Below are 230,686 nucleotides of genomic sequence, written 5' to 3' on the forward strand. Positions count from 1 at the left end.
TATTTCCACTCCGCCTTCGACGATACCTTGCAAACACGTCAGGATATAATCCATTACAGCATCGCGATTTAGCATAAGAACGTTGACACACCTCTACTTGGAATAATTAAAACAGCCCTTCACGCAGCGCGCGTTCCAAACTCACCTGTGGAAACCAATTAATCTGTTGCGACAGCGCCTGATTGTTGGCGGACCAGTCTTGATGGGTTAATTCGCGTATTTTGCTGCGCGTCAGCATCGGCTCCTGTTTTATCAGGCGGTTCCACACCACGCTGATATCCGCCAGGGCTTTCAGCAGCGGCAGCGGAATGCCCACCAGCCGCACCGGCCCGTGACGCACGGCGGCGCCGATGTCCCGCAGGCGCAGCCAGTCATAGCCTTCGGCCACGCCGTCGCACAGTTCGTAAATATTCGGCTGGGCGGGCTGCGCCAATAACCATTGGCCGACCGCCTGCGCCAAATCGCTCACGTGCAGAAAAGAGAGTTTGGCGTCAGGCGCGCCCAGCCGGGGCAGCACGCCGCGCAGCAGGCCGTTGAACAGCGGTTTCAGCTCTTTATCGCCCGGCCCGTAAACCGCCGTCGGGCGGAAAATCCCCAGCGCGATCTCGCCCGAGGCGGCGATCAACTGCTGCTCGGCGGCCTGTTTTGAATGGGCATACCAGGACAGCGCCGGATGGCGCGCCGCCAGCGACGACATGAACAAGAAACGATTGCAGCGGCCGTTTTGCCTGGCCGCCTGCATCAGGTTCAGGCTGCCGGTCACATTGCAGCGGGTGAACACCGCTTCCGCATGTCCGCGCACCTGGCCTGCACAGTGCACGACGCACTCGGCGCCGCGCACCAGTTCGGTGAGCGAAGGCCGATCTTCCAGCGCGCCGGGGATCCATTGCAGGTTGTCCGCGGCGGCTTTGTCGGCTTGTCGCGTCAGGGCGCGCACGCTAAACCCCTGCGCCAGCAGTTCCCGGACGATATGCCGGCCGATAAAGCCGGTCGCGCCCGTCACCGCCACGGTGCCGCTCATTGCGCGAAACCGGCCAACTGCGGCATTTGCGGGTAGAGCGAAGCGCTCAGCCAGCGTTTCTTGGCTTCGGCGCGGGCGGGTTTGCCCGACGACGTGCGGGGAATGCTGTGCGGCGGCAGCAGCTCGATGTCCACCGCGATGCCGAATTCGCTTTGAATGCGCGCGCTCAGCGAATGCACGATCTGCTCCCGGCGCTCTTCCGAACTGACCCGGCACTGGATTTGCAAAATGATCCTGGCCGCTTCGTCGTGTTCTTCGGTCACGAAGGCGATCGCATCGCCGGAGCGGATTTCCGGTTCGGATTCCGCGACGTACTCAATATCCTGCGGCCAGATATTGCGGCCGCGAATGATGATCAAATCCTTCTTGCGGCCGGTGACGTACAGATAGCCGTCCAGCAGGTAGCCCAGATCGCCGGTATCCATCCAGCCGGTCACCTGAATTTGCTTCTGAGATTCATCGTCGCAGAAATAGCCGTTCATCAGGCTGGGGCCGGAAATCGTGATATGGCCGACCTGGCGCTCCAGCAGCGGTTGCCCGGTTTCGCTGCGGATCTCGATGCGGTGGCCGGGCAGCGCACGGCCGCAGTTGACGAAGGTCGAGACGGCGCGGGTTTTTTTGCCCGGCGCGACCGCTTTACCCTCGTACTCCAAAATATCGCGGTCGACCGCGTTGGTTTGCGGGCCGGAGCAAGGATCGGAAAAGCTCACCGCCAGGGTGTTCTCGGCCAGCCCGTAGCACGGCATGAAGGCTTTGCTGTCGAAGTTGATGCTGCTGAAGTGTTCGCCAAACTGGCTGAGCAGCTCGGCCGGGATCGGCTCGGCGCCCACGCCGGCGACCCGCCAGCTGGAGAGATCCAGATCGGCCAGCTCTTTGGCGTTGCTGCGGCGCAGACACAGATCGTAGCCAAACGGCGGGGCGACGGACACCGTGCCGCGATTCTTGGCGATCAGTTTCAGCCACTGCATCGGGCGCATGGCGAAATCTTGCGTGCGCAGATAATCGACGGACAGCTGGGTCGCCACCGGCGTCAGCAGGAAACCGACCAGGCCCATATCGTGATAGAAGGGCAGCCACGACACGCAGCGATCGCCCGCGCGCAGCTTGATCCCGTCGCGACTGATCGCATTCAGGTTCGCCATCGCCGCCCGCTGGGTGATGATCACGCCGCGCGGGAAGCGGGTGCTGCCCGAGGTGTATTGGAGATAGGCGATATCGTCGGGCGAAGGCGCCGGCAGCGCGATCTCCGGCTCGGGCAATGCGTTGAAATCCGCGTCGCTGAGGATGTGCATCGCTGACGCGTTTTCCGTGGCGGAGGCGATGAGCGGCGTCCACTCTTCGCTGCTGATGATAGCCGCCGGGTTGCAGCTGGCGATCAGCCCCTTCAGTTTGGCGGTGTAGGAGTCGCGCTGGCCCACGCCCATCGGGATCGCCAATGGCACCGCCACCAGGCCGGCATATTGGCAAGCGAAAAAGGCTTCGACGAACCCCGCGCTGGTTTCGGCGATAAGCGCCACGCGATCGCCTTTCTTGAGCTTCAGGGACAATAAACGCCGCGCGCCCGAGATCGCTTTTTGCTGCAGCGTGCGATAATCGAGAACGGTCACGAGTTGATTGCGCCGATCGTAAAAATTCATTCCCGTATTACCGAGCGCCGCGTAATCCAACGCGTCCACTAAAGTGGGGAAGTCCGCATAGCGCATGGGAAGAGAATGAACGGAACTTGTTTCAGACATAGACAAACTTAGCCATAGATTAAAAATCACCAAAAGAGTTAAATCACTCTTGGCGAGGTAATTGATGTTTTACTATGAATAGGTTTTGAATAAGTTTGTTATTCAACCATCTTCATTCCGCGAATAGCGTATATTGCCGTACTTGAGCGGCACGCCGGTTATTAACCCGGTAGCGCGTGAGCGGCCTGCATTATCAGCCTTGAGCGGCGACCTGGAGATATACGAGAGGTGATTGTAATACCCGAGGTTCGCCGTTCTTTAGTCTGCATCTGTCGGGCAGGAAATACCTGTCTGCTCATAGGTTATGACCTCATGCATGGCTATCTTCGAACTTAAACACTTCCTAAACAGTATGCCGCAAGAAATCAAAAAGTGAATGCCTCATTTAAGTTGATTCTTAAAAAGAGCATTAAGTGGTAAAAATGGCGGCACGCCTCCTGATTAAAGTCGGTACACTTAAAGCGGCGGGTTTCTTTCGCCAAAATAGCACTAAATAATAAAAGAGCACGCATAGCGTAGCATGTCAGCGCCGCTTTGGGCTTTCCTTTTTTTGTTTAATCACGCCGCCTCAGTGCGCGTGATAGGCAAATAATGCGCTGGTTCACAGGGGGAAATATTCGGTTTTTCTTATCGTTGAACCGGAGGCAATACACAATCCAATAAAAGAGAACAGCATAAAAAATGCTAAAGGCGTTGTCGCGCTCATATTTAATTATTTTATTAAAACGTAAGGCTATTTATGATCCGTATTGAGAAAGTTCTGGATAAACGCGAACTTAAAGAATTTATTGCTTTCCCTTCGTTACTGTTTCGTGATGACCCGAACTGGATTGAGCCGCTGTATTTAGAGCGCGAAGAGCACCTGTCAAAGAAGAATCCCGGCACCGATCATATCGAATGGCAGGCGTGGGTGGCGAAAAAGCAGGGGAAGGTCGTCGGGCGCATCACCGCGCAAATCGATTCCCTGCACCGGGCGCTGCACGGAGAAGATACCGGTCACTTCGGCATGATCGACGCCGTTGACGATCCCGCCGTGTTCAGCGCGTTATTCACGGCGGCGGAGGAGTGGTTGCGGTCCAAGGGCACGCGGAAAATCACCGGGCCGTTCAGCCTCAATATCAATCAGGAAAGCGGCCTGCTGGTCGAAGGGTTCGACACGCCGCCGTCGGCCCTGATGACCCATGCCAAACCTTACTACGCGGCCCAGATAGCGCAGCAAGGGTATAACGAAGGGATTGATTTACTTGCTTATTGGATGAAAAGAACCGACCTGCATTTTTCGCCGTCGCTGACCCGGATGATGGATCAGGTGCGCCAAAAGGTGACCGTTCGCCGCCTCAACCGCAAGCGCTTTCGCGAGGAGATGCAGGTGCTGCGCGAGGTGTTCAACTCGGGGTGGCAGCATAACTGGGGGTTTGTTCCGTTCACCGAGCATGAGTTCGCCACCATGGGGGATCAGCTGAAGTTCCTGGTGCCCGACGATATGATCCATATCGCCGAGGTGGATGGCGCGCCCTGCGCCTTTATTGTCGGGTTGCCGAACATTAATGAGGCGATTGCCGATCTGCAGGGGCGGTTATTGCCGTTCGGTTGGGCGAAGTTATTGTGGCGGCTGAAAGTCAGCGGCGTTCGCACCGCGCGCGTGCCGCTGATGGGCGTTCGCCAGGAATATCAATTCAGCCGCATCGGGCCGATTATTGCATTGCTGTTGATTGAGGCGCTGCGCGAGCCGTTCGCCAAGCGTAATATCGACGCGCTGGAAATGTCGTGGATCCTGGAAACCAATACCGGCATGCGGACGATTTTAGAACGTATCGGCGCGGTGCCTTATAAGCGCTACCGGTTGTACGAAAAGACGCTTTAATCGACTGATATCGCATCGCCTTTTAGCGCCATCAGGATAATAAGCGCATTGCGTGCGGCGCCGTTCGTTTTGGGGGACTGAGCGTGAGTGAAAGCATTGACCCCAGAGTGGAACGGTTAAGGCCGTTAATTAATAAACCCGAGATAAATTCACGGCGCGTGATTGAACCGCGATCGCCGTGATGCTGAAGAGAGCAGAATGCATGCCTGTGGAAAAGAAAAAGGGAATAAGCCGATTAACCTACAGCATAAGGAACTCCTGGGCCGGCTTTATTGGTGCCGTGCTGACCGAAAATGCGTTTCGTGAATTATTGGTTATTAACGCCATTTTACTGGTTGTTACATTTACTCTGGATATTACAAAAATGGAGCGGCTGTTATTAATCGCCTGCAGTTTCCTGCTGCTGGTGGTTGAGCTGCTTAATACGGCGATTGAAACCGTGGTCGATCGCATTTCGCTGGCGTTGCATCCGTTATCCAAACGCGCCAAAGATCTGGGCGGCGCAGCGCAGCTGGTGGCGGTGATAATGACCATCATTATTTGGGGGACGGTGCTGCTGGGAGGATAACGGCGAGGCGCGCTCCGGCGTTAAACCGGTTGCTGCGGCTAAATAAGCGGCTATTATCGTTGCTTTACGCCTTTGGCGCCATGGTAAGGATAGGTTGCCGTTATGCCCGTGAATTTTGATCTCAACGATCTTTATGCGTTTCGCGCGCTGGTGGAGTACGGCAATTTTCGGCTGGCCGCAGAGTCCATCTGCCTGTCGCAGTCGGCATTGAGCCGCAGGATTGAGAAGCTGGAAAACGCGCTGGGCATCAAACTGTTCGATCGCACCACCCGGCGCGTGACCTTGACGCTGTACGGGCAGGCCTTCGCCGAACGTTCGGAGCAGCTGCTGATGAACGTCGAAGCGGTGATGGCCGATATCGATAAGGTCAGCCAGGAGCGGGTGGGGCTGGTCACCGTCGCCACGGTGCCGTCGGCGGCCTACTATTTCATGCCCGACGTGATACGCCGTTTCCGGCTTCGCTATCCGCGCGTGCGCGTTAAGCTGATCGACGGCAGCGCAGGCAATGTCATCGAGGCGGTCACCGGCGGCCAGGCCGATTTCGGCATCTGCTTCGCCGGGCGGCTGCAGCCTAATCTTGAGTTTGTGCCGTTGGTGGGGGACGTCTACGTGGCCGCCTGCCGGCGCGACCATCCGCTCGCCGGTAAAAAGAGCCTCACCTGGCGGGAATTTTATCAGCAGGATTACGTGTCGCTGGATAAAACCTCCGGCAATCGCAATCTGCTCGATCAGCGCCTGGAACACCTCGTGCCGGAACGCCCCAGCGTGTGTGAAACTCGCCATGTGACGACCATGCTGGGCATGGTTGAGGCGGGCATCGGCATTGCCGCCGTGCCCGCCATGTCGATGCCCGTTTCAGAGCACTCGGTGTTGACGTCGGTGCCGCTGGTCGATCCGTTGGTGAAACGCACCGTGGGTCTCATCAGACGCGGCGGCCGCATGCAGTCTTTCGTCGCCGCCGAGCTGGAAAAGCTGATTACTGAACAGTATCACTCTGCTTGACCGGCTGCGGCGCCGGCACGGTTCGCATGCCGGTCGCGCGAATGGTCGGCTGCGCCTGAGGGGAGGCGAGGAAGTCCAGCAGCGCTTTGCCTTCGCGGCGGTGCTCCGCCTTGGCGGTTACCGCGCCCGCGAAGCGGGTGATGTACTGCACGTTTTCAGGCAGCTCGCCGATAAAGGTCACGCCCGCCACGGGCAGCAATTCGCTGACCTGCTGGAAGCCCAGCGCGTATTTCCCCTGCGCCACTTCAGAGGCCACCGGAATGCGCTCAACCTTATGCGCTTTCCCTTTCACCTGTTCCTCGATGCCCAGCTTTTTGAACAGTTGGCCGCTGACATAGCGGCCGCTGGCGCTGTCGGAATAGGCGAAAGAGTCCGCCTGCAGCAAGACATTGCGCAGGTCGGCATCCGTTTTTATCTCCGGTTTGGGCGCGCCTTGCTTAACCACCATGCCGATCGGCGAATCGGCCAGCTCCACGCGCGAACCCGGCTGGGTCCAGCGCTCTTTTTCCAGTTGGGTGAGCGCGTCGCCCACCATGATCAGCACATCGGCTTGCTCTCCGCGCGCCAGCCGCGCGGGGATCGCCTGCGGCGTTTTGCCCATCGAGGGGCCGGGCACCAGAATGATTTTGTCGCCGCTTTGGGCTTCATACTCCGGGGCCAGCTTCTCCAGCGCGGCTTTGAAGCCGCCGGAGATCATGACGGTCACGTCTTTGGCCAGCGCCGCCGTACTGCAGGAGGCGCATACCAGCGCGGCGAGGATCGAACGAGTGAGTTTTTGCATGGCATCATTCCTTTTGAGATGGCGGCTTAGCGCGCGGTTTGCAGCGGCATGGCGATGCGGCGATACATATACAGCGTCGCCAGCAGGGCGCACAGCGCGGCGAAGCTCATCCAGTAGCCCGGTGAAGCCTTGTCGCCGGTGTATTCGATCAACGCGGTGGAGACGACCGGCGTAAAGCCGCCGAACACCGCCGTCGCCAGGCTGTAGGCCAGCGAGAACCCGGCCACCCGCACTTCCGTTGGCATGATCTCCGTCAAGGCCGGGATCATGGCGCCGTTGTAGAGGCCGTAAATGAAGGACAGCCACAGCAGCACGGCCAGCATCATGCTGAAGCTGGGGGCGGCGGCGAGCAGGCTCAGCGCCGGGTAGGCGGTGGCCAACGTCAGCAGCGTCATGGCGACCAGCACCGGTTTGCGGCCGAAACGGTCCGACAGCGCGCCGCCGATGGGCAGCCAGATGAAGTTGGAGATCGCCACCAGCAGGGTGACCAGCAAGCTGTCGGAAGCGCTGAGCAGCAGCACCTTTTTGCCGAAGGTCGGCGCATAGACGGTGATCAGGTAAAACGCGGTGGTGGTCATGGAGACCATCAGCATGCCGGCGATCACCACCGGCCAGTTTTTCAGCAGGGTTTTAAACACGTCGCGCATCGCCAGGTGGTGACGGCGAGCGGTAAATTCCTGCGTCTCTTCCAGCTTGCGGCGCAGGAAGAAGATGAAGGGAACGATCAGGCAGCCGAACAGGAAAGGCAGGCGCCAGCCCCATTCGCGAATGGCGCTTTCTTCCAGCGCCGCATTGAGCGCGAAGCCCATGGCCGCCGCCACCATGATAGCCACCTGCTGGCTGCCGGACTGCCAGCTGGTGTAGAAGCCTTTACGGCCCGGCGTGGCGATTTCGGCCAGATAGACGGACACGCCGCCCAGCTCCGCGCCGGCCGAGAAGCCTTGCAACAGACGCCCGCACAGCACCAGCAGCGGCGCCCAAAGCCCGATGCTTTGGTAAGAGGGGATCAGCACGATCAGGAAGGTGCCCGCGGCCATGATCGACAGGGTCACGATCAACCCTTTGCGGCGGCCGACTTTATCGATGTAAGCGCCCAGCACGATGGCGCCGATCGGGCGCATCAGAAAACCTGCGCCGAATACCGCGAAGGTCATCATCAGCGAGGCGAACTCGCTGCTGGCCGGGAAAAAGGTGTGTGCGATGTAGGTAGCGTAAAAGCCGAACAGGAAAAAATCGAACTGCTCTAAAAAGTTGCCGGAGGTGACGCGCAGTATCGCGCCGGTTCTGGCCCGGGTGGTCATGGGTGAGGTAGAGGAATGCATCTTTATCTCCAGTTTGTTATTGGCGCTTGACGCCGCGCCTGTTGCTGAAGACTCGCTCAGGAAAATAAAGTAAATAAGCGCAATAAACTCATGGCGCGATGCGTTTGACGCATCAATCGGCGTTAACAATGTTGCCTAACCCGATGTAACGTGGCGTTAACAAGTTTGCCGCTCATCGCCCGCGGCGCAGAACGCCGAAAACGTTATGCGCTTTTTGTGACAGGGTTCATAAAGGGGCGGCGGGGAAGCGCCCCGTGCCTCTGAACGATTGTTCGATACCGCGCGTAAAAAGGTGAATGCCTCGCACTGCGTTTGCAAGATACGTGGATGTACGTTCAGCCTTGCAGTATCCACGCATGCCTTTGCATGCTATCCCAGCGCCTCTCTGCTATAGCTTTACATCTATATAGTTACTGATCTATATTTTAGGGGGCCCGTGTGGGAAATTAAAACAACGGATGCATTTGATCATTGGTTCAGATCACTCAGCGATGCCGACCGGGCCTGCGTGCTTGCTGCATTGATGGTCCTGCGGGAAAAAGGGCCCGGCTTGCCCAGACCCTATGCCGATACGGTTAAAGGCTCGCGTTACAGCAACATGAAAGAGCTGCGCATTCAGTGCCGTGGCGAACCGTTGCGGGCATTCTTCGCCTTCGATCCGTACCGCGTCGGCATGGTGCTTTGCGCGGGCAATAAAGCGGGCGATGAAAAACGTTTTTACGATCGAATGCTGCAGATTGCCGATCGGGAATTCACGAATTGGCTGAACACACTAAAAGAGAAGGAGTGACGCGATGGGCAGAACGCTGGAACAGCTTATTGCGGAGGAAAAGCCCGAGGTCGTGGCCAAAGCGCAGGCGCTGGCGGCGGACATCATGCTGAACATTCACCTTGCCGAGCTGCGCGAGAAGGTGCAGAAAACCCAGGTTGAAATGGCGCAGGCGCTGGGGATCAGGCAGCCGACCGTTGCCGTGATGGAAAAACCGGGCCGCGATCTGAAACTGTCTTCGCTTAAACGCTATGTTGAGGCGGCCGGCGGCAAACTGCGCCTGGACATCGAACTGCCGGACGGCTCTCACTACGAGTTTGTGCTGTAAGCGCTAACGGCAGAAAGGCACAAAGCCCGCCCAGGTTTCCCGGAGCGGGCGTTGTGCACCAGGGCTCCTTTGACACAAGCAGGCGGCCGTGAAAGCAAAGAGGCTCAAGACGGGCAGGCCGTCTGAGCGCTTTCGTTTGGGCCGGATAGCGTTAAACAAGCCACCCGCACTCCCTTCGCGATGTCTTGCTTGCCTGTAACTGTCTCCTGGTTTCCTAGCTGAAACGATACAAATTATGTTGATAAACAGCTCATTTCATGTGCAAAAACTCAACGTCTTTCATTAAAACTGCGATGAAATTCGTATTTTTATCGTGCTATTTCTTCAAATACTCACCCGGTGAAGCTCATCACATTTCTTTAACCTGCTTAACAGTAGATTTTCCTTGTTTAGAAAAAAATCGATTCAGCTAAAGGGGGAGGGAAATGAAAAAGACATGGGTTATGGCGGTGTTTTCGGCCCTGATTTCAGGGCAGGCTGCGGCGCAGAGTTGGGTGCTGACCAGCGCTGAAGATGGCGTGGAGAAAGGAAACTGGAAGATTTCGAGCGAGGCGCTGAAGGTGAAGGATAAAACGTTCAGCATTGAGCAGAAAGTGTTGCACGGCGGCAAGCAAGAAGGCAGCAAAGTCGTGATTATCCGCAGCGAGGATGGCCTGACCATCACGCTGAGCCCCACCCGCGGCATGAACCTCCTGCGGGCAGAAGGCTTTGGCGCGAAAATGGGATGGGATTCCCCGGTCAAAGAGGTGGTCAACCCCGCCTTTATCAACCTGGAAAGCCGCAATGGGCTCGGCTGGCTGGAAGGTTTCAATGAGATGATGGTGCGTTGTGGCTATGAGTGGACCGGTCATCCGGTGACCGACGCAGGGCAAATTTACACGTTGCACGGCAAAGCGGGCAATACGCCGGCCTCGCGGGTTGAGGTTGAGGTAGCGGATGCGGCGCCGTATGAAATTCGTATTCGCGGCCTGATCAAAGAGAGCACATTCAAAAAAGCCGATCTGCAAACCCTGACCGAATTGCGCTATGTGCCCGGCAGCAACAGTTTCAGCCTGCATGATGTGTTAACCAACCGGGCGGATTATCCCCATGACTACCAGATTATTTATCACAGCAATTTCGGCGCGCCGATTCTGGAAAATGGCGCCCGCTTCCTGGCGCCGATGGCCAACATCAGCCCGTTTAACGACTATGCCAAAGCCGGGCTGAAGACCTGGGGAACCTATGCCGGACCAACCAAAGGATTCGATGAAATGGTCTTTAACATTAAGCCGTTATCAGATTCGAATCATCAAACGCTGGCGGCGCTGGTCAATAACGCGGGCGACAAAGGGGTGGCGATTCAGTTCGATACCCGCCAGCTGCCCGTTCTGACGCTGTGGAAGAATACCGATACGTTAAAACAGGGGTATGTGACGGGGATTGAGCCGGGCACCAGCTATGCCTACCCGGTCACTATTGAGCGCGAACAAAAACGCGTTAAGCAGCTGCAGCCTGGCACCAGTGCGCAGTTTGATCTGACCTATACCTTGCTGCACAGCAAAGCGCAGGTGGCGGATCTGGAGAAGAAGATTGCGGATATTCAGGGCAAGGTAAAAATTGAAGAGAATGACGCGCCGATAGCCAAGGAGTAACGCTGCCTGTCCATGCATTCAGCGTTAAAGCAAAAAGCCCGCTTAAGTTTCCTTAAGCGGGCTTCTCTAAATATGGCTCCTCTGACTGGACTCGAACCAGTGACATACGGATTAACAGTCCGCCGTTCTACCGACTGAACTACAGAGGAATCGTTGGAACGGGGCGAATAATAGCGGGGCATCCGGGGTTTGTCAAAGCGCTAAACTGCAAAAAAAGCGCGTTTGCTGAGGGAATGAGCACGTTGCGCTGTTTTTCGGCATTTTCCATCGCGATGCGTTGATTTTTGCATCCCCAATCGTTTTGACGTCGCTTGCACACACCTTTGCACGGCGATGGTGCAGGGCCGTTCTCCCTCCCATACTTCCACTCGCGCTAACCGTATTGGCCAGACCCTGGTTATCGCCGCCACACGCCGCGCCGCAACTGATATGTAGGATGAATAAGCAAACAATATGTATTCGTCGTCACAATGGCTGGATTTTTGCTTACCCATTTTTGGGGAATGCGACTGCGCTCTCAAGAAAATTATTTTCCCCGTCTACACATAAAGTGACTGATCCGCGCCCCAGGGCGTTTCGCTACAACAGTGCTGAGGAAGATAACAATGTCATCGAAATTGATAAAAAGTCCGCTCGCTGCTTTGCTCATCGGTTGTTTAGGCACGGCTTTTTCCGCGCAGGCCGATATCGTCATCGGCGTCGCCGGGCCGTTCTCCGGGCCGAACGCCACCTATGGCGATCAGTATTGGCGCGGGGCTTCGCAGGCGGCGGCGGACATCAACGCCGCCGGCGGCATCAAAGGGGAAAAAATCAAACTGGTGCAGGGGGATGACGCCTGTGAACCGAAACAGGCGGTCGCGGTCGCCAACCGGCTGGTGGATCAGGACAAGGTGTCGGCGGTGGTCGGCCACTTCTGTTCCTCATCCACCATGCCCGCCTCCGAGGTGTATGACGAGGCCGGCATCATCGCCATTACCCCCGGCTCCACCAACCCGCAGATCACCGAGCGCGGCATGAAGACCATGTTCCGCATGTGCGGGCGCGACGATCAGCAGGGCGTCATCGCCACCAACTACATGCTGGATACCCTGAAGGCCAAACGCATCGCGGTGATCCACGATAAAGACACCTACGGCCAGGGGCTGGCGGACGCCGCCAAGGCGGCGATGAACAAGCGCGGGGTTAAAGAGGTGCTGTATGAGGGGCTGTCGCGCGGCGAGAAAGACTTCAACGCCCTGGTGACCAAGATCGCCTCGGTTAAGCCGGACGTGGTCTATTTCGGCGGCTGCCATCCCGAAGCCGGGCCGCTGGTGCGCCAGATGCGCGAGCAGGGCGTGACCGCCAGGTTCTTCTCCGGCGACTGCGTGGTGACCGAAGAGCTGGTGACCGCCGCCGGCGGGCCGCAGTACACCAACGGCGTGCTGATGACCTTCGGCAACGATCCGCGCCAGATCGCGGAAGGCAAGGCGGTGATCGCCAAGTTCCGCGCCAGCGGTTTTGAGCCGGAAGGGTACACCCTTTACTCCTACGCTTCGATCCAGGCGATCGCCGCCGCCTTTAACGCCACCGGCGGCAAAGACAGCGCCAAGGCCGCAGAATGGTTGAAGTCGCACGATGTGGACACCGTGATGGGTAAAAAAGCCTGGGATCAGAAGGGCGATCTGAAGGTCTCGGATTACGTGGTCTATCAATGGGATGACAAGGGCAAATATCACCAACTGTAAACGGCCGAACATTGAGGGTGTGACCCTATGACCGACGGGCCGCCGCCTTGGCGCGCCCGTTCCGCGATGACCTTTGGGCCGCGTCGGACTGCGTTGGCGGCCTTACCAGGCGAGACTGCTCATTATGGATGTATTCTTTCTGCAACAGCTGATCAACGGCCTGACCCTCGGCGCGGTGTATGGCCTGATCGCCATCGGCTACACCATGGTTTACGGCATCATCGGCATGATCAACTTCGCCCACGGCGAGGTGTACATGATCTCCGCCTACCTGTGCGCCATCGGTTTGGCGCTGCTGTCGTTCTTCGGGCTGCAATCGTTCCCGCTGCTGATCCTCGGCACGCTGGTGTTCACCATCGTCATCACCGGGGTGTACGGCTGGGTGATCGAGCGTATCGCCTACAGGCCGCTGCGCAACTCCACCCGCCTGGCGCCGCTGATCTCCGCCATCGGCATGTCGTTAATCCTGCAAAACTATGCGCAGATAAGCCAAGGGCCGCGCCAGCAGGGCATCCCGACGCTGCTGAGCGGCGTGTTCCGCCTGGAATTCGACGGCGGCGTGGTGCAGATCACCTACACCAAGGTGTTCATTCTGGTGGCGTCGCTGCTCGGCATGGCGATCCTCACCTACATCATTCAGCGCACCCGGCTGGGGCGCATCTGCCGCGCCACCCAGCAGGATCGCAAAATGGCCTCGATTCTCGGCATCAATACCGATCGGGTGATCTCGCTGGTGTTCGTGATCGGCGCCGCCATGGCCGGGCTGGCCGGGGTGCTGATCACCATGAACTACGGCACCTTCGATTTTTACGTCGGCTTTATCATCGGCATCAAGGCCTTCACCGCCGCGGTGTTGGGCGGCATCGGCTCGCTGCCGGGCGCGATGCTGGGCGGGCTGCTGCTCGGCGTGGCGGAGGCGCAGTTCGCCGGCATGGTGAATTCGGATTACAAGGACGTGTTCTCCTTCGGGTTGCTGGTGGCGATCCTGATCTTCCGCCCGCAGGGCCTGCTCGGCCGGCCGCTGGTCGCCAAGGTTTAAGGAGAACGCCATGTCGCAATCCGCAATCAACGGCGGGCTGAACGTCAAACGCAGCCTGCTGGATGCCGTTTTGGCCGGGCTGATCGCCCTGATCGTGTTCGGGCCGATCGTCGGCATCGTGCTGAACGGCTACAGCTTTAACTTCGAGCCGCACCGGCTGGTGTGGATCATCGTCGCGGTGATGGCCGGGCGGCTGCTGCTGAGCCTGTTCCTGCAAACCGCGCCGGGCCGCAAGGTGCTGGCGCGCTTCGACGGCGGCAACGACGGCGTTTACGTGCGTCCGCTGGGCTATAAATCCAATCTGCGCTGGTTCCTGCCGCTGATGGCGGCGATCGCGCTGCTGTTCCCGTTCGTCGCCACCAAATACCTGCTGACGGTGGCGATCCTCGGCCTGATCTACGTGCTGCTCGGGCTGGGGCTGAATATCGTGGTCGGGTTGGCGGGGCTGCTCGATCTGGGGTACGTGGCGTTTTACGCCATCGGCGCCTACGGGCTGGCGTTGGGCTACCAGTATCTCGGGCTCGGTTTTTGGTCGATGCTGCCGCTCGGGGCGCTGATGGCGGCGTTGGCGGGCGCGCTGCTGGGCTTTCCGGTGCTGCGGATGCACGGCGACTATCTCGCCATCGTCACGCTCGGGTTCGGCGAGATCATCCGGCTGGTGCTTAACAACTGGATGTCGCTCACCGGCGGGCCGAACGGCATTTCGGTGCCGGCGCCGACGGTGTTCGGCCTGGAGTTCGGCCGGCGCGCCAAGGACGGCGGGGTGCCGATCCACGAGTTTCTCGGCATCGATTACAATCCCAACCTCAAGTTCATCTTCATCTACGCGATGCTGTTTTTGGTGGTGCTGCTGGTGCTGTACATCAAGCACCGGCTGACGCGCATGCCGATCGGCCGCGCCTGGGAGGCGCTGCGTGAGGACGAGATCGCCTGCCGCTCCCTCGGGCTGAACCACGTGCTGGTGAAGCTGTCGGCGTTTATGCTCGGCGCCTCCACCGCCGGGCTGGCGGGGGTGTTCTTCGCCACCTACCAGGGCTTCGTCAACCCGACTTCGTTCACCTTCTTCGAGTCGGCGCTGATCCTGGCGATCGTGGTGCTGGGCGGCATGGGCTCCACCCTCGGCGTGGTGCTGGCGGCCTTTGTGCTGACGGTGGCACCGGAGCTGCTGCGCAGTTTCGCCGAATACCGGGTGCTGCTGTTTGGTGTGCTGATGGTGGCGATGATGATCTGGCGGCCGCGCGGGCTGGTGCGTATCAGCCGCGCCAGCTTTGCGGAACGCAAGGGGGTGGCGCCATGAGCGACGCCATTTTGCGGGTGGAACACCTGATGATGCGCTTTGGCGGCATCAAGGCGCTGAACGACGTCAATCTGGAGGTGGAACGCGGTTCCATCACCGCCCTGATCGGCCCCAACGGCGCCGGTAAGACCACGGTGTTCAACTGCCTGACCGGTTTCTATCGCGCCACCGGCGGCGCGATCCTGCTCAATACCCACAAGCGGCCGACCGATGTGATCCAGGTGCTGGGGCAGAAGTTCCGCACCGGCGACTGGATACGCCCGAAGCGGCTCGGTTCGCGCCTCTATTACAAGATGTTCGGCGGCACCCACCTGGTCAACCGCGCCGGGCTGGCGCGCACCTTCCAGAATATCCGCCTGTTCCGCGAAATGTCGGTGGTGGAGAACCTGCTGGTGGCGCAGCACATGCAGAGCAACCGCAATCTGATCGCCGGGGTGCTGAATACGCCGGGCTACCGCCGGGCGGAAAGCGCCGCGCTCGATCACGCCTTCTACTGGCTGGAGGTGGTGGATCTGGCGGACTGCGCCAACCGGCTGGCGGGGGAGATGTCCTACGGCCAGCAGCGGCGGCTGGAGATCGCGCGCGCCATGTGCACCGCGCCGGAGATGATCTGCCTCGACGAACCGGCCGCCGGGTTGAACCCGGTGGAGACGGCCGCGCTGAGCCGCATCATCCGCTTCCTACGCCGGGATCACGGCATCACGGTGCTGCTGATCGAGCATGACATGGGCATGGTCATGGAGATCTCCGATCGGGTGATCGTGCTCGATCACGGCGATGTGATCGCCCGCGGCACGCCGCAGGAGATCCAACGCAACGACGCGGTGATCGCCGCTTACCTGGGCGCGGACGAAGAGGAGCTGGCGGGATGAGTGAAGCGATGTTGGAATTTCGCGAGGTCGATGTGTTTTACGGGCCGATCCAGGCGCTGCGCCAGGTGTCGCTGCAGGTGAACGCCGGGGAGACGGTGGCGCTGATCGGCGCCAACGGCGCGGGCAAGTCCACGCTGTTGATGTCGATCTTCGGTCAGCCGCGCATCGCCGGCGGGCAGATCCTGTTTCGCGGCGAGGACATCAGCCGCCGCTCCACGCACTTTGTTGCCAGCAGCGGCATCGCGCAGGCACCGGAGGGGCGGCGCATCTTTCCGGACATGAGCGTGGAGGAGAACCTGCTGATGGGCACCATCACCGTCGGCAATCGCTACCTGGAAGAGGATTTGCCGCGCATGTTCGAGCTGTTTCCGCGCCTGAAAGAGCGGCGCAACCAGCGGGCGATGACCATGTCCGGCGGCGAACAGCAGATGCTGGCGATCGCCCGCGCGCTGATGAGCCGGCCGAAGCTGTTGCTGCTGGACGAGCCGAGCCTGGGGCTGGCGCCGATCGTGGTGCGGCAGATCTTCGGGGTGCTGCGCGAACTGACTCGCAGCGGCATGACGCTGTTTCTGGTGGAGCAGAACGCCAACCATGCGCTGAAACTGTCCGATCGCGGCTATGTGATGGTCAACGGCCAGATCCGCCTCACCGGCAGCGGGGAAGAACTGTTGAACGATCCGCAGGTGAGAAAGGCCTATCTGGGCGGCGGCTGATAGCCGCCTGCGGGCAGGGAAGCCCGCGTTCATTTTTCGGCGTCGCGCTCTTGGCCATCGTAGTGCGAGCGGGCTGCCCTGAAGGCGTCGGCGGAGGAGATGATCCACGACCAGAGCGGCAGCATGTTGATGAGCATCTCTTCCCCCGCCTCGGTGATGGTATACACCACGCGGGGCAGTTTTTCCTGATAATCGCAGCGCGATATCAACCCATCCCGCTCGAGATGGCGCAGCGTCCGCGTCAGCATTCTCTGCGTCACGCCCGCTAATTGGCGGCCTAGTTCGCCGTGGCGCAGCGGCCCGTGGGTGCCCAGGAGATGCAATACCCCCAGCGACCAACGGTTGCCCGCATGCGCGAGGATCTCGCGCTTCAACCCTTCATCGTCGTTGCTCAGTTCTTCACAGAACGCCTGCGAAAATTGCAGCAGCGCTTCCCGATCGCTCGTCATATTCCTCCCCGGTATCACGCGTGTACCTAATTGAACCCGTTTTTGTCAGCTGTCAGGATGACGCAGTGTCAAGACAGGAGGCAAGCATGAAATCCACCAATCCATCCATCAATACCGTGCTCATACTCGGCGCCGGCGAACTGGGGCTGCCGGTATTGCGGGCGATGAGCCGGCAGGCTCGGTTATCTCCATCTTTAAAAATCAGCGTACTGCTCCGGCCGGAGGCCGCCCGCGCCGTGAGCGGCCCGCTCCGGGCGCGGCGGGATGAGCTGGCGCGGCTCGGCATCGCCGTGGTGGAAGGCGATCTGCAGCAAAACGGCGTGGAGGCGCTGAGCGCGCTATTCCGTTCCTTCGACGCGGTGATCAACTGCAGCTGCTTTGTCGGCGGGGCGGGCACACAGATAAAGATCACCCAGGCCGTTTTGCAGGCCGGCGTGGCGCGCTACTTCCCGTGGCAGTTCGGCGTGGACTACGATGTCGTCGGTAAAGGCAGCGGGCAGCCGGTGTGGGATGAACAGCTCGAGGTGCGTCACCTGCTGCGCGCGCAGAGCGCAACGGAGTGGGTGATTGTTTCCACGGGCATTTTCACCAGCTACCTGTTTGACTCGGGGTTTGGCGTGGTGGATGCGGAACGTAAAACCGTGCGCGCGCTGGGCGACTGGCGCTACGCGGTGACGCTGACCACTCCCGAGGACATTGGCCGGCTGACGGCCGCGATTTTTTTCCATCGGCCCGCGTTTCGCAACCAGGTGGTCTATATCGCCGGGGACACGCTGACCTACCGTGAGCTTGCCGATCTTATGCAGGCGCACTGGGGCGTGGAGGTCAACAGAGTCCTGTTGAACAAAGAGCGGCTGCAGGCGGAGGTGAGGAATCATCCGCATGACGTCGGCGCGAAATACCGGTTGGCTTTCGCCCGGCCCGACGGCGTGGCCTGGGATAAGGCTAACACCTTCAATGCGCGCCAGGGCATGGCCGCCACCACCGCCGGCCAGTGGCTGGCTTCTCAGGGCGGTTAATCGCCTGTGCGCCGCAGTCAGAACTGGCGCTGCATCCAGCGCACGTTCAGCCGCACCAGCGCGATGATGGCGCTGGAGAGCAGCCGCAGCCCGCCGGGCATGTCGCGGCGGCGGATGTCCAGCAGCAGCACGGTGCGCACCTGCGGGCTGTCGTTCCATACCTCGTGTTCGAAGGTATCGTCCCACAGCATGAACTCCCCTTCGCGCAGCCGGTATTCGCGGCCATCCACCTTCAGCACCGCCGCCGGCGCGCCGTCGGCGCGTTTGGGCATGTCCAGCACCAGATAGCCGCGCAGAATGCCGCGGAACGGGCCGCGATGGGGCGGCACCTGTTTGCCGGGCGCCAGGAAGGAGAGCGACGCGGACAGCACGTCCGGCGAGGAGGCGATCAGCGCCGCCAGCGTCGGGCAGCGCGCCAGGTTGCGCGGGATGGGCTGGCCATAGGCCTTCATGATGAACATGCGCCAGTCGCGCGCGTCGTTGGCGGAGATGGACGCCTGCTGGCTCATGATCTCGTGGAAGCGCGGGATATTGTGCAGATCGTGGGCGACCGTCAGCGCCTCTTCGCGGATTTGCCGCCATTGGGCGGTGAAGCGTTCGGCGTCGGGGAAGAGGGCCGCGCTGTCGAGCACCGGCTGGCCCTGGATGCGGCGATCGTAAACATTGCGCAGGGCAAGTACGGACCAATCATAAATCGCGGACATCATAATGACCTCGCCTCAGGAAACGCCAAAGGGACACTGCGCGGGTCTTCGGCGCGGCGCGTGGGCAGCCGGGGAAGAGCGGCAGGAAAAATTGGTACGCTTCAATAGATTAGCACAGCATTTTGGCAACCGTGCGTCGGTGAGCGTGTCGCCGGGCGGTGAAAAAAACCACACAATTAAAATGTGACGCGTATCGCATTTAGCGGGCCGGTTGGTTAAAATATCGCGACTTGCCCGCACCTGTCCGGATTTTTTTTACCATGGAACACGCTCCCGTTTCCCGCTCAACCGCCTGGTTGCGCGTGGTCATCCTCGCCGTCTCGGCCTTTATTTTCAACACCACCGAGTTTATTCCGGTCGGTCTGCTGAGCGATATCGCCGCCAGCTTTTCGATGCAAACCGAACAGGTCGGCTTGATCATTACCATTTACGCCTGGATCGTCGCCGCCGCCTCGCTGGCGTGCATGCTGCTGACCAGCAAGATCGAGCGCCGCAAACTGTTGATCGGCGTGTTCATGCTGTTTATCGCCAGCCACATATTGACCGCCGTGGCCTGGAACTTTACCACGCTGGTTATCTCGCGCGCCGGCGTGGCGCTGGCGCACTCGGTATTCTGGTCGATCACCGCCTCGCTGGCGATCCGCGTGGCGCCGCCGGGCAAGAAAGCCCAGGCGCTGAGCCTGCTGGCGGGCGGCACCGCGCTGGCGATGGTGCTCGGGTTGCCGCTCGGGCGCGTGGTCGGGCAACTGCTCGGCTGGCGCATGACCTTTATCGGCATCGCGGTGTGCGCCACCCTGGCGCTGGTGCTGCTGTGGCGCCTGCTGCCGGTGCTGAAAAGCGAGCACTCCGGTTCGCTGGCCAGCGTGCCGCTGCTGTTCAAGCGCCCGGCGCTGGTGGCGCTTTACATGCTGACCATCATTGTGGTGACGGCGCACTTCACCGCCTACAGCTACATCGAGCCGTTTATCCAGACCGTGGCCGGGCTGTCGGAGAACTTCACCACGCTGATGCTGTTGCTGTTCGGCGCCGCCGGCATCGTCGGCAGCCTGCTGTTCAGCCGCTACAGCGAGCGTTTTCCTTCCGGCTTCTTTATCGGCGCCATTACGCTGCTGGCCCTGAGCCTGCTGCTGCTGTTGCCAGCCGCCGGCAGCGAAAGCCATCTGACGGTGCTGTGCCTCTTCTGGGGCATGGCGATCATGGCGATCGGCCTGTCGATGCAGGCCAGGGTCTTGAGCCTGGCGCCGGACGCCACCGACGTGGCGATGGCGATCTTCTCCGGCCTGTACAACTTCGGCATCGGCAGCGGCGCGCTGCTGGGCAACCAGGTGAGCCTGCATCTGGGCATGGGCAACATCGGCTTCGTCGCCGCGCCGCTGGCGCTGATCGCCCTCGGCTGGTGTTTGCTGAGCGCCTACCGCAGCGAACGGCTGCAGCATCACCACAGCCGTTAAGCGGCCTCGTTTCCCTGTCTTCCTGAGCCGGCGGCTGCGCCGGCCTCTTCAGCAAAAAAACTCGCGATCATGCGAAAATTATTCCGTTATCACTGCCTTTGCGCCTGCCGTACTGTTAACCCGTCCAGAATCCAATTCGATACCGAGCGGGGAACACGTCATGAGCACTCTTACCGCGCCCGATGGCGCACGCATTTTCTATAAGGATTGGGGGCGCGGCCAGCCGATCCTGTTCTCGCACGGTTGGCCGCTGTCCGCCGATGCCTGGGACAACCAGATGCTGTTTTTCGGCCAGAGCGGGTTCCGCGTGATCGCCCACGATCGCCGCGGCCACGGCCGTTCTGATCAAACCTGGCACGGCAACGACATCAACCAATACGCCGACGATCTGGCCCTGCTGATCGAAACGCTGGATCTGCGCGATCTGATCCTGGTCGGCCATTCCACCGGCGGCGGCGAAGTGGCGCGCTACATCGGCCGTCACGGCAGCGATCGGGTGGCGAAGGTAGTGCTGGTGGGGGCCGTGCCGCCGCTGATGCTGCAGACGCCGGTCAACCCAGAGGGCACGCCGATGGCGGCGTTTGACGGCATTCGCAGCGGCGTGGCGGGCAACCGCTCGCAGTTCTTCAAAGAGCTGGCGGTGCCGTTCTACGGCTTACACTGCGACGAGGTGGAGAGCAACGCGGGGCTGATCGACAGCTTCTGGCTGATGGGCATGCAGGGCGGCGTGAAAGGGCAGTACGACTGCGTGCGCGCGTTCTCCGAAGTGGATTACACCGCCGATCTGCTGGCGATCGACAAGCCGACGCTGCTGGTGCACGGCGACGCCGATCAGATCGTGCCGATCGGCGCCTCGGCGCTGAAAGCCGCTAAGCTTATGCAACAGGCGGAGCTGAATGTTTACGCCGGCGGCTCTCACGGTTTGGCGCAGGCCGATCCCGATCGCTTCAACGCCGATCTGCTGGCCTTCATCCAGAATTCGCCGTTTTAAGGGGGCGTGATGAACCTGACTGTTATCGCCGCCCGCTGCGCGCAGCGGCTGCACGCGCCTGCGGTGCGCTGGGTGCTGCTGCTCGCGATCTGCGCCGCCTATATTCAGGGCGGGCTGGTCAAGGCGCTGAACGTTGAGGGCGCCATCGCCGAGATGACCCACTTCGGCCTGCAGCCGGCGGCGCTGTTCGCCGTGCTGGTGACGCTGCTGGAACTGGCGGCGTCGGCGCTGATCCTGAGCGGTTTTTATCGCTGGCTCGGCGCATTGGCGCTGGCCGGTTTTACCCTGATGGCGACGCTGATGGCCAATCCGTTCTGGCAGTTCGACGGGGCGGATCGCGGCCAGATGATGAACGGATTTTTTGAACACCTCGGGCTGGCCGGCGCGCTGTTGCTGGTGGCATTTAACGATTTGAAGGAGCGAACGGATGGCTGAACAGACGGAAAACAAGGCGACGGCGGGCGGCTTCGCGCCGCTGAAAATTCCATTATTTGCGGTGCTGTGGGGCGCTACGGTGCTTGGCAACGTCGGCAGTTTTATGCGCGACGTCGCCAGCTCGTGGCTGATCACCGACCTGTCGAGCAACCCTTCGGCGGTGGCGCTGATGCAAACCGCCGCCACGCTGCCGGTGTTCCTGCTGGCTATCCCGGCCGGGGTGCTGTCGGACATTCTCGATCGGCGACGCTTTTTGATCTTCGTGCAAATTCTGCTGGCCTGCGTCAGCGGCAGCCTGTTGCTGCTGTCGCAGACCGGCGCGCTGACGGTGGAATACCTGCTGGCGCTGACCTTCGTCGGCGGTATCGGCGCGGCGCTGATGGGGCCGACCTGGCAGGCGATCGTGCCGGAGCTGGTGCCGCGCGCCGAGCTGAAAAACGCCGTGGCGCTGAACTCGTTGGGCATCAACATTGCCCGCTCCATCGGCCCGGCGGCCGGCGGTTTGCTGCTGGCCAGCTTCGGCGCCGGCGCGGCTTACGGCGCGGACGTGATGAGCTATGTGCTGGTGATCGCGGCGCTGCTGTGGTGGAAGCGGCCGAAGGTTGAGGACAGCGGCCTGTCGGAACACTTCTTCGGCGCCTTCCGCGCCGGGCTGCGCTATGCCCGTTCCAGCCGCGAGTTGCACGTGGTGCTGCTGCGGGCGGCGGTGTTCTTCGCCTTCTCCAGCTCGGTCTGGGCGTTGCTGCCGCTGGTGGCGCGCCGCATGCTGGGCGGCAGCGCCGGTTTTTACGGCGTCCTGCTGGGGGCGGTGGGCGCCGGGGCGATCCTCGGGGCGATCGTGCTGCCGCGCCTGCGCCAGCGGCTGAACGCCGACGGGCTGGTGTTGCTGGCGGCGGTGCTGACGGCGGCGGTAATGGCGGCCCTGTCGCTGGCGCCGCCGCAGTGGCTGGCGGTGGTGCTGCTGTTGGTGCTGGGCGCCGGCTGGATCATTGCGCTGACCACGCTCAACGGCGCGGCGCAGGGCGTGCTGCCTAACTGGGTGCGCGGCCGCGGCCTGGCCATCTATCTGATGGTGTTCAACGGCGCGATGGCGGCGGGCAGCCTGTTGTGGGGGCTGGTGGCGCAGGAGCTGGGCGTGGCCGCCACGCTGCTGGTCGGCGGCGTCGGCCTGTTGGCGGCGGGGCTGCTGTTCCACCGCCTGCGTCTGCCGACCGGCGAGGCCGATCTGCAGCCGTCGAACCATTGGCCTGAGCCGTTGGTTAACACGCCGGTCGAGAACGATCGCGGCCCGGTGATGATTCAGGTGGAGTACCGCATTCGCGAGCAGGATCGGCCGCAATTCTTGCGTACGTTGCTGATGCTGGAGCGGGCGCGTCGCCGCGATGGCGCTTACGCCTGGGGCATCACTGAGCACACCGGCGATCCGGAATGCATCATGGAGTGGTTCCTGGTGGAGTCCTGGGCGGAGCATCTGCGGCAGCACCAGCGGGTATCGCACGCCGACGCCGATCTGCAGCAGGAGGCGCTGCGCTTCCATATCGGCCCTGAGAAACCGGTGGTGCATCACTTCCTGTCGCTCGACCGGCGTCAGGTGAAGCATTAACTGCACGGCCAGGCGGTGAGAAGGTGCTATGCTTTTGGTCGGTTCGGCGGCGCGGCCGCCGTAAGACGAATGTAGTCAGCACAGGGAGACATATTGATGACGGCACCTTCTGCTTTTGCCCGCGAGCTTGGGCTGCGCTATCCGATCGTTCAGGGGCCGATGAACGGCGCGTCGCCGCCGGCGCTGGCGGTGGCGGTGAGCAACGCCGGGGCGCTGGGATCGTGCGCGGCGGCGCTGTTTTCCCCGGCGGTGATCCTCGAGCGCGTGCAGCAGATCCGCGCGCAGACCGCCGCGCCGTTCAACATCAATCTGTTTCTGCTCGATGAGCAGCACCCGGATCTCGCCGAGCTCAAGCGCGCCCAGCATCAGCTGCGGCCGTTCCGCGAAGCGCTGGGGCTGAGCGAGCCGCCGATCCCAACCCAATTCGCCGAAAACAACCGCGACCAGATCGCGGCCCTGCTGGAGGCTGCGCCGCCGGTGGTCAGCTTCACCTTCGGCGTGCTGCCGCGCGCCACGGTCACGCAGTTCAAGAAGGCCGGTTGTCGGGTGATTGGCACCGCCACCACGGTGGCGGAAGCCCGCGCCTGGGAAGAGGCGGGCGCCGACTTCGTCTGCGTTTCGGGCGCGGAGGCGGGCGGTCATCGCCCGACCTTCCTCGGCGATATCGAACAGTCCTGCGTTGGCCTGATGGCCCTGCTGCCGCAGGTGGTGGCGGCGGTGAAGATCCCGGCGATCGCCGCAGGCGGCATCATGAACGGGCGCGGCATCGCGGCGGTGCAATTGCTGGGCGCGCAGGCGGCGCAGCTGGGCACCGCATTCCTGTGCAGCCCGGAGTCGGGCATCGCCGACGCCTGGCGAGCGGCGCTGCGCAACGCCGGCGATGACAGCACGAGCCTGACGCGCGCCTTCAGCGGCCGCCCGGCGCGCGGCATCGTCAATGATTTCATGCGGCAGATGCGCGCGGAAGAGGCGCAGATCCTGCCTTATCCGGTGCAGAACGCGCTCACCGGCGATATTCGCCAGGCGGCGGCCAAGGCCGGACGCGCGGAGTTTATGTCGCTGTGGGCCGGGCAGGGCGTGGGCCTGGCGCGGCCGATGCCGGCGGCGGAGCTGGTCGCCACCCTGGCGGCGGAGCTGGAAGCGGTGTAAGACAGACGAGGCGCCCTGTTCGGCGCCTTTTTTCTTGGCTTGGCGTTAAAAACTGTAGGTGCCCTGCGCCAGCACGAAGTTCATGTTTTTCAGCCCGGCATGTTGCTGCAGGCTGTGGCCGACGTCGAAGTAGACATAGGCCACCTTGAACTGGAGATCGCTGCGCGGCGTCCAGGTGGTTTCGACCTGGTACTGGTTGCCGATAAAGCGCGAGCCCTGCGCGCTGCCTTTCACCGGACGCATCGGGCCGAGGTAGAAGGCATCCTCGCGGCGTTGCCGCCATAGCGCGTCCCAGCTGAAGTCGATGGACAGAGTTTGCCACGGCGTGATCGTGACCGAAGGATGGATGGCGATCAGGTTCGCCGGCGCCACCAGCCCGTTCTCGGTCAGGTAGGGCAGCTTGGGGTACATGGCGTTAAAGGTATTGAGCTGCCCGTCGTGACCGTTTTTGTCGCCGCTGGCGATGCCGATTTTGCCGCCAAAGCGCGGCCGCCAGCGCCAGTCGTTCACCGTATAGCCGGCGTGCGCCGACGCTGACCAGGCGCGGATGTCGCGCTGTTCCGCGCTGCCGAACTGCCAGGCGGCCTCATTGTCCCAGTCGAAGCCCTGCGCCGCGCCGAAAATGCGCGCGCCGACGGTGTAGCGCCGCTCTTGCCCGCTGAGCTGCGCGTAGTGGGCGTCGTTATCTTCAAAGCCGAAGGTATAAAGATCGAGCGAGGAAGCCAGCGGCGTCAGCGGCGTGGTGCCGTACAGCCCCCACACCTTTTGGCTGTTGTCGGTATCGTCGTCGAAACTGCCGGTCTTGAGCGTAATGGGGTGGCCGATAAAGGCGTCGAGGCGGTTTTTGTCCTTGACCCAGCTGGCGCGGATAGCGTCGAAGGCGCGGCGTACGTTGGGACCGTCGCGGGTGCCCAGCAGGTGCAGCGAACCCAGCGCAATCTCCTGGCGACCGATCCGCAGGGTGCCGAGGCCGTAGGCGGTGGGCAGTTTCATATCCACATAGCCCTGGCCGAGGTAGGCATGATCTTCGTCGGTCGGCTTGCGCCCGCGGTCGCGCGGCGTGGCCAGCGACGATCCCACCTGCACATAGGCGCCGACATAGTCGCCGTAGTCGAGGCGCGCGCCAACCAGCAAGCGCTGCATGAAGGTGTCGTCGCGTCCGCCGTTCAGATCCCGCTGATCCGTCCATTCATAGCGCTCGCGCAGTGAACCGTCGAAAGACAACGTGGCCGCATCGCCCAACGGGATGTTTTTCCAGGGGGAAGCGGCGGGCTCCGCCGCCAGCGCGGGGAGCGTGGAGAACAGCAACAGTGCAGGTAGCGTGCGTTTCATCATGGATATCCGAAGAAAAAAGCGCGCCGCAGCGCGCCTTGGGTTTATTTAGCCGTCTGGTGAATTTCGGCGATATAGCCGCCGGGGAAACTCACCAGCGCCGAGGCGCGGCGTTCCGCCGCCGTCGAATGCCACAGCACCTGCGCGCCGCTGGCCGTCGCTTTGGCCAGCGTGGCCGACAGATCGTCGACGCCATAGCCGGTGCGCTCATGGCCGAACGGATAAGGCAGATGCCCGTCGGTGACGAAAATGCGCGTTTTGCCGAAGCGGGAGTCCAGTTCGATCTGGCGGATCTTGCCGTTGCCGTTACGGCCGATCGCCGCATCGCTGACTTGCGCGTCGCTCGCCACCTTGGCGTGCGAGAACGCCTGATAGCTTTTCAGGAAGTCATCGACGCGGTAGGCGGAGAGATACAGGCGGTTTTCCGGCACGCTCAGCAGCGGCTTGTAGTTGGGCGCTTTGGTGTGCCAATAAAGCTGCATGTTGACGCCGCCGGGCCACTGGATCACCGCGTCGCGGCCAATCGGATCGTCGAAGGGTTCGACCTGCACATCGGCGCCGGCGGCCTTGGCTTGCCGGATGGCGGCGTCCATATCCCTGACCAGAAAACCGTTGCGCTCGGCGCCAAACGGATGCGGGATCGGCGTTTTGAAATCAAACACCGAGAAGCTGCCGGCCGGCGTCAGTATCAGCTGGGAGTAGGTTTCGCTCGGCGTGGGCGTGACGTTGACCAGCACGCGTTCGGTGCTGGTGCCGCCGAAGGTTTTCAGGATGCTGTCGACAAAGGCATCCATTTTGCCGCGTTCGACGTAGACATGGGTGGTGTCATACTGCGGCCCCACGGCGACAGACGCCGTATCGGCCGCCCATGACATCGCCGGGAGCAGCAGCGCAAGGGCTGATATCCTCAGCCGACGAGAAGAAATGCCGATAATATGTTGCATGTTGACCTCCAGGTAGCGGTTATTTTCCTGAGTGAAGCGTAATTTTCCATGAGCTTTCCCGTCGGCTGAAAATAAAAACGAAAAGCGCAATGCGCGCCGTGAAACATTAACGAAGGGCTAACGTCAGACGCCTGGGCGAATATCGCGCAGGTGCAGATCATCTATTTTTATGGCGTAAAACGATGGGGCGCCTTTGCCGGCCAAACCCGCTGCCGCTAAGGGACGGTGCTGATAATGAGGCCCGCCTCGTCGCGTGTTGAGGTGTATCGAGGATAATCCATAACGGTCTTCTCCTTGCTGGGATATATCGTATTAGCGCGCTGAATTTACGTTCTTCATTGCCCTCTAAATATAAATACAGCATTAGAAGAATTGCCGCCCATCAAATTTTTATATGACTTGTTGAGTAAATACGAATAAGCGGGAAAAGAGAATATCGCGGCGCCAGCCATGGCTCGCCGAAGCAGGCCGTTGAGGGGGCTTACGCCAGGTTTGGGCGATCGTCGTAAGGATTGTTGAGGTTCTTTGCGGGAAGGAACAGCGCGAAGATCAGCATCACATAGGGTGTGAAGCAGAACCAGGTCAGGCACCAACCACCGGAGTAACCCGCATCGTGCAAACGGCGCACATTGGCCGCTAGCATAGGCAGCAAAAACGCTGCAAGCGCGAAAATGGAAATCTCATTCATCTTGCTGGCGATAACAGCGAGATAAAGCAGAAACCAAACGTGCTGGCACAAAAGCAGCATTGAATAAGGCCCACGGCTTTCGCGACCTGAGTAGGTGAAGGTCTTTTTGTAACAGTTGAGTAGACTATTCAGGATTCTCGGTTGTTTAGACATTGCGTGCTGATTGTCCTGACTTGTTGACGAGCCATAGCGACGAACAGGTTAAAACCAGAGAAATAAGCGCTGGGCCAGCAAGGTTAAACTGTTCAATAGCAATTGCATCCATCGGGATTTTGTTGAGAGGTTCTAGGAACTTGCTCTTAAGTATCAAGATGACGAGAAGGTAGACGAAGTGGATACCCACCCAAGTGCTATAGATAACGGCATATCGTCTAAGGGATTTTGATTTTTTTGTCAGTACGATCTGCGTCAGGATGATGACACCGCACAAAATGAAAATCCCGGCGGCCTTAAACTGGGTAACGACCGTTGCTGCAACGTCAGAAACAAACAATGTTTTCCCGGCAAAGTAGAGCTTTGCCATTGGGTGGTGCAGAAAATAACCAATAAAACCATAAATGACTATCAGACTAATGAACAGCATCGTTTTCTTCATTTTTTTAGCTCCTTGGCGCTGCTCAAGGATAACATCAAATTTTTCATTTCTAGTTCAGTACGAATCATTATCAGATTCTTGGTCGTCTTGTTGTATTTTGCCATTGCAGTAGGGGCTGATTGTCCACCGTTGCTCATAATGAATGAGACGTCTTTCCTGCCATAGAGCTTCATCTCTGGGATAGGATCTTGGCCATAAATGTAAGGTGTGGGTACGTTAATCTTATAGGATTTCCCCAAAAAGTCGGGGAGGGGGGGCTTTTGCTCCATCCAGAGGCGTTACTCTTGTTTCAAATCCGGCGAACTCCAGTGAATAGAGCGTGCTGCCCCCTTGTTTGTCTCTACTGACCAAGTCGTTGCCCATCAGTATCTTAAATTTTTCCCAAATGCCGAGCTGTGTATAGTCGATCTTTCGCCCCTCCCAAAAAACCTCTTGTTCCTTACGCAATTGGTAGACGTAGCGCTGGATTTGTACAGCAGAAGGAGAGAAGTGTCCTATGGACGGGAGTCCATTTTTGCTGAAAATTTGTTCTTTAATGATAAATATTCCTGTTTCTCCGTAAACATTAATATCGTCCATGATTACTCCTATTTAATTGATTTTTAATATTTTTAAATTGTCTTTGTATGCATTTAATCGCCTAAACTATCATGGGGTTATAAATTTTATCAATCAGTTAGTCATTTTTATGTGTTGTGTCGTCGGTTTTTACCCTCAAATAAAAAAGCCCGCCGACTTACCGTGGCGGGCTTTGTGCTGTCGCTAAGTTACGCCAGATCGAAACGATCGAGGTTCATCACTTTGTTCCAGGCGGCGACGAAGTCGTGGGCGAACTTCTCTTGCCCGTCGGCGCTGCCGTAGACTTCGGCCAGCGCGCGCAGCTGCGCGTGCGAACCGAACACCAGATCGACGCGGGTGCCGGTCCATTTGACCGCGCCGCTGCGGCGATCGCGGCCTTCGAACAGGCCGTCCTCACTCGCCGGATGCCAGGTGGTTCCCATGTCGAGCAGGTTGACGAAGAAGTCGTTGGTCAGCGCCTGCGGGCGATGGGTGAACACGCCGTGCTGCGTGCCGCCGACGTTGGCGCCGAGCACGCGCAGCCCGCCGACCAGCACCGTCATTTCCGGTGCGGTCAGGGTCAACAGCTGTGCCTTGTCGACCAGCAGCGTTTCGGCCGGCACGCGGTATTTGCCCTTCAGGAAGTTGCGGAAACCGTCGGCGAGTGGCTCCATCGCCTCGAAGGAGTCCACGTCGGTCTGTTCCTGCGAAGCGTCCATGCGGCCCGGGGCGAACGGCACCGTCAGGGTGAAACCGGCGTTCTTCGCCGCCTGTTCCACGCCCGCCGCGCCGGCCAGCACGATCAGATCCGCCAGCGAGACGCGCTTGCCGCCGGTCTGCGCATCGTTGAAGGCGCGTTGGATGCTCTCCAGCTTGGCCAGCGTCGCGGCAAGCTGCGCAGGTTGGTTGACCGCCCAGTCCTTTTGCGGCGCCAGGCGAATGCGCGCGCCGTTGGCGCCGCCGCGCTTGTCTGAGCCGCGGAAGCTGGACGCGGAAGCCCAGGCGGTGGAGACCAGCGCCGACACCGACAGGCCGGAAGCCAGCACGGCGTTTTTCAGCGCGGCGATGTCCTGCTCATCGATCAGCGGATGATCGACCGCCGGGATCGGATCCTGCCAAATCAACGCTTCCTGCGGCACTTCCGGGCCGAGGTAGCGCGCGCGCGGCCCCATGTCGCGGTGGGTCAGCTTGAACCAGGCGCGGGCGAAGGCGTCAGCCAGCTCCTCCGGGTGCTCATAGAAGCGGCGCGAAATCTTCTCGTAGGCCGGATCGAAGCGCAGCGACAGGTCGGTGGTCAGCATGGTCGGGCGGCGTTTCTTGTTCGGATCGAAGGCGTCGGGAATGGTTTCACCGATGTCTTTCGCCACCCACTGGTGCGCGCCGGCCGGGCTTTGGCTCAGCTCCCATTCGTATTCGAACAGGTGGCGGAAGAAGTCGTGGTTCCACTGGGTCGGGGTGGTGGTCCAGGTGACTTCCAGGCCGCTGGTGATGGCGTCTTTGCCGACGCCGGTGCCGAAGGTGCTATGCCAGCCGAGGCCTTGCTGTTCCAGCCCGGCGGCTTCCGGATCGGCGCCGACGTGAGACGCCGGGCCGGCGCCGTGGGTCTTGCCGAAGGTGTGGCCGCCGGCGATCAGCGCCACGGTTTCTTCGTCGTTCATCGCCATGCGGGCGAAGGTTTCACGGATGTCGCGCGCGGCGGCCACCGGATCGGGATTGCCGTCCGGGCCTTCCGGGTTGACGTAAATCAGGCCCATCTGTACCGCCGCCAGCGGGTTTTCCAGATCGCGGTCGCCCGAGTAGCGGCTGTTCGGCCCGCCGCTCAGTTCCAGCCAGATCTTCTCAGAGCCCCAGTAGACGTCGTCCGGCTCCCAGGTGTCGGCGCGGCCGCCGGCGTAGCCGAAGGTTTTGAAGCCCATCGATTCCAGCGCCACGTTGCCGGTCAGGATAATCAGGTCGGCCCAGGAGATGTTGCGGCCGTATTTCTGCTTGATAGGCCACAGCAAACGACGCGCCTTGTCGAGGCTGACGTTGTCCGGCCAGCTGTTGAGCGGGGCGAAGCGCTGCTGGCCTTCGCCTGCGCCGCCGCGGCCGTCGCCGATGCGGTAGGTGCCGGCGCTGTGCCAGGCCATGCGGATGAACAGGCCGCCGTAGTGGCCGAAGTCCGCCGGCCACCATTCCTGCGAGTCGGTCATCAGGGCGTGCAGATCCTGTTTGACCGCCGCCAGATCGAGGCTGTTGAAGGCATCGGCGTAGTTGAAGTCTTTATCCATCGGATCGGACAGGGGGGAGTGCTGGTGCAGCGGTTTCAGGCTGAGCTGATTAGGCCACCAATCCTGATTGGTGGGGCCGTTCTGCGGTGCGGGCTGCTTGCCGCCCGAAAACGGGCATTTGCTTTCAGTTGTCATAATGCGCTCTCTGCTTCCGTAAAGATGCTCCAGCCGCCGGGCGTGGAGCGGTTAACAAGGCATGCGGGTAAGGCTTGCGTCGGGTGTTGCGCTAAATAACTGAACTCAATCGATTTACGTCACCCCCGCCGCCAACGGGCAAAGGGTGACTCATGGCTAAGCTTAGTCAGCGGCGGCGGAGAGATAAAATAGGAATGAGTGAATATTGTGATAGCTTGCGGCGATTTATGGATGTGCTATTGATAGTCAACACGCCGCGTTATCGGCGCCGCAACATGAACGCGAGCACCGCGTCCGCCAGCTTGCCGAACGGCGCGCGCAGCAGGTCGGTAAAGCGCCAGCGGCTCTGGATGAAAACGCCCTTGGCGTGGCTCAGCGCCCGAAATCCTTCGATGCCGTGACAGGCCCCCATGCCGCTGGGGCCGATGCCGCCGAACGGCAGATCGTCCTGGGCGAAGTGCAGCAGGGTGGCGTTGATGCTGGCGTTGCCGGAGGCGGTGCGCGCCAGCAGCCGGTCCCGATCCTCGCCCGGCGGGCCGAAGTAGTAGAGCGCGAGCGGGCGCGGCGCGGCGTTGATAACGTCGATCGTTTCATCAAAGGTGGCGTAGGTGCGCACCGGCAGCAGCGGCCCGAAGATCTCTTCTTGCATGATCGCGCTGTCATCGGGGGCGCCGACGATAAGCGTAGGGGCCAGCGTGTTCGGCCGTTCAGACGCCGAGTCCGGGCGGTGGCCGACCGGATGGAGTTGCGCGCCGCGCGCCTGTGCGTCGGCAAGCAGCGCTTGCAGGCGGCGATAGTGCCTGTCGTTGATGATGGCGCCGTAGTCGTCGCCGGTTGGCCCGTCGGGATAAAAGCTTTTAACCGCCGCGTCATAGAGCGCCATGAAGCTTGCCAGATCGTCCTGATGAACCAGCAGGTAATCGGGCGCGATACAGGTCTGACCCGCGTTCGACAGCTTGCCGAATGCCACGCTCTTGACGTTTCTGGCGTTAACCGCGCCGCGCGCCATGACGGCAGGGCTTTTACCGCCCAGTTCGAGCGTTAACGGCACCAGATGTTTGCCGGCCGCCTGCATGACCTGACGGCCGATCGCCGTGCTGCCGGTGAACACCAGATGGTCGAACGCCAGCTCGCTGAATCTGGCCCCGACGTCCGGCCCGCCGGTCACGACGGTGACCTCATCGGCGGGAAACAGCGCCGTCAGCATCGTTTCGATGAGGCGGCTGGTATGCGGCGCGAGCTCCGAAGGTTTCAGCATCACACGGTTGCCGGCGGCCAGGGCGGTGGCCAGCGGGATGAAGGTCAACGAGAAGGGATAGTTCCACGGCGCCATGATGCCAATCACGCCCTTGGGCTGATATTGCACATAGGCGCGTGCGGCCTGATACGGCAGGGCGACGTGGCGGCGCTCCGGCTTCATGAAGCGTTTCAGGTTGCGCAGCAGGTAATCGATCGCCTGAACGGTGACCAGAATCTCCAGAATGTCGGTTTCGTAAGGCGAACGGTGGCCGAAGTCCGCGCTGACGGCCGCCGCCAGCGCGGCGCGCTGGGCCAGAATGGCGCTTCGCAGGCGGCGCAGGGCGGCCTTGCGCTGTTGCATCGTCGGCGCGCCGTCGCGCAGGAAGGCGTGGCGCTGGGCGGCAAGCCGCGGCTCCATCGTCATGAGGATGTCATCTCCCTGCACTTGAATTCTCCTGATGCCGAGTGAAAGCGGGAATGCGGTTTGCCGAATTGTGTTTGACCTTAAAGTGAACTTTAAACCTATACTCGTTAAACGATCAACGCAAGATCGTCGGCCAACCGGGATGAGGGAGCCAGAGATCCCGGTGCCGTGCGCAGTATAAACCTTCTTTTTTAACCATAGGTAAATGGGAGAAACGACATGGGTTATGTAACGACCAGCGATGGCGTCGAGATTTTCTACAAGGATTGGGGCCCAAAAAACGGCAAGGTTATCTACTTCCACCACGGCTGGCCGCTGTCCAGCGATGACTGGGATGCCCAGATGCTGTTCTTCGTGAACAAAGGGTTCCGCGTGGTTGCGCACGATCGCCGCGGCCACGGCCGCTCCAGCCAGGTGTGGGAAGGGCACGACATGGATCATTACGCCGATGATGTCGCCGCGGTGGTAAAACATCTCGGCGTACAGGGCGCCATGCACGTTGGCCACTCGACCGGCGGCGGCGAGGTGGTGCGCTACATCGTGCGCCACGGTGAGGACAAGGTGTCCAAAGCGGTGCTGATCAGCGCGGTGCCGCCGCTGATGGTGAAAACGGACAGTAACCCGCAGGGCACCCCAAAATCGGTATTCGATGATTTCCAGGCGCAGCTGGCCGCCAACCGGGCGCAATTCTATTACGACGTGCCCGCCGGCCCGTTCTACGGCTATAACCGTCCGGGTGCCAAACCGTCGGAGGCCATTATCTGGAACTGGTGGCGCCAGGGCATGATGGGCGGCGCCAAGGCGCACTATGACGGCATCGTCGCCTTCTCGCAGACCGATTTCACCGAAGATCTCAAGAAGATTGCCATTCCGGTGCTGGTGATCCACGGTGACGACGACCAGGTGGTGCCTTATCAGGATTCCGGCGTGCTGTCGGCCAAGCTGGTGCAAAACGGCACGCTGCATACCTATAAGGGCGCGCCGCACGGCATCCCGACCACCCATGCCGATCAGGTCAACGCCGATCTGCTGGCGTTCGTGAACAGTTAAGCGCGAACAAGCACTTTTGCTCCGCCCTGCGTGGGCGGAGTTTTTTTCATTGCGATAAGGAACGCCAATGCAAACGATCCTGGGCGCCAGTGGCCAGATCGCCCAAGAGCTAGCGCGTGAACTGAAGCGCGCGTACACCGATGATTTAAGATTGGTCAGCCGCAACCCGAGGAAGGTCAACGACAGCGATACGCTGGTCGCGGCCGACCTGCTCGATGCACAGCAGACCCTGGCGGCGGTGAAGGGCAGCGACGTGGTGTATTTCGCCGCCGGCCTGCCGCCGGATTCGGCGCTGTGGGAGCGGCAATTTCCGACCATGCTGCAGAATGCGTTGGACGCCAGCCGTACCGCGAGCGTGCCCTTTGTTTATTTCGACAATACCTATATGTATCCGCAGAGCGGCGAGCCGCAGACGGAATCGACGCCGTTCGCGCCTCGGGGGCGCAAGGGACGGGTGCGTGCCCTGATGACCGAGAAGGTGCTCAACGAGATGGAGCGCAAGCAGATCCCCGTGCTGATCGGCCGTGCGCCCGAGTTTTATGGGCCGGGAAAAACGCAGAGCTTCACCAATGCGCTGATCGTCGACAGGCTGAAAGCGGGGGAAAAACCGCGCGTGCCGGTTCGCGACGACAGGCTGCGCACGCTGATCTGGACGCCCGACGCCAGCCGTGGGTTAGCCCGGCTCGGCAATACGCCCGACGCGTTCGGCCAGACGTGGCATCTCCCGTGCTGCGACGAGCGGCTCACCTATGCGCAGTTCGCCGCGTTGGCCTGCGAGGTGTTTGGGAAGGACATTTCATATTCCGTTATCGGCAAATGGGCGTTGATCGCCGCAGGGTTGGTTTCGTCCGGGGCACGTGAGATGCGCGAGCTGCTGCCGCGCTACGAGCACGATAACCTGTTCGACTCGACCAAGTTCAAACAGCGTTTTCCCGACTTCGCCGTCACGACGTATCGCGCCGGGCTGGAAACGATTTGGCGGGAGTGGAAAAACGCGCAAGCGCCGCGCTGAGGCGTCCGTCACGCCATAAGCAGGCGCATTCGGCACCCTGTCATCACTCTGCCCTCATGATCCTCTCGCACCGTCTCGATCGGCGCGAGCGAGCCTCGCCCTCACCGGGCGGGGCTTTTTATTGGCTGCGGCAGCGCGTCACCAGTGATAGCTGATGCCCATATCGAGTTTGTCCGACGCATCGACGCCGGGGGCGTGCTGGGAAAGGTTATTGAATTCATAGTTAATAAACACCTGCATGTTGCTATTGAGCAACCAGGTCACGCCCAACTCCTCGTAGTTCAATAAGTCGGTGTTGCGGCCTGCCCGGGCCTGTATCAAACGGGTATAGCCGATGTTGGGTTGGATGCGGTCCGTCAGCCGATATTTGGCGAGCGCTTCATAACTGGACGCCGAGCCGCGGTTAGCGGTTTGTTGCGGGCTGATGGCGTTGTCGCTTTGGGTGAACACGGCCGCGAGATAGATTTTTTTCGACGCATAGAGAACCCCCTCGGCCAGCGTATCGATGCGCCGACGATAGCCGGCGGTGCGTTGCTGGCGCTGCGTGGTTTGAGACGCCGAAGCGGCGGCGATGAGGCTGAGCGTCGGCGTCAGCGCATAGCGGAAGGAGGCGCCGAACCCGTTGCCGTTTTGTTTGCCCAGCGCCTGTCGATCGTCGCCGTCTTTGAACTGATACTGCAGCGCGAGGGCGGCGTGCCGCTGAAACAGGCTGAAAGGTTTGCGGTAAGTGAGCAGGTTGTGCGCCCGACCGCGCATAAAGTTGTCGATGTAGTTGTAGGCCATTTCTCTGAACAGCGGGGAGCGATCGGTCAGGGCGGTCACATCATAGAGCACGCCCCAGTTGCGGCCGATATCGAGGCTGCCCAGGGCGGCGTTCTGCACGCCGAGGTAGGCGAGCCGGGTGCTGTTTCGGGTGGCGTCGGCGAAGCTGACGGTATATTCCCAATGGGCGTAGGCCCGCCAGCGCGGCGCGATCTTTTTTTTGCCGATCAGGCCGAAATAGAGATAGCTGCGGTCGCCGTCGTCGCGTTCGCTTTGACCGCTGTAGCGTCTGGCGATAATCGTGCCGTAGAAATTCAGGCTGCTGTGTTGCGATACCGTCAGCGGCACGGCGAAGGCGCTGCGCGGCAACAGGGCCAGCAGCGGGAGCCACAGGCTCGCCGAAAAAGCGCGAGGATTGCATTTTATCATGATGACGCCGTCCCTGTGCGCGGCAAGCCAGCCGGCTTGCCGTCCTGGTGAAGCTTAAGCGTGCGTGACGTGTTTAAAGTAGCTGACGATCCCCTGCGTGATGGCGGTGGCGATTTTATTTCGGAATGCAGGGGTGCCCAGCAGCCTTTCTTCCTCAGGGTTGGTGATGAACGAGGTTTCCACCAATACCGAAGGAATGTATGGGGATTTCAACACCACGAAGGCCGCCTGTTCGGTATTTTTGGCATGCAAATGATGGATAGGCGCAATATGTTGGATCAGGTGCGAGCCCAGCGTCAGGCTTTCTTTGATGGTTTCCGTTTGTTCCAAATCAAACAGTATCTTCTGCAAATAGCGATCTTTCTTGATGACGTGGGGGCCGGCGAGATCGTCCGCCGCGTTTTCACTGTTCGATAAGTATTTCGCCATCGCGCTGCTGGCGCCCTTAGTGGAAAGCGCAAAGACCGAAGCGCCGCAGGCGCTGGGGCAGGTAAAGCCGTCGGCGTGAATCGACATGAAAAGATCCGCGCCATGCCGGTGCGCGATCTCCACCCGATCGTACAGCGGAATAAAAACGTCGCTGTCGCGCGTCAGGCGTGCATCGATGCCGTGTCGATCGAGCTGCGCCCGCACGTTTCTGGCGATCGCCAGAACGACATGTTTTTCCAGCGAACCGGTGTGGCCAATGGCGCCGGAGTCGATGCCGCCATGGCCGGGATCCAACATGACCAGGAATCGTTTTCGCGCACCCTGAGGGCCCGCCTGTTTTTTGGGGCGTGGCAAGCCGTGGGCGCTAGCCAGCGGAGAAACGGCGCTATTGAGCGCCAGAGCCGCCAGCCCGGCCAGCATCATTCTGCGGCGGGACAAGCGCGTGTTCAAAAGGTCCTTCTTAGCCATAAGGTTAACCCGCATAAAGGGAAGGTTTGATTGTTATAACATAACAATTTGTGCCGGCATCATCGTCGTCTGTTAGCGCCTGTTACTTTTAATGTCATTCTATAAATAAACCGGTTTTTTATGCTGAGTATGGTTATTTGATTGAATGTTTATATTGTGATTTATTTGTATTTCATTTGTTAATTCTTATTTTGAAACACTATGCAACCCAATATTTCAAATGAGATTTATTACCATCCAATAATGATATGTTATAACGTAATTACAAAAATTGATAAAAACGGCGTCTTTGCCGCCGGCATGCCGGCATAAAGACACCCACGTTTTTGGAGCGTTAACATGACTTTTAAACACCAGGAAAAAGAGACGCTAAATCTATTCGCGGTTCTCGCCGTCTCGTTAAGCACGGTCATCGCCATGCTCGACAGCACCATCGCTAACGTAGCGCTGCCGGTGATCGCGAAAGATTTCGCCGTTTCCGAATCGGCCTCCATCATGATTATCAATGCCTACCAGTTTGCCGTCGTCGCGTCGTTGATGCCCTTTGCGGCGCTGGGCAGAACGGTGGGCAATAAAAAAATCTTTATGGCCGGGGTGGTGCTGTTTGCTTTCTCCTCGTTGGGTTGCGCGCTTTCCGACACGCTGGCGATGCTGACGGCGTTCCGAGTGATACAGGGCTTCGGCGCGGCGGCGGTGCTCAGCGTCAATGCGGCGCTGATTAAGGAGATCTACCCGGCAAGGCTGCTGGGGCGAGGCCTGGGGATTAACGTGATGGTGGTGTCGGTTTCCGCCGCCGCCGGGCCGTCCATCGCCTCGGCGATACTTTCTCAAACGAGCTGGAACTGGCTGTTCACCATCAATGTTCCCATCGCCTGCCTGTCGCTGCTGCTGAGCGTGATATTTCTGGGCTCCCGCGAGCGGCGCAGCGTTGGCTTCGACAGCGGGGGCGCCCTGTTGGTGTTTGTGCTGTTTATCGCTTTCTCGCTCAGCACGATGAGCATGACCACCCGCCATCTGCCGGCGGCGGCGCTGAGCTTTGCGGTATTCGCCGGACTGGCCGGGTGGCTGTACATCAATCAGAAAAGAAAGGCCAACGCCGCGCTGATCCCGATCGCGATGCTGCATAACCCGACGCTGTCATTGTCTTTGCTGATGTCGATGCTGTCTTACAGCACCCAGCTTTTGGCTTTTGTATCGCTGCCTTTTTATTTCCACAATGTCCTGCAAAGAAACGTGGTGGAAATCGGCCTGCTGCTGACCGCCTGGCCGCTGGCCACCATGGTGTCGTCGTTGATTTCCGGCGATTTGACCAAGAAATACGATCCCAATCTCGTCGCCCTGTCAGGCCTCGCCTGCTTGTTGGCCGGCATGCTGCTGATGGCCAACCTGCCGGCCGATCCGTCGAATGGGGCGATCGTATGGCGCGTGGCGCTCTGCGGCATCGGTTTCGGCCTGTTTCAATCACCGAACAACCTGCTGATCATGACCTCGGTCTCTCATGAAAACAGCAGCATCGCTAGCGGTCTGTTGGGCAGTTCCCGGTTGATCGGGCAAATCGTCGGTTCGGCGTTAGTGGCGATTTTCTTCAATATGCGCGGCGCGCAAGCGACGACTATCAGCTTAATGGCGGGGGCGGCGTTCTCGTTTCTCTCTCTGGCCGTGAGCTATATGCGCTTCAAGTCCGCCGTTACGTTAAAAACCAGCAAATAAGCACGTTCGAGGTTTCCCATGCGATTCACCCATCTAGTGCCGCTCATTATCGGGATGGCGGCGTTTTCCCTCAGCGGCTGCTCGACCTACCACGACGTGGCGCTGCAACAAAAAGAGGCGGGGCTCAATAGCCCGTATTATCTGTTGCAGCCGCCGGTGTATGTCGGCGATCGGCTGAAATACGGCCTGAAGGACGGCAGCGGCGGCGAGCTGACGGTAGCGAAGGTTGAACCGAAAGACATCGTTGCCGACAGCGGAAAAATCATTCCCCTGTCGCAACTCTCTTTCCTGCAGCGAAAAGAGATTTCCGAAGGAAAAACCGCCGCGTTGGTCGGCGGCGGTGCGGTCGCCACCGCGGCGATCGTTTTCGTTGCCGGGATCACCATCATGGCCGCCGGCATCGCCGCCTCGGCCTGACACCGCTCATCAACGCGCGCCATTGCGCGTGCGCGCAGGAGGCCTCATGGCCGTAAAACTGACATTCATCGCCGCCGCCTTGCTGGCGATTGCCGCTTTGCCGATGCTGCCTTGCGCCGGTGCCAGCCAGCCGCAAGCGACCGCGCTGCCGCAGAGCGCGGCGGCGCAAACGCTGCCCGGCAGCTACCCGCGGATCGTCATCACCGGCAACTGTCCCTTCGGCGTGATCCTGGCCAACGAGGCGGCCTATCGGCACGTCGTCGGCGTCGGCCCCTGGGCATTCATGCATGCCGATATGCATGTGTTGAAAGACATGAAGCCTGACATCGGCAGGATCACGTCCGATTTCATCAATAAGGACTATCGGGTCAACATGGAGTCGTTAATGAATCTGCGGCCCGACATCATTTATTACTACGGCAAAAGCCAGGACGATCGGCTGGAAAGGGCGGGCGTGATGACGGTCGATCTGGACGCCGGCGGGAAGACCAAATACCAGCCGATGGTCACCCAGGTGTATTGGGAAAATACCTTCGCCGACACCCTCGGCCTGCCGCGCACGCATAAATTCAAAGACGCCTGGGAAAGGACCCTGAAGCAGATCCGCCCCTATGCCGCAGCCATCCGCGCGCAGCACGTCAGGGCGTTGTATCTGGAAGAAAGCGACGGCAGGCAGCTGAAGGTGAGCGGCCCGCACACCTACGGCGACACCTATCTGAAAATGGCCGGCATGGATAACGTCGCCGGGGATTTGCCGGTGAAGGGCGATGCCGGCAGGTACATCAACGTGTCGATGGAGCAGATCATGGCCTGGGACCCGGATGTGATTTTCGTGGTGTTCGGCAGCGCAAAAGCGCTGCTGCATGGGGGGATCCCCGGCCAGGCGTGGGAGACGCTCAGGGCGGTGAAAAACGGCAAGGTTTTCTCGACGCCGGTGGGCATTCACAACTGGGGGGGCCTGTCGGCGGAAACGTCACTGTTGCCGCTGTTCATGATCAACCGATACGCGCCCGAAGACATTAGCGACAAGACGCTGCGGCAGGAGACGCGTCGTTATTATCAGACGATGTTCTCCTACGCGATCCCTGACCGGTTGCTGGATGAGGTGCTGGCGCAACGCTAGCGCCACGGTTGAATAGCGTTAATCCATTGGAGGAGCTTGGGGATGCCGGGCAGAGGAAAATATGCGGCGATCATGGCGGGATTGTTCATTTCGCTGTGTGCAGTCGCCTTCGCATCGCTGTTTGCCGGCCGCTACGCCTTGTCGGCCCATGATGTGGCGCAGATTTTATGGCAGGGGAACATGCCGGGGGAAAACGAGGCCCGCTATTCGGTGATTTTTAACCTGCGCGCGCCGCGGGTAGTGGCGGTGATGCTGGTGGGCGGCGGGTTGGCGGTCGCCGGCGCGACCTTTCAGGCGGTGCTGAAAAACGCATTGGCCAGCCCGGACGTGCTGGGCACGTCTTCCGCCTCCGCCTTTGGCGCTGCGCTGGGCATTCTATTGAGTTTGCCTTTTGCCCTGAGTTCGCTGCTGTCGTTTCTTTTCGGCGTGGTGAGCCTGTTGCTGGTGCTCGGTATCTGCCGCCTCAAACGCCGGCAGGATGCGCTCACCACGCTTTTGTCCGGCATGATTATCGCGTCGCTGTTTATCGCGTTTGTCTCGGTCATAAAATATGTCGCCGATCCGCAGGATACCTTGCCGGCGATCGTCTTCTGGCTGATGGGCAGCTTCGCTTCGGTAGCGAAAGCGCAGGTTTATTGGCTGATCCCGCTGTTTGCGGCGTGTTACCTGACTATCTACCGGCTCAGGTGGAATATGAACATTCTCTCTCTTGGTGACGACGAGGCGCGCATCGCCGGTCTGAATCCGCCTCGACTGAAGATCCTGTTGCTGATCGCCGCCTCTCTGCTGGTTTCCGCTTCGGTGAGCTTGGCCGGCGTGGTGGGGTGGGTCGGCTTGGTGATCCCGCATTTGGTGCGAAGCGTATTGGGGTATAACCACGGTCGCCTGATCCCGGCTTCGGCGCTGAGCGGGGCGCTGTTTTTGCTGGTGATCGACAATATCGCCAGAGGCGCCACCTACGCTGAAATCCCGATCGGCATCCTGACCGCGCTGATCGGCGCGCCGCTTTTCGCCCTCCTTTTTATTATGAGCAGCAAACATGATCACCGTTAGCCAGTTGACCCTGGGGTTCAAAGGGTGCGAGCCCATTCTCGACAACGTCAGTTTTCATCTGAAACGCGGTGAGATCCTCAGCGTGCTCGGGCCGAACGGCGCCGGTAAAACCACGCTGCTGAGACATGTCGCGGGCCTGTGCCGGCCCCTGTCAGGCGTGTGCCAGATCGGCCGCATCGACAATCGGCCCGCCCGACTGGCCTATGTGCCGCAGGCGAAAACGCCGCATTTCGCGTATGGCGTGCTCGATTTTGTCACTTTCGGCTGCGCTCGCCAGGCGGGGTGGTTCGCCGGGCCGCGACGGCAAGATTTCGCCAAGGCGCAGGCGGTGTTGCACGCGCTGGAGATCGCGCCGCTGGCGCAGAAAAACATCAATCAGATCAGCGGCGGGGAATTGCAGATGTGTTATTTCGCCAAGGCGCTGGCGGCGGACCCCGACGTCATGATCCTCGACGAACCGGAGTCGAACCTGGATTTTTACAATCAGGCTAAAATGATCGAGATGCTCTGGCGCCTCGCCAAAGAGCGGCAGATGACGATCGTGCTGAATACGCATTTTCTGCATTACGCCGATCGCATCTCCGACAAGTGCCTGCTGATGAATAAGCGACAGTGCATGTTTGGCGATAAAAACGCCTTGCTGCAAGAGGATATCCTGGAGCGTTACTTCCAGGTGCCGGTGAGAAAGTGCCGGTACGAATATGCCGGCGTCAGCGAAGAAACGTTCATTGTCGCGCTACGGCACCCCACTTGAGCGTTGCCAGTGCGAGGGGGATTGAGGGATATCCCTCATTGCGGCCCCGCCGGCGGTTATTTAAGCTGAAAGAGAAATGCAACGGTGAATATGGAGATAATCATGACTGATTCAGTATCCAACGATAGTAATCCCACCCCGGATGTGGCGGAAGACAACGCGTTCTTCCCATCACCTTACTCCCTCAGCCAGTACACCTCGTCCAAAACCGACTTCACGGGCGCCAACTACCCGAACGCCTATCGCGGCGGCAAGTGGAAGGTGCTGATGATCGCCTCGCAGGAGCGTTACCTGCTGATGCAAAACGGCAAGTTCTTCTCCACCGGCAACCATCCGGTCGAGATGCTGCTGCCGATGCATCACCTGGATCTGGCCGGTTTCGAGATCGACATCGCCACGCCGTCCGGCGATCCGGTGAAGCTGGAGATGTGGGCGTTCCCGCATGAAGATCCAGCGGTCAAGGCCACCTATGAGAAGTACCGCAGCCAACTCAAGCAGCCGAAAAAGCTGACGGAAGTCGTGAAGGATCTGGATGGCGGCAACTACCTCGGCGTTTTCATTCCCGGCGGCCACGGCGTGCTCAATGATATCCCGTTCAGTGAAGAGGTGAAAAAGACGCTGCACTGGGCCCATGACAACGATCGCTACGTGATCTCGCTGTGCCACGGGCCGGCCGGTTTGCTGGCGGCGGGCATCGGTGAGAGTAAAGACGATTTCCTCTATCGCGGCTATGAGATGTGCGTGTTCCCGGATGCTCTCGATACCGGCGCCAACATCGACATCGGCTATATCCCCGGCCCGATGCCCTGGCTGGTGGGCGAACGCCTGCGTGAGCTGGGCGTGAAGATCGTCAATGCCGACATCACCGGCAAGGTGCATAAAGATCGGCGCCTGCTGACCGGCGACAGCCCGCTGGCTTCCAACAACCTCGGCAAACTGGCGGCGGAGACGCTGCTGGCCGACGTCGCCGCGCGATGAGCGATGAGATCGCGCAGCGCGCTTTCCAGACGGCGTTGGCGATGGATCACGAGCGAACCCTGTCCGCCATTCAGGGGCGGGTTCGCGCCTTCGCCGCGCCGTTCGGCTTCGATCGCTTTGTGCTGTTTTCCGCTTCCGCCACGGCGGAGGCGGGGATCGAGCATATCTATTGGGTCGAAGGCGACTGGTTCGGCGAGGGGGAGGCGGTCGATGCGCTGACCTACGTGCGGCACTGCCCGGTGACTCGCCACATGCTGCGGGCCAGCGAGCCGTTCTTCTGGACCAAGACCCGGGCGCAGCAGGGAGAGCGCTACCGGATTGTGCGCTCGCCGCGCGGCGCGGGCCTGCACGGCGTGCAAATCCCGGTGTTCGGCCCCGCCGGCCTGGAGGGCGCCGTCAGTCTGGGAGGCGAGCGCATCGACGCCTCGCCGCCGGTGCGGTTGGCGCTGTCGCTCGTGGGCACGGCGGCCTTTTTGGCGGCGCGGCGGCTGTTTGAACCGGCGGCCGGCAAAGAAGAAGGCCGGCTGTCGGCGCGCGAGCGCGAGGTGCTGAGCTGGACCGCCATCGGCCGACGACAGGCGGATATCGCCGCGATGCTCGGCCTGTCTGAACGCACGGTGGAAAACCACCTGCGCCGCATTCGCCGGCGCCTTGGCGCCGCCACCACCGCGCAGGCGATCAGCGTGGCGATCCGCCTGGGCGAAATTGCCCCCGAGAGCCGTTAGCCTGCCGCCATTTGCCGCAGCAGCCACTCGCGCAGCGCAATGATATCGGGGCGCTGCGCGGTCTCCTCGGTGGTCATCAGATAGTAGTTGGCGCCGGGTAACGCCATCTCGAACGGCGCGGCCAGCACGCCGCGCTGCAACAAATCGCGCGCCAGCAGCCGGCTGGCGATCACCACCCCCTGGCCGGCCACCGCCGCCTGCAGCGCATGGGTTTCGTCGCTGAAGGTCAACCCGGCGTCCACGTTCAACCCCTCCGGCCCGTAGCGCCGCCGCCAGTTCTCCCAGGTCGGCGAGTCGGCGGGCACCTGCCGATGCGCCACGTGAAACAGCGTCACCCGCTGTAAATCCTCGATGCGCGCCAGCGCCAGCGCCGGGCTGGCGACCACGATAAAGCGATCCTCATGCAGCAGGGTGCAGTGCAGATCGGTTTCTGGCGTTTCACGGTAGCGGATGGCGACGTCCACGGTGCGCTGGCTGAGATCGACCCGCTCGACGCTGGTGTGCAGGCGCAGATCGATGGCGGGAAACTCCGCCTTGAAATCCGCCAGGCGCGGCACCAGCCAGTGGGTGAGAAAATTGGAGGTGGTGGTGACGGTCAGCGCCGGCGGCTGCCGGGCGCGGGTGATTTGGGCGACGGACTGTTCTAGCGCGGCAAAGGCGCGCTGGGTGCCGGCATACAGGATCTCGCCGGTCTCGGTCAGGCTGACGCCCTGCGCGCTGCGCTCGCACACCCGGCATTCCAGCACCGACTCCAGCAGCTTGATCTGGTGGCTGACCGCCGTCGCGCTCACGCCCAGCGCCTCGGCGGCCAGTTTGAAGCTGCGGCAGCCGGCCACGGCGTGGAAAGCGCGCAGCGCGCCCAGCGGCGGCAAACGGGGTTTTCTCATGGCTGAGTTATTCTCATCTAAGGCTGAAAACTATGAGTTTGTCTGACCGATTATACAAGAGATAGGCTACTGACATGTGAACAGGGAAATGAATTTATTTCATCATTTCCACCCTATCGGGAGAGAACGATGAGCCTTTCTATCAACAACGGCGCCCTGGGCGCCATGACACACACGGGAACGGCGGCGAGCGCCCTGGCGCTCAGTGTGCCGGTCGCCGCGGGCGCTTTGCTGCTGGAGGCGGAGAGCCTGCCGGGCATCGGCGCGACCCTGATGCTGCTGACGGCATTGGCGCTGGCGTTTCTCGGCGGCGCCGCACTGGCTCGCTGGCAGCCGCTGCGGAACCGGCCAGCGCTGGTGATTCTCCGCCACGGCTTTTTGCTGGCGGCGGCGGGATGGCTATTGACGCTGCTGATGCTGTTCGGCGGCCATGACTGGCCGGCTCTGCTGGCGGGTCTCGCCCTCGGCGGCCTGGGGCAGGGCGTCGCCTACCGCACGGCGGTGGGGGAGAAAGCGGCGTTCGCCGTGGCGTGCAGGCTGACGACGGTGGTGACTATCGTGGCCGTAGTGATTGCCGCTTCGCTGGTGCAAACCTACGCCGCGCCGGGCGTGAGGGGGAGCGGTTTCGCGCTGGCGTTGCTGGTCGATCTGGCGTTGCTGGGGGCGTTGCTGGCGCGGGTGGCGGAGCGGGATGGGGCCTGAGCCGTCGCGCCGCAGGTAAACAACCCGCCGGTAAACCGGCGGGCTTCGCTTAGGCGGCCGCCAGCTCTTGCGGCGTAACGGTTTGCAAACCGACAAGCTGAATGGCCGGCTGCTCCAGATTGATGCCAAAGTATCCTTGATCCCAATTGTAGATATTGACGACGTGCTGATTGAGCGCGCTTTCACCCTGCATGAATATCGACAGATCCTGCGTATGGGTTTGCGCGTTGTAGTTCAGTGAGAAGCTGCTGTTTGAACCTTCGGCGCCGAAGGCCAGCAGGTGGTTGTCGATAGACAGGGAGGAGGCCTGTAAAAAGCCCAGCTCGAAGCTGTCGTCGATGTAGATATTGTGGGTCTGCTTCACGGGAATGTTCAGCAGGCTGTTGGGGAAGGGCACATCGTTGGACAGCATGCTCAGGTTCACGCCGAGATAATCCTGCGGCGCGCTCCCTCCCGGCGCAGTGGTATAACCGTGCTCGAAACGAATCTCGCTGGAGCCTTTGCCCAGGTTGACCTCCAGGCCGTTGGCCGGCGTCAGCACCCGATCGTTAAAGGTGACGTTGTCCTTAAAGTCGGTCAGTTTCACCGCTTCGATGTTGTACAGCCCGTCCTTAAAGCCATACAGCCCGATGCCGTTTTTCTCGATCACCCCGCGTCCGCCGTAGCTGCCCTGGGCGTCAAACTTCAGGTTTACCCCGTGCGACAGGCTGGAATAATCGACCGTATCGTGGCCGCTGCCGCCGTCGATCACCGTCCAGCCGTAGTTGCCGGCGTTGTTTTGCCAGCCGCGCGGCACGCTGATGGTGTCGTCGCCGCTGCCGGTGTTAACGGCGATATTGCCGAACGCCAGGGTGAAATCGTCGTCATGCAGCGTACCGACGCGGTACAGATTCGGCGTGGACAGCACGTCGGCAATGTCGTTGAAAATCGCCGAGCCGATATCCAGCTTGCCGGGAATGAGGCTGCCGCCGCCGGTCACGCTGCTGCCGTAGGATTCGGTGTAGAAATCACGCGCCGCTTCGGCGGCGAGGCGGATGGTCTCGTGGCCAATGCCCAGGGTGGTCAAATAGGTGGGCACTTCGCCCGCCAGCAGCGTTTCAACCACGTAACTGAGGTTTTTCATTTGCATGGAGACCTGCGCCGCGGCAATCAGATCGTAAGTCCCGCCTTCCACCTTAAAGGCCGAGGTGTCGTTGGTCGCCACCCATTCGGTAAAGAACGAGGTATCGCCTAAATAAGAGAACAGCGTGGTGCCGGCCCAGGGGGAATAGTTGGGGGCGCCGGTCGAGGAGGCGTCGGTGAACACTTCGGACGCCGCTGCGCCGGCGTCGATCAGGCCGACCTCGTGAATGTCCGGCACTTTGGCGCTGGTGGGTGGGGCATCCGGCAACGGCGCGTTGGGATCGCTGCTCAGATCGACGCCAAACAGCGTTTTGGCGAAGTTTTTGGCGATGTTGTCGGAGGCATTTTGAATGCGCGCCTCCCAGTCATCGGGCACATGCCCGGTGCGCAACTCATACTGCAGCTTGGTTTGGTCGCGAATGTAATGGGCAAACGCCCCCTGATTCGAGTTCACGCCATAGGCGCCTTTGATCCAGGTATACACCGCGATATCCACGCCCTCAATGGGTTGGTTGGCATGGTTGGGATCGGTGAGCGCATCGACGGATGCGGCATATACCGCAGGCCAGTCGCCGGCTTTGGCGGCCTCCCAAATCGCTTGCAGTTTTTCTCGGTCGGTAATGACGTAAGCCATATAAACACTCCTTGTTGCTGAGAGATTACTTTGAAATTCAACATGATGAATGGAAGCGCGCGATGGAATAAACCGAAACCCGAACAGCCAGAAACGCGCATGCCGCGATCTGCAGCGAACGATGGGCAGCAGGCACCCATAGCGAAAGGATAGACGCAACTTGCTGAGCGAGAGAGATTGGCTTATCGATTGTTTTTACAGAATTATTGTTGTAAATCGGCGGGTAAATCCGCGTATTGGCGTCAGGAAGGCATTTTCGTCAGCTCGGTTAGGAATCTTCTTAGATAAAAGAGTGGGTTTCGCTAGGGGGAGCGTTGGCGTTATGAAGGCAAAACACCCGTCATGACTCACTGGCGGTGGTCTCTAAACGTGAGGCAAGTCAGGATGTTTGAGTGATAGGGTAAGCCGTTTTCACTTTATCCTATCCACGCAGTTCGTAGTATATTGAGATTCTTCTTTGTTATCGGGTGTTCTGTATGTCTTACTCCATTGGCGAATTTGCGCGGCTTTGTGGAATAACCGCGACGACATTGCGCGCCTGGCAGCGTCGTTATGGGCTTCTCAAGCCGCAGCGTACGGATGGCGGGCACCGGCTGTATAACGATGACGATATCCAACAGGCGCTTAAAATTCTCGACTGGGTCAAAAAAGGCGTCCCGGTTAGCCAGGTAAAACCGTTGCTGGCCCGTCCTGGCGCACGGCGAACGAATAACTGGTTCACCCTGCAAGAGAACATGCTGCAGCGCCTGAAAGAAGGAAAAATTGAATCCCTGCGCCAGCTGGTATACGACGCGGGGCGCGAGTATCCCCGTCCCGAGTTGGTTAGCGAAGTATTGCGTCCATTGCGCAGTAAAGTCTCGGCCAATGTGCCGGCTATGATGACGCTGCGTGAAATCCTCGACGGTATTATCATCTCCTACACCTCGTTCTGTCTGGAAGGGGATAAGCGTGCGCCGGGCGATAATTACCTGATTACCGGCTGGCATCTCACAGATCCTTGCGAGATTTGGCTTGAAGCGCTTTGTCGCACTGGGCAGGGGCATCGTATTGATGTGCTTCCCTTACCGCCCGCAACCCTGGCCCCCAACATCTTTCCCGATCGTAAATGGTTGTTGGTCACTTCCGGCAAGCTCACCGTGGCTCGCAAAAAACAGATAGAGCTCTGGCAGCAGCAGGTCAGCTCCCTCGATGTGATCTCACTTTAATCCTTCTGTCATTCCCCTTCATGCGGGTGCGGACTGACCACTTTTTCAGTGGTTAGGAATTGCGCTGCCCAAAAAAACATTTCAACCAATTGAATTACATAAAGTTTAAAGTATTTTTTCGTAAAACTTGGACAAATTAAAGTGATTGTGTAAATTTTAATTATGCTTCCACGTGATGGTGTTCACCCTCAAGGCAGAATTTATGCGCGCGCAGCCGTTCGTCATCGACAGGTTTGTTGATTATTACGCCGGTTTGGATCGCCAGACCGTCATGGCGCTTGCTGGGTTGTACGACGTGCACGCCGTCCTGGTCGATCCCTTCGGAGAACACAATGGGCTGTTGGCCATCAAGCGCTATTTCACGCATCTGCTGGCGAATGTGAACACCTGCCGATTCGCCATTGATCCTCCTCTGCGTGGAGCCGGGCAATTTGCCGTGACGTGGAACATGCATTGGTCGCATCCGCGTATCGCCGGCGGTGAAATGCGTTCATTGCCGGGATGCTCGATGGTGGAGTTCCAGGGGGAGAAGATTATTCGCCAGCGTGATTACTACGACGCGGGCGAAATGCTTTATGAGCATCTGCCGCTTTTGGGTTGGGTCGTTCGCGGAGTGAAACGGAGGGTGTGCGCATGATGACTGTTCTCATTACCGGCGCAAGCTCCGGGATCGGCGCCGGGCTCGCAAAGTCATGGGCTGATGACGGTTGCCACGTGATTGCCTGCGGTCGCGATCCTATACGGCTGGAACAGCTGCGCCAATCTCATCCCAACCTCACAATACGTCTGTTCGATATGACAGACAGAGATGCCTGTTGCCTGGCGTTGGCGGACTGCACGCCCGATCTTGTCATTCTCTGCGCCGGTACCTGTGAATATCTCGACCACGGCTGGGTAGACGCAGAACGGATCGAACGCGTCATGGCAACAAATTACCTGGGCCCCATCAATTGCCTGGCCGCGCTTCAATCACAGTTAACCTCCGGTAATCGTGTGGTATTGGTCAGTTCGATGGCGCACTGGCTGCCGTTCCCCCGGGCTGAAGCCTACGGCGCTTCTAAAGCCGCGTTAACCTGGTTTGCCAACAGTCTGCGTCTGGAGTGGGAGCCGAAAGGCATTGCCGTGACCGTCGTATCGCCGGGATTTGTCGATACACCGCTTACCCGTAAAAACGATTTTCCTATGCCGTTTCAGGTCAGCGTGGAGTATGCGGTGAAAGCGATTCGCCGTGGCCTGGCGAAAGGAAAAAACAATATTGTTTTTCCTGCCGGCTTTGGCCTGCTGCTGCGTCTGCTGGCCGGACTGCCTGAGGGGCTCCAGCGCGCTCTGCTGCGCAGGATGGTGCGTTCATGAAAATTGCTATCATTGGCAGCGGCATTGCCGGATTAACCTGCGCGTGGCGTCTTGCAGGGCACCACCAGGTGACGCTTTTTGAAGCGGCGCCGACCCCTGGCGGCCATACTGCCACGGTGGATGTGGCTACCCCGCAGGGGAGTTTCGCGATTGATAGCGGGTTTATTGTCTATAACGACCGAACCTATCCGCGTTTTATGGGCTTGCTGAGCGAACTGGGCATCCAGGGACAAAAAACGCAGATGAGCTTTTCGGTGCATAATCCGCAAAGCGGCCTGGAGTACAGCGGCCATACGCTGGCTTCCCTTTTCGCCCAGCGTGAAAACCTGGTCAATCCTGCATTTTTGACCATGTTGAAGGAGATTGTCCGTTTTAATCGTCTGGCGAAGCAGGCATTAAATGAGGTTGATGCGAACGCGACCCTACAGACATTCCTCGACCGGCATCACTTCAGCGCGTTTTTTGCCCGCCATTACATTCTGCCCATGGGCGCGGCCATCTGGTCATCTTCGCTTCAGGAGATGCGCCGCTTTCCACTGCCGCTGTTCTTACGCTTCTTTGAGCATCATGGCCTGCTGGATATCCGGCATCGCCCGCAGTGGTACGTGGTGCCGGGAGGCTCGCGGGAGTACGTTCGCGAGATGCTGACGCAGTTGAGCGAACGTCTGACGCTGTATCTCAATACGCCTGTGCAACAGGTGATTCGTTCCGACAGCGAAATCAGAATCCAGCTGGTGGCCTCTACCCATACCTTCGATCAGGTGATCTTTGCCTGTCATTCTTCGCAGGCGTTGCGCCTGCTTAAGGATGCGAGCCCCGCAGAACACGATGTGCTGGGGGGCATTGGCTGGCAGCGTAACGAGGTGGTTCTGCACGGCGATCGGCGCTGGTTGCCGGTTCGCGAGCGCGCGTGGGCAAGCTGGAATTATCGCCTTAGTGGGCAGGAACAAGCGAGCGCTTGCGTTACCTATAACATGAATATTCTCCAGGGATTACCTGAAGGAAGCCCACTGTTCTGCGTGACCCTTAATCCGGACAGCTCGATTGAAGAGCGATTCGTCTGGCGACGTTTCGTCTATGAGCATCCGCTGTTTAATCCCCAAAGCTGGCGGGCGCAGGCTCGTCGGGCAGAGATTAACGGCCAGCGTCGAAGCTGGTTCTGCGGGGCTTACTGGTACAACGGCTTTCACGAGGATGGCGTGCGCAGCGCGCTGGATGTGGTGCACGGTATTGCTGCAGGAGCGGGGGGCTAAATGAACAGTTGCTTGTACCACGGCGTATTGCGGCACCAGCGCCTCCAGCCGACAACGCACCGGTTTAGCTATCGGGTGTTTATGGCGTGGATCGATCTCGATGAGCTGGCGCAACTTCCGAGCGTGGGCGTGCGGCGTAATCGCTTCGCCGCAGCGGCTTTTCATGATGCGGATTACCCACTGGGAACCCCGTTAAAAGACAACGCGCTGAATCAGCTTGCCGCCCTGACGGGCGAACGTCCCGAGGGGCGCGTGATGCTTCTGACGCAGCTGCGTTATTTCGGTTTTCATTTTAACCCGGTCAATTTTTACTACTGTTATGACCGCGCGAACCTCCTGCGCTGGGTGCTGGCGGAGGTTCGCAATACGCCCTGGAATGAGCGCCATTACTACGCCGTAGACGCGCAGAAAAAGCGCCCGTTGGCAAAAGCCTTTCACGTATCGCCGTTTAACCCGATGGAGATGGTCTATCACTGGCGATTTAATACGCCGGGCAAAACGCTGCATATGCATATCGAGAACCATCAGGCCTCGAAGATTTTTGATGCCACCCTGATGCTTAAACGCGAGCCGTTGACGCAGGCGAGTCTGCGTTCACTGTTGTTGCGCCTGCCGTTCATGACGCTGAAAACGGTGTTTGCAATTTACTGGCAGGCGTTGCGGCTGTGGCTCAAGCGAGTCCCTCTTTACAACCACCCTGCAAGCAGGAGTGAGCGATCATGATCGAACCCGCCTTTGCGCTTGAACCTGATATTCCGCGCAATCTGCGCTTTGCGCGTTGGCTCCTTTTTCGTGTGCTGAGCGGCCTTCGCAAAGGTTCACTCACGGTGCGGGAAGGGGCGCAGACCTTTCATTTTGGCGATGCCTCGGCAGAATTGCGCGCTGACCTGCAGATTCTATCGCCCGCGGTGTACTGGCGGGTGTTGACAGGCGGCAGTCTTGCGGCGGCAGAAGCCTGGATGGACGGTGAATGGGAAACACAGCAGCTCACGCCATTACTCCAGATATTCGCACTCAACAGCGCCTTGTTGGGGCGGCTGGAAAGCGGTTTTCGTGTGCTGGGCAGGCCCGTAGAGCGCTTGCGTCACTGGACGCGTCGTAACCATCGGCAACAAGCGAGGGAAAACATCGCCGCGCATTACGATCTTGGCAATACGTTTTACGCGCACTTTCTTGATGAGGATTTACTCTATTCCTGCGCATTGTTCACCTGCCCGGAACAGTCGTTAGCGCAGGCTCAACAGGCCAAGATGGCCCGACTGTGCGAACAGTTGGCGCTGACTGAGGATGATCATCTGCTGGAGATAGGCACCGGTTGGGGGGCGATGGCGGAATATGCCGCGCGTCATTACGGATGCCGCGTGACCACCACGACACTGTCTCAGGAACAGTTTGCCTGGGCGACCGCGCGTATTACCCGCGCAGGTTTACAAGAGAGAGTCAAAGTGCTGCTGTGCGACTACCGCGATCTGACTGGGGAATTCGACAAACTGGTGTCGGTTGAAATGATCGAGGCGGTCGGGCAGCGCTTTCTGCCTACGTTTTTCCGTACCTGTCAGGCGCGCTTGCGCCCTGGAGGCAAAATGGCGATTCAGGCCATTACCATTCAGGATCAGCGCTATCTCGATTACTGCAAAAACGTCGATTTTATTCAGCGCTATATCTTTCCGGGGGGCTTTTTACCCAGTATCACCGCGATGAGCGGTTTGATGACAAAGCATACCGACTTTGTGGTTCGCAATCTGTTCGATATGGGACCCGACTATGCCCGGACGCTGGCCCACTGGCGGCAACGATTTGTTCATGCCTGGCAGGAGATTGAAAAACTGGGTTTTGATGAGCATTTTCGCCGCATGTGGCTGTACTACTTCGGCTACTGTGAAGCCGGTTTTAACGCCCGAACCATCAGCGTGGTACAGCTGACGGCGGAGCGAGTATGAGTCGCCATCTGAAGGCCTTTATCCTCGCCGTCGGCTTCGACCTTTACTGGCTCATGGTGGTGTTATTTCGCGAGCGCGGCGTGGTGTTGTGGCTTGCGCTGGCGATGTTAGCCTGCTTCTTGCTCCCGCCAACGCAGCGCGTGCATGCGCTGGCGCTGGCGGCGGCGGGCAGTGGGCTCGACGCGCTGTGGGCGCTGGCGGGGCTGGTTGATTTTCACGCAGAGGCGCTGCTGCCGCTATGGATGGTTGCGCTCTGGCTGATGTTCGCCGCCCTGTGGACGCACCTGGTCTGCTCGACCGCCTTGCCGGGTTGGCAGCTGGCGCTGATGGCTACTGGCGGAGGGCCGGCTGCCTACCTGTTGGGGGAACGTCTGGGCGCGATTGCCTTTCTGAAACCGACCGCTATCGTCGTTGGTTTGTTGGCGGCGGGCTGGCTGGCGCTGATACTGTTTTTCCATATTCTCATGAGGCCACGACAATGAAACCTGCCTTACTGATGCTGCTGGGATTAATGGCGATTGCGCCGTTTGCGGGCGCGGCAGACTGGTTAAGTTGGCAAAAAGTCGGCGACGCGACGCTCACCTGGGGGCCGTTTACGATTTATACCTCGCAATTGCGCACGCCGGAGGGGCGATATCGTGGGTTGGGGGAAGATCAAGCGCTGATTATCTCCTATCAGCACACGATTGAACGTCAGGAACTGGTGGATGCCACGCGTGAACAGTGGCGGGCGCAGGGCATTCTGGCGCGGGAAGCGCTGAGTGAGTCATGGCTGCGTACGTTGGGAAACATATGGCCAGATGTCGTGCCGGGAATGCAGTTGGCGTTTGTGCAAAAAGCAAGGCGGGGGCAGTTCTGGTATCGCATGTCTGCAACACAAAGGCATTTTATCCCGCTAGGCCCACCACAATCGGCGGCGTTCAGTGAAAACTTTCTCGCGATCTGGCTGGGTCCCCGCACCCAATATCCCGAGTTGCGGCAGCAGCTCACCGGAGGTGATGAGTGAAACGTTTATTGATCCTAATCCTGCCCTTGTTGATGCAGCTCGCCGGCTGTAGCGCTGAAATTGCAGACTATCGCCGGCAGCAGCCGACGCTGGATATCTTTCAGTATTTTCAGGGGGACACGCAGGCGTGGGGGATGGTCCAGGACCGCAACGGCACACAGCTTCGTCGCTTCCATGTCGATATAAACGGTGATGTCGTAGGGGACACGCTGACCCTCAACGAGCGATTTGTGTATGACGATGGCGAGAAACAGCAGAGGGTATGGCATATCCGAAAAGTTAGCGCCGATCGTTACGAGGGCACGGCCGGCGACATTCAAGGCGTCGCGAAGGGACAGGCAGCGGGCAACGCGTTCAACTGGCATTACAGCATGAATGTGACATCCAGAGGCAGAACCTGGCTGCTCAATTTTGATGACTGGATGTATCTGCAGGACGGTCATCATCTGTTCAATAAAACCGAGATGAAGAAATTTGGCTTCTCCGTTGGCACGGTGACGCTCTTCTTCTCCCGTAAAGCACAATAGCGAGGAGAATGTCATGAAAACGCAACCCGTCATTGGGATCAGCGGCTGTTTAACGGGGGCTGCCGTCCGCTTTGATGGCGGGCATAAGCGGACGGAGTTTGTCATGGATAGACTGGCTCAGTGGGTGACGTTTCGGCCCGTCTGCCCGGAGATGGCGATTGGCCTGCCGGTGCCCCGACCGGCGCTGCGTTTGGTGCAAACCTCCGTTGGACAGATTCGCATGCGCCTTAGCCATGCGCCCCACGAAGATGTGACCGTTAAAATGGCCGATTTTTGCGAGGAATATCTGACCGGGTTGGGTGAACTGTCTGGTTTTATCGTCTGCGCGAAATCACCCAGCTGTGGCATGGAGCGCGTGCGCCTCTATGACGAGAAAGGGAATCGTGGGCGCAAGGAGGGGGTGGGGCTGTTTACCGCCGCGCTGATGGAAAAATATCCGTGGCTGCCGGTGGAGGAGGATGGTCGGTTGCACGATCCGGTTCTGCGCGAAAACTTTGTCGAACGAGTTTTTGCGTTGCATGCGCTTAATACCTTGCGCAAAACGGGCCTAACGCGGCGGGCGATACTGGATTTTCATAGCCGCTATAAACTGCAGCTGTTGGCGCACCATCAGGCAGGGTATCGGGAGATTGGTCCGTTCGTTGCGACGCTGCATGAGTGGGAGGACTTGGATGCCTTCTTTGCGGTCTACCGCGATAAGTTAATGACGATCCTGAAGAAACCTGCCTCGCGCAAAAACCACACTAACGTGCTGATGCACATCCAGGGGTACTTCCGTAACCAGCTAACGATGCGCCAGCGCGGAGAGCTGCGAGAGGTAATCCTCAATTATCGTGCAGGGTTGTTGCCCATATTGGCCCCGATGACGCTTCTGAAACATTATCTGGCGGAATATCAGGATGCCTATTTGCTGACGCAGAATTACTTTGATCCATACCCGCAAGCTTTAGCGTTACGGCTGACAATTCAGTGATCGTGCCTGCTACCGGGAACCCGGTGGCGTGATGGTTGATGTCGCGATCGCTCTTTTAACGTTCACGTTTCGCTCATTGCTTATTTCATGCAACTGGCAGCTTAAAAGCAAAAAGCCCGCTTAAGTTTCCTTAAGCGGGCTTCTCTAAATATGGCTCCTCTGACTGGACTCGAACCAGTGACATACGGATTAACAGTCCGCCGTTCTACCGACTGAACTACAGAGGAATCGTGTGAACGGGGCGAATAATAGCGAGGCGCCGCAGGCATGTCAAAGGCGGATTACACATTCTGTGACTGTTTGCTTACAGAATGCGCAACCCGTTGAGTTTTTTGGCAGATTTAGCCCTCTGGCGCTCGCTGCAGGCGCAGCTGATAGCGGTAAACGCCAGCGGTGAGCAGGTAATCCCGGTGCACGCTCGGGCTCCAGGAGTCGTCGCCGCCCACCCCCATGTGGTAGCCGTCCAGATGCAGCCAGGTGCCTGCTTCCGGCTGCAGCAGATGCTGGTGGCTGCAGGCCATCAGCTGTTGCAGGCCGTAGCGGCTGAGCGAGAAGTGGAAGCGGCCGTCGATGCGCCAGCCGCCGTAGCGCAGGCTGCGGGTGTCGCAGCGCAGGCCATTCTCGCCGGGGAAAATATATGGCGTGTGCAGATCCGTCAGCGGCAGGCGCCAGCGCCCGTGCTGCGCGGCCAGGCGGCGATCCGGGTAGTTCTCGTGCGGGCCCAGGCCCAGCCATTCCGCCTGCGGCTGCACCGTCGCCAGTTGGCAGTTCAGGCCGATGCGCGCTGGCGGCGGCAGGGCGTCGGCCACCTCGACCTCCACGTTCACGCTCACCGCGCCCAGCGCGTCGAACAGCCACTGCTTGCGGCTAATCAGCAAAATCTGCCCGTCCATGCCGAACTGGTGTTCGCTCACCACCCGCACGCCGTTTTGCAGCGCATCGGCCTGCAACTGCGTGCAGCGCTCCTCCAGCCGGTACAGGCCCGCCAGCTTCCAGCGTTCGACCCAGGCGTTGGGATCGATATGGTCCGCTTCGCTGACGCCGATATCGTTATCGATCGGCGCGCGCGCAAAGCCGTCGCGCAGCGGCGTCAGCAACTGCGGCTGCTCATTCTGCCACCACTGCGTCAGGTGGCCGCTGCTGCGCTCGAAGCGCCAACGCTGGTCGCCGTGGGTGAGCGTCAGCCCCTGATCGTCTTCAATCAGCATTGGCGGCACGCCCTGCGCCGGCGGCGGCGCGGGATGCAGCGCGCGCGGCACCCGCCACTGATCCCAGGCGCAGCGGTGGTGCGCTTCGGACCAGTCGGTGGCCTGCGGCTGCACCACTTCCACGTTCAGCCACAGTTCGCCGGGCTGATGCAGCATCGGCAGCCGGTCGAGCAGGGTGAAGCGAGTGCTGCCCTGCGGCGGCAGCGCCAGATCGAAGCTGCCGCTGGCGCGCTCCACGCCGTCCAGCTCCAGCCGCCAGTTGAGCTGTTCGTTGTCGGTGTGGCGGAACAGGTAATCGCTGGTGACGGTCAGCGTCAGCGAGGCGGCGTCGAAGGCGAAGCGGAACAGCTGCTGCGCCCGCTGCGCTTCGAACAGCGCCGGGTGCGGGGTGCGATCCGCGAACACCAGCCCGTTCAGGCAGAACTGGCGATCGTTGGGGGTGTCGCCGAAGTCGCCGCCGTAGGCCCAGAACTCTTCGCCGCGATCGTCGCGTTTGATCAGCGCCTGATCGACCCAGTCCCAGACAAAGCCGCCCTGCAGGCGCGGATGTGCATGGAACGCGCGCCAGTAGCGCTCGAAACCGCCGAAACTGTTGCCCATCGCGTGGGCGTATTCGCACAGGATCAGCGGGCGTTGCTCCTCCGGCAGGCCGATCCACTTGCCGATCGCCCATTTGGGCACCGCCGGGAACGGCTGATCCTGATCCACTCGCGCATACATCGGGCAGATGATGTCGGTGGCGGCGGTGTCGGCGCCGCCGCCTTCATATTGCACCGGGCGGGTCGGATCCTGGCTTTTCACCCAGCGGTACAGCGCGTCGTGGTTCGCACCGTGGCCGGACTCGTTGCCCAGCGACCAGATAATGATGCAAGGGTGGTTGCGATCGCGTTGCACCATGCGGGTGACGCGCTCGCTCATCGCCGGCAGCCACAGCGGATCGTCAGCCAGGCGGTTCATCGGCTGCATGCCGTGGGTCTCGATATTGGCTTCATCCACCACGTACAGCCCGTAGCGATCGCACAGCCGATACCACAGCGGGTGGTTGGGGTAATGCGAGCAGCGCACCGCGTTGAAGTTGTGCTGTTTCATCAGCAGGATGTCGTGGCGCATCGTCGCCTCGTCCATCACCTGGCCGTGGCGCGGATGATGCTCGTGGCGGTTAACGCCGCGGATCAGCAGCGGCTGCCCGTTGAGCTTCAACAGCCCGCCGCTGATTTCTACCTGACGGAAGCCGACGTCATAGGCCTCCACCTCGATAATATCCCCTTCGGGCGAGAGCAGGGCGACGGTGGCGCGATACAGCGCGGGCGTTTCGGCGCTCCACAGCGCCGGGCGTTCCACCGGCAGACGCAGCGTGACGCGGTCATCATAGGCGCCGCGCTCGTCCACGATCTCGCTGCCGAGCGGCTGGGTGCGTTCGGCCACCCGCGCGCCGTCGCGCCACAGCTGAACCTGCACCTGCAGCGTGCCGGGCCGGCTGGCGCGCGCCGTCACCACCAGTTCGCCGCGGGTAAAGCGGTCATGCAGCGGCGTGGTGATGCGCACATCGCTCAGGTGCGCGGCGGGTTTGTGCAGCAGGCTGACGTCGCGGAAGATGCCGCTCATGCGCCACATATCCTGATCTTCCAGGTAGCTGCCGTCGCACCAGCGCAGCACCATCACCGCCAGCCGGTTTTCACCCGGCCGCAGCCACGGGCTGAGATCGAACTCCGCCGGCAGGCGGCTGTCCTGCGAATAGCCGACCCAATGGCCGTTGCACCATAAATAGAACGCCGAGTTGACGCCGTCGAAGATGACGCGCGTCTGGCCGGCGGCCAGCCAGGCCGGATCGACGCTGAAGGCGCGCGAGTAGCAGCCGGTCGGGTTGTCTTCCGGCACGCGCGGCGGATCGACCGGGAACGGGTAGCGCACGTTGGTGTAGATCGGCGCGTCGTAGCCGGCGAGCTGCCAGTTGCCCGGCACCGCCAGCGGGGCGGCGTCCGGCAGATCCTGCTGCAACCAGCTCTCCGGCGCCGCCTCTGGGCGCGGGAAATAGCTGAAGCGCCACTCGCCGTTCAACGATCGGCGGCTGGCGCTGGGGGCGTCGTCGCGCGCGTCTTCCACCGTGCGCCAGCTGGCGAACGGCGGGTGGGCGTCCAGCCGGCGGTAGTGGGTGCAGGCGGGGTTTTGCCAGTCACGGCGGGCGAGGATCTCGGTCAGGGAAACTAGGGGGGCAGCAGGCATCGGCGATCGTCCAGTCAGCTAGGTAATGCTCACCAAGATGCTGACCGGCGCATAAAAAGTAAAGCGGTTACACGCAACCTTGCAAGGGCGATCAAATAACCGTTAATGCGGCTCGCCGGCGCGATAGATCCGCTGTGGGCGGCCCACCTTGCCGTAAATGATCTCGGCGCGCAGCTGCTGCGCGGCGGTGCAAAACTCCAGATAACGGCGCGCGGTGGTGCGGCTGAGCCCCATTTTTTGCGCAACGCTTTCAGCGGTATGCCGCGCGGCGGGTTCGGCGAACAGCGCGCGGACCTTGCTCAGCGTCAGCTCGTCGATGCCGGCGGGCAGCGCCGCCTGCTGCTCGCCGCGGGCGTAGGTGTTGAACATCTCGTCGATGCGGCGCTGGTTGAGGCGCGCCTTGTCCTTCAACGCTTCGCGGCGCTGGCTGAAGCGCTGCAGCGTCTGGCTCAGCCGGTCATAGGCCAGCGGTTTGATCAGGTAGTCGAACACGCCGTAGCGCAACGCCTCGGCTACGGTGGCCATGTCGCTGGCGGCGGTGATGAACACGATGCCGCCGCGATAGCCGCTCAGCGTCAGTTCGCGCAGCAGGGTGATGCCCTGGCCGTCCGGCAGAAAGTTGTCCAGCAGGATCAGATCCGGCTTGAAGCGTTCGGTCATGGCGCGCGCCTGCGCCAGCGTGCCGGCCAGCCAAATCTGGCGGCAGCCGCCGTTCTGGCGGATAAACTCCGCGTGCATCTCCGCCAGCGGCGTTTCGTCTTCAACGATCAGGATGTTCAGCCATTCCATAGTGCGACCCGTAATTGCAATAAAAATGCTAAGTGAATGTAAGTGAATTGCGGCGCCAAATAAAGATTATCTCAATAATAAACACCATAAGATTAATTAAGCAAATAAAGAACATTAAATAACTTATTAACCGGGATCGGTTTGTGAAATAGGTCAATAATCCGCGTTTTTTTTCTGCTTACCATGGGTTTATCGAACGAGAGGGTGATTTTATCTTCATGGTTTTTAAGGTTTTAATTGCCATTTCTGATGTTAATTAAAATGCCTTTTTGTATTTTATTTGTTGTTTGCCAGTTAACCCAGAGAGCGTGTTATGTTAGGCGATGCCGTATTTAATCGGGTAAAGCGATCGGATCATAAAGCGATTTCGGAAATAAGCGCCTTCTTGCGCAGTAACGATCTGAATATCGATACCACGGTTGAAATATTTATTACCGTTACCCAGCACGATAAATTGGTCGCCTGCGGCGGCATCGCCGACAATATTATCAAATGCGTCGCCATCAGCCCGCTGATGCGCGGCGAAGGGTTGGCGCTGGCGCTGGCGACCGAGCTGGTGAACCTGGCCTACGAGCGCCATCACACCCAGCTGTTTATCTACACCAAGGTGCAGAACGAGCCGCTGTTCCGCCAGTGCGGTTTCTACCCGATCGCCACCGTGCCGGGCATCGTGGTGCTGATGGAAAACAGCCCGTGCCGCCTGAAGCGCTACGCCGCCCAACTGGCGAGCCAACGTCGGCCGGGCGACACCATCGGCAGCATCGTGATGAACGCCAACCCCTTTACCCGCGGGCACCAGTATCTGGTGCGTCAGGCGGCCAAGCGCTGCGACTGGCTGCACCTGTTTCTGGTGAAGGAAAACACCTCGCGCTTCAGCTATGAAGACCGGCGACGGCTGGTGCTGGCCGGCACCGCCGACATCCCCAACCTCACGGTACACGAAGGCTCGCAGTACGTGATCTCGCGCGCCACTTTCCCTTGTTACTTCATCAAGGACCAGGGCGTGGCCGACGACTGTTACACCGAAATCGATCTGAAGATCTTCCGCCAGTATCTGGCGCCCGCGCTGGGCATCACCCACCGCTTCGTCGGCAACGAGCCGTTCTGCGCGGTGACCGCGAAGTACAACCGCGACATGCGCTATTGGCTGGAAACGCCTGCGCTGCCCAGCCCGCCGATCGCGCTGGTGGAAATCGAGCGTTTGCAATATCAGGGCACGGCGATCTCCGCCTCCTGGGTGCGCAAGCTGCTGGCGGCGGGGGACTTCCACGCCGCCGCGCCGCTGGTGCCGCCGGACACCCTGTACTACCTGCAGGATCTGCAAACGCAGCGCAGGGCCAAGACGGCCCCGCATCCTTTTGAGTCCGCACAATCAGGTGAATGATGAAAATTATCCGAGAAGCAATGGCCGGCACGCTGGAATCCAGCGATGTCATGGTGCGCATCGCGCCCGCCGAGGGGCCGCAGCACGATCTGCTGATCGCCAGCAGCGTGGAAAAGCAGTTCGGCGCGGCGATCCGCCACACCCTGCTGGAAGTGCTGCAGCGTTATGAGGTGGAACCGGTGCAGGTGATCGTCGACGACAAAGGGGCGCTGGACTGCGTGCTGCGCGCCCGGCTGGAAACCGCGCTGATGCGCGCCTGCGAGGGCGGCCAACTGCCGTGGGAGGCGAAAGATGAAAACGCTGAATAAAACCCGGCTGCGCCGCAGCATGCTGTTCGTTCCCGGCGCCAACGCGGCGATGGTCAGCAACGCCTTTATCTACCAGGCCGACGCGCTGATGTTCGATCTGGAAGACTCGGTGATCCTGCGTGAAAAAGACGCGGCGCGCCGATTGGTGTACCACGCGCTGCAGCATCCGCTGTACCAGGAGGTGGAAACCATCGTGCGTGTCAATGCGCTCGACTCCGCCTACGGCCTGGCGGACCTGCAGGCGGTGGTGCGCGGCGGCGCGGATATCGTGCGCCTGCCGAAGACCGATAGCGCGCAGGACGTTGTCGACATGGAGCGCGAGATCGCCGCCATCGAGGCGGCCTGCGGCCGGCCGGTCGGCAGCACCGGGCTGCTGGCGGCGATCGAATCGGCGCAGGGCATCACCAACGCGGTGGCGATCGCGCACGCTTCGCCGCGTCTTATCGGCATCGCGCTGGGGGCGGAAGACTATGTGCGCAACCTGCGCACCGAACGCTCGCCGGAGGGCATCGAGCTGCTGTTCGCCCGCTGCTCGCTGCTGCAGGCGGCGCGCGCCGCCGGCATTCAGGTGTTCGACACCGTGTATTCCGACGCCAACAACGAGGCCGGCTTCCTGCAGGAAGCGGCGCTGATCAAACAGCTCGGCTTCGACGGCAAATCGCTGATCAACCCGCGCCAGATTGAGCTGCTGCACAACCTGTACGCGCCGACCGCCAAAGAGGTGGCGCACGCGCAGCGGGTGGTGGACGCCGCCGAAGCGGCGGAGCGGGAAGGGCGAGGCGTGGTGTCGCTCAACGGAAAAATGGTCGACAGCCCGGTGATTGAACGCGCCCGGCTGGTGCTGGAGCGCGCCGCGCTGTCCGGCTTACGGGAAGAACCGGCGCAGCACGGGGAGGAAGCATGATGAACCGCCAACAACGATTGATGACCTTCGCCAACCCGGCGGATCTGCCGGGCTATCAGGACATTTCCAAGGCCAATCTGCAGGCGCGTAAACCGCGCGATCTCAAGCTGTGCGACTCCTTGCAGGAAGCGGTGCGCCGCAGCGGGCTGCAGGACGGCATGACCATCTCCTTCCACCATGCGTTTCGCGGCGGCGATCTGGCGCTCAATCAGGTGATGGAGACGCTGGCGGCGATGGGGTTCCGCAACCTGACGCTGGCCTCCAGCTCGCTGACCGACTGCCATGCGCCGTTGGTTGAGCATATCCGCCACGGCGTGGTGAGCCGCATTTACACCTCCGGGCTGCGCGGCCCGCTGGCGGACGCCGTTTCGCGCGGCCTGCTGGCGGAGCCGGTGCAAATTCACTCGCATGGCGGCCGGGTCAACCTGATCGAATCCGGCGAGCTGAAGATAGATGTGGCCTTCCTCGGCGTGCCGGCCTGCGATGAGTTCGGCAACGCCAACGGCTACAGCGGTGAAGCCTGCTGCGGCTCGCTCGGCTATGCGCGGGTGGACGCCGAGGCGGCGGGCACCGTGGTGCTGCTGACCGAACAGCTGGTGCCGTATCCGCATCATCCCGCCAGCCTGGCGCAGGATCGGGTGGATCTGATCGTGCAGCTGGAGCGGGTGGGCGACGCCGACAAGATCGGCGCCGACGCCACGCGCATGACTTCGAACCCGCGCGAGCTGCTGATCGCCCGCCGCGCCGCCGAGGTGATCGCCGGTTCCGGCTACTTCACCGAAGGGTTCTCGCTGCAAACCGGCACCGGCGGCGCCTCGCTGGCGGTGACCCGGTTCCTGGAGGACAAGATGCGCGCCCGCGGCATTCGCGCCGCGTTCGCCCTCGGCGGCATCACCTCGACCATGGTGGATCTGCACGAGAAAGGGCTGATCGGCAAGCTGCTGGACGTGCAGAGCTTCGATCGGGCGGCGGCGACCTCGCTGGCGCGCAACCCGCGCCATATCGAAATCAGCGCCAACCAGTACGCCAACTTCAGCTCCAAGGGCGCGTCGGTCGATCGGCTCGACGTGGTGGTGCTGAGCGCACTCGAGATCGACACCGGTTTCAACGTTAACGTGCTGACCGGCTCCGACGGCGTGCTGCGCGGCGCGTCCGGCGGCCACTGCGACACCGCCGCCGCCGCGCGGCTGGCGATCATCGTCGCGCCGTTGGTGCGCGGGCGCATCCCGACGCTGGTGGAGCAGGTGACCACCTGTGTCACGCCGGGCTCCAGCATCGACATTCTGGTGACCGACCACGGCATCGCCGTCAACCCGGCGCGGCCGGAGCTGGCGCAGCGCCTGCGGGAGGCCGGGCTCGAGGTGGTGAGCATCGACTGGCTGCGCGCCCGCGCGCTGCAGCTGACCGGCGAACCGCAGCCGATCGCCTTTACCGACAAAGTGGTGGCGGTAGTGCGCTACCGCGACGGCTCGGTGATCGACGTGGTGCATCAGGTGGCGGAGTAACCGATGGCCGCCGTCGATCCCCAACTGGCCGCCGAACGCGCGGTCAGCCTGCCGGAGCTGCTCACCAGCCGCGAATGCCGTCAGGCGCGCCAGCAGGCGTGGCTGGCACAGCACGAGTGCACGCTGCTGGTGCTGACGCTGGTGGTGCCCGGCCCGGTGAAAGACAGCGCGCTGACGCGCGGCATCTTCAACCTCGGGTGGACGGCGCTGCTGCGGCTGTGCGCCGAACAGGGCTGGCCGAGCCCGCAGGCCGAGGCGCTGGCGCTCGCCACCGGCTGCGAAGGGTTCGTGGCGCTGCGCGCCGACGCCCAACGGGTGAAAGATTGCGCCATGCAGCTGGAGGTGAGCCGCCCGATCGGCCGGCTGTGGGATATCGACGTGCTGGATGCGCAGGGGCGAATCCTGTCGCGCCGCGACATCGGCCTGCCGGCGCGGCGCTGCCTGCTGTGCGGCCAACCGGCCAAGATTTGCGCCCGCCAGCGGCGGCATGGCAGCGAGCAGCTGCTGCAAGAAATGGAAAGGATGTTCAACGATGCGATCTCTGCCGATTAATCCACCCGCCCGCCGAGCCGAGCCGGCCTGCGACTTCGCCCGCGCCGCTTTCCGCGCGCTGTTGGTGGAGGTCAACCTCACGCCCAAACCGGGGCTGGTGGATCGCCATAACACCGGCGCCCATCGCGACATGGATCTTGGGCATTTCTACCGCAGCGCCCGCGCCATCGGCGTGTGGCTGCCGCGTTTTATCCAGCGCGGCCGCGAAGACGCCTGCCGGCCGGCGGAGCGGCAGTTGGCGCGGCTGCGGCCGCTCGGCCTGGCCTGCGAAAACCAGATGTTTCGCGCCACCGGCGGCATTAACACCCACAAGGGCAGCGTGTTCTCACTCGGTTTGCTGTGCGCCGCCTTCGGCCGCCTGCAGCAGCAGGGCCGGGCCATCAGCGCCGCATCGTTATGCGCCGAAGTGGCGGCGATGTGCCGAGGGCTGGTGGACAGCGAGCTGCGATGCAACAACGCCGGGCAGACCGCCGGCCAGCGCTTGTTCGCTGCGTATGGCCTCAGCGGCGCACGCGGCGAGGCGGAATCCGGTTTTCGGTTGGTGCTTGACGGCGCGCTGCCGCTGTATCGGCAACGGCTGGCCGCCGGTGGCGACGAACAGCGGGCGCTGCTGGACAGCCTGCTGTGGCTGATGGCCCACAACGATGACACCAACGTCGCCTCGCGCGGCGGCCTGCGCGGGCTGCGCTGGCTGCGGCGCCGGGCGGCCTTGCTGTTGGCGCAGGGCGGCTCGGCGGGGGAAGCGGGCCTGGCGCGCCTGCGGCGCTTCGATGCCGACTGCATTGCCCGCAACCTCAGCCCCGGCGGCAGCGCCGACTTGTTGATAGTGACCTGGCTGCTGGCGCAGCTGGGTGCCCAAGAATAATAACCAAGCCTTCAGGAGAGTCCCTATGTCCCAAACCCAGGAAAAGATCTGGAAAGCGATAGCGCCGCTGGCGGTGCTCGCGATCCTGTTATTGATACCGGTGCCCGACGGCATGCCGCCGCAGGCGTGGCACTATTTCGCCATCTTTGTGGCGATGATCGTCGGCATGATTCTGGAGCCGATCCCGGCCACCGCCATCAGTTTTATCGCGGTGACCGTCAGCGTGCTGAGCGCCAACTGGGTGCTGTTCGGCGCGCAAGAATTGGCGGAGCCGGGTTTCAAGGCCGGTAAAGAGGCGCTGAAATGGGGGCTGGCGGGCTTCTCCAGCACCACCGTCTGGCTGGTGTTCGGCGCCTTTATCTTCGCGCTGGGCTACGAGGCCACCGGGCTGGGGCGGCGCATCGCGCTGTTCCTGGTGAAATTCATGGGCAAGCGCACGCTGACGCTGGGCTATGCGGTGGTGATCATCGATATCCTGCTGGCGCCGTTCACGCCGTCCAACACCGCGCGCACCGGCGGCACGGTGTTCCCGGTGGTGAAAAACCTGCCGCCGCTGTTCGATTCCTTCCCTAACGATCCCTCTTCGCGCCGCATTGGCGGCTACCTGATGTGGATGATGGTGGTCGGCACCAGCATCAGCTCCTCGATGTTCGTCACCGGCGCCGCGCCGAACGTGCTGGGCATCGAGTTCGTCGGCAAGATAGCCGGGGTGCACATCAGCTGGATGCAGTGGTTCCTGGCGTTCCTGCCGGTCGGCCTGCTGCTGCTGATCATCGCGCCGCTGATCTCCTACTACCTCTACAAGCCGGGCGTGACCCACAGCAGCGAAGTGGCCGCCTGGGCGAATACCGCGCTGGGGGAAATGGGCAAGCTGACGCGCAAGGAGTACACCCTGATCGGCCTGGTGCTGCTCAGCCTGTGCCTGTGGGTGTTCGGCGGCAAGGTGCTGGACGCCACCGCGGTGTGCCTGTTGGCGGTGTCGCTGATGCTGGCGCTGCACGTGGTGTCGTGGAAAGACATTACCAAATACTCCAGCGCCTGGAATACGCTGGTTAACCTGGCGACGCTGGTGGTGATGGCCAACGGCCTGACGCGCTCCGGCTTTATCGACTGGTTCGCCCAGACCATGAGCACCCACCTGGACGGCTTCTCGCCGAACATGACGGTGGTGGCGCTGGTGCTGGTGTTCTACTTCGCCCACTACCTGTTCGCCAGCCTGTCGGCGCACACCGCCACCATGCTGCCGGTGATCCTGGCGGTCGGCAAAGGCTTGCCGGGCGTGCCGATGGAGCAGCTGTCGATGCTGCTGGTGCTGTCGATCGGCATCATGGGCGTGCTGACGCCGTACGCCACCGGGCCGGGGGTGATTATCTACGGCTGCGGCTACGTGAAATCGAAAGACTACTGGCGCCTGGGCGGCATTCTCGGCGTGGTGTACATCGCCGCGCTGCTGCTGATCGGCTGGCCAATCATGAGCCTGTGGTACTGAGTTCACGCACAGCGGCCGCCGCCCGGTGGCCGCTGGTACGATCTTTTCCCGTGAAGCCTGTCACACACTTGTCACACTAACCCCGCCATCATACGCAGGCAAACGCTAACACCTTAAAAATAATCATTTTCCGGGAGCCTCTGCGGATGAGAAAAAAAACGTTATTGCTGTGCCTGCCTTTGTTATTCACCGGGAACGCGCTGGCGGACGCCGGCGGTTATCAACTGGAACAGGTGCTGGTGATGAGCCGCCATAACCTGCGCGCGCCGCTGGCCAACAACGGCAGCGTGCTGGCGCAGTCCACGCCGAAGGCCTGGCCGGCCTGGGAAACGCCGGGCGGCCAGCTGACCACCAAGGGCGGGGTGCTGGAAGTGTATATGGGGCACTATTTCAACGCCTGGCTGAAGCAGACCGGCCTGTTGCCGCAAGAAGGCTGCCCGACCGCCGGCAGCGTGTACGTCTACGCCAACAGCCTGCAGCGCACGGTGGCCACCGCGCAGTTCTTCAGCAATGGCGCGTTCCCGGGCTGCGACGTCAGTGTGCACCATCAGGACAAGATGGGCGAGATGGATCCGACCTTCAACCCGATCATCACCGACACCAGCGAAGCCTTCAACCAGCAGGCGCTGGCGGCGATGAACGCCGCACTGGGATCGCTGAAGCTGGACGCCTCTTATCAACAGCTGGCGAAGATCATCGACTACAAGGATTCCGCCGCCTGCAAGACCGACAAACACTGCGACCTGACCAAAGAAGCCAACGTGATGAGCGCGGTGCCGGGCAAAGAGCCGGGCGTCTCCGGCCCGCTGCGGGTGGGCAACTCGCTGGTGGACGCCTTTATGCTGCAGTATTACGAAGGTTTCCCGATGAAAGAGGTGGCCTGGGGCAAAATCGCCACCCCGCACCAGTGGCAGCAGCTGGCGCAGCTGAAAGACGGCTATCAGGATTCGCTGTTCACCTCGCCGGTGGTGGCGCAGAACGTCGCCAAGCCGCTGCTGACCTACATCAACAACGCGCTGCTGGGCGAGCGCAAACCGGACGCGCCGAAGCTGACGGTGCTGGTGGGCCACGACTCCAATATCGCCTCGCTGCTGTCGGCCATGCAGTTCCAGCCGTATCAGCTGCCGCAGCAATACGAGAAAACGCCGATCGGCGGCAAACTGGTATTCCAGCGCTGGCGCGACGCGCAGAACGACCGGGAATTGCTGAAGATCGAGTACGTCTACCAGTCCACCGAACAGCTGCGCAAGGCGACGCCGCTGACGCTGCAAACCCCGCCGCAGCGCGTGACGCTGGCGCTGAAAGGCTGCCCGATCGATAAAGACGGCTTCTGCGCCTGGAGCGATTTCGAGAAGACCATGAAAGGCATCTTGTAATGCCCGGCCTCTCTCCCGAATGCGGGGGAGAGGCATAGGCGCGGCTGCCGGGGGATTGTGCTTGAATCCCCTCAACCGATCACCTAGCATTTCGTTAGGTGTAACGGGGAGATAAAACCATGCGACCATCCATTGTTCTTGCAGAACATCGCCAGGCGATCCGAAAAACGGTTGGGCTGTTCCCTGCGGTCAATCCGCGTATTTTCGGCTCGGTGCTGCATGGCACCGATCGGGAGGGCAGTGATTTGGATCTGTTGGTCGATGCGTTGCCGGGCGCCACGTTGTTTGATCTGGGGGGGCTGCAGTCGGAACTGGAAGCGCTGCTGGGCATACAGGTGGATCTGCTGACGCCGCTCGATTTGCCGCCGGCCTTTCGCCAGCAGGTTTTGGCGGAGGCCCAGCCGGTATGAAAGATGCGCGGTTGGTCGATTATCTGAGCCACATGCAACAGGCGGCGCAGGATGCCTGCGATTTCGTTGATGGCTTGGCGGTGGTAGATTTTATCGAAGATAAACGCACTCAGCAGGCGGTCATTATGAGCCTGATTATTATCGGTGAAGCCGTGACGAAAATCATGGATGGCAGCCCCGCGTTTACGCAACGCCATCCTGAAATCCCTTGGCGAAACATGCGCGGCATGCGTAATCGCATTGCGCACGGTTATTTTGATATCAACCTTGAAGTGGTCTGGGCGACGGTGCAAACGGCGTTGCCGGAACTGCTTACACAGCTGGTGGCGGTACGCCAGGATGCTGAGAAGTTAAACGACGGTGATTAAGCTTTCTTTGGGCAGTGACTCTGATTCCTGCCGGATCCCCACTTTTATCCGCAATATCGAATTTTTCACGCCGGACGGCTATCCGGGCCAGGTGGCGCGCTGCCAGTTTGCGCTGGCGGAGTATCGCGACGACAGTTTTCCCGAGGCGGGCTTTGCGCTGCCGGACCACCTGGCGCGCGCGGTGCCGAAACGCCGTGCGGAGTATCTGGCCGGGCGTGTGCTGGCGCGGCAGCTGCTGGCGCCGCTCGGTTTCGCCGACTTCACCCTGGCGCGCGGCGAAGATCGCGCGCCGCAGTGGCCGACGGGCATCGCTGGGGCGCTGAGCCATAATTCGCATATCGCGCTGTGTGCCGTACACCGAGAGAGCGGGCTGGGCGGCGTTGGGCTGGATGTGGAGACGCTGCTGTCCGTGGCGCGAGCGGAGGAGCTGTGGAGCGCGATCGTTTCACCGGCGGAGCGCGAGACGTTGCTGGGCGAAACGCTGCCGTTCAACGAGCTGCTGACGCTGACGTTTTCCGCCAAAGAGAGCCTGTTCAAAGCGCTTTACCCGCAGGTGCGCCGATATTTCGATTTTCTTGATGCGCGAATGGTGGCGGTGGATGCGCAGCGGCAGACGTTCGAATTGGCGCTGCTCACCACGTTGACGCCGCATTGCTGCGCCGGACGGCGTTTCGCCGGGCGGTTTTGGCGCGAAGGTGACGATGTCACGACTTTTATTTTTTGCTAAAACACAATAATAACAGTGTGTTATTTCTTGTTGGGGCGTAACGCGAATTTGCCGCGGCGTGCGGCAAGATTCATTCATCGGAGATTGACCGACGGTGGGGATCCGGTGTAATTTACCCACCCTTTACAGCTAATGATAATTATTCGCATAAACATTATCATTGGTGAGGCGCAACAAAGGAGTGGTCTTGTGGCGACACTGACGACAGAAAACCAAACCTTCTCCGGGTTTGAGTACGCCGAACAATCGACCTTTTTGTACCGGTCAGAATTCCGTTCCCTCTCCGCCCACGGCGTGTTTGAGCGTATTGAGACGCCGGCGTTCGGCGGCGAGCAGGAAGGCAGCGCGCTGGCGCAGCATATTCGCCAGGCGCTGGCGCGCGCCAAAGCCGCCGGCCAGGCGGCCCCGGTGGTGGTGGGCGCCATTCCGTTCGACACGCGCCGGCCTTCCTGCCTGTATATACCAGAAGAAAGCCGATTCGTCGCCAACGACAGCTTTATCCGCGCCGCGCGCCCGATGCTGCAACAGCCGCATCGCCTGGTCGCCTGCACCAGTATTCCGGACGAGCCACGATTCAAACACGCGGTCGCGGAAGCGGTCAGCCGCTTTAAACAAGGCAAGCTGGACAAGGCGGTGCTGTCGCGCATCCTTGATATCGAGCTGGAACAGCCGGTGGCCGGCCACCGGATCCTCAATAACCTGATGGTGCAGAACCCGACCGGTTACCACTTCTCTCTGCCGCTGGCCGATGGCAGCGTGTTGATCGGCGCCAGCCCTGAACTGCTGATCCGCAAGCAGGGCGGCGAGATCCACACCAATCCGCTGGCGGGCTCGGCGCGCCGGCAGGACGATCCGCAGCAGGATCGCCTCGGCAGCGAGCGCCTGATGCGCTCGACCAAAGACAAATACGAACACAAGCTGGTGATCGACGACATTCGTCGGCATCTGGCGCCGCTGTGCGCCACCCTGAGCGTGCCCAGCGGCCCGTCGCTGCTCAGCACCGGCACCATGTGGCACCTGTCCACCCGCATTCGCGGCGAGTTGCTGAATCCGGATCTCAACGTGATGCAGCTGGCCTGTCTGCTGCATCCGACGCCGGCGCTGTGCGGCTTCCCGACCGAAAGCGCCCGCCAGCTGATCGCCGCTCTGGAACCGCACGATCGCGGCTTGTTCAGCGGCATCGTCGGCTGGTGCGACGCCAACGGCGACGGCGAGTGGGCGATCGTCATCCGCAGCGGGCTGCTGCGCGGCAACCGGGTGCGGCTGTTCGCCGGCGCGGGCATCGTCGCCGCCTCGACGCCGCAGTCCGAATGGATGGAAACCACTGCCAAACTGGGCACCATGCTCAACGCTTTCGGCCTGAACAGCGGCGCGCTGTAGGCCTCTTTGCGGCGCAGTCCGCGCCGCGTCATAGCCTTTCGCAGGAGATAACGATGAACAACAACATGACCCGGCGGTGCGCCCGGATGGCGGTGCGCGCATGAGCATTCAGATGGATTTCACCGGCAAACGCGTGTGGGTGACCGGCGCGGCGCGCGGCATCGGCGAGCAGATCGCCCGCCACTTTTTAACCCAGGGCGCCGAAGTGGTGGGGTTTGACCGAGAATTCGCCAATCCGGATCTGCCTTACCCCTGCGTGACGTTGGACATCAGTCGGCCGGAGCAGGTAGAGGCGGTGTGCCGCCAACAGCTGGCGGAGAACCCGCGACTGGACGTGTTGGTCAACGCCGCCGGCATTCTGCGCATGGGCAATACCGAAGATCTGAGCGTGGATGACTGGCACCAGTGCATCAACGTCAACGCCTCGGGGGCGTTTTACCTGTTCCGCGCCGTGCTGCCGCACTTCAAGGCGCAGCGCAGCGGGGCGATTGTCAGCATCGGCTCCAACGCCGCGCACGTGCCGCGCGCGCAGATGGCGGCCTACTGCGCCTCCAAGGCGGCGCTGACCAGCCTGAACCACTGCGTGGGGTTGGAGATGGCGCCGTTCGGCGTGCGGTGCAATCTGGTGTCGCCGGGCTCGACCGACACGCCGATGCAGCGCGGCATGTGGCAGACCGACGATGCGCAGCAACGCACCATCGCCGGCTTCCCCGAGATGTTCAAGCTGGGGATCCCGCTGGGTAAAATCGCGCGTCCGGACGAAATCGCCAACGCGGTGCTGTTCCTGGCCTCGGATTTGGCCAGCCACATCACCATGCAGGACATCGTGATCGACGGCGGCGCCACGCTGGCCGCCTGAGTCAGACCCGCTGGCGGCGCAGCAGGTGCCGCGCGCCCTCCGCCGCCAGCAGCAGCACCGCCAGCCAGATCGCCAGATAGGTTGGCCATTCGCTTTGGCTGATGCTCTCGCCGAGCAGCAGCGCGACGAGCACCAGCAGCACCGGTTCCACATAGCTCAGCAGGCCGAACAGGCTGAACGGCAGCATGCGGCTGGCGAGGATGTAACACACCAGCGCCACGGCGCTGATGATGCCGAGCAGCGGAATGCGCCAATATAGCTCGGCATTGATCTGCAGCGCCGCCGCGCCGCCGTCGCCGAAGGCGAACCAGGCCGCCGCCGGCAGCATCAGCGTCAGCTCGCACCACAGGCCGCCGAGATTGTCGGTGCCGAAACGCCGCCGCAAAATAAAGTAGAGCGGATACCCCAGCGCTACCACCAGTGTCGGCCACGATACGCCGCGCGCCTGATACAGCTCATTGCTCACCCCCGCCACGGCGCACGCCACCGCCAGTTTTTGCAGCAGCGACAGCCGATCGCGGTAGATCAAACGGCCCGCCAGCACCATGGTCAGCGGCAGCAGAAAATAGCCGAGCGACACGTCGAGCGCCTTGCCGTGCAGCGGCGCCCACAGGAACAGCCACAGCTGCACTCCCAGCAGCGCCGAGGTGAGCAGCAGGCCCAGCAGACGCGGCGGCCGTTGGCCGATCCCGACCAGCGTGTCGCTCACCTTGCGCCAATCGCCGGACAGCGCCATGAACAGCGTCAGGAACGGCAGCGTCAGCAGCGTGCGCCAGCCGTAGACCTGTTCGCCGTTCAGCGGGGTGAGGGTAGAGGTGAAGTAATACATCGCGCCGAACAAGATGGAGGCGACGACCGAAAGAGTGATGCCCTTAATCACACGCATTCCTGGTGAGTGATTGATTTTATGGCGGCTACTGTAGAGAAATTTGCCGCCAACGACAATGGCGCAGCCGGGCGCTGGACAATCGGCAGCGGCGGGTTACAATGAGTACTGTGTATTCATACAGGTTTTAGCGATGACAATCGATCTTTTTGAAGACGCGCTGCCGCCGCCGTGGCGTGAAGAGATCGCCCCCGGCGCGGTGGTGATGCACGGCTTTGTGCGCGATCACGGGCCGGCACTGCTGGCGGCGGTGCAGGGCGTGGTAGCGCAGGTGCCGTGGCAGCATTTGACCACCCCCGGCGGGCACGTGATGTCGGTGGCGATGAGCTGGTGCGGCAATGGCTGGACCAGCGACAGCCGCGGCTACCGTTACTCGGAACGCGACGCGCGCAGCGGCAAACGCTGGCCGCCGATCCCGCCTATTCTGATGGCGTTGGCGGACGAAGCCGCGCAGCAGGCGGGCTTTGGCCCCTTCGTGCCGGATTCCTGTTTGATGAACCGTTACGATCCGGGTAGCAAGCTGTCGCTGCATCAGGATAAAGACGAGCACGACTTTGGCGCGCCGATCGTCTCGGTGTCGCTTGGGCTGCCGGCGGTGTTTCAGTTCGGCGGCCTGCAGCGCAGCGATCGGGCGCGGCGCATCCCGCTGGCGCACGGCGACGTGGTGGTGTGGGGCGGCCCGTCGCGGCTCTGTTTCCACGGCATCCTGCCGGTCAAGGAAGGCTACCACTCGCTGGTGGGGCCGCACCGCATCAACATCACGCTACGCAAGGCGCTTTAGCTGCGGCTCCTGCGCCAGGCAGGCGACGAGATAGTCGATAAACACCCGCAGTTTGGGCGGCAGATACTGGTTGGGCGCGTAAAGCAGCCACAGGCCGCCGTGATAGCTGCTGAGGAAATCCCATTCCGGCAACACCTGCACGATCTCGCCCTCGTCGAGCGCCTGGCGGGCGGTAAAATACGGCAGGCTGCCGATGCCGATATGCCGTTTCACCGCGTCCAGCCGCACGCCGGTGTGGTTGGCGGCGTAGCGGCCGCGCACGTTGACCGTCACCGTTTTGCCGCTGCGGCGGAATTTCCATTGCGCGTCGCTCGGCGTTTCTCCCAGATAGATGCAGCTGTGCGCCGCCAGATCGTGCGGATGCTGCGGCGTGCCGTGCTGCGCCAGATAGTGCGGCGTGGCGCACAGCAGGTGGTCTATTCGCATCAGCTGACGGCCGATCAAGCCCGGTGACGGGCGATCGGTAATGCGCAGCGCCAGATCGACGCGGTCGTCGATCAGATCCATATAACGATCTTCCAGCCGCAGCCGCACGTCCACCTTCGGGTAACGCCGCAGAAACTCCGGCATGTGCGGATGCAGCACGAAACGGCCTACCGCCTTGGGCACGCTGACGCTGACCAGTCCTTCGGGCTCCGCGGCGCCGCGCCCGCCGAGCGCCATCACCGCGTCGGCCGCCGCCAGCAGGGTGCGGCAGTGTGCAAACGCCTCTTCGCCGCTTTCGCTCAGCCGCAGTTTACGGGTGGTGCGATGCAGCAGCTGCAGCGCCAGCGCCTGTTCGAGCTTCGCCACGCTGCGGCTGACGGCGGAAGGTGAAGCGCCCAGTTTGCGGGCGGCGGCGGAAAAGCTGCCGCTCTCCACGACCTGGACGAAAACGGCCATTTCGGCTAACAGCGCGTAAGAAAGATTTGTGCTCATGACGCAAAGGTCCATTGTGATGGCGACGGATTATGCTTCGATTATGACATGAATATAATGGCGCTTCGAACCGAGGAGAAAAATGATGACCGAGCGACGTTATTACTACAGCGACGATTTACAGGGCCAGGCGCAGGTATTGAGCTGTGAGCCGGCCGAGGCGGGCGCTTACGCCGTGGAACTGGACGCCACGCTGTTTCACCCGCAGGGCGGCGGGCAGCCGGCCGACGTGGGAGCGTTGAACGGCGTCGCCGTGCTGCGGGTGCAGCAGCAGGGGGATAGGGTGTTGCACTATACCGCGGCGCCGCTGCCGATCGGGCCGGTCAATATGCAGGTCGACGAAGCGCAACGCCGGCTGCACGCCCGCTGGCACTCCGGCGGCCATCTGATCGGCTGGCTGGGGGAAACCCGCGGTTGGCGGCCGGTGAAAGCGCATCATTGGCCGGGAGAAGGGCGCATCACGTTCACGCCGGGGCCGGACGTACAGACGCTGGAGGCGGCGTTTTTACACGCGGAGCTGGCGCGCCTGATCGCCGCCGATTTGCCGCGTCGCCAACAGGCGGTGGACGGGATGCGCCAGATCGGTTTCGGCGATCTGCCCGCCTACGGCTGCGGCGGCACGCATGTCGCCACGCTGGGCGAGGTGGGCGCGATCGCGATTACCGGCGTAAAGATGAAGAAAGGGCAGCTGATCGTGCAGTATGCGCTGGAATAAAAGCGTCAGCGTCCGGCCTGCCGCAGCTGGGCGCAGAAGGCGCACTGGCATCCCGCCACCGGTACCGCCTCACAGCGGCCGATATTCACCGGCTGGGCATCCATAGCGTGAAAGCCGTAAAACAGATTTTCGATGTTCTGTTCCGCCGCACGCGCCTGTTCGGTGCGCGGCTCGGGCACTTTTGACTGAAACGCCGCAGCCTTGCCGGCCAACAGGCTGAGAAACAGCAGCGACAGCTGGATTTTCATCGTCGTCTTCCCTTTGCTTTTTTTGATACGTTATAACAAAACCAAAGCGCCGCCAAGCGCCGCTCTCGCGTTCGGCACCCGCCGGCGCGTGAGCCGGTGCGGTGAACGCCTGAGCTAAATTCGTATTACTCGTTGATTTTATTGAAATTGATGAAATAGTCAGATGCCATCATCCAGGGCATGACAGGGCAGCCAATATTCTAAATACTTAATTGAAGAGGCGCTCGGGGCAGGAGAAGCGCTTTGGGCGCGCGCTTTTGCACGGCGCGCCCGCCGTTTTTGGCATGGACTGCATTTTCTCAGTGTCGTGGATTGTAAAATGGATTTTTGTAACCGGATTTCCGTGTGTTTATTGACGTTTAATTCATCGCGCCTGCTGCGTGACGTGTTGCAACCTGTGGCGGCGTTCGCCGATGAAATCATCGTGGTGGATTCGGGCAGTACTGACGGCACGTTGGCCATTTGCGACGACTTCAATATCAAGCCTCTTTATCACCCGTTTGAAACCCATGGCCGGCAAATGAATTTCGCCATATCCCGCGCGCGACATGACTGGGTTTTGTGCCTGGACAGCGATGAGATCATGGATGATGAAGCGGTCGATGCGATGCGGCTTTTCAAGCGCACCCCAGGCCCCGACAAAAATAACGCCTATCGCATTCGTCGCGATTGGTTTGTGTTGGGACAGGCGGTCAGAACGCTTTATCCCGTCTCGTCACCGGATTTCCCCATTCGCTTTTTTCATCGCCAGGTGGTGAAGTTCAATGATGCGCCGGTAGATGATGCGGCGGAAGGGGGCGTATCTACCTTGATACTGGCCGGGCACGTTAAACACGACACTTTTTTCTCAATCGAGGAAGTGTTTGCCAAGCTGAACAGCTATACGGCGCGCGTGGTGAAATACAAGGCGATAAGGCCATCGATTCTCCGAGGGGTGATTAGCGCCATCGGCGCATTTTTCAAGTGGTACATTTTCAGCGGCGCCTGGAAAGCGGGCCGGGTCGGGGCCGTGACCGGCGTTTACGCGGTGTCCTACAGCTTTTTGAAGTATTTCAAGGCGTGGTACCACAGATAGCCGAACGGCGGGCGTGGCGTGAGCTCCCGTTCGATTGCGGCGCGCGATTGCGGCGTTGGGCCGGCAACCGCGCGCCGAAGGCGAGGGGCGAACCGCCTTCATCTCCTCGTTTAAACGCTGTCTTCAGCGATCAGCACCTCAGTAATATCAATGCGATGCAGCAGCTTTCTCTGTTTCTCATGGCTGATTTTCTTCATGCGGCGCAGCCGGTACAGCTCTTCTCTTTCCGCGTGCAACGAGGCTAAGTACAGCTGCTTTTCCAGCCGCTTCAGCGCCACGATATTCTTAATGTCTTCTTTGGTCAGAATTTTACGTTGCAGCACGTCCAGCATCCGCCGCGTCGTTTCTTCAATCAGTTCCGGCGTGGCGTCGTCCGGCGGGGCGACGAGCAGCTTTTCCTTGGTTTCGTTGACGGCTTTGGTCGCCGCGCTCGCCAAGGCTTCTGAAACGGAGAAAGCCTCTTCCTGATCTTCTTCCGGCGGCAGATTGCCGCGCAACAGGAAGGGCAGCGTGACGATGCCGACGACGATCGACAGCAAGATGACTCCCGAGGCGATAAATACCAGCTGATACCGCCCCGGGAATGGCGAGCCATCCAATAGAAACAGCGGAATTGACAGCACGCCCGCCAGGGTCACCGCCCCTCGCACCCCGGCAAAGGCGGCGACGAACAGATCGCGCGTGCTGAATTTCGAAAAGAACAGCGGATCTTTGCGCATCAGGGTCGCGCTGCCGACTTTCATCAGCCACAGCCAAATCAAACGCACGGCGATCAAACTAAAATAGATGATCACCACGTAAGCCAGCAGCGTCTCCAGGCTGATGGAATGATCGATACCGGTTTGCGCCACGGTGAAGTTCAAGATGCCCGGCAGCTGCAGCCCAAGCAGAATAAACACCATGCCGTTAAACACGAACTCGAGCATTTCCCAAATATTATTGGTACGTAAACGCACCAGCGGCATGCTGCGATTCACTTTGGATTGGCCAATCATCATGCCGGCGCTGACGGCGGCCAGGATGCCGGATACGCCGATTCTTTCCGCAATCAGATAGCAGGAAAAGGGCAGTAACAGCGAGAAAATAATCTGGGTGGCGGAATCGTTATACATCCATTTATGGATGAACTTAACCATTTGATTATAGAGAAAGACAATAATGATGCCGCACAGCACCCCGCCAATCGAGACCTGAAGAAAGGTCAGAAAGGCGCTCTCCAGGGTAAACGCCATCGCGCCGAGCGCGACAGCGATGGAGAAGTTGAGGGAAACCAACCCGGAGGCGTCGTTCATCAGCGCCTCCCCTTCAATTACGCTCATCACGGGTTTGGGCATGCGTCCTTTACCGACGATGCCGGACAGCGCCACGGCGTCCGTTGGCGACAGAACGGCGGCCAGGGCAAACGCGGCGGCGAGGGGGATTGACGGGAGCAGGAAGTGAATCAGATAACCCACCCCGACGACCGTGATGATCACCAGCACCAGGGCCAGACAAAGGATTTCTCTGCCGTAATGGATGAACTCTTGCGCCGGCGTTTTCCAACCGTCGGCGAACAGCAGCGGGGGAATAAACAGCATCAGGAAAAGCTCGGGATTGAAGTCGATATGCAACCCAAACTGCGGCCAGGCCAACACGGCGCCAACGATGATTTGCATCAGCGGAAGCGGGATCTGGAAGGGCAAGATGCGCGTCACGACGCCGGACAACGAGACGGTGAGCAATAAGATCAATATGGTGAAGAATGTTTCCATCGTGAACCTTTTGTGGATTTAATTTTTCTCACCGTTATCAAACGGTTTTTCTGCAGGATTTTTATTTAATACCGGGTTGTAACCGTCTCGCAGAGAGACGGTTTTTGTTGCGCTGGGCAATCCGATATTTTATTGCAGTGATAAGCGCATTGAATGAAAGAGCCTCTCGGGACTAATTATTTAGAGTGATGATGAATGCGGAATTGCTTTTAATCACGAGGTTGCGCAGAGGTTTACCCTGCGTTGAGTTCAGGGTGAAACATCATTCTTTATCAAGCCGATGTCGATAGAAGCGGCGAAAAAAATGATTCAATGCCATTCTTTCCCCATCGACATAGACAATATAACCTTTCCCGCGTTCGCCGACGGTGACTTTTTCAACATTCACATTAGGATAGTGTTTTTTTAGGTTTTTAGACCATACTTGAATACTCATAATTCTATTTTCCTGACGCGCTTTATTCTTGTTTAAGGCATATTGATAGCACCCGTAAAAATAAGTCTCGTGGAAATAAAATATCGTCACTACCTGGGGATGTCTACAAGCGTGCGGGCGGGATAAAGTGAAAAATGCCGGTTGCGCTTAGGCGGGGTATTTAGCGCAAACATAATAAAAACAATAAGTTATACAATCGGTCGCACAAAAAGCAAATTTGGGTAACGTATTGATATGTAAGGTTTTGGTACGTAAGTCATATCGAAGAGGACGCTTAACGGATAAGCGGTGATTCCTTGTGGGGGCGAGAAAATCTCATCTTGGCGCGAATTTCAGGGAGATGTTGACGTTTTTTCCAATTAGATAAGTCTTAAAGTTGGCGCTTTGCGGCGAGTGGGTAATGAGTGGTTTTGAGTGTGAATTCATCATAACTCTTTATTGTTTAATATAAATCATTACCCTTTTTAATAAATAGCTACGCCGATAATGACAGGGTTACTGCGCTGGCCCTGGCGCTACCTCTTTCTCTCTGTGCTTGATAGGGAAGACAATGGGGATATAGGTCTTCATCTCTATTGTATTGCCGCCTTTGGGGGTGATAATTTCAATGAGAAAGCGATCGATCATGCCAACTTTATTTATCGGGAATGATTTGGTGTAGATACTTTGCGTGAATTTTTGCGCCTCATCGCTTGCGCCGTCAAAACAGAACTCTGCATAAAGTTGCATGTCTTTTTTTTCCTGGGCGTCGGCCAGAGAGGCAAGCACGCTGCCAAGACAGTCTTCTTCAGAAATATAGAGGGTCTTCAAATAGATGCTGACGTAATTCTCTTTCTTGATGCTCGCGCCAAAATTGAAGAAGTTAATCACGCCGCTATCCGTTTTTTTCATGTTATCAATTGCCGCCAATCGCAGCGCGGAAACCGCAGGATGGAAGTGATCTATCTCTGCATCAACGCCATCCCCTGAATCGTCGAAAAATTTTGGCAGGTGCACATAGCGATGCTCGGGAATGCCGTCGAGAAACAGCAATGGGATGGCGGAGGACACGTCCCACGATTTACTTTTGCGATACTGCATCGGCGAGGTTCTGAATTGCTTGCGAAACGCCCGTTCAAAGGATTGATATGACTGAAAGTTCAGCGCTTTAACGATATCGGAAATAGAGAGGTTCGTCGCTTTCAACATAAATGCGGCGCGAATGAGTTTTCTGCCCCTCACATAGCTCCCGAAAGTCATCCCTGTTTCATCTTTAAACGCTTTTTGGATATGCCCGCGTGAATATCCGCTTTTTTCTGACAGCATCTCAACGGTGAGCTTCTCATTGAACCCACTTTCTTCCACCCAGGCGAGCAGCTCCTCAATGACTTTGGTTATAAACATGCAGGAGCTCCCTTTTAGTTATCTGCCTAATGGTTGCGTTGGGTAAAATAACGCGTTATCGATATTCAGCGATAAGCCCCCAATTCATCCGATCTTTTAGGCAATATCCTGAGTATAGAACGCTTGCAATATTAACGCGGTGAATTAAAAAAAATGTACTTAAAAGTGTCATTTACCAAATAGCAGCGTATGGCGAAGAAGGAGAAAGTGCAGGGATACATTTTGAGTGTGTTAATTTATTGATTTTTATGAGGTTGTGTGAGTGGGTTAAGGTGGGTGGAGCACATTTTTTGCTCATTGATAGATAAAAACTCTATATGGCTGTCAATTTATTGACAGTAACATCTTTTCGAATCGAAATAATTAACTATTCTATGTTTAAGAGTGGGTGGTTAAACGGCAAATAGGCCAGGCAGGGGATTGCGCAATTAAATAATGGTTAATCCAAGGGGGTATCAAGGATAATGACATTCAGGGAGGAGTATGAGGGGGTATTTTCACGAAAAATAGCGTTTGCTATTTATCTTCTGGCTGTGGCCTGCGTTTTTTGAGGCAGAATAAACGCTGAGCGTTGTTCTGTCTTGGCGTCCGTGGTTTATCAGCGTTTTTCCACACGACTTCTTTGTGAATCTCATCTTGTGCGAGAGGTGAATCGGCATCTTTCGCCCTGGAAATGATTTTTGTGCAACGTGATGCGTGGATATATTTGAACGGATATGGGAATGCCATTCTTCGAAAAAAAGCAAGCCGGACAGATTTTGGTTCCGCAAGAAGAGAGATGCATTCAATAATAAAAATAGCAAGATGACAGGCTTTACTATGGATTGTTCTAACAAGTTCAGACGCAATATTTTAGATGAGATAATCGCTATCATTGAAAAAGCCATTGATACACAAAGCCATGTATCAATAAGGGCGCTATCCATTAAGTCAGGGTATTCCATCGGGCATTTACAGCGGATGTTCTATTTGTATGAAGGGATGAAGATAGGGACCTATATCAGAAAGCGCAGACTAAGCCGCGCGACGTTATTGCTGAAATGTACCGATATGAAGATCTATGAAATCGCGTTGCTCTCCGGATTTAGTTCTCAGCAATCATTTAGCCGTGCATTTTCAAATCAATTCGGTTGCCCGCCGAGAACATTCAGAACCCAGCGCGATTGGCCTTTTCTCAATTATCAACCGATTATTGGCTTCGATAAAGAGCCTTTCCCCAGCAGCATCGTGTACTTGAATTTGCATGAGTATTACGAGAAAAAAAGGATCGTGCAACTGCTTTCGCCGGTAATCAGCCGGGGGCAGATGAAGGTAAACGTAAAGAATCCAATAACCTGTAGCCTGTACAACGCATCGGCAAAGTACATTGCGATCAGACGCAATGAAAAAAAGATGAGCGAAAACGAGTTCATCCTATCGCTCTATGAGGGGGTGTTGGCTTCCCTGGATATCTTCATCACGCAAAGCGTAATCTTTAAAATTCACGATCACTGCCCAGGTGAAAAGGAAAACGTCAGCATGTGGTATTTCATCCCGATAAAATGAGCTTTGTTTATCGCGCGCGGCAGAAGGTTGCCTGATCACAACGGAAAGCTTGGGTTATGCCATCGATATTTTGATGGCGCCCTCCCCATAAGCCTGTTTCAACCAACGGAACGGTTGGCGAGGAAGAAAAAAACCGACCGCGAGGGTCGGTAAGCATGGGGTATTCAATAGGTATGACAACACTACAATTAAATAATAGCGCGCGTTGGGGTTTTGTCTTTACCGAAAAGTGTTATCTCACGGAACAATGGACTCGGCATGCGCGCATCCTCTTTGCCAATAAGACGTGGGGCCTGCGACGCGCAGGCGTCATGAAATGAAGATAAAAAAAGCCGGCGATTAACGCCGGCCAATGAAACATCGACAATCTCTCTGAGATGCACGGCCCTACACGGGAAATAAGGCCATGCAGTTGCTATGTAACCCTGCCTGGTGCGCTTTTTTTTACCAAAAAGCGATATTTTTGGCAGGGGAGGCGGGGAAATAAAAAAGCCGGTCGTGACGACCGGCGAATGCGAAAATAACAGGGTAACGTTAATTGAAAGTGCACATAAAATGATAGCGAATTAATCCTAGCACTGACATCGGCGGTATATTTTACCTAAAAATGTCTTTGCGGCATTGGCATTACCGCCCGGCTCCGACGGCGGAATGAGTTTGTGCGCAGAGGAGAAAGGGCGGCCGATACTGTGCCCTCCGAAGCCAGGCTAAGATCCCAGCGGCCAAACCGCCTCGCGCACGGCGATCGCTTTGGGCAACAGCCCCAGGGCGTAGAAGCGGTCGGCGATGCTTTGCTGCTGGCGGATCACCTGCACATCCATGGCGCGGATCTCGTGGCTGCGGCGCGACAGCGCGAGTTCCAGCGAGGCGCTCGCCAGCCCCAGTTCGTCGGAAAGGTGACGAGCGGCTTCTCTCGGCTGCGCGGCAATGTAGCGGCCGGTGTGCTGCAATGCTTGCATCAGCGGCTGCAACAGATCGCCCGAGCGCTCGGCGAACTCGCGGCGCGCCAGATAGAATTGCTGATTGAGCACCCGTTGGGTGCCGTCGGCGATCACGCGCAGTTCCCCGCTGCGCTGCGCGTCGCTGAGCAGCGGATCCCACATCATCCAGGCGTCCACCGCCTGCAGGTCGGTCGCCGACAGCGGATACTTCGGCGGCGCATAGACGATGCGCACATCGTTCAACGTCAGTCCCTGTTCGTCCAACATCTGCAGCAATAAATAGTGCACGTTGGAGCCTTTGTTGAGCGCGATGCGTTTGCCACGCAGATCGGCGGCGCTGCGTATCGGGCTGTCTTGCGGCACCACCATCGCCACGCTTTGCGGCGCCGGCGGCTCAAACCCGACATACACCAGCGCGTTGCCCTGCGCCTGGGCGAAGATCGGCGGCACTTCGCCGGTGGTGCCGAAGTCTATTTCATCGCCGTCGAGTGCGTGCAGCAGCTGCGGCCCGGCGGGAAACTCGCTCCACAGTACGCTGATGCGCTGTGCGGCGAAGTGCTGTTCCAGGCTTTGCCGCGCCTTGAGCACGCCGAGGTTGCCAAATTTTTGATAGCCGATGCGCAGTTCGCGTTCGGGCAGCGGCGCTGCGCTGATGGCCGGCGAATGTGCGGGCGCGCCGACGCTGCGGCGGCGCGGTTTGATCAGGCCAAGATGCGCCAAATGGGTGCGCAGGGTATTGCGGCTGACGCCGAGCAAGGCCGAGGCCTGCAGCTGGTTGCCGCCGCTGCGTTCGAAGGCGTTGCGCACCAGCGCATCCAGCACCCGTTGGTAGAGCTGGGTAGCGTCGCCTTGCAACTGCTGCTGCACGAAGCGATCGATGGCGTCGTCACCGCCGCCGCCGTGATCCGTCAGGCGTTGCGTGAGCCGCAGTTGCTGCGGGGCGATCGGCCCCCCCTGGCTCAGTAAGACCGCATTATGCAGCGTGTTCTCCAGTTCGCGCACGTTGCCGGGCCAGGGGTAGTCCAGCAGCGCCTGCTGTGCCTCTGCCGTCAACTGCAGCGGCGGCCGTCCCAGCCGGCGGGCGTACAGCGCAAGAAAATGTCTGGTCAGCGCCGGAATGTCCTCCGGCCGCTGGCGCAACGGGGGTAAGGCCACCGCCGCGACGTTCAGCCGGTAATAGAGATCTTCGCGGAAGCGCCGTTGGCGGATTGCGCCGGCCAGATCGACGTGGGTGGCGGCGATGACCCGCACATCGATCTTCAGCGGCTTGCGCGAACCGACACGGGTGATTTCCCGTTCCTGCAACACGCGCAGCAGCTTGACCTGCAGCGACAGGTTGAGTTCGCCGATCTCATCCAGCAGCAGGGTGCCGCCTTCCGCCGCTTCGAACCAGCCCTGATGGGTGCCGACGGCGCCGGTGAAGGCGCCTTTCTCATGGCCGAATAATTCGGCTTCCGCCAGGCTTTCCGTCAGCGCGCCGCAGTTGACCGCCAAAAAAGGGCGATGGCGGCGCGCGCTGTGGTGGTGCAGATAGCGCGCCACCACCTCTTTGCCGGTGCCGGTTTCACCGACGATCAGTACGGTGGCGTCGGTGGGGGCCAGCCGATCGAGCACGCTTTGCAGAGCGAGCGACGCCGGGTCGATCAGCACCGGTTTGTCGGCGGCGAACGGTTGGGGATCGTACATGGGCGTCTCCTAGCTGACGGCGAAGGGGGAAAAAAATCTTATCCCAGCCCATGAGCGGCCGCGAGAGGGGAAAAGGCGCACGGTGCTGCATTGGCAACAGCTTTTCGCCGCCGCTTGCTGCCAATGCAGCAGCGTTTGGGCGGTGATATATTTTCAACGTATTGATATATATTGATTTTTAAAGTCCGCCACTGTGGCATGCATCCTGCTTTTCGTTTTATAACCAAGCAAGATTTTTCTATCGATAAATATTGAGAATAGTTATATAGGAAAAGCATAAATGACTGAGTCAGCGAAAGAACGCATCAACGTTTTCTGGTTTCTGCCGACCCACGGCGATGGCCGTTACCTGGGCACGGCGCAGGGCGGGCGCCCGGTAGATCTGCCTTATTTGCAGCAGGTGGCGCTGGCCGCCGATAACCTCGGCTATTACGGCGTGCTGATCCCAACCGGTAAAAGCTGCGAGGATTCCTGGCTGGTGGCGGCGGCGCTGGCGCCGATCACCCGTCGGTTGCGCTATCTGGTGGCGGTGCGCCCCGGCCTGCAGCCGCCGAGCCTGGCGGCGCGCATGGCCGCGACGCTGGACCGGTTGTCGGACGGGCGCCTGCTGATCAACGTGGTGACCGGCGGCGATCCGGTGGAAAACAAAGGGGATGGCATCTTCCTCAGCCATGCCGAACGCTACGAGGTGACACAGGAATTTCTCACGGTGTATCAACAGCTGCTGCAAGGGGAGAAGGTGGATTTCAGCGGTAAGCATATTCGCGTCGAAGGCGCCGAATTGCTGTTCCCGCCGGTACAGGAAAACGGCCCGCCGCTCTATTTCGGCGGCTCCTCGCCGGAAGCGATCGACATCGCCGCCGGGCAGATCGACACCTACCTGACCTGGGGCGAGCCGCTGGCTCAGGTGGCGGAAAAGCTTGCGGCGGTGCGCCAGCGCGCCGAGCGGCAGGGACGTAAACTCAGCTACGGCATTCGCCTGCACGTTATCGTGCGCGAAACCGAAGACGAAGCCTGGGCGGCGGCCGAGCGACTGATCGCGCATCTGGATGACGACACCATCGCGGCGGCGCAGCAGATCTTTGCGCGCATGGACTCTACCGGCCAGCGCCGCATGAGCGAGCTGCATGGCGGCTCGCGCGAGAGTCTGCGCATCGGCCCCAACCTGTGGGCCGGCGTCGGCCTGGTGCGCGGCGGCGCCGGCACCGCGTTGGTGGGCAATCCGCAGCAGGTGGCGGCGCGCATACGCGAGTATCAGGCGCTGGGCATCGACAATTTCATCCTTTCCGGTTATCCGCATCTGGAAGAGGCCCACCGCTTCGCCGAACTGGTGATGCCGCTGTTGCCGCTGGCGCAGCCGGCCCATCAGACGGCCCGCACGATCAATACCGGCCCGTTCGGCGAAACCATCGGCGGCGATCGTCGTCCCGGCCCGGCGCAGCGGGAGGGCTGATGGCGAAGCGTGCCCATATTATCGTTATCGGCGGCGGTTTCACCGGCGCGGCGCTGGCGATCCAGCTGGCGCGCGGAGCGGTGGATGTCACGGTGATCGAACCGCGCGCCGCGCCGGGCTATGGCGTGGCCTACTCGACCACCGAACCGACCCATCGCATCAACGTCCCGGCCGATCGGATGCAGCTGGCGGATGAGCCGGCGGGGGATTTTGACCGCTGGTATCGCCTGGGCGGCGGATTGGTGGCCGATCCGCAGGCGTTGTGGCGCGACGGTAAAGCCTATCCGCAGCGCGGCGCCTTCGGCCGCTATGTCGAGGAACGTTTCCATCAGGCGGCGCAGTCGGGCCGGGCCCGCTTGTGGCACCTGCGCGATCGGGCGCTGCACCTGCAGCCGCAGGCGCAGGGCGCGACCGTTATCACCGCCGGCGGCGAACGGCTGTGGGGCGACTATGTGGTGTTGGCGACCAGCCATCCGCCGCCCGCGCTGCCGCGGCAGATAGCCCCGGAGCTGGCGCGCGATGCGCGTCTGATCGCCAATCCCTGGGCGGCGGAGGCGCTGGACGAAGTTGAACCCGGTGAGGCATTGGCGATCGTCGGCACTGGGCTGACGATGGCCGATACGGTGGCGGCGTTACACCGCCGCGGGCATCGCGGGCCGATTACCGCCTTCTCTCGTCACGGCCTGCTGCCGCGCTCCAATGCTGAAGGGGAGTACCCGACATGGTCGTTTGCCCCGCCCGCCGGACTGCGCGATGGGGTGCGGCAGGTGCGCCTTGAGGTGGCGCGCGCCGCTCGGCAACGGGTGCCGTGGCAGGCGGTGTTGGACGCAGTGCGCGCCCAGGGGCAGCGCCTGTGGCAAGCATTGACGCCGGCCGAACAGCAGCGTTTTCTGCGGCATTTGCGCGCCTATTGGGACGTGCATCGCTATCGCCTTGCGCCGCAGGTGAGCACGCTGCTGGCGGAGCAACAGGCGGCGGGCACGCTGCAGATATTGGCCGCTCGTTTGCGGCGGGCGGAGCGAACGCCGCAGGGCGTAAGGTTGACGATTCTGCCGCGTCAAGGCGCAGAGCGGGCGCTGCAGGCGCAGCGGCTGCTGATCACCACGGGCCCGGCCCATGCCGGCCTGATCGCCGCCAGCCCCTTGCTCCATTCACTGGCGGAGCAGGGGGCGCTGCGCGCCGATCCGCTGGGGCTGGGGCTGTGGGTCAATGCCGACAGCCAGGCGATCGGCGGCGACGGCCTGGCCAACCCGCGCTTGCTGGTGGCCGGCCCGGCGGCGCGCGGCCGCTTCGGCGAACTGATGGGGCTGCCGCAGGTGGCGGAACACGCCCAAAGCGTCGCGCGTCATCTGCTGGCGGCGATCGCCGCCGGAGGGTGATGGCGCGGTTTGCCGGCAAACTCAAGCGTCAGTCCGCCCACACCTGCGTGCTGCGCGGGCTGTCCATCTGATAATCCGAATAGGGGCGAGTGAAGAACTCGCGCCCCAACTCGCGGGCGGCCCGCAGCGGGTTGCGCGGATCGCGGGCGATCTCGCCGCGCTGGTTGCCGGCGCCGTGCACCAGCCCGACGAAGGCGGAATGGGTGTAGCGGCTGAACTCCTGGATCTGATGCACGATGCCCAGCGCCGCGCCGGGGTAGGTCTCTTCCGACGCCACCGCCAGCCCGATGCGTTTGCCGCTCATGCGTTGGTGCACGTCCGCCGCCTGAGGGTAGGCATTGGAATAGAAGCTGAATGAGCGATCGAAAAAGGCCTTGGTTTGCGCCGACATGCCGTACCAGTATATCGGCGTGCAAAACACCGCGCCGTCGGCCGGCAGGAAGTGCTCCAGGAACAGCTCGGCGTAGCGATCGGCCGGCGCCGGCGTATGGCGTTCATCGCTGAGAAAACCGCTCAGGTAATCGTCGAGAAAATGCAGGCTGGCGACGGTGCCGGCTTCGGCGGCGCCCGCCATGATCGCCTGCGCCAGCGTGGCGCTGTTGCCGTCGCGGCGCGGGCTGCCGACCAGCACTGCCAAACGCTTGGGTTGATGAGTTGGATTCATGTCATATTCCTCTGTGTGAAATGAATTCAGCCTTACTCTAGAAATAAACCCCGGCGGGCGACAAATGACGGCTTTTCTGCCAGGATGAGTTCAACTCACCTGGAGAGGCTTCGCCATGTTCGCCACGCTGCCCGTCAACGCATTACGCACCTTCGAATCCGCCGCTCGCCTGCGCAGCTTCAAGCTGGCGGCGGCCGAGCTGGCGGTGACGCCGACGGCGATATCACACCAGATCAAAGCGCTGGAACAGCAGTTGGGGTTTGCGCTGTTCGAGCGGGTGCCGCGCGGCGTGCGGCTGACACCGAAGGGGGAAACGCTGTTTGCCGGGGTGCACGGCGCGCTGCTGGACGTCGCCGCCACGCTCGAAGGCCTGCGGCCGCAGCCCAGCGCAGGATCGCTGTGCGTTTCGGTGACGCACTCGTTCGCGGCGCTGTGGCTGGTGCCGCGTTTGGGGCGCTTCTATCAGGCGTATCCGCACTATCTGGTACGCCTGGAGGCCTGCGCCGAGGTGATCGATCTGCAGCAGGACGCCAGCGTGGACGTGGCGGTGCGCTACAGCCGCGCGCACTATCCCGCGCTGCATCAGGCGGCGCGGCTGGAGGAAAGCTTTGGCGTCTATGCCGCGCCGGGGCTGGTCGCCGCCGAGCCGGAAAATCCGGTGCTGATCACCGTCAAGTGGGGGGATTCGGCGCTGTACGACAGCGGCTGGCGTGACTGGTGCCGGGCCGCCGGGGTCGATTGGTGGCGGCGCCATGCGGCGATGCGCAGCTATCATGAGGAGCATTACGCCCTGCAGGCGGCGGTGGCCGGGCAAGGGTGGGTGCTCGCCAGCTCGGTGATGGTGTCCGAGATGGTGGACAACGGCCTGCTGGCGGCGTACCGGCCGGAGGTGCGCGTACCGGGCGCCGCATACAGCGTGCTGTGCGCGCCGGGGCGCGAGCGGCATCCGCCGGTCAGGGCGTTTCTGGCCTGGCTGCAGCAGGAATTGCCGCAGGACAATGGCACGAAATAAAAGTTTTACCGTCCTAAGCTGTGGGAATATCAGCGAACTTTTGTTTTTACTTCACTGCGAGAACCTATCATGAGCCAGCCAAGAATCTCCGATTACCCGATTGACGCACAATTTATCGAGCGCTGGTCGCCGCGCGCGATGACCAACGACGCCATCGACGATCAAACGCTGCTGAGCTTCTTTGAAGCGGCGCGCTGGTCGCCTTCGGCCTACAACATTCAGCCATGGCGCTTTGCCTACAGCAAGCACGGCTCCGACAGCTGGGAGAACTACCTGGAGTTCCTGATCGACTTCAACCGCGGCTGGGCGCAACACGCTTCGGCGCTGGTGGTGATCGTCTCCAAAACCACCAGCCTGAACGGCGAGCGGCTGGTGGACAACCCGACCCACGCGTTCGACACCGGCGCCGCCTGGGCCAACCTGGCGCATCAGGCGCACCTGAAAGGTTGGCTGACCCACTGCATGAGCGGCATTCACCACGACAAGATCAAAGCGGCGCTGCAGCTGCCGGACGACTATGCGGTGCACGCCATGGTGGCGATCGGCAAACCGGGCGACAAATCCCGCCTGCCGGATTTTCTGCAGGAAAAAGAAACGCCGTCGAGCCGTCTGCCGATCGGCAAGACCGTCAGCGAAGGTCTGAACTTCACGCTGTGATCGCGCGTTCTCGTCGAGGCCCGCCTGGCGGGCCTTTTTTATGCGGCGAGTAAAACTTTGGGAGTATATTCTCGCTCGCCTATTCGCTGTATATTTTATTATATAGCGATTGCGTGATGAGGAGGAACCGATGGGGGATCATTTTGGCAAAGGGCTGTTGGCGGGATTAAAGGCGGAGAATCTGCAACCGGAGGCGGAGCTGTCGCGCTTTTGCACCGACTACAAGCGCGGTTTCGTGCTCGGCTATGCGCACCATTTGGCGCAGCGCTGCGGCGACGAGAACCGGGCGGCGTTCGAGGCCGGGCAGCTCAGCCGCGCCTATGGGCTCGGCCGCGAGCCGATGAGCGAGTTCTTCTCCGGTGGCGACAGCCGGTTGGCGGAGAAGTTTTTCCGCGCCGGCTATCAACGCCCGGCGCAGGGTTAGGGCAGACGGTCGTCAGGCGGCGCTCAGTACCGCCACCATATACACGCACGGTTGGTCGCTCTGATTTTCAAATCGGCAGTCCGCCGGTGGGCCGAGCTCCAGGCAGTCTCCCTCGGCCATCTCATGGCGCGCGTCACCCTCGATAAAGACCAGTACGCCGGATAAGACCCAGATCAGCTGACGTTTGAACGCGTACACCGAAGCCGGCATCGGGATCGCCGCGCCGGCCGGCAGTTCGATGCGCACCAGATCGAGCGGCAAATCGGTGCGCGGCGACACGTGGCGCCGCACGTAACCGCTCTCGGGATCGACCCAGACCGGTTGATCTTCCCGGCGCAGCAGCCGGCCTTCCTGCGTTTCCGCTCGGGCGATCAGCTTGGACATGCTGAGGCCGAACGCGCCCGCCAGTCTGCCCAACAGCATCGCCGTCGGGCTGCTCTCGCCGCGTTCGATCTTATGAACCATCGCCCGTGATACGCCCGCCCGTTCGGCCAAATCGGACAGCGACCAGTGGCGCGCTTCGCGTTCAATGCGAATGCGTGCGCCGATCAGCTGATTTAGATTGTCTAATTTAATATTCATATCGTAGTATTATAGTGGACAATTGGCCGGGGTAAACCATGATTATACGAAATGCGACGTTCAACGATAGCGCGGCGATTGCCGCTATCTATAACGACGCGGTGTTGAACAGCACCGCCATCTGGAATGAACAAACCGTGGATGCGGCCAACCGCGCGGCGTGGATCGGCGAACGGCAGGCGGCGGGTTACCCGGTGCTGGTGGCGGTGAACGCCGAGGACGAAGCGATCGGCTATGCGTCGTTCGGTGACTGGCGCGCTTGGGACGGTTATCGCCATACCGTGGAACATTCGGTGTATGTCCATCAGGCGCATCGCGGCGCAGGGATTGGCAAGGCGCTGCTGCTGGCGCTGATCGCACGGGCGCGGGAAATCGGCAAACATGTGATGGTGGCCGGCATCGAATCTGGCAACCAGGCCTCGATTAAGCTGCATCTGGCGCTGGGGTTCCTCGACGTGGGGCGCATGGAGCAGGTGGGCGCCAAATTCGGCCAATGGCTGGATCTGACGTTCCTGCAACTGAGGCTCGACGAACGGGCGACGCCGCCCGCGCGCTGATCCCGGGAGACAGAGCGATGAATATGCTGTTGCTGCTGATCGCGGCCGGAATGGGGCTGGTGGTGCAGAATCTGCTGATGGTGCGCATCACCGAAAGCGTCTCGACCATCCTTATCACGCTGGTGATCAACTCCAGCGTCGGTTTGCTGCTGCTGGTGGGGTTGTTGCTGGCCAAAAACGGCCTCGGCGCGGTGGCGGAAGTGACCGGCGCCGCCAAATGGTGGATGCTGTTGCCGGGGCTGCTGGGGTCGCTGTTCGTGTTCGCCGGCATCCTGGGCTACCAAAAACTGGGCGCGGCGGCCACCATCTCGATCCTGGTCGCCAGCCAGCTGTGCATGGGGCTGTTGGTGGACGTCTACCGCGCCGGCCCGGCGGCGCTGCGCGAGAATCTGCCGGCGCTGTTCGGCGCCTTATTGTTGGTGGCGGGCGCCTATCTGGTGGCGAAACGCAGCTTTTGAGCGCGCCGTTTGCTGCCGTGCCTTGAGTGACGTTGCCTATTGACGGGGGATATTACTCCCCCGATAACAAGCTAGTAAACATAGTCATACTTTATTTCTGCAACGTGGTCGTAGACACTATCTCTGTTTTTCTTCTCGTCTTTAATTAAAATTGAAATGCTTTGCTGAGCATTGATGCATCTTCCAAACTTATCCCAGTCCTTGCAGGTTGTCGTCGTGGTTTCTGTCGTGAAGGACTTCAGGACCTCTCGGCTGGTTAACTCTCTATCGTCATTATCATAAGTAAAATCTTCAGTTGTTGCTCCCGAGATCATTCTTGTTAAACGATTTTTAGCGTCATAACTATAAACGGTGTTGTTACTGTCATTTCCTAACGTGCTAACCCGGCTTGAACCGGAGAGCCTGCCTGTATCATCCGTTGAGAATGTGGTTATTGCCTTGCCTGATTGATGATTTTTTCCAGCGGAAATATTGGATGTGTCCTCAGAGCGGATTATTTTGCCATTTGCGTCTGTCAGAAATGTTCCGCTCATTTTTTGTGTGATCAGTTCCGATTGGGCATTGCTATGTTCAATCATCGACATCTTGAAGGTCATGTTGTAATCCCAGTTCTTATGATTTTTATCTATGGCACTATTGAGCTGGGTTAGCAAGACACTGTTATTAATCCTCGACCTGATGGTTTTATTACTACGTGAGCTTAACAACGCGCCGCATTCATCGAACTCCATCTGCGTACCAGCCTTTATATAATCATCTTTGCTTTCTATATGCATGCTGACTTTTTTAGGGATTTTCCTGGCTGAAGAGTCTTGCGTCAATATCATGTTATTGAAAGCATTAATGGCAGTGAGATGTTCAGGACAGACTTTTTCATTTGCATAGGCATTACACGAATAAATAATCGGCAGGCATAAACACAATAATTTTTTCACAGCAACACTCCATGTAATAGCGCATTATCGGTCAATTATTATACCTAAGCCCGATATCTGGCTGCAACGTTCAACCCGTGATGCAAGCAGGGAACGTGGAAAAATACGGTTATGGCGGGAAATTATTGTCCGGGCCGGATATTTAGCGCCTTCGGCTCACGGTATTGAGGGATAAAATCATTCTACCCGCAGGTGAGGGTTTCGCGTTTTTTGTGGATGGGGTGACGCTGAGGCGGGAGGGCAGCGGTACAGATGCAAAAAGCCCGCTCGGGTTTCCCTGAGCGGGCTTCTCTAAATATGGCTCCTCTGACTGGACTCGAACCAGTGACATACGGATTAACAGTCCGCCGTTCTACCGACTGAACTACAGAGGAATCGTTGGAACGGGGCGAATAATAGCGGGGCGGTTGCGGCTTGTAAAGCGCGAAAACGCCCGGCGCGCGCGTTTGCTGCAAGATTGCCCAACCTGCTGCATTTTCTCGCTTTTATCGCTTATCTCACGCGCAGCGCCGCCGGATTGCCCGCTGAGGCGGCGCCGTTGCCTGCCGGTGGTGCAACGCGTGCCCTGCGTTGTGGCGCGTCTCACCCGATAATCGGCCATTTGCCGCCGTTTAGCCGCCGTTTTTGGCCCTTTTACGACTCTGGCCTGGATCTTGCTGCGGTTGCATGACCGGATTTCGGCATTCTCAATTTAGCGGCTCGCTGGAGGCACTATGAATCTCAGACGTCTGAAGTACTTCGTGAAAATCGTCGATGTCGGCAGCCTGACCCAGGCGGCGGAGGTGTTGCATATCGCCCAGCCGGCGCTCAGCCAGCAGTTGGCGACGCTGGAGGGGGAGCTGAAGCAACAGCTGCTGATCCGCACCAAGCGCGGGGTGCAGCCGACCGAGGCCGGCAACATTCTGTATGCCCACGCGCAAACCATTTTGCGCCAGTGCGAGCAGGCGCAGAGCGCGGTCAACAGCGCCGGGCAGGCGATGAGCGGCCAGGTGTCTCTCGGGTTGGCGTCGGGGAGCACCGCGGCGCAGCTGGCGCTGCCGCTGCTGCAAACCCTGCGCGATCAGCAGCCGGGCATTTTGCTCAGCCTGCATGAAAACAGCGGCGCGGCGCTGGCCGGACAGGTGGCCAACCAGACGCTGGACATGGCGATGGTCTACGGCGCCAAAATGCCCGCCGGTCTGCACACCGTCGCGCTGATGCGAGAGGATCTCTATCTGGTGGCGACGCGCGCGGTGCCGCATCCCGGCAACAGCGTCGAGCTGCTGGACGTGGCGCGGCTGAACCTGTTCCTGCCGCGCGAGGGGGATGCGGTGCGCAACCAGCTGGAGGAGGCGATGGCGCTGCGCAAGCTGGCTATCAACGTGGTGGGGGAGATCGAATCCTCGGGCGCGCTGAGCGCTGCGATCGCCGGCGGGTTGGGGGCGACCGTATTGCCGGAGTCGGTGGCGCGCGCGATGATCGGCCCGGCCAAGGCCTGGATGGCGCGCATCAATGCGCCGACGATGTCGGTGCCGCTGTCGCTGTGCATGTCGGGCCAACAGTCGCTGTCCGCCCCGGCGCTGCTGGTGAAAGACCTGTTGCTGTCGATCGCCGGCGGCCGCAGCCAGGAGAAGCGCGCGCTGGCGCTGGTGCGTTGAGGAAAAAACGGCCCGCCGCAGCGGGCCTGGGCACCGTTATCGGAACGGCGGTTCGTTGAAGGTGCGCAGCTTGCGCGAGTGCAGGCGATCGCCCTCGGCGCGCAACAGATCGATGGCGCAGATGCCGATCTGCAGGTGCTCGGAGATTGCTCCTTCATAGAAGCGGTTGGCCTGGCCCGGCAGTTTTATTTCACCGTGCAGCGGTTTGTCGGAGACGCACAGCAGCGTGCCGTACGGCACCCGGAAGCGGTAACCCTGAGCGGCGATGGTGGCGCTCTCCATGTCGACCGCCACCGCGCGGCTGAGGTTGAAGCGCCGCGCCGAAGCGGAATAGCGCAGCTCCCAGTTGCGATCGTCGGTGGTGACTACGGTGCCGGTGCGCAAACGCTGTTTGACCTCTTCACCGGGCATGCCGCTGACCATCTTGGTGGCGTCGTACAGGGCGCGCTGCACCTCGGCGATGCTCGGGATCGGGATATCCGGCGGCAGCACCGCATCCAGCACGTGATCGTCGCGCAGATAGGCGTGGGCCAGCACGTAATCGCCGATCTTCTGGCTTTCGCGCAGGCCGCCGCAGTGGCCGATCATCAGCCAGGCGCTCGGGCGCAGCACCGCCAGGTGATCGCAGATGGTTTTGGCGTTGGACGGGCCGACGCCGATGTTGATCAGCGTGATGCCCTGGCCGGTGCGCGAGATCAGGTGATAGGCCGGCATCTGGTGGTTTTTCCACGCCAGATCGGACACCGCCTGTTCGGGCGCGCTGGTTTCCGGCGTAATGTAGGTACCGCCGGCGCTGGAGAGCGCGATGTACGGGCTGGCCGGATCGGCGATCTGCGCGCAGGCCCAGCGCACGAACTCGTCCACATAACGGGTGTAGTTGGTGAACAGCACGAACGGCTGGAAATGCTCCACCGGGGTGCCGGTGTAGTGCCGCAGACGCGCCAGCGAGAAATCCGCGCGCAGCGCATCGAAATGCGACAGCGGGAAATGGTTGTCGGTGGTGTGATACAGGCCGTCGGCGGTCTCGTCACCGATCTGCGCCAGCTCGGTGGTGGGGAAATGCTGCGCGATACCGGCGCTCATTGAGCGATCGAGCGCCAGGCTGGAGCCGTCGATCACATAAGGGAACGGGATCTCCTGCTGCGACGGCGCCACTTCGATATGGGCGGCGTAGTCGTGTTCCAGCATCGCCAGCTGCTCGGCCAGATAGTGGCGGAACAGCTGCGGCCGGGTCACGGTGGTGCTGTAGCTGCCGGGATGGGTAAAGCGGCCGAAGGCGCGGGTTTTGTTCGGGCCGGATTGCTGCCCGTCCCAGCTGACGCGCAGCTCGGGATACACGAACAGCCCGGCGGCGCGCGCCTGCGGGTCCGGCAGCGTGCCGTGGCTGATAAAGTCACTGACCGCCTGCCGCAGCGCATCTACCGCGGCGTCATACAAGGCTTCCAGTTGATCGAGTGCCTGATCGGCGCTGAGGCCGCTGCGAGGTGGGGCATAGCTCATACTTTCTCCTTCGATGTCCCGGCTCTGTGGCGGGATTGGCGGCGTTTCACCGTCACAGGTTAGCCGAAGCAGGGCGTAAAAGCTTGGTCGAAATGACGGGCGCGGCAAAGAAATTACCGCGCCCGTGAAGGCGGGGGGATCAGGAGGCGGGAGCGGCCGCTTCGATCTTCAGCGATACCAGGCCGATGCCCAGCTTCTTCGGCGTGAAGCCGCCGCTGGCGCTCTCTTTCGGCTCGGTCGGCGCCGGCGGGGTAATGCTGATCTTCTGCGCGCCGCGCGGGTTGTCGAAACGCAGGGTGACGGTGCTGTCCTGCTCGCCGAGCGACACGAAGCGCTCTTCGTCGCCGACGCGTACCGAAATCGGTTCGCCGACGTTGTTGCCGTAAGCGCGGGCGCGCAGCACCAGATCGAAGGTTTTCGGCAGCGGATCGACATAATCGATGTCGACCGCCGGCGCCAGGTTGGCGTCGGACCAGCGGCCCCACTCCTCGACGGCGGAGACGCCGGTAATGGCTTTCACCTGTTCCGGCATGCCGGGCAACATGAACTCGATGGCGTCTGCCCGGTATTTCATCGCCGCATCGTCCACCTGCAGGCGGGCGACGGCGTTTTGGTAATCGGCGACGCTGTCCGCCGCCGGGGCGGTAAAGTTCACCTTGCCGCGGAAGCGTTCGCCGCTGGCCTGCACGATCTGCGGCGGCGAGGCCAGGGTGCCGGAGGCCACGCAGATGTCGGTGCTCAGCGCCAGCTGCGGCGCCCAGACCCGGCCGATCTCGTAGCATTTATCGACCCAGACGAATTTCTCCCCCGCCCCCAGCCCGGCCAGCTGCTTGCGCAGCGGGGTGGAGAGGTAGACGTTGAACATCGGTTCGATGCGGTTGTCGCCCACCCGCAGGATGAACGGCACCTTGTAGGTAACGCCGGAGAAGCTGAAGCTGCGCTGGCGCGTGTCCACGCTGTAGTCGCTGATGCGGTTCGGCAGGCCCCATTGGTTGATCACCGCCGGTTTCCAGCCGTTGATCTTCTCTTCGATGTTCAGGAACACCGTCGACAGCGACGGCGCCGACAGGCTGCTGCGGCCGAGGCCGATATAGTTGTCACCGCCCATCACGTCCAGCACCGTGGCGCCGTTGTCCAGCGTGCTGCGCTTCTCGTTGCGCTGCTCCGCCTGCGGCCGGGTGCCGTCGATGATAAAGAACAGGTTGCGGCGCTTCTGTTTGGTCAGAATGTCGTAGGCGGTGTTGTTCATCGCCAGATGATCGGAGGACACCACGATCACGGTGTTGCTGAAATAGGGCGAGCGTTTGATTTTGTCGATCAGCGCGGCGATGTGTTGCTGGCTGCAGGCTACCGCGCTCAGCGAGCGGTTTTCCTTGTTCTGCCAGGCGTAGCTTTGCTTGCTGCACCCGGCGGAGATAAAACCGTCCGGGTGATGGGTATCGACGGTCAGGGTAAACAGCGAGAACGGCTGGCGCTGTTTGGACAGCTCGACGAACTTGCCGTACACCACGTCCAGCACGCTGTCGTCGTACCAGCCCCAATCGTTTTTGTAGCTCGGATCGGCGAGCTGTTCGCGCAGCTCTTTGAAACCGTAAACGTGGTCGAAGCCGTGGGATTTCAGGAAGGTGTCTTTACCGGCGAACGCCAGCTCGGCGCCCTGATAGAAATAGTTGCTGTAGCCGGCGGCCTTCAGCACGTCGCCCAGGCAGACGTTCTCCGGGTAGAAGGTGGAGACCGCGCTGGAGGCGTTGCCGTCGAAAGGTGCGAACAGCGGAATGCCGCACTGCGAGGCGACCATGCCGGCGATGGTGTAACCGGTGCCCGGCAGCTGCTGGGTGTTGCTGAAATCGATGCTGTCTGCGCGCAGGGCGTTCAGCTCGTCGGCCAGGCCGGGAAACAGCTCGGTATCGAAGTAGGTGCGCTCCAGGCTCTCGGCATAGATGTACACCAGGTTCGGCCGCTTGCCCTGCACGATCTTTTTCGGCGCCTTGTAGTAGGTGGTGAAATCGGCGGTATCGCCGACGATCTGGCTCTTGACCAGCAGCGAAATGTCCTGAAACGCCGGGGTGGTGCCGACCGAGAACAGCGCCAGCAGCACGGCGACGAGGCTGTAGGCCACGCTGCTGCCTTTGGCCTTGCGGCGCAGCAGGCCGCGGGCCAGCACCGCGAAGATAAGCCCCAGCGCCGCCAGCAGGCCGATAAACGGCAGCACGTATTTGCTAATGCCCGCGCCTTTGAGACTGCTGGTGACGGTGTAGATCACCGCATCGGTGATGCCGTCGCCGGTGAAGTAGTTGCTGGCGATCAGAATGACGTTCAGCACCAGATAGCTGCCGAGCAGCGTCAGCAGAATGGCGAACCACCAGCGGTTGGCGGCGGCCCGGGTGCGATAAATCAAGATCGACGCCAAAAAAAGAACAAACGAAACGACTGCGAGAACCATCCGCCAAACCTTGTCTGATTGGAAAAAAACGTTGCTGCCCTGGTCTGCGCCGCCGACCGTGCCGCGGCGCGAAAAGTGAAGGGTATAGCCTATTGTCGGCGGCGGAACAACGCGCGATGTCCCGCTCCGGCCGACGGTCGGCGGCTATTGTACATTTTTATGACAATAGTGTGACGTTAATCACGTCGGCAGCGGCCGCGGTGGCGAAATCTTGCTGGTCGGAGGTTTCGCTCTACGCTTAATGAGCGCCACGACGGCGCGTCCATCAGCCATTCAGGAGGAAGTATGCAGACGATTTCCGCAGCGGTACTCGACGATCTGGCCCCGCAAGGCGTGTTGCGCGCGGCGATCAATCTCGGCAATCCGGTGCTGGCGCAGGCCGGGCCCGGCGGTAAACCGCAAGGCGCTTCGGTGGAGCTGGCCGCCGCGCTGGCTCGCGAACTGGACGTGGCGCTGGAGCTGGTGACCTATGACGCGGCCGGCAAGGTGTTCGCCGACCTGGACAGCGGCGCCTGGAACCTGGCGTTTATGGCCATCGAACCGGTGCGCGCGGCGCAAATTGCCTTCAGCGAACCCTACGTGATCATTGAGGGGACTTACCTGGTGGCGAACGACGCGCCTTACTTTGAGGTGGCGCAGCTCGACAGGCCGGAGGTGCGCATCGCGGTCGGCCAGGGCGCCGCGTACGATCTGTTTTTGTCGCGCACGCTGCAGCAGGCGCAGCTGGTGCGGGCGGCAACTTCCGCCGAGGCGATCGCGCTGTTTTTCGAACGCGGGCTGGAGGCGGCGGCCGGCGTGCGTCAACCGCTGCTGGCCGCCGCGGTCGCCCATCCCGGCTACCGAGTGCTGGATGGGCATTTTACCGCCATTCGCCAGGCGATGGCGGTGCCGCGGCAAAAAACGCAGGGCGCCGCCTACGTGAACGCGTTTATCGAACGCTGCAAGGCCAACGGGCTGGTGAAGGCGGCCTTGCAGCGCAGCGGCCAGGGCGAGGTGACGGTGGCGCCGCCGGCCGCCTCGGCGTGATCGGGTGACCTAAGCAGCAGCGGCTTGTGTCCGTGAGCGATTGAATGATGGCTCGCTCAAAAAGCGGTCGCGATGCAAACCGTAATCGCCGCGCGGCGGAGTATTTTTACCGACCAAAAGCGAAACTGAGGGGGCCAGCCGTAGTGGCTGTCAGAGGCAAGGCCCCCACTAATGACATCAATACAAATAACATGCCAGCCTGAATACTCTTCGCGCTTATAGTATTTTGGTGTTTTATTTAATTATGCTTATCAATTGGTTGTGTTGAGAAAAATAAATAGCCTTGACTTTCTATTTAAAGCGACAAGAATTTGATCTGAAACTAAAGACCTTTTTATTGGTGTGGTTATTTTAAATTGAATTATTTAAAGTGTAATGAATGGGTTTTTTATTTTATTGGTGATTTTAAGAGGTGCAATGTTCTAAAAGTGAAATGCTAACTTTATAGCTAAAGGAATAATTTTTTACCATGCCTGTCTCGTTTTTTAGACGGGGAGGATGGCTGTTTTATCCAGTGGTTATTGTTAATTAAGGTAATGTGCTGCCGTGGCATGCTTTATCTATCGGCCACGCTGCAGGTGTGTTTAATTTATTTTTCAAATGGTAATTAATTCGGTTTTTTAATGGCTTCGTTCTGGATTTTTTAGTGGATAAATGACAAGAGGAAATGATTTTATGGAAAATAATCGTAATGGTATTTCCGAGCGTGATGCGGCGGCAGTCCACCTTCTGGAGCAATCAATGGGGATGACCTACCAGGCCGCGTTGCGGGCCGCGACGGTTTTAGGTATCGCGGATTATCTCAAGGCGGGCGCCAGATCGGCAAATGAACTCGGTCGAGAAGTTAATGTCGATGGGCAGAAGCTGTACCGCATCATGCGCATGCTCGCATCGAGACAAATCTTTGAAGAAGTGGAAGGGGGGCGTTTTTCACTGACGCCGGCTGCAGAGTTTCTTTGTTCGGATGCCCCTCAATCGCTGCGTTCAGCGGTGCTTATGCTGACTGATGAAACATTTTGGTCACCGTTGGGTAATCTTGTTGACAGCCTGCGCAGCGACTCTGCCTTTAAAAATGCATACGGCATGTCTTTCTATGAATATTGGTCAAATGATAAAAATAAAAGAGAAGGGTATGATTTTCATACCGGTATGTCCTCGATGTCTTCGGTGGAAAACCTATTCTTGATAAATGGTTATAATTTCCCTGAACATACAACGGTGGTGGATATTGCCGGGGGGATGGGCGGGCTTTTACTGAACGTTTTACGCCATAATCCCACGCTGCACGGCATTCTTTTTGATCGGCCCGAAGTCTTGGCGCGAAACCGCCTGTGGGAGTTGGGCGATGATTCACGCTGGCAAACTCAGGCAGGCAGTTTCTTTGAGTCTTGCCCTACGGCCGATTTTTATTTGTTGAAATACATCACCATGGACTGGCCTGATGAGCAGGCGATGACGATATTACGTTCTTGTCGTAATGCCATGCACGAAAATTCAAAACTGCTGATTATGGAACCCGTGATCCCGAAAGGTAATGCCTGGCATGGGGGGAATGAAATTGATTTATTGTTGCTGGCAAGTTTTGACGGCGGGCAAACCCGCTCTGAAGAGAAGTTGCGCGCCTTGCTGGCTGGCGCCGATTTAAAACTGAATCGTATCATCAATACTGGATGTTATGTCTCTATCGTCGAAGCTGTCATCGATTAATTGTATCTGGGGTTGACAGTTTTATAGCGATAAACATTTTTTGCTCTGACGCTGTTTAATAATCACGCTGACTTCCCGCCTGTCATTAATCTGGCGCGTATTGCCGTGCCGGTTATTGAGACGGTGTGGAAGTCAACAAATGATGGATAAATTCATTCATCGCTTGGCGATGAGGAGGAAAAATGGGGAACGTTTCTGGCAAGGTGGTTGTTATTACGGGAGCCAGTAGTGGGTTGGGGGCTGCCACCGCCCGCCATCTGGCCTCTCTTGGTGCGACGGTGGTGTTGGCGGCGCGCCGTAAGGAACGTCTCGATCTGTTGGCCAGTGAATGCATTGCCGCAGGGGGCAAAGCCTTGGCGTTACAGGTCGATGTTACACAACGCGATGAGGTGAGCGCCCTGATGTCTACAGCTGTCATGCAATTTGGCCGTATTGACGTCTTGATTAACAATGCCGGGCTGATGGCTATCGCACCGATGAATATGACAAAAGTTGATGAATGGGAGCGGATGATCGACATCAATATTAAAGGGGTGTTGTACGGCATTGCCGCAGCGCTACCGATTTTCGAAAAACAAAATGAGGGGCATTTCATTAATATCGCTTCGGTTGCCGGGATAAAACTTTTCAGCCCCGGCGGCACCGTTTATAGCGGGACGAAATTTGCCGTACGTGCGATTTCGGAGGGGCTGCGTCATGAAGCCGGTGCGCATATTCGAACCACAACCCTTTGTCCGGGCGCGGTGGATTCAGAATTGAAGTTCGGCAGCTCGGACGCAGAGAGCGTCCATTTTATACAGGCGTTTTATCAGCAGGCTATCCCGGCTGATTCCGTGGCAAGGGCCATTGCCTATGCGATTGAGCAACCTGCCGATGTGGACATCAATGAAATCGTTCTGCGCCCGACACAAGAAGTCTTTTGACTGTGGTCTCGTTCAGCGCTTTTCACTTTTAAGCAGGTTCTTGCCATGGCTGAAAATTATACCGTAGCTGATTACCTTCTCGATCGCTTGGCCCAGATCGGCATCCGCCATGTATTTGGAGTACCGGGTGATTACAATTTGCAGTTTCTCGATCATGTGAGCGCCCATCGACAGATCTCTTGGGTAGGCTGCGCCAACGAGTTGAATGCGGCTTATGCTGCCGATGGTTACGCGCGCTGCAAGCCGGCGGCTGCATTGCTGACAACCTTCGGCGTAGGTGAGCTCAGCGCTGTCAACGGCATTGCCGGCAGCTATGCCGAATATGTGCCGGTGATCCATGTGGTCGGTGCGCCGGCTCTGCGCGTTCAGCAAGCTGGCTGCTTGCTTCATCATTCGCTGGGGGATGGCGACTTCGGGCATTTTGTCCGCATGGCGAAGGAAGTGACCGTGGCGCAGGCCTGTCTCACTGCCGACAATGCCGAAGCTGAAATCGATCGTTTGTTGACGACGGCGTTGTTTGAACGCCGCCCGGTGCACCTGGTGCTTCCCTGTGACGTAGCGGAAACACCGTTAGCCTCACGGCCATTGTCGCTGGTATTGCGTCAGGCCGAGTTGTCGGAAGCCTCATTACAGGGGTTTATTGCGGCGGCGGGCGACAAACTGCAAGCAGCGCGCCGGGTTTCGGTATTGGCGGGGGGGATGACTGAACGCTTCAACGCCGCGGAAACGTTGAGGCTGTGGATGGATGAGGTTAAGGTGCCGCATGCTGTCCTATTGTCAGGCAAAGGTGTGGCGGATGAAACCCACATCGAGTTCATCGGCACCTATGCCGGCGAGGCTAGCCCTCCGCAGGTCAAACAGTGGGTAGAAGAGGCGGACATCGTGATTAACGTCGGCGTGCTGTTCACTGATATCGTCACGGCGGGGTTTAGTCACTCCCTTCCCGTGGAGAAATGCATCAGTATTCACCCGTTTGAAGCGCGCGTCGGGCAACAAGTTTTCAGCCAGATTCCCATGCCTGTCGCCGTTAGCGCACTACGCCGACTGAGTTTACCGCTGGCGAAACAGTGGCAATCACCCAGAATGAACCGCCCGATGCCGCCGAGTATTGAACAGGAGCGTCTCGATCAGAATGTCTTTTGGCGACAAATTCAGGGCTTCTTGCGGCCTGGAGATATTGTCTTCGCAGATCAAGGAACGGCCTGTTTTGGCGCCGCGACGTTGAGATTGCCTCAGGGGAGCAAATTTATTGTCCAATCTCTGTGGGCATCGGTGGGTTATACGCTGGCGGCCGCTTTGGGCGTGCAAACCGCTGAGCCTGGGCGTCGAGTGGTGGTGCTGATCGGCGACGGTTCCGCCCAGTTTACTGCGCAAGAGTTGGGGGCGATGGTGCGTGACGGTTTGAACCCCATCATCTTCTTATTGAATAACGAGGGGGACACCGTTGAGCGGGCAATCCATAGGCCTGAGCAGCGTTACCATGATATTGCCCAGTGGAATTGGACGCTTTTGCTGCAGGCATTCGCGGGCGAACATTCGGTGCAGGTGATGCGTGTTACCGAAGCGGCGCAGTTGCAGCAGGCCATGAGCGCAGTGGCAGACAGCCCGCAATTAGCCTTTATCGAGGTTGTGTTGCCCAAAATGGATGTTCCAGAACTGTTGAACGCCATATCACGCGCTATTCGGGTGAGCAACAGTAGGTCATGAACCCTGTTATCGAAATTCGAATAAAGCAAAACCGCATTCGATTCTGCTTCTCAGAGCAAGAGGGAATAAGCGTCATGCCTTGCAGATGCGTGACTCGTTGCATTTGCCACAACGCCCGGTGAGGCTCATCGGGCGTTGTGGGGCAACCTATACCGGAATGCGCCGCCTCGGCGTGATCAATTCAGCTCTACCGCATACTGGTCTACCGGGGTGATTTTCTTGATCAGCTTATTGTCGAACAGGAACTGTTCGTAAGCCTCATAGCGGGCCCGATCCAACTTGGCCGGATCGCGCGCGAACAGCGGCAGGCTGGCTTGCCACGCCTGTTTGTTCAGCTCGGTATTCAGCTCCGGGTGCGCCTTGGCGAATGCCAGCCAGGTGTCCTGCGGGTGTGCATGCAGGTAGTCGCTGCCTTGCTTCAGCGCGGCGAGGAATTTGCGGATTTTCGGCTCGTTCACCGCATCGCGGTTGGCGACGATGATCAGCTCGTCGTAGGCCGGCACGCCGTAGTCTTCGACGTTGAACACCACCGGCTTTTTGCCCTGCAGCTTCAGCTCCAGCGCTTCGATATTGCGGTAGCCGCCGATCACCGCATCGACCTGGCCCGCCAGCAGGGCGCTGGTCAGCTGGAAGTTGACGTTGATGAGCTTGATGTCCTGCGGCTTGAGGCGTTCGTGTTCGACCATGGTGGCCAGCGTCGCCTGTTCGATGCCGCTGACCGAGTAGCCGACCGTTTTGCCCTTGAGATCCGCCGGCGACGTGATGTTATTGTCCAGCGCGATCACCGTATTCAGCGGCGTGTTGATCAGCGTGCCGACGCGCATCAGCGGCAGGCCCTGATCGGCGAAGAAATGCAGCTGCGGCTGATAGGTGATGGCGAGGTCGGCCTGTTTGGCGGCCACCAGCCGCGGCGGCAGCGCCGGATCGGACGGCGGCACGATCTTGACGTCCAGCCCTGCGGCCTTGAAGGCGCCGATCTGCTCGGCCACCATGATCGGCGCGTGATCGGGGTTGATGTACCAGTCGAGCACCAGCGTCAGCTTGTCGGCCGCGCCGGCCTGGCCGGTGAGGGCGGCGCCGAGCAGCAGCCCGCAAACGGTTTGTTTGATCATGGTCGTTCCTTTATCCCTGGTTATGGTTGCAATCATCAGTCGTTTTCCGGCGCCCAGGCGATCAGGCGCCGCAGCAGCGCATCCACCGCGGCCCACAGCAGCACGGTCATCAGCACCAAAATAAACAGCGCGGCGAAGCAGACGTCGGTCTGCATGCGCGCGTTGGCGTTCAGCATCACGTAGCCCAGCCCCTCGGCCGAGCCGACCCATTCGCCGATAATGGCGCCGATGGGCGCGACGGCGGCGGCCATGCGCAGACCGGAGCCGAAGGCCGGCAGCGCCGCCATCAGCCGCACGTGCCGCAGCTGCGCCCAGCGCGAAGCGCGCATCGTGCGCGCCAGATCGAGATAGTCGTTGTTGACCCGGCGCAGCCCGTCGAAAAAGGCCGACACCACGGGGAAGAAGATCACCAGCACCGCCATCGCCACTTTGGCGCTCATGCCGAAGCCGAACCACAGCACCAGCAATGGGGCCAGGGCGAACACCGGTATCGCCTGGCTGGTGAGCACCAGCGGCATCAGCCAGCGCTGCAGGCGCGGCGAGAAGATCATGCACAGCGCCAGCGCCGCGCCGAGCAACACGCCGAGCGCCAGCCCGCTGACGATCTCCGAAGCCGTGACCAGCGTGTGCCAGGCGAGATAGCCGCGTCCGTCCCACAGCGCCTGCGCCACCGCGCCCGGCGTGGGCAGCAGAAAGGCCGGAATGCCGCTTTGCGCCGCCAGCCACCACAGCAGCAGCAGGCCGATGAAGACCGTCAACCCACGCCGCAGACGGGTGAAGCCGCGCTCTTTGGCGATATTCATTGCGCCGCCCTCACCATTTGCAGCAGTAGCTCGGCCTGGCTTTTCAGCAGGTCGGCGTCATCCGGCGCGCGCGGCGGTTGCCCGCTGATGCGGTGGGTATCGTCGAGGCCCAGCGGCCAGGGCGACAGCACCAGCAGCCGGTGGCTCAGGCGGCAAGCCTCCATCGGGTCGTGAGTGATCAGCAGCACGGTGTTTTGCGCCAGCAGCTCGGCGGCCAGGCTCTGGATCTCGGCGCGGGTAATGGCGTCCAGCGCGGAAAAGGGTTCGTCCATCAGCACGATCGGCTGGCGTTCGTAGAGCGTGCGGGCGATGGCGGCGCGCTGGCGCATGCCGCCGGACAGCGCGGCGGGCAGGCTGCGGCTATGCGCGGCCAGGCCAACGCGTTCGAGCAGGTGCGCGGTCCACGCCCGATCCGGCGCTTCGCCGCGCAGCCGCGAGCCGAGGGCGACATTGTCTTCGACGCTCAGCCACGGGTAGAGCAGGTCCTTTTGCCCCATGTAGGCGATGCGCCCGGCGATCGGCAGGCCGTCGCTGCCGCTCACCGTGCCCGAGCTGGCCTGCGCCAGCCCGGCGATGATCTTCAGCAGGCTGGTTTTGCCGGCGCCGCTGGCGCCGAGCAGGGAGACGAAGCTGCCACCGGCGATGTCGAAGCTCAGCCGCTCAAAGATCGTCTGTTGACCGAAGCGCAGAGTGAGATCCCGCACCTGGATGCCGGGCGGGAGGCGCGGGGAGATCATGAGGCGTTCAGCCCCATTTGCCAAAATGCCGCTTCCAGCTGGGTGGCGGTGGTGAAAATCTGCGCCAGCTCGGTAAAGCGGCTTTGTGCGCCGCGCTGGTGGCCGACGGTTTCCAGCAGCTCGATGGCGGCGCGCACGCCGGCCAGATAGCCCTCGTCGCCGTAGTTGCGGATCCAGGAGGCGTAAGGATTGCCCTCCATTTGGGTGGCGGGATCGTGCAGCAGCCGCAGGCCGATTTCGGCATAGCCGGCCACGCAGGGCAGCAGGCCGGCCAGCAGATCGAGGGCGTCGCCGGCATGGCCGATGTCCAGCACGTAGCGAGTGTAGTTCATGGTTTCCGCCGCCTCCGGCTGGGCGGCGATCTGCGCTTCGCTCAGCCCCCATTCGGCGCAGTAGGCCACGTGCAGCGGCAGCTCGGCGACGATGCCGTTGAGCGAGGCGGTGGCGGCGCGCATTTCCGGCAGGGTGCGCAGCTTGCTGACCAGCAGCGCGTAGGCGCGGGCGAAGTGCAGCAGGAACAGGTAGTCTTGGGTCAGGTAACGGCGAAAAGCGCGTTCAGGCAAGGTGCCGGCGGCCAACTGCTGCAGAAACGGGTGAGCGACGTAATTTTGCCAGTGGCTGCCGGCCTGTTGGCGCAGCCGGCCGTAAAGACCGCTTTCGAACAGGGTGGTGATGGACATGGGACCTCCTTGAGTGAGTGGAGATCCGGGCACGCTGAGGTATGAACAGGCAACGGGTGAGAGCGTTGTTGCCTAACCGTCCCTTCGCTGGCATGACCCAGATCAGGTTCAAAGGGTTCGGCTTGCGCCATCTCAGCCCGTAACAGGACACCCCTCGGAGCTGCCTGTTATACGACATTTGTTTTTTGATTACAATCGCCGGTCGGCGCGGCGGCAATCGGTTCGTTTAGTGCGATCGGGGGCGATTTTGCTGGCGCAAAGCGCGCGATTTTTGTCACTGTAGGCCCATGTTTTGCCTTTGAGGACGATGCCCGATGAAAAAGATTGGTTTTCTCTCGTTTGGCCACTGGACGCCTTCCGCCCAGTCCGGCACCCGTTCAGCGGCGGATGCGCTGCTGCAGTCCATCGATCTGGCGGTCGCCGCCGAAGATCTGGGCGCGGACGGCGCCTATTTTCGCGTTCACCACTTCGCGCGTCAGCTGGGATCGCCGTTCCCGCTGCTGGCCGCCATCGGCGCCAAAACCCAACGCATCGAGATCGGCACCGGCGTGATCGACATGCGCTATGAAAATCCGCTGTACATGGTGGAAGACGCCGGCGCGGCGGATCTGATCGCCGGCGGGCGACTGCAGCTTGGCATCAGCCGCGGCTCGCCGGAGCAGGTCATCGACGGCTGGCGCTATTTCGGCTATGCCCCGGCCGACGGCGAAACCGACGCGGACATGGCCCGCCGCCATACCGAAGTGTTCCTGGAAGCGCTGCGCGGCGAAGGGTTCGCTGAACCCAATCCGCAGCCGATGTTCCCGAATCCGCCCGGGCTGCTGCGGCCGGAGCCGTTTTCCGCCGGGCTGCGCGACCGCATCTGGTGGGGCGCCGGTTCGAACGCCACCGCCGTCTGGGCGGCGAAGCTGGGCATGAACCTGCAAAGCTCGACGCTCAAGAACGACGAAACCGGCGAACCCTTCCATATCCAGCAGGCCAAGCAGATCCGCGCCTATCGCGCGGCCTGGCAAGAGGCGGGCCATGCGCGCGAGCCGCGGGTTTCCGTCAGCCGCAGCATCTTCGCGCTGGTGGATCAGCGGGATCGCAACTACTTCGGCGGCAGCGGTAAGGAAGGCGACCAACTGGGGTATATCGATGCGCAAACCCGGGCGATCTTTGGCCGCAGTTACGCCGCAGAACCTGATGCGCTGATCGAACAGCTGGCGCAGGACGAGGCCATCGCCGAAGCGGATACGTTGCTGCTGACCGTGCCTAACCAGCTGGGTGTGGATTACAACGCCCACGTCATCGAATCGATTTTAACCCATGTCGCGCCGGCGCTCGGCTGGCGCTAAACGGAGGATGGCATGTCACGCATTTTCATTACCGGTTCGGTGGACGGGCTGGGCCGCGCCGCCGCGCAAACGCTGTTGGACGAAGGGCATCAGGTGATTCTGCATGCGCGTGAGCCCGGCCGTTTGGACGCGGTGCGCGATCTGCTGGATCGCGGTGCGCAGGCGGCGATTGGCGATTTGTCTGATGTGCAGCAGATCCGTCAGCTCGCCGAGCAGGTGAATCGCCTCGGCCGCCCGGACGCGGTGATCCACAACGCCGGCATGTTCACCGGCCCGCAGGTGATGCCGGTGAACGTGATGGCGCCTTACCTGCTGACGGCCCTGATCGAACGTCCCAAGCGTATCGTCTACCTGAGCAGCAGTATGCACTTTGACGGCGTGGCGGAGCTGAGCGGCGTAGACTGGCTTGGCGGCGCCGCCGGCTCTTATTCGGACAGCAAGCTGTTCGTCACCACGCTGGCCGCCGCCGTGGCGCGCCTGTGGCCCGACGTCATCAGCAGCGCGGTCGATCCCGGTTGGGTGCCGACCAAAATGGGCGGCGCGGACGCGCCCGACGATCTGGCGCTGGGGCATGTGACGCAGGCGTTGCTGGTGAGCAGCGATGAACCGCAGGCCCTGGCGTCCGGCGGTTATTGGCATCATCAGCAGCGGTTCGAGCCTCACGCCGCGGTACACGACGAGGCGTTTCAAACGGCGCTGCTGGCGCAATTGGCGCGCGCCGGCGGGGTGAGCTTGCCGCAGGCTTAAATGGCTATTCCTTCCAGGCCCGTCGAGGTTATCGGCGGGCTTTTTTATGCCCGCAGGGTGAACCGGCGGCGCTTTTCTTATACAGTGGTTTCCTGACCTGTTTTGACCGTTCTCTCTATTATCGCCATGCACAATTATCGCCATGCACACATTCCTGATTATCGTCCCTGAAGGGGGCATGCTGTTCGAAGCGGCGGGCATCGCCGATATCCTGATGCAGGCTAATCGCCTGAGTGCTGCCGAGACGCCGCTGTATCAGATCGCGGTCGCCACCACGCAGTCTCATCGGGTGGTGCACGGCCTGTCAGGCCTGAGCCTGCTGGCCGACCATCGCCTGGCGGATCTCGATCCGCTCCTGCCGCGCGATACCGTGATCGTCGCCGGCAAAGGGGCGAGCGAAGAAGAGGGCGTTCTGGTGGCAGATTGGCTGCGCCGCGCGGCGCCGCAGACGCGCCGTATCGCCTCCGTTTGCGGCGGCGCGCTGTTGCTGGCCGAGGCCGGGTTGCTGGACGGACGGCGGGCGACCACCCACTGGCGTCTTGCGGAAACGCTGCAGGCGCGCTTCCCGCGGGTGCAGGTCGAAAACGGCCCAATCTACGTGCAGGATGGGCCGATTTGGACCTCCGGCGGCGTCAGCTCCGGCTTCGACCTGACGCTGGCGCTGGTGGAGGACGACTATGGCTTCGTGCAGGCGCGTGAAGTGGCGCAGGATCTGGTGATGTTTCTGCGCCGCCCCGGCGGGCAGGCGCAGTTCAGCCGCTACCCGCTCAACCAGGCCAAATCGCCGGGCCCGATCCGCGACCTGCAGTCCTGGATCCTGGAGAATCTCGCCGACGATCTCAGCGTCGAACGGTTGGCCGAACGCGTGGCGATGAGCCCGCGCAACTTTACCCGCGTGTTCACCCGCGAGACGGGCATTTCTCCCGCCAAATTCGTCGAAGAAGGGCGGTTGCATATCGCCAGACAGCGCCTGGAGCAGAGTGCGCAAGGCATCGAGCAGATCGCCCTGGCTACTGGCTTTGGCAACGGCCTTAACCTGCGGCGGGTGTTTGAGCGAAAACTGCAGCTGACCCCGAGCGAATACCGCGAACGCTTTCATGCGCGCAATTTGGCGTAAATTGATCGGTAAGTGTCATTTACGCCGCTTCGGGGCAGGGCTAGAGTTGAGGCAAAGCCCAAAACGAGGAGTGCATCATGGTGAGAGTAGGCATTAATGGATTCGGCAGGATCGGACGCAACGTGCTGCGCGCAGCGCTGGGGCGCAGCGATTTTGAAGTGGTGGCGATCAACGATCTGACCGACAGCAAGACGCTGGCGCACCTGCTGAAATACGACACGCTTTCCGGCACGCTGGCGGCCAGGGTCGAAGCCGGCGACAACCAGCTGCTGCTGGACGGCCGGCCGATTCAGGTGTTTTCGCAGCGCGATCCCGCCGAGATCCCCTGGCACAGCGTGGGCGTGGACGTGGTGATCGAAGCGACGGGCTTCTTTACCGACAAGGCCAAGGCGGAAGTGCACATCACGCACGGCGGCGCCAAGCGGGTGATTATCTCGGCGCCGGCCAAGAACGATGACATCACGCTGGTGATGGGGGTTAACGATCACCTCTACGATCCGGCGCTGCATAAGGTAGTCAGCAACGGCAGCTGCACCACCAACGGGCTGGCGCCCGCCGCACAGGTGCTGCATCAGGCGTTCGGCATCGAATACGGGTTGATGAACACTACGCATGCCTATACCAATAGCCAGGCGCTGCACGATCAGCCGGAAAAAGATCTGCGCGGCGCGCGGGCAGCGGCGGAGTCTATCGTGCCTTACTCCAGCGGCGCGGCCAAGGCGCTCGGCAAGGTGATCCCCGAACTGGACGGCCGCCTGACCGGTTATTCGCTGCGGGTGCCGGTGCCGGTGGTTTCCATTGTCGATCTGACGGTGACGCTGAAACGCCCGGCGACGGCGGAGGAGATCAACGCGGCGTTCCGCGCGGCGGCGGCGTCCGGCCCGCTGAAAGGGATCCTGGGATACAGCGATGAGCCGCTGGTGTCGAGCGACTACCGGGGCGATGCGCGCTCGTCGATTATCGACGGCTTGTCCACGCTGGTGATCGGCGGCAATCTGGTGAAGGTGCTCGCCTGGTATGACAACGAGTGGGGCTTCTCCAATCGGTTGGTCGATCTGGCGCTGCTGATGGAAAAGCGCGGGCTGTAAACGCCCAACAGCAAAAAGCTCGCTTAAGTTGCCTTAAGCGGGCTTTTCTAAATAGGGTTCTCTGCCTGGGATCGCTTTTGCCAATAACTGCCTAATTAGTTAGCCAAATCAGATTTCCCCTCCTGTCAAGACCACAAGAATGACCAGCAATAGAGGCGGGTTACAAAAAATAGTTAAAATTCTTTGAGCCCAGTAGTAATAGTTAATATTGCGTCCCGTGCAAGGGAAACGTTGCTTTTTCTTACAACGAAAATAAGTTTTAGCGGGCAGTAAAACCGGTGCACACATTTATGATTCCAAGCATGGCCTGTCTGCGGATTATCTGAAAAAAGCGGCTTAAACCCGTACCGTGAATAGAATAGCGTTCAGTCGTTTCAGTCAGCACTTGGATCACCGGTTCATCACGTTGTATATCGAACGGGTCATGAAATACCGTCGCTGCTCAGCGATAACATCCTGCATCTCTGGCGTTGATTCATCGCAAATTGCGCGGTCAGAACGCTGAGGAAATTATGCTTTGTCACTGGTTTTGAAGGCTTTTTCTGATGAAGACATTCCGTGCACGCTTTTCGATACTCAGATCGGCTTACAAGCGTTTGAGCCGGCGATTCTCACCTTTCAGATCTTCGAACGTTTCGATATAAGCCGCTTCCATTGTGAACCAAGTCTGATGTTTAGTTGGCGCAAAAAAATAAGTTTAGCGCTCTTCAGTGGTTGAATTTATGATGATTTATTGTTGTCATTAAGTAAATTTTTTTCGTCACCCATAAACCTGGATGAACAGTCTATGAAACTTCGCCATCTGGAAATTTTCTACACCGTGATGACATGCGGTTCGCTTTCACGTGCGGCGGAATCACTTAATATCTCTCAGCCAGCCGCCAGTAAATCGCTGAAAAACGCGGAGCTGAAGCTCGGCTTTAAGCTCTTTCAGCGGGTCCGTGGCAAGCTATTGCCGAGCCGCGAAGCGCTCGAGCTTTTTGAAAAAGCCCAGGGCATCTATCAGGATCTGTCTAACTTGCGTTTACTGGCTGACAATCTGGCTCGCGATCCTCGCGCAAAATTCACCTTAGGCTGCTTACCGTGCTTGGGTTTGAGCCTGGTACCGGAAATCGCCACCGATTTCTATCAACAGAACAGCAATCTGGAGATGACGTTAACCACCGAGCACACTGAGACGTTGGTCAAAAAATTGGATCTGCGCGAAATTGATCTTGCTCTGACGATGCAGCCCGTTGAGCAGGGCGAAATTATGGCCACGCTGATAGCCGAAGTGCCATTGGTGTATGTGGACAAGGATTATCGGCAGGGGGCCGTCGAGATTGATAATGTTGACCAGCAGCGCTGGATTTCCCCTGGTTTACACTCGCTTTCAACTGCCATTGCCACGCGCCGGGTTTTTTCCTCCCCCCGGCTGAACGTGGAGACCTGTTACATGGCGATGGAATTTGTGAAACGTGGAGTGGGATGTAGCATCACCGACATTTTCTCTGCCCGTCATAGTTTGCCCCCGGAGATGATCCATCAGATTTCACCGCCGATGAAGATTGACCTCTATCTGCTGCGTCGCGCTGATGCCACGCTCAGCCCGGTCACACAAAAATTTGTCGATTTCCTTTGCAAACGGCTACGTAGCAAGCTCAGAGAGGTTAACCTGGAGTTATACCCTGGAAAAGAAAAGTCAATTGTTTCTCTAGTCTAAATGTTTTCATATAAGCGCCACGAATGTATCTGCGCTTATATCAGGTGATGATAAAATGCATTGTGACTATCGGCGACGACGTGACTGGCTTGGCAACCGTCCGGGCATTAATTAAAAGCGATAATGAGACATACCTACTGGAACGTAGTCATCAGCCGGAGATGGCGGCCAATTTTGCCGGCAGCAGGTAGTCGAGTTACTGCCGTGTGGCGCCGTTTGCCGACAGCGGCGCACCACAGCAGGGAATGAAATGTGGGAAAGCGGATTCTCCGTTGAACATGCGCCCATGCATGAATGTTGTTTTCCTCATGTTCCTGTATGTAAGTCTGTATATACAGCTTACTAGGTGGTTAGCATCATAGGGAGATGTTGTCTATGTAGTTAACCCCAAATAGAATAGCATCTGAAGTCATTTAAAAAATGAATGACAACCTGAGTTAATACGCGTTAAGTATCGTGAGTCGTAGTCCTAAAGCGCCGAGAGGGGCGCAGGGGGGACGTTAAACATGCCCTAACTAAATACGGCGCTATAACCGAAAGCGCAGACCGTTACCGACAAGGGACGGGAATAAACGGTATATATTGGTCGCGTGATCCTGCAGCGCAATAGTGGGCACGCGACTACGTGAGTCAACTCTCAGTCAGAGGGAACTCACATGACAACACTATCGTCAACACACAATAAAACCCCGCAAGCAGTATCCCCTGAACTCCACGAGTAAGCCCTTAAATTTGGTGGTGGGGGCGCCGCTCGCGAGTTTATATTAATCTCCGCTCTGTCACTGGCGAAGCAAACAGCAATATAGGAGCAGCGACCGTTTCGAGATCTTAAACCAAAGAAACGGCATAGGCACCGTCAGGTGCTCTTTAGATGTTACGTATACAAAATACACAATAAGGAGTGCTATAGTATGGTTCTACGAATTGTCTATTTAACATCAATTACCTCTGATATTCCCGTTCAGCTCGGTAATAAAATTTCTACATCTTCACGCATTCTTCGCCTGAAATATTTTGGATCCGAAGGCAACAAGTTTCTGTATGCTGCCTTGGTTCAATGTACTGATCGATCTTCTTATCACAGTTGGAATATCCCTGAGAGTAAAGTCGTTGCGGAAAAGAAAATTTTGTTCAGTAAATTGTACTCTCCAATAGTGAACCATTCCGGTGCGGATCTACGTGATGTCGCTAACCGAAATTTATTCAGGAAACTCAAAAAAGAACGTCGAAAGCAGAATAACAGGTCGTTAACCGAAGATAACTGGACCCAGTTCGTCCGCCGAAAAGAAGCCGTTCGTTTTGCATCTGTTAGTATATAAAGCGTATTTCTTCCTCATGCCAGTTTTTAGGTGATCGCGTGTATTCCCATCGGGAGGCGACTACGTCTGCGTCGTGCAGATAGACAGTTAACCGCCTGTGAAAAATCTTGAGTCGATCGAATTTCTTACTCTGTGAAGGTTCAGAGATATTATGTGCTGGCAGAATGATATCGAGCTGATGACGACCAACACAATCCATCAATATGATTGATGGCATTAACTAATCATTTAATTCCTTTCTAAGGATTAAGTTTTATTCAATAAACGAAGGATAAGTAGGTAAATTATGAACAGACATGAAATTATCACCAATATAAAAGAAAAAATTATCTTTGAAGATCTCGAGCTCAGTGAGTGGGGACATGAATTGTCAGACATCAAAGATGATACGCTTTTATTGTCTGAGGAAGGCTTAGCATTAGACTCTGTCGATGTTCTGGATATTTTTGTTGGAATCCAAAAAGAATATGGCATTGACTTGGGAGCGATTACGAAGGAAATAATGGAAAAACATTGTCAATCTCCTTTAACCTTAACTGAATTGGTTATCGATAAATGTGGCGCTCGCTGAGAGCAATCCTGTAGATCGCGATTAACGTCGGCTGAAATTGAGTTTTATTCAACACCCTAACCGTCTTGGGGGCTGATTTTTCAACCCGTAGGTAGTATTAGATAACATGAAAATACTCATTATAAAAAATTATCAATCGGCAATCGTTGATTGCTTAGAGGATAATCTGACTGAGGACAGCATCGACTTGCTTTCATTGAATGATACCGATGATGTGAAAGAAGGCTGGATAAAGAAGTTGGAAGTGGACGGACAGACATACGATAATGTCATTATAGACGCAAGGTATAACGAAGAGGAATGCCTGAGGTCAATATTTAATGGCGATGTTACCCATGGTGATAATGGTGTTTTTTCAAGCAGGTTAGTTGATGATATACATTATTTAATGAAGATAATAAAGCGAGTGGTTTTGGCTAACATGAAGTTAGACAACTGCAAGTTTTTCTTTTTGTTAAAAGACGACTCGTTTGGCTATTTGGATAGCAATGACAGCTCGCCCACTTACAACGAAGCCGTAATATCAATGTCGAAATCCCTGGCGAAAGAATATTCCCGCTACAACATGTATTTCAATTCGCTGATTATTCAGCCTGAATTAAAAGAGCTAAATCTCAATAGACAGAGCAAAGAGCTTTTAAAAAATTTTGCCTTGAAATACAAGTCAAATAGCTACTTGGATGTTTCTAATTTTATTTTTTCGATGATTGAGAATAATTTCCCGATTAATGGGGCGACGATACGGTTAGGAAATGGAGTGGTTGACTATGTCTAAGAAAGTAGTACTCGTCACGGGGGGAGGAAGAGGGATAGGAAGGGCGATCTGTATGGAGTTTGTTTCTGAGAAAACCCATGTGGCTTTGACGTATACACGCGATGCCCATAGCGCAGAACAGGTCAGACAGACGCTGGAAGAAAACAATGTATCTTGTTCCGTACATCAGCTGGATGTCCAAGACTTTCACATGTGTCAGTCAGTCGTCGAAGCGGTTGAACGCGAGTACGGAACCATTAATGTTCTGGTGAACAATGCTGGGGTAACGCTTAGTAAACAATTCGTAAGTTGCGATGACGCGGAAAACCAAGCCGTGTTATCGACCAACCTTCAAGGCGTGATAAACATGACGCTGGCGACGGTACCCTCCTTGAAAAAGTCCGCCAGGAATAACGAGATAGGGCGAATTGTTAACATTTCATCTAACACCTCGCTATGCGGAAATGCCGGCCAAGTCGCTTACAGCGTGACGAAAGCTGGAGTGAATGGTTTCACTCGCTTGTGTGCAAGAACGCTTGCCAGTCAAAATATATTTGTGAATGCCGTTGCGCCGGGTTACATCGATACCGATATGACCCACTTTCTTCCTGAAAGTACATACTCCCATGTGTTACAGGTGTCAGCGATAAAGCAGACAGGCCGAGTGAAAGACGTGAGCTCAATTGTGCAATTGCTGTGTGGCGATCACTGTAATTACATGACTGGTCAAGTGCTCCATATTGATGGCGGGAAGTTTTGCTAGAGATTTAATGAGGTAGAGTAATGAACGGTTCAATCGTAATTTCTGGTATGGGGCTATATACCCCACCTGTTACTGAATTAAACGAATTAACACGTTTTTCTACAGACCATCATCGATTAATTAACAACCATGAATATAATGAGTTGGGAATTAACAATGCAACCGTGTCCGTCTTCGATAAAAATCATACGGAGCCCTTTGGAAAACAAGGTTGGGTGAATAATGCCTCCATTTTTGCCCTAAGAGCCGCGGAAGCCGCTATCAAAAACTCGGGAATAAACCTGGCAGAATACGATGCGCGTCGAATATCGGTCGTATTAGGCAGCTACAATTCCGGCACCGACAGCTATGTGAAAATGTTTAACAAGGTGCTGAACAATGAGCATGACTCGGTATCGTACAGCGAACTGATGTCTTCAATGTTATCCCACTGTGGGAACGCCATTGCCGCTCGTTACAATATCCAAGGGAAGAAAATTGTCGTCTCTTCCGCTTGCTCTTCGAGCTTAACTGCCGTAGGGATAGCGACGGATCTGCTTCACTCCGATAAAGCGGATGTGGTGATCTGTGGGGGTTCTGATTGTGTTGATCTTCCTGTGGTGGCCGGTTTCAACAGTCTAAGCGCGTTGAATGAAGGCCGATGCTCGCCGTTTTCTAAACCTGCAGGAATCAACTTAGGAGAGGGGGCGGGCATACTCATACTCACCAAAGACAAGGATAACGCTCATAACAAGTGGTTAATTACCGGCTACGGGGCTTCTAGCGATGCGTATCATGAAACCTCCCCAGAGCCGAATGGCGTTGGTGCTATTCAAGCAATCGATGCGGCATTATCGGCCGCAGGCCTGGGCAGAAATGACGTTGATTTGATTTCAGCGCATGCGACCGGCACGGGAGCAAACGATATCCCAGAGTCAAAAGCATACGAGAAATTATTTGGTCTCGATGTGCCGGTCAGCGTCATGAAGCCATTTTACGGCCATACCTTGGGGGCATCTGGCATCGTAGAACTGATTAGTGTCTTATCCCTGCTGGATGTGGGTATCACGCCGGAAAACAACAACCTGAGAGAACTGCGAGAAGGGTGCAGCCCCATAAACCTCAACTACAGGGGTTACCCTAGCGATAAAGTCCGCACCGTCCTGGCAAGCAGTTTTGGATTTGGTGGCAGTAACAGTGCCGTTATTGTGACTAAGCGAACGAATGAACGAGAAGCTAAATACACTAAGTCAGCAATACCTATCGTGAAAGCAAGCGCGAATGACGGGGTAGCAAAAACGGTTATTGACACCAAAATGGGGGTTATCAAGGAAGAATGTAAGATCCATTTGCAAAACAAGCGGTTCAAACGCGACTCTCCGGAAATCAAATATTGCATCGAATCAGTAGGCGATGTGGTGAATGGTTTTGAACAGCTCTTACAAAGTAATGCCAGAGCAGGGGTGATTACTGGCAACTCACAACGCCCACAGCGATGTCTGGAAAGCTTCCTGGCATCGATCTATGAGGGTGATCCCAAGTATGCAAGTGCGCGCCACTTTCCAGGACATATTGTCAGTGCAACTTGCGGTCAGGTGTCTATCGCGCACAAGATTATCGGCCACTCAACGGTGCTGTGCAGTCCGACGGCGGCGTTCGAATATACCGTGGATCTTCTGAGAAGTGATACGCAAGACTTTATGATTGCCTGTTCAAGTGACGATGTGACACCGGTTCAAGAAAATCTTGTTCATCAGTTTGTTGCCAAGCCAGACTATTCGATGGCTAAAGGAAGTGCGGCGCTGCTTCTTTCGAGCCGGGAGCAACTTTCCAAATGTGATCATGCGCCTGTAGCATGGATTCGAAGCATGCTTCATTCGACCTACAACGGATTGATGCTCAGGAATGATGAAAAGTTCCACCGCCTACTGGAACGACTCATCCTCGAATCTTGTGAGGAAGCCTGCATTAGCTTTACTGAACTTGAGCATTGTCTCGTATCAAATGCGTTGGTGGACAACAGCATCGTCGATGGGGTTAAACATTTGTTGACTCAATATCATCCCCATCTTGTTGTAGAGAGTAAGAATGATAAGAGACTCTCCTCCGACTTTATGACTCATATCGTTGACGCAACTGAGATGATTTCGATGGGTGTCAAGAGCAATGTGTTGGTGATATCCATTGATCTGTCTTCTAATGTGGGGGCATGTATTATTTCAAGCAAAGACTGTCTGATGAGATAGTTATTGTTGATGAAAAGGATAGGCAGTGTTTTGATTTCATTATAGAGAGTGAAACGTTTGTCGCCTGTCCTTTTATATCTTTTTTTAGATTAAGTATTATAAAGTCCTCGGGGGCATTATGAGCTACAAAAATACGCATGGGGCTATTGTTGACACTTTCGCTAATGGAACATTCTCTATGCTATTTAACAGCGACTGTCTTTTTTTTGAAGGACATTTCCCTGACAATCCGGTTGTTCCGGGGGTGCTGCTGTTAGATACCATATATGAAAATCTGTTAAAAAAAGGTGCGTCGAATATAGTGGGTATTGATAATGCGAGGTTTTACAGTACCGTTCTACCTAACGAAAAAATTATCGTTAAAATCAATGAGCTGCCGGGTAAAGTAGTTTGCACCGTCAAAAAAGACACAGGCAAAGTACTCAAAGTCAGCTATATAAAAGCGCAATAATATGATCGATTATTCAACTCAATCAGATATTACGGCTTTGGGCGATGCGACGCCTCATCTTGACGTGAACGGAGACTCTCTCCTGAGTATCGCTAAAAGTTGTCGGAACCTTGTCGAGCATCAAAGCGGTATCAATGCTCACAAGATCCCTTTGTCCCGGCACAAAGACTACGAACTGCGAACGGTCACGGAAGTCCTGCAAGAAGCGAAGAGACGAAGGCTGGACTTAAGAATCGAGAACCCTTTTGAAAATAAAATAATTGGCAATTGCCAAACCATTTCATTGCTATGTCTTGGCATCATGCGTGAGCTGTCGATCCCGGCACGCTATCGATTTTGCCTGTGTGAATATTTTGAGCCCAATTCCTATGCGGAACACATCGTCCTTGAGTACTGGAGTGCTTCAAATCACAAATGGCAGATCCTGGACCCAACAGTCACGCACGAGATTATTGAAAAAAACCAAACTCAAGCCTTTGTCGATTTTGAATTTGATAACATTCCGAGAAATAAGTCCAATCTCTTTACCGATCTATGGAAAAAGTATCGATGTGGTGATTTAGACCTCGATACCATTCATCACCACTCTTACCGAAAGATCCTTGGGCTGGAACGATTCGTGTGGAGGACACTGCAGGACGTTTTGGCGTTACATAAAGTGGAACTGTTTTATTGGGACTACTTCGATTTTAAGCGGTATGTGAATGAACCTCAATTGGTAGACGAGATCATCGAAAATATCGATGAAAGTCGAAAAGAGATGAACAGCATTAATCTTGAGTTTGAAGGGTTCATTAACTTCCATCCTTATCAAAGAGATTATAAGTAATGCTAGATTTTGTGAAGGGGGCGCATGCTCAACCTTTTTCTTTTATCGGAACCGTTGAGGATATGTCAGAGCATGAAATGACAGCCAGGGCGGATTTCTCTGAAGAGAAGACATACAAGCAGTGTTGCCATAACGCATGGCCTCTCATTGTCGAGTCATTAGCTCAGGCAGCTGGTATTCATATAAAAAATCGGCTGGATCCTAATTACAATGGCTATTTAGTCGGTTTGGATGATCTACATGTTCAGCATTCCGGAGATATTATGTCTGACTACCGCTTAGTCACAAAAATGGTCAGCCGTCTTGATAAGAAATATTTATATCATTGCGAAGCGTTCACCAACACCAACCACTCGATCCTCTCATGTCATATTCTACTATCAAATTCAGATTGAAGCAGACTCCCTTATGGGATATTCCAGGAACATAGGTATTCCAACTCGATGCGAATTGCATTCTCATCATGTTGTCAGAAAAAATTGAATTTAATTTAAAAGTTAATAAAGTAATAACCGCATGCCTGATGATATTTCAGGTGACGGGCCCTCAGGTTTTAAAGCGTCGATATTAAAATGAAAAGTCACCCGAACTACATTTATGTTTAAATGTGGATGGGCTAATGCTGATGGAAAATAATTGGTGGAAAAATGAGTATTGCAAACGAAAGCTATAATAAATCTGTTATTTCCTGTGAAAGAAACTTGCCTCAGGTTGAGATGACAAGCTTCCACATTTCATCGGGTAAAGATGTTGCCTTGGAAGAGATCGCCTACGCGGCGAGACATCATCAACCTGTCACCGTCGATGAGGGCGTCATCAATAGAGTGACAAAATCACGTGACATCCTGGAGAAGATGGTGTCTGACGACCGAGTGATTTACGGCGTCAATACGAGTATGGGGGGATTCGTCAACTATATCGTCCCTATTGCTAAAGCCAATGAGCTACAGAACAACTTAATCAATGCCGTCGCAACCAATGTGGGGCGATATTTCGACGATACGACGGTCCGGGCTGCCATGTTGGCGCGAATCGTTTCATTATCTCGTGGCAACTCGGCCATTTCGATTACTAACTTCAAAAAGTTAATCGATATTTACAACCAGGGGGTAGTCCCCTGCATCCCTGAAAAAGGTTCGCTAGGGACAAGTGGCGATCTGGGGCCGCTGGCCGCCATTGCGCTGGTTTGCACAGGCCAGTGGAAAGCGCGTTATCAAGGCGAGCAGATGAGTGGGTTGGAAGCGCTCCAAAAAGCGGGGATCTCGCCGATGGAGCTCAGCTTTAAAGAAGGCCTGGCCCTGATCAATGGCACGTCTGCCATGGTGGGCTTAGGCGTATTACTGTATGACGAAGCGAAACAGCTTTTCGACACCTACCTGACTGTGACCTCGCTGTCGATTGAAGGGCTGCACGGGAAAATGAAACCGTTCGAACCCGCCGTACACCGAATGAAGCCGCATCCAGGTCAGCTTGAAGTAGCCACGACCATATGGGAAACATTGGCTGACTCTTCTCTGGCCGTGAATGAACATGAAGTCGAAAAGATGATTGCCGAGGAAATGGATGGCTTAGTCAAAGCAAGTAGCCATCAGATCGAGGATGCGTATTCGGTTCGTTGCACACCTCAAATTCTTGGACCCGTCGCGGATAGCCTCAAGAATATTAAACAGACGTTGGTTAACGAGCTGAACTCTTCCAACGACAACCCGTTGATTGATCAAACTACGGAAGAGGTATTCCATAATGGCCACTTCCATGGTCAATACGTATCAATGGCCATGGATCACCTGAATATTGCGCTGGTGACGATAATGAACCTTGCCAACCGTCGCATCGATCGATTTATGGATAAATCCAACAGCAACGGTTTACCTCCATTTCTGTGCGCAGAAAATGCGGGATTACGTTTGGGATTGATGGGAGGCCAATTCATGACGGCGTCGATCACCGCTGAATCCAGAGCTTCCTGTATGCCGATGTCAATACAGTCGCTGAGCACCACCGGAGACTTTCAAGATATTGTCTCTTTTGGATTAGTTGCCGCACGCCGCGTAAGAGAACAGTTAAAGAATCTTAAATATGTGCTTTCGTTCGAATTACTGTGTGCTTGCCAGGCTGTCGATATACGCGGGAGTGCTGGCTTATCGAAACGAACGCGTGCGCTCTACGAGCAAACCCGCTCGCTTGTGCCTTATTCGGCAGAAGATAAAACCATTACGGATTACATCGAGTCTATTGCTCAAATCGTGTTAACAAAAAATCGCGATATTTAGCGATGGTGCGGGACGAATCGTGACTCAGCCCTCCAGGCTGAGCGCGTTGCTGGCTTTGGTGATCCGCGGTGGCGGATCACAGAACGAATGATACTGGATAGACGAATATGGAAAAGTACAAGATTGAACAAGTACTCAAAAATCAAATCAGAGTAATAAACCATTACGACGATAGCGTAGAAATTGCCGGAGAGGTTAATTTAAAAGACGTTCTCGATTCGGTGGATATTCTTCAGTTTGTCTTCGGGATAAATAAAGAATACGGACTTTCATTTGGCAATAATATTGGCGATGAACAGCATCTAACCACGTTAGATAAAGTGGTCTCCTGGGTGCACTCTGCAATCAATCAAAAGGCCGAAGATGACAAACAATAATCTATTGTCGATGATTCGGCGGTTTAAGGACAATGACAATATTGCTTATTACGATTTTGAAAGAAAGATGTCTTTTTCAGAACTGTATCTGGAAATGACAATGATAAAGAATTACCTTGAATCAAGGGGCATGACTCAAGGTAAAAAAGTTGTCTCTTTTTTGGATAAATCATTTTCAGAGTATGCGCTTTTCTATGCGTGTTTATTGCAAGGCGTCGCTTTTTGTCCATTAGATAAAAGCTTGCCTGCCAATCGTTTGGCGATGATCATGTCAGATCTTCAACCTGATATGGTCATCGCAGAGGATTCCTATATAGGCGAAGAGAACGCCTTTAGGCAAAAATTGTCAATTCCGCATGGATGTATCGTGTCTGATGGGAACGTCAGCGCATTAATCGACGGTAATACGCACGATGAAGGCAATGCAGCAGAGGTTGATTCAGATACCGTTGCGTACATCATCTTTACTTCCGGGTCGACGGGCAAGCCTAAAGGGGTGCAAATCACGCACGAAAATCTAAATTTTTTCTTAGGCGCGTTGTATCCCCGATACGTCAGTGAGCAATCAGAAAACTATCTGTCAATTGGTCCATTGTATTTCGATATGACCATACTCGACAGTATTGTGCCTCCTTTGTATGGGCACTCGGTCTACTTGTATAAGCCGCCTTTCATTCCGGCAATTTTCTCTGGCATCATTGAAAAATATCAGATTACCAGGTTGAGCTGTGTTCCTTCGGTACTGGAAATATTGTTGCCTCAGCTTAACGAAGCGACGGGGTTTGAGCCGCTTCACACTCTGAACCTTATCCTGTTTGGCGCTGAAAAACCCAACGGGCAGTCCATAAAGAAATTACTGGCAAACATTCCTGAACTGAAAGTAATTAATGCATACGGTCCGACAGAAGGGACCATGTGCTGCTTTTCCTCTGAGATTACTCTCGATAGCTTGGGTGACGATATCAGTATCGGTAAGCCATTTGATGGTACCAAATACCTGCTCGATACCCGCTCTGGCTTTTCAACTTCCGGAGAAGGGAAACTATTGATATCTGGAAAACAAGTGATGAAAGGGTATATTAATCAATCACAGGTTGATGACCCATTTATTTTTGTCGATGATACTCAATACTATTGTACCAATGATGTTGTTAAGGTAGATGACGACGGTGTTTTCTACTTCCTTGGGCGTTCGGATGATGAAGTGAAACTGAATGGATTTAGAGTTCATCTTCAGGATGTTGCGGAGAACATTAAAAAAACACTCAGCATTGGCGATATTTTTCTCCATAAGCACACGGATAATAACAAGGACTATTTGGTTCTTTCATACGAGAGTACGTCGCCACTTAATCCTGAGGAATGTATTTCCTTATTAAGGGGGCAACTGCCAAAATATATGATCCCCAATGTTTTCGCCATATTCGATTCACTGCCTAAGTTGAGAAATTCAAAGTTAGACAGGAAGAAAGTCAAAGACTCCGTGAACTCAGAGTTCGTCCGTTCGAAGGAGTGCTTGGTCGATAAAAAAATTATTTCATTACATATTAAATAAATCCAGCTTTGTTCGGCTGAGCCTTCATTCAGAAGATGTAAAGACTTTACGCATTACAAACGGTCAAAAAGTAGGGAGGGGAAATCGATGAAAGATGCTGACTTGAGTAGTTTACTGCGTACGGTAAGATCGCACTATGAACATAAAAACGCGATTGTATTTAATGAGGTGGCATATTCTTATAAGGAGTTAGATCAGCGAATTGAAATCTGCAATCAAGCCATTGCACATAGCGATATAGCGGTCATTATCAATGTCAAAGATAAGCTGAAAGCCATCATATTGATGCTATCTGCCATAGACTGTGGCGTTACATTTATACCGATTGATGGTGATCGACCTCGTTCGTTTTTGACTAAAATCGCGGCGAAGTTCCCTCAGGTTCGCGTGATTAACGACGTGTGTTTCGATACAGGACAGATTGACTCACACATCCTGACGCATTATGAGCGAGGGCAGACACTTCCTCGCGGCGTGATGTCAATCATGTATACATCAGGCTCCACGGGGGAACCTAAAGGCGTACAGGTCAGGGCGAGTTCTGTGCTCAATTTGCTGCATCGTCCCTCTTTCATTGCTTTAAGTCGTGAAGACGTAGTGGCGTCTTATTCGTCGCTGTCTTTTGATGCGTCCACCTTCGAAATTTTTACCCCTTTGCTTTCCGGTGGCACGCTGGTGCTGTTGGATAAAATGGTGGTGTTGGATGAAGCGCGTCTTCTTCATGCCATTGAGCAATATAAAATATCCTGTATGTGGATGACGGCCGGCCTCTTCCGAAGTCACATGTTGTCCGGTGATTGCCGCGCATTGGCACGTCTCAGGCATCTGATCGTCGGTGGAGATAAAGTGGATTTTCACGCTGCGGTGTCATTTTTGGAACGTTCACCCGGTACGCAGCTATACAACGGTTATGGGCCGACTGAAAACACCGTTTTCACCACCGTTGCGAAGTTAGACCTGGAAAAATTGAAACGTGAGAAACGGATTTCGATAGGAAAACTGGTTGAGGGCGGGGATTACCTTCTCTTCGATGAACTCACTGGAAAATATCGCAAATCCGGTATTGGTAGACTCCATGTGACGGGGAAAGGGCTGTCCGCGGGGTATCACGATAACCCCGTGGAAACCGGGAAGGTGTTTAGGATGGTTGACGGCACCCGCTATTACGACACCGGCGATATCGTTGAGTGTGCGCTGGATCAAGAATTTTATTTTCTGGGTCGCCAGGACCGTCAAGTTAAACTGAATGGGCACCGAGTCGAATTAGATGACATTGAAAAAACCATAGAAAGTGATAAGTCTGTGGTAAAAGCACTGTGCTTTTTATGGAAGAATCACCTTGTGTCTTTGATCGAAATACAGGATAACACGGCTGGCCTTGAGGCGATCATTACCCGGCTGCGCTCTCATTTGAGCCCTTTCTCTTTTCCTGATTTTTTTATCGAAAACACACAGTGGCCACTTAACAAGAATGACAAAATAGACACTCAATACTTGGTCAACAACACGATAAAAAATCTGGAAATGCGCCAAAGCGATTCCGCCGGGCTCTCGGTTAAGCGTGTCGCTGAACAGGTGTTAGATAAGTCTGTTGAACAGCTGGATATCGGTTTATTTGATCTTGGCTTTGATTCCTTATCTATGCTCACATTTAGTCATAAACTGAATGAACATTTTGCTATTAAAATAAATGTTCTTGACCTTTATACCGCAGGAACATTGCAAGGTGTGGATAACTTAGTTGCCACTAAAATGAGCGTGTGAAGCATGTTTTTATGCCACGCTTCGCGGTTAGTTTATTGGCTGTTTTAAGGTTTTGTTGGGACTAATGCGTTTTAAATTTTAATCACAGGCATTATCTACTGGATTGTTAATCATCCGGCGATAAATTTATTTCTGCTGTTTTATCAACCGGAAATCTCGCCAATATTGGGCGTTATATAAATGGAGCTGTGTTATGAGTGAATATAATGAAACGGAACTGAAGAACATTGAAATTGTAAAATCACTGTACACCGATGTTTTTGATACAGGCAATTGCCCGGTTGTCAACGACTATTACCATAAGGGGGCGAAGTGCCATCTAAAAGGCAAAACTCTGCAGGTTGAACAGATGAAGGGGGGAATGGCTGAATTTGTTGAAAAACACGTGGCGATCTCAACGTCGATTGAATCAATCTTTGCTGTCGGTGACCGTACCTATGCTCGTCTTAATCGGCAGGCTACGTTGAAAGGTGATAGCCAGCCCCGTGATATTGAAATCATGGTAGAAAAACGATTTGTTGATGGGAAAGTCGCAGAGCTATGGTTCATGGTCGATGACGAGATGTACAGCGAAATTTGGCTAAAACAACAGTCAGCATAATCCGATAACCTGGGCATAGGATAGACATTCTATGCCTATAACAACAGGTAGCATAAAATGGATATAGCGATCATTGGCTTCTCTTTTCTCTTGCCTGGTGCAAGCAATATGGCAGAGCTGGATGCGTTGTTGGAGTCTGGTCAGGATGCACTGACCGACCCTCTCTCCTCCGGCAACCGTCGCGAAGGCTGGGTCAGCCGGGCGGGTTACGTGCAGGGGGCAGAGCAGTTTGACTACGACTTATTTGGGATATCACTGCGGGACAGTTACATTATTGAACCTCAACAACGTATGTTCATTCAATGTGCCTGGCGTGCATTGGAACAGGCTGGCTACAACCCGACCCGCTGTGCATTGAAAGTCGGTGTCTACTCTTCATCTTCCGATAGCCATTACCCCTCTTTTCTTGCCGAGAGCCAATTGGCCTTGGATAAGTACGATCCTTTCGAGATAGAGATTGGATCGAACAAAGAACAACAGTCGTTGCGATGCGCGTACTTGTTTGATCTGCAAGGCCCGGCCGTAGGGATACAGTCGGCATGCTCGAGCGGCTTACTTTCTGTCCATATGGCGATGCAAGGTATCGCCATGGGAGACTGTGATATGGCCATCGCAGGCGGAGCCTGTCTGCCTTACCCTCTTCATTCCGGGTATCAGTATCAACCGGGCATGAACCTGTCGGAAAGCGGTGTTTTAGCCTCTTATTCTCACTCCGCAGATGGTATGGTGCCAGGGTTTGGCTGCGTCGTGTTTGTACTCAAATCCCTCAAACAAGCCCGCAGCGATAACGATACTGTGTATGGTGTGCTTACCGCGAGCAGTATCAACAACGACGGAAGAGCGAAATCTGGTTATACCGCGCCCTCAACCCGTGGTATCGCAAGAAACATCCAGAATGTGCTCGCGAAATCGGCGTTGACGGCGAAGGACATCGACTTTGTCGAAGGCCACGGGTCGGGGACCAAAATTGGGGATATATTGGAAGTCGCGGCGCTGACTAAAGCCTTTATGAGCCAGGAACGGGCAACCCATCACACGGCCCTGTCGTCCATTAAAGCCAATATTGGCCACCTGGATGTCGTTGCCGGTCATGCCGGCTTATTAAAGTCTGTGCTGCAAGTGTGGAACCAAAAGTTATACCCCGCTGCCAATTTTTCATCGCTAAATCCTAATTTACAATTGGAACGGACGGCTTTCTATGTCCCCAGAGAAAGCCGTCGAAAGGAAAATTTAACGGGCCTGGTAAACTCTTTAGGGATCGGCGGAACCAACTGCGCGCTAATCATTCGTGGCGAAGCGCATTCTGCATTGGCCGAGGTAGATGCGTCGCAGACCGTTGTCGTTATGATTGGTGCAGACAATGAGGGACGCCTGCAGCACCTGCTAGGTCAGCTCCAGGAAGAATTAAAGAACGCATCTTATTCGTTGGAAGATGTGGCGTATACCATGACAAGACGTTCTGTGGGGAAGGGATGCATTGCGGCGTTCGCCGTCGCTTCACTTAACGAGCTTCAAGAGCAAATTGCCGTCAGGTTGCGTTCAAGCGTTGTCGGTCATCCGCTGGACGTTTGTCTAAAGGAGTATACGGGGAAAGCGATCGCGATCAACGCGAGCGAAATCGATGCCAAACGTGTCGTTGTGCTCGAGTCTACCCCTAAACCGCAAACCAAAGTGGACGAAGCTTCGCGAGAAGAGAAAAGAGCCAGCGCGGTTATTTGCGAAGAGGCCCTGCGTAATATTTGGCTCGAGAATTTTATGCTGGACGCGATAAACGAGGAAGATAGCTTTGTCGACCTGGGGGGGCATTCTATCCTCGCTCTGTCACTCGTCACCGATATCAATACCGCGTTTGATCTTACGTTGACGATGGACTGGGTTGAAAAATTCGATGTTTTCAGTACCCAGCTGAAAGAACTGAATAGACTGGTCAAAACGAAAACAGCGCCTTCGCTGATAAAACCGCTTTTTGTGCCGTCCGGTGACATACGCGCAACGCTTATATTTATTCATGCTTCTATTTCTGGTGTGGAAATATACAGGAAACTATCGAAAAGTATTGCCAATGACATCCAGGTGCTCGGAGTTGACTCATACAATCTCTATAATGAAAATAAAATATGCTCAATAGATAAACTCGCTGAAATGTATGCGGATGATATTTTTGCAAATGTGAAAGATAGCGATACTCCAATTTTCATTGGCGGCTGGTCACTGGGTGGGTTATTGGCCAGAAAAATAACGGAAATTTTAGAAGAAAAAGTCGCTGTGAAAGGCAATATATTATTGGATTCGATTCTATATTCTCCTGAGAATTCTGTGCTCTTTACGGATGACTATCTCTCCTACTTCATGGATCTTAGCTACTTTTCGAATTCGGTTGGCGGAGATGAAAGAGCAAGAGAGAATCTCAAATCTCTATTTGACATAGAGAGAAGTATGGTTAAAGCGTTTGAAGATCCCAGGATCAACATCCCCCTGCTCAATGTCGTGGCGATATCTCCTCTTGTACAGATTAAAAATAATATGCTCTCCAATGTATTTGAGTCGTTGAAAAAGGCCAACAATAACTGGCCAGTAAACGACTTAATGGTGGTTAGGGAGATCAACACCGATCATGTTGGATTAGTGGCTGAATCAAATATTGATAAAGTTTCAGCATTCATTCAGGAGTTTTTAGAAAAGAATGTATAAACACATCATCTTGTTTAAATTCAAAGAGTTTGTTTCTGCAACGAATGCACTGGAATTACTTCATCAGCTGGGTGAATTGAAAAATAGAATACCGTCTATCAAAAAATACAGCTATGGAATGAATGATGATGATAATTTAAACCATTCAGGTTTTGAGTTTGCATTCGTTATGGAATTTAGCTCGAAACAAGACAGAGACGCCTATCAGACCAATCATCACCATCAAGCTTTTATTAATGAAGCATTGAATTCTGCTATTTCAGAGGCAATTGTCTTCGATATGATCGAGGAAGAGAGATGAAAGATAAAATCGCAGTGACAGGCATGTCCGGACTGTTTCCAGAAGCCAACGACTATCATGAATTCTGGGACAACCTGTGTCATGGGCGGGTGTCCTACCAGTCATATACCGATCAAGATGGACACATCAGATCGAAGGGGCTGTGCCCGGACCCCGAAACCTTTGATGCGCAGCGCTATCGTCTTTCTGAGAAGGAAGCGTTGGTCATGGATCCGCAGCTGAGAAAGTTCATCGAACTTGTCGACTTGGCGCTACTCGATGGCGAATATCACGACCCAGCCACCCTGGGGACGGTTGCCGTGATAGCGACGCAGGGCAGCAATCAGACCTACCATGATCAACTGCAAAAAAGCGTCGCAGAAGGTCAGGTTGAAGCGCCTAATGCGCTACTCCTCAACCTCAATAAGGGTACCGATTTTATGGCTACCCGCGTCGCCCATATATTTAACTTTCAGGGGCCGTGTTTCAATCTGCAATCCGCCTGTTCTTCGTCATTGACCGCGATTGTTGAAGCCTGCTGGATGCTGCAAACAAAGCGTTGCGATACCGTGATTTGCGGTGGGGTACATATCTCTTATCCGTTGGAGATGGGCTATAAGTATGAACCTGGGTCCATTTATTCCCAAACGGGCATTTGCCGACCTTTTGACCATCGTGCTGATGGCACAGTTCCCTCAGATGGCGGGGGCGTGGTCATTCTCCGACGGCTTCAGGATGCCGAAGAGAATGGGGATAATATCCATGCCGTGATTGCGAATGCGTTGAGTAATAACGATGGCAAGAATAAACCCAGTTTTGCCGCCCCTTCGGTCAACGGTCAGTGGCAGCTGTTGTCTCAAATCTATCGCCATTCGGCCATCAACCCCCGCCAGCTGCAGTTCATCGAATGTCATGCAACAGGAACCGTCGTGGGCGATCCCATGGAAGTTCAGGCCCTCAGCCAATTGATGGATAGTTACCCTGCGGATGACACGTTATCCCCAGTAGTCGTGGGGTCGGTCAAAGGAAACATCGGCCATCTTTTCTGGGCGTCGGGCATCGCTTCCTTGATCAAATCCGTGCTGGCGCTTAAAAAAGGTGTTTACCCCGGAACGTCCAATCTGTCTCAGCTCAATGATTTACTCCGGGAGACGGAGAAACAGCATTTATTGTTTACGGCGGAAAATATTCCGTTGGATCCTGGCAAGCCCTCCCTGGCGGCTATCAGCTCGATGGGCGTAGGGGGGACCAACGCCCACATCGTGATTGAAGGTTACGGTGAATCACGCCCCCACGCACCAAAGAAACTGACCCGCAAGGAGACGCAGGGCAGTGTGTATTCATTCTTCTCTCAAATGGCAATAATAAAAGAAGCCTGCGGTGAGAAGGCGGCCAGCAGGCACGCACCCTCTGTAGAACCGACACGGGTTACGCCGTCCTCCTTACTGCCTCAGATCTTGTCTTTCTACCAACGAGTGCTAGGAGAGGATGAGGTTTACCCAGACAGTGACTACTTCGATCTGTATGGAGATTCTGTGACGGCTGTTGAACTCCTCGCATTATTCAAATCAGAACTAGGCATCGATGTTACGACAGATACCATCTATAAGCACTCGACGCCCGAGGCGTTAGCGAATGCGATTGCCAGCGAGCCGTCTTCTGTCGCCCAGCCTGTACCGGATCGCCAACCGATGAGGGGCCAGGTCCACCCACACAGCTTGTTGTCGCCTTATCAACAGCGTTTTTATTTATTAGAGAAACTGCAGCGAGGCGAGGGTAGTCAATATAATGTGCCGCTCTGTGTCGAGATTCCGCCGGCGTTTCCGCTAGAAGCCTTCACGCAATCTTTGGATAAAATTCTTGCGCAGCTCCCTCAATTTAGTCACCAATACAAGGTAACCAAAGAAGGCCTTGCACTGGCGGCCAAACGTTCACAGATCGTTGAAACGGTCTCGGTGAAGGTGCCCCTAGAGGTTTCGCTGCCGGTGTCATTACAGGCCGTGTATGAGCAACGGTTTGATCTCGAGAGAGGGCCGCTTTGCCGGGTAACGGCGCTTCGACATGGCGTTAACAGGCTGCTGGTGCTGAATTTTCATCACATCGCGATCGATGGGACGGGTTTGCACAACTTATTGGAAGTCTTGTCCGAGGCGGGGGAAGAAAACGAACCGCTAAACAGCGTCCGTATTCCTCAGCACACGGAGCCTGGTATTTCCAACGCCAGCCTTGCGTTCTGGCAGAACTCGCTGAGTGGCGTTGAGCAGACGTCATTGCCGCTTGATCCTGCCCACTCTTTAAATGCGAAGACAGTGATCCCCGGGACGGTGGTCTCGCGCCTTACAACAGAACAGGTTTCAAAGGTTCAAAATATAGCCAGAGCCCATAAGAAACCCCTCTTTGTCGTGCTCTATGCGCTATTCAATGCCACCTTGTCAGAATTCCTCGATACCGCCGTTGTTTGCACTGGGATGACGCTGGCCAATCGCTCGGAGTCCGATAGGGCAGTGATTGACTGTCGAATGAATAATATTCCTGTTGTCGTCAATTGTGGATCGGGGCAGTTCTACGAGATTTTGAATGAGACGGACAACTCACTGAAGAACAGTTTGCTTCATGCCCACGTGCCTTTAGACAGAATTTCGTCACTCGCAGGGAGAAACGGTCAAGGAGTGTATGACATTCTTTTTATGTATCAGAACCAAAACAAAGGCAATGTTCTAAAGTATCGCCAGTTTACGCTGCCTGAATATTTGACGCGCTACCAACCCGTGTATGGCAATTTGACCGTCAATCTTGTGCCTGAGCATGAAGGGATCGCGATCGAGATGATGTTCAATCAAGCTGTCTACGCCAGGGAAACGGTGGCAAGCCTTATGTCGATGTTGGTGTCCAATATAGATAGCGTCTTGTTCAACCTACAAAACCTCCACGAGATGAAAAAATAATGACTGCTACATTTATCGAAAAGTTTGAATCTATCGCGGAAGTATTCCCAACGAATATTGCACTTATTGTTGGTGATAATGAAATTAATTATGCTCAACTGCAACAAAAGGCAAAGCGGATTGCTGTCGGTATCCAGGCCGAAATTGATGATAACATGGAAGGCGTGGTGCTGTGTTTGCAGAGGGATGAATCGCTTATCAGCACGATATTAGCGTGTCATTATCTGGGGATTCCATATATTCCCGTCGATCCAAGGACCTCAAGTGAGAAGATCGATCATATTCTTTCTCAAGCGCGCTATTTGTACATCAGCAATGCAAAGACAAGCCAATGCCAAAAAGCAGTTGACGTCAACAGGCTGTCACAGGCTAGTGCTCCGTTTGAGCACGAAAGCGTGTCGTGCACGTCTCAAGAGGCCTATCGAATATATACCTCTGGCTCAACCGGCGCCCCCAAAGCGGTCATGGTCAGCCATATTGGATGCGCTAATTTAATTGCTCACTTTTGCTCTTTATTGGCATTCAAGCCCCAACAAACGTGGCTATCATCAACATCGGTCGCCTTTGATATTTTCTTCCTCGAATACGCAGTGCCCTTGTCGAGCGGGGGAACCTTAATATTGTTGACAGATCAAGAGATCTACTCGCCGCAACAGGTCGCAAGGCAAGTCATGCGTTGGTCACCTTCCGTCTACCAGGCGACGCCTTCGCTATTCAAGGGACTCTTAGTCTATATGGATAAGGGGCGGCATTTCCAAAAAGTGTTGGTGGGGGGGGAATCTCTTTCTCCACAACTGTCTTCATCACTGTTTGAACGGAGTGACTGGTTGTGCAACGTGTATGGACCCACAGAAACCACCGTTTGGTCTAGTGCGCATGTTATTCGGCAAAGAGGAGACACTCGCATTGGGCGACCAATACGCCACACACAACTCTGGATATTGAACGAACAGCAGCAAGAGTGCGCGCAAGGTGAGTCGGGGCGTATCTATATCTCCGGGGATGGCCTCGCTTTGGGCTACTTTAATAACCCTGAGTTGACGGCGAGCAAATTCACCGAGGTGTGCATCGAAGGTGTCAATCGACGGATGTATGATACCAATGATATTGGTTATGTGGATGACGAGGGCATCGTCAATTTTCTTCACAGAGAAGGCGGGTTTGTCAAAATCAATGGGTATCGGGTTGAACCTGCAGAAATCACGGATACGTTTGAAGCGATAGAGGGTGTGTCAGGTTCTGCGGTCATTCCCCTTCATGACGATCTGACGGATTCTGCAAAACTGATAGGCTGGGTGGAGTGCTCAGGGGTGACTGAGGCGACGATCAGGGCGTTTCTTGAGTCAAAGTTGAGTCATTATTTGGTTCCGCATCATATTTTCACTATCTCGGCATTGCCTTATACGTTGAGCGGTAAAATCGACGTAAACCGGCTTGAAGAAATGAGTCTCCAGCTTTTGAGTAGGGCTCCTGGGGCAAGTGTCTCAGAATCAATGGGCGAACCATCGGCGCTGGCATCCCACCCTGTGGGTAAAATTCTGGGCCAGTATGTGGATATCACCCGGATGTCAAAAGACGATAACTTCTTTGAGCTGGGGTTAACGTCGATGCAAGCTATCTCTCTTCATATCGATATGCTTGAGTTGTATCCCAACATGGAACTACACGAAATCTTTGATCGGCCATCTTTTAATCAGCTGATAAACGAACTGGAATGCATATAATTTTAATCTGAGTCTTTTCAGACTTATCGGCATGTCCGATCGGCCAATAAGTCTGAACAGTGGAGACAACATGAACGACTCTCACGTGCTTGAGAAGAAGGTCATCTGGTTGATGGCGCTTATTCAATTTATTAATGCTGTGGATTTTATGATCGTTATGCCTCTCGGGGCGGATTTTGCCCGTGCGTTACCTATGTCGGCGGCAAATATCGGTTATCTTGGGGGAGGTTACACCTTGGCTGCTGCCGTCTCTTCCCTGCTGGTGGCGAAGTACATCGATAGGTTCGATCGCAAACGGGTAGTGTTAGTTATGTTGTTTGGGCTGTCTGCGGCCACCTTGATGTGCGCGCAGGCCTGGAATATGACAAGCCTAATGTTTGCCCGCATCGTTGCAGGCTCTTTTGCCGGCCCATTAGTCGCCATCTCTCTCGCCATTATGACGGATTGTGTCCCTGTCGAGCGCCGTGGTCGGGCCATGGCCACCGTGATGGGGGCTTTTTCCATTGCCGCGATTGCTGGCGTGCCTTTGGGCCTCAAGCTGTCAAGTTGGTATCAGTGGTCCATGCCTTTTTACGTGGTCGGAGCCTCAGGAATGCTGGTGGCCGCCATGGTGGTGGTATTGCTGCCAAGCCTCAAGGGGCATCTTCAGGGAACGACGTCCAGGCCGCCTGATGTGTCTCTGCTTGCATTGATGGCCAACCGCCGGGTTTTACTGGCGATTTCCTCGCTAGGTTTGGCCGTATTAAGTACGTTTCTTCTGTTGCCGAATCTGGCCGTTTGGCTGCAACTTAACGCCGGCGTTGCTCGGGATGATTTAAGCATGTATTACCTGATCGGGGGCGTGGTCAGCGTGATCGTGCTGCAGATTTTTGGTCGCATGATTGACAAAATGGGGGCGCTCTCTGTCGTGACGGGCCTCGCAGTCGGCATCTTTGTGGTGATTTTCGATGGTTTTATGCATGCTTCGCTCTTGCCTCCTTTGGTTATTTTTACCGCCTTTATGGCGTTGACGGCAACGCGGACGATTGCCGCAACCACCGTCAATACCACTGTTCCTGCGCCTAACGTAAGAGCGGCTTTTATGTCTTTGCAAAGCATCTGCCAGCATGTGTTTAGTGGTTTGGCTGCAATCCTTTCGTCCTGCATCCTGGTAGAAGAGCAGCAACAGCTACACAACCTTGAGATATTGGCCACCTGTGCGTTAGCCCTCACGCTCGTGCAGCCACTGGTCTTGCAGCGATTGCTCAAACATCAATAGCTGCCTCCAGCCATGCCTGATTGCTCGGCACGACTCAGGCATTTCTCAATGTGTGCCACTTATCGGGTTAAGGAATTGGCGTATGCCTCCATTTTTGCTCACCAGTCAGAGGGGGGAAGTTCCTCTGTTCAGGCATTTGGTCTTATGGTACAACGCCTTTGATTTCAAATGGTTCGATGATTCACTGTTCTCGGATTTCGGTGTGGAATGCCCCGTTCTTTTAACAAGAGCGGGGCCCAAAAGAAAAGCAGAGTACTTTGCAGGCAGGCTGGCCGCCAGGCGCGCACTCCAATTTCTTGGGTGCAAAACATTCGCGCTTCCAATAGGGGAGCATCGGCTTCCTCAGTGGCCTGCGGGTTACCGTGGGTCCATTTCCCACACGCGCGCATTAGCGGTGTCGGCTGTCTGCCAGCACGATCGCTATCGGGCTGTGGGTATTGACACCGAAACGATGTTCACGGCCGATCAATGTACCAAGTTAACGAGAGCCATCGTGTCTGAAGCCGAATGGAATAGTGTCATTCGAGGGGGTTGGACTCTTGCTCAACCGCAACTGGTTACTCTGATTTTTTCAGCCAAAGAAGCCTTGTATAAGGCGCTCTATCCTCACACTTTATTGTTTCAGGACTTCAGTGCTGCCAAGCTGACATGGATATGTGAAAAATCGGCACAGTTTCAGATTGAACTGGCTTGTGACTGGAGTGGAGGCTATCGCACAGGCACTCGTTTTACCGGGGGGTTCCAGTTTGTTAATCAGAGCGTCGTCACGGTGATTGCTGATGGTTGCGACAAGTAAACTGAGCGCGCCTTTCCACGCAGAATGTGCTGCTTTCAGAAATAGCGAGGGAAAGGGATCTTCAGGATGCGGTCATATCTTTCCATGAAAAGTTATACGCAGCGGCCCTCCGTTATATTTGAATGATGTTAAAAATGAACTGCTGTTATTTTTTCTGATATCGACTATGCCTCTCTTTTATGCGTGTTTAAACATGACGCCAGGGGAGGTTACACCCAAAAAAGATAGGAAATAATTTTGAACTCTGAAAACATTCATTCTTTGTATACTGAACGTAAACCGACAAAGTATGACGATTATTATCGTGACATTCCTTGCTCTGTGTGTGAGATATTTAAAATAGCAAGAAATATTGTAGAGCATTATAAAGGTGTTAATAAATATAAAATAAGCCCGGAAAGGTACAATGATATTGATATCAATCAGCCTGAAATCATACTGGGTAGATTGTCTAACTCTGGGGTGAGGTCCATTACTGACTCGATCCCCTTTGAACATAAGCTCGTCGGGCATTGTTTGACTATTTCTATCATGGCGCTCGACATGATGAGATACAAAAACATCCCTTCACGATTACGCTACGCCTATTGTACTTACTTCAGTCAGGATATTTACCCTGAACAAATCCTGATTGAATACTGGTGTGAGGACAGAAACGCATGGTTATTGGGGGACCCCTCGATGAACCAAGAAGTGCTTGATCATAATGAAATTTCGGTAAACATGGACTTTTGTGACGTGGATACTACACTTTCTCAGCCGATCCACTGGGTTTGGCGTCACTTAAGGAAAGGACAGCTGGATTTCACGATGTATCGTGGTATCCATGACAAACAAGAAAAAAAACAGGTATTGGAAGAAGTGGCTCGGATATTTGTGAATGACCTGGCAATCATAAACAATCTCGTATTATCGGTTTATGACTACGTGCTGACCCCGTACCAGTCTGACCATCTCAGTGAAGATCTGTTTCAATATCTGGATGAAATTGCAGATGAAATGAGCGCCACACCAGGTTGTGTGATTGCTTATGACGAATCCAATCTTATCCGATGCCAACCGAGAACGGTGGTGAGAAAAAGCGTCTTCAGGAAAGAGGAGCAACTATTTGAGATCTAAGCGCAGTAGGTACAAATTGGATCATCGCAAGACACCGGTCTCAAACCGGCGTCTTGCGTAAGCGACTTTAATGCACATTTCCTTCGAGCGAGCTGAAGGACATATGTCTTGTCGCCATCTTGCCGTCTATACGTGGTGGGAGGCGCTGCCGTGGGTGTTTGGCGATCAGCCCATCGGGCAGGAAAACCTAAAACTGCGGGTCATTGCGATTATTGTTCTGTCGGTTTTGCCGGGAATATAGAAAGAATCCGTAATAAGCGCGCAGTGGCACAAGAGGCGAAATAGTGTCACGAGCGTAGTAAGGCAGGGGACTGAGAGGGGGGAGACCACTTTTCTTTCCCATGTTTCTGTTTCTTATGTTTTAATGTGCAACATTTCATGGCCTGTAAGCGGGAAAAATAGCATTATTGGCTGCTTATGGTAAAACTAGCATCGACTAGGTTCAGGAAAAAAGGTTATCAATGAGCTGGATTGAACGAATTAAAAGCAACATAATTTCCACCCGCAAGGCAAGTATTCCTGAAGGGGTATGGACCAAGTGCAGCAGCTGCGAACAGGTGTTGTACCGTGCGGAGCTGGAGCGCAACCTGTCGGTTTGCCCGAAGTGCGATCACCACATGCGCATAGCAGCGCGCGACCGCCTGCATAGATTGTTGGACGAAGGCTCGCTGGTGGAACTGGGGAGCGAACTTGAGCCGAAAGACGCGCTGAAGTTTCGTGACGCTAAGAAATACAAAGACCGTCTGACCGCTGCGCAGAAAGAGACCAACGAGAAGGATGCGCTGGTCGTGATGAAAGGCACGCTGTACGGCATGCCTGTGGTCGCGGCGGCATTTGAGTTCTCCTTTATGGCAGGTTCAATGGGGTCTGTGGTCGGCGCGCGTTTTGTCCGTGCCGTTGAGCAGGCGCTGCAAGATAACTGCCCGCTGGTGTGCTTTGCCACATCTGGCGGCGCGCGCATGCAGGAGGCGCTGATGTCACTGATGCAGATGGCGAAAACCTCTGCTGCGTTGGCGAAGATGCAGGAGCGAGGTCTGCCGTACATCTCAGTGCTGACTGACCCGACCTTGGGCGGTGTGTCCGCAAGCCTTGGGATGCTTGGCGATCTCAACATCGCCGAACCGAAAGCGCTGATCGGTTTCGCCGGGCCTCGTGTTATTGAGCAGACCGTGCGTGAAAAATTGCCGTCAGGTTTCCAGCGCAGTGAATTCCTGCTTGAAAAAGGGGCGATCGACATGATTGTTCGCCGTCCGGAAATGCGCTTCAAGCTTGCCAGCATTCTGACGAAGCTGATGAATCTCCCGGCGCCGAATCCAGACTCGCCGCAAGAAGGCGTGCCGGTACCGGTTCAGGAACCAGGGCCTGGTGCCTGATAATGTAAAGGGCAGGGCCATTAGGCGCTGCCCTTTTTGCTTTTCTTAACCGTTACCCATCGTGGGCAACGTGGGAAAAAGCGAAATTCCTGTCGCCACATCGCCCTGACGACGTGGTTTTCTTATCTCAAACATCGATGCATGCAAAAACGAGCGATCTTGGGTTAACACGCGCGAGTGATGTGGCGCCATGCATGGCGGTGCAGAAACCGGGTCATGCGTCTTCACCGTGGCGAGGACCAACGTCTGACGTGATGGCCGTGTAAGCACACCCGTTTTAGTTCCACCTACTTTTTGAGTGTTCCGGTTTTTCAGCCATCAGTCGGTACTCTTCTAACATCAGATTGTTCAGTAATTCATAAGGCTACATGCTGTTCTATTCAGTCAGCCTGCGCTTCGTAAATTCCCGTGCTTCATGACTAAAGGTATACGCTGTGGGAGTTAAAAATTTTAAAGGGGGGATGGCGCTAAACTGAGGATTTTTAATTCGTTCAGGGATGGTTTGGGTGGGGAAATTCTACCAATGCAGAGACAAAACTAAAAACGTATCGGGAGTGTTTTTTTACTAACTTATTGAACCTAAATTAGATAAGGATTCACAAATAGGCATGAAACGAGAATTTGGCTCCTCTGACTGGACTCGAACCAGTGACATACGGATTAACAGTCCGCCGTTCTACCGACTGAACTACAGAGGAATCGTGTGAACGGGGCGCATCATATCCAGCTGCCCCAGGTGTGTCAACGCTAAATTGCTCCAGGCGGTGCGACTGCTCGGTATCTGAGCAATAAGCCTGTCAATCAGCCCATTGCGCGTCGTTTTCCGCCTGGGCGCGCAGCAGGCGCGCCAGCGGATCCTGGCGGTAGAAGCGGCAAAAGTGCTGATACAGCGCCGGAAAGCGTTCGGCCAGCAGCTCGGGGGCGCTGAAGAAGTACTCCGACAGCACGGCGAAGCACTCGGCCGCATCGGTGGCGGCGTAGGCATCCATGCTGGCGGCCTCTTCGCCGACCATGTCGATCTCGTCCTGCAGGCTTTCCATCGCGGCGTGCAGATCATGTTCCCAGGCAGCCACCTCGCGCAGCGGGATCGGCGGCACGCCGGTGGCGACGCCGCCGTTGCGCATATCCAGCTTGTGCACCGCTTCGTGGATCACCAGATTGAAACCGGAAAGGTCGAAAGAGTCCTGCACGTCTTGCCAGTTGAGCACGATCGGCCCTTGTTCCCAGCTTTGGCCGGACTGCACCACCGGCCCCGAGTGCACCAGACCGATCTCGTCCTGCCATTCGTCTTCCACCACGAATGGGGTGGGGTAGAGCAGAATTTCGTTGAAGCCGTCGAGACACTCCGCGCCCAGCTCCAGCACCGGCAAGGCGAACAGCAGGGCGATGCGCGCCTGCATCTGCGAGGTGAGCTGCAGCCCCTGCAGCGGCACGATGCGCTTTTGCTGCAAAATCTGCCCGGCGACGGTCACCAGCCGCTGCCGCTCTTGCTCATTCAGCGGCGAGAGCAGCGGGATCGCCAGCGCGTCCCGCCACTGTGCCTGGGTATCCGCCTCGGGTTGAGAAGGTTGAGTCGCTTTCCACGGCCATTTAATCATCAGGTTGCTCGTAAAGTCGTCACTTGAACGTTCAGCGGTATGCTAATGCTGTAAAAATGCCGTAAAAGCGGGCATGATAGCAAGCGTTGTCAGGAGAGATGCCGGAGCGGCTGAACGGACCAGTCTCGAAAACTGGAGTAGGGGCAACTCTACCGGGGGTTCAAATCCCCCTCTCTCCGCCATTATTCAATCACTTACGAAAAAATCTTTCAACGATCCCCATCACAGTTAAAGCGCCCCGGCCCAGCAGGCCGACACGCCTTTCCCTTTGTTCTCGATTATTTCCCGACGTAATCAAACATCATTCGAACGCGCATCCAGATAGGCGGCATAGTGATGCTCTGTCGCTTGACGCGCCTGATGACGTCGTTTGGCGACGATCATCGCCACCGTCAGCAGGGCGGGAAGCGCCAGGACGGCGAAAATGGTGCTGAAGCTCCAACCGAGCGCCAGCATTTCAGCCCCGGCCAGCGCGCTTAAGATAGCGCCCAAACGGCCGATGCCGTGCATCCAGCTGGAGCCGGTGGCTCGCACTTCGGTGGGGTAAAAGCTGGCCGACAACGCGTTCATGCCGGTGTTGGCGCCCCCGATGCAGAACCCGATGGCCATCGCGCAGCCGCCCATCAGGATGGGGTAGCCCATCGCCATCCCCATCAGCAGAGTGAACAGCGCCCCCAACCCATAAATCGACGCCAACGCGCGATGCGGTTCGGATCTGTCCATCAACCACCCGGAAAATAGCGACCCTAATGTCCCGCCCGCCTGAAACAGCGCGGTGATGACCGCCGCTTGCGCGATGTTGAAACCGCTGTCTTTAATCAGCAGCGGCAGCCAACTGCCTAAGGTGTAGTACAGAAACAGCGCGCTAAAATACGCGCCCCACAGCATTAAACTGCCGAAGCGGTACCGCGCGTTCACTACCAGTTTAACCGGATGCGTGCAGACCTGGCCCGGCGGGGGCAGAACGACGGTAGAATGTCGAAAATCGCGATCGGGCGCCAGTTTCGCCAGAATGCGCTGAATGCCGCCCTGATCTGCCCGTTTCGCCACCAGGAAACACACTGATTCGGGTAACGCCGCCATCAGCACGGGCGCGAACAGCAGGGGCAAGATCCCGCCGAGCAGCAGCACGGCATGCCAGCCGAAGCGCGGCATCAGCCAGGACGCGGCGAATCCGCCCAAGGCGGCGCCAAAGGTGAAGCCGCAGAAAACCACGGTAATCAAGAAAGCGCGGCGTCGGGCGGGCGAGAACTCCGCCACCAGGGTGCCGACATTCGGCATGGCGGCGCCGAGCCCCAATCCGGTGAGCAGGCGAAATAACATCATCTGCTCCATATTTTGAGAAAACGCCGTCACCAGCGTCCAAACGCCAAAAAAGAACACGCTGTTGATGATGACGACTTTGCGGCCGAATCTGTCTGACAATGGCCCGGATAGCATCGCGCCCAGCGACAGGCCAATCAGCGCCGCGCTGATCACCAGCCCCAGTTCGCGGTTAGTGATTTGCCAATCCGCCTTAAGCTCTGGCGCAATAAATCCCATGATAACGATATCGAATCCATCCAGAGCAATGATGCAAAAGCCGAGCAGCACGATCATCTTTTGCCATTTGCCTAACGGGCGGTCGTCGATCAGCGCCCGAACATTGATTGCGTTGTTTCCCGACATGGGGGGCTCCCGGTGCAGTAGTTGAGTGCCATCACTATAAGCAGCCCCAGGGCGGACGTTAAACGGCGATAATCGAAAAAATGTGCGTTTATCGGACAGTTGAGCCGGCGGTGAGTGACGAGGCAGTGTTAACTTTATGTTATGAAAAGGGATTGCCGTGAGAATGGCGGCGCTGGAGGCCACTGAGAGTGTGAGCGCGATCATTAACCTTTTCAGCAAGATGGAAGAACAGGCGGGCCTTGATGGCCCGCGCGATTAACGCATGGCGGTGAGCCGAACCGGGGCGTTGGCGGCCCCAAAGCCGCGGTAGCCGCCTCGGCGCTCCAGAAGTTCGAAGAAGAAGCGGCCTTTTTCATAGGGCACGGTGTAGACATGCAGCAATTCTCCGCCCTGATCGTCTCGATCGTAGAGCACATTGCCCGCTTGCAGCTGTGAGAGAAAAGCGGGGTCCAGATCGAAACGCGCTCTGAGATCGTGATAGTAGTTATCGGGAATACGCAGCGTTTTTAATCCGCGCGTCTGCGCCGCTTTCACCATACTGAACAGATCCTCGCAGCCAAAGGCGACGTGCTGCAACCCTGCGCCCTGATAGGCGGTTAACGCCTGGGCGATTTGCGTTTCCCGGCTCACCGACATATTCAGCGGCAGCCGGATGGTGTCGTTGGGGCTGCGCAAGACGCGGCTGCGAACCAAACCCAGCGGATCGGGCAATTCCCACTCGTTGTCTTGCACAAAACCCGGCACGCTGCGCAGGAACATGATCCAATTGCCGCTCGATTCATCCGCCAGCGCAATCGCCAGGTGATCGATGCTCTGCAGCGCGGGCGGCGGCGCGCTGCGATGAGTCAGATGAAAATCGGCGTGATAAATATCGTTCTTGGGATCTTCGTCCGCTTCCACCAGATAAATCAGGCTGCCGTCCGGTGCGCACAGCGCGGGGATTTGCCGCTCGTTGGGGCCGGTTTCGCCTTGCCAGATGGCGTACCCGTAGTCTTGCGCCCGTTGCAGTAAACGCGCTACGCCGCGCACCCGCCACGCCACGGCGCACAGGGAAATGCCGTGCAGGTGATAATAGCCGCTGGCCTGACTTTCCGGCTGGGCATTCAGAATGACATTCACTTTGCCGTTGCGATAGAGGGCGACGCTTTTGGAGCGGTGCTGGCCAGCGTGAACCAATCCCAGCTGCGTCAACCATTGGCCCATCGCCAACCCGTCGTTGTGCGAGACGGCAAATTCGATAAACTCCAGCGCCAGCAAGGGCGGATGCGGCTGCGAATGGAATAAGGAACGCTCCATGAGCGAGGCCATGGCGTTGGGCAGCAGAGGCTGTTTGGCCAACCAGTCATAGGTTTGCTCCTCCAGCCACAACAACGATCGAAAGCCGTCCTGAGCTGTGGGGAGCACCGGCGAGGCGCGGAAACCATCGTTGAATATCTCCAGCGACCAGGCGCCGCGATAGCCATGCGCGGAAAGTTGGGTCAGGAACTGGGTCAGATTCAGCTCCCCTTGGCCGGGGAAGCAGCGGAAATGGCGACTCCAGGCGAGCACATCCATCTTCAACAGCGGGGCGTCCGCCAGTTGGACAAACACGATTTTTTCGGGCGGCACGTCATCGAGGCCATCGAGGTTATCGCCGCGCGACAGGATATGAAAACTATCGAGAATGATCCCCAACGCCGGATGATCTACGGCCTTCACGCGCGCCCAGGCGTCGCGCCACATATTCACGTGACGTCCCCATGCCAGCGCTTCATAACCGACAGTAATATCATACTCGGCGGCCAACTCCGCCAACGCGCGCAAATCGCTCACTTGCGTGGCCATGTCTTCGCTGCTGTCGGGCGAGACATTGCTGCAGAGCAGCATGCGAGAACAGCCCAGTTGCTGCATGACTTCGAACTTGCGCGCCGCGCGGGAAAGGTTCTGCGCCAGCGTTTCGCGCGGGCCTCCTTCGAAGTCCCGAAACGGCTGGAACAGTAAAATTTCCAGGCTCAGTTCGGTGCACAACTCACGGATTTCCGCCGGTGAACCGGGGTAGTAGACCAGATCGTTATCGAAAATTTCGACGCCATCAAAGCCTGAGGCGGCGATAGCCCGCAGTTTTTCCGGCAGCGAACCCGATACCGAGACCGTCGCGATAGAACGTTTCATCATTGCCTCCAGTTAAGCGGTCATGGATGACCTGAAAGCGACCATTCAGCAGCGAGGCGGACCACCGACGGGAATTGAATCATGTTATGGACCAAATGAAATGTTTCGTCAATTCAGAACATTCCATTACCTTTGGTTATATAAAGCGATCGGTTTTCTCACTTTACTTTTACATATTGCGCTTCCTACACTCTGTCGACATGTACCCTCAAATAATAAGGATACCGGGATGAAAAGTGATTGGATGGCGCGAGAACTGGTGCATCGCGATTACAGCCATCACCCGCCGGCGCTGGCGCCGCTGTATAAAACCAGCGTGCTGCGATCGCCGCGCAATGCATTAATTTCATTGCAAAACTCGCTGTCTGAACTGACTGCCCCCGTCTTCACGCCAACGGATATCGGCCCGCTGGATCACGATCTGATTCTGAATTACGCCAAAGACGGCTTACCGATCGGCGAGCGGATCATCGTGCATGGATTTGTGCGGGATGCCTTCGGGGCGCCGGTGCGCAACGCACTGGTCGAGGTATGGCAGGCCAATGCGGGAGGGCGCTATCGTCACAAGAAAGATCAGTATCTGGCGCCTATCGATCCCAACTTTGGCGGCTGCGGCAGGATGCTGACCGACGACAACGGGTATTACTGTTTTCGTACCATCAAGCCGGGCCCGTATCCCTGGCGCAATCAGGTCAGCGACTGGCGTCCGGCGCATATTCACTTCTCGCTCTCCGGCGAAGCGTTCGCTCAGCGCTTGATCACGCAGATGTATTTCGAAGGCGATCCGTTGCTCGTTCGCTGCCCCATCTTGCAGTCGGTAGGCAGTGACGATGCGATGCGCACGCTGATTGCCGAGCTGGATATGCACGCCGCCGTGCCGCTGGACAGTCTGGCTTACCGCTTCGATCTGGTGCTGCGGGGCCATCGAGCCACGTGGTTTGAGAACCGTACACAGGGAGCCGCGTGATGAAAAAGTATTTGTCTGAAACGGCCTCGCAAACCGCCGGGCCTTATGTGCACATCGGTTTGGCGCCGCATGCCGCCGGCTTTGATATTTTCGAGCGTAATTTCACCCATGTATTGACGCAACCGGAGACGCGCGGGGAGCGCATCGTGGTGGAAGGGCATGTCTATGACGGCTCCGGCACGCCGGTGCGAGACGCGCTGGTCGAAGTCTGGCAGGCCAACGCCGCCGGGCGATATCAGCACCCCGCCGACGGTCAGTTGGATAAACCCGACGATCCGGCGTTTCGCGGCTGGGGGCGAACCTGTTCGGATTTCACCAGCGGCCTGTGGCAATTCGAGACGATTAAACCGGGGCGCGTGACGGGGCGCGACGGTCGGTTGATGGCGCCCCATCTCAATCTGTGGATAGTGGCTCGCGGCATCAACATCGGGTTGAACACGCGTCTCTACTTTGCCGACGAACAGGCGGCCAATGCCGAAGATCCGGTGTTGAATCTCATCGAGTGGGAAACACGGCGCAGCACGTTATTGGCGCAAAGGCGGCAGCGCGGGGATCAGACGGTGTACCATTTCGACATCTGGTTACAGGGCGAGAACGAAACCGTTTTTTTTGATATTTGATCCTCCGTACGCCCTGACAATGAGCTTGCCGCGTCGGCGGCAAGTTAATACTATAAATCATGAACATGACTTCTCGCTTTAGCCAACGCATCCGCCTTCGTCATCTGCACGCCTTTGTCGCTACCGCGCAACAGGGGACGTTGGTGCGCGCCGCACAGCAATTGGGCATCACGCAGCCCGCGCTCTCTAAAACGCTCAACGAACTGGAAAGCCTGGCCGGCGAGCGCCTTTTTTCGCGCAATCGGCAGGGGGCGGAACTGACCGCCGCCGGGGCGCGTTTCCTGCAGGATGCCAGCCGCGTTCTGGATGCGCTGAATGTGTTGGGGCGCACGCTTGCCTCGGACAGCGAGGCGCTGCCGGCGCCGCTGCATATCGGCGCGCTGCCCACCACGCTGGTGAGCCTGGTCGCGCCGGTCGTGGTGGGGTTGCAGCAGCAATCCTCCGGCTGGCGCATGCAGGTTACGACGCTGGCCAACGATGCGCTGATGATGGCGGTGAGATCGGGGCAATTAACGTTAGGCATCGGGCGCATGTCAGACCCCTCCCGCATGGAGGGGCTCAACTTCGAGCTGCTGTACCATGAAACGCTGCGGCTGGTGGTTGCTCCTCATCATCCGCTGTTGCATTCGGATGTCTCGCTGGCGGAGGCGTTGAGCTGGCCACTGGTGCTCTCGCCGCGGGGTACGGTGCCACGTCAGAATGCGGAGGCGCTCATTGTCAGCCAAGGGCTGGCGGTGCCGGAAGGGTGCGTCGAGACGTTGTCGGTCACGCTGGCGCGCTGCCTGACGCTGCAGTATGGCTATGTGTGGTTGGTGCCTTACGGCGCGGTGCGTGACGATTTGTTCAGCAATCACCTGCGTGCGCTGCCGTTGCCTACCCAGGGCATGGCCGAGCCGCTGGGCATCATTACCCGGCAAGAGGCGCTCTCGTCCCCTGAGCAGCAGCGCCTGGTTGCTGCGCTGCGCCAAAGGGTGCTGGATGTGCCGGTATAACCGCGTCTTCTAGTCGTCCGATCGCCGCCCGGCGTCGTATTCGGCAAAGACGGACTGCGCCAGATGAAAAGCGGCGTTCGAGGCGGGTAAGCCGCAGTAAAGCGCCGCATGCATCAGAACTTCTTTGATCTCTTCACGTGTGACGCCGTTATTGAAGGCGGCCCGGATATGCATTTTCAGCTCAGCTTCGCGATTCAAGGCGATCAGCATCGCGATGGTGATCAGGCTGCGGGTATGGCGCGACAAGCCCGGACGCGTCCATATTTCCCCCCAGGCGTAGCGGGTGATGAAATGCTGAAACTCCTCGTTGAGCGGCGACAGCGCCGCGAGGGTATTATCGACATGCTCATCGCCCAACACGGCTCTGCGCACCGTCAGGCCTTGCTGATAGCGCTGTCTCTGCGTGAGCTGCTCATCCAAAAAGGCCCTGAACGCGCGGTTAAATGCCCGCCAGGCTTCGATGCTGGACAGATGGGCGGCGGGCAGGATGACGCATTGCGCGTCGGGAATGCCTGCCGCCAGGGCTTTTGCATCGTCGACGGTCGTTACCGCATCCTCATGTCCGGCGATAACCAGCGTCGGCACGCGGATGCCTGCCAGTTCGGCGCGTAAATCGGCGGTCGCCAGCGCGTCGCAGCAAGCGGCATAGCCCTTGGGATCGCAGGCGGTGAGCTGTTGCAAGACGGTTTGCACCCTGACGGGGGCGGATTGGCAAAATGCCGGGGTGAACCAGCGCGCTGCCGCGCCATCGCTGACGGCGGACATGCCGCACTGGCGCACCTGCGCGGCGCGTTCTCGCCAATGCTCCGTCACCCCGATTTTCGCGGCGCTATTGGCGATCGTCAGCGTCAGCAAGCGATCGGCATGAAAGCGCGCCAGCCATAACCCCGTCAGCCCCCCCATGGAGATGCCGCAGAAATGCACGCGATCGATTGCCAGAGTGTCCAGCAGGGACAGCACCTGTTCACCCAGTCGCGCCAGCGAGCCGGGCTGTTCATCGGGCGCAGAGTCGCCGTGGCCGGCAACGTCGTAGCGCAGAATGCGATAGTGGGCGATGAACGCGTCGCGCTGCGGCTGCCACATTGCCAATGAGGTGCCCAGCGAGTTGCCAAACAGAATAACCGGGGCGTTTTCAGGCCCCTCAAGGACATAATTCAACATGATTGCTCCCTCTCGGCCATCGCCAGGACTTGTTGAATGAAACGCTGCGTGCTGCCGGTGGCATTGGCCGGATCGAGCAAGGTTTCCAGGGTTTCCCGGCTGAGTCGGGAAGAGACTTCCGCATCGGCGCACAGCAGGGTTAACAGGGGTTGCTGGGTGGCCAGGGCTTGCCGGCAGCACCGTTCTATATGATGGTGCGCCTGTTGACGTCCGAGGGTGGGGGCCAAGGCCAGGGTAACCGATTCAGCCATGATCAGCCCCTGCGTCAGCGCCAGATTGCGCCGCATCGCCGCTTCATGCACCTCCAGACCGTTAATGAGATCCAGGCTTTGCGCCAATGCTGCCCCGCTCAGCACCAGGAGCTGCGGCAGGCTTTGCCACTCGGCCTGCCAGCCCCCCAGCGCGCGTTCGTGCTCCTGCACCAGGCCGGCATACAATCCGGACATCAACGCAGGCAGACGGTTGGCTGCGCTGAGGATGGCGGCGCAGAGCACTGGATTGCGCTTATGCGGCATCGTGGAAGAGCCGCCGCGTCCGGGGGCCGACGGTTCGCTGATTTCAGCGACTTCGGTCTGCATCAACAAAGACATGTCGCGCGCCAGCTTGCCGAGCGACCCCGTCAGGCCGGCATACCAACTCGCCAGCTCCAACAACCGATCGCGTTGGGTATGCCAGGGCGTGGCGCTGCGCGGCAGGGCCAGCGCTTGCGCCAGCGCCCGCTCAACGCGCTCGCCCTGTTCGCCGAGCGAGGCGAGCGTGCCGGCCGCGCCGCCGAATTGCAACGCGAGCACGCGTGGCCGCATTTCAGCCAGACGCGCCCGATAGCGCAGCAAGGCGTCCAGCGTGCCGGCCAGCTTCAGCCCCAGCGTCGTTGGCAAAGCGTGTTGCAGCCAGGTGCGGCCCACCATTAACGTTGCGCTATGGCGCCGGCATTGCGCCGTCAGCGCCGCAATCAGCTGATTGAGCAGCGCGTCGGTTTTATCGAGCGCGCTGCGCAGTTGCAGCACCAGCCCGCTGTCAATCGCATCCTGACTGGTCGCCCCCCAGTGAACAAAACGCGCCGCTTCCGGTGAGGTTTGCGCCACCAACGCCGTCAATTGTTTGACGAGGGGAATGGCTAAATTGCCCGCCAATCCGGCGGATTGCGTCAGCGCGGCGGCGTCGAGCTTTTCCGCCTGGCAGTGGCTGCGTATGATCCGCGCGGACGCGTCATCGGTAATCCCTGCAGACGCCAGGGCCTGCGCCAGACCGGCTTCGAAATCAAGCATGCCCTGCAGCAGCGCCGTGTCGCTGAAGCAGGGCGTTAATGGCGAAGCCATAAACATTGCGCTATAGAGAGACATTCGTTATATCCGTTCCAGAATCAAGGCGACGCCTTGCCCGACACCGACGCACATGGTGCACAGGGCAAAGCGTCCGCCGGTGCGCCGCAGTTGATAAGCGGCGGTCATGGCCAACCTGCCGCCGGATGCCCCCAGGGGATGCCCCAGCGCGATAGCGCCGCCGTTAGGGTTGACCTGTTCCGCGTCATCCGGCAGCCCCAGGGCGCGCGTCACGGCCAGCGCCTGGGCGGCAAAGGCTTCATTCAACTCGATGACGTCCATTTGCGCCAGGCTCAAACCGGTTTGCGCCAGCACTTTGCGGACCGCGGGAACCGGCCCGTAACCCATGATGCGCGGCTCTACGCCGCAGGCGGACATGCCGACCACACGCGCCAGCGGCGCGAGTCCATACTGCACCGCCGCGCGCTCGCTGGCAATGAGCAGGGCGCTGGCCCCGTCGTTGATGCCCGAGGCGTTGCCGGCGGTGACGCTCCCTTCGGGGCGCACGACGCCTTTCAGGGCGGACAGCGCGGCCAAAGAGGTGCTGCGGGGATGTTCGTCGCGAACCAGGCTGAGCGGCTCGCCTTTGCGTTGCGGAATGCTGACGGCGATCAGTTCCTCATCAAACAGGCCCAGCTCCTGAGCGCGGGCGGCGCGCTGTTGGCTGCGCAAGGCAAAGGCGTCTTGATCGGCGCGGCTGACGGCGAAATCGCGAGCCACATTTTCGGCGGTTTCAGGCATGGTTTCGACACCGAACCGCGCGCGCATCTGCGGGTTGATAAAGCGCCATCCCATCGTCGTATCTTCCATTTTCAGCGAGCGGCTGAAGGCGCTGTCCGCTTTGCCGGTGACAAAGGGCGCGCGCGACATGCTTTCCACGCCGCCCGCGATGATGACCTCCGCTTCGCCGCATTTAATGGCGCGCGCCGCCATGCCTACCGCGTCCAATCCCGAACCGCACAGGCGATTGAGGGTGGTGCCCGGCACGGTGTGGGGCAATCCGGCCAACAGCAGCGCCATTCGCGCCACGTTGCGGTTGTCTTCACCGGCCTGGTTGGCGCACCCCAGAATAACGTCATCAATGGCGTGGGGATCCAACTGCGGCAGTCGGGCAAGCAGCGCCTTCAGGGGCAGAGCGGCCAAATCGTCGGCGCGCAGCGCGGATAATGCGCCGCCGTAACGGCCGAATGGCGTACGAACGGCATCGCAGATAAAAGCCTGTTGCATGGCGATTTCCTCAAGCGGGGATCAAGTCAGATTGCAGTAAACGTATCGGGGTTAACGCTTGCAGCGCGTCAAAGGTGAGCCCCGGGCACAGCTCCCGCACCTGCGGGCCGTCCGGGGTGATATCAATGATTGCCATATCCGAATAAATGCGGCTGACGCAGGCCAATCCGGTCAACGGGTAGCTGCACTGCTCCACCAGCTTGCATTCGCCGGTCTTGGTCAGGTAGTCCATCATCACATAGACTTTGCGCGCGCCGATGGCCAGATCCATGGCGCCGCCCACCGCCGGGATCGCGTCTTCGGCGCCGGTGCTCCAGTTGGCCAGATCGCCGGCAGCCGAGACCTGATACGCCCCCATCACGCAGATATCGAGGTGGCCGCCGCGCATCATGGTAAAAGAGTCGGCGTGATGGAAATAACTGCCGCCGGGCAGCAAGGTCACCCGTTCTTTACCGGCGTTGATGAGTTCCGGATCTTCTTCGCCCGGCGCGGGTGACGGCCCCATGCCGAGCAGGCCGTTTTCGCTGTGCAGAATCACCTCTTTGTCGGCGGGCAGGTAGTTAGCGATGCGGGTCGGCAGCCCAATCCCGAGGTTGACGTAGGCGCCTTCCGGAATATCGCGCGCTACCCGTTGGGCTAATTGGTCGCGGGTTAATTTTTGCATGTTATGACTCCTCAGGCAGAGAGGGAAAAGGTCGCGGGGCGCGCCACCGCCACCAGGCGCTGGACGAAGATGCCCGGCGTTATCACGTTTTCCGGATCCAGTGCGCCCAGCGGCACCAATTCAGCGACCTGCGCTATCGTCGTGGCGGCGGCCATCGCCATCACCGGGCCAAAATTACGCGCCGCTTTGCGGTAAACCAGATTGCCCCAGCGGTCACCCCGATGGGCCTTTATCAAGGCGAAATCTGCCTTTAAGGGCGTTTCAAATACGTAATGCCGTCCGTCGATTTCACGCGTTTCTTTGCCTTGCGCCAGCGGCGTGCCAAAGGCGGTTGGGGTGAAAATGCCGCCCAACCCGCTGCCGGCGGCCTGCATGCGGGCGGCAAGGTTGCCCTGAGGCACCAGTTCCAGTTCGATCGCGCCGCGGCGATAAAGGTCGTCAAAGACCCACGAATCGGACTGGCGCGGGAAGGAACAAATCATCTTTCGCACATGGCCGGTCTTGAGCAGCGCCGCGAGGCCGCTGTCGCCGTTGCCGGCGTTATTGCTGATTACCGTCAGCTCGCGGGCACCGCGTTCAATCAGCGCATCGATCAGTTCCAGCGGTTGTCCCGCGGGGCCAAAACCGCCAATCATGATGCTCGCGCGGTCCGGAATGATGGACACGGCGTCTTCCAGGGTGGCCACACTTTTATCGATCATCTGTTGTTCCTTTCATTCGGCGCCCGCTGAGGGAGTGTTTATCGTCAATGGGAAAAGTAGATCGTCCCTTTCAGGCAAACAATACCGATTATCGAAAAAGTGTGCGATTATCGGCTATTCTTTGAGAGGCATTCGCAGGTTGTGATCGTCGGCACACCGATATTTCAGGCAGACAGCGGGGTAACGAGAATGGAAAAAGAACAGGAAATTACGCGCAGCAGCACCGATCCCTGGAAGGGGGATCCCGACTTTATGGCCTCTTTGGCGCGAGGATTGGAGGTCCTGCAGGCTTTTACGCCGCAGCGGCGGCTGATGTCGGTGTCGCAGATTAGCCAGCGTACCGGCATTCCGCGCGCGGCGGTGCGCCGCTGCCTTTACACCCTGAGTAAGCTGGGCTTTGTGTACGCGGAAGACGGTAAGAATTATGAGCTGCGCCCGCGCGTCTTGTCGCTGGGGCACAACTGGCTGGGGGCTTCGCCGTTGGCCAACGCCGCGCAGCCGGTGTTGAGGCAACTCAGCCAGACGCTCAATGAGTCCTGTTCCATGGCCATATTGGACGGCGATGACATTCTTTATATCGCCCGCGCATCGACTTCGCGGATCATGACCATCGATTTGCACGTCGGCAGTCGCTTACCCGCCAGCACGACGTCGATGGGGCGGGTGCTGCTCAGCGGGCTCGCCAGTGAGACGTTGAATGACTATTTGGCGCGATTGACTCAACTGCGTTACACCAGCCATACCCTGGTGAGCGTCAGCGCATTGCGGGAAGAGCTGGCGCGCGTGCGTCAGCAGGGATATGCCATCAACGATCAGGAACTGGAGATTGGCCTGCGTTCACTGGCGGTGCCGCTCACCACGCCGGACGGACGCATCGCCGCGGCGTTGAACGTCGGCGTGCATGCCAGCCAGGTTTCCGCAGAGCGTTTGCATCAGCACCACCTGCCTTTGTTGCGCTCGGCCGCCGAAGAGATATCGCTGCTGTTGCACGACTCACCTTGAGCGCGCAGGGGGCGTATGCGCCCGATTTTTTCCGCATCTTGCGGCGCGATGCGGTGTTGTATTGTGGGGCGCGGGTAAGGTAATTTGCTGAGGGCATGATGACTGACGCGGGGGCCAACGGACATGAACGAAAGAATCGACTACCACATCGAGAAATACCATTTCGCGCCGCTGGATGAAGCCCCACGGCTTGCGCGCCAGTGGAGCGAGGTGTTGAACGAGTGTCGCCAGACGCAGGCGGGCGCGGAAGAGCGCCTGCGCATTGCGTTGCTCAACGTGGACTATGTGACCAGTTTCGAATTGCCGTTTCGCTTATTGCTGGTGCGGGCGCCGCAGCTGATTGCCGGCCTGCGCGATGAGCTGTCGATCAGTCAAAAAAATGTGGTGTTCAACGGCAAGCGCTTTGGTTGCGTTTACAGCCTGAAGAGCGATTTAAGCGACGTGCCCGAGGCCTTCCAATACGGTCTGTCTACCCGCATTCACCGAACATCGGCGTCGGGCGTGGATGCGCTGCCTTACCGGGAAATCGCCAAGGCGCTCAAGGCGCCGCGTGAGCGGCTCAAGCTGGCGCTGGAGCAGGGGCTGCGCGTCACGGCGCTGGACGGACTGTTCTGGTTCGGCATACAACGCATCGCCGCCGAAGTGCGCAGGCTAAGAAAAAACGGCATGACGATCGTGACGGCGGAAACGGAGATTTTCGACACCCTGACCGGCACGACGCGCAAGGTACCGGTTTACCGGCTGGCCGACCGTTAATGGCCGATGACTGGCGATTCATTATGCTGGTTTAAACTTGATTTCCGGCGGGGACAGTCTGACCCCGCGGTGGCTTCCTCTTTTTCTACCCTCATTTCCTCGACGCTCGATAAGAAAATAGGCGCGATTTCTTCTCAAACCCTCCTCACCGTTCGATCGTCTGCAGCACAACGCAAACGGCGGGCCGTCGTCGATGGCGGGTGTCACGATAGCGTCTCCGGTTGATGGCACCGTTTGCTGTCCTCCGTTGGCTTACAACGATGAAGATTTGAAGGAGAAGAACATGTTGAAACGTTTTGCGTTGCTATGCGGGTGCCTGTTCGGTGCCCATGCGCTGGCGGCCGGCCCCAACGCCAATATCAAGCATTACGGCTATGACTGGCTGGATTTTTATGAAACCGCCACGCCGTCTTTCAGCGCTACAGAGGCGCTCAAGGCCATTTCCGGCACCGGTTTCAGTATGACCAATCTGAACGTGGTGCACACCCTGGAAAGCCTCAATCTGCCCGTTTGCGCCGAGGGAACATGCGCCGTGAACATACAGGCCGGCTCGGGGGCGCTCTCGGGATCGCCGTTTATCGATATCTGCTCTGGCGCGGACTCGAACAGCAGCTGTCAGGCCGCAGGTTCCTGGAATGCGATCTGGACGGTGGTGAAGAAGATCGCCGCCGCTAAATATAAACCCGGCGCTATTTATTTTATCGATGAGCCGTTCGATGTTCCGGCCTTACAGACGGCGGGAAAATATGACGCTTACCAATATTCCAGCTATGTTTGCACCCTGCGTCAGGCTATGCAGCAGTATGGGATCGCGATCCCCATTTACACCATTTTGTCCTACCGGCATGCCAATAGCGCCGAATTGATCCGTGAAATGCAGCAGGGCGCGCCCGCGACCGCGTGTCCGAGCAATGTAAAAAGCACGCTCGACTGGGTTGGCGTGGACAACTACAACTGGTCGGTGGCGGATATGTGGAGTACATACAATCGTCTGGCGCCGATGAGCTCTGCCGGGCAAAAGTGGGTGTTGGTGCCGCCTTCGACGGCATCGTTAGGAATGAATGACCAGCAGTTGCATGCGCAAATTCAATTGTATTGGGATTTTATTAACCAATATCCCAATGCGCCCGTGGTTTACATCATGAACTGGCGGTTTGATCGCGAGGTCACCGAGAATCGTGCGGCTTACCCTCAATCGACCGCCTTATTGTCTTTCATGGCTAACACGTTGCTCGGCAAGCCTTAAAGCCTAAAAAGGAGGTTCGATGGGAACCTCCTTATTGATAGCGCGGTTTATCGATAGGCTTCATTGCGCGCGATGGCATACTTCCCGCTGCCCAGCAGCAGTATGACGACCCCTCCCATAAAGAACACCAGTTCGTTTTCAATGCCCCAGGCGCCAACGTCGGTGACGGTGAAGACCTTGCCGGTGCCCACCATCAAAAACGCCACCACCAGCGTGAGGGCGTAAACCCCTGCGGCGGGGCGGGTGAACAGCCCCAAAACGATCAGTATCGGCGCCAGGATCTCCCCAACATATACGCCATAGGCGATGAAGGCGGGCAGCCCCTGTTGTTGTAACGCATCGGCGATCCAGCCGACGCCATGCTGAATTTTCGCGACGCCATGAAACAGCATCAGCCCGCCGAAGGTTAGCCTGAGCGCCAATTTGCCTGCGTCCGGGTGGTCAAAAAAGCGAGTGAATGCCGCATTGAGTGACTTAACCATGGCTTTTTCTCCTGAATAGGAATGATTTTCAATCAATATATCAGTCGGATGAATGCGAAAGCTGTTCTGGATCAGGAAAACGGCGGGCTTGGCGCTAAATCGCCGGACGAGGCCGGCGATGCGGCCTGATTTTTAGGCGGAATAACCTGTGCGCACGGGCCGAACCGGGGATGAGAAAAGTCATCGGCAGGGTTGGCCCGCCGCGTAGCCCATCTCTTTTCTGTATATGTTGGCTACCGGATTTGCGTTTTCATCAATGATTGTCAAAGGACAGGCAACGTAAAGATTCATAAGGTTTTTTTGCTGCAATGAAAAGGTGCGCGTTTTCGCTTTAATAACCCAATAGAGTTACCTTTATTTTTATTTTGAACCGCTAAATCATTAACGCTTTTTTTCGGCCTTTTTATTGGGAATTATCTTGCTTATTTTGCCTTGCGAAAGTTGATCCTGCGGGACGCACGGCCAGTGGCGGGTTTTATTTTTATAGATTTTCTTATTTTTTGATGACAATTCAATGCCGAAGAGAATGAGTGAGATTGACTGAGGGGGTTATGAGTGGGTGTAAATTTCCATGAACTATTTTTCCTGGTGTAAAAGTAATCGATTCAGCGCTGTTTTAAGTTATTGAATTGTTTGTTTTATGTATATTGATTTGTTATTTTTTTATTAAAAAAATAATATTTTTTCTTGATATTGGGTTTGCCTTTGCTAGTATCAAATTAGTGGTCTTATCAGTTAGGGAAACATTTCTTGTATATGGAACAGATCGCTGGTCTTAACACGGTTACTGTCGTTGCAGCGCTTACGTGGTTATTTCGCGGTTATAGTAAATGATATCTCTAATGCCACTTTAGTCTGCGAGACTCTTTACCGCAGTGGTGCTTTTGCCGCGGTAAGCCGTATGAGAACACACATGAAGGGGAATTGAATCTTAAATTATTCTGATCATTACCCTGAGTTAACTATAAAAGAACGATGCTTTATCCACCAGGCTGTTTGTGTACCAATAGGTATTCGGTGCACCACGGCGGAATGTTAATCTGTGCTTTAGCTTTAAAATTAATAATCAAAACTCTCGCCAAATTGTTTATTTTCACACCAGGTTTCGCATGTGTAAGTACTGAGTGCTGGAAATGAAAGTCACACTGCCATCGTCTTCTATTGATCATTGCGTGCTACCCGCTTGCAAGAAACGACTGGCTGTCATGGTTTTATGAAAAAGTTTCACTATTTACTATGGTTATCATTTGCTAATTAAATTATTTGTATCCAGTGGTATTACTGGAATTATCCTACCAAGGATGAAACGTTGTTTTTATGGCAGTTTTTGATTTTTTTCCTATTCTTAGCTTGCATAATTATTGTTTGCAATTTATTGATTTTAAAAGGAAAAAATAAATATGTAAATGTAAAATAGTTTAAACCGATCACTGTGATTCTATTGATAGGTTCAATCTATTATTGTTGTTAATATTAATACATCTAAACAATTTGCGAGCTTGATGACGACTAACTTACGCTAAAAGGACTCTGGGAAAGACTGGCGAACGTAAAAGCCCGCTTTATTAGGCTTTATGTTTCTAGTGCTGATTGAAAAGGATATCAGGCCATGAATGAAGTCATCTCAACGGAAGTGAATGGCGTCGAATTTGATCCACGATACAGTGAAATTGAATTCACGCTTTCGGAATATGACAGCCAAACCGATCCGCTTAATGCCGTAGACAATGCGCGTGATATCAATTGGCACGCCATTCGCGAGCAGTCTGCCGCGTTGCTGGAACAGTGCTTCGATTTACATGTCGTGCTGTGGTTTATGCGCGCCAATCTTCATATCGACGGTTTTTCGGCCTTCTATCAGGGCATTAAGGATATTGACGCCAAATATGCCGAGGAGGGCGCCACTATTTTCCCTCAGGCGGATATGGAACCCTCATCGGACAGCTTTCATGCGGCCGCATTAGGGTGGCTCGCCACATCCTCCTGTCTGCACGAAATCAAGAACAGCAAGATTTTTCCCGACACGCCGTTAACCACCGACGAGCTGCTGAATATGCGGCTTGACGAGCAGGAAGGCAAAAGCCTGCATTTTTCAGAGGTGGTAAAGGTGCTGGGGCAAGCCGACAGTTATTTTGCCGGCAGAAATCTGCCTTCGCTGAAAGAACAATTGGCGCTGGAAATCGATGCGCTGGAGCGCGTCGAGAATTACGCCAATCTGCAGGCCGAAGATTATCGTTTGGACTGCCGGCAGGTGCGCGACTATTTGAAACAGTTCAACCGCCAGCTGGCTTCACTGGAACAGCAGGAATTGCCGGCTGAACGGGATGACGCGGAGATTGACTCGCCGGATGCTGACGCACCTGTCGCCATGCCCGGCAAATATATCCGTTCCCGGCAGGATGTCATCTTGCTGTTGGATCAGGTTTTGGACTATTTCCAAAACTATGAGCCCAGCCATCCGGCCCCCATTCTTATTCGACGTTCACAAAAAATGATCGGTATGGACTTCGCGACGATTGTTGAGGAGCTTTTGCCGGAATCTCTGGCCTCGTTAAATCAATTGTCCGGGAAGTAATTTTTATCACAAAGGAGTTTTCCAATGGCTAAGGACTCAAGCTCTCAGAAATTTATCGGTAAAAATAACGCGCCGCGCGTGCAAATTGAATATGACGTAGAGCTTTACGGTTCACAAAAGAAAGTGGAGTTGCCCTTTGTTACGGGGGTCATGTCCGATCTCTCTGGGCATCGGAAAAAGCCTTTGCTGCCGATCGAAGAGCGGAAATTCCTGACCTTTGATCAGGACAACTTCAACGATCGCATGCGCGCCATCAAGCCTCGTCTGCAATTTTACGTAGAGAACACCCTGAGCGAAGACGATGCGTTGCTGGACGTGGAATTGGAGTTTGAATCGATGGATGACTTCACGCCTGGCGCCATCGCCAAACGGGTTCCGCAGATGCAACGCCTGCTTGAAGCCCGGGAGCATCTCACGGAGCTGATCACCTATATGGATGGTAAATCCAGCGCGGAAGAAGTGGTGAAGAATCTGCTGGAGAAACCCGATTTTCTGCATCGTTTGGTGACGGATGCGCGTAAAACGGTCGCGGATGCGGAACAGGATGTGCAGGATTCCGGCAATAAAGGAGATGAGGAATGAGAGCGAGGCAACGACGCTATTCGGCTAAGCAGCAGGCTACGGCAGTCGCTGAAGTTGAAACGCAGGAAACGGAAAATGAGCTTGACGGTTTGCTCAAGCGTTCATTCCGGCCCAGAACGAACGAGGCTTCGGAAGCGGTTCGTCGGGCTATCGGCACGCTGTCCGAATATGCCAATAAAGGCAAGGTCAAGGTCAGTCAGGATGTTGTATTGACCATTGAATCGTTGATTGCCCAGATCGACGAACAGCTTTCGCAACAGATGAACAATATCTTGCACCACAAGGAGTTCCAGAAGCTGGAGTCCGCCTGGCAAGGTCTGAGTTATCTGGTCGATAACACCAACGTCAGCGAAACGCTCAAGATCCGGGTGTTGAACATCAGTCAGGATGAGCTGACGCGCAATTTGCGCCGCTATCGGGGCTCCGCCTGGGATCAAAGCCCGGTGTTCAAACAGATTTACGAACAGGAATATGGTCAGTTCGGCGGCGAGCCGTTCGGTTGCATCATCGGCGATTTTGAATTCGATCACAGCCCGATGAGCGTCACGCTGCTGACCGAGTTGGCGAAAATTTCCGCGGCGTCGCACTGTCCGTTCATTTCCGCCGCGTCGCCGTCGCTGCTGCAGATGAGCAAGTGGAACGAACTGGGCAACCCGCGGGATATCGGCAAGATTTTCACCACGCCGGAATATGCGTCCTGGCGCCGCCTGCGCGAAAGCAACGACTCGCGTTACCTGGTGTTGACGATGCCGCGTTTCCTGTCGCGTTTGCCTTATGGGGCGAAAACCAACCCGATCGAAGAGTTCGCTTTCGAGGAGTCCGTCAGGCCGGATGTGGATGATGATTTTTCCTGGGCCAACTCGGCGTATGCGATGGGCGTCAACATCAACCGCGCGTTCCATGAGTACGGCTGGTGTTCGAAGATTCGCGGCATCGAATCCGGCGGCTCGGTGGAAGAACTGCCCGCCTACGCGTTTCCATCCGATGAGGGCGGATATGAACTGACGTGCCCGACGGAAGTGGCCATTTCCGATCGGCGCGAGCAAGAGCTTTCCGACGCCGGGTTCTTGCCCCTGGTCTATCGCAAGCATTCCGATTTCGCCGCTTTTATCGGTTCTTGCACCATGCACGCGCCGGCGAAATACGAGGATCCCGACGCGACGGCCAACGCCAAGCTGTCTTCGCGCTTGCCTTATATTTTCGCCACGTGCCGATTCGCGCACTATTTGAAATGCATCGTGCGCGACAAAATCGGTTCTTTTCGGTCCAGGGACGATATGCAGCTGTGGCTGAATGACTGGCTGATGAACTACGTCGATGGCGATCCTTCCGTATCGACCGAGGCGACCAAGGCGCGTCGTCCATTAGCCGCCGCCGAGGTGCGCGTTGAGGATGTGGAAGACGATCCGGGTTATTACCGCGCGCATTTCTATTTGCGCCCGCATTACCAGTTGGAAGGCATGACCGTGTCCTTGCGACTTGTATCAAAACTTCCGTCAGCCAAAAAAGATGGGAGCAGATAAGTTACGGCTGGTCATTGGTTTGGATATTGTCGACGTTAATTATTAAATGGCGTTGGTGGGAATTGATATTTCATTGAAATTTAGTGGCGCTGTTTTTTACGCTATTGCTATTTATTAATGGCTAATGGGTTCTCATTGTCGCTATTTCAATGATCGCGTAGGCAATATAACGACTTATCTGAATAGACTTTTCAATTAACGAAGTAGACCTATCAGTCAAGGAGACAAAAAATGAGCACGAAAGCTTTAGTAGACTATTTTTTGAAAATTGAGGGTGTTGATGGTGAATCACCCGACCAAACCTACCCTGGCTGGATTCAGCTGCAAGCCTGGCAATGGGCGGAAGAAAACGCCGGCCGTTGGGGGTTCGGGAGCGGCGGCGGTTCAGGCAAAGTCGAGATGAAAGACTTTGAGTTTCGCATGGTGAGCAACAAGGCTTCGCCGAAACTGTTCCTGATGTGCGCCACCGGCGAGCATATTCCTCAGGCAAAACTTGTTTGCCGTAAATCAGGCCAGGGTCAGCAAGACTTCATTGCCGTGACCTTCAGCAACTGCCTGGTTTCTTCATTCAAGACCGTGGGTAATATGCCGCTGAATTCCACCATCGGTACTGAAATCGATACCGTGCTGCCAACCGACGTTATCAAGCTGAATTTCGCACGTATCGAAGTTGAGTACAAAGAGCAAAACAATGATGGCTCCATGGGTGCGGTAATTAAGACGGGGTATGACCTCAAGCTTAATGCCCGTATCTGATCATTGATGTCACAACACTAATTGCAGGCTGTCTGCCCGCAGCGATTGCGGGCAGACATAAGCCTTATCGCGAGGTGTTAAATGAAAGCGTCATTGCCCATGCTATTCGATAAGCTCAGCGTGAGACATCAAAGCGCCAGCGCCGATAATTGGCGGCGTGTTTTGGTGCGTGATATCGAATTTTTACTGAATGACGCATCGCGCAGCGCTGATTTGAAACTTCATGATTATGCGCACAGCGAAAGTTCGGTATTGAATTATGGCCTGCCGTCGCTGAGCCAACGCATACCGATTAATACCGATCCGTTAACGCTGGCGAGACATATACAAAGAATCATTACTTCGTTTGAGCCGCGTCTGGATCCGAAAACGATTCGTGTGGTGCCTGTAGTGAATGAACGTCAATCGTATGTGCTGGCGATTTTATTCGATATTTATGGCACCTGCTCATTACCGGGTGACGAAATGCTGGTTAATTTGCGCATCGCTCTTGATTATTCCTGTGGCGCCGTACACGTATTTGATTAATAGGGGTGACTATGTTCAGTGAGCGCTTTCTCCAATTATATAATGATGAGCTGCGTTATTTTCGCGAGGCCGGTCGTCAGTTCGCCTCTTCTCATCCCCAGGTCGCCCAGCATTTAGGCATGCATATCGACGGCGTGCTGGATCCTTTCGTTGAGCGTCTGTTGGAGGGCTCCGCGTTCCTTTGCACCCGCATCCAGGAAAAGCTGAACAATGAGCAGCCGGAATTTGCCCTGCAAATGCTCTCACGCCTGGCGCCGCTGTGGTATACGCCGGTTCCCGCGATCGCCACCGTCGCGATTAAGCCCGATCTCTCTTTTCCCCAGTGGCACAGCCAGGTTGACCTGCCGCGCGGGAGCCGCATGACCCTCAACGATATCTCGCTGAACAACAAACCCGCCACGTTCACCACGGCGCGGCATATTAAAGTGCAGCCCGTTGAGATTTCACTGGCGGAATGCGAGATTTTGCCGCCGCACCATTTGCCTGACGGCGCCGCCCGACACATGCAGGATTGCTCGGCCTACGTCAGGATATGCCTGACGACGCACGGCGTGCTTCCCGTCTCGGAGCTGGATCTCGAGCCGTTGCACCTGACGCTGGCGGAAGATACGGTGCGGGCCAATCAACTGCTGGCCGCGTTGCTTAATCGCACCTTACGCATCGTGCTATGGGCGAAAAGCGACGACCGGCCAATCGTCAAAGTCTTGCCGCCGGACAGCTTGCGCCTGGGCGGCGTCAGCGATGAAGAAGCCTTGTTGCCCACCGTGGTGGGGGAACTGCCCGGCAACCGGCTGATGCGTGAATACTTCGCCGCGCCAAGCCGCTTCTTCAGCCTGGAGCTGCATGGCGTGCAGGATTTTCTGCGCCAATGTGAACGCGTTCACGAGTTCGAGATCTTGTTCGCGCTGGAGCAACGCCCACTCACTCTGATCGGTCGCGTCAACGCCAGGGATTTTCATCTTTTCGCGACCCCGGTCATCAACCTGTATCGCCGCCATTGCTCGCCGGTGCTGCTGACGGACGAGCGCACGGAGCACCAGCTGGTGGTCGATCGTTTGAACACCTCGCTGTATGAGATACACAGCGTAAAACAAGTGAAAGGCATGCTGCCCGACGGCAACCCGGTGATTTTCTCTTCCCTGCAGGCCGACGTGCAGTACGACTGCGAGCGGGAGCCGGCCGGTTATACGTTGCACCGTCGCCGGGAGCCGTCGCCCTCCAAGTACAACAATCCGCACCTGCCCAACGAAGATACCTTCATCGCCATCTCGCCGGGCAAAAGCGGCATCGACATCGACGACATCACGTCGCTCAGCGTCGAGGCGCTGGTATGCGAACGGCATCTGGTGCCGGCGCACCTTCAGCAGCCGCATTTCCAGCTGGAAACGGCGATGCCGATCCACCAGGTGGAGATCGTCCGCTACCCGAGCAACCCGGTCGCGGTACCGAACATCAGCCAGGCGTGGCAGGCGATTCAGATGCTGGCCTCCAATCCTCTACGCCATGCGCGCCCCGACGTTCAGGATTGTTCAGCGCTATTGCGCGACTGGCTGTCGTTGTTCTGCCATCAGGATGACTCCAGCCAGCGCAAGCGCATCGCCAGCATCAAAAACGCCTGGGTGGAGCACCACTTCGAACGCAATCAGGGGCCGGGGCCGCTGGCCTGGATCCGCGGAGCCGAGATCGCCGTCAACTTAAGCGCCAACCATCATGCCGACCACGGCGCCTATCTGTTCGGCAAAATATTGCACCACGCGTTGAGCCAATACGGCGACCTGAACCAAACGTTAAGCATGAAGCTGTTGCTGGATGGGGAAACCCACGCCGACTGGGGGGCGCTCTACTATGGCTGATATGTCGTTGATGCGTGAAACGGCGCTCTCGTTGGAACAGGCGCCGACGCCAGGGGCGCAAAGCGAAAGCGCGGGCCAGGCCGAAATCCGCGGGCTGTCCAATCGACAGGATTTTTTCGAGCTGCTGCGGCGTATCGAACGCGCGCAGCCGGATGCGCCGCGGCTCGGCGTCTCCAACGATCGCAGCCGCGAAAGGCTCTGCATTACCCAGCCGGCGGATATGGCGTTCGCTTCGCGTGAAATCGCCTCTATCGTGCAGCGCCCTAAGCAAGTGCTGATCCAGGCGCGGCATTTCGGCATGTTCGCCCCCTACGGCCCGCTGCCGATCCATGTGACCGAGCACGCGCGCACCGAAGTCATCGCCAGACGCAACCAGGCGTTCCAGCAGTTCGTCGGCATCGTCAGCCAGCGCTTCGCCGTATTGCACTACCGGGCCTGGGCGCAGCTGAAGGCGATGATCGGCCATGAGCATGACGATGACAAAAACCCGTTCTTGCGCCATTTGCGCCAGACGGTGGGCGTCGATACGGCGCTGACGGTGAACCCGCATATCCAGCGCCTGCGCGAGGCGTACCCCGGCACTTATCTGCCCGGTCGCCGCTCGCTGCGGCAGCTCAACAAGATGTTGGCGGCCTATTTCGCCGTTCCCATCACGATTACGCCGCGCTACGCCAAGTGGATCGACGACGGCAAGCAAAGCGGCAGCCAAAAGCTGGGCAAGTTGGGCAGCACGCGCATCGGCAGCCGCTTTTTCGATGCCCAGTACGGCGCGCATATTCAGATCGGCCCGCTGGGGGCCCCGCAGTATCAGCAGTATCAGCGCGGCAGCCGGCGGCTGCAGGCGCTGGTGAGCATCTGTCATGACTTTACGAGCCATCAGCTGATGCTGGATGTCAGCCTGCTGATTGCCACGGAGCCGGGCATGGCGGCGCAGCTGGGCGGCAAGTCGCTGAGTAAAGACAGCTGGCTGAAACCTAAGACAGGGACGTTTAGGCAGCTGGTTTATCAATCAACAACTTAATATAAGGAAATTTAAGGTGTATCAACGAGAACGTCTTTTTTCGCGATTGGGCCACTTTGCCTATCAGTCGTTCGTCGAAGCGACCAAGCTGTGCCGAACCTTCAGGCACGAATACGTGGAGCTGGAACACTGGCTGAAAGTCCTGGTGGACAAGGAACGCGGCGACTTGCCGATGATCCTGGCGCACTACGCCATCAACAGTCAGCGCATCAGCGATGCGTTGGATCGCATTCTTCATACCTTGCCTAACCGGACGAATGCGGTGGTGGATCTGTCGACGCAACTGGAAACGGTGGTGGAAAGAGGGCTGCTGATGAGCCAGCTCGCCGAAACGCCGTCCGGCGGGGTGCGCACCATTCATATCCTGGTCGGCATTCTGCAGGATCCCACGTTGCAGCGCAGCCTGTACCGGCTGAGCGACGAGTTCAAAAAACTGCCGATCCCGCAACTGTTCGACGATTATCCGGCGATTCTGGCGGAGTCCGTCGAGCATGAGGAAGAGGAAGAAGAGGTCTACAGCGCCCACGGCGATGCGCCTGAGGCGTCTGAGACGGTCGATATTCTCGATAAATGGTGCGCCGATCTGACCCGCCAGGCGCGCGACGGTGAAATCGACCCGGTGATTGGCCGCGAAGCGGAGCTGCGCCAGGTGATCGACATCTTGCTGCGTCGCCGGCAGAACAACCCGATTTTGGTGGGCGAAGCCGGGGTCGGCAAAACGGCGGTGGCGGAAGCGCTGGCCTGCAAGATAGCCCAGGGGCAGGTGCCGCCGCTGCTGCAGGGCGCCCGGCTGCTGTCTTTGGATCTGGGGCGCATGCAGGCCGGGGCGAGCATGAGGGGCGAATTCGAATCGCGCCTGAAAGCGCTGATCGACGCCATCGCGCATTCGGCGGTGCCGGTGATCCTGTTTTGCGACGAGGCGCATACGCTGGTGGGCGCCGGCGGGCAGGCCGGTACCGGCGACGCCGTCAACCTGTTGAAACCGATGCTGGCCAGGGGGGCGCTGCGCATGGTGGCGGCGACGACCTGGTCGGAATACAAACAGTTCATCGAGCCGGACGCCGCGCTGACGCGCCGTTTCCAGTACGTGTTGGTTTCTGAACCCGACGAAGAGAATGCGGTGAACATGATGCGCGCCATCGCCCCGCATTTTGCGCAGCACCACAGCGTCAAGATCCGCGAGTCGGCGCTGCAGGCGGCGGTGCATTTGTCGCTGCGCCATCTGCCGTCGCGGCAACTGCCGGACAAAGCCATCAGCTTGCTGGACACCGCCTGCGCGCGGGTGGCGCTGAGCCAGCATGCGCTGCCTGAAAAAATCGAGTCGCTCGAGGCCGGGTTGGCGGTGAAGCGCACCGAAATGAACGGCCTGCAGGAGGAAAGCAAATTCGACGATCTGGCGCTTACCCGCATCACTGAATTGCAGCAGACCCTCAGCGACATGGAAGGCGAACTGGCTGCGCTGCGTCAGCGGCAGGCGCAGGAGCAACAGGCGGTCACCACCTTGCTCGACGCGGAGCGGCAGTCGCCGGAGCGCTTGCCGCAGTTGGCCTCCGAGCTGGGAGCCTTGCAAGACGGCGGTCTGCCGTTGGTGTATCCGTGGGTGGACGACCGCGTCGTGGCGGAGGTGTTGTCGGATTGGACCGGCATCCCCACCGGCCGCATGCTGCAAAGCGATCTGGACAATGCGCTCAATCTCAACCAACTGCTGAGCCGCCAGATATTCGGCCAGCAGACGGCGATCGATGAAATCGCGCAGGCGGTGCGCATCTCCCGCGCCGGCATTCAGGCGCACGATCGGCCATTGGGCGTTTTCATGCTGTCCGGCCCGAGCGGCGTTGGCAAAACGGAGACCGCGTTTGCGCTGGCGGAGGCGATGTACGGCGGCGCGCATAACCTGATCGTCTTCAATATGAGCGAGTTTCAGGAATCGCATACCGTTTCCACCCTGAAAGGGGCGCCGCCGGGCTATGTCGGCTACGGCAAGGGCGGCAAGTTGACGGAGGCGGTGCGCCGCAAACCTTATTCCATCGTCTTGCTCGACGAATTCGACAAGGCGCATCCCGATATCCACGAGGCGTTTTATCAAGTCTTCGACAAGGGCGTGATGGAAGACGGTGAGGGCCGCATGATCAGCTTCCGCCAGTGTTTCATTTTAATGACGAGTAATATCGGCGCCGGCGAAATAGAAGCGACGCTGGCGGAAACGCCGGATCTGAAAACCGAAGCGCTGCGGCCGATGCTGCACGACGTGCTGGCGCGCTTCTTCCCGGCGGCGCTGTTGGCGCGCATGAACGTCATTCCCTACGTGCCGCTTTCTACCGAAGCGATAACCCATATCGCCACCAAACAGATTTCGCGTTTACAACAGCGTTTGCACAAAGAAGTGGGCGTGTCGCTGGTGCTGGAAGGCGACATTCCAGGCTGGATAGCCAAACGCATCAGCGCCCATCCTTCGCGCGGCAGAGCGGTCGAGTCGCTGCTGCAGCAGGCGATTTTGCCGCCCATCAGCAATGAAGTGCTGCAGCGCAAACGGACGGGACAGGAACTGCAGAATATCCAACTCATGGTCGAGAACGATAGTTTAAGTGTTTATTTCGACTGATTTTTAATTTGCCGCCGGCCCGCAAATGCGGGGCGGGGTTCGATATCGGATCAGAGAGGTTGTTATGCCTTTAATCGAAATTGATAACCCGGTGTTAGCCGAATTAAATGCGTTTCCACTCAGCTTCACCACCAAAGAAGGGTTGTCGAGCAACTCGCAATATACGCTCGAATTCGAATGTGAACAGGCGGACGTTGATTATGAATCTCTGCTGGGTCAAGGGATCAGCATTCAAATAGAAAGGCCGGATTTCGGCGCGCGGCCGTTTTACGCTTACGTGATCGGCGCCTCCGATTCGGGGCAGCATCAGGATAAGTTCGTTTATAAGCTGGAGCTGAGCACCTGGCTGTGGTTTTTGATGCAAAACCGCAATAGCCGCATTTTCCAGGATTTGAACGTGCTCGACATCATCGAGCAAATCTTCTCGCGCTACGGTTTCGCCGACTACCGTCTGGATATTCAAGGCACTTATCCGACGCGTGAATATTGCGTGCAGTTTTCCGAAACGGATTTCGCGTTTATCAGCCGCCTGCTGGAAGACGAAGGCATCTGGTATTACTTCGATCACGCCGAGGATAAACACACGCTGGTGATCACCGACCGGCAGAATTTCGACGATCTGGATTTCGGTTACGCCGTGTTGCCGTTCATGCCGGACAGCGAAGAAAACCGCGCCATCCGCGAAGGGATCCAGCGCATCCAGCGTTCACGCAAAGTGCGCCCGAATGAAATCGTGCTGCGCGACTTTGACTTCCAGAACCCGCGCAAGAACCTGCAAACCAAGGTGGAAGAGAGCCGCCTCGGCCTGCAGAACACCCCGTTGGAGTGGTACGACTACGCGGCGGGTTATGTGGATACCGAACGCGGTGAAAACCTGGCGCGGCTGCGCCTGGAAGAAATGCAAAGCGATGGTCACCTGCTGTTTGGCGAGAGCAACGCCGTCGGGCTGATGGCCGGCAAGGATTTCTCCTTGATTTTGCATCCGGACGCCAACCGCAACCGCCGTTTCAAGCTGACTCGCTGCGACTATGTGTTCGTGCAAGACGGCCCGGACAGCAGCAGCGACGGCCGCAACGTCACCTGCCGTTTCAATGCGTTGAACGACGACGTGCCGTTCCGCCCGCTGCGCGAAACGCCAAAGCCGCAGATGCCGGGCATCCAGAGCGCCACCGTGGTCGGCGCGCCCAACTCCGAAGTGCATACCGACAAATTTGCGCGCATCCGCGTGCATTTCCACTGGGATCGCTACAAAACCACCGAGGAAGACAGCTCTTGCTGGATCCGCGTGGTGCAGGCCTGGGCGGGGAAAGGCTGGGGCGTGATCGCCATGCCGCGCGTCGGCCAGGAAGTGCTGGTGACCTATGTCGACGGCGATCTCGATCGTCCGATGGTGACCGGGATTGTGTATAACGGCGACAACCCGCCGCCTTATCAGTTACCTGAATACATCAACTACTCGGGCATGGTGTCGCGTTCGCTGCGTTTCGGCAAGCCGCAGCATGCCAGCCAGTTGACCTTCGATGACAACCGCAACAACGAACGCGTCATGCTGCATGCCGAACGCGATCTGCAAACCACGGTGGAGCGCAACCAGGCCACCGAGGTGGGAATGGACAAGTTTGACATCATCCGCCGCACCTTTACCGACTGGTTCACCAACCACGTCTCTTACAAGGATTACGTCTTCAGCATTACCGGGTTTGACGCCTCGATTAAAGGCGTCAGCGCGTCGATGACCGGCGTCAGCCTCACCGCCACCGGCGTGAGCACCTCGTTCACCGGCGTCAGCACCTCGTTCACCGGCGTGAGCACGTCATTTACCGGTGTCAGCACTTCGTTCACCGGGCTGAGCACCTCGTTCACCGGGCAGAGCACCAGCTGCACCGGCGTATCAAACTCGATGACCGGCGAAAGCAACTCCTTCACCAGCATCAGCAACAGCATGACCGGCGAAAGCAACAGCTACACCACGGTCAGCACCAGCCAGACCGGCAGCAGCACCAGCTTTACCGGCGTCAGCGTCAGCACCACCGGATCGTCGACCAGCACCACCGGCTGCAGCATCAGCACCACCGGATCGTCGACCAGCACCACCGGCTGCAGCATCAGCACCACCGGCAGCAGTGTGAGCACCACCGGCAGCAGCGTCGGCACCACCGGCAGCAGCGTCAGCAGCACCGGCAGCAGCGTCAGCAATACCGGCAGCAGCGTCAGCAATACCGGCAGCAGCACCAGCACGACAGGGGTGTCGATCAGCTATACCGGCGCGTCACTGTCCGAGACCGGCGTCGATTTGAAAAAAGTCGGGATGCAAAGCAAAAACTAACGAGGCGCGGCAATGAGAATCATACGGCCACAGCAATTGGTGGCGATTAAAGGAAGTTACCAGATCGGGACAGACAGCCGGCTCGGCATCAGCGTCGTGGCCGGATGCTACCTGTCCCGGCCTGAACACTTCGTGAACGAAGCCGAAATCTGGGAGGCGTGGAAGCGCGTGCCGCTCAGCCTGCCGATATTGGATGTTGCCGAGCCGAAGCCGTTCGCCGAATACCTGATCGCCGGCCATGCCGGTATCGGTCAGCCGGTGAAAACGCTGAATGTCAGCGCCGACATCGGCGGGCTGAAGCGCCGTTGGCGGGTCGAGGGCGAGGGACGGCGCGGCGCGATGGAGGTGGAACCCTTCCTCAGCGTGCCGCTGGATCACACCTCCGCCTGGGGCGGCAAAGACAACAAGGAGAACCCGTTTGGCCGCGGCTGCAATGACGGGCTGCGGCCGCTGCTGATGACGCTGTCCGCCGAGGGCACCGCGCAGGAGCGCTCTCCGCTGGCGGCGCCGGCGCCGGTGCCGCACGAGTTTGCGCTGCGCAAGGCGCACATCGATAAGGTGGCGGGCCAGATCGCCGGCAAAGCCTATCTCGAGACGGTATTCCCCGGGCTGCCGGCCAATATCGATCGGCGTTATTTCCAGATGGCGCCGCCGGCGCAGTGGTTGCCGGAAGCGGCGTGGCCGGATCGGGTGCCCTTCGAGCTGCAGGGCGTCGGCGCGCAAAGCGAGGCGATTCGCGGCGAGCTGCCGGCGGTGTGCGGACGGGCGTTCATCCGCCGTCACGATAGCGACAGCCTCGAGGAAATCGAGCTGCAGCGCAAAACGCTGTGGTTCCTGCCCGACAGCGACATCGCTTTGCTTATCTTCACCGGCAATGCGCCGTTGACGCATCTGCTGGACGAGTCCATCGAGTCCGTCATGCTGGCGTTGGATCGCTGCGATGCGCCGCGCTCGTTCGACTATTTCCAACAGGTATTCCGCAAGCGCAGCGACGATGACGCCTCGCCCTTTGAGTTTCTGTTCGATCCGGATCTGATGCCGGCGGAGATGGGGTTGAACGTCATCCAGGCGGTGTCGGATCACCCCAGCGATTTGCGTTACGATCCGTCGCCCACCTCTCTGGGCGATTCCGCCGTGTTCTATCAACGCATTCGCGAGGCGATCGCCTTGCACCAGCAACAAGCGGCGGCGGAGCCCGCCTCCGTGACGTTGCCCGATTTACCGGATCTTCCTGCCGAAGATGGCAATGACGCGTTTTTCCCCGATAGCGCGACCGTGGAAGGGAAGACTTTCACCGGTTTGCGCTGCGAGGCGCTGTCGGGCCGGCATTTTCTGCAGTGCCGCTTTGAGCGCTGCGATTTCTCGCAGGCTTCCCTCGACGGCTGCACCTTCGAAAACTGCGTTTTTGATGCGGTCGATTTGACGCAGGCGTCGCTGCGCCAGATCCGCCTGATCTCGTGCACGCTGCAAAAGCCGTTGCTGGCGGAAAGCGTGTGGCAAGAGGCGGTCTTCGAGCGGGTGACGCTGGCGGAGCCTCAGGGGCAAGGCCTGCGCGCCGACCACGTGAAGCTGGATAACTGCGTTTTCGAGCGGGGCGATTTCACCGCGAGCCGCTTTGAACACGCGGCGATCGGCAACGGCATGTTTAATGGCGCGACGCTGATCCGCGCGCAGTTTCTGCAAGGCGAGCTGGACGCGTGCGTGTTTAACCGCTGCCTCGCCGAAGAGGCGGTTGCGCTGGAGATGACGCTCACCAAAAACTCGTTCCTTGGCGGCAACTGGCGCGGCGTGCGGTTCGAACGCTGCCGCGTCGAGAGCCTGACGGCGGGCATGCAGGCGAACTTTTCCCACGCCGTGTTCAGCGATAGCTGTTTCACCAAAGTGGGATTGAAAGCGGCGCGCATGGAGAGGTGCCAACTGCTGTACAGCGTTTTCACTGAATGCAACTTTGACGAGGCCGATCTGACGGCCTGCGCGATCGCCGGCTGCGATCTGGCCGGCGTGCGGTTTAAAGACAGCCTGTTGACGCACTCACGTTGGCAAAACAGCAGCGCTCAGCAAGGCCTGTTTTATAACGCCGATCTGCGCGATGCGGAATTTGACCAGTGCAATCTGGCGGCGGCGCATCTGGCGATGACCTGGCAGGACGCCGGCACGCGGTTCAGCGGCTGTCTGCTGGAGCGCGCGTGTTGGGTGCCGCGCAGAATCATTCATGGGGACTATGCGCATGAAAACTGAAAGCCGCGTGATTCAACAGGCGCTGCCTGACCGAGAGGCGATCGAACTGGAGGTCGCCCAGGCGGTGGCGCAGACGCCGCCCATGCCGCGGATCTTCAAGAAACGCCGGTTCCACGATCGCGAGCTGAAAGGGTTGACGCTGAGCGACTGCTTTTTCATCGACTGTCATTTCGAACGCGTCACGTTTGAAGGCTGTGATTTGCGGGCGGTGCGCTTTGAGGGCTGCACCCTGCAGCAGGTCAACGTGGTCGGCGGCAGCCTGATGAGCCTGTCGTTCAACGAATGCCGGTTTGACAACCTGACGCTGCAACAGGGGCTGCTGTGCAATTTGGCGTGCAACGACACCGCGCTGCAGGGGTGTTACGTCGGCGATTGTCTGCTGGATGACTGCGGTTTGATCCGGTGCGAGGTCAACGGCGCGGAAATTGAACGCAGCAGCCTGGGGCATCTGGCCGTGCAGTCCAGCACCCTGACCAACCTGATGTTTCACCAGGACGTGATACAGGACGCCAACTGGTACGCCTGCCAACTTACGCAGTGCCTGTGGCAGGCGTCGACCCTCGAGCGCCACATCATGGGGAGCTGCCGGCTGGAGACGTGCAGCTGGCAGACGATCGCGGGGCAGGCGCGCATCTGGTTCACCTGTCGCCTGTCGGGCTGCACTTTGGCGCAGCTACAGCTGCAGGGCGCCAGTTTTCACCGCAGCGAGCTGGAGGGGTGTTCGTTCGCCGACAGCGATCTGACCTCGGCGATCTTCGCTGAAGCGCAGGCGCTGCGCTGCGATTTCGAACGCGCGACGCTGACCCTGGCGCAGGGGCAGAAGGCCCGGTTCAGCGAATGCGCGATGGGCGGCGCCAACTGGGGGCGTGCCATCTTGCCGCAAGCGGAATTCAGGGCGTGCGATCTGGCGTTAGCCAATCTTGAGCAGGCCGAACTGCGGGAAGCGAACCTGATCGAACAGCCGCTGACCGCCGCTCAGCAACAGAGTGCTCGCCTGCATGGCGCGCAGCGTCATCGCGCCGAAAACGTGCCGCTGACCGCCGATCCGTTCTTGAGTGCGATCGACGCCTGGTATGCGCATCAACAACCGGGGCCGCGGCAACCGTCGTATCAACGGCCAACAGGAGTAAGCAGATATGTATAAATCCAGAAGAGAGCATCAGAAGGTCTATGCCAACGCCAGGGTGACGCCTTTGCAGTTGGTGCGCAGCGCTCCGCTTCCCGAACAAGGGGGGCGCAAGGTGGTGACGCTGGCGGCCGACGCTAACGGCAGTCTGTATGTCGACGGCATGCGCGCCCATTGTCTGGCGGTCGCTACCAGCTGTCTGGTTCAGCCGCTGGCGGGCGATCGCGTTTGCGTCATCGCCGACGGCGATAAGTTGGTCATCACCGAGATCTTGTCGCGGCAACAGGCGAACGCCGTCATGACGCTGGACAGCCGCTGCGCCAACTTGCGCATCGTGGCGCCGGAGATCGAGCTGCAGGGCGGCAAGCGGCTGACGCTGCGCAGCCCGCACTTCACGCTGCTGACGCGCAGCAGCCGTTGGGTGGCCGAAACGCTGCACCAAATCTCTCAACGCCTGTTTGTGCGCAGCAAGCACGCGAGCCGGCGGGTGGAGGAAACCGACGAGGTGCTGGCGAAGCACATCATTCAGGATGCGCGGCAATCCCTCGTCATCAACAGTGAAATTGGTTCCCTGAAGTCTTCGGCGGTGCTGAAGATCGACGGCGGCCAGATACATATGGGGTAAACCACCATGACTGCAGCTAATAACAACATGGCCGGGATCAGCTTTGCCGGCTGTGACCCGATGATACCGGCGCCGGGCCCGAACACCGCGCCCAACAACACCGGCATACCGAACGTGCCTAACTATTTCCTTTGCGGCGGCAATGAACAGAATCTCGGCAGCATTCGCGCGGCCACCGTCGATTCGGGCGGGGTGATCGGCGCCGCCTCCGGGACGCATTCGGCCCAGATGCAGCCGGTGCAGGGATCGGGCAAGTATTTCACCGGCGGCATGCCGGTCACGCGGCTAGGCGATTCCAGCACAACGAACAATAACAACATGGTCGCCACTCAGGTCGCGCCGAGCCAGACCAAATGTTTCGTTAATGCATAGGAGTTCAACATGGTGAAGACGCTTCGGGGAGTCGCGGCAGGGGGATTGTTGGCGGTGGGGATGCTCGGCGGATGCAGCTGGTTTTCTCACGACGAGGCAGCGGACGCGGGGCGTCGGTTGCGGTTTATCGACGTCGAAGTGACCGCCAACGACAACGTGAACCCGAATGCGGCCGGCGAGGCGCAACCGGTCAAGGTATGCGTGATAGAAACCAATCGCTCGGGGTGGATGCCCGAGGGGATTGGCGACGGCGCTCCTTGCCGCGAGACGGCGCCGTCGGAAGGGGCGCTGAGCCGGCACCAGAGCATTTTGCAACCGAGGGAGACGTTGCGTTATCGCTTCGAGGTGCCGGCGGGGCAAGAGCGATGGGTCGTCGTCGGGGCGGAGTTTCAGCAAATCAGCGGCGTGTTGCCGCTCGCCGAGCAAAAGTCCCCTGCGCAGGCTGATTCGCAAATGAAGGTGATGGTGGGGATGACGTCACTCAGCATAGTGACTAACGACAAAATGGATGAATGACATGTTACCTAAACAACGCGTCGCCTGGGTAGAAGGCATGTTGATGGAACCGCAGCATTTCCAGCAGCAGGAACGTTTTTTCGAGCACTTGATTGAAGCGCGCTTGCGCAGCGTCGAAACCTTCACCTGGGGGTTCCTGACGCTGGAGATCGACAACGGGCTATTGGAACAGGGCAAGTTTGCGCTGAAGAAAGCCAAGGGCGTTTTCCCCGACGGCACGGCGTTCAGCATGCCTGAGGATATTCCGCTGCCGCCGCCGCTGGTGCTGGGAGAAGGCTGCCAGGGGAAAGTGGTGTGCCTGTCCGTGCTGATGGACATCGCCGGCAACGCCCAGATCGATCTTATCCAGGATGCGCGAAAAAGCAGCCGTTTTCGCACCATGGACGCCGAGGTGCCGGATCGCAACCACGGCGTCAGCCTGGAAGGGACCCCGCGCGTGTGCACGATGCAACTGGGCAGCCTGGTGACGCGGCTAAGCCTGGAGGACGCGGTCAGCAGCGCGGAAAGCGTGTTGCCGGTCGGTTTCGTGCGCGAGCTCACCAGCGATCGTCGGGTGCTGCTGGATGAGCGCGCCTTGCCGCCGATGCTGGATTTCCGCGCCATCGGCTGGCTGCCCGCTTTCACCACCGAATTGCTTGGGCTGATCAGCCAGCGTCTGGAGTCGGTTTTCCGCCCGGACGTGCATATGACGATCGGCGGGCTTTCCGAGCTGCTGGAACTGCTGTTGCTGCAAACCTTGAGCGAGTTCAATTTGCGCATCAGCCAACTGCTGGCCAGCCCGCAGGTGCATCCTGAAACCCTGTTCGACACGTTGCTGAGCCTGCTGGGGCGGCTCAGCATCATTCCCGGCGGCGAACGCCTCTGGGATCGGGCCGATTTGGTGTATCTGCACGATGAACCGCACAACTGCTACTTCCAGCTGTTCGCCTCGATTCGCCGCGCGCTGTCGCTGGTGATCGAAGCGCCGGCGGTGGCGTTGCCGTTTACCGATCGCGGCGACAGCATTTATCTGTGCCCGAACGACTCGCAGCTGCGCCTGGAAAAACTGGTGTTCGCCGTCAGCTGCGGTTTGTCCATCGAGCATCTGCGCTCGTATTTCCCCGCGCAGGTCAAACTGGGGCCGGTCGAGAAAATCATTCAGCTGATCGATCTGCAATTACCGGGCGCTCGCTTGTTGCCGATGGCTTCGCCGCCGCGGCACATACCGTATTACCCGAACAGCATCTATTTCGAGGTTGATCATGCCGACCCGATTTATAAGGAAATGATGGCCGGCTCGGCGATGGCGCTCAGCATCGTGGGTGATTTCCCCGACCTGCGTTTTGACGTCTGGGGATTAAGGCAAGGGAGGGTGGGATGAACGAATTCGAGAGAAAAATACGCGAGGCGATGGCGGTAACGCGCAACAACGCGACGCCGCGCCTTCCCGCGTCCGGCTCGGTGGGCAAAACGACGGCGGAGATCGCCGCGCTGTCCTTCGGCGCGCGGGCGCTGGCCGCCAAGCTGCGGCCGGGAAGCGCCGGGGTGGCGACGCCCCCCGAACCCAAGCCTTATGAAGCGGAAAGCGTTGCGCCGGAAAACAGCGAGCCCGCGCCGGGCGAGCGCCCGGCCGAGGCGGCGCCGACCTCGAGCGGGCTGTTTGGCCGCGCCGCGCTGAGCAAGCCCGGTGTGATGATGGGGCATTGGGACAACCCGTTGATCGCCGCCGCCATCCCGGTTCTGCTGCAGGTGGAGCGGGTGCGCGATCAGAAACAGCTGAACCCGGGCGCGGTGCGCGCGCAGATCGTGCGCGAGATCCAACAATTTCAGCAGACGCTGCTGGCGGATCACATCGCGCCGAGCGATGTGGACAAGCTGGCCTATCTGCTGTGCTCCTACGTGGATGAGTGCTGCATGAGCACGCTCGAATCCGGCGAACTGAATCTCAGTCTGCTGGTGGAGTTTTATCGTGACGCCTGGGGCGGGGAAAAGTGCTTCGAGCACCTGCAGGCCTATCTGGCCGCCTCGCCGCGCAACAAGGAGATCCTGGCGTTTTACGATCTGATCCTGTCGCTGGGCTTCGAAGGGCAATATCACGTGATGGAACGCGGCGCGGTGTTGTTGGCCGATGTGCGCAACCGTCTTGACGGCTATCTGTACAGCCAGAACCCGACGCAGACGCTGGCCGATGCCGAGCCGAGCAAAGTGGTGCGCAAGGCGACCCGCATCACGCCGCTGAAGCTGCTGTGCTACGGCCTGGCCATCGCGCTGCTGGCGTATGCCTCGGCCGCCTGGTATCTGCACGATCAGTCCCGCGCGCTGCGCAACGCCATTTTGGCCTGGACGCCGCCGCAGCCGCGCAAAATCAACATCATGGAGACGCTGCCGCAGCCGCTGCCGCAAATCCTCAGCGAAGGGTGGCTGGAGGTGCGCGCCGATCCGCGCGGCTGGCTGTTGATCTTCACCTCTGACGGCGCATTCGCCACCGGGCAGTCGAAGCTGTCGGAAGAGTTTAAAAAGAAACGCAACATCGAGCGTTTGGGGGAGGCGCTGGCACCGTGGCCGGGCGATCTGGAGGTCATCGGGCATACCGACAACAAACCGTATCGCAACACCTCCAACAACTCCAACCTGAAACTGTCCGAGGCGCGCGCGCAGACGGTGGCCGACAAGCTGCGCGAATCCTTGGCCAACAGTAAATACAACCGCACCGTGACATCGGTCGGCAAGGGCGATCAGGAGCCGCTGGACGACAACGCGACGGAAGAAGGGCGCCGCCGCAACCGCCGCGTGGACATCCTTTGGAAAATCGGCGAGAGGGAGATGGCTTCACCGTCTGCAACGTTAAATCAGGCAGGGGTAGCCGCCGAGGTCCCCGAGGATAACTAAGACATCCGCCGGCGTAGAGATAATAAGGAAATTATATGATACGTAGATCATTCATATTGGTGATTGCCTTGCTGCTGTGTGCGGTGGTGTGGTGGATTGGGCCGTTGATCGCCATCGGCACCTATCGGCCGCTGCTGTCGGTCTGGGTCAGGGGCATCATCATCGCGCTGATCCTGTGCTGGGCGCTGTGGCCGTTCGTGGCGACGTTCTTATCCTGGGTGTTCCGCCACGCGCGAGCGCCGGCCCCGGCCAAACGCAAGACCGCCCAGCGAGATCGCGTGACCTCGCGCTTTTACGACGCCTTGCGCACCTTGCAGTATGTCGGCACGGCGAAGCAGCGCACCCCTTGGCAGCGCTTCAAATACCGCCTGACGCGCCGTTACGTCAGCGAAAAACCGTGGTTTCTGGTCATCGGGCCGCCGGGCAGCGGCAAAACCTCGCTGATCGGCGAAAGCGGCGAACGCTTCTTGCTGGCCGAGCACTATGGCCTGCAGCAGACGGTGGACGTCGGGCCGACCCAGGATTGCAACTGGTGGCTGGCGGAGAATTCGGTGTATGTCGACACCTCCGGCGAATGGCTGCAGTTGAACGGCCTGGGAGAAGAGGGCGCCAGGGCGCGCGACACCCTGTTCAAACTGATCCGCCGCCATCGCCGCCATCCGGGCATCGACGGCATCATGCTGTGTCTGGATGCGCGTTGGTTGCTGCACGCCTCGCTGACGGAGAGAAAGTCGGTCGCCGACGCGCTGCGCGTGCGCCTGCTGGAGATGGCCTCGTGGTTCCGCAGCGAGCTGCCGGTCTATCTCACCATCAGCCACCTCGATCAACTGGTCGGCGGCGAGACCTTCCTGTCCATGCTGGGCGACGATCTGTTGCAAAAAGGCATGGGCTTCAGCCTGAACCGCGCCGAACAGGGAGAAACCCCCTTCGAGCAGTATGAAACCCTCTACCGGGAGATGGTGGCGCGCGTCAGCCATCACGTGCTCGAACTGTTGCACGATGCGCCGGACGGCCAAAACCGCCAACAGCTGCTGTTCTTCACCGAATCGCTGGGGTCGCTGGGCAACCCGCTGTATTCCCTGTTAGAGCAGATCTTCCCGCAAACGCCGGTGGGCTACGCCTGCCATCTGCAGCAGGTGTGGCTGGGCAGCACCATCGCCTTGCCGCCGCAGGGGGCGATCTACAACGCGGAAGCGGCAGATATCTATGAAGCTCGCCCGACCGGGCGCATTTATCACCCGGAGCTGGATTACGCCCGGCAAGAACGCGGGGTGATGCAGCAGTCTTCGCACGTCAGGCCGCTCGGCAGCCGCATGAGCTCCCTGGGCCGCTATGTGCTGGTGCTCATTCTGTTGGCGGTCTCGTTTAACCTGCTGGCGATGCGTTACCTGTGGGAGAGCGATTACATCTCCTACATTGCGGCGCGCTTCGATGAGACAAAGCGCATCGTGCGTGAAATTCCGGTGACCAACCGCGTCAGCGACGATGTCATTTCCGCCTATGAGCAGCTGGGGTACATGAACGCGCAATTGGGCGGCGAAGTGTCGCCGGTGCCGAATCCCTATTTCGAGCACAAGCTGATCAACAGCGCGGCGCAAAAAACCTACCAACGCCATTTGCTGCAGATCTTCTGGCCGGCGGTGGAAAACTATATCGCTGACGAACTCAAGAATGACGTCTCGGCGTCCAACAAGGACGTCTACGGCACCCTGAAAGTGTACCTGATGATGGGGGAACCCTCGCACCGCTCCGCCGAAGCCTTGGTCGACTGGTTCATGGCGCGCTGGGAAACCTTTATGCCGCAGGGGTACACCGATATGAACAAAGGCATCTTCGCTTACCATCTGCGAGAGATGTTCTCTTTGCCGGACGCGCCGGTCATGAAGATGAACGGCGACCTGCTGCGCCTGGCGCGGGTGAAAGCGATGAACATTCCGATGCAGGTGCGGGTAGTGCGCCGCATCGAAGAGAAACCGCTGCCGGCGGCGATCAACGATATTTCGTTGGCCGACGCCGCCGGGCCGAACGTCTCCTTGATGCTGCGCCGCAAGAGCCAGGCGACGGTCACCGATACCGCCGTGCCGGGGTTCTATACCCGCGCCAGCTATCGCGACGTTTTCCTGGCGCAGCTCGATGACGCCGCCAAGGACATGATCGAAGAAGAGTCCTGGGTGCTGCGCGACAGTGGGGAAGGGAAAAACGCGGTGAACTCGCTGGCCTCGGCGCAGAAGCTGGCCGACGAGGCGAGGAAGCTTTACCTCATCGAGTATGCCGACAAATGGGATGCGTTCATGCGCGACGTGCGCGCCCGGCCGGTCAACGGGCTTGAGGATGCGGCGATCCTGGCGCGTCAACTGTCCGATCCTTCTTCTCCGCTGGCCAATCTGGTGCGCTTCGCCGCGCGCGAAACCAGCATGACCGGCACCAACCAGGGCGATGCGGCAAGCTGGTTCGATCGCCAGCGCAACCGCATCGAGCAGCAGCGGCGCGACATCCTCGGCGAGATTTCCGGCGAGCGCGCGCGTTTTCGTCTCACGCCGGAACGCGCGGTGGAAGATCGTTTCGAGCTGCTGCGCCGTCTGGGCTATCAGCTGTTGCAGACCACCAACGCCAGCAACGATCCGCTGAGCCGCAGTTTCGAAGCGCTGTACAGCCAGTTGACCACCTTGTCCACCTCGCTGCGCGGCGGCCAGGTGGTGCCCGCCGGAGGCACGCTGAAGCGTCTGCAGTTGGATGCGGCGCGCCAGCCGGAACCGGTGCGCAGCGTGATGATGGATCTGTTGCAGGTCGGGGACAGCCAGACGATTCAGCAGAGCCAGAAGAACCTGAGCAAAGGCGCTTCGTCGCTGGCCTCCGGCTTGTGCAAGAGCAGCATCAGCGGGCGTTATCCGTTCTCGCGCAACGCCAGAGCAGAGGTCGGCATCGAGGACTTCTCGCGCATGTTTGGCCAAAGCGGCGCGATGCAGCAGTTCTTCGATGAGAACCTGGCCCCTTATGTGGACGTCAACGCGCAGAAATGGAATGCCAAACCGGGTTCAGAGGGGATCGTCAATGCCAGCACGCTGGGCGCGTTTGAAAATGCCCGGCTGATCCGCGATACCTTCTTCACCGCCGGCGACAAGCTGTCCTTCTCGATGTTCATCAGGCCGTTGTCCCTGACGCCGACCATTACGGAAGCGACCCTGGATATCGACGGGCAGGTGATTAACTACAGCCATGGTTTCAGCCAGCCTACCCGTATCGATTGGCCGGGTCCGAAAGGCGGCAGCTATGTTCGACTCACCTTCCGCACCGGCACCGGCCAGATCCAGGTCGCCAGTTTCGACGGGCCCTGGGCCTTGTTCCGGATGTTCGACGCCAGCAATCCCGTGCCGCTCGCCAGCGACAGGCGAGAGCTGACGATGTCGATGTCGTCGGTGGTGGGCGTGCTCAAACTGGAATTGCGCTCGACGATGAAAGATTTCCCACTTTGGTCACGGGCGTTGCGAGGATTCTCGTGCCCGAAAGCGATGTAAACACAACCGTAAAGAGGTGATAAACATGTTAGATCCAGCCAAAATTTTAGAAACCATGAAGGCCGGCGGCAATTTGGGCACCAACTCCCAATCGTCGCTGAGTCAACCGTTTATGCAAGGCGTCAGCAATATTCAAATGTCGGGGCCGGATGCGGCCAAGTCGGTCATGAGTAATGTGACAAAATCTTGCGATGATATGTTCGGCAATATGAAGGGCATTTTTAATGGTCTGCAATCGAATGTGAACGCACACCAAAAAATGCAAACGAGCGAGCAGCCGAAAGATTTTAATGTTTCCATGGACGATCTTCGTCCGGCGATTGCGAAAGGGTTCCCGCACGAAATGGCGGACTTCTTTTCCAAAGTGCCGAAACTGTAATCAAAAACTCGATGGATAAAATACCGGGAGGCGGAAATGCCTCCTGGTATTCACAAGGAGTGTTGCGATGATCTATGACTGGATGCTCAAAAACGCCAATAAACGCATGGGTTTTTTTATCATGGTGATACCCAGCCTGTTTTTTTGGATATTGGTTTTTCTGACCTTATCTATTTTTTGATTCTTTGATGTAAAAAAAGCACCCGCAAAGGTGCTTAAAATGAAGCGAATTAAAAAATAGGAAGGGATGATTATGAGTTGTTATTACAGTTTAGAGATGATCTGCAATCCGCTGGAAATCAGCGCATCGACGGCCAGACCAATACCTTTACCGATGGTGCCGACAACGGTTTTGGCATCCGGGTTAACACCGGCAATCGCGGAAATGGTATCAATACCTGTACCTACCGCACTGCCAATCAGTGTGCCTACGTCACCAAAAAAACCAGCACCGTTAACTTGTTCAATTTCTACTGCGGATAGTTCTTTCATGATTGAAACTCCTTTTTCAGTTAGCCCTTTACTTCAGGCAATTTCATTATTGCAAATCAGGTCGTTTTTTCAATAAAACTCGCGCTGTTTTTTATACTATTGTGTTTTTTGTTAGATTGATTTTGCATCGTTAGATTATATATTGCCGAAGCCTGGGTTTTTATATCTTACTCGCCTTGAACGGCGGCGGTTTTATGAGGTTATTATTTTAAATCGGAATGATATATACCAGAAGGGAGACCTTATGAAGGTATTGACGACGCCGGAAAGACCTTTCCGGTATGATGAGCTTGCGGATAAAATCATCCGGGAGGCCAGGAGCCGCTTGGGGTGCGCCGTTCTGCGGTTTTTAGACTGTATGATCCTGGGTTATGGCCCGCCGGTGATAGTCTTTGATATCTATAATAATCACGGTAAGTTGCAAACGTTCAAAGTCATTCTTCCTCTTGGGAGCGACAAGCAGCTAAAAAAAGATCACCTCGGGTTGGTTTCCTGCCTGGAGGTTAAAAAATTGATGAGGATAAAAAAAATATAATTCATCCCGTTCGTCAACGATGCCGCGTTATCTTTCTGCGCTGCGCATCACTCCTGAAAAATCTTTACTCCTACCAGGCATTTCTTGCGCGGGCGGCCGATGGGTTCGCCTTCTTCTTTTTTGTTGCCGTCTACATGAAAGAACGGGAATCACTTACTGCCATAAAGTGTAGCTTTTTTTTATGCAATTTTTTTACAATAAAATGAATATGGTTATACTCTGTTTAATAGGGTCTGCGATGACCCCGCCGCCTCGTGCGAAAAAAGCATTATCCTGCCTTTATCATAAGTAAATTCCTAATGCATAAACGGATTCTCTTAACAATCAATGTCGCGCAATGTTATGTTCTATATTATGTGTTTTTTCGATATTTATCTGGATATATTGCGCTCTTGGAGTAAAATTAACGTATCAGAGAAAAATCTTAGCACCGTGATGCTGATGGCAATGATGCCTTATAAATATATCTTACGATAACAATTTCCCTTGCGAAGCGCGGCAGCTTACCGCGTCTTGCTTTTGTATGCTCTCCAGGGCAGATGAGTTATATAACCCTATATAAAATGCACTTTTGCGAGGCAAGGTCTTTTTTGCTTCGCCTATAACGCTTTTTTATTAAAAAGCACGTTAAAACAAAAAATAATCACAGCAATGATATTGCAGTAAGGAGAGTGAGCAAGCGTAGTCAAAAGGGAGGTTTGGTAATGGAGCGCGTCAATATCGCTATTGTGGATAAAAATCAATTCTTCAAGCTGGGGTTGAGTCTTGCCTTGCAGGAAGGTTTTCTCACGAATGGCATTAAGGCCAAGATCACGGGAGAAGAACGTGCCAACATCATATTCAGGGCGCCGGACAAGCGGGTGTCCATAAATTTTTGTCATACTCAGCTTTTGCAGGGCAACTTTTCTTCTATTCCGCTCTATTTTTCAATATTGGAGCATAAAAAGACATTCCCTAAAATTCATTGCAATTTGGAAGCCGGAAGTATTACGCGCAAAGATAGCGTGGCGGCGATCGTGGACAAGGTCATGTTCTGCTATCGCAAGAAAAATAGTTTGGTTTCAAGCTATTGCCCGCGTTGTCGTACCCAGTTGACCTTTAGCGAGGGGAAAGTGTGCCGTTTAATCCATCTGGGCTATTCACAAAACCAAACGGCGATGTTGCTCGGCATCAGCCCGAAAACGGTGAGTATTCATAAACGTTCGGCCATGAGAAAACTGAACATCGATAATAATATTGAATTCTTGCGCTGGTTAAAAATGCACAGCGACTCTTGTTAATCAGGGAAAGGAAGCGAACGGTCCGGCGCCGTATTATCAGCGGCGCTGAGCGGTCATCTTTTATTGATTTTCGCTCGGCATGGAATCGGTTTTATAGGGAGATAAAACATGGCTGTCTTTGTGAGAGAAGCGGTTTCTCATAATCATTTCAAATTATTGCAGGAGCTTTATGGCAGAGATTTGGGCGGAGAGCGTTTCCTGCACTGGAAGCATTTGCTCGATCCGCATTGTGGGGCGCCGATGGAAAAAACGGGCATATTTTACAAGGATCAAGAACGTTATCTTGGGATGTTTGTGTCCAGTTTTTATCCATTTAAAATCAATGATTTGTCTTTTAATGTCAATATGCTTGGCGATCTTGGGATCCACCGTCAGGTCAAATCTTCCACCGTCTTGAAAGATTTTTTCCTGCAGGCCAGGCGTTCGGATGTGGCGGCGGATATCTGCTTTTCCGATGACAGGAAGATCAGGGTTTATGAAAAGATTTTTAGAAAGTATTTAACGACCAATACGCAAATCTATCCCTTCGTCGAATTAACCTTAAAGCCTGATAAGTTTATGGCCTTTCGTTTTGCCGAGGGCGGCCAAGCGCGGCAGGCCAGCTTTATCAATAATCTGGGGCGAGAAAAAGATCATCGCGCATTTGAATATATTGAAAAACATCCTCTGTATCATAAAATTCATTATATCAATAAAGGCAATCTCTACGCTGTGATTGGCTGTTCCAGTGAGTGTGCCGAACTTTTGGATATTTCCAATCCTTCCAGGGAGTGTTTTTCCTGGGCCATCGGCGTTTGTCGGCACCTGCATAGCCGTTGCAAAGTGATGATCCCTATTGGTTTTTACAAGTCGATTTGCGCTCAGGCGGCGGAGGTCATTGCAGAAAAGCGCATCAACATGCTGATCGGTTATTACTCAGAAAAGATAAGCGAGCTGATGCCGAAAGAGGTTTGGGTATGCCGCATGGATCGCCGTTAAGCAGGGCACGTGTATTCTAAATGGAGTGTTTGTCATGGAAGAGATTCCTGTATCACCCTATTCAAAAGTTTTTATCGATGAATATGACCGCCATCCAGAGGGCTGTAATTACAACGTATTGGTGCTGCAGCGTATTGAGGGCGCGCTGGATCCCATCAGATTACAAGCTGCGCTGAATGCGCTGGTGCAAGATCATGTCCTGCTGAACAGCCATATTCATGAACGAAATGGCGAGCTGTATTGGCGTCGCAATGACGCAATCCATCCTTTGCAGCATTACACGGACCGCACGTTGCTGACCCAAGTGATTCGCCAGCCCTTCGACATTTACCGCGGGCCGCTTTATCGTTGGGCGCTTTTCGCCGAGGGGCCGGGGCGCTATACCCTGGCGTTGGTGGGCCATCATCTGGTGATCGACGGCGCGTCTTCCGACGAGTTTTTCTCATTGGTGAGCCAGTACTATGGTCAACAGCGGCTATCGACCCGACTCGAGGCGGCCGAGATTGCCGCCATCAACCGGCAGCTGCAGCGCGAGGTGGAACAACTGGCCGCCGATGGAGCGCTGGCGCACTGGCGGGCCGAAGCGGCAAAGTTGGGCGCGATAGACGTGCCCTTTGAGAAAAGCGGCGCCGTGCGAAACGATGAGGCGGCCGAGCTGCGTTTCCAGGTGCCCAAAGCGCAATGGAAAGCGCTGAAACAGGGCGCGGGAATACGGCGAATGAATGACTTTCTGGCGTTGCTGGTGCTGTGGGGCATCTTGATGGCGCGCAGCGGCAATCAGGAAACGGTCTATATCAGCTATCCGGTGTCGATAAAAAAGGGGCAAAGATTTGCGCTTGGCGGGCATGTCAACACCAGCGTGATGCCCCTCTCGCTGCGTGACGGCGAAGGCTTCGCCGCCGTTTATCAACGTGCGCTGGCGTTTATTACCGCCGCGGCGCCGCACTCGCGCCAACGGTTTAACCAACTGCCCACGCAACAGGTAGTGCAGGCGCTGGGTATCCGCGCGATGCCGATTTCCTTTGCCCAAACCAACCTGCGCGATGCGGCATTGGCGCTGGCCGATTGCGCCACTTCGCCGTTGTTTGAAGCCAACCACGATATGGCCAGCGCGTCGCTTTCCCTGGAATATGAGGATCGGGCCGACAGCGATGCCTTGCAATTCCGGCTGCGTTTTCGTCAGGACATGTTTGACGAAGAAGACATGCGCGACTGCGCGGAACATTACATGCGCTTGATGCAAGCGGCGATGCGCGCGCCTGACGCGCCTTTACGCCACCTCGCTTTTTATCCGGCCGCCGACATGCCGCCAGATGACGACGCGGCGCCGGCGTTGCCGAGAGAAACCCTCAGCGCCCGGTTTGAGGCGATCGCGCTGCGTTATCCGGATAAGATTGCGCTGGAGTTTGAGGGGCTGCATGTCAGCTACCGTGAGCTGAACGGCATGGCGAATAGCCTGGCGCGTGAAATTACGCTCCGCTGCCAAGCGCTGACCGGGGGCGCCCCCCAGGCGGACACGCTGATTGCGCTGTACAGCGAGAAAAGCCTGGAAATGGTGGTGGCGCTGCTGGCGGTGCTGAAAACCGGTGCGGCCTATGTGCCGCTCTCCTGCAATTATCCTCAGGCGCGCATTCGACATATTCTCGAAGAAACGCGCGTGCCGGTGCTCATCGCCGGGGAAAGCCTGCAGTCGGCCGCCGAGGCGCTGGCGGCGATGATGCCGCACGCCGTGTCCGTCCTCACGCTGGGCGATCTGAACCGCCTGCCGCACGAGCGGCAGAATCTGCCGCTCGTCACCGGCGCCGACCGGCTCGGCGCGGTGATCTATACCTCGGGATCGACGGGGACCCCGAAAGGCGTGATGCTCGAGCAACACGCGATGTGCGGGTTGGCGACCGCGTCCGGCATCGCTGTCACGCCCGATGACGTGTTGCTCTTCCTCTCGAGCCCGGCGTTCGATGCGGCGACGTTCGAGGTGTGGGGCGCATTGCTCAACGGCGCCAAATTGGTCGTCGTGCGCGACACGGAGGATATCGCCGGCGATGTGCCGCAGCTGGAAGCCTTGCTGCGTCGGCAGCAGGTATCGATTCTGTGGGCGACGCGCAGCCTGTTCGATCATCTTTACCTCAGTCACCCCGACCTGTTCGCCGGGCTGCGCTGTCTGCTGGTGGGCGGGGAGGCGCTGACCGCTACGCTGATGCAGCGCCTGGTGCGGCAAGCCAACCGCCCGCAGCAGGTCATCAATGGCTATGGCCCGACGGAATGCACCACGTTCACCACGATGTACGCCATCGCGGCGGACGAAACCCGCAGCAGCATCCCGATTGGGCGAGCCATACCGGGGCGCGAACTTCATGTGCTGGATCGCTGGCTGCAGCCGTTGCCGCCAGGGCTGGCCGGCGAGCTGTATATCGGCGGAGACGCGCTGGCGCGCGGCTATCTCAACCAGCCGCAGCAGACGCAAGAGCGTTTCATTACGCTGAACGGGCGACGCTTGTATAAAAGCGGCGATCGGGTGCGAGCGTTGCGCGACGGCAATCTGGAGTATCTCGGCAGAAACGATTGCCAGGTAAAAATCCGCGGTTTCAGAATTGAACTCAGCGAAATAGAAAATACGATCAATGCGCTGGAGGGCGTCGAGAAATGCGTCGTGGTGGATGTCGTCCATCGCGATAGCAAGCGCCTTGCCGCTTATGTGCTGATGGCGCGGGGCGAGCCGCTGGATCCTGCCGATTTGCGCGCCCGGCTGGAGCGGATCCTGCCGGATTACATGGTGCCGTCCAGCTATGTCGCGCTCGACGAGATACCGCTGACGGTGAACGGCAAGCTGGATCGTACGGCGCTGCCCGCGCCGCAATTCGCGCAAGGCGAGCGATATGCCGCGCCGCAGAACGCGCTGGAGGCGTTGATTTGCGCCCTGTGGGCGGAGATCCTCGGCGTTGAACGGGTAGGGGTGGATGACGACTTCTTTCGTCTGGGCGGCGATTCGATCCAAAGCATCGTGTTCACCAGCGAATTGAGCAAGTCGGGCTATCACAGCAACTCGCGTGCGGTGTTCGAAACCCGGAATGCGCGGGCGCTGGCCAAGCGCATTTTGCAGCAACGGGACGCGATTGCGCCGCTCAATGAACAGGGCGAGCTGCAGGGCGAATTCGAATTGCTGCCGATTCAGCGCTGGTATAACGAGCAGCCGCCGCAACATCGCGCCTTCTTCAACCAGACTTTTTTGGTGCGGGTGCCGCCGATGTCCGCCGAGCGCGTAGCCGACCTGGTGAACGGGCTGGCGTCGCGCCATGACATGCTGCGCGCGCGGTTTAGCGCCGACGCCGCCGGCGCGCTGGTCGCGCAGCGCTATCTGTCGGTGGCCGACGGCGGCCCTTCATGGGGATACTATGACCTGGCGCTTTGTCGCCAAAGCCGCGCCGAACTTCTGCATCAATGGCAATCGGGGTTTGATCCGGTAGAAGGGCCGCTGTGCCGCTTTGTCTACATTTTCGACAGCAGCGCGCCCGGCTACGCGTTGATGTTCTGCGCATTCCATCATCTGATCATCGACGTGGTGTCCTGGCGCATCATCGTCAGAGACATGCGACGATTGTATCAGGGGGAATCGCTGTCGGCGAAAGGCACCAGCTACCGGCAGTGGGGCGAGACGTTAAGGCACTACGCGGCGAGCCGGCATGACCAATGCGCTTACTGGTTGGCGATGATCGCCGGGCAACCCGATTACGCCACGCTCAGCGAGGGGGCGCAGAGTCCGGCGTTTTGCCGCTTCGAGTGCGACGCGGCGTTGACGACGCTGTTGATGGACGCCTGTCATCAGGCTTACGGCACCTCGATTCGTGATGTATTGCTGGCGGCGCTGGCGCCGGTGCTGCAGGCCTGGCATGGCCGTGCGGACAGTTACCTGACGCTCGAACACCATGGCCGCGATATCAATGACGATAAAATTCAGCTCGATGACACCGTCGGCTGGTTCACCGCCTTACTGCCTTTGCGCATCACCGCGCATCAGAGCAAAAAACAGACGCTGCGCGCCATCAAGGACGCATTAAGAAAGATGCCGGATCACGGCATCGGCTATTCGGCGCTGAAATACGGTTCAGCGTCGGACGACGAAGCGATAGCCTGTCTGCGACGCCACCGCTTGCCGGCCATTTCATTCAACTATCTCGGGGTCTTTAACGAACAGACTGACGACGCCTTGTGGGCCTTGATCGACCAAACGGCGGATCTGGAAAACGGCGCGCTGCCGGCGAGCGACAATGTGCTGGATCTGGTGCTCTACGTGCACGGCGACCGGCTGAGCATCGTGATGTCGGGCTTATTGCCGCAGGCGACGCTGGCCCGGATCGGTTCGCATTATAAGGAGAGCGTGTCGGCGCTGGTCGAACACTGTTGCCACGAGGTGAGCCAGGGCGTTCGCCTCGCGAGCCCGGGGGACTTCCCCCATGCCGACGTCAGCCTCGCCGAGTTGGACCGCTGGCAGCAACGTCATCGCATCGCCGCCGTTTTCGAGGCTACTGTCACGCAGCGGGAACTGATGTATTTCAACCGGCTTAACCGCGAGTATCAGATCGATCAGGCCGTTTATGAGGTGGCCGGCCCGCTGCAGCCGGAGGTGTTGAACCAGGCCTGGTCGCTGGCGCTGCAGCGATTTGAAATGCTGCGCGCCGGGTTTGGCGATCAAACCCGCCGTGGGCGGCCCAACGTCTTCATCTGCGAGACGCTGCAGGCGCCGATCGCGATCGAGGATTGGACCGATGCGCCGCCTTCCTCGCTGGAAGAAAGGATGGAAGCGCTGTTGGCCCGGGAACGAGAAACCTCGTTTGAGCTGGATGCGCCGCCGTTGATCCGCTGGCGCCTGATCAAGTTGAACGCCGATGAGCACTATCTGGTGCAGACCTTTAACCATATCCTGTTCGACGGTTGGTCCCTCGGCGTTCTGTTCGAACACTGGTTCAACGACTACCTCACCTTGCTGGAAGGGGGCGCGCCGGCGCTGGAAATTAACCGATTTGAGCCGTTCGCCGCTTATGTGCGCGCGCACGGCGACGATCCCGAGGCGCAGGCGTTCTGGGCGGACTATTTGTGCGGAGCGCCGGTCAACCAACGTTTGCCGTTGAGCGCTGCGCCGGATGCCGCGCCGCTGGGGCGACGCATGCGGCAATATGGCGCGGAATTCAGCGCGGAACAGGTGGCAAGCCTCACCGCGTTTTGCCGGCGCCAGGGGATCACGGTCAATCAACTGACGCAGCTGGCCTGGATGCTGGCGCTGGCCGAAGCGCTGGCCTGTGACGACATCGCGATCGGCACGACCATGAGCGAGCGCCCGGCGGACATTGAGCAGGTGCAGACGCTGTTTGGCCTGTGTGTCGCCAGCCCGGTGCTGCGCCTGCAGGCGATTCGCCGCCGGCCCATTTATGCGTTGCTGGCCGATATCGCGGATTCCCAGACGCTGAGGCAGAAGTACGCCTTTTCCGAACTGAACCGCTACGACGAACAATGGGTGCCCACTTCGCCGTTCGGCAGCCTGTTTGTGTTTGAAAACATGCCGCAACCGCAGAAGGATCCGCGCTTGCCGTTTACGTTCCGGGTGACGGATATCGTCAGCGGCAGCAACCACCAGACGGTGCTGTGCTTGTTCCCCGAAGCGGAACGGCTCGCCATTTCACTGTTTTATGATTCTCACGAGATAGCTCAGGAGACCATCTTTGCGGTAGGACGCCGTTTTCAGGCCATTGCGCTCGCGATCGCCCACCTTCCGCCCGACAGCGAAATCCGTGCCGAAGACGGGATTATCCAGGCGGAGGAGGCGTGATATGTGGCTTGCTATCGACGGCAAAATAAAATACCGGGCGATCGTGAGCGATCTTGACGGAACCTTGCTGGATCCTGCCGGGAATCTGTCTGATCTGACGGTGGAAACGCTCAATATCCTGCATGCCCGCGGGCTGGAAATCGTCATCGCGACAGGCCGTTGCGATGCGGATGCGCGCGGGATTGTGGATGGCTTGGGGTTCTCGCCGGCGATCGTCTCCTGCAATGGCGCGATGGTTAACATCGAGGGGCGGCCGGTGGCGGATAAACGCTATTTCATGCCACGCGACAGCCAAATGATGTTGATGGATTACCTCTTCGCCTGTCCGCTCCACGTGACGTTGTTCACCCAGGAAGGATGGATGATGGCCGAAGAGAATCCGCATTTTGCCGACTATATCAAAACCTCGGGCGTCGCTTGCCGCTATGTCGAACCGGAGGCGATGAAACGGCAACCGATCCTGAAAGTGCTGCTGCAGGGTGAAGCGGCGCTGATCGAGCGATTTTACGACGAGGTCAGTCAGGCTTTTGGAAAAACGCTGTCCATCTGTAAGTCCTCTGCGGAAACGATAGACATCATGGATAAGCATATTTCCAAGGCCAGAAGCGTGGCCGACTATCTGAGCGCCAAACAGATAGCGATGCGCGATTGCCTCTCTTTCGGCGATGCGATGAACGATTTGGACATGCTGCGCTGGGCTGGAACGGGGGTGGTGATGGGCAATGCCATGGGCGAATTGAAGCGCGCGCTGCCGTTTAACCCGATTGCGCTGCCCAACAGCCGCAATGGCGTCGCCGATTATCTCTGCCGTGAGTTCGGCCTGTTCTGACATTGTCACCGCCGCGCGGGTGAACGCATTGGCAACAGGGTCTTTCGTGGGCAGATAACAAGGAGGTGAACAAACAGTGAGGGTTTCATTTTTTCATTACTAAACATGTCGATAAATACAAAGGAGACAGTATGAAAGAACTGACTGAAGCAGAAGTCATGGCGGTTTCCGGCGCAGGCATCGCTTCCGATGCCGGCAAAATCCTGGGCAATGGCATTGGCGCCATCGTAGATGCCGGTACCGGTCTATTCGGGATCCACGCGGATGCGGCGGGCGCCGGCGCCAAACTCGGTGAGGGCATTGGCGCCGTCATCGATGCCGGGATTAGCGCCTTCTCGCAGCTGTTTGGCCGTAAATCGTCATAAGCCCGGCCCTTAATGAAAAGTGCCCGCAAGGGCACTTTTACCTCGCTCATGTCGGGAGCCGCAAGAACGGCAAAGGGAGAGTTCATGGCGAATAAAATCATCTTGATCATGGTCATCAATCTGTTCGTGGCGGTGGCGTTGGCGGTGTTTAACTTTATCTATATCCAAAAAAAGGTGGATATACGCGCCCCCAATGACGCCACGCCCTTTCAGGTGACCGAGAAAGCGCAGGGCAGGATCGTCTCCATGCAGCAGACCTCGGTATTTCTGAACAACAATCCGGTGGTGGCGTTTACCTTGGAAATCAACGCCAGGCGCAAACAGTTTACGATCGCTGACCATCGGGAGGTCGTGCTGTATATCGCCATGAGCCGTTATGAGGAAAACGGCGTTTACAGCCTATTGCTGGGCGAGAACGACAGAGACGTGGCGTTCGAAAAGGACAGCCTTGGCTATCCGATACGCTTTCATCAGGTGCTCTAGGCGCGCGGAAGGTTTCCTGCCGCCAGGCGGCGTACAAGGGATTTGCCACGGACAAAGGGGGGAGGAAAAAATGCTAAAACGCATCGGATACATCGCGCTGATTTGCCTGGCCTTAATCGGCGGCCGGCAGGCCATGGCGGCAGAGGAAGATCGCTGCTTTGCGGACGAACATTCCGCCTTGCACACCGTTATTCCTTGTTATAACAATCAGTTGGCCATATTGCCTCTGTCATATTCGTTAAAGGGCGTGGATAACGGCCATGACGTGTCGATACGCCATTATCGGTTGATGTCGCAATCCTGGTCGCCGCAAGACGCCATCCGGCCGACGCAATGGTGGCACGATGTGGATATTTATATCCCCAACGGGGCGCTTGCCCGTAAAGCGTTGGTGCTGATGAGCGATGACTGCGCTTGCGCCGCCGCAGGGGCGAGCGGGCCAGGCAAGCAAAATGCGGCGTTTTCCGTCGCTACGCCGGCGGCCTTGGCGGCGGAAAGTCACACCATCGTGATTGTCGTCAACCGGCTGCCTTATCCGTACCTGGAATACCAAAATGAGGGGCGGCGTCGTGCGGGGGAGGACAGCCAGGCCCGAGGCTGGCGATTGTTCCTGGACGATGCGGATGAATACTTGATGATGCCGCTGGCGATCCCCATGACGGCGGCCTTGTCGCAAACCATGACGCTGGCGCAGCGCGAATTGAGCCGATGGGGGATAGATAAATTCATCGTGGCGGGAGCGGCGAGCGGCGCAACCGCGGCGTGGCTGGCGTCATTGTCGGATGAGCGCATCGATGCCGTCGTCGCCATGTTCCCGGATGGGGTCGCGGCGCGGCAGGTCTTGAAGCATACCTATCGTACGTATGGCGGCCGTTGGCCGTTGGCGTTTCATCCTTATTACCAACTCGGCATCGATCGGCGCATAGAGACGCCGGCGTTCGACAAACTGATGCAAATAGCGGATCCCACCGCTTATCCGCCGCCGACGGCGGGAGAGCGGCCAGCGGCGGCGAAATATGTCATCATCGCCAGCGGCGACGAACGTTATCCGCCGGACAGCACGCGATTCTATTTCAGCGCCTCACCGGGAGAGGCTTCGCTGCGCGCGATTGCCGACGGGGATCGCGCGGCAAGCCGGCCGGCCGCCGAACGCGCCATACTGGCGATGATCAAGCGCCGCCAGCGCGATATCGCGTTGCCGACGATCGAGGTGCAAGGCAGCGCCGCGGATGCTGCGGTGCGCACGCTGCGTTTTTCCGAACCGCCGGCCACCGTGCGGCGTTGGAGCGCACACAACCGCACGGCCCGAGATTTTCGTTATTCGTGCGGCGTACGCTTTACCCCAGAGCCGTTGGCCGCAGCGGAGGCCGATCGCGGCGAGTTTCGTCTGGCCGCCCCGGCGCAAGGCTGGGAGGCCACCTTTATCGAGGCGGTGTTCAACGATGGGTTTATCGCGACCACGCCGGTCTTTATCACGCCTGACGATAACTATCCGTCCGCCGTTCCCGCGGGCGATGGTCTGGCGTGTGAAACCCTACCTGGCAGAGGGTTGGGTGAAGATTATCGCCATGACGATTAATTAGCGGCGCCGAAAAACAATAAGGCGGCAATGCGTTATTCTGCGCGACAGAGCGCATTGTCGCCTTGTTTTCGAAATAGTGAACGGCGCCAGACAGAATATTTCTGCGTAACGCCATTTTCTCGTTGTCACATGACCGCGCCGGTTTCACGAACGGCGAATGCCTTATTCTCCCTCCTGTTCGATAAACCGTTATCGCTATGCTTTTCCTATTCTTCTACTCCTCTCGCTGTCGCCGCGTCGTGATGCCTTTCGTAATATAAATGTCATTTATTTCAGGGCGAGTTTTATCGCCCGGCTTTCATTTTACGGCGATGTCGCCCGATTTTCCGGCTGAGGGGGAAATGAGGGGGATCTGGCGAAAGCGCCTTCGAATAGCGCGAGAATAAATTCCCTTGCGGCCAGATGAATGAATCAAGAAACGCCGATTTGGCGGTTTTTTCAAAATAAAATTAAGAATGATGCTAATTCTATTTGGGGTAATTATCTTTTCTCATCTTTACATTGATTTTATGTATTGCTAAAGGGGGAAAGCTAAGCATAATTAACTGTGAAAGGAGCGGAGCTCCTATTCTCCCTGTCCGGGTTCTCCGTGGTGGGGATATTTTGAAGTCTGTCTAATCAAAAGGAGAAGTACCCATGATGGAAAAAAAAGTGATTATGTTGGCATTTGTCGCGGCAGCGTGTTCAAGCGCTTTACCTGCTCTGGCAGCAGATGGTCAGGTTAATTTTACCGGGAATATTGTCGATGCTGCGTGCAAGGTCACGAATGACTTGAGTAATCCATTAAATGTTGTTTTGGGTGATGTGGCCCGAACGGCATTTGCGGGTGGCAAGGGATCAACGTCCAGCGCGACAAAATTCACGCTGGAAGTCACCGATTGTCCGGATACGGTAAAAAGCGCCACCGTTAAGTTTGACGGCGCGGCCGATAACGGCGACAGCAACGTATTGCAGCTGACCCAGGAAACGGATGTCGCTACCGGCGTCGGTATCCAACTGTCTGATATTTCTAACAGTGTTCTGCCGCTTTACACGGCGTCGACGGCTTATCCGTTGGCTTCCGGCAGCGGCGTGAAAAATAACCTCGATTTTACCGCCCGCTATATTTCCACGCAGGCAGATGTTACCGCCGGTAAAGCCAATAGCGTCGCCACCTTTACGCTGAATTATAACTGATAATATTTTCTTGCCCGCTGGTTCACAGCGGGCTGTATTGCCTCGGAGATAATATTATGCGTTTTAATCGCTACGGCGCCTTAGCGGCTTTCATTATTTTATTGTTTGCGTCTACGGTTCACGCCGGCGTGGTGATTGGCGGGACGCGGGTGATATTCAACGGCGAAAAAAAAGAAGCGTCAATCAGCGTGGAGAATCCGGATAAAGAACCGTATTTGATTCAGTCCTGGCTGGAGAATCAACAAAGCGGGGTGGATAAAATCGCATTTATCGTTACGCCGCCTTTATTTCGGCTGGACGGCAACCAGGAAAATATGCTGCGCATCGTGAAAGTGGGCGATGACTTACCGAAAGATAAAGAAAGCTTGTATTGGATGAATATCAAATCCATTCCTTCAACAACCCAGGCGGGTAAATCGAATACGCTGCAAATAGCGGTCAAGACCCGCATTAAATTGATTTATCGGCCAGCGCCGCTGCTCCGCCAGGTGCCCGAAGAAGTGACGCAGCAGCTGAAATGGCAGCGTGTCGGTTCAGAATTAAAACTCACCAATCCAACGCCTTATTATATGAACTTTCATTATGTCCGCATCGGGGGGCGAGAAATGAAAGAGGTGGCGTATATCGCGCCGATGAGCAGTGAAATGTTTGCATTGCCCGTGGCGGGCGCAACGTCGGTAAGCTGGAAATTAATTAATGATTATGGCGGCACAGGGAAAGAACATCAGTCAGGTATTTAATCTGTAAGGGAAGGCAGGCAGAGGGATAAAACATTTCAATAATGGAGCTAATGAATGATAACTCAAAAGCGTATATTAGCGAAGCGGGATGCTTGGCTGAAACGCATAGCCTTATTCACGGCAACAACGGCGGTATGCGGCAACATGGTTAATCCCGCCTTCTCTCGTGACTATTTTAATCCGGCGTTGCTGGAAACCGGGCGCTCAGGTCAGCAGCACGTCGATCTGTCGATTTTTGAAAATGGCCAGCAGGTTCCCGGCACGTATCGGGTCGATATTTGGGTGAACGACATGCTGCTGGAAACGCGCGAGGTGTCGTTCGCTCTGCGGGCCGGCAGCGACGAGAAGGCCGATCTGCAGCCTTGTCTGACGCGGGAAGATCTGAAACGGCTTGGGGTGAAAGTTGAGCTGTTTCCCGGTTTGGCCGGTGCCGATCGCTGCGCGAATTTGGCCGCGATCCCGCAGGCCTCGGCGCAATTTCAATTTAACCGCCAACGCCTGATGCTGAGTATCCCCCAGGCGGCGTTGGAAAATAAGGTGCGCGGATACGTTCCGCCGGAACAATGGGATGAAGGCCTGCCGGCGATGCTGCTGAACTATGGCTTCACCGGCAGCAACAGCAAGGGGCGTGATCGATTCACCCAGAGCGCAAGCAGTTATTACCTCAACCTGCGGCCGGGCTTCAACCTGGGCGCCTGGCGAGTGCGGAACTACACCACCTGGAGCTACAACAGCGGCGGCGGCGGGCGAGCGTCGGAGGATCGTTGGGACTCCGTCTATACCTACGCCCAGCGCAATATCATCCGCCTGAAAAGCTTGCTGACGCTCGGCGAAAGCAGCAGCCCGTCCGATGTGTTTGACAGCGTGTCGTTTCGCGGCGCGCAGCTGGCTTCCGATGACGACATGTTGCCGGAAAGCCTGCGTGGTTATGCGCCGGTGGTGCGCGGCATCGCGCGCAGCAATGCGCAAGTGGTCATTCGCCAAAACGGCTATGTCATCTACCAGAGTTACGTTGCGCCGGGCGCGTTTGAAATTTCGGACATGTACCCGACCGGCGGCAGCGGCGATTTGGAGGTGACTATCAAGGAGGCTGACGGCAGCGAACAGCACCTGACCGTTCCCTTCGCCAGTCTGCCGGTGCTGCAACGCGAAGGGCGGCTGAAATATGCGCTGACCTCGGGGCAATATCGCACGTACGATCACAGCGTGGATAAAAAGATCTTCTCGCAGGCCAGCCTGATTTATGGCTTGCCCGCCGGTTTCACCCTGTATGGCGGCGGCCAATTCGCCGGGCCGTATCAATCGCTGGCATTGGGTCTGGGCAAGAACCTGGGCGAGTTCGGCGCCCTGTCGGCCGACGTCACCCAGGCGTGGGCAAAGCAGGAGCATCAACCGAAAAGCGATGGTCAGTCATGGCGCGTGCGGTACAGCAAAAATATCGTCGAGACGGGGACGAACTTCGCCATCGCCGGCTACCGCTATTCGACCAGCGGCTACTATGGGCTGCAGGAAGTGCTGGACACCTATCGCAGCGGCAACCGTTACGCCCCGATAGACCGCCGCAAGAATCGCGGCGAAATCACGCTGAACCAGAATTTATGGGAAGGGGCGGGGTCACTTTCACTCAGCGCGGTCTCCGAAGACTATTGGGGCTCCGAGCGCAATATGCAGTCGCTGAGCGCGGGTTACAACAATAGCTGGAATGGCATCAGCTACGGTTTTAACTACAGCTACAGCCGCAATTCACAGGCTATTTACGGCGATTCGAACCGCGGGCGCATTTACGATCGCGATCAGATCTTCGCGTTCAACATCAGCGTGCCATTAGAGAAATGGCTGAGCAACACCTACGCCACCTACAACCTCAACACCAGCAAAAAAGGCAATACCAGCCATACGGCGGGCCTCAACGGCACGGCGCTGGCCGGCGGCAACCTCAGTTGGAGCGTACAGGAAGGGTATGGCAGCCAGGGCCAGGGTAACAGCGGCAACGCCAACGCCGACTGGCGCGCGACGTACGGCGAACTCACGGCGGGCTACGCCTACGATCGCAGTCAACAGCGCGTCAACTACGGGGTGAAGGGCGGGGTGATCGCCCATGAAGACGGCGTGACCTTCGGTCAACCGTTCGGCGAAACCGTCGCCCTGGTACAGGCGGCCGGCGCGAGCGATGTGGCGGTCGGCAATCAGGTCGGGGTGAAAACCGACTGGCGCGGCTACGCGATCGTTCCTTACGCCACACCTTATCGCAACAATTCGATTCGCCTCGATGTCGACAGCTTGCCGGATGATGTCGATCTCGAGTTGACAAACCAGTCGGTCACGCCGACTCGCGGCGCGGTGAGCCGGGCGAATTTCAAAGCCAACGTCGGCAGACGGATTTTGATGAAGGTGACGGACTCGCAGGGGGTGCCCCTGCCGCTGGGCGCCAGCCTGCGTCTTGCCGAGGGGGCGACTCAGCCGTTCCTGGTCGGTGGCGACGGCGTGGTCTATCTGAGCGGCATGGCGGAAAAGGGCCTGCTCATCGCGCAGTGGGGCAGGAATGGCGAGAACCAATGCCGCATCCGTTATCAGTTGCCGGCGGAGCCGCCGTCAGCGGGTCTCCAAACCCTAAACGGCGTTTGCCAATAGATCTCGCTCTATCTCCATCATGACTTTTAAGTGAGAGTGAAAATGAACGTTTTTCTCAGGATATTCGGTTACGGCGCCCTGGTGTGGCTGGCGACGCTCACGACGGCGGTTTATGCCGGCACCTGTACCACCAACGCGAAAACCGCCCGTATGGGGTTGCTGACGCTGGCCGTGGATCCGCGCATTGAAGTCGGCGAGCAGTTGGCTGTTCGAACCGAGAACAGTATTAACGGCACGACGTTTTCTTTTCTTTGTTCCGGTTCGGTCGCCTATCGCTCCATGTCGCCGCTGACGCCGAGCGCGCTGCCCGGCGTATTTGAAACGGGCATTGAGGGCGTGGGGGTGACGATTTCAGACTTATGGCAGAGCAATAAGAACGTGCCCGTCAACACGGCGATTTCGCCCAACTTGCTGACGCCGTGGATCAATCGAAACGATGTTCGGCTGACGTTTATTAAAACCGGCCCGATCAAAACCGGCGGCGATATGGGCGGGAAAATTATCGCCAGATATTATCTGGATTCGACCTCCATTTTGGATATCAGTATTTCCGGCATGAAGGTCATTCAGAAAAGTTGCCTGGTTGATTTGAACTATAAAAATCAAACGGTAAATCTGGGCAGCCCTAAACGCAGCGAGTTTAACGGCGTCGGCAGCACGGCGGCGTCTTCCGAACGCAATTTTTCCGTGGTTCTGCAATGTCAGGAGGACAATATTCCGGTTCAGGTCACGTTCGAGGCGGCCGGAAATTCGCCAGGCGTGGGAATGATTGATATCGCCGACGGTGCCGATGCGGCGAAGGGCGTCGCCGTGGAAGTGTTGGATGAGAACCGTAATCCATTAACGTTTTCCAGACCGATCAATTACCACACCGCGGCTGAAAAAGAGATCAGGATCCCCTTGATGGCGCGCTATAAGCAAACGGGAGCCATTAGCCCCGGACAGGCCGACGCGGTGATGACATTCACCATTACGCAGAATTAAAGAGACCCCCATTAAAAATATAATGTCGTCTGTTCGCGCGACATTATTGGTGGCATCAGGCGCTGCAGGCCGATGCCAATGCAATGACAACACGCATGTATGGCAGTGTTTGTCCGTTTAAATATGGAGATTAACCAATGAAAGAACTGTCTGTTATCGAAATGAATGAAGTGTCAGGCGCTTATTCCTGGGATATGAGCAATGGACTGTCGGGGCTGATTGGCAGCGCCGTCTCCAATGCCGCGGAAGCCGTTTCATCCATCGCTCTGGGCGCCTCCGTGGGCAGTATGGCGGGCGCCGTCATCGGCGGTAAGCACGGCGGCGACGGCGGCGGCCTGCTGGGCGTCGGCTCGATTGGCCAGGGCGTCGGCATGGTCGCCGGCGGCATCCTGGGCGGCGTAGCCAGCGGCGTGGCCGCAGCCGTTATTGGCTGGGACACCACGCTGGAATACTCCAAAAAAGGCCTCGATGGGCTGATTAACGGCACCATCAGCTAAATCCATACGCGGTACAAAGCCGCAGCGTTCTCGCTGCGGCTGTCTCCCGGTCAGGCAAGCGCAGGTTCTTCCTATGAGTGATAATAAGAGCAGGAATATTTTCCGCCAGGAGGCGGTCAATTATCAACGTCAAAGATGGACCGGCAGGGCGCTGTTAATTTCCGGCGCGTCGAGCCATGTGATTGCCGCCACCTGTTTCACTTTTATTCTGATCCTGGCGGGCGCGCTCTATTTTTGCGAGTACACGCGCCGGGTCGATGTTGAAGGCGAGGTGATCAGCATCCCGCATTCCACCAATGTGTTTTCCTCCCAATACGGTTACGTGAGCCAGGCATTCCATAAAGCCGGTGACGTCGTGGAAAAGGACGAGCCGCTGTATGTGATTGATGTCTCGAGAAGCACCACGTCCGGCAATGTCAGCCATATCGCGGCCAGCGAAATAAGCAAACAGATTAGCAATCTGGATTCGATAATCAGCAAGCTGAATAAAAATAAAACCGCCATGCTGGATAATTTGCGCAAACAGATTAATAGCTATGAAAACGCCTATAAAGAAACCGAGAAACTGAACCTCAGCGCCAAAGAGGGGATGGATAAAATGCGCGATAGCCTGAAAAATTACGAGCACTATTTGACGAAAGGCCTGATCACCAAAGATCAGTTAAATTATCAGCGCTCGCTCTTTCAACAACAGCAAAGCTCGTATCAGGCGCTCTACAGCCAAAAGATCCAGCAAAATATTCAACTGTCGCAGTTGCGCAGCGATTTGCTGATTCGCGCCGCCGATTACGACAATCAGATATCGCAAAGCGAATCGCAACGCAGTGATTTACAACGCCAGCTGGCGGAGTCCAATGCCGGCGGCCAAGTCATTATCAAAGCGCCGCTCAAGGGGAAAATCGAGTCGCTGAGCGTGACCACCGGGCAGGTGGTCGAGAGCGGCAGCAGTCTGGCGCAAATCAAGCCGATTGATAACATCAAATATTATCTGGTTTTATGGCTGCCGAATAACAGTTTGCCCTACGTGAAAATCGGCGATGGCATCAACATTCGCTATGAAGCCTTCCCGTCGGATAAATTCGGTCAGTTTCCGGGAAAAATAGAATCCATCTCGTCGGTCCCCGCCTCCCCGCAGGAAATGTCGGAATACAGCAGCGGAAATAAAAGGGAGAGGAACGCCTACTACAAAGTGCTGGCGTCCATCAGCGACACGCAATTCAGCGATAAAGGCAAATATCTCGAAATCAGCAGCGGGCTGCAGGCCAGGGTCATCGTCTTCCTGGATAAGAAACCGCTTTATCAGTGGGCGGTCGCGCCTTTGTATGACATAAAAAACAGCGTTGTGGGGCGAGTCGATGAAGGACAATAATCTCTTTGAACGGATCAACGAGAAGTTAACATTCTCACTGCGCAAGCGGGTGCCGAGCATCTTGCAGTCGGAGTCATCGGAGTGCGGCCTGGCGTGCCTCGCCATGATCGCCTCCTATTACGGGTTTAATGTGGACATGCTGAGCCTGCGGCAGCGTTTCGGCATTTCCACCCAGGGTGCGACCCTGGGGACGATCTCTCAAATCGCGTCGCAAATCCAGCTGAAGACGCGCGCCTTGTCCTTGGACATCGACGAAATCAATCAGCTGAAAACGCCCTGCATACTGCACTGGAATATGAATCACTTCGTGGTGTTGGTTAAGGTGCAGCGCGCTGGTTTTGTCATTCACGATCCGGCCTTCGGGCGCAGAGTGATCGGGCTGCAGGAGATGTCGAATCATTTTACCGGCATCGCGTTGGAGCTGTGGCCCGACAGGGCCTTTCAAAAAGAGACCCTCAAGACCCGTTTGCGCCTGCTGGATTTGATGAAAAACATCGAGGGTCTGCCGGGGACGCTGCTCAAGATCTTTGCGTTATCGATAGTCATCGAGTCGGTCAACCTGCTGCTGCCGGTGGGAACCCAACTGGTGACCGACCATGTCATTCAGGCGCATGACTACAGCCTGCTGACGGTCATCTGTTTGGGGCTGATCTTCTTCACCTTGTTCCGCGCGGTGGTCAGCATCGCCAGGGCCTGGATCTCCATCGTGCTCGGGACGCTGACCGATATTCAGTGGAAGACGACGCTGTTTGAACACCTGATGAAGCTGCCGCTGGATTTTTTCGAAAAACGGCACCTGGGGGACATTCAATCGCGCTTTTCCTCGCTGGATGCGATCAGAACCACCTTTACCAATAATATCGTCAGCGGGATCATCGACGGCATCATGACGGTCGGGCTGTTCGCGATGATGATGGTCTACGGCGGCTGGCTGGTCTGGGTCGTGGCGGGCTTCACTCTGATCTACATCCTCATCAGGATGATGACTTACAGAACCTACCGTCAATTCTCGGAGGAGCAGATCGTCAAGGCGGCCAAGGCCAACTCGCATTTCATGGAGACGCTGTACGGCATCTCGACCGTCAAGGCGCTGGGCATCAAGGAAACGCGCTCCAGCTATTGGCTCAATCTGAACGTCGACGCCGCCAATACCAATATCAAAATCACCCGATTCAATATGATGTTCGGTGGGATCAATACCTTTATCACGACGCTCGATCAGGTGGCGATCCTGTGGCTTGGCGCCATGATGGTCATCGACAACTCCATGACGCTCGGCATGTTCATGGCATTCAATGCCTATCGCGGCCAGTTCTCTCAGCGGGCCTCGAGCCTGATCGACCTGGCGATCGGCTTGCGCATGCTGTCGCTGCACAATGAGAGGATATCCGACATCGTCTTTACCGATGCGGAGACGGAGTCCGCGCCGCGACAGGTTTTCCCCTCGGGCACGGGGATTGCCATTGAGGTAAAAAATCTTACGTATCAATATGACGCGCTGTCGCGGCCGATCTTCAAAGATCTGAACATGCGCATTGCGGCCGGCGAAAGCGTGGCCGTCGTGGGCGCCTCCGGCGCGGGCAAGACCACCTTGCTGAAGGTGATGTGCGGTTTGCTCAGCCCCACTTCCGGCCAGGTTTTGGCCGACGCGATGGATATCCATAAAGTCGGGGTGAATAACTACCGTAACGCGATCGCCTGCGTGCTGCAGGACGACCGGCTGTTCTCCGGGTCCATTGCGGAAAACATCAGCGGGTTTGAGGTCAATGCCAATAAAGAGCTGATCATGGCCTGCGCGATCCACAGCAATATCCACGATGAAATCATGCAGATGCCGATGGGCTACGAAACCCTGATCGGCGAGTTGGGCAACGGCATCTCCGGCGGGCAAAAGCAACGTCTGTTTATCGCGCGCGCCCTCTATCGCCGCCCGAGCGTACTGTTTATGGATGAAGCGACCAGCCATCTGGACGTTGAGAATGAGTCGGCGATCAACCGGGCGATATCTTCGCTGAATATTACGCGCGTGATCGTCGCCCACAGAAAGTCGACCATCGACTCGGCCGACAGGGTGGTGGTGCTGGGGGCCGAGAGCGGCACGCCGGCAGGCGGCGGTGAATAAAGGGCGCTTGCCGGCGCCGGGGCGAAGCCGGCAATGCAGGCTGTCCCCACGGTGAAAATCGCGGTAAAATGCAGCAGTTGACCCTATCGCATTCCATCAGGCCGTTGAACCCGCTATGAAAACGCGCAAACCGCGCCGCCCGCCCGGGCGGTGGATCTATTACATCCTGCATGAAGACATGCTGTGGCCTTGCCCGGTCAAATGGGAGTGGGAGAGCGGTTATAACGCCTGGCTGCCGTTTTACTATTCCCCCACGCTGGAATTCGTCGCCGGCAACCCCGCCCGCGCCACCAAGGTCAGCAGCGGCCGACGTTAAGCGGGCCGCGCGTGCTGCTCGCCTTGCCGCCCGACGTCCGCTCACCTAAGATCATCTCATCACCCACAGGTTTTCCCGGAGCCCCCATGTCTACTCTGTTTCGCACGTCTCTTTGCGGCGCGGTGGCATTGCTGCTACTCGTCGGTTGTCAGCAGACGGCGCATAAACCGGCGCCGCCGCTGCAGGCGCAGCTGGATCACATCGCTTCGATGCTGGCCGGCGGACACTTCCTGCGCGTGGACTGCGGGCGCAGCGAGATACCGGACGACGTGAAGCTGCAGCGCACCGCAATGCGCGCGGCGCAGCGCCGCGGCTGGGACACGCAGGCGGCCGGGTATCGGCAGTTGCCGGCGCTTACCCAGGCGCGTTACCTGACCCTGCAACAGGGCAATCAGCTGCTGACGGAAAAATGCGCTGCGCTCAGCCGCAGCACCGCCCGCTTTATCGCGGCGGCGCAGGCCGATCAGGAAGACTACATGGAGTAGCGCTACGCTGCGCCTGTTGGGCGCTCGCCACGGGCGCCCCAAAATTCTTTGCAGGATAACGATTTATCGATCATCATTTGAAATGATGTTTCACTTTTACCCATCGAGCCCATCTTGAACCTGTATGCCGCACTGCGTCAGCGCGTGGAAAATACGCGCTGGTACGCCAAACGGAAAAGCTACCGCGTGCTGTTCTGGCGCGAGATCACGCCACTGGCGGTGCCCATCTTTCTGGAGAACGCCTGCGTTCTGTTGATGGGGGTGCTGAGCACCTTTCTGGTGAGTTGGCTCGGCAAAGAGGCGATGGCCGGGGTGGGGCTGGCGGACAGTTTCAACATGGTGATCATCGCCTTTTTCGCCGCGGTGGATCTCGGCACCACCGTTGTGGTGGCCTTCAGCCTCGGCAAGCGCGATCGCCGGCGGGCGCGGGCGGCGGCGCGTCAGTCGCTGGTGCTGATGACCGGCGTGGCGCTGCTGTTGGCGGCGGGCATTCACCTGGCGGGCGAGCCTATCATTGATGTGATCGCCGGCGCGGCCTCACCGGAGGTGAAAGCGCTGGCGCTCTCTTACCTGCAAACCACGGTGTGGAGCTATCCGGCGGCGGCGATTGCGCTGATCGGCAGCGGCGCCCTGCGCGGCGCGGGCAACACCAAGATCCCGCTGCTTATCAATGGCGGCATGAATATCCTCAATATCATCATCAGCAGCATCCTGATTTACGGCATGCTGGGCTGGCATGGCCTGGGGTTCGTCGGCGCCGGGCTGGGGCTGACGATTTCCCGCTATATCGGCGCCATCGCCATCCTCTACGTGCTGGCGATCGGCTTTAATCCGGCGCTGCACATCACGTTGAAAAGCTATTTCACGCCGCTCAAGATGAGCATCCTGTGGGAAGTGTTGGGGATCGGCATTCCCGCCAGCGTGGAGTCGGTACTGTTTAACGGCGGCAAGCTGTTGACGCAGATGTTTGTCGCCGGCATGGGCACCAACGTGATCGCCGGTAACTTTATCGCTTTCTCCATCGCTTCGTTGATCAACCTGCCGGGCAACGCGTTGGGATCGGCCTCGACCATTATCGTCGGCCGGCGGCTCGGCAAAGGCGAGATCGGCCAGGCGGAGCGGCAGCTGCGCCATATTTTCTGGCTGTCGACCCTTGGGCTGACCGCCATCGCCTGGGGCACCGCGCCGCTGGCCGGGGTGTTCGCCGCGTTTTACACCTCGCAGGATGATGTGAAAACGGTGGTGAAAACCCTGATCTGGCTCAACGCCGCCTTTATGCCGATCTGGGCCGCTTCCTGGGTCTTGCCCGCCGGGTTGAAAGGCGCGCGCGACGCCCGTTTCGCCATGTGGGTGACGATGCTCGGCATGTGGGGGTGCCGCGTGGTGGCCGGCTACGCGCTGGGCATCGAACTGGGCATGGGCGTGGTGGGCGTCTGGTTGGGGATGTTCCTCGATTGGGCGGTGCGTGGCGCCTTATTCTACTGGCGCATGGTCAGCGGGCGCTGGCTGTGGAAATATCCGCGGGCAAAGCGGCCGGACGCCGGGTGACGATCCGCCGCCGACAGCCGCGGCAAGGTCAATACAGCAGCGTCATCGCGCTGAAGAACAACAGCGTCAAGGCGATGATGATGAGGTTTTGCGTGGCTTTGCGCACCAGCCTGCTGGCGCTCAGGCGGCTGTCGATGACGTAGAGCAGCGGCACCATCAGCAGCACATAGGCGAACATCAGCATGGCGGTAAAGGGCTGCAGGTTCATTCATGTTCCTCCTGGGCGTCATCATGGCCGATCAGGTGTATCAGCACGGCTTGCGTCTGGCGGTGCTGGCCGATAAAGGGCGACGTGGCTGGTGACGCCGGCGCGAACGTCAGGCCGGCGCGTCGCGTTTTCACCGCCGCTTGCAGAATCTTCTTTCGATGCTTCCGAGTATGGTCGACCATGCGCCTCCGAATAGGGCCGCCCGAAGGCGGCCGATCGTTGTATTGCCCATTAAGCTGGAGAGGATCGCAGCCGCTGCCGGGGCCGCAGAGGTATAATATTGCGAATGATAACCATTATCAATAATGAGAGTGAAAAAATTAAGGGTATTGCGAGGGGGGAGCCGGCGGGGCGGGAAAAGAAAAAGCACGCCTTGCGGCGTGCTTTGCGGGGTACTAACGGCGGCGGTTACTTCTGATCGGGCAGGGCGTAAGCGACCACGTAGTCGCCCAGCTTGGTGCCGAAGGAACCGTGGCCGCCGGCGTAGATCAGCACGTACTGCTTGCCGTTGACCTCATAGGTCATCGGCGTCGCCTGGCCGCCGGCTGGCAAGCGCGCTTCCCACAGTTTTTCACCGTTGGTCACGCTGAAGGCGCGCAGGTAGTTGTCAGCGGTGGCGCCGATGAAGAACACGTTACCGGCGGTGGTCACCGGGCCGCCCAGCATCGGCATGCCCATTTTGAACGGCAGCGGCAACGGTGAGCTGTCGCGCACGGTGCCGATGCGTTTTTTCCAGACGATGTCGTTGGTTTTCAGATCCACGGCGGAAATGTAACCCCAGGCCGGCTGTTTGCACGGCAGGCCGAACGGCGACAGGAACGGGTTCAGGGTGACGCCGAACGGCACGCCATACTGCGGCTGTACGCCGGACTCGGTGCCGCTGCCGCCTTTGTCGCCTTCCGGCGGCTCAATCGGGTTGCCTGGGCCGCGCGGGATCAGTTTGGAGACGAACGGCAGCGCGATCGGGTTGGCGATGGCGATTTCGCGATCGGTATCGACGGCCAGGCCGCCCCATTCGAACATGCCCAGGTTACCCGGGAACACCAGCGTGCCCTGCTCGGAAGGCGGGGTGAAGGTGCCTTCATAACGCAGGCTGTGGAACATCACGCGGCAGACCAGCTGATCATAGATGGTCGCGCCCCACATGTCGGCGCCGGTCAGTTTCTTTTCAGGACGGAAGGTCAACTCGGAGAACGGCTGGGTCGGTGACAGGCGATCGCCCTTGGCCGGGCCCTGCGGTACCGGTTTCTCCGGCGCCGGCACCACCAGTTCGCCGTTGGTGCGGTTCAGCACGAAGATGTTGCCGGTTTTGGTCGGCACATAGATAACCGGCACTTTTTTACCGCTCTTGTCGGTAATGTCCGCCAGGGTCGGCTGCGCCGGCACGTCCATATCCCACAGGTCATGGTGGACCGTCTGATAGAACCAGGCCAGTTTGCCGGTGGAGGCGTTCAGCGCCAACAGGCCGCTGGCGTAGCGTTCCATTTCCGGGGTGCGATCGCCGCCCCAGATGTCCGGAGTGGAAACGCCCATCGGCAGGTAAACGATATCCAGCTTGGCGTCATAGGCGGCAGGCGCCCAGGAGTTCGGCGAGTTCGGCACGAAGTGGTGCTCGTCCGCCGGGATGGCGTTCGGATCTTTCGCGCCCGGATCGAAGGCCCACAGCAGCTTGCCGCTGTTGACGTCGAAGCCGCGGATCACGCCGGAAGGCTCGCGGTTGGAGTAGTTGTCGGTCACGGCGCCGGCGACGACGATCACTTTATCGGTGATCACCGGCGGCGAGGTCGGCTCGTAGTGGCCCGGCGTCGCATAAGGCATATTGCTCTGCAGGTTCAGCTCACCGTTGTTGGCGAAGTCCGGGCAGGGTTTGCCGGTTTCGGCGTCCAGCGCGAACAGACGGCCGTCGTTGACCGGCAGAATGATGCGGCGTGCGCACATCGCCGGAGCGGCGTCGCCGGCGGCGCCTGCGGCTGCGGCGGTTTCGTGATAAGACACGCCGCGACAGGTGATGTGCTGGAAGGTTGGGTTGTATTTCAGCTGCGGATCAAACTTCCATTTTTCTTTACCGGTGGCGGCATCCAGCGCGAACAGCTTCTGGTGCGGCGTACACATGTAAAGGGTATCGCGGATCTTGATCGGTGTGACTTCGTTGGTGATCTCACCCGGATCGTTGGCGGTCTTCAGATCGCCGGTCTGGAAACGCCAAACCTCTTGCAGCTGGCCAACGTTTTTGTCGTTGATCTGGCTCAGCGGCGAGTAACGGGTGCCTTCCTGGGTGCGGCCATAGGCCGGCCAGTCGGCGCCGGTGGCGTCTTTCGGTTGTACCTGGGCGGCGTCGAGGGTGCCGTTAATCTCTTGCGGATCGTTGAACACGGCATAGGCCAGCGCGATGACGGTGATCGCCAGCGCCGCGCTCAGCGCGCCGTAGGCGAATTTGCCGTTGGCCACCAGCTTGCGGTAGATAAACGGCAACACCAGCCACAGGCCGAAGAAGAAGGTGACGTCCAGGCGCGGCGTCAGCGCCCAGAAGTCCGGGCCCACTTCCCACAGGGCCCAAATCGTGGTGCCCAGCAGGAATACCGCGTACAGCAGCAGCGCGGTGGCGCGGCGGCGGAACAGCAGCCAGGAAGTCGCCAGCAGCACCAGCCCGGCGATGATGTAATACAGCGAACCGCCCAACTTGGCCAGCCAGATGCCGCCGCCGAGCAGATAAAGCCCGCTCAGCGCGGCAAACAGCGCCGTTATGACGATAAGCGGCGATAGTGACGCTTTATTTTGCATAGCAATACCCTTACCAAAAATGAAAGTCCCCGATTTAGAGATTAAGCCAAATCGGAAAAAACACGCGGTTTCTCCCTATTATTTCAGCGAGAAGCCGCTAGGGTGACGTAAAACCCATCCCGTTTTTTAACCTTAAGGTGCTTTGCCTTATTCAAAGCGATAAGACAAGGTGGCGCCGCCACCCCAGTTGCGCCCCGGCGCCGGCTCGAAGTAGCGGCCGTTGCCTTCGTTGACGATCACCGAACCGACGTATCGGCGATCGAAAACATTGTCCACCCGGCTGAACACGTCCAGCGCCCAGCGGTTCCAGGTAAAGCGATAACCGGCGTTTACGCCGGCCACGGTGTAAGAGGGTGCCTGCGCGCTGTTGGCGTCATTGGCCTGAATGTCGCTCATGTAGCGCAGCTCCGCGCCGGCGTGCCAGCCTTCCGGCGGGGCATAGGCCAGCGAGGCGTAGCCCATGTTGCGGGCGATGCCCGGCAGGCGATTGCCGGCGGGAATGGTTTGGGCCGGGGTACAAACGGCTTTGCCGCACATTTCGCTGCGGTAGGTGGCGTCCAGTAGCGTCCAGGCCATATGCAGGCGCCAGTCCAGCGCAAACTCTTGATCCAGAGCCAGTTCCAGGCCGCGCCGCCGGGTTTTACCGGCGTTGGCGTAGCTGGTGCGCCCACCGCTGCTTTCCGCCACCACCAGCTCGTTGTCGGTATCGGTCTGGAACAGGGCGGCGCTTACCAGGCCGTTGCCGAGGCGCAGTTTGCTGCCCAGTTCGACGGTGTCGCTGGTGGACGGCTGCAGACCGATGTTCAGGCCGGCCTGGCCGTCGGGGCGGTAGGAGAGTTCGTTGATGGTCGGGGTTTCAAAGCCGCGGCCGGCTGAGAGATAAACGTTCCACGCCGGATTGATTTTATAGTTGAGCGAGCCCATCGGCAGCCACTGGTGGTAGCGTTTGCTGCCGCTGTCGTCGCCGTTGCGCGGCGTGATGTAGTAGTCGGTCGAGTCGAAGCTGACCGTGCTGTAGCGCAGGCCGGCGTCCAGCGTCCAGTGCGGCGTCAGTTGCCAAGAGGTTTGCAGGTAAGGATCCAGGTTCCAGATGCGGTTTTTCTCGTTGCGCCGCTGGTCGCCTTTCTCGCCGTAGTCCACTGTGCCGTCTCGCAGAATAAAGTTTTCAAACCCCTGCCGGCGTTCGGTCATGGTTTCATAATCCAGACCGCCGATCAGTGTTACCGGTAACGAGGCGAGAGTATCCTCATGCTTCCAGCGAGTGTCAATGCCCTGATATTTTCTTTCCAGCACGATCACCCCGCCGGCGTGGGTAGGGTTGAGCTGCGGCCCGCGTGGAATGGATTGGTACTGCGTGGTGTGGCGCTCGCCGTGGTAGGCGGTCAGCGTCAGTTCGTCGCGCTCGCTCATCTGGCGCTGATAGCGCAGGCCGGCCTGGGTCTGATCGAGCGACTTGCGGGTGTTGTATTGATCCGCGCGCGGCGCCTGGCGCGGGTTTTCCTTCCATTCCGCTTCGGTCAGGCCGCCCGGATCGCCGGCGTCAATGGAGACGCTGTTGAACATCAGCGTCAGGGTACTGACGTCGTCCAACCGCACGCCGAGCTTGCCGTTGCCGAGGTTTTTCCGCGCGGCGCTGTGATCGCGATAGCCCTGAGTGGTGAAGCGGGTGCCGGAGATAGCGTAGTTGACGTCGCCGGCCTGGGTGCCGTCGCCGGTGGCGCCGGTCGCTTTCACCCCGTAGCGCCAGGTGTTGTCGCTGCCGAAATAGCTGCCGGCCTCCAGCGTTGGCGGCTGGGCGCCGGTCTGGGTGTCAACGTTGATCACCCCGCCCGAAGCGTTGCCGTACAGCGCGGAATAGGGGCCGCGCAGCACCTCGATGCGCTCGACGGAGTTGATGTCGATGTTGGAGGTTTGTCCCTGGCCGTCGGGCATGGTGGCGGGAATGCCGTCGACGTACATGCGCACCCCGCGTACGCCGAACATCGATCGGCTGCCGAATCCGCGTATCGACAGCTGCAGATCCTGCGCATAGTTTTGCCGGTTTTGAAGCTGCAGACCCGGCACGCTGCCAAGGTTTTCCGACAGGTTAATCTGCGGTGCGGCGTTGCGCAGGTCCTGGCCGTCGATCACGCTGACGGACACCGGCGATCCCAGCTCGGTCAATCCGATGGGTTGCGCCATTACCACCAGCGTATCGCTGTCTTTCTGATCCGCTGCCAGGGCCGAACCGATGCAGACCGGCTGCAGCAATAACAGGGTTGCCGGGGTCAAGACGGGACGTTTTTTATTCATCAGATAATTCTGCCAATAATGCTGAAAAAATTGCCCGCAAGTGGGCGAAAATAGCCATTTGTGACTCCCTGTACTGGCATTCAATGGGAGGGAAACTGCATCCTGCAACGAGTATAGGATATTCCGACACCGTACGCTTTGGAATAGCGCAACTGAAAGATGCGTGTTTTCATTTAAGAAGATTCTCTTTTTTATCGCTTTTCCTGCGATGCCTTTAAATTAGATTTATTTATATTAAATATATTCCTATCTTTGTTTTTAATTTGTTTGCAATAGTTATTTTATTTATGAATGAAAAGCCAATAATCATTTTTAAATGATAAATTATTTTTTTATGTCATTGTTTTGGTTGGTTTTAGTTTATTTGTGTTTTTGTGGCTTTATTTTTTATAAAAATAAAATAATATTCGCTATTATGTTTTTAAGTTTTCGCCTAACAGCTCAATCGCATAACCATCACGGTATTTATGCCATGCATAAATATCTATTCATATATTATTGGAATATATTAAAAGGGAATTGATTCATGGGCGCGATCATCGCTTCACCCTATACCCACACGTTTTGGAATGAATACGTCCTCAATCCACACTCCTGCGAGTACAACCTGGTGCTGGATCAGACCATTGAGGGGGCGCTGGACGTCGATCGACTGCGCGCGGCGATCGACGGGGTGTGCCGGGACTATATTCTGTTTCACCATGTCCTCGACGACAGCTCGCCGCAATTACGCTGGGTAAAGACGGAGAAGAAAATTACGTTGGAAACGCTTGATGCCGATTGCGATGTCGGCAAATTAATCAATACGCCGTTCGATCTCCGGGAGGGGCCGCTGTGCCGCTTCTACCTGATTGAGCTGGCGCCGCAGCGCTATAATTTGATCATTGTCGTTCATCATATCCTGATCGACGGCCTGTCCGGCCAGGAGTTCTACAACGCCGTTTCCGCCTATTACAATCGCGGGGCGGCCGTGGCGCCGCCGCAGGCGGATAAAACGGACATTTGTCGATTGTACCGGCGCTATGAGGCGGATATCGCGGCGTTGAAGCAGGACTTCGCTTCCGCGTCATTCTGGGGCGACCGGTTGGCCGAATGCGCCCCGCGCGTAGCGTTGCCTTATCTCCCCGGCGAAGCCCCCGAAGCCCCCGGCGCCGGCGAAGTGCGCTTTACGTTGTCGTTCGCCGAGTGGCAGGCGCTGAAGTCCGGCGTCAGGTATGCCAACCCCTTCCTGATATTCAAAACGCTGTGGGCGTTGCTGATCGCCCGGCAATCCGCGCAGGACACGGTGCATATCGGTTATCCCGTCGCGCCGGACGGCGGCGAGCCGCTGTTCTTCGGCGCCCAGGTCAACACCGCGGTGTTTCCCTTAACGCTCGCCCCGGAAGCCACGTTCAACCAGCTGTACCGCGCGACGCTGGCCTACAGCAAAGCGCTCAAGGCGACGGGCAAGCTGCGGCACAGCCAATTGCCGGTTTATGACATGCTGAACCTCAGCCCGGTGCGCGAGCTGAACGTCAATTTCACTCAGGCTTACCTGAAAGATGCGCCGCTGGCGCTTGACGGTTGCCGCATCGGCGTCAATCACCGTTACAACGTCGATCTGGCCGGTTCGGAACTGCTGCTGGAGTATCAGCCGACCGAGCAGGCCTTTGAGTTTCGCCTGCGTTATCGGCCCGATCTGTTCGATGCCACGCAAATGGCGGAGATGGCGGAGCAGTATCTCGGGCTATTGCAGCGTGCGCTAACCGAACCGGACGCGCCGATAGCCGCGTGGCCGCAGCTCACGGCGCAGCAGGTTTTACGCTGCTGCGACGCCTGGGATAGCGAGCCGGACACGGCCGATCCAGGGGCGACACTGCTCGACGGCGTGGCTCGCCAGGCGCGCCGTCATCCGGAGCGCATCGCCGTAACCGATGCCAACGGTTCGCTCAGCTACCGCCAACTGGCGCAGCGCAGCGATCGCCTGGCGATACGGCTGAGGGAAGAATATCGCCGGTTGCGCGGCGCCGCCATGCCGTCAGAGACGCTGATCCCGCTGTATCTGCAGCGCAGCGCGGAAGCGGTGGTGGCGATGCTGGCCATCATGAAGGCGGGCGGCGCCTATGTGCCGCTGGATCCCGCGGCGCCGGCGCAGCGCCTGGAATATATTCTGCAAGAGGTGAACAGCCCCATCGTCCTGACGGAAAGCGCATTGCAAGGGGCGGCGCAGCGACTGGCGCCGGACGGCGTTTGCCTGGCGGCGGAGGAATCGCTTACCGATGCGGATGCCGCGAGCCTGCCGAATGTCGAAGCCCGGCAATTGGCCTACGTGATTTACACCTCCGGCACCAGCGGGCGGCCGAAAGGCACGCTGTGCGAACACCGGGGCGCTGCCAACATGGTGCGGGGCCATACGCAGCGTTTGCTGCGCAATGAATCGGGCGCGCTCAACTGCCTGCAGTTCGCGTCGCTGGCCTTTGACGCGCACGTGTTTGAAGTGTTCATGGCCCTGAGCAACGGCCACCGGCTGTTTATCGCGGGCGAGGCGCAGCGGCGCGATCCGGCGCTGTTGTGCGGGCAAATGGCGGCCTGGGGCATCGAAGCCTGTTTCCTGCCGCCGGCGCTGCTTGGCACCTTGCCTGACTTGCCGGCTTCGGTGCGCTATCTCGCGACCGGCGGCGAGGCGACCGCGCAGGAGGCGCTCGACCATTACCTGGCCTGCGGCATGCAGGTTGCCAATCTGTACGGCCCGACCGAGGCTTCGGTCAGCGCCAGTCTGAATATTTATCGCCGCAACGGCGCGCGCAATATCGGCCACGCCATCGCCAATATGCGTTGTTATGTGGTTGACGAGCATGACAATCTAATGCCGCTGGGGGCGGAGGGCGAGCTGTGTCTGGCCGGCGTCGGCCTGGCGCGCGGATACCTGAAGCTGCCGGCGCTGACGGCAGCCGCATTCGTCGCCAATCCTTTTGAACTGCGTGAGCCTTACCGGCGCCTGTATCGCACCGGCGACCGGGTACGGCGCTTGGCCGACGGCAGCCTGGACTATCTTGGACGACACGACCAGCAGATCAAGATCAACGGCTATCGCATCGAGTTGGGCGAGATCGAAATGCAGCTGCGCGCGCTGCCCGAGGTGGCCGAGGCGGTGGTGACCCTGCGCCCCGGCACGACGGACCAACTGGCGGCCTGGTATGTGCCGAAGCCCGGCGCGACGCCGCAGGCCGGCGACATCTTGCAACGCCTGGCGGCGCAGCTGCCGCATTATATGTTGCCGTCGGCGCTGTCGGCGCTGTCGGCGCTGCCGCTGACGGTGAGCCGCAAGGTCGATTACCGGGCATTGCCGGAACCGCTGCCGATCGAGCGGCAAACGGCGTTTCGCCAACCGGGAACGCCGCTGGAGACTCAGCTTTTTGCGCTGTTCAATCGGCTGCTGGGCGGCCATGTCGGCATGGACGACAACTTCTTCCGCCTCGGTGGCAACTCCATTATGGCCATCAGGCTGTGTCACGAAGTGAATAAACTGCCGGGGGCGAAGATCTCGGTGCTGACGTTGAATCAGCATCCGACGGTGGCCGCGCTGAGCGAGCATATCGCCGCTCAACGGCAGGCGCCGTCGGATGAGCCGCCCATCCTCGCCAGCGGGCTGCGGGAGGGGCCGCTGTCGCTTCAGCAGTCGCGATTGTGGTTTGTTCAGCAACTGTCGGCGGACGCCACGCACTATCTGTCGCCGGTGCTGCTGCGGCTGGCGCCGGACATCGATGACCAACGTTTTGCGGACTGTCTGCAGGCGATCGTCGAGCGCCACCAGATCCTGCGTAGCCTGATTCGCCAGAATGAGCGGGGCGAAGCCAGCCAGTGGGTCAGCGACGCCGTGCTGCCGGTGCCTTTGCTGACGGTGAGCGGCGCTGAGTTTGACATGGCGCTGGCGCAGGCCTGCAGCCGGCCGATGGATTTGACGCGCGAGCTGCCGCTGCGCGCCACGCGCTACCGTTACCGCGATGCGGCGGGCGGGGAAACGGCCGTTTGTCTGTTGGTGTTCCATCACATCGTCTTTGACGGTTGGTCGCTTGAGGTGCTGCTGCAGGAGCTGGACGCGCGCTATCGGGGCGCGCCGCCTGCGCCGCGGGAGCCCGCGTTGCAATACCTCGACTATGCCTGCTGGCAACACGCGCCGGAAAATGTGCAGCGCCGGGCCGACGAATTGGCCTTTTGGCGGCGAGAGCTGGCGGGCTGGCAGCCGCTCTCGCTGCCGGTGGATTTTTTGCGGCCGGCGGTCTTCGACGTACGCGGCGACAACAGCGAAGTGTCGCTGCCGGCGGCGCTGGTGAAGGCGCTGGAGGCGTTGGCGCGCCGGGAGGGCGTTACGCTGCATGCCGTGATGCTGGCGGGGTTCATGCTGTTGCTTGCCCGCTACAGCGGCCAGAACGATGTGATGGTGGGCACGCCGCTGGCGAACCGCAATCGCCCTGAGCTGGAGAATCTGATCGGATTCTTTGTCAATACGCTGCCTTTACGCCGGCAGATCGACCCGCGTCAGGGCGTCGCCGAGTTTGTGCGAGAGGTCGCGGCCACGACGCTGCGGGCGCAGCAGCATCAGACGCTGTCGCTGGAGGCGCTGGTGGACGCTCTGGCGCTGCCGCGCGACTTTTCGCGGCATCCGCTGTTCCAGGTCATGTTCGCGCTGGAGGGCGAGAGCGGCGCACCGGCGCGTCCGGACTGGCTGTCGGTGGTCGATCTGAGCGCTGATGAGCGCACCGCCAAGTTCGATCTGACGCTCACGCTGACGCCGCAGGGGGAGCAGATGCGCGCGCGCTTCAACTTCGCGTCGGCGCTGTTCAGCAAAGCGTCGATGGATCGGTTGGCCGGCTACTATCTCGCCCTATTGCAACAGATGGCGCGCCACGATGACTGGCCGCTGGAAAATATTCGTCTGCAGCCGCAGAGCCCGGCGCTGCCTGCGGCGCCGGCCTTTAGCTATGCGTTTGAACGCTGCCTGCAACAGGATTTCGTGCGGCATGCGCAGCGCAATCCGCGGGCCGTCGCGGTGATCGACGCGCAGGGGGAAATGACGTACGGCGAACTGCACGAGGCGGCGTTAACGCTGGCCACTCAACTGCGTGTGCAGGGCAAGATGACCGGCGACGCCATCGCCGTCGTCGCCGACAAGGGGCGCCGGCAGCCGATCGCCCTGTTGGCGGCGCTGATGTGCGGCAAGGCGTTTTTGCCGATGGAGGCGACATGGCCGCCGCAGCGGCGGCTGAAGGTGATGGCGCAGGCCGGCATCAATACGTTGCTCAGCGATGCGCCCTGGGCCTGCGACGAGATCAACCTGGTCGAACTGAATGCCGGCGGGCTGGCGGCGCAGTTGCCGCTGCCGGAGAGGCGTCTGCCGGCGGTGGAGGCCGGTGCTGACAGCCTGGCCTATATCATTTTCACTTCGGGTTCGACCGGCACGCCCAAGGGCGTGGCGATCGAACATCGCAGCGCGGTGAACATGCTGGAAGGCGTTCGGCAGTATTTCGGGTTCAACGAGCGGGATCGCAGCCTGGCGCTCAGCGCGTTGAGCTTCGATCTGGCGATCTTCGATATTTTCAGCCCGTTGAGCGCGGGCGGCGCGGTTGTGATGCCGGCCGAGCGAGATCGGGTCAATCCGCAAGCCTGGTATCAGCTGATGATGACACATCGAGTGACGCAATGGTTGAGCGCACCGGCCCTGATGGAGCTGTTGTTGGACTATGTAAACGGCGCGGGGCTGGCGGCCGGGCCTGCGCCGGCGCTGCGGGCGGTGATGGTGGGGGGCGACTGGATCGCCACCTCGCTGCCGGAACGCTGCCTGGCCTGGGCGCCGCACGTCCGCTTCTGCAGCGCCGGCGGCGCGACGGAGGCGGCGATCTTCACCATGCTGTATGAGGTGCCGCGAGGCGAGAAAATTCGCTCGGTCAGCATTCCTTACGGCAAACCGTTGCCGCACCAGCGCTGCTACATTCTGGATGCCGAACGACGGCTCGCGGCGCCGGGCGTGCGCGGGGAGATCTATCTGGCCGGTGAAGGGTTGGCGCGCGGGTATTACGGCGATCCGCAACGCACCGCCGAGAGTTTCTTCTGGCATGAGGAGCTGCAGGAGCGGGTGTATCGCACCGGCGACGCGGGTCGGTGGCTTGAGGACGGCAATGTGGAGTTCCTGGGGCGTCTCGATCAGCAGGTCAAGCTGAACGGCTACCGCATCGAGCTGGGTGAAATAGAGCATGCCGCGCTCGGTTATCCGGGGGTGACCGCCTGTTGTTGCGTGCTCATCACCGACCCTCAGCCCTGTCTGGCCGCTTACTTCGTTGCCGATGAGGCGATCGCCCCGCAGGATTTGGCGCAGCATTTGAGCAGCCAACTGCCTCCTTACATGGTGCCGCAGGCGCTGATGCAGCTGGCACAGCTGCCGCTGACCGAAAACGGCAAGATAGCCCGACAGGCGTTGCCGGCGCCGAAAAGAGCAGCGCGCGAGTTCGTCGCGGCGCAGAACGAGCGGGAGAACGCTTGCCTGGCAGTGTGGCGCGATCTGTTGCAGCGGCAGGATATCGGCGTGGAGGACAATTTCTTCTCGCTGGGCGGCAATTCCCTTCTGGCGATCCAGGCCTGTTACCAGATCGGTCAACGGTTGGGGATCGAGGTGACGTTGAGCGAGCTGGGCCGGTTCCCGACGATCCGTTCATTGTGCCGTGCGTTGTTGCGGCAGGGGCAGGGCGCCGCGCCGATGTCGATCCCGCCGCTGCGGCAACGCGAGTATCCGCTCTCCGCTTCACAGCTGCAGCTGTGGTTTATCGAGAACCTGAACGGCGGCGGCAATCTTTATCATGTGCCGATGCTGTTCCGTCTCGGCGAGGAGGTCTGTCTGACGGCTTACGAGCGCAGTCTGCAGGCGATCGTCGCCCGGCATCAGGTGTTGCACAGCCTGATTGCCCAGAAGCCGTCCCAACTCGCCGTCGCCCGTGCCTGTGAACAAACGCTTTCGCTGGAGCGCGTGGAGCTGGAGGCGGCGAGCTGGCCGGACAGACTGCGGCAGGATATCGATCGGCCGTTTGCCCTGGAGGCGGAGTTGCCGATCAGGGCGAGCGTTTACCAGGTGGCGCAGCCTGATGGCGGGCGGGTGACTTACAGCCTGATCCTGGTGCACCACCTGGCGTTTGACGGCTGGTCGCAGCCGGTGCTGCTGCAGGAGTTGGATGCGCTGTATCAGGCGCAGCGGCAAGGGCGGGAGGCTGAGCTGGCGGCGTTGCCGCTGCAGTATGGCGACTATGCCGTCTGGCAGCAGCGCTGGTTGGACTCCGCGCTGGCGGATGAGGCGAAAGCGTATTGGCGACAAGCGCTGGATGGGTGGCAGGCGCTGGAGATGCCGCTCGATTTCGTGCGGCCGGCGCGCTTCGATCATCGCGGCGCCAATCACGTCATCGCGCTGCCGGAGGTCCTGACGATGCAGGCGACGCAGTTCGCCCGGCGGCAAGGTGTCACGCCGTTTGCGCTGTATCTTGCGGCCTTTAAGCTGCTGCTCGGTTACTTCAGCGGCCAGCAAGACATTCTGGTCGGCACGCCGGTCGCTAACCGGCCGGTGGTTGAGACCCGCTCGGCGATCGGATTCTTCGTCAATACGCTGCCGTTGCGCTCGCAAATAGACGATGCGGCGTCGCTGAACGATTATGTGCATCGGGTCTTTGACGGCGTGCTGCAGGCGCAGCGGCATCAGAATTTACCGTTGGATCAGTTGATTGAACTGCTGCAGGTGCCGCGCGATCTGTCGCGCCATCCGCTGTTTCAGACGCTGTTCGCGCTGGAAGAGGCGGGTGAAGCGCCGGCCTGGCTGGTGCCGCAGGATCTGTTGACCCACTATCAGGCGGCCAAATTCGATTTGACGCTGAGCATCCAGTCGGCGCCGCAAGGCGGCAGGGCGATCTTCAACTATGCCACCGCCCTGTTTGCACCGGCCACGCTGGCGCTGTTGGGTGAGTATTATCTGACGATCCTCACGCAGATCGTCAATCACGGCGAGCAGCGCGTCAGTCAGTTGGCGCTGGTATCGGCGAGTGAAACGGCGCGGCAGCGCGCCTTCCGTCAATCCTGTCCGCCGGCCTACGATTTCGAACGCGCCATCCATCATGATTTTATCCGTCAGGCCGAGCGCCATCCGCAGCGGGTAGCGATCGTCGATGAATGGGGTGAGCTGAACTACGGTGAGCTGTATCGGCGTGCGTTGGCGCTGTCGTTGCAGCTGCGCGAGCATGCGGATATGCGCGCCGACACCATCGCGGTGATGGTGGACAAAGGGCGGGCGCAAATCATTGCGGTGCTGGCGATCCTGATGGCCGGCAAGGCCTATTTGCCGCTGGACGGCGCCTGGCCGGAACGCCGCCGTCTGGATATCGTCGCGCAGTCGCAGACCCGGATTATCCTCAGCAGCCGGGCGTGGGCGGCCCACGGTGACGCCAGACTGTTGACGATCGATCCGCAAGGTGCGGTCAACGCGTTACCGCCGGCGGCGCCGGGTGAGCCGGTCTTGCCGGCGCCTTCCGCGCTGGCCTATGTGATCTTCACTTCCGGTTCTACCGGCACGCCGAAAGGGGTGGCGATAGAACATCGCGGCGCGGTGAACAGCATCATCGATACCTTGCACCAGCTGGAACTCGGCGCGGACGATCGCGGGTTGGCGCTCAGCGCGCTGAGCTTCGACATTTCAGTGTTCGATATTTTCGGCCTGCTGTCGGTGGGCGGCGCCATCGTGATGCCGTCCGAAACCGAACGCTATCAGCCGGAGGCGTGGCATCGGTTGTTGATGACTCAGGGGGTGACCTTCTGGAATTCCGCGCCTTCGGTGATGGCGCTGCTGGTGGAGCAGCTGGAGTCCGCCGCGTCGCAGGCGCAGTGGCCGCATCTGCGCAACGTGGTGCTGGTGGGCGAGGTGATCTCGCGTTCACTGCCGGCGCGCATTCGCCAATGGCAGCCAGGGTGCCGGGTAGTCAGCGCCGGGGGCGCGACCGAAAGCTCCATTTGGTCGATTTTGTACGATATTCCGCAAACGCCGATCCTGGCGCCCAGCGTGCCTTATGGCCGGGCGATGGCTCATCAGCGTTTCTATGTGCTGGATCGCCATCTGCGCGTGTTGCCGCCCTGCTTACCGGGGGAGCAGTACATCGGTGGGGCCGGCGTAGCGCGCGGCTATTACCGCAATCCGTCGCTGACCGAGGAAAAATTCATCTACCATCCGGAATTGGGGGAGCGGCTTTATCGCACCGGCGATGCCGGGCGCTATTTGCCGGACGGCAATCTGGAGTTTCTCGGCCGTATGGATTTTCAGGTGAAAATCAATGGCTACCGCGTCGAGCTGGGGGAGGTCGAGCAATGTGCGCTGGCGTTCGGCGCGATCAAATCCTGCTGCGCCGTGGTGCTGTCAGAGGCGCATCGGCAGCTTCTGGCGCTGTATTACGTCAGTGAGGCGCCGTTGGAGGAGTCGGCGCTGCTGGCCTTTATGAGCGGGCAATTGCCGCTATACATGCTGCCTGCGGCGCTGGTGCGGCTGGAAGCGTTGCCGTACAACTCCAGCGGCAAGCTGGATCGCAAGGCGTTGCCGGCGCCGACGGCGAATGCGCCGCAGGCCTATGTCGCTCCCGCGAACGCGCTGGAGCAGCAGTTGTGTGGATTGTGGCAGGAGGCGCTGCAGTGCGAGCAGGTCGGCATGACGGACGATTTCTTCCTGCTGGGCGGCACCTCGATCAAGGCGATCTCCCTGTGCGTCGGCATGGGGGCGCTGATGGGCGCGCCGGTGCCGGTGGTGCAGCTGTTGCAAAGCCGCACCCTGAAAAATCTGCTGGCCGCCAACGAGCGCCGTTTGGTCATGCCGCTTAACCGCCGGACAGACGGCGTGCCCGCGGTGTGGATGATCCACCCGGCGCTGGTAGGCGCGGAGGCGTTTCATGCTTTCGCTCAGCCGTTGCAAGGGCGACTCAATTGCTATGGCGTCGATAACCACAATCTTTACCATCAACCGACCATCGACTCGCTCGGCGAGCTGGCCGAACGGTATCTGAACGACATGATTGCCGCCGGCCTGCTGCAAGACGCCGGGCCGGTGCGCATTCTCGGTTGGTCGCTGGGGGGCATCATCGCACTGGAGATCGCCGCTCGCCTGGAGGCGCGCGGTTGCCGTAACGTGCAGCTGTATCTGCTGGACAGCTTCTATCGGCAGACCACGGCGGAGCTGCCGCTGGAGCGACTGCTGCCTGCGCTGGGCATCGAGGGGGAGGCGGCGACACGCGCCATGGGCGCCGGGCAAGCGGAGCGGCGGCTGTCAGAGGGAAGGCTGAGCCGCCGATTGCAGACCACGAAAGTGACGCTGTTTAAGGCGACGGAGGGTAATCCGCAGTTACCGGAGGCGATAACGGCGCCGCTGCTGGCGCTGGAAGATAATGGGCTGGGCGCGGTTTGCGCGCAGCTCAAGATTATCCCGCTGGCATGTCACCACCATAATATCTTGCAGTGTGAGGAGGCGATCGGCAACGCACTCAATCAGGACGCCTGATTGGCTCACCGGCTCCGTACAGGCAGGCGGAGCCGGCAAGCCACGAATTGCGGCGCAGGGGCCGAGGAAGGCGAGGACTAACGCGGTCGCTTTCCTCTGCGCGCGTCAGCGGCAGCCGATATGAATAGCGACCGCATCAAGCGCCCAGCCCGCCGAGGCACAGGTATTTGATCTCGAGATAGTCTTCGATGCCGTATTTTGAGCCTTCACGGCCCAAACCGGAGTGTTTCATGCCGCCGAACGGCGCCACCTCGGTGGAGATCAGCCCTTCGTTGATGCCGACAATGCCGTACTCCAGCGCTTCGGCCACGCGCATCACCCGGCCGATGTCGCGGCTGTAGAAGTAAGCGGCCAGGCCGAACGGCGTGTCGTTGGCCAGTTCGACGGCGTCGGCTTCCTGGCTGAAGCGGATCAGGGGCGCCACCGGGCCGAACGTCTCCTCGCGGAAGATTTTCGCCGTGCGCGGCACGTCGGTCAGGATGGTCGGGCTGAAGAAATTGCCGCCCAGCGCGTCGGGCTTGCCGCCCAGCAGCACCGAGGCGCCGTGCTCGACCGCGTCGGCGATATGCTCGCGCACTTTCTCCACCGCGTCCGGGTTAATCAACGGGCCGATGGTGACGCCGTCATCCAGGCCGTTGCCGACTTTCAGCTTGGCGACGGCGGCTTTCAGTTTGGCGGCGAAGGCATCGTATACGCCGTCTTGCACCAGAAAACGGTTGGTGCAGACGCAGGTCTGGCCGGCGTTGCGGTATTTCGAAGCGACCGCGCCGGCCACGGCGGCGTCCAGATCGGCGTCGTCAAACACGATAAACGGCGCGTTGCCGCCCAGCTCCATGCTGGTTTTCTTGATGGTGGGCGCACACTGGGCCAGCAGCTGCGCCCCCACTTCGGTGCTGCCGGTGAAGGAGAGTTTACGCACGTCCGGGTTGGCGGTGAGTTCGCCGCCGATGCCTTTGCTGGGGCCTGTTATCACGTTGCACACCCCGGCGGGCAACCCGGCGCGCTCCGCCAGCACGGCGATCGCCAGCGCCGAGAACGGCGTCTGACTGGCGGGACGGATCACCCCGGTGCAGCCGGCGGCCCAGCCGGGGCCGGCTTTACGGGTGATCATCGCCGCCGGGAAGTTCCATGGGGTGATGGCGGCGAACACGCCGATCGGCTCTTTCTGCACGATGATGCGGCGACCGGTCTGCGGCTGTGGAATGGTGTCGCCATACACCCGCTTGCCTTCCTCGGCGAACCATTCGATAAAGGAGGCGGCATAGGCGATTTCACCGCGGCTTTCGGCCAGCGGTTTGCCCTGTTCCGCCGTCATGATGCGCGCCAGATCTTCCTGATTTTCCATCATCAGCTCAAACAGCCGCCGCAGTTTGCCGGCGCGCTCTTTGGCGGTCAGCGCGCGCCAGGCGGGCAGCGCTTTCTTTGCGGCGGCGATGGCGCGAGCGGTTTCTTCGGCGCCGAAGGCCGGCACGTGGCCGACCAGCTCGCCGTTGGCGGGATTATGAATGGCGATCGAACGGCCTTCCTGGGCCGGCAACCATTGCCCGTCGATGTAGTTGGCCTCGCGGAACAGCGTGGGATCCTTGAGGGTGGCGCGGATACTGATGCTCATGAGTCTCTTCCTTTGCTGAGTTCAACGGAGTGGTCTATTCCATACGGCTACCCTTTACCCTAGCAAACTTTGCCGCCGCCGTTTGCCGACGCGACGACAAGATGGCCGTTTTCTCACTGCGCATCTTCTGTACAAAAAATATCCGCCGTCGGGTCGATACTGAAAGAGCAGGCATATGACCCTTTTCGATGTGATTAAAAGGAGTGTGCGAATGATGAAATCAGTGGACAGACATCTCGCGGCCTACGGCAGCGAAATGGATTTTTTGGCGTCGAGCATCGCCCTGATGGAATGGCAAGGGCGGCAGATTGACGCCGGGCAGGTGGCCGGCAATATGTCGGAGCAGCAAAGCCGCCTGTTCTTTGCGCGGTTGAATTATTTTCGTCAGCTTTATCAGGCCGCATCGGCGGCCGAACACAGCCTGTAATTTCCGATCCAGCCCCGCCGCCGCGGGGCTTTTCATTTCAGCTCAGCGGCGCCACACCCCGGTCGCCAGCGTCGCCGGCGAATACTCCAGATTGCGCCCTCGCCACGGCAACGCCGCCGCAAAACGCCAGGCGCGGCGCACGTCAAACCGCCAATAGCGTTCCGCCCCTTCGACGCCGGGATGGCCGTCAGCCTGCCAGAGGATTTGCGTTTCCCCCTGCAGATGCAGCACGTCACCGCGTTCAAAATCGATGAACAGCAGGGCCGCCCGCGGTTCGGCGAGCAGATTGCCCAACGTGTTCATGTAGCGATTGCCGCGAAAGTCCGGCATCCACAGCGTGTCGTCTTCCAGATGGATAAAGCCGGGGCGGCCGCCGCGATGGGAAATATCGACGCCGCCCTGCGCCAGCGCCAGATGCGCGCAGCTGGCGACGAAGCAGGTGTCCGCGGCGCGGATCAGCGCCTGCGCCGCCGCATCCAGCACGACCAAATGCTCAACCGGCTGCGGCCGGCTGTCCACCGGGTAGAGTTCGCGGCGTTGAATGTACTGCGGGCAGTTGCCGAAGCTTTGCTGAACGACGATCTCCACCCGGTTTTTGTCAGTGCGGCCGACGGTGCCGTTGGCGCGGTTGCGCCGCCGGTTGCTGAAATCCAGCCCGAGCGCGCCGACCGGCTTTCCGGGCAGCAACAGCGCCTGTGCGGGATCGTCGCTGCGACGCGATGCGCTGATACGCAGGTGCGTGTCGTCCGGCGTGCGTAAAAATCCGGGCGGGCCGGTGAACAGGGTGGCGATGGGCCAGCCTTGTTCATCCAGCGTGGCGACGAACAGGTAGGGCAGCGCGGCGAAAAACGCGCGGTGCTGATCCGGCATCGCAGGGTAGATGCCGCCGCCTACGCCGCCAAACCCGGCCAGCGTCTGTGCGCGCAGCTCATCGGGATGGAACAGTTGCGGGATCATGGCGTCAGCTCCCCGCCGGTTCCGGCAGGGCCGGCATGGTAAAGAAGCCGGGCAGTGCAGCGATGCGCGCCGCCCAGCGACGTATCGCCGGGTAAGGCGACAGCGAAATGCCGCCTTCGGCCGCGACCGCCACGTAGCTGTGGCAGGCCAGATCGGCGATGGTGGGGTGTTCGGTGGCCAGGTAGTCCCGCTCGCTCAGGTGCTGTTCCATCTGCGGCAGGAAACGATCGCTGACCGCCCGTGCCGCCTGATAGTCCTCCGGCACCGCGAATTGGGCGATCAGTCGGCAGGCCGCCGGGCCGTAGCGGACTTCACCGGCGGCTTTGGAAAGCCAGGCCTGCACTCGCGCCGCCGCGGCCGGCTGTTCCGGCAGCCAGTGGCTGTCCGGCGCATAGCGCTTCACCAGATAGACCAGAATGGCGTTGCTGTCGGCCAGCGTCAGATCGCCATCCTGCAAGACCGGGATCTGGCCGAACGGGTTGAGCCGGCGGAAGGCTGCGCTCTGCCGTACGTCCGCCGAGGCTTCGACCCATGCATAGGGCAGCGCCAGCATGCGCAGCAGCAACGCCACGCGATGAACATGGCCGGAAAGCGGGGTGCCGTAGAGTGTGATGGTGGACATGGCGTTTCTCCTCAGTGCTTTTTGTCAGCATACTCTTGCGTTGAACGAGCGAAATCCGGCAATGTGGAAATTGATAATTTCACTTTTCGGAAGAATCTATGGATCGGTTAGACGAGTTGGCGATTTTCGTGGCGGTGGTGCAGCAAGGCAGCCTGGCGGCGGCCGGGCGCAAACTGCGGCGTTCGGCGCCGGCGATCACCCGGGCCATCGCCGCGCTGGAACAGCGTTTCGGCACCCGATTGGTGGAGCGCACGACCCGGCGGCTGGCGCCTACCGAAGCGGGCGCACGGCTGTTGGAGCGCGCGCAACAGCTGCTGCAGGATTATCAGGCGGTGGTGCAGGATACCGCCGAGGCGCAGCTGAGCGGCTTGCTGCGCGTTACCTCGCCGGTGCAGTTCGGCCGCCGGTACGTGGCGCCGGTGGTGATGGCATTTCTCGATGATTACCCGCAGATGCAGATCGAAATGGTATTGAACGATCGCAATCTCGATCTGATTGACGAAGGGTTGGATATCGCGGTGCGCATCGGTCATCTGCAGGACTCTTCCCGCGTGGCGCGGCGCCTGGGGCAGGTCAGCCGGGTGACGGTCGCCAGCCCGGATTACCTGGCGCGCTGCGGTGAACCGCGATCGCCGGCGCAGCTGGCGGAGCACGCCACCATCGTCGGCACCCAGCGGCCGTCGCTGCGCGAATGGCGCTTCGGCCCGCAGGAAAACGGCGAGCGCGTGCGATTGGCTCCCCGGCTGTTGCTCAACGACGTGGAAGCGCAACTGCTGGCGGTGCGCGCCGGCAAGGGCGTCGCCCGGTTGCTCTCGTATCAGGTGGCGGACGATTTGGCCGCCGGTACGCTGGTGCGGCTGCTGACGGATCATGAGCCGTTGCCGATGCCGGTACAGCTGGTGGCGCAGCAGGCGCAGCACATGCCGCTGAAGGTGCGCGCCTTTTGGGATTATGCATTTGAACGGCTCAGCGCCTTGCCGCAAATTCAGCCGGACGGGCGGGGGAAATAAGCGCAAAAAGTTTCATGGGTTAAACTTTTTCATTATTCATCAGGTTTTATTTTACCGGGCGCGCATTGCTGATGCGCCCGTCTTGACAATAATTTTGTCGGTGCTAATAGTTAATTCACATCTTAAATAATAAACGAAGTTTAATATATGAAACCACTTGCGGGGAGTTATGACAACGGCGCCACGGTGGATAATGAAGCGGCTATTTTGACTTCATTTCAAACCCGCAGCGCGGCTGTTTATAAACAGACGCGCCATGAGAGTAATATTGCTTATGGCAACGGCGAACGCGAAACATTTGATTGGCTCTATTCTGCAAAGCCGCATCAGGGGACGTTAATTTTTATTCACGGCGGCTATTGGCAATTCTGCGATAAGGCGGATTTTGCCTTTATCGCCGCCGGGCCGCTGGCGTTGGGTTTTGACGTGGTGTTGGTGGAATATGCGCTCGCGCCGGCGGTGGATCTCGACGAAATATGCCGACAGGTCGGAATGGCGCTGGATGCCATTCAGGGCCGTCTGCCGCCGCACTACGCCCATCCGGTTTATCTGTGCGGCCATTCCGCCGGCGGGCAGTTGGCGGCGCTCTGGCAGCAGCATGCGTTGGTGGATGCCGTCTTTCCCATCAGCGGCCTGTTCGAGCTGGCGCCGCTGCAACAAAGCTATGTCAATCGGGCGCTGCAGTTGACCACGCGGCAAATTGAAATGCTCAGCCCGGCGCGCCGCCTGCCGACGCGCGGCAAGCCGCTTACGCTGTATTACGGCGCATTGGAGCTGCCGGAACTGAGAGGTCAGTCGCAACACTATCATGCGGCGCTGCGCCAACGCGGGCTGCCGGCTGAACTGGTCGCGGTGCCAGGCGCCAACCATTTCACCATCCTGGATGCGTTGTTCGTCGCCGATGGCGCGCTGCTTCGCCAACTTGACCACCACGGGAACCACTGACATGCGCGAGATTGTAGAGACCGGGCTGCCGGATATCGGCCAGCCTTTTTCCTGGGCCACCCGGGGCGGCGGCATGCTGTTTACCGCCCATGGCCCGGTGCGGGCGGACGGCAGCATCGACACCGGCGCGCCGGAGCGACAGATTGCGCTGACCTTCGATAACCTGGCGCAGACGCTGAAGGCGGCGGGCAGCCACAGCGATAAGGTGCTGCAGGTGATCGTGTATCTTACCGACGTTAACGATGTTAAATGGCTCGATGATATTTACCGGAAATACTTTAATTATCCTTATCCCAATCGCTCCACGGTCATCGTCGAGAAATTGGTGGTGCCCGGAATGAAAATAGAAATTACCGTCAGCGCCATCGCCTGATTTAATTTCTCCTTAAGCCTGTCTTTATATTAATTCAATAACGAGTTAAGGATGCGTCATGTTTAAACAGATTGCACCTTCCGCCGCCGATCCTATTATGTCGCTGATGGAAGCCTATTTGCAGGATCCCAATCCGAAAAAAGTGAATTTAGGCATTGGGCTGTATTACGATCGGCAGGGGAATATTCCGCTGATGCGCGCGGTTGAGGCGGCCGAACAGCGATTGTTGGCGCTGCGTCGCCCACATGGCTATCCGCCGATCGAGGGGGCGCCGCAGTTCGCTCGTCAGGTGCAGACGCTGCTGTTCGGTGAGCGGCAGGCGGCAGACATCGCCACGGTGCAGACCGTCGGCGGTTCCGGCGCGTTGAAGCTGGCGGCGGATTTTCTGCGTCACTTTCTGACGCGCGGCGAAATCTGGGTGTCCGATCCTACCTGGGCCAATCATTGGGCGATTTTCGAAGGGGCGGGGCTGCGGGTGAAAACCTATCCCTATTTTGACGAAGCGGCGGGCGGCCTGCGTTTCGCCGCCATGCTTGACGCGCTGGACAGCCTGCCGCCGGGCAGCGTGGTCTTGCTGCACCCTTGTTGCCACAACCCGACCGGCACCGATCTGACGCCGGAGCAATGGCGCGCCACGCTCGCCGTGCTGCAGCGACGCAACCTGCTGCCGCTGTTCGACATCGCCTATCAGGGCTTCGGCGACGGGCTGGAGGAGGACTGCTTTGCATTGCGCGAAGCGCTGAAAACCGATCTGCCGTTTTTGGTCTGCAATTCGTTTTCCAAAAACGTCGCGCTGTACGGCCAGCGTCTGGGCGCGCTGTCGGTGCGCTGCGCCGACGCGGAAAATGCCGCCAACGTCAAAGGGGCGTTAAAAACGCTGATCCGCCGCAGCTACTCCTGCCCGCCGACGCACGGCAGCCAGATCGTGGAAACCCTGCTCGGCGACGCCGAACTCGGCGAGCTTTGGCGCAATGAGCTGGCGGAAATGCGCTCGCGCATCAAGCAAATGCGTGAACAGCTGGCCGCTGGACTGGCGCAGGGGGGCTCTTCGCTGGATCACCGGCGCATTCGCGATCAGCGCGGCATGTTCAGCTATACCGGCCTGAACGAAGCGCAGCTGCAGACCCTGCGGCAACGCTATGCCATCTATCTGGTCTCGCCCGGCCGCATGTGTCTGCCGGGGCTTAACCCCGGCAACATCGACTATGTGACCGCCGCGATCCTCGACGTCACCCGCACCGCCTAACTCCGCTCGGGAACCCAGCCATGCCACAGATGAATGATTTTGAGCATATCGCCCGCCGCCAGGGCGGGTTGAACAAGCATCTTACCGCCGGGCAGATGTCGATGCTGGCGATCGGCGGCGCCATCGGCACCGGGCTGTTTCTCGGCAGCGCCTACGCCATTCAGATGGCGGGGCCGTCGGTATTGCTGAGCTACCTGATCGGCGGCGTCATTGCGCTGCTGCTGATGGGCAGCCTGGCGGAAATGACCTCCGAACACCCGACGCCCGGCTCGTTCGGCGACTACGCCGAATTCTATCTCGGCCCGCTGTTCGGTTTTCTGGTGCGTTATTCTTACTGGTCCTGTGTGGTGCTGGCGGTGGGCACCGAAGTCACCGCCATCGGCATGTACATGCAGTTCTGGTTCCCGGCGACGCCGACCTGGCCGTGGGTGCTGCTGTTCTCGGCGGCGGTGATCGTCGTTAACGTGATCGGCGTGAAATCGTTCGGCCAGGTGGAATACGCGCTGTCCACCGTCAAAGTGACGGCGATCGTGGCGTTTATTCTGATTGGCATCGGCATGCTGGCGTTCTCGGGCAACCCGGCTTACGGCCTGCGCAACCTGACCGCCGGCGGCTTCATGCCGTTTGGCGTCAAGGGCATGTGGTTCGCGGTGATCGTGTCCATCTTCAGCTACCTGAGCATTGAAATGATCGCGGTGGCCGCCGGCGAGGCGAAGAATCCGGTGATTGCGGTGAAGGCGGCGTTCAAGGGCACCATCGTGCGGCTGTTCATCTTCTACATGCTGTCGATCGCCCTGATGCTGGCCATCGTGCCCTGGCGCCAGTCCGGCACCGGCGAAAGCCCGTTCCTGATGGCGATGAACGTGATCCATCTGCCCGCCGCCGCCGGTATTTTCAACTTTATCGTGCTGGTGGCGGCGCTGTCGGCAATGAACAGCCAGCTGTATATCACCACTCGCATGATGTTCTCGCTGTCGCGCGCCGGGCAGGCGCCGGCGGCCTTAGGGCGCGTCAGCCGGCGCGGCATTCCGGTCAATGCGCTGGCGATGTCGTGCATCGGTATCGTGGTGTCTATCGTGCTGAGCCTGGTGGCGCCGGAAACCTCGTTCGCCGCCATGATGTCTATCTCGGTGTATGGCGCCTGCTTTACCTGGCTGATGATTTTCGTCACCCACCTGTTCTTCCGCCGCCGGCATCGGCAGACCCACCTGAAATTTCGCATGTGGGGCTTTCCCTATACCACCTTGCTCGGCGCCGGGCTGATGACGGCGTTGATGATCTCGACGGCGTTTACCGAATTCTTCCGCATGACGCTGTGGTTCGGTATTCCGTTCACTTTGCTGCTGGTGGTGGCTTATCACTTCCAGAGCCGCCGCGCGGTTGCGCCGTCGCCACTCAAGGCGCCGGAAGTGGAGTAATGAGAGGGGACTGAGGCGCGCCTTCAGCCCCTGAGACTAAAGCTGGCTTTTCGGGATCAGGTGGTCGCCGAAGCTCAGGCGCCGGCGGCCCGGTTCGATTTCGGTCAGCGGCGCCACTTCGTGCAGCGAGGATTTGCAGCGTTGCACCAAATCCTGATACTCGCGGGTGCCGGCGATCTTCCAGGCCAGCTCCTGTTCGGTCAGATCGCGCAGCACGCGCGCCGGGCTGCCGACCACCAGCTTGTTGGCTTCGATCGTCGCCGCGGCTTTGACGAACGCCATCGCGCCGACGATGGTGTTCTCGCCGATCTCCGCACCGTCCATCACCACCGCGTTCATGCCCACCATCGCGTTGCGGCGAATGCGGCAGCCGTGCAGGATGGCGCCGTGGCCGATATGGCCGTCTTCTTCCACCACCGTGTCCTGCTGCGGGAAGCCGTGCATCACGCAGTTGTCCTGAATGTTGGCGCCGTCGCAGATCACCAGACGGCCAAAATCGCCGCGCAGGCTGGCGTTCGGGCCGATATACACGTGTTTGCCGACGATCACATCGCCGATCAGCACCGCCGTTGGGTGCACATAACTGCTGGGGTCAACGACCGGCGTCAGGCCGTCAATCTGATACACAGGCATAGCGTGAGTTCCTTAACATGTAGGGTCGCGCGGCAGGCCGCCGAAGCGCCGATAGTAACCGGCGGCCGGTGCGGGCAGGGCGCCGATGGTGGTCTCCGCCAGCGCGCTGACGTAGTCCGTCGCGGCGCGATCGACCTGCTGATAGAGATTGATGCACAGATTGCGGGCGATCTGGCCCTCCCACTGGGCGGGCAACAGCGCATCCGGCAGCAGCGGATCTTTCAACACCACGCGACGGAAGAAGTGAATCAATAATAGCTTAATCTGGAAACAGCGCAGCGGCGTCAGCGCCGCCGGGTCGACTTCGCGCAGCAGCGCCATCAGCGGCCGGAAAGAGACGATAAACTCATGATAACCGGCCGCCACCTCGCTCAATGACCAGCAGTCGGCCACCAGTTTCTGCAGCGTTTGCTCGGAGCGGTTGTAGGGGTAATCGGCGCGGAAGTAGATCACCTGCTCGCTGGCGTTCAATTCGCCGAGCAGCGCCGTCACGTCGGTTTGCGCATGGGTGGGGGCGGCCATCAGGTTGTTGGCGATCTGCCCGAACCCGAGCCAGCCCAGCTCTTTTTTCAGCCGCGCGCGCGCGTTTTTTTCGGCGCATTCCAGCAGCAACAGCTCCCATTTGCCGTCCCAGGCGGGCTGCTCGCGCAGATAGATCTTCGATTCGGCGTGGCGGAACTGGCGCATTCCCTGCTCGGTCACGCGGTAGAAGCTGCGGCGGCCGATTCTCTCCACCGCCAGCCACCCCTCTTTCTGCAGGCGGAACACCGAGGTGCGCACGAAACGATCGCCGAAACCGAAGGCCTCCAGCAGCGCGCTCAGGCTGCCGAGCCACACTTCGCCGCCGCGGTGGCTGAGCGCGTCGCCGTACAGCGAAATGATCAGCGACGTGCCGCTGATCGGCTGGGCGTCGACGGCATGGCGAATGAACTCATCCAGTTTATGTTCCATATTTTTCCATGGGTTAGCCTTCGATGAGCCACAACATTACCATAATTTAGGGCGGCGTCATCCGTGACGCCGTGCGCCTCAGCGCGGCCGCAGATCGACCACGCGCTGCGCTTTGCCTTCCGAGCGCGGAATATCGCCGCAGTTGGCGATGCTGACGTCGGTGCTGACGCCCACGATCGATTTGATGTGGTGGCGCAGCTGGTGGCAGATATCGCAACGCTGCTGATGGCTGAGGCTAAGCGCCGATTCTTTCAGCTCGACGCGCACCGCCAGCGTGTCCAGATGCCCGCTGCGGCTGACCTGCAATTGATAGTGCGGCGACAGCTGCTCGAACTGCATGATCTGTTCTTCCACCTGCGACGGGAAGACGTTGACGCCGCGGATGATCAGCATGTCGTCGGAGCGGCCGGTGATCTTGCCCATGCGGCGCATCTGGCGCGCGTCGCCCGGCAGCAGCCGGGTAAGATCGCGCGTGCGGTAGCGGATCACCGGCAGCGCCTCTTTGGTCAGGGTGGTGAACACCAGTTCGCCGTGCTCG

General features: G+C 58.2%; 196 protein-coding genes, 5 tRNA genes, 3 pseudogenes and 1 riboswitch (2 of these 205 running past the window's edge). Of the genes and pseudogenes, 143 read left to right on the forward strand and 61 right to left on the reverse strand.

All coding sequences use genetic code 11. The features are described 5' to 3' along the window. The 3 genes in view from J9788_RS07075 to J9788_RS07085 are tightly spaced (at most 31 nt apart) and all read right to left on the reverse strand, a layout consistent with a single transcriptional unit that may run on beyond the window. Positions 1 to 75 carry the beginning of an acyl carrier protein gene (locus J9788_RS07075; protein WP_015378483.1) on the reverse strand. The gene continues 186 nt to the left of window position 1, outside the view, so only the first 75 of its 261 coding nucleotides appear in the window; the start codon lies at positions 73 to 75; its stop codon lies off the left edge, out of view. 31 nt (positions 76 to 106) lie between these two features. Then, positions 107 to 1,021 carry an NAD(P)-dependent oxidoreductase gene (locus J9788_RS07080; protein WP_182264165.1) on the reverse strand — a complete coding sequence of 305 codons (915 nt, stop codon included), beginning with the start codon at positions 1,019 to 1,021 and terminating at the stop codon, positions 107 to 109. Next, on the reverse strand, positions 1,018 to 2,757 hold the full coding sequence (locus J9788_RS07085; RefSeq protein WP_182264166.1) for a fatty acyl-AMP ligase: 1,740 nt from the start codon (positions 2,755 to 2,757) through the stop codon (positions 1,018 to 1,020). Before J9788_RS07085 ends, J9788_RS07080 begins: the two co-directional genes overlap by 4 nt. Before the next feature lie 739 nt (positions 2,758 to 3,496). Between J9788_RS07085 and J9788_RS07090 the strand changes: the two genes are divergently transcribed. From J9788_RS07090 to J9788_RS07100, 3 genes are all read left to right on the forward strand, one after another. Next, positions 3,497 to 4,621, forward strand: a complete 1,125-nt coding sequence (locus tag J9788_RS07090) for a DNA-binding protein (RefSeq protein WP_046896393.1) — start codon at positions 3,497 to 3,499, stop codon at positions 4,619 to 4,621. Positions 4,622 to 4,823: 202 nt separating this feature from the next. Continuing rightward, positions 4,824 to 5,189, forward strand: a complete 366-nt coding sequence (locus J9788_RS07095; protein ID WP_046896394.1) for a diacylglycerol kinase — start codon at positions 4,824 to 4,826, stop codon at positions 5,187 to 5,189. Positions 5,190 to 5,291: 102 nt separating this feature from the next. After that, positions 5,292 to 6,191: a LysR family transcriptional regulator gene (locus J9788_RS07100; protein WP_182264167.1), complete on the forward strand. Its 900-nt coding sequence runs from the start codon at positions 5,292 to 5,294 to the stop codon at positions 6,189 to 6,191. On the opposite strand, the gene J9788_RS07105 is transcribed toward J9788_RS07100, so the two are convergent. Both J9788_RS07105 and J9788_RS07110 read right to left on the reverse strand, forming a co-directional pair. Beyond that, entirely contained in the window at positions 6,166 to 6,972 is an 807-nt protein-coding gene (locus J9788_RS07105; RefSeq protein ID WP_182264168.1) for a substrate-binding domain-containing protein, read from the reverse strand. The genes J9788_RS07100 and J9788_RS07105 overlap by 26 nt on opposite strands. A 26-nt stretch (positions 6,973 to 6,998) precedes the next feature. Then, entirely contained in the window at positions 6,999 to 8,294 is a 1,296-nt protein-coding gene (locus tag J9788_RS07110) for an MFS transporter (RefSeq protein ID WP_182264169.1), read from the reverse strand. 436 nt (positions 8,295 to 8,730) lie between these two features. Between J9788_RS07110 and J9788_RS07115 the strand changes: the two genes are divergently transcribed. The 3 genes from J9788_RS07115 to J9788_RS07125 all read left to right on the forward strand — a co-directional run bounded on the left by J9788_RS07115 (position 8,731) and on the right by J9788_RS07125 (position 11,025). Beyond that, the gene (locus J9788_RS07115; protein WP_182264170.1) at positions 8,731 to 9,084 is read left to right on the forward strand and encodes a type II toxin-antitoxin system RelE/ParE family toxin; all 354 of its coding nucleotides are present in this window, start codon (positions 8,731 to 8,733) and stop codon (positions 9,082 to 9,084) included. Positions 9,085 to 9,088: 4 nt separating this feature from the next. Beyond that, complete coding sequence (locus tag J9788_RS07120; protein WP_046896398.1) at positions 9,089 to 9,391, forward strand: XRE family transcriptional regulator; 303 nt, start codon at positions 9,089 to 9,091, stop codon at positions 9,389 to 9,391. Between the two features lie 425 nt (positions 9,392 to 9,816). After that, complete coding sequence (locus J9788_RS07125; protein ID WP_182264171.1) at positions 9,817 to 11,025, forward strand: aldose 1-epimerase family protein; 1,209 nt, start codon at positions 9,817 to 9,819, stop codon at positions 11,023 to 11,025. A 73-nt stretch (positions 11,026 to 11,098) separates the two neighbouring features. On the opposite strand, the gene J9788_RS07130 is transcribed toward J9788_RS07125, so the two are convergent. Continuing rightward, positions 11,099 to 11,174: transfer RNA gene (locus J9788_RS07130), tRNA-Asn, on the reverse strand. A 456-nt stretch (positions 11,175 to 11,630) separates the two neighbouring features. On the opposite strand from J9788_RS07130, the gene J9788_RS07135 reads away from it, so the two are divergent. From J9788_RS07135 to J9788_RS07155, 5 genes are all read left to right on the forward strand, one after another. Further along, positions 11,631 to 12,749 carry a branched-chain amino acid ABC transporter substrate-binding protein gene (locus J9788_RS07135; protein ID WP_094143511.1) on the forward strand — a complete coding sequence of 373 codons (1,119 nt, stop codon included), beginning with the start codon at positions 11,631 to 11,633 and terminating at the stop codon, positions 12,747 to 12,749. Between the two features lie 124 nt (positions 12,750 to 12,873). Next, complete coding sequence (locus tag J9788_RS07140) at positions 12,874 to 13,788, forward strand: branched-chain amino acid ABC transporter permease (RefSeq protein ID WP_033643752.1); 915 nt, start codon at positions 12,874 to 12,876, stop codon at positions 13,786 to 13,788. A 10-nt stretch (positions 13,789 to 13,798) separates the two neighbouring features. Next, a complete protein-coding gene (gene livM, locus J9788_RS07145; protein ID WP_182264172.1) occupies positions 13,799 to 15,085 on the forward strand; it encodes a high-affinity branched-chain amino acid ABC transporter permease LivM in 1,287 nt (428 codons plus the stop codon). After that, a complete protein-coding gene (locus J9788_RS07150) occupies positions 15,082 to 15,957 on the forward strand; it encodes an ABC transporter ATP-binding protein (RefSeq protein WP_182264173.1) in 876 nt (291 codons plus the stop codon). Before livM ends, J9788_RS07150 begins: the two co-directional genes overlap by 4 nt. Beyond that, on the forward strand, positions 15,954 to 16,670 hold the full coding sequence (locus tag J9788_RS07155) for an ABC transporter ATP-binding protein (RefSeq protein ID WP_033651872.1): 717 nt from the start codon (positions 15,954 to 15,956) through the stop codon (positions 16,668 to 16,670). The genes J9788_RS07150 and J9788_RS07155 overlap by 4 nt, the downstream gene beginning before the upstream one ends. 29 nt (positions 16,671 to 16,699) lie before the next feature. Here the strand turns inward: J9788_RS07155 and J9788_RS07160 are convergent, their stop codons facing one another. Beyond that, entirely contained in the window at positions 16,700 to 17,119 is a 420-nt protein-coding gene (locus tag J9788_RS07160) for a helix-turn-helix domain-containing protein (RefSeq protein WP_182264174.1), read from the reverse strand. Positions 17,120 to 17,205: 86 nt separating this feature from the next. On the opposite strand from J9788_RS07160, the gene J9788_RS07165 reads away from it, so the two are divergent. Beyond that, a complete protein-coding gene (locus J9788_RS07165) occupies positions 17,206 to 18,138 on the forward strand; it encodes an aromatic alcohol reductase (protein WP_182264175.1) in 933 nt (310 codons plus the stop codon). A gap of 17 nt (positions 18,139 to 18,155) precedes the next feature. Here the strand turns inward: J9788_RS07165 and J9788_RS07170 are convergent, their stop codons facing one another. Then, positions 18,156 to 18,842 (reverse strand): aspartyl/asparaginyl beta-hydroxylase domain-containing protein, encoded by a 687-nt coding sequence (locus tag J9788_RS07170; RefSeq protein WP_033641388.1) that lies wholly within the window; start codon positions 18,840 to 18,842, stop codon positions 18,156 to 18,158. A 260-nt stretch (positions 18,843 to 19,102) separates the two neighbouring features. On the opposite strand from J9788_RS07170, the gene J9788_RS07175 reads away from it, so the two are divergent. The 5 genes from J9788_RS07175 to J9788_RS07195 all read left to right on the forward strand — a co-directional run bounded on the left by J9788_RS07175 (position 19,103) and on the right by J9788_RS07195 (position 24,471). Continuing rightward, positions 19,103 to 20,293, forward strand: a complete 1,191-nt coding sequence (locus J9788_RS07175; protein WP_046896403.1) for a sugar transporter — start codon at positions 19,103 to 19,105, stop codon at positions 20,291 to 20,293. 160 nt (positions 20,294 to 20,453) lie between these two features. Continuing rightward, positions 20,454 to 21,284, forward strand: a complete 831-nt coding sequence (locus tag J9788_RS07180) for an alpha/beta fold hydrolase (RefSeq protein WP_182264176.1) — start codon at positions 20,454 to 20,456, stop codon at positions 21,282 to 21,284. Between the two features lie 9 nt (positions 21,285 to 21,293). Beyond that, the gene (locus J9788_RS07185; protein WP_046896405.1) at positions 21,294 to 21,719 is read left to right on the forward strand and encodes a DoxX family protein; all 426 of its coding nucleotides are present in this window, start codon (positions 21,294 to 21,296) and stop codon (positions 21,717 to 21,719) included. Continuing rightward, a complete protein-coding gene (locus tag J9788_RS07190; protein WP_099784436.1) occupies positions 21,712 to 23,322 on the forward strand; it encodes an MFS transporter in 1,611 nt (536 codons plus the stop codon). The genes J9788_RS07185 and J9788_RS07190 overlap by 8 nt, the downstream gene beginning before the upstream one ends. Before the next feature lie 96 nt (positions 23,323 to 23,418). Next, positions 23,419 to 24,471, forward strand: a complete 1,053-nt coding sequence (locus J9788_RS07195) for a nitronate monooxygenase family protein (RefSeq protein ID WP_046896407.1) — start codon at positions 23,419 to 23,421, stop codon at positions 24,469 to 24,471. 45 nt (positions 24,472 to 24,516) lie between these two features. Here the strand turns inward: J9788_RS07195 and J9788_RS07200 are convergent, their stop codons facing one another. The 7 genes from J9788_RS07200 to J9788_RS07230 form a co-directional block, all read right to left on the reverse strand. After that, positions 24,517 to 25,806 carry an alginate export family protein gene (locus J9788_RS07200; RefSeq protein ID WP_046896408.1) on the reverse strand — a complete coding sequence of 430 codons (1,290 nt, stop codon included), beginning with the start codon at positions 25,804 to 25,806 and terminating at the stop codon, positions 24,517 to 24,519. 41 nt (positions 25,807 to 25,847) lie between these two features. Then, complete coding sequence (locus J9788_RS07205) at positions 25,848 to 26,747, reverse strand: VOC family protein (RefSeq protein ID WP_241427851.1); 900 nt, start codon at positions 26,745 to 26,747, stop codon at positions 25,848 to 25,850. A gap of 481 nt (positions 26,748 to 27,228) precedes the next feature. Next, positions 27,229 to 27,588, reverse strand: coding sequence for a DUF805 domain-containing protein (locus tag J9788_RS07210; RefSeq protein WP_046896410.1), 360 nt, complete (start codon positions 27,586 to 27,588; stop codon positions 27,229 to 27,231). Then, the gene (locus J9788_RS07215) at positions 27,581 to 28,030 is read right to left on the reverse strand and encodes a hypothetical protein (protein WP_046896411.1); all 450 of its coding nucleotides are present in this window, start codon (positions 28,028 to 28,030) and stop codon (positions 27,581 to 27,583) included. Before J9788_RS07215 ends, J9788_RS07210 begins: the two co-directional genes overlap by 8 nt. 222 nt (positions 28,031 to 28,252) lie before the next feature. Beyond that, entirely contained in the window at positions 28,253 to 28,609 is a 357-nt protein-coding gene (locus tag J9788_RS07220; RefSeq protein WP_182264177.1) for a hypothetical protein, read from the reverse strand. A gap of 188 nt (positions 28,610 to 28,797) precedes the next feature. Next, the gene (gene katG, locus J9788_RS07225; protein WP_046896412.1) at positions 28,798 to 30,993 is read right to left on the reverse strand and encodes a catalase/peroxidase HPI; all 2,196 of its coding nucleotides are present in this window, start codon (positions 30,991 to 30,993) and stop codon (positions 28,798 to 28,800) included. A 259-nt stretch (positions 30,994 to 31,252) separates the two neighbouring features. Continuing rightward, on the reverse strand, positions 31,253 to 32,656 hold the full coding sequence (locus tag J9788_RS07230; RefSeq protein WP_182264178.1) for a coniferyl aldehyde dehydrogenase: 1,404 nt from the start codon (positions 32,654 to 32,656) through the stop codon (positions 31,253 to 31,255). 219 nt (positions 32,657 to 32,875) lie between these two features. Between J9788_RS07230 and J9788_RS07235 the strand changes: the two genes are divergently transcribed. Together J9788_RS07235 and J9788_RS07240 are read left to right on the forward strand one after the other, a co-directional pair. Then, positions 32,876 to 33,706, forward strand: coding sequence for an alpha/beta fold hydrolase (locus J9788_RS07235; protein ID WP_046896414.1), 831 nt, complete (start codon positions 32,876 to 32,878; stop codon positions 33,704 to 33,706). A gap of 67 nt (positions 33,707 to 33,773) precedes the next feature. Then, positions 33,774 to 34,718: an NAD-dependent epimerase/dehydratase family protein gene (locus tag J9788_RS07240; protein ID WP_182264179.1), complete on the forward strand. Its 945-nt coding sequence runs from the start codon at positions 33,774 to 33,776 to the stop codon at positions 34,716 to 34,718. A 138-nt stretch (positions 34,719 to 34,856) separates the two neighbouring features. Here the strand turns inward: J9788_RS07240 and J9788_RS07245 are convergent, their stop codons facing one another. Both J9788_RS07245 and amiA read right to left on the reverse strand, forming a co-directional pair. After that, positions 34,857 to 35,909 carry a porin gene (locus tag J9788_RS07245; RefSeq protein WP_182264180.1) on the reverse strand — a complete coding sequence of 351 codons (1,053 nt, stop codon included), beginning with the start codon at positions 35,907 to 35,909 and terminating at the stop codon, positions 34,857 to 34,859. A 54-nt stretch (positions 35,910 to 35,963) separates the two neighbouring features. Then, positions 35,964 to 36,806, reverse strand: coding sequence for an N-acetylmuramoyl-L-alanine amidase AmiA (gene amiA / locus J9788_RS07250; RefSeq protein ID WP_033643732.1), 843 nt, complete (start codon positions 36,804 to 36,806; stop codon positions 35,964 to 35,966). Positions 36,807 to 37,145: 339 nt separating this feature from the next. Between amiA and J9788_RS07255 the strand changes: the two genes are divergently transcribed. From J9788_RS07255 to J9788_RS07285, 7 genes are all read left to right on the forward strand, one after another. After that, entirely contained in the window at positions 37,146 to 38,516 is a 1,371-nt protein-coding gene (locus J9788_RS07255) for an MFS transporter (RefSeq protein WP_046896417.1), read from the forward strand. An 18-nt stretch (positions 38,517 to 38,534) separates the two neighbouring features. Beyond that, on the forward strand, positions 38,535 to 38,933 hold the full coding sequence (locus J9788_RS07260; protein WP_227414444.1) for a hypothetical protein: 399 nt from the start codon (positions 38,535 to 38,537) through the stop codon (positions 38,931 to 38,933). A gap of 46 nt (positions 38,934 to 38,979) precedes the next feature. After that, positions 38,980 to 40,056 carry an ABC transporter substrate-binding protein gene (locus tag J9788_RS07265; protein ID WP_235430893.1) on the forward strand — a complete coding sequence of 359 codons (1,077 nt, stop codon included), beginning with the start codon at positions 38,980 to 38,982 and terminating at the stop codon, positions 40,054 to 40,056. 42 nt (positions 40,057 to 40,098) lie between these two features. Continuing rightward, positions 40,099 to 41,109, forward strand: a complete 1,011-nt coding sequence (locus J9788_RS07270) for an iron ABC transporter permease (RefSeq protein ID WP_046896419.1) — start codon at positions 40,099 to 40,101, stop codon at positions 41,107 to 41,109. Further along, positions 41,096 to 41,863: an ABC transporter ATP-binding protein gene (locus tag J9788_RS07275; protein WP_182264181.1), complete on the forward strand. Its 768-nt coding sequence runs from the start codon at positions 41,096 to 41,098 to the stop codon at positions 41,861 to 41,863. Before J9788_RS07270 ends, J9788_RS07275 begins: the two co-directional genes overlap by 14 nt. Before the next feature lie 102 nt (positions 41,864 to 41,965). Beyond that, positions 41,966 to 42,841 (forward strand): glyoxalase III HchA, encoded by an 876-nt coding sequence (gene hchA / locus J9788_RS07280; RefSeq protein WP_182264182.1) that lies wholly within the window; start codon positions 41,966 to 41,968, stop codon positions 42,839 to 42,841. Beyond that, positions 42,838 to 43,566, forward strand: coding sequence for a PA1136 family autoinducer-binding transcriptional regulator (locus J9788_RS07285; protein ID WP_182264183.1), 729 nt, complete (start codon positions 42,838 to 42,840; stop codon positions 43,564 to 43,566). Before hchA ends, J9788_RS07285 begins: the two co-directional genes overlap by 4 nt. Here the strand turns inward: J9788_RS07285 and J9788_RS07290 are convergent. After that, complete coding sequence (locus J9788_RS07290) at positions 43,563 to 44,453, reverse strand: LysR substrate-binding domain-containing protein (RefSeq protein WP_182264184.1); 891 nt, start codon at positions 44,451 to 44,453, stop codon at positions 43,563 to 43,565. The genes J9788_RS07285 and J9788_RS07290 overlap by 4 nt on opposite strands. Before the next feature lie 129 nt (positions 44,454 to 44,582). On the opposite strand from J9788_RS07290, the gene J9788_RS07295 reads away from it, so the two are divergent. Beyond that, complete coding sequence (locus J9788_RS07295; RefSeq protein ID WP_052759893.1) at positions 44,583 to 45,155, forward strand: hypothetical protein; 573 nt, start codon at positions 44,583 to 44,585, stop codon at positions 45,153 to 45,155. Between the two features lie 49 nt (positions 45,156 to 45,204). On the opposite strand, the gene J9788_RS07300 is transcribed toward J9788_RS07295, so the two are convergent. Continuing rightward, positions 45,205 to 46,911, reverse strand: coding sequence for a hypothetical protein (locus J9788_RS07300; RefSeq protein WP_046896423.1), 1,707 nt, complete (start codon positions 46,909 to 46,911; stop codon positions 45,205 to 45,207). A 476-nt stretch (positions 46,912 to 47,387) separates the two neighbouring features. Here J9788_RS07300 and J9788_RS07305 point away from each other — a divergent pair, with 476 nt between their 5' ends. The 10 genes from J9788_RS07305 (at position 47,388) to J9788_RS07350 (ending at position 55,168) form a co-directional block, all read left to right on the forward strand. Continuing rightward, positions 47,388 to 48,116: a MerR family transcriptional regulator gene (locus J9788_RS07305; protein WP_046896424.1), complete on the forward strand. Its 729-nt coding sequence runs from the start codon at positions 47,388 to 47,390 to the stop codon at positions 48,114 to 48,116. Between the two features lie 202 nt (positions 48,117 to 48,318). After that, a complete protein-coding gene (locus J9788_RS07310) occupies positions 48,319 to 48,753 on the forward strand; it encodes a nuclear transport factor 2 family protein (protein WP_046896425.1) in 435 nt (144 codons plus the stop codon). Continuing rightward, on the forward strand, positions 48,750 to 49,469 hold the full coding sequence (locus tag J9788_RS07315) for an SDR family NAD(P)-dependent oxidoreductase (RefSeq protein WP_046896426.1): 720 nt from the start codon (positions 48,750 to 48,752) through the stop codon (positions 49,467 to 49,469). Before J9788_RS07310 ends, J9788_RS07315 begins: the two co-directional genes overlap by 4 nt. Continuing rightward, entirely contained in the window at positions 49,466 to 50,722 is a 1,257-nt protein-coding gene (locus J9788_RS07320; protein ID WP_182264185.1) for an NAD(P)/FAD-dependent oxidoreductase, read from the forward strand. The genes J9788_RS07315 and J9788_RS07320 overlap by 4 nt, the downstream gene beginning before the upstream one ends. Further along, entirely contained in the window at positions 50,723 to 51,445 is a 723-nt protein-coding gene (locus J9788_RS07325) for a DUF1365 domain-containing protein (RefSeq protein ID WP_046896428.1), read from the forward strand. It begins immediately after the preceding gene. After that, positions 51,442 to 52,662, forward strand: coding sequence for a cyclopropane-fatty-acyl-phospholipid synthase family protein (locus tag J9788_RS07330; RefSeq protein ID WP_046896429.1), 1,221 nt, complete (start codon positions 51,442 to 51,444; stop codon positions 52,660 to 52,662). The genes J9788_RS07325 and J9788_RS07330 overlap by 4 nt, the downstream gene beginning before the upstream one ends. Next, positions 52,659 to 53,144 carry a DUF2878 domain-containing protein gene (locus tag J9788_RS07335; RefSeq protein WP_182264186.1) on the forward strand — a complete coding sequence of 162 codons (486 nt, stop codon included), beginning with the start codon at positions 52,659 to 52,661 and terminating at the stop codon, positions 53,142 to 53,144. The genes J9788_RS07330 and J9788_RS07335 overlap by 4 nt, the downstream gene beginning before the upstream one ends. Beyond that, on the forward strand, positions 53,141 to 53,668 hold the full coding sequence (locus tag J9788_RS07340; protein WP_046896431.1) for a hypothetical protein: 528 nt from the start codon (positions 53,141 to 53,143) through the stop codon (positions 53,666 to 53,668). Before J9788_RS07335 ends, J9788_RS07340 begins: the two co-directional genes overlap by 4 nt. Next, positions 53,665 to 54,195 carry a DUF3833 domain-containing protein gene (locus J9788_RS07345; RefSeq protein WP_046896432.1) on the forward strand — a complete coding sequence of 177 codons (531 nt, stop codon included), beginning with the start codon at positions 53,665 to 53,667 and terminating at the stop codon, positions 54,193 to 54,195. Before J9788_RS07340 ends, J9788_RS07345 begins: the two co-directional genes overlap by 4 nt. Before the next feature lie 13 nt (positions 54,196 to 54,208). Then, positions 54,209 to 55,168 (forward strand): DUF523 and DUF1722 domain-containing protein, encoded by a 960-nt coding sequence (locus tag J9788_RS07350; RefSeq protein WP_046896433.1) that lies wholly within the window; start codon positions 54,209 to 54,211, stop codon positions 55,166 to 55,168. A 151-nt stretch (positions 55,169 to 55,319) separates the two neighbouring features. On the opposite strand, the gene J9788_RS07355 is transcribed toward J9788_RS07350, so the two are convergent. The 3 genes from J9788_RS07355 to dpiA form a co-directional block, all read right to left on the reverse strand. After that, positions 55,320 to 55,395 (reverse strand) — tRNA-Asn (locus tag J9788_RS07355). 114 nt (positions 55,396 to 55,509) lie between these two features. After that, positions 55,510 to 58,599: a beta-galactosidase gene (locus J9788_RS07360; protein WP_182264187.1), complete on the reverse strand. Its 3,090-nt coding sequence runs from the start codon at positions 58,597 to 58,599 to the stop codon at positions 55,510 to 55,512. Between the two features lie 102 nt (positions 58,600 to 58,701). Next, positions 58,702 to 59,388, reverse strand: a complete 687-nt coding sequence (gene dpiA / locus J9788_RS07365; protein WP_182264188.1) for a two-component response regulator DpiA — start codon at positions 59,386 to 59,388, stop codon at positions 58,702 to 58,704. A 313-nt stretch (positions 59,389 to 59,701) separates the two neighbouring features. Here dpiA and citC point away from each other — a divergent pair, with 313 nt between their 5' ends. The 13 genes from citC (at position 59,702) to dhbA (ending at position 71,515) form a co-directional block, all read left to right on the forward strand. Beyond that, positions 59,702 to 60,772 carry a [citrate (pro-3S)-lyase] ligase gene (gene citC, locus J9788_RS07370; protein ID WP_046896435.1) on the forward strand — a complete coding sequence of 357 codons (1,071 nt, stop codon included), beginning with the start codon at positions 59,702 to 59,704 and terminating at the stop codon, positions 60,770 to 60,772. Next, entirely contained in the window at positions 60,772 to 61,080 is a 309-nt protein-coding gene (gene citD / locus J9788_RS07375) for a citrate lyase acyl carrier protein (protein WP_019452464.1), read from the forward strand. Before citC ends, citD begins: the two co-directional genes overlap by 1 nt. Further along, the gene (citE, locus tag J9788_RS07380; protein ID WP_046896436.1) at positions 61,064 to 61,984 is read left to right on the forward strand and encodes a citrate (pro-3S)-lyase subunit beta; all 921 of its coding nucleotides are present in this window, start codon (positions 61,064 to 61,066) and stop codon (positions 61,982 to 61,984) included. The genes citD and citE overlap by 17 nt, the downstream gene beginning before the upstream one ends. After that, on the forward strand, positions 61,984 to 63,489 hold the full coding sequence (gene citF, locus J9788_RS07385) for a citrate lyase subunit alpha (protein WP_046896437.1): 1,506 nt from the start codon (positions 61,984 to 61,986) through the stop codon (positions 63,487 to 63,489). The genes citE and citF overlap by 1 nt, the downstream gene beginning before the upstream one ends. Positions 63,490 to 63,492: 3 nt before the next feature. Next, positions 63,493 to 64,041 (forward strand): citrate lyase holo-[acyl-carrier protein] synthase, encoded by a 549-nt coding sequence (gene citX / locus J9788_RS07390; RefSeq protein ID WP_182264189.1) that lies wholly within the window; start codon positions 63,493 to 63,495, stop codon positions 64,039 to 64,041. Then, a complete protein-coding gene (citG, locus tag J9788_RS07395) occupies positions 64,022 to 64,906 on the forward strand; it encodes a triphosphoribosyl-dephospho-CoA synthase CitG (RefSeq protein ID WP_033651844.1) in 885 nt (294 codons plus the stop codon). Before citX ends, citG begins: the two co-directional genes overlap by 20 nt. A gap of 25 nt (positions 64,907 to 64,931) precedes the next feature. Then, the gene (locus tag J9788_RS07400; protein WP_033643712.1) at positions 64,932 to 66,395 is read left to right on the forward strand and encodes an anion permease; all 1,464 of its coding nucleotides are present in this window, start codon (positions 64,932 to 64,934) and stop codon (positions 66,393 to 66,395) included. A 146-nt stretch (positions 66,396 to 66,541) separates the two neighbouring features. Next, complete coding sequence (gene agp, locus J9788_RS07405; RefSeq protein ID WP_182264190.1) at positions 66,542 to 67,771, forward strand: bifunctional glucose-1-phosphatase/inositol phosphatase; 1,230 nt, start codon at positions 66,542 to 66,544, stop codon at positions 67,769 to 67,771. 119 nt (positions 67,772 to 67,890) lie between these two features. After that, positions 67,891 to 68,181, forward strand: coding sequence for a nucleotidyltransferase family protein (locus J9788_RS07410; RefSeq protein WP_182264191.1), 291 nt, complete (start codon positions 67,891 to 67,893; stop codon positions 68,179 to 68,181). Then, positions 68,178 to 68,549: a DUF86 domain-containing protein gene (locus tag J9788_RS07415; RefSeq protein WP_182264192.1), complete on the forward strand. Its 372-nt coding sequence runs from the start codon at positions 68,178 to 68,180 to the stop codon at positions 68,547 to 68,549. Before J9788_RS07410 ends, J9788_RS07415 begins: the two co-directional genes overlap by 4 nt. 34 nt (positions 68,550 to 68,583) lie before the next feature. Beyond that, the gene (locus J9788_RS07420; RefSeq protein ID WP_182265083.1) at positions 68,584 to 69,276 is read left to right on the forward strand and encodes a 4'-phosphopantetheinyl transferase; all 693 of its coding nucleotides are present in this window, start codon (positions 68,584 to 68,586) and stop codon (positions 69,274 to 69,276) included. A gap of 189 nt (positions 69,277 to 69,465) precedes the next feature. Beyond that, a complete protein-coding gene (locus tag J9788_RS07425) occupies positions 69,466 to 70,656 on the forward strand; it encodes an isochorismate synthase MenF (RefSeq protein WP_046896443.1) in 1,191 nt (396 codons plus the stop codon). A 100-nt stretch (positions 70,657 to 70,756) separates the two neighbouring features. Further along, complete coding sequence (dhbA, locus tag J9788_RS07430; protein ID WP_039565253.1) at positions 70,757 to 71,515, forward strand: 2,3-dihydro-2,3-dihydroxybenzoate dehydrogenase; 759 nt, start codon at positions 70,757 to 70,759, stop codon at positions 71,513 to 71,515. A 1-nt stretch (position 71,516) separates the two neighbouring features. Here the strand turns inward: dhbA and rarD are convergent, their stop codons facing one another. After that, the gene (gene rarD, locus J9788_RS07435; protein ID WP_182264193.1) at positions 71,517 to 72,395 is read right to left on the reverse strand and encodes an EamA family transporter RarD; all 879 of its coding nucleotides are present in this window, start codon (positions 72,393 to 72,395) and stop codon (positions 71,517 to 71,519) included. Positions 72,396 to 72,534: 139 nt separating this feature from the next. On the opposite strand from rarD, the gene alkB reads away from it, so the two are divergent. Next, complete coding sequence (alkB, locus tag J9788_RS07440; RefSeq protein ID WP_033643703.1) at positions 72,535 to 73,182, forward strand: DNA oxidative demethylase AlkB; 648 nt, start codon at positions 72,535 to 72,537, stop codon at positions 73,180 to 73,182. Here alkB and J9788_RS07445 read toward each other — a convergent pair. Continuing rightward, the gene (locus J9788_RS07445; protein WP_046896445.1) at positions 73,165 to 74,100 is read right to left on the reverse strand and encodes a LysR family transcriptional regulator; all 936 of its coding nucleotides are present in this window, start codon (positions 74,098 to 74,100) and stop codon (positions 73,165 to 73,167) included. The genes alkB and J9788_RS07445 overlap by 18 nt on opposite strands. An 85-nt stretch (positions 74,101 to 74,185) precedes the next feature. Between J9788_RS07445 and J9788_RS07450 the strand changes: the two genes are divergently transcribed. Next, positions 74,186 to 74,815 carry a hypothetical protein gene (locus J9788_RS07450; protein ID WP_060660523.1) on the forward strand — a complete coding sequence of 210 codons (630 nt, stop codon included), beginning with the start codon at positions 74,186 to 74,188 and terminating at the stop codon, positions 74,813 to 74,815. A gap of 5 nt (positions 74,816 to 74,820) precedes the next feature. Here J9788_RS07450 and J9788_RS07455 read toward each other — a convergent pair whose 3' ends face one another. Then, entirely contained in the window at positions 74,821 to 75,063 is a 243-nt protein-coding gene (locus J9788_RS07455; protein ID WP_046896447.1) for a hypothetical protein, read from the reverse strand. A gap of 319 nt (positions 75,064 to 75,382) precedes the next feature. Between J9788_RS07455 and J9788_RS07460 the strand changes: the two genes are divergently transcribed. Continuing rightward, positions 75,383 to 76,138 carry a glycosyltransferase family 2 protein gene (locus tag J9788_RS07460; protein WP_046896448.1) on the forward strand — a complete coding sequence of 252 codons (756 nt, stop codon included), beginning with the start codon at positions 75,383 to 75,385 and terminating at the stop codon, positions 76,136 to 76,138. A 110-nt stretch (positions 76,139 to 76,248) separates the two neighbouring features. On the opposite strand, the gene J9788_RS07465 is transcribed toward J9788_RS07460, so the two are convergent. The 3 genes from J9788_RS07465 to J9788_RS07475 all read right to left on the reverse strand — a co-directional run bounded on the left by J9788_RS07465 (position 76,249) and on the right by J9788_RS07475 (position 79,708). Further along, on the reverse strand, positions 76,249 to 77,889 hold the full coding sequence (locus tag J9788_RS07465) for a Na+/H+ antiporter (protein WP_182264194.1): 1,641 nt from the start codon (positions 77,887 to 77,889) through the stop codon (positions 76,249 to 76,251). Positions 77,890 to 78,151: 262 nt separating this feature from the next. Beyond that, the gene (locus J9788_RS07470) at positions 78,152 to 78,325 is read right to left on the reverse strand and encodes a hypothetical protein (protein ID WP_154219870.1); all 174 of its coding nucleotides are present in this window, start codon (positions 78,323 to 78,325) and stop codon (positions 78,152 to 78,154) included. A 495-nt stretch (positions 78,326 to 78,820) separates the two neighbouring features. Next, positions 78,821 to 79,708 carry a helix-turn-helix domain-containing protein gene (locus J9788_RS07475; RefSeq protein ID WP_182264195.1) on the reverse strand — a complete coding sequence of 296 codons (888 nt, stop codon included), beginning with the start codon at positions 79,706 to 79,708 and terminating at the stop codon, positions 78,821 to 78,823. Positions 79,709 to 80,404: 696 nt separating this feature from the next. Here J9788_RS07475 and J9788_RS07480 point away from each other — a divergent pair. Beyond that, positions 80,405 to 81,253, forward strand: coding sequence for a helix-turn-helix domain-containing protein (locus tag J9788_RS07480; protein ID WP_351131745.1), 849 nt, complete (start codon positions 80,405 to 80,407; stop codon positions 81,251 to 81,253). Positions 81,254 to 81,960: 707 nt separating this feature from the next. Here the strand turns inward: J9788_RS07480 and J9788_RS07485 are convergent. After that, positions 81,961 to 83,880 carry a sigma-54-dependent Fis family transcriptional regulator gene (locus J9788_RS07485; protein WP_182264196.1) on the reverse strand — a complete coding sequence of 640 codons (1,920 nt, stop codon included), beginning with the start codon at positions 83,878 to 83,880 and terminating at the stop codon, positions 81,961 to 81,963. Positions 83,881 to 84,160: 280 nt separating this feature from the next. On the opposite strand from J9788_RS07485, the gene ssuD reads away from it, so the two are divergent. After that, positions 84,161 to 85,333, forward strand: a complete 1,173-nt coding sequence (ssuD, locus tag J9788_RS07490; protein ID WP_182264197.1) for an FMNH2-dependent alkanesulfonate monooxygenase — start codon at positions 84,161 to 84,163, stop codon at positions 85,331 to 85,333. Beyond that, positions 85,333 to 86,712: an FAD/NAD(P)-binding protein gene (locus J9788_RS07495; protein WP_046896453.1), complete on the forward strand. Its 1,380-nt coding sequence runs from the start codon at positions 85,333 to 85,335 to the stop codon at positions 86,710 to 86,712. Before ssuD ends, J9788_RS07495 begins: the two co-directional genes overlap by 1 nt. A 28-nt stretch (positions 86,713 to 86,740) precedes the next feature. Here the strand turns inward: J9788_RS07495 and J9788_RS07500 are convergent, their stop codons facing one another. After that, positions 86,741 to 87,376 (reverse strand): flavodoxin family protein, encoded by a 636-nt coding sequence (locus J9788_RS07500; protein WP_182264198.1) that lies wholly within the window; start codon positions 87,374 to 87,376, stop codon positions 86,741 to 86,743. Between the two features lie 115 nt (positions 87,377 to 87,491). Between J9788_RS07500 and J9788_RS07505 the strand changes: the two genes are divergently transcribed. The 3 genes from J9788_RS07505 (at position 87,492) to J9788_RS07515 (ending at position 89,469) form a co-directional block, all read left to right on the forward strand. Beyond that, complete coding sequence (locus tag J9788_RS07505; RefSeq protein WP_046896455.1) at positions 87,492 to 88,388, forward strand: LysR substrate-binding domain-containing protein; 897 nt, start codon at positions 87,492 to 87,494, stop codon at positions 88,386 to 88,388. A 69-nt stretch (positions 88,389 to 88,457) separates the two neighbouring features. Continuing rightward, positions 88,458 to 89,045, forward strand: a complete 588-nt coding sequence (locus J9788_RS07510; protein ID WP_182264199.1) for a nitroreductase family protein — start codon at positions 88,458 to 88,460, stop codon at positions 89,043 to 89,045. 130 nt (positions 89,046 to 89,175) lie between these two features. Further along, entirely contained in the window at positions 89,176 to 89,469 is a 294-nt protein-coding gene (locus tag J9788_RS07515) for a DUF2623 family protein (RefSeq protein ID WP_046896457.1), read from the forward strand. Between the two features lie 12 nt (positions 89,470 to 89,481). Here J9788_RS07515 and J9788_RS07520 read toward each other — a convergent pair whose 3' ends face one another. Next, positions 89,482 to 90,051: an XRE family transcriptional regulator gene (locus tag J9788_RS07520; RefSeq protein ID WP_046896458.1), complete on the reverse strand. Its 570-nt coding sequence runs from the start codon at positions 90,049 to 90,051 to the stop codon at positions 89,482 to 89,484. Positions 90,052 to 90,089: 38 nt separating this feature from the next. On the opposite strand from J9788_RS07520, the gene J9788_RS07525 reads away from it, so the two are divergent. Together J9788_RS07525 and J9788_RS07530 are read left to right on the forward strand one after the other, a co-directional pair. Continuing rightward, positions 90,090 to 90,608 (forward strand): GNAT family N-acetyltransferase, encoded by a 519-nt coding sequence (locus J9788_RS07525; RefSeq protein ID WP_182264200.1) that lies wholly within the window; start codon positions 90,090 to 90,092, stop codon positions 90,606 to 90,608. A gap of 17 nt (positions 90,609 to 90,625) precedes the next feature. Continuing rightward, entirely contained in the window at positions 90,626 to 91,066 is a 441-nt protein-coding gene (locus J9788_RS07530; protein ID WP_033651828.1) for a DMT family transporter, read from the forward strand. 71 nt (positions 91,067 to 91,137) lie between these two features. On the opposite strand, the gene J9788_RS07535 is transcribed toward J9788_RS07530, so the two are convergent. Next, on the reverse strand, positions 91,138 to 92,001 hold the full coding sequence (locus J9788_RS07535; protein WP_370576325.1) for a hypothetical protein: 864 nt from the start codon (positions 91,999 to 92,001) through the stop codon (positions 91,138 to 91,140). 298 nt (positions 92,002 to 92,299) lie between these two features. Continuing rightward, positions 92,300 to 92,375 (reverse strand) — tRNA-Asn (locus tag J9788_RS07540). A gap of 339 nt (positions 92,376 to 92,714) precedes the next feature. Between J9788_RS07540 and nac the strand changes: the two genes are divergently transcribed. Further along, positions 92,715 to 93,638, forward strand: a complete 924-nt coding sequence (gene nac / locus J9788_RS07545; protein ID WP_182264201.1) for a nitrogen assimilation transcriptional regulator NAC — start codon at positions 92,715 to 92,717, stop codon at positions 93,636 to 93,638. 36 nt (positions 93,639 to 93,674) lie between these two features. On the opposite strand, the gene J9788_RS07550 is transcribed toward nac, so the two are convergent. Both J9788_RS07550 and opgB read right to left on the reverse strand, forming a co-directional pair. Next, on the reverse strand, positions 93,675 to 95,138 hold the full coding sequence (locus J9788_RS07550; RefSeq protein ID WP_033643685.1) for an AMP nucleosidase: 1,464 nt from the start codon (positions 95,136 to 95,138) through the stop codon (positions 93,675 to 93,677). A gap of 139 nt (positions 95,139 to 95,277) precedes the next feature. Further along, complete coding sequence (opgB, locus tag J9788_RS07555) at positions 95,278 to 97,581, reverse strand: phosphatidylglycerol--membrane-oligosaccharide glycerophosphotransferase (RefSeq protein WP_182264202.1); 2,304 nt, start codon at positions 97,579 to 97,581, stop codon at positions 95,278 to 95,280. A 285-nt stretch (positions 97,582 to 97,866) separates the two neighbouring features. On the opposite strand from opgB, the gene J9788_RS07560 reads away from it, so the two are divergent. The 4 genes from J9788_RS07560 to J9788_RS07575 all read left to right on the forward strand — a co-directional run bounded on the left by J9788_RS07560 (position 97,867) and on the right by J9788_RS07575 (position 102,944). Further along, positions 97,867 to 98,607 carry a transporter substrate-binding domain-containing protein gene (locus tag J9788_RS07560; protein WP_182264203.1) on the forward strand — a complete coding sequence of 247 codons (741 nt, stop codon included), beginning with the start codon at positions 97,867 to 97,869 and terminating at the stop codon, positions 98,605 to 98,607. 675 nt (positions 98,608 to 99,282) lie between these two features. Then, the gene (locus J9788_RS07565) at positions 99,283 to 100,314 is read left to right on the forward strand and encodes a methyltransferase (RefSeq protein WP_046896463.1); all 1,032 of its coding nucleotides are present in this window, start codon (positions 99,283 to 99,285) and stop codon (positions 100,312 to 100,314) included. A gap of 182 nt (positions 100,315 to 100,496) precedes the next feature. Next, on the forward strand, positions 100,497 to 101,237 hold the full coding sequence (locus J9788_RS07570) for an SDR family oxidoreductase (protein ID WP_182264204.1): 741 nt from the start codon (positions 100,497 to 100,499) through the stop codon (positions 101,235 to 101,237). 45 nt (positions 101,238 to 101,282) lie between these two features. Next, positions 101,283 to 102,944 carry an alpha-keto acid decarboxylase family protein gene (locus J9788_RS07575; protein WP_182264205.1) on the forward strand — a complete coding sequence of 554 codons (1,662 nt, stop codon included), beginning with the start codon at positions 101,283 to 101,285 and terminating at the stop codon, positions 102,942 to 102,944. Between the two features lie 176 nt (positions 102,945 to 103,120). On the opposite strand, the gene J9788_RS07580 is transcribed toward J9788_RS07575, so the two are convergent. The 4 genes from J9788_RS07580 to J9788_RS07595 are packed head-to-tail and all read right to left on the reverse strand — an operon-like array spanning position 103,121 to position 106,276. Continuing rightward, the gene (locus J9788_RS07580) at positions 103,121 to 104,056 is read right to left on the reverse strand and encodes an ABC transporter substrate-binding protein (RefSeq protein WP_182264206.1); all 936 of its coding nucleotides are present in this window, start codon (positions 104,054 to 104,056) and stop codon (positions 103,121 to 103,123) included. Positions 104,057 to 104,091: 35 nt separating this feature from the next. Next, positions 104,092 to 104,859, reverse strand: coding sequence for an ABC transporter permease (locus tag J9788_RS07585; protein ID WP_042784966.1), 768 nt, complete (start codon positions 104,857 to 104,859; stop codon positions 104,092 to 104,094). Further along, positions 104,856 to 105,596 (reverse strand): ABC transporter ATP-binding protein, encoded by a 741-nt coding sequence (locus J9788_RS07590; RefSeq protein WP_046896467.1) that lies wholly within the window; start codon positions 105,594 to 105,596, stop codon positions 104,856 to 104,858. The genes J9788_RS07585 and J9788_RS07590 overlap by 4 nt, the downstream gene beginning before the upstream one ends. After that, positions 105,593 to 106,276 (reverse strand): TenA family protein, encoded by a 684-nt coding sequence (locus J9788_RS07595; protein WP_182264207.1) that lies wholly within the window; start codon positions 106,274 to 106,276, stop codon positions 105,593 to 105,595. Before J9788_RS07595 ends, J9788_RS07590 begins: the two co-directional genes overlap by 4 nt. Before the next feature lie 62 nt (positions 106,277 to 106,338). Continuing rightward, a riboswitch (TPP riboswitch) is annotated at positions 106,339 to 106,441 on the reverse strand. 149 nt (positions 106,442 to 106,590) lie between these two features. On the opposite strand from J9788_RS07595, the gene J9788_RS07600 reads away from it, so the two are divergent. The 27 genes and pseudogenes from J9788_RS07600 (at position 106,591) to accD (ending at position 137,935) form a co-directional block, all read left to right on the forward strand. Continuing rightward, entirely contained in the window at positions 106,591 to 107,613 is a 1,023-nt protein-coding gene (locus J9788_RS07600; RefSeq protein WP_042784962.1) for an LLM class flavin-dependent oxidoreductase, read from the forward strand. A 12-nt stretch (positions 107,614 to 107,625) separates the two neighbouring features. Then, complete coding sequence (locus J9788_RS07605; RefSeq protein WP_182264208.1) at positions 107,626 to 108,360, forward strand: SDR family NAD(P)-dependent oxidoreductase; 735 nt, start codon at positions 107,626 to 107,628, stop codon at positions 108,358 to 108,360. A 142-nt stretch (positions 108,361 to 108,502) separates the two neighbouring features. Beyond that, positions 108,503 to 109,477 (forward strand): GlxA family transcriptional regulator, encoded by a 975-nt coding sequence (locus J9788_RS07610; RefSeq protein ID WP_182264209.1) that lies wholly within the window; start codon positions 108,503 to 108,505, stop codon positions 109,475 to 109,477. Positions 109,478 to 109,554: 77 nt separating this feature from the next. Continuing rightward, on the forward strand, positions 109,555 to 110,565 hold the full coding sequence (gene gap, locus J9788_RS07615; RefSeq protein WP_046896470.1) for a type I glyceraldehyde-3-phosphate dehydrogenase: 1,011 nt from the start codon (positions 109,555 to 109,557) through the stop codon (positions 110,563 to 110,565). 787 nt (positions 110,566 to 111,352) lie between these two features. Continuing rightward, positions 111,353 to 112,267: a LysR family transcriptional regulator gene (locus tag J9788_RS07620; protein WP_046896471.1), complete on the forward strand. Its 915-nt coding sequence runs from the start codon at positions 111,353 to 111,355 to the stop codon at positions 112,265 to 112,267. Positions 112,268 to 113,178: 911 nt separating this feature from the next. After that, positions 113,179 to 113,586, forward strand: coding sequence for a hypothetical protein (locus tag J9788_RS07625; protein ID WP_182264210.1), 408 nt, complete (start codon positions 113,179 to 113,181; stop codon positions 113,584 to 113,586). Positions 113,587 to 113,872: 286 nt separating this feature from the next. Continuing rightward, positions 113,873 to 114,157, forward strand: a complete 285-nt coding sequence (locus J9788_RS07630) for a hypothetical protein (protein WP_046896472.1) — start codon at positions 113,873 to 113,875, stop codon at positions 114,155 to 114,157. A gap of 106 nt (positions 114,158 to 114,263) precedes the next feature. Further along, positions 114,264 to 114,932, forward strand: a complete 669-nt coding sequence (locus J9788_RS07635; protein WP_046896473.1) for a hypothetical protein — start codon at positions 114,264 to 114,266, stop codon at positions 114,930 to 114,932. Next, complete coding sequence (locus J9788_RS07640; protein ID WP_046896474.1) at positions 114,925 to 115,674, forward strand: SDR family NAD(P)-dependent oxidoreductase; 750 nt, start codon at positions 114,925 to 114,927, stop codon at positions 115,672 to 115,674. The genes J9788_RS07635 and J9788_RS07640 overlap by 8 nt, the downstream gene beginning before the upstream one ends. A gap of 20 nt (positions 115,675 to 115,694) precedes the next feature. Continuing rightward, positions 115,695 to 117,899, forward strand: a complete 2,205-nt coding sequence (locus J9788_RS07645; protein WP_080350149.1) for a beta-ketoacyl-[acyl-carrier-protein] synthase family protein — start codon at positions 115,695 to 115,697, stop codon at positions 117,897 to 117,899. Between the two features lie 118 nt (positions 117,900 to 118,017). Further along, positions 118,018 to 118,350, forward strand: a complete 333-nt coding sequence (locus J9788_RS07650; protein WP_080350150.1) for a hypothetical protein — start codon at positions 118,018 to 118,020, stop codon at positions 118,348 to 118,350. Position 118,351: 1 nt separating this feature from the next. Continuing rightward, entirely contained in the window at positions 118,352 to 119,179 is an 828-nt protein-coding gene (locus J9788_RS07655; protein ID WP_046896477.1) for a transglutaminase domain-containing protein, read from the forward strand. Continuing rightward, complete coding sequence (locus J9788_RS07660; protein ID WP_046896478.1) at positions 119,179 to 119,574, forward strand: hypothetical protein; 396 nt, start codon at positions 119,179 to 119,181, stop codon at positions 119,572 to 119,574. The genes J9788_RS07655 and J9788_RS07660 overlap by 1 nt, the downstream gene beginning before the upstream one ends. A gap of 252 nt (positions 119,575 to 119,826) precedes the next feature. Beyond that, positions 119,827 to 121,452 carry a phenylalanine aminomutase (D-beta-phenylalanine forming) gene (locus J9788_RS07665; RefSeq protein ID WP_152665172.1) on the forward strand — a complete coding sequence of 542 codons (1,626 nt, stop codon included), beginning with the start codon at positions 119,827 to 119,829 and terminating at the stop codon, positions 121,450 to 121,452. A 107-nt stretch (positions 121,453 to 121,559) separates the two neighbouring features. Continuing rightward, positions 121,560 to 121,829, forward strand: a complete 270-nt coding sequence (locus J9788_RS07670; protein ID WP_182264211.1) for a hypothetical protein — start codon at positions 121,560 to 121,562, stop codon at positions 121,827 to 121,829. Beyond that, on the forward strand, positions 121,816 to 123,384 hold the full coding sequence (locus J9788_RS07675; RefSeq protein WP_182264212.1) for an AMP-binding protein: 1,569 nt from the start codon (positions 121,816 to 121,818) through the stop codon (positions 123,382 to 123,384). Before J9788_RS07670 ends, J9788_RS07675 begins: the two co-directional genes overlap by 14 nt. An 87-nt stretch (positions 123,385 to 123,471) precedes the next feature. Beyond that, positions 123,472 to 125,148: a non-ribosomal peptide synthetase gene (locus J9788_RS07680; protein ID WP_046896481.1), complete on the forward strand. Its 1,677-nt coding sequence runs from the start codon at positions 123,472 to 123,474 to the stop codon at positions 125,146 to 125,148. Between the two features lie 193 nt (positions 125,149 to 125,341). Continuing rightward, entirely contained in the window at positions 125,342 to 125,749 is a 408-nt protein-coding gene (locus J9788_RS07685) for an ester cyclase (protein ID WP_046896482.1), read from the forward strand. Between the two features lie 57 nt (positions 125,750 to 125,806). Further along, positions 125,807 to 128,440 (forward strand): polyketide synthase, encoded by a 2,634-nt coding sequence (locus tag J9788_RS07690; protein WP_182264213.1) that lies wholly within the window; start codon positions 125,807 to 125,809, stop codon positions 128,438 to 128,440. Further along, positions 128,433 to 128,741, forward strand: coding sequence for a Dabb family protein (locus J9788_RS07695; RefSeq protein ID WP_046896484.1), 309 nt, complete (start codon positions 128,433 to 128,435; stop codon positions 128,739 to 128,741). The genes J9788_RS07690 and J9788_RS07695 overlap by 8 nt, the downstream gene beginning before the upstream one ends. Then, positions 128,738 to 131,665, forward strand: coding sequence for a beta-ketoacyl synthase N-terminal-like domain-containing protein (locus tag J9788_RS07700; RefSeq protein ID WP_046896485.1), 2,928 nt, complete (start codon positions 128,738 to 128,740; stop codon positions 131,663 to 131,665). The genes J9788_RS07695 and J9788_RS07700 overlap by 4 nt, the downstream gene beginning before the upstream one ends. Then, entirely contained in the window at positions 131,665 to 133,389 is a 1,725-nt protein-coding gene (locus J9788_RS07705; RefSeq protein ID WP_182264214.1) for a non-ribosomal peptide synthetase, read from the forward strand. Before J9788_RS07700 ends, J9788_RS07705 begins: the two co-directional genes overlap by 1 nt. A gap of 70 nt (positions 133,390 to 133,459) precedes the next feature. Then, complete coding sequence (locus tag J9788_RS07710; RefSeq protein ID WP_046896487.1) at positions 133,460 to 134,647, forward strand: MFS transporter; 1,188 nt, start codon at positions 133,460 to 133,462, stop codon at positions 134,645 to 134,647. An 82-nt stretch (positions 134,648 to 134,729) separates the two neighbouring features. Next, positions 134,730 to 135,443: a 4'-phosphopantetheinyl transferase gene (locus J9788_RS07715; protein ID WP_052759894.1), complete on the forward strand. Its 714-nt coding sequence runs from the start codon at positions 134,730 to 134,732 to the stop codon at positions 135,441 to 135,443. A gap of 237 nt (positions 135,444 to 135,680) precedes the next feature. Further along, positions 135,681 to 136,562: a hypothetical protein gene (locus J9788_RS07720; RefSeq protein WP_046896488.1), complete on the forward strand. Its 882-nt coding sequence runs from the start codon at positions 135,681 to 135,683 to the stop codon at positions 136,560 to 136,562. A gap of 82 nt (positions 136,563 to 136,644) precedes the next feature. Next, positions 136,645 to 136,847 (forward strand): annotated as a pseudogene (locus J9788_RS25230) (hypothetical protein); the annotation flags it as partial. 176 nt (positions 136,848 to 137,023) lie between these two features. Then, positions 137,024 to 137,935 (forward strand): acetyl-CoA carboxylase, carboxyltransferase subunit beta, encoded by a 912-nt coding sequence (gene accD, locus J9788_RS07725; RefSeq protein WP_046896489.1) that lies wholly within the window; start codon positions 137,024 to 137,026, stop codon positions 137,933 to 137,935. Between the two features lie 277 nt (positions 137,936 to 138,212). On the opposite strand, the pseudogene J9788_RS25235 reads toward accD, so the two are convergent. The 3 genes and pseudogenes from J9788_RS25235 to mtfA all read right to left on the reverse strand — a co-directional run. Next, a pseudogene (locus tag J9788_RS25235) lies at positions 138,213 to 138,299 on the reverse strand (integrase); the annotation flags it as partial. Positions 138,300 to 138,557: 258 nt separating this feature from the next. Further along, a tRNA-Asn gene (locus tag J9788_RS07730) sits at positions 138,558 to 138,633 on the reverse strand. A gap of 99 nt (positions 138,634 to 138,732) precedes the next feature. Continuing rightward, entirely contained in the window at positions 138,733 to 139,533 is an 801-nt protein-coding gene (gene mtfA / locus J9788_RS07735) for a DgsA anti-repressor MtfA (RefSeq protein WP_046896490.1), read from the reverse strand. Between the two features lie 92 nt (positions 139,534 to 139,625). Between mtfA and J9788_RS07740 the strand changes: the two genes are divergently transcribed. Beyond that, positions 139,626 to 139,715: transfer RNA gene (locus J9788_RS07740), tRNA-Ser, on the forward strand. A 112-nt stretch (positions 139,716 to 139,827) separates the two neighbouring features. Here J9788_RS07740 and J9788_RS07745 read toward each other — a convergent pair. Together J9788_RS07745 and J9788_RS07750 are read right to left on the reverse strand one after the other, a co-directional pair. After that, positions 139,828 to 141,201, reverse strand: coding sequence for an aromatic acid/H+ symport family MFS transporter (locus J9788_RS07745; protein WP_182265086.1), 1,374 nt, complete (start codon positions 141,199 to 141,201; stop codon positions 139,828 to 139,830). 255 nt (positions 141,202 to 141,456) lie between these two features. After that, positions 141,457 to 143,352, reverse strand: coding sequence for a bifunctional sugar phosphate isomerase/epimerase/4-hydroxyphenylpyruvate dioxygenase family protein (locus J9788_RS07750; protein WP_182264215.1), 1,896 nt, complete (start codon positions 143,350 to 143,352; stop codon positions 141,457 to 141,459). Positions 143,353 to 143,581: 229 nt separating this feature from the next. Here J9788_RS07750 and pcaH point away from each other — a divergent pair, with 229 nt between their 5' ends. Genes pcaH through J9788_RS07765 form a run of 3 tightly spaced genes read left to right on the forward strand, consistent with a single transcriptional unit; the run spans position 143,582 to position 145,931 of the window. Beyond that, positions 143,582 to 144,319: a protocatechuate 3,4-dioxygenase subunit beta gene (gene pcaH, locus J9788_RS07755; protein WP_016927158.1), complete on the forward strand. Its 738-nt coding sequence runs from the start codon at positions 143,582 to 143,584 to the stop codon at positions 144,317 to 144,319. After that, complete coding sequence (gene pcaG, locus J9788_RS07760) at positions 144,319 to 144,939, forward strand: protocatechuate 3,4-dioxygenase subunit alpha (protein ID WP_046896493.1); 621 nt, start codon at positions 144,319 to 144,321, stop codon at positions 144,937 to 144,939. Before pcaH ends, pcaG begins: the two co-directional genes overlap by 1 nt. Before the next feature lie 59 nt (positions 144,940 to 144,998). Beyond that, entirely contained in the window at positions 144,999 to 145,931 is a 933-nt protein-coding gene (locus J9788_RS07765; protein WP_046896494.1) for a LysR substrate-binding domain-containing protein, read from the forward strand. 9 nt (positions 145,932 to 145,940) lie between these two features. On the opposite strand, the gene pcaC is transcribed toward J9788_RS07765, so the two are convergent. The 6 genes and pseudogenes from pcaC to J9788_RS07790 all read right to left on the reverse strand — a co-directional run bounded on the left by pcaC (position 145,941) and on the right by J9788_RS07790 (position 151,006). Beyond that, entirely contained in the window at positions 145,941 to 146,351 is a 411-nt protein-coding gene (pcaC, locus tag J9788_RS25055; protein WP_208060768.1) for a 4-carboxymuconolactone decarboxylase, read from the reverse strand. Then, positions 146,352 to 147,095, reverse strand: a pseudogene (pcaD, locus tag J9788_RS25060) (3-oxoadipate enol-lactonase); the annotation flags it as partial. It lies immediately after the preceding gene. Continuing rightward, positions 147,086 to 148,435 (reverse strand): 3-carboxy-cis,cis-muconate cycloisomerase, encoded by a 1,350-nt coding sequence (locus J9788_RS07775; RefSeq protein ID WP_028128139.1) that lies wholly within the window; start codon positions 148,433 to 148,435, stop codon positions 147,086 to 147,088. The pseudogene pcaD and the gene J9788_RS07775, both read right to left, overlap by 10 nt. A gap of 3 nt (positions 148,436 to 148,438) precedes the next feature. Further along, on the reverse strand, positions 148,439 to 149,641 hold the full coding sequence (pcaF, locus tag J9788_RS07780; protein ID WP_182264216.1) for a 3-oxoadipyl-CoA thiolase: 1,203 nt from the start codon (positions 149,639 to 149,641) through the stop codon (positions 148,439 to 148,441). A gap of 10 nt (positions 149,642 to 149,651) precedes the next feature. Then, a complete protein-coding gene (locus J9788_RS07785; RefSeq protein ID WP_089191977.1) occupies positions 149,652 to 150,305 on the reverse strand; it encodes a 3-oxoacid CoA-transferase subunit B in 654 nt (217 codons plus the stop codon). A gap of 11 nt (positions 150,306 to 150,316) precedes the next feature. After that, complete coding sequence (locus tag J9788_RS07790) at positions 150,317 to 151,006, reverse strand: 3-oxoacid CoA-transferase subunit A (protein ID WP_182264217.1); 690 nt, start codon at positions 151,004 to 151,006, stop codon at positions 150,317 to 150,319. Between the two features lie 189 nt (positions 151,007 to 151,195). On the opposite strand from J9788_RS07790, the gene J9788_RS07795 reads away from it, so the two are divergent. The 3 genes from J9788_RS07795 (at position 151,196) to J9788_RS07805 (ending at position 154,010) form a co-directional block, all read left to right on the forward strand. Next, positions 151,196 to 152,008, forward strand: a complete 813-nt coding sequence (locus J9788_RS07795) for an IclR family transcriptional regulator C-terminal domain-containing protein (protein WP_046896497.1) — start codon at positions 151,196 to 151,198, stop codon at positions 152,006 to 152,008. Positions 152,009 to 152,131: 123 nt separating this feature from the next. After that, the gene (locus tag J9788_RS07800; RefSeq protein WP_182264218.1) at positions 152,132 to 152,764 is read left to right on the forward strand and encodes a helix-turn-helix domain-containing protein; all 633 of its coding nucleotides are present in this window, start codon (positions 152,132 to 152,134) and stop codon (positions 152,762 to 152,764) included. Positions 152,765 to 153,047: 283 nt separating this feature from the next. Continuing rightward, positions 153,048 to 154,010, forward strand: a complete 963-nt coding sequence (locus J9788_RS07805) for a hypothetical protein (RefSeq protein ID WP_182264219.1) — start codon at positions 153,048 to 153,050, stop codon at positions 154,008 to 154,010. 47 nt (positions 154,011 to 154,057) lie between these two features. Here the strand turns inward: J9788_RS07805 and J9788_RS07810 are convergent, their stop codons facing one another. Beyond that, positions 154,058 to 154,492, reverse strand: a complete 435-nt coding sequence (locus J9788_RS07810; RefSeq protein ID WP_046896498.1) for a DoxX family protein — start codon at positions 154,490 to 154,492, stop codon at positions 154,058 to 154,060. 1,609 nt (positions 154,493 to 156,101) lie between these two features. Here J9788_RS07810 and J9788_RS07815 point away from each other — a divergent pair. The 18 genes from J9788_RS07815 (at position 156,102) to J9788_RS07900 (ending at position 179,897) form a co-directional block, all read left to right on the forward strand. Beyond that, positions 156,102 to 157,067, forward strand: coding sequence for an ImpA family type VI secretion system protein (locus tag J9788_RS07815; RefSeq protein WP_033643664.1), 966 nt, complete (start codon positions 156,102 to 156,104; stop codon positions 157,065 to 157,067). Between the two features lie 24 nt (positions 157,068 to 157,091). Next, entirely contained in the window at positions 157,092 to 157,649 is a 558-nt protein-coding gene (gene tssB, locus J9788_RS07820; protein ID WP_033643663.1) for a type VI secretion system contractile sheath small subunit, read from the forward strand. Continuing rightward, entirely contained in the window at positions 157,646 to 159,172 is a 1,527-nt protein-coding gene (gene tssC, locus J9788_RS07825; RefSeq protein WP_033643662.1) for a type VI secretion system contractile sheath large subunit, read from the forward strand. The genes tssB and tssC overlap by 4 nt, the downstream gene beginning before the upstream one ends. A gap of 231 nt (positions 159,173 to 159,403) precedes the next feature. Continuing rightward, on the forward strand, positions 159,404 to 159,928 hold the full coding sequence (locus J9788_RS07830) for an Hcp family type VI secretion system effector (protein ID WP_004935369.1): 525 nt from the start codon (positions 159,404 to 159,406) through the stop codon (positions 159,926 to 159,928). A gap of 81 nt (positions 159,929 to 160,009) precedes the next feature. Then, positions 160,010 to 160,456, forward strand: coding sequence for a type VI secretion system baseplate subunit TssE (locus tag J9788_RS07835; RefSeq protein ID WP_015378391.1), 447 nt, complete (start codon positions 160,010 to 160,012; stop codon positions 160,454 to 160,456). 11 nt (positions 160,457 to 160,467) lie between these two features. Further along, positions 160,468 to 162,309, forward strand: coding sequence for a type VI secretion system baseplate subunit TssF (tssF, locus tag J9788_RS07840; RefSeq protein ID WP_004935363.1), 1,842 nt, complete (start codon positions 160,468 to 160,470; stop codon positions 162,307 to 162,309). Beyond that, positions 162,302 to 163,330, forward strand: a complete 1,029-nt coding sequence (gene tssG, locus J9788_RS07845; RefSeq protein ID WP_004935359.1) for a type VI secretion system baseplate subunit TssG — start codon at positions 162,302 to 162,304, stop codon at positions 163,328 to 163,330. The genes tssF and tssG overlap by 8 nt, the downstream gene beginning before the upstream one ends. A gap of 16 nt (positions 163,331 to 163,346) precedes the next feature. Next, positions 163,347 to 165,932, forward strand: coding sequence for a type VI secretion system ATPase TssH (gene tssH, locus J9788_RS07850; RefSeq protein ID WP_046896500.1), 2,586 nt, complete (start codon positions 163,347 to 163,349; stop codon positions 165,930 to 165,932). A 64-nt stretch (positions 165,933 to 165,996) separates the two neighbouring features. Next, entirely contained in the window at positions 165,997 to 168,258 is a 2,262-nt protein-coding gene (gene vgrG / locus J9788_RS07855) for a type VI secretion system tip protein VgrG (protein ID WP_004935351.1), read from the forward strand. 12 nt (positions 168,259 to 168,270) lie between these two features. Beyond that, on the forward strand, positions 168,271 to 170,496 hold the full coding sequence (locus tag J9788_RS07860; protein WP_182264220.1) for a DUF2169 domain-containing protein: 2,226 nt from the start codon (positions 168,271 to 168,273) through the stop codon (positions 170,494 to 170,496). Next, positions 170,486 to 171,640: a pentapeptide repeat-containing protein gene (locus J9788_RS07865; RefSeq protein WP_227414449.1), complete on the forward strand. Its 1,155-nt coding sequence runs from the start codon at positions 170,486 to 170,488 to the stop codon at positions 171,638 to 171,640. The genes J9788_RS07860 and J9788_RS07865 overlap by 11 nt, the downstream gene beginning before the upstream one ends. Next, complete coding sequence (locus J9788_RS07870) at positions 171,633 to 172,247, forward strand: DUF3540 domain-containing protein (protein ID WP_004935341.1); 615 nt, start codon at positions 171,633 to 171,635, stop codon at positions 172,245 to 172,247. Before J9788_RS07865 ends, J9788_RS07870 begins: the two co-directional genes overlap by 8 nt. Positions 172,248 to 172,253: 6 nt before the next feature. Then, complete coding sequence (locus J9788_RS07875) at positions 172,254 to 172,619, forward strand: PAAR-like domain-containing protein (protein WP_046896502.1); 366 nt, start codon at positions 172,254 to 172,256, stop codon at positions 172,617 to 172,619. A gap of 9 nt (positions 172,620 to 172,628) precedes the next feature. After that, positions 172,629 to 173,135, forward strand: coding sequence for a type VI secretion lipoprotein TssJ (locus tag J9788_RS07880; protein WP_004935335.1), 507 nt, complete (start codon positions 172,629 to 172,631; stop codon positions 173,133 to 173,135). Between the two features lies 1 nt (position 173,136). Further along, a complete protein-coding gene (gene tssK, locus J9788_RS07885; protein WP_044030911.1) occupies positions 173,137 to 174,495 on the forward strand; it encodes a type VI secretion system baseplate subunit TssK in 1,359 nt (452 codons plus the stop codon). Further along, positions 174,492 to 176,003, forward strand: coding sequence for a type IVB secretion system protein IcmH/DotU (gene icmH, locus J9788_RS07890; RefSeq protein WP_182264221.1), 1,512 nt, complete (start codon positions 174,492 to 174,494; stop codon positions 176,001 to 176,003). Before tssK ends, icmH begins: the two co-directional genes overlap by 4 nt. A 35-nt stretch (positions 176,004 to 176,038) precedes the next feature. Next, complete coding sequence (gene tssM / locus J9788_RS07895) at positions 176,039 to 179,518, forward strand: type VI secretion system membrane subunit TssM (RefSeq protein WP_046896504.1); 3,480 nt, start codon at positions 176,039 to 176,041, stop codon at positions 179,516 to 179,518. 25 nt (positions 179,519 to 179,543) lie between these two features. Continuing rightward, positions 179,544 to 179,897, forward strand: coding sequence for a DUF6277 family protein (locus tag J9788_RS07900; RefSeq protein WP_033632662.1), 354 nt, complete (start codon positions 179,544 to 179,546; stop codon positions 179,895 to 179,897). A 264-nt stretch (positions 179,898 to 180,161) separates the two neighbouring features. Here the strand turns inward: J9788_RS07900 and J9788_RS07905 are convergent, their stop codons facing one another. Further along, entirely contained in the window at positions 180,162 to 180,389 is a 228-nt protein-coding gene (locus tag J9788_RS07905) for a hypothetical protein (protein ID WP_004935320.1), read from the reverse strand. 244 nt (positions 180,390 to 180,633) lie between these two features. On the opposite strand from J9788_RS07905, the gene J9788_RS07910 reads away from it, so the two are divergent. The 18 genes from J9788_RS07910 to J9788_RS07995 all read left to right on the forward strand — a co-directional run bounded on the left by J9788_RS07910 (position 180,634) and on the right by J9788_RS07995 (position 204,130). After that, complete coding sequence (locus J9788_RS07910; RefSeq protein WP_046896505.1) at positions 180,634 to 180,924, forward strand: hypothetical protein; 291 nt, start codon at positions 180,634 to 180,636, stop codon at positions 180,922 to 180,924. A gap of 704 nt (positions 180,925 to 181,628) precedes the next feature. Then, positions 181,629 to 182,204 carry a LuxR family transcriptional regulator gene (locus tag J9788_RS07915; protein WP_004935315.1) on the forward strand — a complete coding sequence of 192 codons (576 nt, stop codon included), beginning with the start codon at positions 181,629 to 181,631 and terminating at the stop codon, positions 182,202 to 182,204. A 108-nt stretch (positions 182,205 to 182,312) separates the two neighbouring features. Further along, positions 182,313 to 183,182 carry a hypothetical protein gene (locus J9788_RS07920; RefSeq protein ID WP_046896506.1) on the forward strand — a complete coding sequence of 290 codons (870 nt, stop codon included), beginning with the start codon at positions 182,313 to 182,315 and terminating at the stop codon, positions 183,180 to 183,182. Between the two features lie 34 nt (positions 183,183 to 183,216). Next, complete coding sequence (locus tag J9788_RS07925) at positions 183,217 to 189,003, forward strand: non-ribosomal peptide synthetase (RefSeq protein ID WP_182264222.1); 5,787 nt, start codon at positions 183,217 to 183,219, stop codon at positions 189,001 to 189,003. A 1-nt stretch (position 189,004) separates the two neighbouring features. Further along, positions 189,005 to 189,832, forward strand: a complete 828-nt coding sequence (locus J9788_RS07930) for a Cof-type HAD-IIB family hydrolase (RefSeq protein WP_046896508.1) — start codon at positions 189,005 to 189,007, stop codon at positions 189,830 to 189,832. A gap of 131 nt (positions 189,833 to 189,963) precedes the next feature. Beyond that, a complete protein-coding gene (locus tag J9788_RS07935; RefSeq protein ID WP_004935304.1) occupies positions 189,964 to 190,197 on the forward strand; it encodes a hypothetical protein in 234 nt (77 codons plus the stop codon). An 84-nt stretch (positions 190,198 to 190,281) separates the two neighbouring features. Further along, complete coding sequence (locus J9788_RS07940) at positions 190,282 to 190,680, forward strand: hypothetical protein (RefSeq protein ID WP_046896510.1); 399 nt, start codon at positions 190,282 to 190,284, stop codon at positions 190,678 to 190,680. 70 nt (positions 190,681 to 190,750) lie between these two features. Next, positions 190,751 to 192,259, forward strand: coding sequence for a PhoPQ-activated protein PqaA family protein (locus tag J9788_RS07945; protein WP_182264223.1), 1,509 nt, complete (start codon positions 190,751 to 190,753; stop codon positions 192,257 to 192,259). 639 nt (positions 192,260 to 192,898) lie between these two features. Continuing rightward, positions 192,899 to 193,438, forward strand: a complete 540-nt coding sequence (locus tag J9788_RS07950; RefSeq protein ID WP_004935293.1) for a fimbrial protein — start codon at positions 192,899 to 192,901, stop codon at positions 193,436 to 193,438. Positions 193,439 to 193,494: 56 nt separating this feature from the next. Then, a complete protein-coding gene (locus J9788_RS07955; protein ID WP_033632666.1) occupies positions 193,495 to 194,178 on the forward strand; it encodes a molecular chaperone in 684 nt (227 codons plus the stop codon). Positions 194,179 to 194,232: 54 nt separating this feature from the next. Continuing rightward, complete coding sequence (locus J9788_RS07960) at positions 194,233 to 196,809, forward strand: fimbria/pilus outer membrane usher protein (RefSeq protein ID WP_182264224.1); 2,577 nt, start codon at positions 194,233 to 194,235, stop codon at positions 196,807 to 196,809. 42 nt (positions 196,810 to 196,851) lie between these two features. Then, positions 196,852 to 197,793, forward strand: a complete 942-nt coding sequence (locus J9788_RS07965; RefSeq protein WP_033643645.1) for a fimbrial protein — start codon at positions 196,852 to 196,854, stop codon at positions 197,791 to 197,793. Positions 197,794 to 197,930: 137 nt separating this feature from the next. Further along, a complete protein-coding gene (locus J9788_RS07970; protein WP_004935280.1) occupies positions 197,931 to 198,290 on the forward strand; it encodes a hypothetical protein in 360 nt (119 codons plus the stop codon). Positions 198,291 to 198,363: 73 nt separating this feature from the next. Further along, positions 198,364 to 199,659 carry an HlyD family secretion protein gene (locus tag J9788_RS07975; protein ID WP_182264225.1) on the forward strand — a complete coding sequence of 432 codons (1,296 nt, stop codon included), beginning with the start codon at positions 198,364 to 198,366 and terminating at the stop codon, positions 199,657 to 199,659. Further along, positions 199,646 to 201,781, forward strand: coding sequence for a peptidase domain-containing ABC transporter (locus J9788_RS07980; protein ID WP_046896515.1), 2,136 nt, complete (start codon positions 199,646 to 199,648; stop codon positions 201,779 to 201,781). Before J9788_RS07975 ends, J9788_RS07980 begins: the two co-directional genes overlap by 14 nt. 115 nt (positions 201,782 to 201,896) lie before the next feature. After that, positions 201,897 to 202,097 carry a hypothetical protein gene (locus tag J9788_RS07985; protein WP_015378375.1) on the forward strand — a complete coding sequence of 67 codons (201 nt, stop codon included), beginning with the start codon at positions 201,897 to 201,899 and terminating at the stop codon, positions 202,095 to 202,097. An 86-nt stretch (positions 202,098 to 202,183) separates the two neighbouring features. Then, complete coding sequence (gene gspS / locus J9788_RS07990) at positions 202,184 to 202,582, forward strand: type II secretion system pilot lipoprotein GspS (RefSeq protein ID WP_046896516.1); 399 nt, start codon at positions 202,184 to 202,186, stop codon at positions 202,580 to 202,582. 114 nt (positions 202,583 to 202,696) lie between these two features. Further along, positions 202,697 to 204,130: an EmmdR/YeeO family multidrug/toxin efflux MATE transporter gene (locus J9788_RS07995; protein WP_182264226.1), complete on the forward strand. Its 1,434-nt coding sequence runs from the start codon at positions 202,697 to 202,699 to the stop codon at positions 204,128 to 204,130. Between the two features lie 28 nt (positions 204,131 to 204,158). On the opposite strand, the gene J9788_RS08000 is transcribed toward J9788_RS07995, so the two are convergent. From J9788_RS08000 to pqqU, 3 genes are all read right to left on the reverse strand, one after another. Continuing rightward, complete coding sequence (locus J9788_RS08000; protein WP_182264227.1) at positions 204,159 to 204,338, reverse strand: hypothetical protein; 180 nt, start codon at positions 204,336 to 204,338, stop codon at positions 204,159 to 204,161. A gap of 408 nt (positions 204,339 to 204,746) precedes the next feature. Beyond that, positions 204,747 to 207,119 carry a glucose/quinate/shikimate family membrane-bound PQQ-dependent dehydrogenase gene (locus J9788_RS08005; RefSeq protein WP_033650791.1) on the reverse strand — a complete coding sequence of 791 codons (2,373 nt, stop codon included), beginning with the start codon at positions 207,117 to 207,119 and terminating at the stop codon, positions 204,747 to 204,749. A 147-nt stretch (positions 207,120 to 207,266) separates the two neighbouring features. After that, positions 207,267 to 209,411 carry a TonB-dependent receptor PqqU gene (gene pqqU, locus J9788_RS08010; protein ID WP_046896518.1) on the reverse strand — a complete coding sequence of 715 codons (2,145 nt, stop codon included), beginning with the start codon at positions 209,409 to 209,411 and terminating at the stop codon, positions 207,267 to 207,269. Positions 209,412 to 209,937: 526 nt separating this feature from the next. Here pqqU and J9788_RS08015 point away from each other — a divergent pair. Then, positions 209,938 to 219,954 (forward strand): non-ribosomal peptide synthetase, encoded by a 10,017-nt coding sequence (locus J9788_RS08015; protein ID WP_182264228.1) that lies wholly within the window; start codon positions 209,938 to 209,940, stop codon positions 219,952 to 219,954. 136 nt (positions 219,955 to 220,090) lie between these two features. Here J9788_RS08015 and gabD read toward each other — a convergent pair whose 3' ends face one another. Beyond that, on the reverse strand, positions 220,091 to 221,566 hold the full coding sequence (gene gabD, locus J9788_RS08020; protein ID WP_046896520.1) for an NADP-dependent succinate-semialdehyde dehydrogenase: 1,476 nt from the start codon (positions 221,564 to 221,566) through the stop codon (positions 220,091 to 220,093). A 211-nt stretch (positions 221,567 to 221,777) separates the two neighbouring features. Here gabD and J9788_RS08025 point away from each other — a divergent pair, with 211 nt between their 5' ends. Further along, a complete protein-coding gene (locus J9788_RS08025) occupies positions 221,778 to 221,993 on the forward strand; it encodes a glycogen synthase (protein WP_004935234.1) in 216 nt (71 codons plus the stop codon). Between the two features lie 42 nt (positions 221,994 to 222,035). On the opposite strand, the gene J9788_RS08030 is transcribed toward J9788_RS08025, so the two are convergent. Together J9788_RS08030 and J9788_RS08035 are read right to left on the reverse strand one after the other, a co-directional pair. Further along, positions 222,036 to 222,950: a pyridoxamine 5'-phosphate oxidase family protein gene (locus J9788_RS08030; RefSeq protein WP_046896521.1), complete on the reverse strand. Its 915-nt coding sequence runs from the start codon at positions 222,948 to 222,950 to the stop codon at positions 222,036 to 222,038. Positions 222,951 to 222,954: 4 nt separating this feature from the next. Then, complete coding sequence (locus J9788_RS08035; protein WP_046896522.1) at positions 222,955 to 223,572, reverse strand: glutathione S-transferase family protein; 618 nt, start codon at positions 223,570 to 223,572, stop codon at positions 222,955 to 222,957. Positions 223,573 to 223,670: 98 nt separating this feature from the next. Here J9788_RS08035 and J9788_RS08040 point away from each other — a divergent pair, with 98 nt between their 5' ends. The 5 genes from J9788_RS08040 (at position 223,671) to J9788_RS08060 (ending at position 228,564) form a co-directional block, all read left to right on the forward strand. Beyond that, a complete protein-coding gene (locus J9788_RS08040) occupies positions 223,671 to 224,582 on the forward strand; it encodes a LysR family transcriptional regulator (RefSeq protein WP_033632680.1) in 912 nt (303 codons plus the stop codon). Positions 224,583 to 224,729: 147 nt separating this feature from the next. After that, entirely contained in the window at positions 224,730 to 225,527 is a 798-nt protein-coding gene (locus J9788_RS08045; protein WP_182264229.1) for an alpha/beta hydrolase, read from the forward strand. Position 225,528: 1 nt separating this feature from the next. After that, on the forward strand, positions 225,529 to 225,900 hold the full coding sequence (locus J9788_RS08050; protein ID WP_033643621.1) for a RidA family protein: 372 nt from the start codon (positions 225,529 to 225,531) through the stop codon (positions 225,898 to 225,900). Positions 225,901 to 225,958: 58 nt separating this feature from the next. Continuing rightward, positions 225,959 to 227,146, forward strand: a complete 1,188-nt coding sequence (locus J9788_RS08055; protein ID WP_182264230.1) for an amino acid aminotransferase — start codon at positions 225,959 to 225,961, stop codon at positions 227,144 to 227,146. Between the two features lie 20 nt (positions 227,147 to 227,166). Then, a complete protein-coding gene (locus tag J9788_RS08060; protein ID WP_182264231.1) occupies positions 227,167 to 228,564 on the forward strand; it encodes an amino acid permease in 1,398 nt (465 codons plus the stop codon). A 36-nt stretch (positions 228,565 to 228,600) separates the two neighbouring features. Here the strand turns inward: J9788_RS08060 and paaY are convergent, their stop codons facing one another. From paaY to paaK, 3 genes are all read right to left on the reverse strand, one after another. Continuing rightward, complete coding sequence (paaY, locus tag J9788_RS08065; protein WP_171403886.1) at positions 228,601 to 229,197, reverse strand: phenylacetic acid degradation protein PaaY; 597 nt, start codon at positions 229,195 to 229,197, stop codon at positions 228,601 to 228,603. Between the two features lie 12 nt (positions 229,198 to 229,209). Next, entirely contained in the window at positions 229,210 to 230,148 is a 939-nt protein-coding gene (gene paaX / locus J9788_RS08070) for a phenylacetic acid degradation operon negative regulatory protein PaaX (RefSeq protein WP_182264232.1), read from the reverse strand. Between the two features lie 78 nt (positions 230,149 to 230,226). After that, positions 230,227 to 230,686: the end of a phenylacetate--CoA ligase PaaK gene (gene paaK / locus J9788_RS08075; protein WP_033635108.1), read on the reverse strand. 848 nt of this gene lie beyond the right edge of the window; 460 of the gene's 1,308 nt are visible here — the last part of the coding sequence; its start codon lies off the right edge, out of view — the gene reads right to left on this strand; the stop codon is at positions 230,227 to 230,229.

It is taken from the genome of Serratia sp. X10, assembly GCF_017811775.1.
In the GTDB taxonomy this organism is placed as follows: Bacteria; Pseudomonadota; Gammaproteobacteria; order Enterobacterales; family Enterobacteriaceae; genus Serratia; species Serratia ureilytica.

Coding starts and splice junctions, on each gene's coding strand:
- J9788_RS07605 (WP_182264208.1), top strand. CDS start 107,626: ATGTCACGCATTTTCATTACCGGTTCGGTGGACGGGCTGGGCCGCGCC.
- J9788_RS07670 (WP_182264211.1), top strand. CDS start 121,560: ATGGAAAAGTACAAGATTGAACAAGTACTCAAAAATCAAATCAGAGTA.
- J9788_RS08030 (WP_046896521.1), bottom strand. CDS start 222,950: ATGATCCCGCAACTGTTCCATCCCGATGAGCTGCGCGCACAGACGCTG.
- accD (WP_046896489.1), top strand. CDS start 137,024: ATGAGCTGGATTGAACGAATTAAAAGCAACATAATTTCCACCCGCAAG.
- J9788_RS07870 (WP_004935341.1), top strand. CDS start 171,633: ATGTATAAATCCAGAAGAGAGCATCAGAAGGTCTATGCCAACGCCAGG.
- J9788_RS07275 (WP_182264181.1), top strand. CDS start 41,096: ATGATCACCGTTAGCCAGTTGACCCTGGGGTTCAAAGGGTGCGAGCCC.
- J9788_RS07320 (WP_182264185.1), top strand. CDS start 49,466: ATGAAAATTGCTATCATTGGCAGCGGCATTGCCGGATTAACCTGCGCG.
- J9788_RS07255 (WP_046896417.1), top strand. CDS start 37,146: ATGACTTTTAAACACCAGGAAAAAGAGACGCTAAATCTATTCGCGGTT.
- J9788_RS07210 (WP_046896410.1), bottom strand. CDS start 27,588: ATGTCTAAACAACCGAGAATCCTGAATAGTCTACTCAACTGTTACAAA.
- J9788_RS07525 (WP_182264200.1), top strand. CDS start 90,090: ATGATTATACGAAATGCGACGTTCAACGATAGCGCGGCGATTGCCGCT.
- J9788_RS07660 (WP_046896478.1), top strand. CDS start 119,179: ATGCTAGATTTTGTGAAGGGGGCGCATGCTCAACCTTTTTCTTTTATC.
- citD (WP_019452464.1), top strand. CDS start 60,772: ATGAAAATTATCCGAGAAGCAATGGCCGGCACGCTGGAATCCAGCGAT.
- J9788_RS07750 (WP_182264215.1), bottom strand. CDS start 143,352: ATGAAACGTTCTATCGCGACGGTCTCGGTATCGGGTTCGCTGCCGGAA.
- J9788_RS07815 (WP_033643664.1), top strand. CDS start 156,102: ATGAATGAAGTCATCTCAACGGAAGTGAATGGCGTCGAATTTGATCCA.
- tssB (WP_033643663.1), top strand. CDS start 157,092: ATGGCTAAGGACTCAAGCTCTCAGAAATTTATCGGTAAAAATAACGCG.
- J9788_RS07315 (WP_046896426.1), top strand. CDS start 48,750: ATGATGACTGTTCTCATTACCGGCGCAAGCTCCGGGATCGGCGCCGGG.
- J9788_RS07665 (WP_152665172.1), top strand. CDS start 119,827: ATGAGTATTGCAAACGAAAGCTATAATAAATCTGTTATTTCCTGTGAA.
- agp (WP_182264190.1), top strand. CDS start 66,542: ATGAGAAAAAAAACGTTATTGCTGTGCCTGCCTTTGTTATTCACCGGG.
- J9788_RS07630 (WP_046896472.1), top strand. CDS start 113,873: ATGAACAGACATGAAATTATCACCAATATAAAAGAAAAAATTATCTTT.
- J9788_RS07795 (WP_046896497.1), top strand. CDS start 151,196: ATGGAAAAAGAACAGGAAATTACGCGCAGCAGCACCGATCCCTGGAAG.
- J9788_RS07610 (WP_182264209.1), top strand. CDS start 108,503: ATGCACACATTCCTGATTATCGTCCCTGAAGGGGGCATGCTGTTCGAA.
- tssF (WP_004935363.1), top strand. CDS start 160,468: ATGTTCAGTGAGCGCTTTCTCCAATTATATAATGATGAGCTGCGTTAT.
- katG (WP_046896412.1), bottom strand. CDS start 30,993: ATGACAACTGAAAGCAAATGCCCGTTTTCGGGCGGCAAGCAGCCCGCA.
- J9788_RS07185 (WP_046896405.1), top strand. CDS start 21,294: ATGAACCTGACTGTTATCGCCGCCCGCTGCGCGCAGCGGCTGCACGCG.
- J9788_RS07970 (WP_004935280.1), top strand. CDS start 197,931: ATGAAAGAACTGTCTGTTATCGAAATGAATGAAGTGTCAGGCGCTTAT.
- J9788_RS07460 (WP_046896448.1), top strand. CDS start 75,383: ATGGATTTTTGTAACCGGATTTCCGTGTGTTTATTGACGTTTAATTCA.
- paaX (WP_182264232.1), bottom strand. CDS start 230,148: ATGGAACATAAACTGGATGAGTTCATTCGCCATGCCGTCGACGCCCAG.
- J9788_RS07305 (WP_046896424.1), top strand. CDS start 47,388: ATGTCTTACTCCATTGGCGAATTTGCGCGGCTTTGTGGAATAACCGCG.
- J9788_RS07685 (WP_046896482.1), top strand. CDS start 125,342: ATGAGTGAATATAATGAAACGGAACTGAAGAACATTGAAATTGTAAAA.
- J9788_RS07465 (WP_182264194.1), bottom strand. CDS start 77,889: ATGGAAACATTCTTCACCATATTGATCTTATTGCTCACCGTCTCGTTG.
- J9788_RS07650 (WP_080350150.1), top strand. CDS start 118,018: ATGAGCTACAAAAATACGCATGGGGCTATTGTTGACACTTTCGCTAAT.
- J9788_RS07905 (WP_004935320.1), bottom strand. CDS start 180,389: ATGAAAGAACTATCCGCAGTAGAAATTGAACAAGTTAACGGTGCTGGT.
- J9788_RS07635 (WP_046896473.1), top strand. CDS start 114,264: ATGAAAATACTCATTATAAAAAATTATCAATCGGCAATCGTTGATTGC.
- alkB (WP_033643703.1), top strand. CDS start 72,535: ATGACAATCGATCTTTTTGAAGACGCGCTGCCGCCGCCGTGGCGTGAA.
- J9788_RS07300 (WP_046896423.1), bottom strand. CDS start 46,911: ATGGCTTACGTCATTACCGACCGAGAAAAACTGCAAGCGATTTGGGAG.
- J9788_RS07900 (WP_033632662.1), top strand. CDS start 179,544: ATGTTAGATCCAGCCAAAATTTTAGAAACCATGAAGGCCGGCGGCAAT.
- J9788_RS07920 (WP_046896506.1), top strand. CDS start 182,313: ATGGCTGTCTTTGTGAGAGAAGCGGTTTCTCATAATCATTTCAAATTA.
- J9788_RS07620 (WP_046896471.1), top strand. CDS start 111,353: ATGAAACTTCGCCATCTGGAAATTTTCTACACCGTGATGACATGCGGT.
- J9788_RS07160 (WP_182264174.1), bottom strand. CDS start 17,119: ATGACGAGCGATCGGGAAGCGCTGCTGCAATTTTCGCAGGCGTTCTGT.
- J9788_RS08025 (WP_004935234.1), top strand. CDS start 221,778: ATGATGAAATCAGTGGACAGACATCTCGCGGCCTACGGCAGCGAAATG.
- J9788_RS07805 (WP_182264219.1), top strand. CDS start 153,048: ATGTTGAAACGTTTTGCGTTGCTATGCGGGTGCCTGTTCGGTGCCCAT.
- J9788_RS07530 (WP_033651828.1), top strand. CDS start 90,626: ATGAATATGCTGTTGCTGCTGATCGCGGCCGGAATGGGGCTGGTGGTG.
- J9788_RS07775 (WP_028128139.1), bottom strand. CDS start 148,435: ATGTCTCTCTATAGCGCAATGTTTATGGCTTCGCCATTAACGCCCTGC.
- J9788_RS07150 (WP_182264173.1), top strand. CDS start 15,082: ATGAGCGACGCCATTTTGCGGGTGGAACACCTGATGATGCGCTTTGGC.
- J9788_RS07120 (WP_046896398.1), top strand. CDS start 9,089: ATGGGCAGAACGCTGGAACAGCTTATTGCGGAGGAAAAGCCCGAGGTC.
- citC (WP_046896435.1), top strand. CDS start 59,702: ATGTTAGGCGATGCCGTATTTAATCGGGTAAAGCGATCGGATCATAAA.
- J9788_RS07940 (WP_046896510.1), top strand. CDS start 190,282: ATGGCGAATAAAATCATCTTGATCATGGTCATCAATCTGTTCGTGGCG.
- J9788_RS07265 (WP_235430893.1), top strand. CDS start 38,980: ATGGCCGTAAAACTGACATTCATCGCCGCCGCCTTGCTGGCGATTGCC.
- citF (WP_046896437.1), top strand. CDS start 61,984: ATGAACCGCCAACAACGATTGATGACCTTCGCCAACCCGGCGGATCTG.
- J9788_RS07325 (WP_046896428.1), top strand. CDS start 50,723: ATGAACAGTTGCTTGTACCACGGCGTATTGCGGCACCAGCGCCTCCAG.
- J9788_RS07705 (WP_182264214.1), top strand. CDS start 131,665: ATGACTGCTACATTTATCGAAAAGTTTGAATCTATCGCGGAAGTATTC.
- J9788_RS07580 (WP_182264206.1), bottom strand. CDS start 104,056: ATGATCAAACAAACCGTTTGCGGGCTGCTGCTCGGCGCCGCCCTCACC.
- J9788_RS07515 (WP_046896457.1), top strand. CDS start 89,176: ATGGGGGATCATTTTGGCAAAGGGCTGTTGGCGGGATTAAAGGCGGAG.
- J9788_RS07505 (WP_046896455.1), top strand. CDS start 87,492: ATGTTCGCCACGCTGCCCGTCAACGCATTACGCACCTTCGAATCCGCC.
- J9788_RS07170 (WP_033641388.1), bottom strand. CDS start 18,842: ATGTCCGCGATTTATGATTGGTCCGTACTTGCCCTGCGCAATGTTTAC.
- J9788_RS07215 (WP_046896411.1), bottom strand. CDS start 28,030: ATGAAGAAAACGATGCTGTTCATTAGTCTGATAGTCATTTATGGTTTT.
- J9788_RS07790 (WP_182264217.1), bottom strand. CDS start 151,006: ATGATCGATAAAAGTGTGGCCACCCTGGAAGACGCCGTGTCCATCATT.
- J9788_RS07765 (WP_046896494.1), top strand. CDS start 144,999: ATGAACATGACTTCTCGCTTTAGCCAACGCATCCGCCTTCGTCATCTG.
- J9788_RS07310 (WP_046896425.1), top strand. CDS start 48,319: ATGCGCGCGCAGCCGTTCGTCATCGACAGGTTTGTTGATTATTACGCC.
- J9788_RS07415 (WP_182264192.1), top strand. CDS start 68,178: ATGAAAGATGCGCGGTTGGTCGATTATCTGAGCCACATGCAACAGGCG.
- J9788_RS07625 (WP_182264210.1), top strand. CDS start 113,179: ATGGTTCTACGAATTGTCTATTTAACATCAATTACCTCTGATATTCCC.
- J9788_RS08055 (WP_182264230.1), top strand. CDS start 225,959: ATGTTTAAACAGATTGCACCTTCCGCCGCCGATCCTATTATGTCGCTG.
- J9788_RS08050 (WP_033643621.1), top strand. CDS start 225,529: ATGCGCGAGATTGTAGAGACCGGGCTGCCGGATATCGGCCAGCCTTTT.
- J9788_RS07520 (WP_046896458.1), bottom strand. CDS start 90,051: ATGAATATTAAATTAGACAATCTAAATCAGCTGATCGGCGCACGCATT.
- J9788_RS08035 (WP_046896522.1), bottom strand. CDS start 223,572: ATGTCCACCATCACACTCTACGGCACCCCGCTTTCCGGCCATGTTCAT.
- J9788_RS07140 (WP_033643752.1), top strand. CDS start 12,874: ATGGATGTATTCTTTCTGCAACAGCTGATCAACGGCCTGACCCTCGGC.
- J9788_RS07410 (WP_182264191.1), top strand. CDS start 67,891: ATGCGACCATCCATTGTTCTTGCAGAACATCGCCAGGCGATCCGAAAA.
- J9788_RS07910 (WP_046896505.1), top strand. CDS start 180,634: ATGAAGGTATTGACGACGCCGGAAAGACCTTTCCGGTATGATGAGCTT.
- J9788_RS07100 (WP_182264167.1), top strand. CDS start 5,292: ATGCCCGTGAATTTTGATCTCAACGATCTTTATGCGTTTCGCGCGCTG.
- gap (WP_046896470.1), top strand. CDS start 109,555: ATGGTGAGAGTAGGCATTAATGGATTCGGCAGGATCGGACGCAACGTG.
- J9788_RS07230 (WP_182264178.1), bottom strand. CDS start 32,656: ATGACGATGGAGCCGCGGCTTGCCGCCCAGCGCCACGCCTTCCTGCGC.
- J9788_RS07560 (WP_182264203.1), top strand. CDS start 97,867: ATGCAGACGATTTCCGCAGCGGTACTCGACGATCTGGCCCCGCAAGGC.
- gspS (WP_046896516.1), top strand. CDS start 202,184: ATGTCTACTCTGTTTCGCACGTCTCTTTGCGGCGCGGTGGCATTGCTG.
- J9788_RS07860 (WP_182264220.1), top strand. CDS start 168,271: ATGAGAATCATACGGCCACAGCAATTGGTGGCGATTAAAGGAAGTTAC.
- J9788_RS07095 (WP_046896394.1), top strand. CDS start 4,824: ATGCCTGTGGAAAAGAAAAAGGGAATAAGCCGATTAACCTACAGCATA.
- citX (WP_182264189.1), top strand. CDS start 63,493: ATGGCCGCCGTCGATCCCCAACTGGCCGCCGAACGCGCGGTCAGCCTG.
- J9788_RS07450 (WP_060660523.1), top strand. CDS start 74,186: ATGACCGAGCGACGTTATTACTACAGCGACGATTTACAGGGCCAGGCG.
- J9788_RS07550 (WP_033643685.1), bottom strand. CDS start 95,138: ATGAGCTATGCCCCACCTCGCAGCGGCCTCAGCGCCGATCAGGCACTC.
- J9788_RS08040 (WP_033632680.1), top strand. CDS start 223,671: ATGGATCGGTTAGACGAGTTGGCGATTTTCGTGGCGGTGGTGCAGCAA.
- J9788_RS07245 (WP_182264180.1), bottom strand. CDS start 35,909: ATGATAAAATGCAATCCTCGCGCTTTTTCGGCGAGCCTGTGGCTCCCG.
- pqqU (WP_046896518.1), bottom strand. CDS start 209,411: ATGAATAAAAAACGTCCCGTCTTGACCCCGGCAACCCTGTTATTGCTG.
- J9788_RS07595 (WP_182264207.1), bottom strand. CDS start 106,276: ATGTCCATCACCACCCTGTTCGAAAGCGGTCTTTACGGCCGGCTGCGC.
- J9788_RS07090 (WP_046896393.1), top strand. CDS start 3,497: ATGATCCGTATTGAGAAAGTTCTGGATAAACGCGAACTTAAAGAATTT.
- J9788_RS07950 (WP_004935293.1), top strand. CDS start 192,899: ATGATGGAAAAAAAAGTGATTATGTTGGCATTTGTCGCGGCAGCGTGT.
- J9788_RS07980 (WP_046896515.1), top strand. CDS start 199,646: ATGAAGGACAATAATCTCTTTGAACGGATCAACGAGAAGTTAACATTC.
- citG (WP_033651844.1), top strand. CDS start 64,022: ATGCGATCTCTGCCGATTAATCCACCCGCCCGCCGAGCCGAGCCGGCC.
- icmH (WP_182264221.1), top strand. CDS start 174,492: ATGAACGAATTCGAGAGAAAAATACGCGAGGCGATGGCGGTAACGCGC.
- J9788_RS07180 (WP_182264176.1), top strand. CDS start 20,454: ATGAGCACTCTTACCGCGCCCGATGGCGCACGCATTTTCTATAAGGAT.
- J9788_RS07485 (WP_182264196.1), bottom strand. CDS start 83,880: ATGTACGATCCCCAACCGTTCGCCGCCGACAAACCGGTGCTGATCGAC.
- ssuD (WP_182264197.1), top strand. CDS start 84,161: ATGACTGAGTCAGCGAAAGAACGCATCAACGTTTTCTGGTTTCTGCCG.
- J9788_RS07155 (WP_033651872.1), top strand. CDS start 15,954: ATGAGTGAAGCGATGTTGGAATTTCGCGAGGTCGATGTGTTTTACGGG.
- J9788_RS07340 (WP_046896431.1), top strand. CDS start 53,141: ATGAAACCTGCCTTACTGATGCTGCTGGGATTAATGGCGATTGCGCCG.
- J9788_RS08005 (WP_033650791.1), bottom strand. CDS start 207,119: ATGCAAAATAAAGCGTCACTATCGCCGCTTATCGTCATAACGGCGCTG.
- dhbA (WP_039565253.1), top strand. CDS start 70,757: ATGAGCATTCAGATGGATTTCACCGGCAAACGCGTGTGGGTGACCGGC.
- J9788_RS07125 (WP_182264171.1), top strand. CDS start 9,817: ATGAAAAAGACATGGGTTATGGCGGTGTTTTCGGCCCTGATTTCAGGG.
- J9788_RS07880 (WP_004935335.1), top strand. CDS start 172,629: ATGGTGAAGACGCTTCGGGGAGTCGCGGCAGGGGGATTGTTGGCGGTG.
- J9788_RS07445 (WP_046896445.1), bottom strand. CDS start 74,100: ATGAGCACAAATCTTTCTTACGCGCTGTTAGCCGAAATGGCCGTTTTC.
- J9788_RS07675 (WP_182264212.1), top strand. CDS start 121,816: ATGACAAACAATAATCTATTGTCGATGATTCGGCGGTTTAAGGACAAT.
- J9788_RS07865 (WP_227414449.1), top strand. CDS start 170,486: ATGAAAACTGAAAGCCGCGTGATTCAACAGGCGCTGCCTGACCGAGAG.
- citE (WP_046896436.1), top strand. CDS start 61,064: ATGAAAACGCTGAATAAAACCCGGCTGCGCCGCAGCATGCTGTTCGTT.
- J9788_RS07235 (WP_046896414.1), top strand. CDS start 32,876: ATGGGTTATGTAACGACCAGCGATGGCGTCGAGATTTTCTACAAGGAT.
- opgB (WP_182264202.1), bottom strand. CDS start 97,581: ATGGTTCTCGCAGTCGTTTCGTTTGTTCTTTTTTTGGCGTCGATCTTG.
- tssG (WP_004935359.1), top strand. CDS start 162,302: ATGGCTGATATGTCGTTGATGCGTGAAACGGCGCTCTCGTTGGAACAG.
- gabD (WP_046896520.1), bottom strand. CDS start 221,566: ATGAGCATCAGTATCCGCGCCACCCTCAAGGATCCCACGCTGTTCCGC.
- J9788_RS07195 (WP_046896407.1), top strand. CDS start 23,419: ATGACGGCACCTTCTGCTTTTGCCCGCGAGCTTGGGCTGCGCTATCCG.
- J9788_RS07135 (WP_094143511.1), top strand. CDS start 11,631: ATGTCATCGAAATTGATAAAAAGTCCGCTCGCTGCTTTGCTCATCGGT.
- J9788_RS07495 (WP_046896453.1), top strand. CDS start 85,333: ATGGCGAAGCGTGCCCATATTATCGTTATCGGCGGCGGTTTCACCGGC.
- J9788_RS07985 (WP_015378375.1), top strand. CDS start 201,897: ATGAAAACGCGCAAACCGCGCCGCCCGCCCGGGCGGTGGATCTATTAC.
- J9788_RS07680 (WP_046896481.1), top strand. CDS start 123,472: ATGAAAGATGCTGACTTGAGTAGTTTACTGCGTACGGTAAGATCGCAC.
- J9788_RS07510 (WP_182264199.1), top strand. CDS start 88,458: ATGAGCCAGCCAAGAATCTCCGATTACCCGATTGACGCACAATTTATC.
- J9788_RS07080 (WP_182264165.1), bottom strand. CDS start 1,021: ATGAGCGGCACCGTGGCGGTGACGGGCGCGACCGGCTTTATCGGCCGG.
- J9788_RS07835 (WP_015378391.1), top strand. CDS start 160,010: ATGAAAGCGTCATTGCCCATGCTATTCGATAAGCTCAGCGTGAGACAT.
- J9788_RS07400 (WP_033643712.1), top strand. CDS start 64,932: ATGTCCCAAACCCAGGAAAAGATCTGGAAAGCGATAGCGCCGCTGGCG.
- J9788_RS08015 (WP_182264228.1), top strand. CDS start 209,938: ATGGGCGCGATCATCGCTTCACCCTATACCCACACGTTTTGGAATGAA.
- J9788_RS07875 (WP_046896502.1), top strand. CDS start 172,254: ATGACTGCAGCTAATAACAACATGGCCGGGATCAGCTTTGCCGGCTGT.
- J9788_RS07830 (WP_004935369.1), top strand. CDS start 159,404: ATGAGCACGAAAGCTTTAGTAGACTATTTTTTGAAAATTGAGGGTGTT.
- vgrG (WP_004935351.1), top strand. CDS start 165,997: ATGCCTTTAATCGAAATTGATAACCCGGTGTTAGCCGAATTAAATGCG.
- J9788_RS07330 (WP_046896429.1), top strand. CDS start 51,442: ATGATCGAACCCGCCTTTGCGCTTGAACCTGATATTCCGCGCAATCTG.
- pcaG (WP_046896493.1), top strand. CDS start 144,319: ATGAAAAAGTATTTGTCTGAAACGGCCTCGCAAACCGCCGGGCCTTAT.
- J9788_RS07565 (WP_046896463.1), top strand. CDS start 99,283: ATGGAAAATAATCGTAATGGTATTTCCGAGCGTGATGCGGCGGCAGTC.
- J9788_RS07350 (WP_046896433.1), top strand. CDS start 54,209: ATGAAAACGCAACCCGTCATTGGGATCAGCGGCTGTTTAACGGGGGCT.
- tssM (WP_046896504.1), top strand. CDS start 176,039: ATGATACGTAGATCATTCATATTGGTGATTGCCTTGCTGCTGTGTGCG.
- J9788_RS07600 (WP_042784962.1), top strand. CDS start 106,591: ATGAAAAAGATTGGTTTTCTCTCGTTTGGCCACTGGACGCCTTCCGCC.
- J9788_RS07700 (WP_046896485.1), top strand. CDS start 128,738: ATGAAAGATAAAATCGCAGTGACAGGCATGTCCGGACTGTTTCCAGAA.
- J9788_RS07945 (WP_182264223.1), top strand. CDS start 190,751: ATGCTAAAACGCATCGGATACATCGCGCTGATTTGCCTGGCCTTAATC.
- J9788_RS07500 (WP_182264198.1), bottom strand. CDS start 87,376: ATGAATCCAACTCATCAACCCAAGCGTTTGGCAGTGCTGGTCGGCAGC.
- J9788_RS08000 (WP_182264227.1), bottom strand. CDS start 204,338: ATGAACCTGCAGCCCTTTACCGCCATGCTGATGTTCGCCTATGTGCTG.
- J9788_RS07270 (WP_046896419.1), top strand. CDS start 40,099: ATGCCGGGCAGAGGAAAATATGCGGCGATCATGGCGGGATTGTTCATT.
- J9788_RS07190 (WP_099784436.1), top strand. CDS start 21,712: ATGGCTGAACAGACGGAAAACAAGGCGACGGCGGGCGGCTTCGCGCCG.
- J9788_RS07205 (WP_241427851.1), bottom strand. CDS start 26,747: ATGCAACATATTATCGGCATTTCTTCTCGTCGGCTGAGGATATCAGCC.
- hchA (WP_182264182.1), top strand. CDS start 41,966: ATGACTGATTCAGTATCCAACGATAGTAATCCCACCCCGGATGTGGCG.
- J9788_RS07640 (WP_046896474.1), top strand. CDS start 114,925: ATGTCTAAGAAAGTAGTACTCGTCACGGGGGGAGGAAGAGGGATAGGA.
- J9788_RS07200 (WP_046896408.1), bottom strand. CDS start 25,806: ATGATGAAACGCACGCTACCTGCACTGTTGCTGTTCTCCACGCTCCCC.
- tssC (WP_033643662.1), top strand. CDS start 157,646: ATGAGAGCGAGGCAACGACGCTATTCGGCTAAGCAGCAGGCTACGGCA.
- paaY (WP_171403886.1), bottom strand. CDS start 229,197: ATGCCTGTGTATCAGATTGACGGCCTGACGCCGGTCGTTGACCCCAGC.
- J9788_RS08045 (WP_182264229.1), top strand. CDS start 224,730: ATGAAACCACTTGCGGGGAGTTATGACAACGGCGCCACGGTGGATAAT.
- J9788_RS07475 (WP_182264195.1), bottom strand. CDS start 79,708: ATGTTTATAACCAAAGTCATTGAGGAGCTGCTCGCCTGGGTGGAAGAA.
- pcaH (WP_016927158.1), top strand. CDS start 143,582: ATGAAAAGTGATTGGATGGCGCGAGAACTGGTGCATCGCGATTACAGC.
- J9788_RS07585 (WP_042784966.1), bottom strand. CDS start 104,859: ATGAATATCGCCAAAGAGCGCGGCTTCACCCGTCTGCGGCGTGGGTTG.
- pcaF (WP_182264216.1), bottom strand. CDS start 149,641: ATGCAACAGGCTTTTATCTGCGATGCCGTTCGTACGCCATTCGGCCGT.
- J9788_RS07925 (WP_182264222.1), top strand. CDS start 183,217: ATGGAAGAGATTCCTGTATCACCCTATTCAAAAGTTTTTATCGATGAA.
- J9788_RS07800 (WP_182264218.1), top strand. CDS start 152,132: ATGAACGAAAGAATCGACTACCACATCGAGAAATACCATTTCGCGCCG.
- J9788_RS07085 (WP_182264166.1), bottom strand. CDS start 2,757: ATGTCTGAAACAAGTTCCGTTCATTCTCTTCCCATGCGCTATGCGGAC.
- tssK (WP_044030911.1), top strand. CDS start 173,137: ATGTTACCTAAACAACGCGTCGCCTGGGTAGAAGGCATGTTGATGGAA.
- dpiA (WP_182264188.1), bottom strand. CDS start 59,388: ATGGAATGGCTGAACATCCTGATCGTTGAAGACGAAACGCCGCTGGCG.
- J9788_RS07285 (WP_182264183.1), top strand. CDS start 42,838: ATGAGCGATGAGATCGCGCAGCGCGCTTTCCAGACGGCGTTGGCGATG.
- J9788_RS07165 (WP_182264175.1), top strand. CDS start 17,206: ATGAAATCCACCAATCCATCCATCAATACCGTGCTCATACTCGGCGCC.
- J9788_RS07590 (WP_046896467.1), bottom strand. CDS start 105,596: ATGATCTCCCCGCGCCTCCCGCCCGGCATCCAGGTGCGGGATCTCACT.
- J9788_RS07695 (WP_046896484.1), top strand. CDS start 128,433: ATGTATAAACACATCATCTTGTTTAAATTCAAAGAGTTTGTTTCTGCA.
- J9788_RS07175 (WP_046896403.1), top strand. CDS start 19,103: ATGGAACACGCTCCCGTTTCCCGCTCAACCGCCTGGTTGCGCGTGGTC.
- J9788_RS07935 (WP_004935304.1), top strand. CDS start 189,964: ATGAAAGAACTGACTGAAGCAGAAGTCATGGCGGTTTCCGGCGCAGGC.
- livM (WP_182264172.1), top strand. CDS start 13,799: ATGTCGCAATCCGCAATCAACGGCGGGCTGAACGTCAAACGCAGCCTG.
- J9788_RS07810 (WP_046896498.1), bottom strand. CDS start 154,492: ATGGTTAAGTCACTCAATGCGGCATTCACTCGCTTTTTTGACCACCCG.
- J9788_RS07965 (WP_033643645.1), top strand. CDS start 196,852: ATGAACGTTTTTCTCAGGATATTCGGTTACGGCGCCCTGGTGTGGCTG.
- J9788_RS07690 (WP_182264213.1), top strand. CDS start 125,807: ATGGATATAGCGATCATTGGCTTCTCTTTTCTCTTGCCTGGTGCAAGC.
- J9788_RS07240 (WP_182264179.1), top strand. CDS start 33,774: ATGCAAACGATCCTGGGCGCCAGTGGCCAGATCGCCCAAGAGCTAGCG.
- J9788_RS07360 (WP_182264187.1), bottom strand. CDS start 58,599: ATGCCTGCTGCCCCCCTAGTTTCCCTGACCGAGATCCTCGCCCGCCGT.
- J9788_RS07915 (WP_004935315.1), top strand. CDS start 181,629: ATGGAGCGCGTCAATATCGCTATTGTGGATAAAAATCAATTCTTCAAG.
- J9788_RS07645 (WP_080350149.1), top strand. CDS start 115,695: ATGAACGGTTCAATCGTAATTTCTGGTATGGGGCTATATACCCCACCT.
- amiA (WP_033643732.1), bottom strand. CDS start 36,806: ATGGCTAAGAAGGACCTTTTGAACACGCGCTTGTCCCGCCGCAGAATG.
- J9788_RS07655 (WP_046896477.1), top strand. CDS start 118,352: ATGATCGATTATTCAACTCAATCAGATATTACGGCTTTGGGCGATGCG.
- J9788_RS07710 (WP_046896487.1), top strand. CDS start 133,460: ATGAACGACTCTCACGTGCTTGAGAAGAAGGTCATCTGGTTGATGGCG.
- nac (WP_182264201.1), top strand. CDS start 92,715: ATGAATCTCAGACGTCTGAAGTACTTCGTGAAAATCGTCGATGTCGGC.
- J9788_RS07785 (WP_089191977.1), bottom strand. CDS start 150,305: ATGCAAAAATTAACCCGCGACCAATTAGCCCAACGGGTAGCGCGCGAT.
- J9788_RS07575 (WP_182264205.1), top strand. CDS start 101,283: ATGGCTGAAAATTATACCGTAGCTGATTACCTTCTCGATCGCTTGGCC.
- J9788_RS07955 (WP_033632666.1), top strand. CDS start 193,495: ATGCGTTTTAATCGCTACGGCGCCTTAGCGGCTTTCATTATTTTATTG.
- J9788_RS07975 (WP_182264225.1), top strand. CDS start 198,364: ATGAGTGATAATAAGAGCAGGAATATTTTCCGCCAGGAGGCGGTCAAT.
- J9788_RS07470 (WP_154219870.1), bottom strand. CDS start 78,325: ATGAGTATTCAAGTATGGTCTAAAAACCTAAAAAAACACTATCCTAAT.
- J9788_RS07715 (WP_052759894.1), top strand. CDS start 134,730: ATGCCTCCATTTTTGCTCACCAGTCAGAGGGGGGAAGTTCCTCTGTTC.
- J9788_RS07570 (WP_182264204.1), top strand. CDS start 100,497: ATGGGGAACGTTTCTGGCAAGGTGGTTGTTATTACGGGAGCCAGTAGT.
- J9788_RS08060 (WP_182264231.1), top strand. CDS start 227,167: ATGCCACAGATGAATGATTTTGAGCATATCGCCCGCCGCCAGGGCGGG.
- mtfA (WP_046896490.1), bottom strand. CDS start 139,533: ATGATTAAATGGCCGTGGAAAGCGACTCAACCTTCTCAACCCGAGGCG.
- J9788_RS07335 (WP_182264186.1), top strand. CDS start 52,659: ATGAGTCGCCATCTGAAGGCCTTTATCCTCGCCGTCGGCTTCGACCTT.
- J9788_RS07290 (WP_182264184.1), bottom strand. CDS start 44,453: ATGAGAAAACCCCGTTTGCCGCCGCTGGGCGCGCTGCGCGCTTTCCAC.
- J9788_RS07930 (WP_046896508.1), top strand. CDS start 189,005: ATGTGGCTTGCTATCGACGGCAAAATAAAATACCGGGCGATCGTGAGC.
- J9788_RS07260 (WP_227414444.1), top strand. CDS start 38,535: ATGCGATTCACCCATCTAGTGCCGCTCATTATCGGGATGGCGGCGTTT.
- J9788_RS07295 (WP_052759893.1), top strand. CDS start 44,583: ATGAGCCTTTCTATCAACAACGGCGCCCTGGGCGCCATGACACACACG.
- J9788_RS07455 (WP_046896447.1), bottom strand. CDS start 75,063: ATGAAAATCCAGCTGTCGCTGCTGTTTCTCAGCCTGTTGGCCGGCAAG.
- J9788_RS07745 (WP_182265086.1), bottom strand. CDS start 141,201: ATGTCGGGAAACAACGCAATCAATGTTCGGGCGCTGATCGACGACCGC.
- J9788_RS07960 (WP_182264224.1), top strand. CDS start 194,233: ATGATAACTCAAAAGCGTATATTAGCGAAGCGGGATGCTTGGCTGAAA.
- J9788_RS07110 (WP_182264169.1), bottom strand. CDS start 8,294: ATGCATTCCTCTACCTCACCCATGACCACCCGGGCCAGAACCGGCGCG.
- J9788_RS07220 (WP_182264177.1), bottom strand. CDS start 28,609: ATGGACGATATTAATGTTTACGGAGAAACAGGAATATTTATCATTAAA.
- J9788_RS07105 (WP_182264168.1), bottom strand. CDS start 6,972: ATGCAAAAACTCACTCGTTCGATCCTCGCCGCGCTGGTATGCGCCTCC.